This is a genomic window from Acidilutibacter cellobiosedens (assembly GCF_004103715.1).
GTDB lineage: Bacteria > Bacillota > Clostridia > Tissierellales > Acidilutibacteraceae > Acidilutibacter > Acidilutibacter cellobiosedens.
Map to the genome: position 1 here is coordinate 634,388 of NZ_CP035282.1, position 230,686 is coordinate 865,073.

The following is a 230,686-nucleotide window of genomic DNA, read 5'->3' on the forward strand; positions in this document are numbered from 1 at the left end:
TACGGTATCACAGAGGCAGACAGCAGCAGGAACGGCCGATATAATGAGCCATATATTTGAAGTTTATTTCAGCAGAACGGAAGGAGCATATTTACAGGACAGAATGGCGGAAGCTATTTTAAAGACTTGCATTAAATATGGAATAGTGGCAGTAAAGGAACCGAAAAACTATGAAGCAAGGGCAAATCTCATGTGGTCTTCAAGTCTTGCCATAAATGGGCTTTTAAGCTATGGAAAGGAGTCTATGTGGAGCGTTCATCCTATACAACATGAATTAAGTGCTTATTATGATATTACTCATGGGATAGGCCTGGCGATACTTACACCTTATTGGATGGAGTATGTTTTAAATGATGAAACTGTTGATAAATTTGCTGAATATGGAATAAATGTATGGGATATTGATAAAGAAAATGATAAATATGGGATAGCCCGTGGGGCAATAGAGAAAACCAGAGAATATTTCATTTCTTTAGGGCTTCCGTCTACATTAAGAGAGGTAGGAATAGGAGAAGAAAATTTGGAGAATATGGCCAAAAAAGCTACAGATTATCAAGGAGGTACAATAGGTTCCTTTGTTCCGTTAAATTATGAAGATACTTTGGAAATATATAGAAGAGCACTATAATAACTAAATAAAGTTGAATATGCCAAGGAGACGTTTGTGTGAAATCCCACCCCTTTTAAAACGTTCCCTTGGCTTTTTTAATTTTTTTATTGATATAAATTGAAAATTTTCTGTTTTTCTCCTGTTATATCAGGGTATATTATTAAAAATAGGACTGTTTTTGAATTTTTAAATATCAAAAAAGTTGGTGAAATAAATGAGTTGATGTTATATAATTATAAAAAAGGCTTCTATTGAAGCACATAAATTAAGGAAGTCTTTCTTGAAATCCATTTACGGAAAATATAAATTAATGAAAATAGGATTTTCCTATGGATTATAAAAAGGGGAGTGATTGGTTTGAAAAGGGTAATTAGCTTTACTATCATTTTGGTTTTGATTTTTTCCGTAAGCCTGAATGTGTTTGCTGATATGAAAGATGTATTGGACGACCATTGGTGTAATAATGAAATCGAAGAAACTTTCGTGGAAATATATTTTCCTTATTTAGTAGAAAATAACTATGAAAAATTAGATCCCGACAAACCTATGGAGAAAGATGATTTTATATCTTCATTTAAGCTTCTGCTCAAAGATTATGGATATACATATAAGGAATTAAAGACAGAAAATGACATGAGTAGAAAGAATGTTGCTTATATTATAGCACAAGAGCTTGTATACAATAAAATACTTCAGCAAAACAATGAAGGTAAAACGCCTTTTAAGGATTTGAGCAATTTAACTGATGAAGAAAAATATTCTATTTATACATTATATGATAGAGGAATAATGAACGGCAGGTCAAAAGATGTTTTCAATCCGGACGGCAGTGTTACTCAGGCAGAATGCATCATATTGCTTCAAAGAGTGAAAGGAGTGTTGGTATCTATGAGAGGTATTCCATTTAAAATTGTTTCCTCATATCAAAGTTATAATGGTTCTGAATCCGTAAAGGTAAAAGAAGTTGAAGATAAGGTGGAAGTTACATTGATAAAGACATTTCCTACTCCCGGATATTCTATGACTGTAAATAAAATAGTAGAAGAAAAGGAAGGGGTATTTCGCATAGAATTAGCTGTTAAGCCTCCAAAAGCAGGTGCAGTTGTTCCGCAGGTTATTGTTTATAATACTATAGTTATAGAAATTGATAAAAAGGATATAGGGAATCCTCCTTACAATTTTAAAGTAGCAAACGGAATTACCGAAACGGCTTTTGGTAAAAGCAAATTAGTTAAATATTAAAATCTGTGACGTATAAACAGTTTTATGTTTTTTAATAATAAGTTTTAAAAAAAAGGTCAAATACATACTTTTATGTATGTTATGGCCTTTTAATATTGGATCGGGGGTCAAAAAAGTGAGAGGCACCAAAAAAGCAGCAAAGTCAGCAGCAATTATTGCCATATTTACTCTTGTAAGTAAATTTTTAGGATTTATAAGGGAAATGATCGTGGCTTCTAAATTTGGGTCCGGGTGGGAAACAGATACATATGTTGTATCCATGACAGCAACAGTTATAATCATGAGTATTGTAGGGGATGCATTGGATACTACCTTGATACCCATTTTTTCTGAAATAGAGGGTAAAATGGGCAGAAAAGAAAAACTTAAGTACATGAACAATGTGGTAAATGTCATTTTTTTTATAACCATAATCCTTGCAGTTGTAGGATATTTTTTATCTCCTCTTACTATTAGTATACTTGCAAAGGGGTTTAAAGGGGAACAATTTGACCTTGCAGTAAAACTTAACCGGATAGGAGTCCCAATAATAATATTTTTAGGACTTAATTATGTGTATTCAGGATTTCTCCAATCCGACGAAAAGTTTTTTGCTCCCGCAGCCAACGGTATTCCTTTTAATATTATATATATTATATTTTTATTTTTATTTTCTTATAAATTCGGAATGGAGGGACTTATGGCAACAGGGATTATAGCCATATTTGTTCAATGGTTAGTCCTTGTGCCTTCAACTAAGAGATCAGGATACAAATGGTCCTTTCAATTTGATTTAAAGGATAAGTACCTTTATAAATCTATTATTTTAACAATACCCGTACTGATAGGTTCGTCTATAGATCAGATAAATACTATTGTTAATAAGACTTTAGCTTCAAGCCTCAGGGCCGGAAGCATTTCAGCCTTGAACTATGCATCAAGGGTTAGCGACATATTTGTAAGCGCTTTTGCGGTGGCAATAGCTACGGCAGTTTTTCCTATGCTTTCAAATGCTTTTAACAACGGAAAGATGAAAGAGGTAAAGGAAATAATGGCTGAAGGAATAAATATCATTATTATAATTACGGTTCCCTCAACCATAGGGATAATAATATTTGCTCAGCCGGCAGTAAAATTGTTCTTCCAGAGGGGAGCATTTGGCGAAAGGGCAACTTTGATGACTTCTCAGGCCCTTGTGTGTTATTCTTTTGGACTGCTGGGCTTATCTTTGAGAACTATGGCGACGAGAGTATACTATTCCCTGCAGGATATGATCACCCCTATGATTAATGGAATGGTTTCCGTGGGATTGAATATTATCTTGAACCTTATACTTATAAAATATATGGCTCATTCCGGGCTTGCCTTATCTGCAAGTATTTCTGCAACCGTTACTTCCATACTTTTATTTTTCCAACTTAGAAGGAAGATAGGGAGAATTGGACTTACACGATATTTTACATGTTTTGTTAAAGTCTTTTTAGCATCTGTTATTATGGGAGTTGCATCCTGGGGAGTATATTCAGGATTAGGGAAATTTGTTTCAGATACAACGATGTCTCAATTTCTTCGCCTCTTTTTATCAGTGGGAATGGCGATAATTGTATATATGATATTATGTACAGTATTAAAAGTCAGTGAAATGAAAACATTGATTAACAGATTAAAAAACAGATAAATGGAGTTGCATTTTTGGCTTTAGTATAATATAATAAATATAAATCATTAAATCCGAGTAAAAGACTATGAATTGGTAAGTAGAATGTTCAAACCATTATAGAGAGGGTTTCATTGGTGGAAGAAATCTATGGAATTTGCATTTGAAGTGCACCAAGGAGTTTTTAACCGAAGAATAAGTAGGCTTAAACGGTATTTCCCGTTATAGAAATAGGGTATGAATGTGCCCGAAAGAGATGGATTTGTTCTAAACAGAGTGGAACCGTGAAAGTGAACCTTTTGCCTCTGAATTATATGGAGGGAGAGGTTTTTTTATTTTAATTTCAGAGGAGTGAGAATTATGCTGCTAATAGATGAAGCAAAAAATATATTGAACAAAGATCCGGCGGCCAAAAATTTATTTGAAGTAATAATATGTTATCCTTCACTTTATGCTATTGTTATGTATCATATTGCACATAAGCTGTATTTGAAAAAGAGATATACACTGGCTAATATGATTTCCCAAAAAGCAAGGAGAAAGACCGGGATTGAAATCCATCCGGGGGCTAAAATAGGGAATGGACTTTTTATAGATCATGGAATGGGAGTAGTAATAGGAGAAACTGCCGAAGTGGGGAATAATGTGACGATGTATCACGGAGCTACTCTGGGGGCGACGGGAAATGAAAAGGAAATAAAAAGGCATCCTACGGTAGAAGATGATGTGATGATTGGAGCGGGAGCTAAGATATTGGGGCCTATTGTCATAGGGAAGGGTTCTAAAATAGGCGCAAATGCGGTAGTATTAAAAGATGTGCCTCCTTATTCAACGGTGGTTGGAATTCCGGGGAGAATAGTTAAGAGAAATAAAATAAAAGTGAGAGAGGTCACTCATATAGGATTTCTTAAAGATGAAGAAGATACATGCGAGTATATAATTTAATTATAGGTTTAGTTACAAATTTCCTTTTATATTTTAAAAAAGTATAAAAGGAAATTTTTTTGTGACAATTATGACAATTATATCTATAATGCAAGTTTATTTGATAAACTATACTTAATAATATACTTAAGAAGGATGAAATGAATAGTATAATAAAACAGAAATTGAATTTAAAGGAAGTATCATCTGAAGACTTAAATGCTGCCTTAGAAAAGGTAGGAAAAGATATGGTATATGATTATTTCTTATTTGGAAATGATGTAACATACGAAATTTTTTTAGAAGACTTGAAAAAGAGGTTAAACTTGACGAAATAAGATAAAAATAACGCTAAGGTTTCAATCGGTATTTTTTTTATTGAACAATTTAATTGTATAGGTGATTTTCTTTATAGTTTCGGGAGAGAGTTTGTCAAGCTCATAAAACAAATTTTCAAGAGCTGAATTCTTCTTGCAATATGTTTCTTCGTCTTCTTTTATAATTATATTAAAATTTCTTATATTTGTCTTTCCAAAAAGATAATCTATAGAAACATTAAAATAATCAGCTATTTTAATAATGAGTTTTTCGTCGTTGGGAAATCTTAACCCGTTTTCATAGTTGCCCACAGATTGCCTGCTGATATTAAGTATTTTGGCTAACTCAACCTGAGATAAACCCTTTTCGTCTCTTAAATTTTTTAGTCTGTCGCAAAAAGCCATAAAATTCACCTCAAAACCATATTACCATGGGAAATGATAGTATTGAATTATATGCAACAAAAAGAAGATATTGTTGATTATATAGATATAATTGTATATAATAAAATATTGAATGAGACAAAAAGGAGGGAAAATATGGAATGCTTAGTTAGTGAACTGATAAAAGATGATATAGATATAGAAGGAATATCAGAAGATGAAATAGTTTCCGCTTTAGAAATAGTAGGAAGGGATTTGGTATATAATAATTTTATATTTGGTAAGAATGTGACTTATAAGGAGTTCTTAGAAAGATTGAATATATATGTAGATATAATAAAAAAATGTAAAATGGCGGTACATCAAAAATAAGCCACGATATTATAAATATGTGGCTTATTTTTTCTATTTAATTTATTTAGCTGATGTTGCTGTAGCCGAATCGACTTCCAGTCTTTCAGTCAATAATTTGTATTGACTTTTAATTTCTTCAGGTAAAGTATCAAATTTTTCAAACCATGCGGCTTGATCTTTTATTTCTTCATCCCAAGCTTCCTTATTGATACTTAAGAGACTCTCAAGGGTTTTTTCCGAAAGTTTGTTTTCAATTCCCGATATATTGATATCTTTTGCCTTCGGAAGATATCCTATAGGGGATTTTATGGCATCCACCTTTCCTTTACATCGGTTAAGAATCCAAAGAAGTACTCGAAAATTGTCTCTGAATCCGGGCCATATGAAATTACCTTCCTCGTCGGTACGGAACCAATTTACGTTGAATATAAGGGGAGGTTTACTTATCTTTTTACCCATTTCAAGCCAGTGAGAAAAATAATTTCCCATATTGTATCCGCAGAAAGGAAGCATAGCCATAGGATCTCTTCTTACGACTCCTACGTCTCCCGTACTTGCCGCAGTCGTTTCCGAAGCCATAGTTGCGCCGACAAATACTCCATGTTCCCAATCAAAGGATTGATATACCAACGGGGCGGTTTTGGCACGCCTTCCTCCAAATATTATTGCAGAAATCGGAACTCCTTTGGGATTTTGCCATTCGGGAGAAATACACGGGCATTGCTCCGCAGGGGCAGTAAACCTTGAATTTGGATGAGCGCCTTTTTCTCCGCTTTCCGGAGACCAAGGGTTTCCTTTCCAATCGGTAGCTTTTTTGGGAGCAGGAAGATTTATTCCTTCCCACCAAACATCTTTGTCTTCGGTAAGAACTACATTAGTAAATATGGTATTCCTTTTTATAGTCATCATTGCATTTGGATTTGATTTCATACTTGTTCCGGGAACAACTCCAAAAAATCCGGCTTCAGGATTTACAGCCCATAGTCTCCCGTCTTCTCCGATTCTCATCCATGCGATATCATCTCCCACAGTCCAAACCTTATATCCCTTAAATATGTCAGGGGGTATGAGCATTGCGAGATTTGTTTTTCCGCAGGCACTCGGAAAAGCTGCTGCTATATATGAAATTTCTCCCTGGGGATTTTCTATTCCCATAATAAGCATATGTTCTGCCATCCATCCTTCATGATAACCCATATAACTTCCAATACGAAGAGCAAAACATTTTTTCCCCAATAAAGCATTTCCTCCGTAATCCGAGCCTATACTCCAAATGGTTTTATCTTCGGGGAAATGACAGATATAACGATTCTGCGGATCTAAATTTCCTTTTGAATGAAGCCCCTTAACAAAATCAGGCGAATTCTTCAAGGTATCCATTGCGATACTTCCGGTTTTTGTCATTATTTCCATGCTTAAAACAACATATTTGCTGTCTGTTAATTCTATTCCCACTTTGCTGAAGGGAGAGTCGGAAGGGCCCATCAAATACGGTATAACATACATAGTTCTACCTTTCATGGAATTCCTAAATAAGTTTGTCAATTTTTTATAAGCTTCTTCGGAATCCATCCAATTATTTGTAGGACCTGCATCTTTTTCTGATTTTGTGCATATGAATGTACATTTTTCAACACGGGCAACATCATTGATGTCGGATCTATGATAATAGCAACCCGGAAGTTTGTCCTGATTAAGTTCAATCAATTCTCCGCTTTTTAAACACTCATCTATTAAACGTTTTCTTTGGGACATAGAGCCATCTATCCATACAATATCCTTTGGATTTGTTAATGCAGCTGTTTCCTTAACCCAATTGTCAACTTCATTGTTAGAATACATTGAAACATCCCCCTTATTGATTATCTTATTATTTATTATATCACATTTCAGAAATAGTATATACTATATAATGGAAGTTTATTTCCATATCAAATTCTAACACATGAAACTAAATGTTAAAAGCATCAAAAAAATCGAAATTTAAAATTTTTTAATATAAAAATTGAATGCAATGAGATGGGCAGCGGAACAGGGTATAATCTCAGGTGACGAAAACGGTATGCTCAACCCGAAGGATAATGCCGGCAGAGTGGAGATTGCCACTATCTTTATGAGATATCTTAATAAATAGTTTTTAATGTCTTTTATATAAGGGAGCGTCGCAAAACTACTGAATAAGTAGTTAGCGATACTCCCTTTTTTCGTAAATTAAAAAACCAACCATAAAAATTGACTGATATTAATTGTAATTTATATATCAAAATATTCTATATTTTTTCAAAATAATACATCGTTCATCAATTAAAAACATTCTTCTGCATTTTTATACATTATCATCTAAGAATTTTTTCTAAATAAAAAAATGATTCAACATAATATTTAAACTTTTTATATTAATAAAATATAGTTGTTGACTACTTTATGCTATGGAGTTATAATATTATAAAAAGATAATTTACTTTCCCTGAATAATTTATTTTTATAATTTCAAAACGATATAAATGCATAACATTATAATTAATATGAATATTTATAATATATGGGAAAGTATTTTTTATAACCCACAGGGGAATTATAATATACCTTAGTGTGAATTTTCCGTAAAGTGGGTTCCAAAAAAAGAAGGGAGGGAATATTTTTAGATTAAACTAAACAGAAGGGGGTTTACCAATGAGTGGAAAGAGAAGGATTTTATCGGTATTTTTGGTTTTAATACTGATAATTGGGATTGGGAACATTTCTTTTGCACAGTTAAGTGATATTGAATCCCATTGGGCAAAGGATGAAATTCTTAAATTGATCGAAGAAAAAATCATATTAGGATATCCGGACGGAACATATAAACCGGATAAAACCATATCTTGGGGAGAACTGTATATTATCGTAAACCGTATATTAAACTTAAATGCAGAAAATGTTCAAAATCCTGATGAACCGATTAACAGAGGAGAAGCAGTTAAAGTATTGGGACAAGCTTTTAGAATCAAAAATGATGATAGTAACATAAAACTTGGGTTTAGCGATGAGGATAGGATATCTGAGGATTTGATTGATTATTTAAAGGGAATGAAGGAAGGCAAATATATTTCCGGATATACCGACGGCAGTTTTAAACCTGAGAATATTATTACAAGGGCAGAAATTGCAAAAGTAATTAATAGCATGTGCGAGAAGATATACGGTTCTGCTCAGGTATATACCGGTACGGTAAATGGGAATATGATAGTAAACGGCAGTGAAATCAATTTAAAAGATGTAGTCGTTAAAGGGGATCTTTATATTGCCGGAGTCAACAGTTTTAAAGGGGAAAATGTAAAGGTTGAAGGACGTGTAATTATTCTTGGAGGAACGAAAGGCACGGTTGTTTTCACAAATTCGACTATATCAAAAATCATTGCGGATAGAGAGGGAGTAAATTTAGAACTTAAAGGTACGAATATAAAGGAATTAGAGGTATTATCCAAGAATGTTGTAGTCAAAAGCGATTCGAAGATAGAGAACTTAATAGCCGGAGAGGATGTAACCGTTAACGGTTCGGTGATAAAAAAAGGACAAACTCTGCCTAAGACGACTCCCGCACCTGTAAATCAAGGAGGAGGCAATTCCGGTGGTGGAAACTCAGGCGGCGGAAACAATTCCGGCGGAGAAGATGAACCTTCGGTACCGGAAGAGAAGAAGATAGAGGCTGTATTTCATGAATCAAAAGTACCTAATTTCGGGAGAGTATCTGTTAAGGTCTATGGAGTAGATGGAGCCAAAAAGTTTTCAGTATATTTCAAATACTTTAATGGAGAAGAAAATAATAGAGAAGAAGGTTTTGTCAGGCCTGTAGATATCGGGAACGAAACAACGGAGATATATTATAGAGAAGTTGACTCCGTGAATATTAAGGTGTATGAGGAAGATGGGACTACATTATTATATACGTTTAATAATGTAACATTAACGTTTGATAAATTTAGTGAATAGTGAAAAAGGGGGATTTCCATGAAAAATATTAAAAAAATATTGTCAATTCTTCTTGTATTTGTAATGGTGGTACCTGCTTTTGCTTTTGCGGAGAATGAAATCCAAAGTCAGGATGTTGTAAGCTCCGAAGAGACGGTTGTCGAAAGTGATAAAAAAGTTCCGGCGGAGATGTATAAAGCAGGAATTGACAAAGACAAAAAGGTTGAGGAAACCGGAGAGAAAAGCGACAAAGATGTAAGGGTAATTGTAGAAATTGAAGATGACCCTGCCGTGGTACGCGCTACGGACAAGGGAAAGAGATTTGAAGAAATGGGAGAGAAAGAGAAGAAGGAAATAGAAAAGAGTATAATTTCTTCTCAAGATAAAGTAATAAAAGCCATTGAAGATAAGATAGATTTTGAAGATAAGGATGCCGCAAAAAAAGAAATGCCGAGGTTTACTACGGCATTTAACGGATTTGCCGGATTTGTAAAGGAAAGTGATATAAAGAGTATCAAAGAAACTCCGGGAGTTAAAAACGTATATATTTCCCAAGAATATGAAAGACCACAACCGGATATGAACAATTCCGGAGGTATGGTTAAAGCCGGAGAAACTTGGGATCTGGGATATAAAGGGGAAGGAACGGTTATAGCGATTATTGATACAGGAGTTGACCCAAGGCATCACGACATGGTATTGAGTGATGAGACTACACCGAAACTTGATGAAGGAACGGTGGAAGGGCTTATATCCGATAACGGACTTAAAGGAAGATATTTCACCGAAAAAGTTCCTTACGGATATAATTACTATGATGAAAATGACGAGATATTGGATTTGGGACCTGGTGCTTCCCAACATGGCATGCATGTGGCAGGAACCGCAGGTGCCAACGGAGATCCTGAAAACGGCGGAATCAAAGGAATAGCGCCGGAATCACAGCTTCTTGCAATGAAGGTATTCAGTAACGACCCTTCTTATGCAACTACTTACGATGATATATATCTTGAAGCTATAGATGAAGCCATAAAACTTGGAGCAGACGTATTGAATATGAGTTTAGGCTCCGCAGCTTCATTTTATGTACCGGAAAGTGCTGTAGATTCGGCTATCACCAATGCTGTCAATAACGGAGTAGTATGCTCTATATCCGCAGGAAATGCAGGATATATAAGCTACGGGTACGACAATCCCATAAAGTCGAATCCTGATATAGGAGTTGTAGGTGCGCCGAGTCTTTCAAAGGATTCAATATCAGTTGCTTCCGTTGAGAACTTAAAGATGACGGCTCCCTATTTGTTCTATGAAACAGAAGGGGAAGGAAATGAATCTCTTCCTACTGATTCTGTTATAGTAAAGGTATATGGAGTTGCTTACGATAAAGGTTACTTAGAGAAAAATGCTGAGGCTCAGAAAACAGTTGTAAGAGTAAGAAAAGGAGAAACTGATAGAGAAGTTTATTATAAAGAAATTGTGAACGGAGAAATTAAATTATATACTATGGAAGGGGATCCCGTTGATATTGATAAGTATCAAGGACCTACTGAAGTAAAATATTATGGTCCTGGTTCAAACGGTGACTCTATGAACGTCCTAAAGGATAATCAAGGGGATTATACCGAAAAAGAATCTCAGAAAGCCAATGCTGTTCAGACATCCGAAAACAGCATAGTTAAGATTGCCATGATGGTTGCCGGAAATATAAATCCTGTAGATGTATTCGGAGATAACAAAGTTGAATATGTTGACTGCGGTTTTGGATTGCCCGAAGATTTTGAAGGCAAGGATTTGGAGGGAAAAGTTGCTCTTGTTATACGTGGCCAAAATCCTTTTACGGAGAAAATAACTAATGCTCAAAATGCGGGCTCAGCAGGAATAATAGTCTATAACCATGAAACAGGGGGAGAAGATTTGGTAAATATGGCGACTCCTGCGAATCAGACAATTCCTGCCGTATTTATAGGAAATAGAGGAGGAACCGCTCTTGCCGGATTGGCAGATAAGAGAATTCAGTTTACTAACGAAGTAATGAGTGTTTCTAATCCTGTGGGAGGGCAGATGTCCGATTTCACTTCCTGGGGAACGACTCCTACTCTTGAGATAAAACCTGAGATTACAGCTCCTGGGGGACAGATCTATTCAACCCTTCAGGATAACAAGTATGGGACTATGAGCGGAACAAGTATGGCAGCACCTCATGTGTCGGGAGGTTCCGCATTGGTTAGACAGTATATATCGGAAAATTATGAAGGATTGTCTTTAGGGGAACAGACAAGACTTGCGAAGGTACTTCTTATGAATACGGCAGAGCCTTTGATAGATGAATATGATGCTGTTTATTCACCGAGAAGGCAGGGAGCGGGGTTAATGAACCTATACGGAGCGGTATCAACTCCTGTTGCTGTAACAGATGCTTCAACAAATGAAGCAAAGGTTGAACTGAAGGACTTTGACAGTGAAAACTTCTCTATGACCTTAAGAGCAACCAATTTGTCTGATGATGAAGTAACTTATAGAGTGGATACAAGTGTATTGACCGATGAAATACTGAATTATCAAGGTACGGAATATAATCTTTTAGGAACAGTGGAGATGGATGCAGTAGTAGATGCTCCGGGGACTGTAACTGTACCTGCTAACGGTTCAACGGAATTTACGATAAACGTTGATTTTTCCGGAGATGAAAATGCATACAGAAATATGTTCGTAGAAGGATTTGTAACCTTAACAGAAGTAACGGATACTCATCCGACCCTTAGTGTACCCTATGTGGGATTCTACGGGGATTGGACCGAACCGAGCATAATAGACGGGTTTGAAGATTTAGGAGAAATCCCGTTCTATGGGATGTCAGGCATGGTAGATACGGAGACTTATTTCATGGTTCCGGGAAAAGCTGCTATAAGTCCGGGAACAGAAATGGGTGAGATGAATGGCACCGATACTGTAACGCCTGTGATTTCATTCCTGAGGAATGCGGAAAAAGTAGAGTATAATATTTTGAAAGAGAATGGAACTAAATTAACGACGATTAAATCTGAAAATTTCGTAAGAAAGACTTATATAGACGGAGGCGTAAATCCCGAATATTCCTTCAGCCTTGACAGGATTTGGAACGGAATAGCAAGGGGAGGAATAGTTGGAGACGGGCTTTACTATTATCAGATAAAATCCAAGCTGCAGAATACCGACGAATGGCAGGAGAAAAACATTCCTGTATATGTGGATACGGCAGCACCTGTAATCAAAGAGATTTCTTACAGCGAAACTACAGGAAATATAAGATTTAAAGTAGAAGATGCTACGTCAGGCTTCAGAGGATATACCGTATGGATTGACGGACAACAGGCAGTAGAATTTACCCCAGTGGAGGAAGGACAGGATGCATATGAATGTCCGATAGGAGAATTAATAAGAGGAAAAAATAATCCTTTGGTACAGATAGTTGCCTTTGACTATGCTCTTAACGGAGCAATAGGTTCGATTGCTTTGGACCATCAGACTCCCGAAATATATATAACTTATCCGGCTTTGCTTAATGTATATAAGAACAGCGAAATAACGGTTACGGGAGCGGTATTTAATGTAACGAATCCGACAGTCACGCTTAACGGGGAAGAAGCGGACGAAGTAAGGTGGAATGAGAATGTTGTCGTAACAAACCCGGATACGGGAGAAATTGAAAAAACCGGCCCGGGATATGAATACAGCAAAGCTATGACTTTTGAAGACGGTTATAATTCAGTACAGGTTGAGGCTGTTTCTTCAGGAGGAGGAAGATTGTCCATTTCAAGATATTTCTATGTGGATACTAATCCTCCGGAATTAAACGTAACTATTGAAGACAGAGACCCGAGTTCCGACACTGTAAATCTGACAATTAATATGGCAGATAACTTCCCATATTTAAGGTTACTTGTATGGGGAAGTGAAGAATTCTATCGTAATGGAATGGAAGATTTGGCGGATAATGTAGTTCCTATAAACGAAACTACTACTGTAGCTATTGAAGGATTAGAGGTCGGAGATAATGTTATTCCGATAGAATTAACAGATTATGCCGGCCATGTAACTGAACAAACGATAACGATTACGAGGACGGAAGAAGGAACGGAAGGCGAAGCGGTAAGTGACGTGAAAGGTGTAATAGATTTAATCAATAAGATACCCGAAGCAGGGAAGATTACTTTGGAAGATAAAGCTACTGTTGAATCGGCAAGATCAGCTTATAATGCATTGAGTACCGAAGATCAAAAATTGGTGGAAAACATAAATGTATTGATAAATGCCGAATCCATAATCGAAAAATTGGAAGCTCCGGAAGCAGAACTTCCTTCTGAGCCTGAGCTTCCATAAAGGCAAAGAGAAAGAGGAGCATAACAAAATAAATTTATAATAGCAGTTTACACAAACATTTTCTGAAATAGACAGAAAAAGGCCCGAAAAAGCGTTGATAAGCGTTATTTCGGGCTTTCTTTTTATGCAATTTTAATTTTTTATTTAATTACCTTCTGGATTTTAGATTTAAGATTCCTTTGTGTTTTTTTATGTTAAAAATAAAGATGGTTAAAATATAATCATAGATTACAAAACATATTTCAGCTAATACAATTAAATAAGGAGTGCCTATTTTCCCTTGTACCGGAACTGATATAAAAAATTTGGATATAATATATAATAAGAATAAAGACAGGCTGAAATAAAGGATTTTAATTAATATTTCAACGGGTAATTTTTTTATTCTTTCTATTCGGTTTTTAATAATTCCGTAGGGTCCGAAAAAAATTAAGTATGATATGGTGCTTCCCCGTATTCCCGACAGAAATAAACTTAAAAAAAATGTGGAAATAAATACGTATACTCCTCCTTTCGTCCCTAAGAGTATTATTGCTGTGGGAATTAAAAAGGATGAAACCATAAGAAAAAATATTTTATTGAAGGCTAAGTTGCTGCCTAAATATATGAATATTACGCCTAAAGCCGTCAATATTCCTCCATATGATATAAATTTGCTTCTGTCCTTTACATGCATCTTATAAAATCTCCCCCCATAGATTCACATAAGCAATCCATACAATACAAAGTTGTACACATCTGACAAAGGTCATTGTTGCCTCTCTGGCCGTAAGGCTGTCTGTAATTGTTATTTGCCGTATTCAGCAGTTCAAAAGCCCTTCTGTATTCCATATTGCTCGGTTCCATTGAATAGGCAGTCTGGAAATTACTGTATGCTCCGTCATACCAGCCTTTTCTTTGATATAAAGCTCCCGTTAAAAAATACCACTCTGCATTCCTGCTGTTTATACTGTTTAATTTTTCTTCAGCTTCTTTAAGGCGGCTTCCTTGGATATCCATTCTGATTTCTCTGAAGAGTTGAGTATCGTTTGTGTATTCTTTCTTATTTGAATATCCGTTATTATTTTTATTCTCCATAAGGTAATCATATGCTTCATTAATTTCCCTCATTTTTTCTTCCGCCAGATCTTTAAGAGGGTTATTGGAATATTTATCAGGATGATATTTTTTGCACAGTTCTATATAGGCCTTTTTTATTTCTTCTTCACTTGCTCCTTCTTTTATATTTAATACTTCATATGGATTTTTCATTTTTTTCCTCCTTATCGTTTTTCTTTTTTAAAAATACCCGGTCCATTTTTTCTAAAAGTCCAAAAGTGAATATGTTATAAAGTATATCTTGATTTTTATATAGAGGAAGAGTGTCTAAGGTTTCCGCACATTCCCTTCCGTAAGATGTTAATACGAAATTTATTCTGTCTTCAATTTTTTCTCCGTTCATCACGCTGTTAATAGCGTTGAATTTATTTTCCTTTATATCTTTTTCCAAATCATCAAAAGCATCAATTATATAGATCCATCTTCCTAAATTATATCCTAAATTATATATTTTTTCATAATTATCTTTTTTGCCTACATAAGAAGTAAGCAACAATGCCGTCAGTTCTCCGAAGGGATGGCTTAATTCGTCTAAATTTGAGGAATTGCCTTTACTTTCGGCAGCATACAGCTCGTTTAATTTGTCGGCAATCATATTCTCTATATTTTGGTATTCAGCGGGAATTTTTTTAAGGTATCTTTTTAAAATTGGTGAAAGAAATTTTCCTCTAAGAGAATTTTCATCCTTTATATCATCCAATATCTTATAGTAAGTCAAGGCAATATTTATAGAAGCGGCGTAGTTCAAAGCGTCATTGTTTATTACGAATATTCGCTTTTTTATCGGATGAAGTATACAATTATTTTTTGTATATTGAGGTTCATCCTTATTGAAAGCATCAAGAAATATCGCCATAAATACTACATCATAGTTTAAAGAAATTCTTATAATATTTCCGTAATTATCCTTCAGAACCTTGCATAATCCACAATAATATCCCTTTATTTTTTCATAATCCTTTATTTTAAGTTCCATTTTATATGGGGTTACATATCCAAACATTGTATTCTCCTTAAATATTTAATCAATTTAAATATAACATATAAGGGTTAAGGCTTCAATTACAAAGTTTGGGATAGTTGAAATAAAGATTGAATTTTGGTATAGTCATCTATAAGTAATAGGGTGATAAATGGGTAAGAATATTAGTAAGATTAATATAAGGAGGAACTTTTTATGGCGGAAATTGATTCTGAAAGAATAGAGAATATCAGGAATAATAATTTAAAATATCGGGTAAAATTGCCTGACGGAACTTTAGTGCCGAGATTAGGTCAAGGAACTTGGCATCTGGGAGAAAATCCAGCAAGGAGAAAAAGTGAAATAGAAACTTTAAAATTTGGGGTAGAATTAGGAATGACATTAATTGATACCGCAGAAATGTATGGAAACGGAAGTTCTGAGATTCTGGTAGGGGAGGCAATAAAGGGAATAAGGGATAAGTTATTTATCGTGTCAAAAGTATATCCTCATAATGCAGGATTAAAAAATATTTTCAGAAGCTGCGAAAATAGTTTGAAAAGGCTGAATACGGATCACCTGGACCTTTATCTTCTCCATTGGAGGGGAAGTATTCCCTTGGAAGAGACAATTGAAGGAATGGAAAAACTGATTAAGGAAGGAAAAATTTTAAGATGGGGTGTATCCAATTTTGATATAGACGATATGAAGGAATTGTTTAAATTGGGGAATGGGGAGCATTGTACAACTAATCAGGTACTATACCATTTAGGCTCAAGAGGGATAGAATATGATCTTTTAAGTTGGCAGGAAGAAAATCATATGCCTATAATGGCCTATTGTCCTATGGCAAAGGCAGGAGAATTAAGAAGAGGATTGACCGAAAATTCTACGGTTCGGGATATTGCAGCAAAATATGGAGTAAAGCCTCTGCAGATTCTTTTAGCTTGGTGTATGCGCAGTAATAATGTAATAGCAATACCTAAATCGTCTACTAAAGAGCATGTATTGGAAAATGCCCAGTCAAATTTTGTTGAACTTACTGAAGAGGACCTTCAGCAATTAGATACTGCTTTTCCGAAACCACATAAGAAGGTACCCCTTGATATTGTATAGAAAATGGACAAATAAAAATCCTCTGAAGATTTTTCTTCAGAGGATTTTTATTAGAAGTCCCTATCTGTATAATATTCTCCTGATTCTATTAGGACATTTCCATCTTTGTCCATTATATATTGAGGAGTGTCTTTGATAGCAATTGAATAAACGGATTCTTGGGACGAATCCCTATCTATGGTTATAAGGACTATACTGGGATCGGAAGATTTCAGACTTGTTGTATAATCTTTTTCGCTTAATACATATCCGTCACTAAGTCTTGTGATCTCTAAGTCTCTCCTGAATAATGCTGCAGATTCGCTGTCCAATGATTCCGTGAAGGGAAGTTCGATTTTGTTTTTGCTTGACACATTCAGATAACCATCATTTTCTTCAACACGAGGAGGAACTTTATCCAATATATATACTCTTCCACCTTCTACTCCCGTGTCTATGAATGTCTCCATATCGTTATCGCTTTTAATGCTTAATGCGCTTGATGATATGGTGGTTTCATCTCTGGAATTCAATCTTAAAGTTACTATATCCGAACCATCACATATTACATCATCTATTTTTCCTTCCGATATAGAGAAATCGTCGGGACTTGCGGATATGATAGGTTGATTGAATCTTATTTTTATAATATCCGCTTCTTCCAATATTGCTTGTTTTCCCGGAATATTGGAGTAATAGTCCTTTGCTCTTGCTTTTCCTGAACTGCTGTATTCAAAATTTAAATTCACTACGTCCGGGTCAAGAAAATTTCCTTTAAGATCTTTTAATCTCGATATTTGAAGTCCTGTTAGATTTCCTGATGTACCTATTTTTACTTCTTTTCCGTCTATAGTATCGGGAAGAGTAACAAGAACTGTTTGATTGTCATTTATTAATGAAAATTCGGTATCCTTCGGCATATAAATCTGTTTTCCGTTAAAGGTAATAAGATAATTTGAAGGATCATCCACTGTTGCCATATCCATTTCCTTTGAGAATTTCAGCATTATCTGGTTTGCTACTCCCGAATAGCTTTCAACTTTCGGCCTTATAAGGTCGGATGCTTCTATTGTAGTAGTATAGGTTTTTATCACATTTTTCAATGCGGTGGTATCCTCAACGTTCTGAATGGTTAATGTATTGCTTCCTATTGGCAGCGGATTAAAAAGATTTATAACATATTCTCTGCCGGAACCGGATATATTCTTAATGCTTATATTTTTTCCGTCCTTATCCTTTAAGATATAATAAGTTCTGTTCCCTGCGTTGACATTTTTACTGAAATAAACCTTTATGGATTTTCCATCTTCTTCAAGGAATACACTTACTACTTCCGGAGGAGTCTTATCTATTACCGGAGTTACTTTTATTTCTTCATCCTTCAACTTGTTTCCCGAGTAATCTCCCACTGAGGTGATATATAAAGTTGTTTCATAATTTGGAAGTTTATTTGAGGAAAAATCAAGGATTACTTCATTATCTACTACTTTTACATCTGAAGGATATTTTTTTGAAGATCCGGATTTCCAATAAAAATTGGTTTTACTTACGGTAGAGGGATCTATATCCTCATCGAAAGTAATTATTACTTCTTCCAATGTTGCTCTTTTTTCTGTGATAGCAGGAGGCTCATCATCCGTTATTATATCAAAGGGAACATCCTCGTTTACGGATTTATATCCTGCGAAATCATACAATTCAGATGTAGTCAGAACATGCTGACCTTCTTCAAGGGCGTTGGAAGTCGAATAATAGGTAAGAGTCACAACCCTGTCGTTTAATTCTACTTTTCCTACAAAACTTTTATCATCAATTTTAAAATTTGAAGCTTTGACACTTTTTAATGGCTCAGAGAAGTATATTTTGATACCCTTATTTCCGAGCTGATTTACAGATTCTACAGAAGGTATGGAATTATCGGCTGCGGTAAAAGCAGTATCTTTTATTGACAATTCTTCTCCTTTAGCAGATTTTATTTTATATGCTGCTACTTTATAATCTTTATTGTTGGTCATAGGATTTTCAAGAGTTAAAACAATATCCTTATTATCATTGTAAAGTTTTACATTTTTAATTTTTCCGCCATTAGTGGAAAAATTGCTTAAAAATAGGGAAGATTCCTTATCAATGGCTTTTGAAAAGGAAAGGGTTATTTCTTTCAAATTATCTGCTTTTGCTCCAGCAAACTCAAAAGGGATATCTTCGATTGTAAAATCTTCATATTTTGTATAATAACGGCCGTTTGTAAATCTATAGCTCCAGTTTCCGCTTTCCAATCCGGGGACGGTTACGGAAAATCTTCCGTCGGATTTTAATGATATATCAACACTTTTTTCCTCGGAAGTCATGGTATCGGAGGCAGGTTTTAGCTGGAGTTTTAGGGAATCGGCTCCCTTAGCTTTCCCTTCTATTGTTATTGTATCTTTGTCTATAGTCGGCGAAGCGGTTACGGTGAATATGTCGGGAAGAGTAATGTCCAAACTTTCGGCCAAAGTCGAACTGCTTCCCTTTCTCGTAAGGTTGAGAGCATTAATTGTCATTGCAGACATTAATCCACGGCTTAAACTTTCCGTTGAAGTAGTAATCAAATTTTCCATAAGCCCAAGTCCTGCAGCTATGGTAGGCACGTTATCCCAATTTTGTGCTTCTTCCTCATATCCCAATGCTCTTAAGAGTATTGTTTGAAATTGTTGTACTGTTACAGGCTTATCAAATCCGAAAGTACCGTCGGCATTTCCTACGATAAGTTTCTTTTCAACAGACCAGGCTATATATGGTTTATAAAAATTATTGTTTACATCCTTGAAAGTAATATCTCCTTTGTGTTTTTTTGCAGTGTTTTCCTGCTTATAAAGTCTTGATATCAATACTACTAAGTCTTGCCTTTTTAAATTATCCTCAAGCATTAAATCTCCTTTTTCATTCCCTGTAAGTACTCCTGCGGATTTGAGGATTTCTCCCGATTGCTCGTATAGATCATCTGTGGAAGAATCGCCATATACAGGAGAAAAAGATAAAACTATAAGTAAGGCTGCTAAGAATATTGATAAATATTTTTTCATTAACAGACATCTCCTTTCTCTTTGATTTCAATTTAATTATACTATAAAATAGGCCTTTGAAATATTACAATTGAGTGACAGATTAATTGACATATTATTTTTAATGATATAAAATACTATAGTTATAGTATAAAATTACGAGGAGGTAAATGATGAGATGCCGACGAAATATATATTTGTTACAGGAGGAGTTGTTTCTTCCTTGGGCAAGGGGATTACGGCAGCAAGTCTGGGACGATTGCTTAAAAGCAGGGGCCTAAAGGTAACTATTCAGAAGTTTGATCCTTATATAAACGTAGATCCGGGAACAATGAGTCCTTATCAGCATGGAGAGGTTTTTGTAACGGACGACGGTACGGAAACTGATTTGGACTTGGGACATTATGAGAGATTTATAGATATAAGCTTAAATAAAAACAGCAATGTGACTACAGGTAAGATATATTGGTCTGTGATAAATAAGGAAAGAAAAGGAGAATATTTAGGAAGAACTGTCCAGGTTATACCTCATATTACTAATGAAATAAAGGAGAAAATCAGAGCTGCAGCTAAAAATGAAGAAGTGGATGTAGTAATCACCGAAATAGGTGGTACTGTAGGAGATATTGAAAGTTTACCTTTCTTGGAAGCTATAAGACAATTTAAGGGTGAAATTGGAGGAGAGAACGTTATGTATCTCCATGTTACCTTGGTTCCCTATCTTTCAAAAGCAGGGGAATTAAAAACTAAGCCCACCCAGCACAGCGTAAAGGAATTAAGAGGTATCGGCATCCAGCCTGATGTTCTTATTTTAAGAACGGAAAAACCCATTTCTAAAGAAATGAAAGAGAAAATAGCTCTTTTTTGTAATTTGAAACCAAGAGAAGTTATTCAGAATATTGATACCGATATTATATATGAACTTCCTTTGATGCTCGAAAAAGAGGGCCTTTCTCAACTGGTTATAGAACGTTTGGGACTCAAATGCGGCAAACTTGATATGGAAGATTGGAAGGATATTGTTAAAAGAGCAAAAAATCTAAAGGGAAAAGTAAGGATAGCTCTCGTAGGTAAGTATGTGGAGCTTAAGGATGCATATTTATCTGTCGCGGAAGCATTAAGACACGGAGGTATAGCTAACGGAGTTGAAGTAGAGATAAATTGGGTTCATTCCGAACATGTAAATGAGGACAATTGTGAGGAATTGCTTAAAGATTCCGACGGAATACTTGTACCGGGAGGATTCGGAGATAGAGGAATTGATGGAAAAATTTATGCGGCAAAATATGCGAGAGAACATAATGTACCTTATTTGGGAATATGCTTAGGAATGCAGATGGCTGTAGTTGAATTTGCACGAGATGTGTTGAAACTCAAAGGCGCTCACAGCTCCGAATTAGACCCGAATACTCCTTATCCTGTTATAGATCTGATGCCGGAACAGAGAAATATAGATTCCCTGGGAGGAACCATGAGATTGGGAGCATATCCATGTAAATTAGTTAAATCCACAAAGGCAATGGACGCTTATGGAGATGAATTGATATATGAAAGGCACAGACACAGATATGAATTCAACAATGAATTCAGAGATAAAATGGTAGAAAATGGGCTTGTTATAAGCGGAACTTCTCCTGATGGGAGATTGGTGGAGATAGTAGAGCTCAAAGATCACCCTTGGTTTGTAGCCGTTCAATTTCATCCTGAATTTAAGTCAAGGCCTAATAAATGCCATCCTTTGTTTAGAGATTTTATTAAAGCTTCTAAGGAAAATTCTCATAGAGATAATTAAGAAAATATTCTTTTGTTGAAGGAAATATATCTTCCATGAAGAAATATATGATATAGGAGAGTTTGTAAGGTATATTTTATGAAAGGGAGGGTGTTATTTTAATGAAGAAGAATATTATTGCGCTAATATTAGTTTTGAGCATATCTTTAATTTCCGTTTCCAATACCGCCTTCGGGGATATGATGTTTACCGATGTAAATGAGGGATATTGGGCAAGGGAATATATTGACACAATGGTTAACGTAGGAATTATGAGTGGGTATGACGACGGTACTTTTAGGCCTAACGATAAAGTAAATAAAGTACAAGCTGTAGTGATGATTTCAAAACTTCTTTATGTCGGCCAAAGTGAAATCACGTCGGCACGAGAGAAATACGAAGAATTTCTAAAGAATTATAACCTTACTGAAGATGAAAAGAACAATATGTCGGTAATTATGGATAAAGGAATTGTAAGCAAAGATATTGTAGAAAAGGAGTTTTTCAGTAACGGGGCTCCAAAAACCGCATCAAAATTGGAAGTATGCCTGTATCTTGTAAGAGCTATGGGAATTGAAGGCCAGACAAGCGGAAGAATTTTTAAATTATCTTATAAGGATGCGGAAACCATACCTGTTAATGCCAGACCTTATATCGACCTTCTTATAGAAAAGGGAATAATCGATAAGGAAGGGGATGCAGGGGGGAAATTTAATCCCAATCAGGAGATAACAAGAGGAGTTTTGGCTAAGATGCTATATCTTGCCTATAATGAAATGAATAACGGCAATATAAATGTGACTCCGGGGAATAATTCCGAAATTCAGAACGACGATAGCGGAATCAGCGGAACCGTAGTTGAAAATACAGGAGAATTTCTTATAATTGATACGGGGAATAAGAAGGATTCTTACGAATTTACTTCTAATACCTTAATTATGCTTGATGGCAAAACCGGGACTAAAGATGATATTAAAAGAGGAATGGTAGTAAAAATTACCGCATCTGCCGGAAATAAATTGGATTCCGTAAAGAACGAAAGTACTGATGAATCATTGTCGGGAACTATAAAGTCCATTGATTTAGGCGCTTCTCCCAGTATGGTTGTTGAATATAAAGATGATTCCGGAAACACTAAGTCTCAGACTTTTTACTTATCTAATGATACAAAGGTATCCTTAGACGGAAAAGAAGGATTTTTGTATTCATTGGAAGAGGGAGATTTAGTTGATATTCATGTATTGAATAATTTGGTTGTAGGTATTTCGGCTGAAACCAAATCAGGAACCGTAAAGGGAATACTTAAAGATGAAAAATTTGAAGATGGTTTTCAAATAACGGTGGAAAGAGACGACGAGTCACTGCTTGAATATACTGTGGAAGATAATGCCACAATAAAAAGAAACTCTGTCAGTGCAAATATCAGTGAATTAAGAAGAGGAGACGAGCTTAATATTTCTCTGACTTATGGAAAAGTTACAGGAATAGATGCTAAATCCGTAAAAGGAGAAAATGAAGGAACAATAAATGAAATATTGATAAAAGAAGAACCTCAAATTACTATAGTTAATTCAGAGGGAGAAAAAATTACTTATTATGTTTCCAAGGACGTTTCCGTCAATATTGAGGATAAATTAAGTGAAATATATGATTTAAGATTAGGCTATCATGCCAAATTGGTTTTGGAAAGCGATGAAATTATATCGGTGGACGTAGACGAGAAAACTTTGAATAATGAATATATGGGAGAAGTTGAATATATAAATGCCGACGCAGGATTTTTAAGAATTAAAATAAACGGCAGCCAAGAATCTCTAAATGTTAATTTATCTTCTAATATTTCAATTAAGGATATGGACGGAAAGTCTGTGAGTATAAACGACATAACCGGAGGAGATAAGGTTCTTGTGAAAGGTTATATGGACAAGGGATATTTTGTAGCGGACAAAATAGTATTGGCAAAATAAAGGTTTAAAGGGAGTTAAAAAAATACCTCAAAAATGCTTTTATTTCAACATTTTTGAGGTGCTTTTTATTCCGTTCTTATTGCTTCCAAAGCGCTTAAATTCATTGCTTTTTTGGCTGGGTAATATCCGGACATCAATCCTACCAAAGCCGAAAATCCCATAGCTGCAAATATCAGCCATATGGGGATGATGCTTATACGGGTGTCGGCGCTTGCCCCCATATTGTTTTGAAGAAAATTTATCCCTACTTTATTGATTATAATTGACAGCACTTCACTTAATACTATTCCTACAGCTCCCCCCAAGAGGCCTATCATTCCTGCCTCAAAGAGGAATAATTTTTTGATATCCCTTAAAGATGCGCCTATTACTTTCATGACCCCGATTTCTTTTGTCCTTTCATATATGGACATGATCATTGTATTGGCGATTCCTATTGCCGCTACAAGAAGTGATACGGCGCCTATCCCTCCAAGGACTGCCTGAATGATAACGGAAGTCTTGTTTAAACTCTCAAGAGCGTCTGATAAACTCCATGCCTCATATCCCATATCCTTAATTTTTTGTTGTACTTCCTGAACTTTGCTTATATCTTCAACCTTTACAAGGATCGTCTGATATTCGTTCCCGTTTGTTTGTGTTTTATTTCCTTCAGCTTTATTTTTTTCTTTTATTAATTTTTTAACTTGTTCGATAGGCATATATACGTTATAGTCGGTATCATAAGAACCTTCCTGAAGAATTCCCACGGTTTTTACTTTATAAGTTTTGTAATTTACTTTCTTTTCTCCATCCTGGTTTTCCAAAGATGATTCATTCGGATTTCTTTTCCTGCCGTAGTTCATATCAAATGTCATTATAATCTTATCGTTCATCAGATCTATTTCCGGTTCCTTGTCAGGGCCTCTTCGCCTTCGTGAGTTTTCATCATAAAAGGTATGTTTCATTCCTCCCCCGAATATTAATACATCTTGGTCTCCGGTTTGAAACAATCTTCCTTCTCCGATTTTAAAGTCAAATTCTTTCATCGAACTGGGTTCTATGCCCTTTAACGACATATAAGTACTATACTTTCCGTCTACTAATTTTATTTGATCTTCTACAATGGGTGTGACTGCCGTTACATCAGGAATATTCTTAAATTCGGCCAAACTTTCTTCATTCAGTTTTTTCTCTGTACTTGAACTTGATGAGCTGACTGAAACCCCGCCGTCATAATACATCTCATTGTAGCCTTGGCTTACCGTAATAATGTTTACACTTCCCATTTGTTTTATCTGATTATTAAAGGCTTCTCTCATTCCGAATCCTAAGCTCAGCATAACTATTATGGAGCTGGTTCCTATGATTACTCCTAAAACCGTCAGAAAAGTTCTTAATTTTCTCCTCCATAAATTTCTTATTCCCATGGAAACCAAATCTAAACTATTCATCTATTGACATAGCCTTCTCTTTCTTTTTCTTTCTCCAGATTTTAATTGCGATTATTGCTAATATTATAGGTATGACTATTGCCCAGAATTTTACTGTTTTAAATATATTCTTGCTTTGTTTTTCCTGAGGAGGTAATTCATCGGGATTCGGAGCCGGAGGAGCTTCCTGAACATTTAAAGCAAATTCTTTTCTGACTTCTACTGTTTCTCCTCTGCTGTCTTCATAGGAAAATACAAGAGCTCCTTTTACTTCGCCGGTAGCTTGAGGAATAATAGTTCCTTCGTAAGAATCGCTTCCTCCCGATTCGAAATTTCCCAAGTAGTAATTGCCGTTTTCTGTCTGGAAATCTCCCTCGAGCTTAACCATTGTATTGTAAAGTGTGACTTTTCCGGTATTGTAAAAGTCAATTGATATAGGAATCGGAGTTCCGACAAAGGCTTCGGTCGAAATGGTCAATTCTCCTGTTTGCAATTTGGATTTTTGAACGACGGGGACTCCTACAAGTTCTGTAGCAGTAAGCTCTTGTCCATCGTTATCTTCATATTCGAAAGTTGCCGTAACGGTATAAGTTTTTGCTTCGGCAGTAGGGACCGTATACATTGTAATCTGCTTTTCAACTCTTCCCTTAGGGGCTATGGAGTCTATGTAGAAGGTATTACTGCTTCCTACGGGGCTGAATACATTGCTCCCGTTTTCCTTTGTCTGATCGTTTACAGATAGAGAAATTTTTATATTTCTTACGGCTTTATCTTTATTGGTATTAAAAAAGGATAAGTTCATTACAAAATTTTCTCCTGCGTTTACTAATGCAGGTGAAAAACTGTATTTATCTATTATAAGTTTTGGCTTTTCTTTCCCGCTGTCTTCTTTATCTACGTATACTCCTACATATTGTGTTAACATATATTTTTCATCGTCTTTTCCGGAATTTAATTCATCTTCATATTCAACGGTAATATTTATAGGATAGTTTTTTGCTGTAGCTTCTTTCGTTGGGGAAAGGACAAAGTCTACATGTTCTGTTCCTTCCGGGGCAATTCCGATGATTTTTTTGATACTTGCGGTTTTAGGAACTATTGCAGGATCGGAACTTTCGACTTTTACAACAATATTAGATGCATCTAATTTCCCGTGATTTACAAGATCAAATCCTATAGTAAAATTCTTTTCCGGAGTAATTCCCTCATCAGGATAAACAATATTTTCCATTGAAAGATTGGAATTTGATCCGCCTTTTCCTCCAATGTTAATAAATACCTTTTGGGTATCTTCATAGGCTTGGTTTTGCCTGTCCTTATAGCTGAATTTTAAGTCCAATCCGTGGCTTCCCCTTGAAGCTTTGCTGGAGGCTTTAAGATTGAATTTAACGTATCCGTGAAATCCTCCGGCGATTTTTTGAATGTATTGAGTGTTGGAGCCTTCTCCCATAACAAACCCTTCGTCACTTAATCCTTCCAAAGAAAATTTGATATCTTTTGCTTCTTCCGTTCCGTTGTTTGCTATGTCGAATCCAACTTCCACCGTTTCTCCGGGAGCAATACTCTCTGATCCTATATCTACTTTGCTTATTATAAGCCTTGGCGGCGAAATTCTGTTTATAACCCTTACATATACTACTGTATTGTAAGTTCCGGGATCTCCGTAAGAATTAGTAAATTGAAAATTCAATTTAATCGGATAATTTTTTTCCGCAGCGAGAGAATCGATTTTCAGTTTTAAGGTTACATCTACAGTACGATCTCCTTCGATTTTATCTAAGCTCTGAGAAAATGTCAGGTCATTTATTGTAAAAGGACTGGCTGAATCAATTTCAGGAGTGATTACTACGTCCTTTGCGGTATAACCTGTATTTTTTATGGTTATGGGAATATCAATATTACTTCCGGCATCCCCTGTAGGTATTTTGTCACTGATTATTGAGAGCTTGGGCATCAATTTGGAAGTATCTTCATCTATTTCTGCCGATACAGGTGCGTAAAATTGGGTTATTATCAGCAGTACTGCTAAGAATACATGAAAAAATCTTTTCATTTATTATGCGTCCCCCTTAATATTATTTTTTGAATTTTCTATAATCTTTTCTATGTTTCCATCTCTTATATAAATGATCTGGTGAGCATAGTTTGATATTTCCGCATCATGAGTAACTATTATTAAAGTCTGCTTTTGTTCGTTAGCCATGGAAGTCATAAGATCCATAACTTCTATGGTAGTCTTCGTGTCCAAGTTTCCCGTAGGTTCATCAGCAAACACAATCTGTGGATGGCCTATAAAAGCTCGTGCAATGCTTACTCTTTGCTGCTGCCCTCCACTCATCTCAGAAGGCCTGTGATGAAGCCGGTTTCCCAATCCCACTTCTACAAGCATTTTCTTTGCCGCTTTGTTTCTTTTTGATTTGGGTATTCCCTGAAATATAAGAGGGAGGCTTACATTTTCCAAGGCAGAGAGAGTTGGAATCAAGTTATATGATTGAAAAACAAAACCAATATATAGTTGACGAAATTTAGTTACCTGATTTTCGTTCATTCTCTCCAGATGCTTTTTATTTATTATTATTTCACCCTTTGTTGGCTTTTCAAGCCCCGCCATCATATTTAAAAGTGTACTTTTTCCTGAACCGGAAGTGCCCAACAGGCATACGAGCTTTTCATTGTCTATAGAAAGATTTATATTGTTGAGAGCAACAATTTTTTCTTCTCCCATCCTGTAAACTTTCCGGACATTATTCAATTTGATCAATTCTGTCAAATAAGAATTCACCTCCCATCATATTATATATGATTATTCTATCATAATTTTCCTTTTGAATAAACTACAAAATAGTTACAATCATAAAAAATAGAAGCAGTTTTTTAAAGACCGCTTCTATTAAAGGAAAATATATTATATTATTTTTACACAATACCTTGGGCCATCATTGCTTCGGCAATTCTCTTAAATCCTGCGATATTTGCACCTGCAACCAGATTGTATCCGAGTCCTAATTCTTCGGCTGCTTCTTTCGTATTCTTATGAATATTTATCATTATATTTTTAAGTTTTGCATCAACTTCTTCAAAAGACCATGAATATCTCATTGCATTTTGAGTCATTTCTAATGCTGATGTAGCAACTCCTCCTGCATTAACAGCCTTTGAGGGTGCAACTATTACGCCGTTTTCTTGTATATATGCCAAAGCTTCGTTTGTTGTAGGCATATTTGATACTTCTATATAATATTTAATTTTGTTTTCAACTATTTTTTTGGCTTCAGCCATGCCAACTTCGTTTTGAGTTGCGCAAGGCATATATACGTCTGCTTTGACACCCCACGGTTTTTCCTTTGGATAGAATTTGACGCCGAATTTATCTGCATAGTCTTGTACTTTATCTCGTCTGGAAGCTCTCATTACAAGCATATAATCTATTTTTTCGCCTTTGATACCATCGGGGTCATAAATGTATCCGTCCGGGCCTGATATTGTTACAACTTTTCCTCCTAATTCGGTTATTTTTGAAACGGTACCCCAAGCTACGTTTCCAAATCCTGATATTGCAAAAGTTTTTCCTTTAATTTCTTCTCCGAAGTTTTTAAATACTTCCTGTGCAAAATAAGTAGCGCCGTAACCTGTTGCTTCAGTTCTTGCCAAACTTCCGCCATAAGGAATGCCTTTACCTGTTAATACACCGTTTTTATAAGCTCCTACTATTCTTTTGTACTGTCCGAAAAGATATCCGATTTCTCTTCCGCCGACACCTATATCTCCTGCAGGGACATCAATATCCGGTCCTATATGCCTATACAATTCCGTCATAAATGATTGGCAGAATCTCATAATTTCTCCTTCGGATTTTCCTTTGGGATCAAAATCGGATCCGCCTTTTCCTCCGCCAATGGGAAGTCCTGTTAGTGAGTTTTTGAAAATTTGTTCAAATCCAAGAAATTTGATTATTCCGATGTATACGGAAGGATGAAATCTAAGGCCTCCTTTATAAGGTCCTATGGCACTGTTGAATTGAACTCTGAATCCTCTGTTTACCTGAACTTTGCCTTTATCGTCTACCCAAGGAACCCTAAATATGATTTGTCTTTCCGGTTCAATGAGTCTGTCGATGATACCGTTTTCAATATATTCAGGATGTTTATCCAAGTAAGGAACCAAAGAATTGAGAACTTCTTCCACTGTTTGATGAAATTCAACTTCACCGGGATTTCTTTTTTTAACAATTTCAATATACTTCTCAATGATAGGTGACATTTTAAAATCTCCCCTTTATTAATGATTTGTAGTTTGTTAAAGCTTTTACAACTGTAAAATATCATACTATAAAGAAAGTGTCAATCGATTATAAGATAATTATAGAGGGGTTTATAGGTAATACTTGACATAAGGTGATAAAATAGCCATAATTATATATTTTAACTTTTTGTAATCTTGTTGTATAGAAAGTAATAATTTATTATGATATAATAATACTGTCTTTTAGGGTTTATTATGAGGATGGAGGTACAAATATGAGTGAGGCTATGATAAGATTAAGAATGAGTTCGGGAGATTCTCATTATGGAGGGAATCTTGTGGACGGGGCAAAGATGCTTCAATTGTTTGGAGATGTGGCAACGGAACTTTTAATCAGGCAGGATGGAGATGAAGGTCTTTTCGCAGGATATGAAGAGATAGAGTTTTTATCTCCGGTATTTGCGGGAGATTATATTGAGGCAGTCGGAGAAATAATTAAAATTGGTAATAGTTCGAGAAAAATGAAATTTGAAGCAAGAAAGGTTATAGCGGCAAGGACGGATATCAGCAACTCAGCTTGTGATGTATTGAAAGAACCTATAGTTGTTTGCAGGGCAGTGGGAACTTGTGTTACACCCAAAGATAAGAAGAGAAAATAATAAGGGGGTAAAGCAGTAGAATGGAAAAGCTAATTATAACTGCTGCCATATGTGGAGCAGAAGTGACAAAAGAAAATAACCCCAATGTCCCTTATACTGTCGAAGAAATAGGAGAGGAAGCAGAATCGGCATATAGAGCGGGGGCAAGTATTATTCATCTTCATGTAAGATATGATGACGGGACTCCGACTCAAGACAAAGAAAGATTTAGAGAATGTATGGAGGAAATAAGAAGGAGATGCCCCGATGTTATCATTCAACCATCAACAGGGGGAGCAGTAGGAATGACTGATGAAGAGAGACTTCAACCGGTGGAGCTTTTTCCGGAAATGGCAACGTTAGATTGTGGAACCCTTAATTTTGGGGGAGACGAAATATTTATAAATACTGAAAATACAATCAAAAATTTTGCGAAAGTTATGAACGAAAAAGGAGTAAAACCTGAAATAGAGGTATTTGACAAGGGAATGGTAGATTTAGCGGTCAGATATCATAAACAGGGATATATATCTGCTCCCATGCATTTTGATTTTGTGATGGGAGTACAGATGGATGCAACAGTAAGGGATTTATCATATATTTCGCGAAGTATTCCTGAAGGGTCAACATGGACTGTGGCAGGAGTAGGAAGGCATCAAATACCCATGGCAGTAGTAGGGATAATTATGGGTGGTCATGCAAGAGTAGGATTTGAAGATAATGTTTATATTTCTAAAGGAGTATTAGCTAAGTCAAACGGAGAATTAGTAGAAAAAGTAGTAAGAATAGCTAAAGAAATTGGAAGAGAAATAGCTACTCCCGAAGAAGCAAGAAAAATTTTGAGAATTAAGTACAAAGGATAAAATAGGACTATTGAGGAAAGGTGAAGCCTTTCCTTGTACTTTTTGTAAGATAAACAAATTTTCTATTAATTATGGAAGGATTTTTATGCTGTGTATAGAATTATTGATGGAAAGAGTTTTTTCGGAACAACTAATTTTCAAAATTTTAAAGAAAATGGTATAATAAATATATAAGGAGGGTTGAAAAATGAAGTTTTTTATAGATACTGCCAATATTGATGAAATTAGAGAGATAAATGATTGGGGGGTTATATGTGGCGTCACTACCAATCCATCTCTTATTGCAAAAGAAGGCAGAGATTTTAAAGAAGTTATAAAAGAAATTACGTCGATAGTTGATGGTCCTATCAGTGCGGAGGTTATTTCTTTAAAAAGCGAAGGGATGATTAAAGAAGCAAGAGAATTGTCGAAGATTCATCCTAATATAGTTGTTAAAATTCCTATGATAAAAGAAGGGTTAAAAGCAGTCAAAGTACTTAAATCCGAAGGAATAAAAACTAATGTGACTTTGGTTTTTTCTCCAAGCCAGGCACTTCTTGCGGCTCGGGCAGGAGCATCTTATGTAAGTCCATTTATAGGAAGAATGGATGATATAAGTAATGAAGGAATGAATATAGTAAGGGACATAGCAGAAATATATCGTAATTATGACATTAAGGCGGAAATAATAGCTGCAAGTATTCGCCACCCGATACATGTTGTAGAAGCTGCTAAGGCAGGGGCGGATATTGCAACAATACCTTATAAGGTATTTTTAAATATGGTGAAACATCCTATGACAGATTTAGGAATCCAAAGATTTCTTAAAGATTGGGAAGGTTTGGTTAAGAAATAAGGAGGGATTTTGATGGATAGAAATTTGCCCTTAAACCTTGTGAGGGTGACAGAAGCGGCTGCTTTGGAAAGTGCCAGATATTTGGGAAGAGGAGATAAAAATGTCGTGGATCAAGCGGCGGTAAATGGAATGAGAAATATGTTCGATACTATAAATATAGACGGAACTGTTGTAATTGGAGAAGGGGAACTTGACGAGGCTCCGATGCTGTATATCGGAGAACAAATAGGAAAAGCCAAGGAGGGCTGTCCTGAAGTAGATATAGCTGTAGATCCCGTGGATGGGACTATAGCTGTGTCAAAGGGACTTTCCAACTCCATATCGGTGGTAGCTATAGCACCTAAAGGCTGCTTACTTCATGCTCCGGATATGTATATGGATAAAATTGCTGTAGGACCTAAGGCAAGGGGTGTAATTGATATTAATGCACCTGTAAAAGAAAATTTGAGGAATGTGGCTAAGGCACTTAATAAATCGGTTTCAGATATTACTGTGACTATGCTTGACAGGCCGAGGCATGAAAAACTCGTAAAGGATATCAGAGAAGCCGGAGCAAGAATTAAATTATTCAGAGACGGAGACGTAGCTGCGGCTATTGCTACGGGATTTGAACATTCGGGAGTGGATATTCTTATGGGCATAGGAGGTGCGCCTGAAGGAGTAATCGCGGCTGCAGCCCTTAAATGTATGGGAGGAGAATTTCAGGGGAAACTTCACCCCATGGATGATATTCAAAAAGAAAGATGTATAAAAATGGGAGCTAATGTTAATACTGTATTAACCATGGAAGATTTGGCCAAGGGGAACGAAATAGTATTTGCTGCTACCGGAATTTCTGATGGAGAATTGTTAAAAGGTGTGTTATACTATGGAAATGACATGGCAAAAACTCATTCAATGGTTATGAGAGCGGAAACGGGGACTATTAGATTTATTGAAGCAATACATAGATTAGATAAGAAACCGGAATATGCAAAATAAAATCCCGGGCTTTCCGGGATTCCCTTTCTTTTTTCTTTCCTTCTTATATGCTTTCCACCATATAGATATACAATAAATACATAAAACACATAAAAAATATTGGAGGTGTCAGTTAGTTTGACCCAAGTAGATTTAAAAGGAAAAAAAATATTAGAATTAAGAGAAATAGCTAAAAATATAGGGATTAAAAGTCCTTATAAATATAAAAAAGAGGAGCTTGAAAATTTGATTATACAAAACACAGCTTCCGATAAAATCGATGAAGACAAAAAAAACGACAACATTGAAGATAAAGAAGAAGCTGATATTAAAAAGATAAATAAGGAAGATTTTCCTGAAAAAATAACGGAAGAAATAGAAAAGATGAATGATGTAAATTTAAGTGAGGGGATATTGGAAGTCCATGTTGACGGATATGGATTTTTAAGAAGTGATAATTACCTTTCGGGAGATAATGATATATACGTATCTCCATCTCAAATAAGAAGATTCAAACTCAAAACCGGTGATAAAATATTAGGAATTACAAGGCCCGCAAAGTCCGGAGAAAAGTATAAAGCTCTTCTTTATGTTAAATCTGTAAATGGTTTAAATCCGGAAAAATCAGTTTCCAGACCGGATTTTGATTCATTAACTCCTGTATATCCTACCGAAAGAATTGTTCTTGAAACAGCTTCAAATGAGCTTTCCATGAGAATGATCGATTTATTGGCGCCTATAGGAAAGGGGCAGAGAGGAATGATAGTATCTCCTCCTAAGGCAGGAAAGACCACTCTTCTTAAAAAAATTGCCAATGCAATTTCTATTAACCATCCTGAGATTGAAATAATAGTTCTTTTAATTGATGAAAGACCGGAGGAAGTAACCGATATGAAAAGATCCGTAAACGGAGATGTAGTATATTCCACCTTTGATGAACTTCCTAGACATCATGCCAAAGTAGCAGAAATAGTCCTTGAAAGAGCAAAAAGATTAGTGGAACATGGAAAAGACGTCGTTATTCTCTTGGACAGCATTACAAGGCTTGCCAGGGCTTATAACCTCACTATTCCCGCAACAGGAAGAACTTTATCCGGAGGATTAGATCCGGGAGCCCTTTATATTCCAAAAAGATTTTTTGGTGCAGCAAGAAAATTAGAAGAAGGGGGAAGTTTAACTATTCTTGCCACTGCTCTTGTGGAAACAGGAAGCAGAATGGACGATGTAATATTTGAAGAATTTAAAGGTACAGGAAATATGGAAATACATTTGGACAGGAAACTTTCGGAAAAAAGAATATTTCCGGCAATAGATATAAACAAGTCAGGGACAAGAAGAGAGGAACTTCTTTTAAGTCAGAAAGAATTGGAGACCATATGGGGTATAAGAAAAGCATTAAGCAATTCTCCCATTCAGGATGTAACTGAAACTTTAATTAAAGATTTAATACAGACTAAATCCAATGAAGATTTTATAGATGTTATAAGAAATAAAATGCGGATTTAACGCAAGAGAACACAAGGGGACGGTTCTTCTGTGCTGCTTGGCGAACTTATTTTAAACTTATCTTATGCCAATAGAAAAGTCCTAATTTCCTTGATTTATTAATGTTTCGACGGAAATCTTATATTATTATTTCTTTTAATTAAACTGCAGGATGAAAAAAGGTTATTTTATGCAGTTAACTTCCTGTTATTAAAATTTTAAAATATGTATCTAGTTGAAAATTTTAAAAGTATATGCTATAATGAATAAAGCTGAAAATTATAGTATGAATTTGTGCATAGAGAGGTGAAGGGAATGAAGAAGGACATTCAACCTAAATATTATGAAGCAACAGTAACTTGTGCTTGCGGAAATACGTTCAAAACAGGATCGACAAAAAAGGAATTAAGAGTAGAAGTTTGTTCGGAATGTCATCCGTTTTTTACAGGCCGTCAAAAATTTGCGGAACGTGGTGGCCGTGTAGAGAAATTCAAGAAAAAATATGGCTTGAAATAAAATTTGAAAGAAAGTTAGAGATTATACTCTAACTTTTTTTATTTTTTGTTTATTGCGGAAACTATAGTTTCATGGACGTTGCATATAAACAACCGTATGTGCTATAATTTCTATATAGTATCTATGCTAATAATATGGGAGTTGATTTTTTGAAAATAAAAGATGTAAACAGAATTCCAAAACATATGACTACTATTGGTGGGCAAGCTCTTATTGAAGGAGTCTTGATGAAAGGACCTGAAGAAATTTCTATTGCTGTAAGAAAACCTGATAAAGAAATAGTTGTGAAAAAGGAGAAACTGAATCCTCTTGGAAAGAGATATAAATTTTTTTCTCTTCCTGTTGTAAGGGGTGTAGTCGGTCTTATTGAAGCAATGATATTTGGCACGAGGGCTTTAATGTATTCGGCAGAATTTGTGGAGGAGGAAGATAAAAAGCAAAAAGATAAATCGAATAATATGGAATTGTTTTTTACAATGCTTCTTTCTTTTGCAATAGTGATATTCTTCTTTATATTGGGACCTACTTATTTGACAAACCTCTTTAAGGATAAAATCCAAAGTCCTATAGTCATGAATCTTATAGAGGGCATTATAAGAATAACCATTTTTCTTATTTATGTGCTGGCGATTTCTAAGATGAATGATGTGGAAAGGGTATTTCAATACCATGGCGCAGAACATAAAACCATTCACTGTTATGAAAATGAGGATGATTTGACTGTTGAAAATGTCAAAAAATATCCTATTTTGCATCCGAGATGTGGAACCAGTTTTTTATTTATGGTTATGATAATAAGTATTATTGTTCTTTCTTTCTTTGGGTGGCCCAATCCTTTAGAAAGATTTCTGGTACGGCTTTTAATGTTTCCCGTAATTGCAGGGTTATCCTATGAAGTAAACCGTATTATAGGAAAAAGTAACGGAAAATTAGCATATATTTTGTCATATCCAGGATTGATGCTTCAGAAGATAGCAACTACCAAAGAACCTGATGAGGAGGAAATAGAAGTAGCGATAAGGGCGTTAAAAGGTGTGCTAGTAGATAACAAGGAGGAAGATCTTTGGAAATAAAGGATCTTATAAGAATGGGAATAAAAAAACTGGATCGGAGAAAATATTCCAATCCTCCTCTTGAGTGTGTACTTCTTCTGGCATATCTTTTAGATGTGGATAAAACATATATATATATTCACAATAATGAAGAAGTACCTTCTTCTGTTGAGGACAAATACTTTAGTTTAATCGATGAAAGAAGAAAAGGGTATCCCATTCAATATATATTGAAGGAAAAAGAGTTTATGGGGATCAGCTTTTATATAGAAGAAGGCGTTCTTATTCCAAGACCTGATACGGAGGTATTAGTTCAATATGTTTTGGATTATATAGATGAAAAGTATAAAGAAGGGGATATTAAAGTAGTTGAATTGGGGACGGGTAGCGGCTGCATATCTTTAAGTATTGCTTATTACAACAAAAATGTTTTCGTCTATTCCGTTGATATAGATAAAAAGGCTAATGCTGTTGCAGAAGAAAATTCAAGGAGATTAAAACTTTCCGACAGGGTAAAAATATTAGAAGGAGATTTATTTCAAGGAATAAAAAATATGGGATTAAAAAATTCCGTTGATATAATAGTATCCAATCCTCCGTATATTCCGGAGGATGAAATATTTGGACTTCAAGATGAAATAAAAAAATATGAACCTTTATGGGCATTAGATGGAGGAGAAGATGGACTGAATTATTATAGAAGAATAATACCTCAAAGTAAGGAATATCTAAAAAACAGAGGTATATTAGTTTTCGAAATGGGATTTGACCAAGGCAGAAAAATAAAGGAACTTATGGAAAAAGGAAATTTTCGGAATATAAATATATTAAAAGATTTGCAAGGACTTGACAGAGTAATCACAGGAGAATTGTTCCTATGATTGAATAGTTTTGGAGGTGTAGTAATGTTAGAAAAGTTAGCGAGTTTGGAAGAAAAATATAAAGGCTTATCGGAAAAGATAGTGGATCCTAAGATTATTGAAAATATAAATGAATGGCAGAAATTAGTTAAAGAGCATGCGGAGATTGAACCTGTTGTTGAAAAATATCAGCAGTATATGGATGTGGATAAGCAATTAGAAGAGAATAAAGAGATGTTGAAAGAAAAGTTAGAAGAAGATATGAAGGAATTAGTGAAAGAAGACATTGAAAAATTGGAAAGTCAAAAGAAGGAATTGGAAGAGGAATTAAAAACTCTTTTAATTCCAAAGGATCCCAATGCTCATAAAAATGTTATCGTGGAAATCAGGGCAGGAGCAGGAGGAGATGAAGCAGGACTTTTTGCAGGGGATCTTTTCAGAATGTATTGCAGATATGCCGAAAGAAAACGATGGAAGATTGAAATAATGAATTCTAACCAACAAGGAATAGGAGGATTCAAAGAAATTATATTTTCAATAAAGGGAAAGGGCGCTTACAGCAGATTGAAGTTTGAAAGCGGTGTTCATAGGGTTCAGAGAGTGCCGGAAACAGAAGCTAACGGGAGAATTCATACTTCTACTGCAACCGTAGCGGTTCTTCCGGAAGCAGAGGATATCGATGTCGAAATCAATCCAATAGATATAAGAGTAGATGTATTTCGTTCTTCGGGAAATGGCGGCCAAAGTGTGAATACTACCGATTCTGCCGTAAGAATTACTCATATTCCTACAGGAATGGTGGTATCCTGTCAGGATGAAAAATCTCAGTTAAAGAATAGAGATAGAGCAATGAAGATACTTAAAGCGAGACTTTATGATAAATGTCTTAGGGAACAAAATGAGGAGATTGCTCAAACAAGAAAAAGTCAAGTTGGTTCCGGTGACAGAAGCGAAAGAATCAGAACTTACAACTTTCCTCAAGGAAGAGTTACAGACCATAGAATCAACATGACCATATATCAATTGGAATCTTTTTTAGACGGGGATATTGACGAGATGATAGATGCTTTAATTACAAGTGACCAGGCAGAAAAGCTGAATAATTTGGATTAAGGCAGCATCATGCCCAATAAGAAACCAACGATGATACCCATAGTTGAAACCCTTCCTCCGTGTAGGGTTTTTCCTTGGGGTATGAATTCATCACAAACAATATAGAGCATGGCTCCTCCGGCAAAGGCAAGACATAGGGCGATAAACGAGTCAGATATAGTTCCGAAACATACTCCTAAGAAAGCGCCTATTCCTGTAGGAAAACCGGCAAGTATTGTTGATAGAATAATTTTTTTATTGGAGGATTTGTTTATCTTAAGAGGTGTAGAAATAGCTATTCCCCCAGGGATATTATGTAAAAATATTGCAGTAGACAGATAAATTCCAAGCTCTTTGCTTGACATGAAACTTGAACCTATTGCAAGACCTTCCGGGATATTATGAACTGCCATGCTTATTCCTATTATAATACTTGATTTTATATAAGGATTATTTATATTGTGAGGAAGAAGATTTTCTATAAGTATTATAAAAATTACCCCCAACCCAACTCCTATTATTTCTATCCAGGTACCTCCAATAAGATATGATTTAGGAAGAATTTGAAAAGCAATTAGGCTCAGCATAATTCCTCCTGTAAACCCTAAAAGAAAAGATAAGACACCTTTATTGTTTTTGATAAAAAGAGAAAGAACTCCTCCAAGACCGGTTCCTACTATTCCTACAAAAAATCCTAATAAAGTAATGAGATATAAATTTTCCATAAGAACCTCCTAACATTTTTATAACCCATAGGAAAGTTATAGTATATATTAATAAAATTTGACCTTAAGTGGGTTTCTTTTATAAAAGCCTTTTTTCTATATAATACATATTCTTGAATTCTTCTATAAATACCAAATTTATAAAAAAGGCTCTTATTGAAATTGATAAATTAATGAAGCCTTTTTTGAAACCCACTTAACGGAAAATATAGATTAAGGAGAACATAATTTTCCTATGGGTTATAAAAAAGGCTCTTATTGAAATTGATAAATTAATGAAGCCTTTTTTGAAACCCACTTAACGGAAAATATAGATTAAGGAGAACATAATTTTCCTATGGGTTATAAAAAAGGCTCTTATTGAAATTGATAAATTAATGAAGCCTTTTTTGAAACCCACTTAACGGAAAATATAGATTAAGGAGAACATAATTTTCCTATGGGTTATAAAAAAGGCTCTTATTGAAATTGATAAATTAATGAAGCCTTTTTTGAAACCCACTTAACGGAAAATATAGATTAAGGAGAACATAATTTTCCTATAGGCTATAAAAAGCGGTAATTGGCGATAATATAAATTAAATATTACTTGTTTGATAATAGTAATTATAGATTTTTGTTGTGAATTAATTATGTCTTTTGAATTTGAGATGAAAATTATATGAATTTACGATATAATAAGTTATTAGAAAGGTATAATAAAAGGAAGGTTACAGATATGATCGAAACGGAAATAGTTAAAGTTGATAAATTAAACCCGGATAGAAATATAATTGAAAGGGCCGGAAGAATAATCAGAAAGGGAGGTTTAGTAGCTTTTCCTACGGAAACTGTATATGGCCTTGGAGGAAATGGACTTGATGACAGTGCTGCTGACAAAATTTTTGCGGCTAAAGGACGTCCCCAAGATAATCCGCTAATACTTCATATTTCTTCCATGGAGGAGTTGTTTCCCTTGATAGAATTTGTTCCTCCGAATGCTGAAAAGCTGATGAAAAAATTTTGGCCGGGTCCTCTCACTCTTATATTTAAAAGGAGTAAAAAAATTTCAGATAAGATAACCGGAGGCTTATCTACTGTTGCCATTAGAATGCCAAACCACCCTGTGGCATCTATGCTTATAAAGGAATCGGCAGTTCCCATAGCAGCTCCCAGTGCTAATACTTCAGGAAGACCAAGCCCTACGGAAGCAAAACATGTAATAGAGGATCTCTCTGGGAAAATAGACATGATTATAGATGGAGGGAGTACTGAAATAGGAGTTGAGTCTACAGTATTGGACATTTCCGGGGAAATACCGACAATTTTAAGACCCGGAGGAATTACATGGGAGGATTTAATGACCATTTTTCCAAGGGTAGATTATGATCAAAGCATAATAAGGGATAATGAGAATATAGTGCCTAAATCACCGGGACAAAAATATAAACATTATGCACCAAAAGCGGAAATGATAGTTTTCACCGGAAGAACTGAAGATATAGTTTCTAAAATTAACGAGTATAAAAATATGTATATTGATCAAGGGAAAAATGTAGGCATCATGGCAACATCGGAAACAGAAGAAAAATATTCAGGAAAAGTTATAACAGTCGGAAGCAGAAATAAAAAATCAACTATTGCTAAAAATTTGTTTAAAGCGTTAAGGGACTTTGATAATATCAAAGTGGATATAATATTAGCGGAAGGTGTAGATACGGAAGGGATAGGAAGGGCTATAATGAACAGAATGAAAAAAGCCTGCGGCGGAAGAATAGAAAGGGTATAGAAGGTGATTTTGTTGAAGAATATATTATTCGTATGTACTGGAAACACATGCAGAAGTCCTATGGCAGACGGTTTATTTGAAAATATGATAGAAAATAATAAAGACAATTATTCTAATATATCTCATACTTCGGCAGGAATATATGTATTTGGAGGAGAAAGGCCAACGGATGAGGCAATAAAGGTTATGGCAGAAGAAGGAATAGATATTTCTCAATATAGATCAAAAGGATTGACAGAAAAGATGGTGGAAGATGCAGATGTAGTCTTTGTGATGACAAAAAATCATAAGAATTATATGAGAAATTCTTATCCGAGTGCATCAGAGAAAATTTTTACTCTAAAAGAATATGCTTATGGCAAGGAAGATGATATTATAGATCCCTTTGGAGAAGGAATGGAGGTTTACAGAAAGGTTAAAGAAGATATAAAAGATGCATTAGAAGAAATTCTACAAAAAATGAGAGGATAAAAGGAAAGGAGAATTTATCGTGAAAATCGGAATAGGAAGCGATCATGGAGGGTTTGAATTAAAGGAATATTTAAAGGAATATTTAAAAAAACAAAATATAGAGTATATTGATTATGGGACAAATTCTTTAGAATCTGTGGATTATCCGGATTTTGCTCTCAAAGTTGCCGAGGGAGTGGTAAACGGAGAATGCAACAAAGGCATAGTCGTCTGTGGTACAGGCATAGGAGTATCAATTTCATGTAATAAAGTTCGTGGAATCAGATGTGCCCTTCTCAGTGACACTTATTCTGCGAGGATGAGTGCGGAACATAATAATGCTAATGTAATAGCTTTGGGCGGCAGGGTCATAGGTAAGGATTTAGCTGTTGAAATAGTTTCCGCATGGTTGAAATCAGAATTTTTAGGAGGAAGACACGAAAGAAGAATAAATAAAATTTCTGATATTGAGGCCAAGTATATGTTATAATGTATAAGAATAAAAATTAAATATGGAAGGAGTTTTAATATGGGGAAAGTAGTAGTTTTGGATCATCCGTTGATTAAGCACAAGTTAACTTTTATAAGGGATAAAAATACTGGGGCTAAGGAGTTTAGAGAATTAGTAAAAGAAATTTCTATGCTTATGGCTTATGAAGTTACCAGAGATTTTACCCTTGAAGAAATAGAAATAGAAACACCCATATGCAAAACTAAATCTCAAATTATTTCAGGGAAAAAATTAGGATTGGTACCTGTTCTCAGAGCAGGATTGGGAATGGTTGACGGTATGCTTAACATTCTTCCTGCGGCAAAAGTTGGACATATTGGATTGTACAGAGATCCTAAAACATTTAAGCCTGTGGAGTATTTTTGTAAACTTCCTCAAGATATCGGCGAAAGAGATTTGATAGTATTGGACCCAATGTTGGCGACAGGAGGAAGTGCAACGGCAGCAATAGGATTTTTAAAGAAAAGGGGTGCCCAAAATATAAAGCTCGTAAATATTATAGCGGCACCTGAAGGAATAGAGAAAGTAAAAAGTACTTATCCGGATGTGGATATATATGTAGCAAGTATAGACGAAAAGTTAAATGAACATGCATATATAGTTCCCGGACTGGGAGACGCAGGAGATAGGTTATTCGGAACTAAATAGAAATAGAATTTTATAACAAAGGCTTCCTTAATATAAAAAATTAATATTAAGGAAGCCTTTGTTGAAACCCATTTACCTGATTTTCCCATAGGATATAAGAATATTGACTTTATTTGAAATTTAGTGTAAACTTATTTTAATAAAATATTTTAAATTTGATGAATAGAAATAGTAAACGATAATTTCTGAATTATAGCGAGTCGGAGTCGGTGTAAGTCCGATATTTAGAGTTTTGTTGAATGGGTCTAGGAATTATGGGGCGAAGTATAGTAGCCTTAATCGGGGATTTCCCGTTATAGAAATAGGATATCGAGTATTATAACTCCGTATCTGTTAGAGTGAGATGAATATTATTCATCTAATGTGGGTGGTATCACGGAAATTAACCTTTCGTCCCTTTGTTATGGGGATGAAGGGTTTTTTTATTTTAATTGGGAGGTGACAAGTATGTTGTGAACAGAAGATGAAATACACTGGCAAAATAAAAAAATAAAAACTAAGGAGAGAATTGATTATGAATTTAAGAAAAAACATTTTAACAGCATTGCTTGTTGCCATTGGTTATGTCCTCCATCAGATTGTCCCGGGTACTATTGGAGGAATGAAGATGGATATGATGCTTGCAGTATTATTTGTGTCTTTGCTCATAAACCCGAAATTTAAAAATGCGATTTTGACAGGTATATTGGGAGGAATTGTTACGGCTATGACTACAACTTTTCCGGGAGGACAGATACCCAGTATTATTGAGAAGATAATTACTTGTATTGCAGTTTATTTAATGATTAAAGGAACGGAGAAAGTTTCTCACAAAAATATTAGAGCAGGGGTTATTGCTTTTGTGGGAACTATAATCAGCGGAACTATTTTTTTAGGCTCGGCTTCCTTTATGGCAGGACTTCCGGCCCCATTTGTATTACTGTTTACAAGTATTGTAATTCCTACATCCATAACGAATATCTTTGTAACGCTGATAATATATAAAGTAGTTAAAATTGCAATAAAAGCTACGAGATTTAATGCGGCTGACTGAATAAAAGAGAATTAGGTTAAAGCATTATCGGAATTTGCTGAAAGCTGGTAATAACGATAATGCTTTAATTATTGTATTCATTGACTTATTGTAAAAACTAATATAAAATCGAATAAGAAATAAAAAATTAAGGAGAGAAAAATAATGGAGAAATATATAATATCTTTTTTTGTCGCAGCGGTTATTTCAATGTTTATGACGCCTATATCGAAGAAAATAGCCATAAAAGTCGGTGCTATAGATATTCCTAAAGATGAAAGAAGAATACATAAAAAGCCTATTCCTCTTTTGGGAGGGTTGGCTATTTATACAGCAACCATGATTTCAATTTTAATTTTTTTGCCTATGAATAAAAGCCTCTTATCAATAATTATAGGAGGAACTATAATATTTATTTCGGGGATTATTGATGATAAAAAGAATTTAAGCGCTAAGACAAAATTGATTTTTCAACTGCTGGCAGCAGTAGTTTTAATATTGGGAGACGTAAAAATTGATTTTATTACAAATCCTTTTTCAAGGACCAGTACTCTTCTTTATTTAAAGGGGTTTTCCATACCTCTGACAATATTTTGGGTAGTAGGAATTACTAATACGTTAAATCTTATAGACGGATTGGATGGGCTGGCTGCCGGTGTTGCTATGATTGCCAGTTTGTCTCTGCTTATTGTTGCAAATAGATTTGGTTACATAGAAATTACGATTATATCTGCCATATTGGCCGGTTCCTGTTTGGGATTTCTTCCATACAATTTTAATCCTGCAAAGATATTTATGGGAGATACAGGAGCTTTATTTTTAGGATTTATGCTTTCCGTAGTTGCAATAGAAGGAGTAATGAAAAGCGTAGCCACTATAGCAATAGTTGTTCCCATAATTATATTGGGACTCCCGATATTCGATACAACCTTTGCTATATTTAGAAGACTTCTTAATGGAAGACCAATAATGGAAGCGGATAAAGGGCATCTTCATCACAGACTTCTTCAGAGAGGCCTTACTCAAAGGCAGACCGTTCTTATTCTGTATCTTATAAGTGCAGTATTTGGGTTTGCAGCAGTTATTATTGCTAAGATCAATAGCAGGCAGGGAATAATAATTTCAGGAACGATAATAATTTTAACCATATTATTAGCCAGAAGAATGGGACTTATTGATAAGAGCAAGAATAGCAGCGTTGACGATAAAAAAAGGTAGGAGGGAAAAGTTTGAGTAAAATAAAGGTAATGACCATATTTGGGACAAGACCTGAAGCAATAAAAATGGCTCCCATAATAAAAGAGATGGAAAAAAGAAAAGAGATAGAAAGTATAATATGCGTAACAGCTCAACACAGACAAATGTTGGATCAGGTGTTGAATTTATTTCAGATAAAACCTGATTATGATTTGAATATATTCCATAAAGGACAGACTCTGACGGAAATAACTACAAGGGCCTTGGAAGGACTGGAGAAACTGATAATACAGGTTAAGCCCGATTTGGTATTGGTTCAAGGAGATACTACCACAGTTTTTGCCGGAGCATTGGCTGCTTTTTATCAGAGAGTCAAAGTAGGTCATGTGGAGGCTGGGCTTAGAAGTGGAGATATATATTCTCCCTATCCTGAAGAAGCAAATAGAAAACTTACAGGCATAATTGCCAATTATCATTTTGCGCCTACTGAAAGAAACAAGAAAAACCTTCTTAATGAGGGCTATGATGAAAAAAATATATTTATCACGGGGAATACGGTAATAGATTCGTTGCTGCATGTAATTAGGGAAGATTATATTTTTCAGAATGAATTTTTAAATCATTTGGATTATAAAAATATAAAGACAATACTTGTTACATGCCACAGAAGAGAAAATATCGGCAAACCCATGGAAAGTATATTTAGTGCTATTAAGGAAGTGGTAAAAAAGCATGAGGATGCAGAAGTGATTTTCCCTATTCATTTAAATCCTAAAGTGAGAAATATTGCCTATGAGGTATTTGATCAAATGAAGAGAGTTCATATAATCGAACCGTTAGATTATGAACCTTTTGTTAATTTGATGTTTAGAAGCTATATAGTTGTTACGGATTCCGGGGGGTTACAGGAAGAGGCGCCAAGTCTTGGGAAACCGGTTCTTGTAGTAAGAAAGGAAACTGAAAGACCTGAGGGTATAGAAGCCGGAACCGCAAAATTAGTCGGTACATGTAAAGATGATATATATAGGGAATTGAATCTGCTTCTTACGGATAAAGGGGAATATAAAAAAATGGCTAATGCTGTTAATCCTTACGGAGACGGAAAAGCGTCCGAAAGGATAGTTAATATCATAATAAATAAAATGGGGACTTAAAGAGTAGAGGTGAATTTTATGGCTGAAAAGGAAGAATCTTTTTTGAACTTTATTATTGAGAATATCTTTGACGGAGTTATATTCTTCGGTGTAGAAAAAGATTTGTTATATATGAATTCCGCTGTAACAAAAATTCTTGAAGTGGAACAAAGTCAAATATCTTATGAGTATTATGAAAAATTCGTACAGAGTCAAATAATGTCTGACTCTAAAGGTGAAGAAAGGGATAAAAAAGAGGGACAGATTAAAAAAGGAAATAAACATATATTTGTAAAGGATATTACGTACATTTTAGACGGAAAGTACTGCGGAAATCTTATAATACTGAGAGATATAACAAAAATAAAGGATTCGGAAATTCAGTTAAAAGAATTGAAATATAGTTTAGATATGATAGAAGATATATTGGACTATGCTTATGAGGGAATAGTATTGGTAGATGGAAATGGGAAAATAGTAAAGATGAACTATGAAAAACTTTTGGGAATAAAAGAAGAAGATGCTCTGGGTAAAAAGGTTCAGGATGTAATAGAGAATACAAGGATGCATATAGTTGCTAAAACCGGGAAAAAAGAAATTCACTATGTTCAGAAAATTCAAGGCCATGATATGATTACAAACAGAATACCTATAATCAGAGACGGGAAAGTCATAGGAGCCGTAGGTACGGTACTCTTTAAAGACGCGGCGGAAGTAAAGGATTTAGCAAAAGATCTTGCTGTATTGGAAAAAAGGATAAATGGATATAAAGGAGAAATTGAAAGACTTCAGGAAACTAAATATTCCTTTGACAGCATTATAACTCAAAATCCTAAAATGGAATATTTAAAAAAGATTGGGAGAAAGGCTGCGGAGTCGAATTCTACGGTATTGATTACAGGAGAAAGCGGTACTGGAAAGGAAATGTTTGCTCATTCCATTCATAAAGCAAGCTACAGAAAATACGAATCCTTTCTACCCATAAATTGTGCGGCTATTCCAAGAGAGCTTTTGGAATCGGAGCTTTTCGGATATGAACAGGGAGCGTTTACAGGAGCGAAAAAAGGAGGAAAACCCGGAAAATTTGAGCTTGCCAACGGAGGGACCATATTCCTTGATGAAATTGGCAGTATGCCCTTAGAGATGCAGGCAAAGCTTTTAAGAGTATTGGAAGACAAAGAAGTTGAAAGAGTAGGGGGAACAGACAAAATTAGTCTTGATATTAGGATTATTGCAGCTACTAATGAGAACCTTGATGAAGAAATTAAAAACGGAAGATTTAGAGAAGATTTGTTTTATAGGTTAAATGTTATATCTATAGATATTCCGCCTTTAAGGTATAGAAGAGAAGATATTCCTCTTCTGGCCGAAAGTATTTTTAAAAAACTTTTAAAGGAATTAAGATTGAGAGACATAATACTCAGCAAAGAGGTTGTAGAAATATTATCAAAATATAATTGGCCGGGAAATGTAAGAGAATTGAGAAATGTTTTGGAGAGAGCATTGAATTTATGCTCCGAAGGCGTTATATATCCTAAGCATATTTCTGAACATATTATTGAAAAAACCAAGTATTGTATAATCAAAAAAGAACCTCTTACATTAAAGGATAGGATACAGGAAACTGAGATTAAAGCAATTCGTGCTGCTATTGTTGCTTCCGGTGGAAATAAGACTTTAGCTGCCAAAAAACTTGGAATTCACAGAACTGCATTATATAAAAAGATTGAAAAATATAAGCTTATGGATAGTATATAAATTGATACAGTTTTTAAATAAATGTATCTATAAATCTACACATAGATTACATCAATGAGATACCAAATTCTAAATAATTTATGAAGGACATTCAGGCAATCGTTTGCAGAACTGTATTTAAAAAAGTGTAGTAAAATAGGTACAAAATTTTATAAAATTATGTCATAAATTTCACAAAGTCTATTGATAAATGAAAAAAGTATTGTTATAATTATAACATAGACATTAATTTTAGAGCTAATTTGTATGGCATGATAAGTGCATAGTAAAAAAATAACCTATTTGCACTTTAAAAATTATTTTAAAAAATAGGAGGAATAAAAATGAAAGAAATAGTTATAGCTAGCGGAGTCAGAACACCTGTAGGGACATTCGGAGGGGCATTTAAAGACGTTTCTGCGGTAGAACTTGGGAAAATAGTTGTAGAAGAAGCGATAAAGAGAGCAAATATTAAACCTGATATGATTGATGAAGTTATATTTGGAAATGTTCTTCAGGCAGGCCTTGGTCAAAACGTGGCAAGACAAGTTGCGATACATGCAGGGATTCCGGTAGAGGTACCGTCTTATACCGTAAACAAAGTATGCGGTTCCGGTTTAAAGACTGTTGCATTGGCTGCTCAAGCTATATTAGCAGGGGATGCTGATATAATTGTTGCCGGAGGAACAGAAAACATGAGTCAGGCACCTTACTTATTGAAAAAGGCAAGATGGGGAATGAGAATGGGTAATGGCGTGATTGAAGACTATATGATTCATGATGGCTTATGGGATATTTTCGGTGATACTCATATGGGAATTACGGCTGAGAATGTTGCTGAGAAATGGGGAATTACAAGAGAGGAACAAGACCAATTTTCTCTCAGAAGCCAACAAAGATCGGAAGCTGCAATCAAAAGCGGAAGATTTAAAGATGAAATAATACCTGTATCTGTTCCTCAAAGAAAGGGAGATCCTAAAATAGTTGATACAGATGAACATCCGAGATTCGGTTCAACTATTGAAGGAATGAGAAAGTTAAAACCGGCATTTAAAAAGGACGGAACGGTAACAGCAGGGAATGCTTCGGGAATTAACGATGGAGCGGCTGCTCTTGTTATTATGTCCAAGGAGAAAGCAGATGAACTTGGCATTAAACCAATTGCAACAATTTTATCTTATGCTTCTGCGGGAGTAGAGCCTTCAATTATGGGAACAGGACCTATACCTGCAACGAGAAAGGCTTTGAAAAAAATAAATATGAAAGTTGAAGATATGGATTTGGTAGAAGCAAATGAAGCTTTTGCGGCTCAGTCTTTAGCAGTAGTTAAAGAACTTGGCCTGGACCCGGCAAAAACCAACGTCAACGGAGGTGCTATAGCATTAGGACATCCTATAGGAGCATCCGGAGCAAGAATACTTGTTACTCTTCTGTATGAAATGATGAAGAGAGACTCAAAACTTGGTTTGGCTACTTTGTGTATTGGAGGAGGCCAGGGCATAGCAATGGTAGTTAAAAGGTAAAATATTGGAGGTGCATTGAATGAATAAAGTTGTAACCATAGATGAAGCTGTTAGCCATATTAAAGACGGTATGACTGTAATGGTAGGGGGATTTTTATCTTGCGGAACTCCTCATAAACTAATGGATGCATTGGTAAAAAACGGGGTTAAGAATTTGACGATTATATGTAATGATTCCGGCTATCCGGAATCGGGAGTGGGGAAGCTGATAGTTAACAGACAGGTAAAAACTTTATATGCTTCTCATATAGGTACTAATTCTGAAACGGGAAGACAAATGAATTCTAAGGAATTAGAAGTTCATTTAATTCCACAGGGAACTTTAGCGGAAAGAATAAGAATTGCCGGTGCAGGATTAGGAGGATTTTTAACTCCTACCGGAGTAGGCACCATAGTGGAAGAAGGAAAACAGAAAATAGAGATAGACGGAAAGGTTTATTTGCTGGAATTACCGTTAAAAGCCGATGCAGCATTAATATTAGGACATAAGGTTGATAAAAAAGGCAATATAGCGTATAGAGGAGCTACAAGAAATTTCAATACGATTATGGCTACAGCCGCTGATTTGGTAATAGTTGAAGCAGAAAATCTGGTTGAGGTCGGAGAAATTGATCAAAATGATGTTGTGACACCTGGACTTTTTATAGATTATATAGCATTTGGAGGCGAAAATTAATGGATAGAAGTGAAATAAAGTCTTTAATTGCGAGAAGAGTTGCTAAGGAACTTAAAGATGGAGATGTCATAAACTTAGGGATAGGTCTTCCAACTATGGTTGCAAATTATATACCTCATGATATGGATATTACTTTTCATTCGGAAAACGGATTTATAGGATTGGGTTCTGTCCCTGAGTCAGGAATGGAGGATAAGGATATAGTTAATGCAGGAGGGCAATTTGCCACGGTAAAGAAGGGCGGAGTATTTTTTGATAGTGCTGTGTCCTTTGGAATAATCCGTGGAGGCCATGTAGATGCTACAGTTCTTGGAGCTCTTCAGGTTGATCAGGAAGGGAATCTTGCGAATTGGATGATTCCCGGGAAAATAGTTCCCGGAATGGGAGGAGCAATGGACTTGGTAGTAGGAGCCAAAAAGGTAATAGTTGCTATGGAACATACCGCAAAGGGTTCTCCCAAAATCCTTAAAAAATGCAGCCTTCCCCTTACTGCGGCAAGGGAAGTGGATCTTATTGTTACGGAAATGGGTGTAATAGAAGTAACGAAGGAAGGATTAGTATTAAAGGAAATAAATCCTGAATTTACAATTGACGAAATCAAATCCGTTACTGAAGCGGAATTGATAATTCCGGAAGATTTAAAAGAAATGGAAATTTAACAACTCGGAGGCTCTCCGAGTTGTTTTATTTAAGATTACAGATTGAGAAGAGTTTTTTCAAATCTGTTTATATTTTCTTTTTTGCCTAATATCACTATAGTATCATTTTCTTTTAATATAATGTCAGGATCTATATCAACGAATATTTCTCCGTCTTTGACAATTGCGATGATGTTTAAGTTAAACTTTTTTCTGAGGTCTGCATCTATTATTGTTTTGCCATCAAATTGTTCTGGAATTTTAACTTCGGATATAGCAAATTTACTCGAAAGCTCTATATAATCCAATGTTCGTGAACTGGTCAGTGAGTTTGCAAGACGGATTGCTCTATCCCTTTCCGGATATACTACTTCGGCTCCTATTTTTTTTAGTATTTTCCCGTGTTCTGCACTGATGGCTTTGGAAATAACTCTCGGAACCCCTAGTTCAATTACATTAAGAGTTGTTAATATACTTATTTCAATTTGCTCCCCTATGCACACGATAACAGTTTCGCAATTTTGTATTCCTGCTTCTTTGAGAGTTGCTTTATCCAAATGTGGTGTGACTAAAGCATTCCCTACTTTGTCCTGTATTTGATTTATTTTATCTTCATTACTGTCTAACACCAAAACGTCTTTTCCCATATCCGCAAGGGTTTCAGCAAGAGCAAACCCGAAACGTCCTAATCCTATAACTCCGAAGGGAATAGTCGATTTATATTTTAACATTATAACATCCTCCTATTAACCTATTGTAATTTTTTCTTCGGGATAGGACAGACTGGATGGAGTTCGAGAAAACCATATACACATCATGGTAAGTGGACCGAGTCTTCCGCAAAACATTGTAAAGGATAAAATTATTTTGCTCAAGTCTGCCAGATATGGAGTTATTCCCGTAGATAATCCAACTGTCCCAAATCCGGACACAGTCTCAAAAAGTACTTGTAGAAAAGTATATTGAGGCTCAATAAGACATATTAAAAATGTGTTGAAACATACTAACAAGCCTGCAAGCGTCATAATAACAAATGCTTTTATTATAGATTCTTTAGGTATTTTTCGTTTAAATGCAGTACAATTTTTATTAGCAGATATACTGTATATACTTTTAAATATTACAAAAGCAGTCGTTGTTTTAATACCGCCTCCTGTAGAACCGGGGGATGCTCCTACAAACATCAAAAAAATAAGAGTCAATAATCCGGAGGTAGAGAAATCTCCTAAAGGATAAGTATTAAAACCGGCCGTTCTTGCAGACGTACTTTGAAAAAATGCGCCTAACCAAGAAATATTTTCCGTACATTTTAGAAGAACAGTTCCAAGAGTCAGTAATGTTACGGTCATAGTAATTACAATTTTTGTATTTACGCCGAAAGTTTTAAAATGTTTTTTCTGCTTAATTTCTCTAATAGCATAAAATCCTAATCCTCCAAAGATAATCAGTCCGCAAGTAGTCAAATTCAACAACACATTGTCCTTGTAAGGAGTTAAGTTTTTAAAATCTCCCAAGATATCAAATCCGGCATTGTTAAAAGCGGAAATTGAGTGAAAGATGCTTATACCAAGTGCCGATAGTGGAGAATAATCCTTGGAAAATACTAAGAAACTAAGAATTATGCCGGTTCCTTCGAAAAAAACAGTAGTTGTAATTATTGATTTGACTAATCGTACCATTCCTTGAAGAGAATTAAGGTTCATTGATTCTTTAACTAAAATACGTTCTTTTAATCCGACGTTTTTCCTTGATAGAAGAATAAAAGCAACACCTATAGAAGCAACTCCCAATCCTCCTATTTGAATTAAAATAGCAACGACCGTTCTTCCGAAAACATTGAATGTATTTGCTAAATCAACAGCAACTAATCCGGTAACACAGACTGCCGATGTAGCAGTAAACAATGCATCGACTAATGTTACAGAAACACCTTCGTTTGACGAAATTGGTAAGTATAATAAAGTTGTTCCTGTTAAAACGACTAAAGCAAATCCTAAAACGATTATTCTTCCCGGACTCATTTTTTTAAAGTTAATCAATGCTTCCTACCTTCCTTGTCATTCAAAATTATTACAATATTATTCATTATTATAGCATATTAATATGGAATATAAAATAGGTAATGTCATAGGTTTAAAAGTATCTTTTCCTGGTAATACTTATACAGTGAGGAAAGGGTACTTTTTTTGAGTAACGATGTTTTGTCCCCCTTTACATTTTGCTGGAAAGTGCTTTTTCCTCTAATGTACCTTTTGGGAGGGGAGAGTATGAAATTATTTAAAAGATTTTTATTAATATGTATAATTTTATCAATGGGAATGGTGAATTTTGGAGAGTGTAGGGAAGAAATAGATGATGAAGATATAATACTTCAATCGATGGAAAATATTGGGGCAAGTTTTTTAGAAGAAGATATAAGTATGGGGGGAGAAATAAATCAGCGCATTTTAACAGAAAAAGAGATAAGAATTTTAGGGAAAGAAATGAAAAATGAAATGGGCATAGTTGGTGAAAAAGTTGATGAAAATATGTATTTACCTGAAGCGGAGAAAAAATCTTATGTAGAAAAATTGATAGCAGAGGAAAAAAGCATTCAGCTTTTAATATGGGGAAAAGATAAAAATGAAAATTCTGCCCTTATAAATATTTCTACATATGAAACTGAAAAAGGAGGTGAAACCTATTTGTTTTTAAATAAAGTAAAAAAAAGTAATAATGAATATTATGACGATATTAAGCTGAAAATGGAAGGTATCTTTAAAAAATTTGACTCTGAAGCGGAAATTACTACTTGCGTAATTGGAACTTTTAATGGAAAATTAAATAGACAGAGTCAAGAAAAGAAAATAGATGAAGCTTTAAAGTATATAAAGGGAAATGTTGTTGAAAAATATTCGGATGAATCTTTGATATCCGTTTCAGCTTTTTCGCCTGTATTAGGCAAATATATATTTTCAGGCAATAAAAAGATGAATTATAATATTTCTATGAGGTATAATGAATATGAAGACAAAACTTATATATGGATTGGAATGCCAATTATTATACTTGAATACTAAAGGATAAAAGGAGGGATTTTATTGGAGAAAATAGTGGTGGAAAAAAGCCCTCCGTTGAAGGGAAACGTTAGAGTAAGCGGAGCAAAGAATTCAGCACTACCTATACTTGCAGCATCTCTTTTAGGAACGGAAGATATTATCCTTGAGGATGTACCTAATTTAAAGGATGTTGATGTCATATGTGAAGTTCTTACATCTTTGGGAGCAAAGGTAGAGAGGTATGAGGAAGGAAAGATAAAAATCAATTCCGTGAATATTGATAAATATGAGACTCCCTATGAATTAATGAGTAAGATGAGGGCATCTTTCCTGGTAATGGGACCTTTATTGACCAGGATTGGAAAGGCTAAAACTTCGCTTCCGGGAGGATGTGCTATAGGGACTCGGCCTATCGATTTACATTTAAAAGGATTTAGAGCATTGGGAGCAAACATTGACGTAGATCACGGATATGTTGAAGCTTTTGCAGATAAGTTGATAGGAGACAGAATTTATTTAGACTTTCCAAGTGTAGGAGCGACGGAAAACATTATGATGGCTGCGGTTCTTGCTGAAGGAGAAACTACCATAGATAATGCTGCAATGGAGCCGGAAATAGTTGATTTGGCTAATTTTCTAAATAAGTTAGGAGGAAATGTAAAGGGAGCAGGTACCAGTACTATCAGAATTAAAGGAGTAGACAATTTAAAGGGGACTGTTCACTCTGTTATTCCGGACAGAATAGAAGCCGGAACTTTTATGGTAGCAAGTGCTATCACAGGAGGAGACGTTATCATAGAAAATGTTATTCCAAATCATATAAAGCCTATTATAGCTAAACTAAGAGAAGTAGGCTGTGATGTATATGAAAATGGTGATAAAGTAAGGGTTGTAGGAAATACAAAAATAAAAGCGGTGGATGTGAAAACTCTTCCTTATCCTGGTTTTCCTACGGATATGCAAGCTCAGTTTATGGCTCTAATGAGTATAGCTGATGGAACAAGTGTTATCATTGAAACTGTATTTGAAAACCGATTTATGCATGTAGACGAATTAAAGAGAATGGGTGCAGATATAAAGATAGATGGAAGAAGTGCAATTATACAAGGAGTTAATTCCTTGATGTCGGCTCCGGTAAAAGCTACGGATTTAAGAGCGGGAGCAGCCCTTATTTTAGCTGGACTTGTAGCGGACGGCAAGACCGAAATTGATAACGTATATCATATAGACAGAGGTTATGACCATATAGAAGATAAATTTTCCCAACTTGGCGGGAAAATTTATAGAATAGAATATTAAACATAGTATCTTTTTCCCCTGCATAGAATTTAAAGAGACAAAAGAACAAAAAGAGGGGGAAAAGATGAAGAAGTTGGGAATATATTTAATTTTCTTTATTGTAATAATCATTGTTGTCCCTGCGGTTCTTGTAAAAACCATTAATTTTGTGATGAAAGAAGATAAGTTGAATTTGACGGAAGAAAAAGATGAAGAATCGGAGAACAAAGAAGAAGTAAAATTTGATGGTTATATAAAAGTATATGATACAAGAACTCAGGAAGTTTTGAAGATGCCTTTGGAAGACTATGTGAAGGGAGTAGTAGCGGCGGAAATGCCCGCCGAATTTCATGAAGAAGCATTAAAAGCTCAGGCTGTTGCCAGCAGAACTTATGCATTGGAAAGGACAAAGAAATATCCTGCAGGCCATCCGGATCATCCCGGAGCGCCGCTATGTACGGGAGTTCACTGCCAAGCCTACTTAAGTCTTCAGGAATTGGAGGAAGCTCACTCTTCCAAATGGGTGGAGCAATATTGGGGAAAAATTGAAGATGCCGTAGATAGTACTAAAAATGAAGTAATTTATTATGACGGAGAATTGATTGAACCCTTATATCATTCTACCAGCGGAGGAATGACGGAGGATTCGGAAGATGTGTTTGCAGTTAGTTACCCTTATTTGAAGTCGGTTTTGAGCCCTTATGAAGAAGGTGCTCCCAAATTGAAGAGTACATCCACCTTTACAGTGAATGAATTTATAGATAAGATAAAGGAGAATTATCCTGAAGCTAATATTACAAAGGATAATATGGCTGAGAAGATCAAAGTGGTGGAAAGAACGGAAAGCGGTAGAATAAAAAAATTGATGATTGATGGAATAGTTATAGAAGGTAGCAAAATAAGAAGTATATTTAATTTAAATTCTACAAATTTTAAGATAACTTTAAATCTTAAAACCAATACCGTTGAGATTGAAACAACAGGATATGGTCATGGAGTTGGAATGAGCCAATGGGGAGCAAACGGTATGGCGAAGCAGGGAAAAAACTATAAGGAAATATTATGTCACTATTATCAGGGAGTAGAAATCGGAACATATAAATAGCTATATAAAAAAGGGAGTGCCGTAAAACTGCTGAATAAGCAGTTAGCGATACTCCCTTTTTTCATAAATTAAAAAATCAGCCGGAAAAATTGACTGATATTATCCGTAGCCATCCAATTGGTTGATTTAAGACGTTTAATAAGCATATGAATCTAAAAACTTTATTTGCAGGTTCTCAGGAATCTGTATTTTATTTTTTTGTATAAAAACGGCAAATTTTCGCGATAAGAATTTGCCATTTAAAACTTTTAATACATATTTTTAATTTTTTTCTAAAAGATGTATTAAATATTTTGTCCTGGCAATACTACCTAATGGAGGTGGAGGTATGAAAAAATGGTTTTCAAATTTAATGGATAAAGACGGATTTTATATAATTTTATTTATTTGTGTTTGCTTAATTGCGACAACTGCCGTTTGGGTTTCTAAAAATAATTCTGTAAAGACAAAAGATGAAAATATTTCAAAGATAAATGAAGATTTTTTTAAAGTGGAAAAGGGTGACGAAGAAGAACCTTCTTTAGAGATCAGCAAGATGGGAAAAACGGACGATGAAGAAGAGAAGAATGATGAAGAAGAACAAAATAAAGATATAGAAAAAGAAGAAGAGAAACAAAATCAAGATCAGGATATTGAAGAAATAATGGAAGATGAAACGGATAAAGGAAAAGAAGATGATGAGACGGAAAAACTTTTTAAAGAATCGGAACCAATTGAAAGTAATACGAATTCTCCTGTTATTCAAAATAATATGCTTCTTCCGTTGGTAGGTACTTTGGGAGTTGATTTCACAGGAGAAGGATTGGTTTATTCAGAGACTTTAGACGAATGGGTAAGCCATCAAGGAATTGACTTATATGCAAAAGAAGGAACTATAGTAAGGGCAAGCCTTGATGGAGTTGTAAAGGATGTATACGACGATGATTTATGGGGAATAACAATAACTATTGATCATGGCAATGGAATAGAAACAAGATACAAAAATTTATCTACAGAGAAAATGGTAAAAATAGGGCAAAAGGTTAAAAAAGGAGATCCAATAAGTGGTATAGGGAGGACTGCAAAATTAGAACTTGCAGAGGAACCTCATTTACATTTTGAAGTATTAAAAGAAGGGATATGCGTTGATCCAAAAGATTATTTACCAAACATTCAATAAAAATTCAACCTGTTTTGTGAATATGTTCTATAAATATGAGTTTGAGCATAATTATAAAAAAGAAAGGGAAGAGAAAAATCAAGTTCAAAGGGGGTTAAACATTTGAAAGATTATATAGAAGAAAGGGCATTGAAGGTTGCAAAATACATAATTAGTGAAAAATCAACGGTAAGACAAGCAGCTACTGTATTTGGGGTGAGTAAAAGTACTGTTCACAAAGATGTGACGGAACGGTTGCCTAAAATCAACCCTCTTATTGCTGGCATGGTTAAGCAGATATTAGAAAAAAATAAATCAGAAAGACACATCAGAGGTGGAGAAGCAACTAAAATGAAATACAAAGTTGTTAATAATTAAATAGGTCCTTTTAAGGGCCTTTTAAAATTTTTTGTAAAATTTTATGAGTAAAATAGAGGATTTTTTCTAATTTTATAGAACTTAAATTAGGATAGGATATTTGTGGATATTTGTCGAAAGCTTGTCATAGTTTTTTAAAATAAATTTATTTGTATATAAGATAAAATACTGTTAATATATATATATAAAACACAAAGGAGGGCGTGTTGTATGGCTGCATTTAGAAGCGATTTAGGAATTGATCTCGGTACGGCAAGTATTTTGGTTTATGTAAAAGGAAAAGGAATAGTGCTGAACGAACCTTCTGTGGTAGCTATTGATCAAAATACAAAAAGATTTCTTGCTGTAGGAGAAGAGGCGAGAAAGATGTTGGGACGTACGCCGGGGAATATTATTGCTTTGAGACCTCTTAGAGACGGAGTTATATCCGATTATGACGTTACGGAAAAAATGCTTAAATATTTTATACAGAGGGCTATAGGAAGATTTTTATTTAAGCCAAGAGTTATAGTTGGCGTTCCCAGTGGAGTGACTGAAGTTGAAAAGAGAGCGGTATTGGAGGCGAGCAATCAAGCGGGGGCTGCGAAAACATATCTTATAGAAGAGCCCATGGCAGCAGCAATAGGAGCCGGGATAGATATCACCGAACCTAATGGAAACATGATCGTAGATATTGGTGGCGGAACTACAGACGTTGCCATAATCTCATTAGGAGGAATAGTTGTAAGCAAATCCATAAAAGTAGCAGGAAACGAGTGCGACGAAGCTATTTCAAGATATATTAGGAAAAAACATAATGTAATGATAGGAGAGAGAAGTGCAGAAGAATTAAAAATCAATATTGGTACGGCTTATAAAAAGAATAAAGAAGAATTCATGGAAGTAAGAGGGAGAAATTTAGTAACAGGTCTTCCGAAGACCGTTAATATTTCATCATCAGAGATGCTGGAGGCATTAGAGGAACCTGTGACAAATATAGTGGATTCAGTACATGCGGTTCTTGAAAGAACACCTCCGGAATTGGCGGCTGATATTGCAAATACAGGGATAGTTATGACCGGTGGAGGTTCTTTACTGTGGGGCCTTGATAAACTTATATCTGAAAAAACAGGAATAGATGCAAGAGTTGCAGATGATCCTGTTTCATGTGTAGCTATAGGGACGGGAAAATCTCTTGACTGGGTTGATGTGTTAGAGAATAGTTTAATGAATGATGATAAGGTTAGGTCTAAATAACTATAATAAAAATTATTTAATCGACGATATACACTAATGAATATTATTAAGGAAGTGATATTTTGAATCGAGGACTATATATTAGTGCAACTTCTTTGATTGCAAATCAAAGAAAAATGGATGTTATTGCAAATAATATTGCAAATATGAATACCACGGGATTTAAAAAAGATATTCCTATAACAGAATCATTTCCTGAAGCTCTTCTTGCAAAAATTAATGACAAGCCTGACTCAGATTTAACGGCCACAGGGCAAAACCAAATAACTTATGAAAACCATGGAGAAGTACATATAGCCCATACTGAGAATGGTTATTTTATGATTAGAACGCCTATGGGAGTAAGCTACGAAAAGGATATCAGGTTTATAGTTGATGATGAGGGCAATTTAAGGACATACTATAAGAATGAAAAAGATGAGTACAAAACAGATGGTGAAAATCTTATTTTAGGAAGAGACGGCAATCCCGTAAATGCTCAGGAAAATATAGAAGGTATGTTGGAAGGAATGGTTTATTATCCTAATAGAAATATTATAGGAACTATGAGCGGAGGAGTTAAATTTCATAAGATAGTGTCAGATTTTACTCAAGGGGATATAGTAGAGACAGGAGGAAAAACTGATGTGGCATTGAACGGCTCTGGGTTTTTTAAAGTTCAGGGAGAAGATGGGGAAGTGCTATATACCAGAGACGGTTCTTTTGCAATTAATAATGAGGGCATACTTACTACTTCCGACGGAAGGGAAGTAGTAGGCAGACAAGGACAGATAAATATTAATGGAGATAGTATAGAAATAAGGAAAAACGGAGAAATAGTGGTCGACGGAGCCGTGGTAGACAGCTTGGATATAGTTGATTTAGATAATAAGGAATATTTAAGAAAAGTCGGTGATAATTTATACCGAATGTTGGATGGTGTGAACGGAGAGGAAATTCCTTTTCAGGGAGAAGTAATGTCAGGTTGCTTGGAGAGCTCTAATGTAGATTCTATAAAGGAAATGGTTAATATGATAAGTTTATTGAGAAATTATGAATCCTGTCAAAAGGCAGTAAGAACTCAGGATGAAATGTTGGAAAAGGCAGCAAATGAAATAGGAAGAGTATAGAAAAGGAGGACTAATTAATATGCGTTCGTTATGGACAGCGGCAACTGGGATGAAAGCACAGCAATTAAATATTGATGTCATATCTAATAATTTATCGAATGTAAATACTACCTCATATAAATCACAAAGAGCAGAATTTAAGGATCTGTTTTATTCTGCGCTTAAAAGAACAAATATTGAAGACGATCAGGGCAGACCTGTAAATTTGGAAGTTGGTCATGGAGTTATGACTTCGGCTACAAAGAGAGATTTTGAAAATGGAAGTTATATTGAAACTCAAAATGATTATGACGTTGCCATTGATGGAGAAGGATTTTTTGGGATAATGCTTCCAAACGGAAATGTAGCATATACAAGAGACGGAAGCTTTAAATTGAGTGTTGACGGAGATGAAGGGAAACTGGTTACCTCGGAAGGATATAGTGTATTATCCGAAGATGATGATGAAATAATCATAGAAGATGGAATGAAGGACGTAAACATAGATAATCTTGGATATATAACAGCCGTAGATGAGGATGGAGAGAATGTTGATATAGGGAGATTAAAATTAGTTAAGTTTATGAATCCAGAAGGACTTTTGAGTAAGGGAATGAACCTCTATGAAGCAACTTCAGCTTCGGGAGAAGAAATACCGATAGAAGCTGAAGAAATGGAAAGCAATATCATACAGGGATATTTGGAATCTTCCAATGTTCAGGTAGTAGATGAGATGGTAAAGATGATTACAGCTCAAAGGGCCTATGAAATAAATTCCAAGACAATTCAAGCGTCTGATGAAATGTTACAGATGGCCAATAATTTGAAGAGATAGTTGAGGTGATCGTATGGAGACTGTTCCCATAGATAATATTAAAATAACTTCAGATGAAAATGTTTTGGCCAAAAGGGCTGAAGCATTAAAAGACGATGATGATAAGCTTATGGATGTATGCAAAGATTTTGAAAGCATATTTGTTTATACAATGTTTAAAAAAATGAGAGACACAATTCCTGACGGGGGATTGGAAGAAAAAAGCATGGGAAGAACAGTATTTGAGGATATGTACTTGGAGGAAGTAGCTAAAGAAGCAAGCAGCCAAAATAATGGTATTGGTATTGCTAAAATGATGTACGATCAATTTAAAAGGGGAGATATAAAAATTTAGGAGGTTGTTATGGGAAGAAAGATACTATGTTTTTCTTTGGTATGTGCTCTTATATTTGGAGTATTTAGCGTAGGGTACTGTCAGAAAAATAGTTTATCTAAGAAGGAAATAGAAAGAATTGTGGGAGAAGTAGCAAGAAAAAGAGGAATACCGAGTGTAATACTTAAATCAGTTGCAAAAACCGAAAGTTCCTTTACACAGTTTACGCCATCGGGGAAAATATATGCAAGCCGAGGTGGTAATATTGGTATTATGCAGGTAAGATCAAATGCCTATAACTTAAAAAAATTGCAGGAGGATCCAGTATATAATATTGAAGCCGGAGCAGATGTGCTTCTTGCTAAATGGAAATATGCAAATAGTAAAATGCCTCAAATAGGCAATATGGATCCTAATATATTGGAACATTGGTATTTTGCCCTTTGGGCTTATAACGGACTTTTAAATAGGAACAATCCTAATCAGAGCAGTAATACATATCAGGATAAAATATATAAGACGGCACAAAAAATTTATGGAGTGAAAATTAGCTCGATTGATAAGAAAAGCCTTCCTAAGAAAGGGATTCCAGGCAAAAATATTAAGTTAGAGACTCCCGCAAAATTTCACGAAGGAGATATCATTAAATATAAAATAGGAGATATAGTATTAGCAGACGGCAAAGAACAACTTCTTCTTCTTAACCAGCCATCCGGAAAAGAAGTAGGGAGAGTAGACGATAAAACAAAGTTAACTATAATTGAAGGACCAAAATTAAAGAACGGATTTTATTTTTATAAAGTAAAGAATAAAGAGAAAAATAAAGAAGGATGGATATATGGAAATTGGATTAAGATTGTGAATAAATCCTCTTAATATGTTAATAATTTTAAATAGAAGTTTTATTTAGGAGGATGAGCTATATGAAAAGAAGAGGTTTTTATACGCTGTTAGCTATATTTTTAACAATATTTACTATAGGAGTAATAATAAAAATATAATAAAGTAAAAAAGGTTAAAAAGAATAAAACCGTAAGAATTTTAAAATTCTTACGGTTTTATTCTTTTATTATTTTACAGCTGGCTTTTCAAACGCAGGTTTTATTTGATAAGTAATATTATCACCGTTTACTGTAAATTCTCCGATCATAATATTATAAATATCCTGTGGATTTTTTGCTTCCCGAGAGTCAAATTCAATATATCGTATGCCATCATTTAAATCTGTGGAATTTTGACTTCCGCCTTGTAATACCCATATATTTTTTCCCTTTTCCTCTACGGCTTTTAAGGTATCATGGAGAAGGTTAGCTTCCAATTTATCTGTAAAGCCTCCATTTCCAAATACCGGTGTAGGAAGAACAAGGATTATATTTTTCTCCTGGGAATTTTCCAGATCATTTTTTAACCATAGCCACTGCTCTGAATTTGAAGCTCTGAGACCTCCCTTGGAACTATCGGCCTTTATTATAAGCAAATTATTAAGCTTATAAGGCTTGTACCCGGAAGACACATTTATAATATTGGAATTCTTTAAACCATTTTGGAATTCCTGAGTAGTTCCTCCAAGATATATTCCTGTATTGAAATTATTCATTTTTCCTTTTATTTTATCCGTTGCAGCATATCCTACCAATTCATTTAATTTTTGTGGCACGGCAGTTATCCCTAAAGTATAACCGTTCGCTTCTTTTTTCACAGCTACATTTTTATCATCCTTTAAAGTGCTGGAGGCAGGTAGTACCAAGCTTCCGCTTTGAGAAGGGGGATATACAGCAGACAATCCGTCAAGGAGAATTTCTCCTGAGTATTTAGTAGGACTGTCGACCTCGACTATATAGATTTTCTTGAGAGTAACAGGATATTCTATTCCTTGAGGAATATCGGCAGTTACATATTGCCATCCGGACCAATCAATACTTTTTGAAAAATCTATATTAATTGATTTTCCGGTTTTATCTACGATATTTCCTCTCAGCCAACCTCCGTTTTCGTCTCCGTAAACCCATAAACCTAATTTACTGGGGGTTCCATCTAACACACGTCCATTTCCTCCGTTCTGGATGAAATTAACATAGGCTGCTCTTGTATTTTCTCCCAGAGTAAAATCGTATTGAAGGCTCAGGCTTTTATTACCTTCCTTGGCCTCATCTGAAGAAGCAATACTTCCTTTTGTAGTTTCAGGAGAAGTAGATGAAGAGAAGTTCTCCATATTGTCAAAGGACTCAACCAATACTCCTTTTCCTCCTATGGAAACCAGTATGTTTTCAACTCCCTCTCCTAATTTAGCGGTTATTGCTCCTTTTCCGCCGTTACTGTTGCTGTAAAAGATTCCTTTTTCCACATAGCCTATATTTCCTATAACGGTGAAGTTTAAATCTTCCGGATATATAATAGCCTTATAACCATCTTTGTCCTTCCCATGAAATACGCTTAAATTCTTTTGGCTGTTGATATCAAGAGAGAAACTGGTTAAATCCGTGGTAATATCCATTACTTTTCCCAGAACTTTTATATCATAGGTCCCTGTAATTCCATTGTAACTGGCAGTTACCTTTCCGGTTCCGGAAGAATTAGCCTTAAGGACATTTCCGTTAAAGGTTCCGTCAATTCCTGACACGGTATACTTGACTAACGACTGGTCAATTGCAATAGGATTGTAATACTGATCATAACCCTTTACCGAGAATTTTCTGGTGGTTTCCGGGAACATATTGGAATCATCAGTAGTTACAGTTAAATAAGCTAAGGTTCCCTGAGGAGGATTCGAGAATACACCAACTCCGTCTACAACTTTTCTTTCAGTACCGTCTGAAGGTTTATTTACAACTGTTGGGGTTTGTTCATCTAAGGCTCTTACGGCCATAGTGGTTGACCCGCCTCCATCAAGGACTAATGCATTATAAGCACCTAAATCCTTCATTATTTGAGAGAATACCTCTTGGGACACTCCCTTAAAGGAAGTGTCTCTTCCGTCAATTGTTACCATAAGAAGTTCATTTCCATCTTGAGTTATACCCAATCCTGTTCTTGGGTTGTCCCCCTTGATATTAAGATTGGAGTTTATAGTTTTTCCATTTTCAACTATTCTGCTTCCGCCGCCTATGGCAAATTTTATTTTATCCAAATCAAGATCCGTATAATCAGGTACTGCGGAAAGTTTAAGTTCAACGGTATCTCCTACATGGAAATTATTTAAAAGGGTATCTTTGACTCTTCCCCTTCCTGTAAGTATGTATCCATCTTCAGGAATGTTCACAGCTTCTTGACCTACACGCACATCTGTTACAACGTCATTTTCCACTACTACCTCTATCATATCGTTAAATAATTTGTTTCCTATGGACTTTTGGCCCCAATGCCTATTATAAAGCATTATCTCCTCATATTTTTCACTGGCTTTGTTGACAGCAGATAATATGACTTCCGAGTTTGTTGCAGAAGAAACCGCTGCAAGTTTTTTATTGAAGTAATTAAGAGAAGGATTATTGTTCTCATCTAATACAAAAGCCGGAAGAGCATAATCTTTACTCATAGGCGAAGAAATCATGTCTCCGTCATTAATTAATGCTCCGAGAGAGTGAGGAATAGGATTATATTCGAAGAAATCTCCGTTTATTCCTCCTAGGGCCCCTGAATCTTTTACCATAGTACTTACTTTTTCTCTATTTGAAATTCCCTTTTTACTGAATAAGCCTTTGACTTCAGTATACTTATCTTTTAAATTAACCCTGAGAACATTTATATTCCACCATCCTTTAGTAGTAAATTTAAGGATGTTGCTGTATTCTACTCCGCTGGAGAGATGTTTCGAATTTTTTGTTTCATATATTACAGTAGGCATAACAGGATTAGTAGCTACAGTAAAAGCTGGGGAAGCTGCGGATAATATTGAAACGAGTACTAAGAGTAATATAAAAGATTTTTTAATTTCTTTTTTCATTAATGTCACCTCACTTGTTTTTTATTAATATTTACTTAAGGGAACCCCCTAAAAATATTATATAATTTAAATATCTCAAATTGATTACAAAATCATTACAATCATTTGACAAAGGAAAAAAATAACGAACAAAAAGAATTATATCTCCTTGTTCGCCATCAGTCGGGGTGGAGGGATTCGAACCCCCGGCCCCATGGTCCCAAACCACGTGCGCTACCAAGCTGCGCTACACCCCGTAACTATTATAGTATAATGTATCTTACGATTTCGTGCAACGTGACAAAATAAGTTAAATGGGAGATTTATTCATTTATAGATTAAGTATCCTTGAGAAATCAGCATTTTTCTCACTGTATCTATTGATTTGAAAGGGAAGTAAGAAATTATATTATGATGTTCAATTATATGAACAGAAATTCTTTCTAATCATATTCTATATTAAATCAATTAAATATATAAGGGGGAAAATTGTATGAAACAAATGGGTGGTAATGAGATAATACATGGAGGATATGCGGACCCGTCTCCATATCCGGAAATTAAAGTTCTGGGAGAAAATAAACTCTATGCGGAGATTCTGATGGATGACTATGCAGGAGGGGTTAGTGAATTTACAGCAATAAATCAGTACTTATATCATTATTTTATTTCCAACAAAGAAGCGGAAGAAGTCGCTAATATGTGGGAACGTATATCTATCACGGAAATGCATCATATGGAGATGTTAGCAGAAACCATTTTACTGTTGGGAGGCAATCCTATATACAGAGGGAGCCAAAATACAAATTGCTGTTGTTGGAATGCGGGATATGTATATTATGGATGTAACTTATGTGGCCGGCTTCATGCGGATCTTATGTCTGAATACGAAGCAATTCGAAACTATGAGAGACATATCAAAGAGATTAATGACCCTTATGTTCAGGCGATTTTGGCGAGAATTATTTTGGATGAAAAAGTTCATATTGAACATTTTAATAAGGCTATTGGAAAGTATTGCGGCTGGTAATTGAGCATTGATATTTTTTATTGACGAATCATTTTAGCAGTGTTATAATTTAGTCAAGTTCTTATATTGGAAATAATTGAATAAAAATCTTGAACCTTATCAAGAGTGGTGGAGGGAATGGGCCCTATGAAACCCGGCAACCTGAAATGTGTACTTACTTCAATGGTGCTAAATCCCACAGAAATGTTGTTCTGAAAGATGAGGTGCATTTGTTGCCTTTTCTTCGGAAGAGGTTTTTTTATTTAAAAAAACAGAAAATCAAGGAGGCATTTGTATGAAAAGATGGTTGTTTACTTCGGAATCCGTAACAGAGGGACATCCTGATAAAATCTGCGATCAGATATCGGATGCCATATTGGATGCTATATTAGAAAAGGATCCGGAGGCAAGAGTTGCTTGTGAAACAAGTGTTACTACAGGACTTATACTGGTGGTTGGTGAAATATCCACAAAATGTTATGTAGATATACCTAAGGTTGTAAGAAAGACTGTTAAGGAAATAGGATATACCAGAGCAAAATATGGTTTTGATGCGGATACATGTGCGGTAATTACTTCAATTAATGAGCAGTCCCCCGACATAGCTATTGGTGTAAATAAAGCATTGGAGCAGAGAGAATTGAGTGAAGATGAATTAGACAGTATCGGTGCCGGTGATCAGGGAATGATGTTTGGATTTGCCTGCAATGAAACGCCGGAACTAATGCCTCTGCCTATATCTTTGGCTCACAAGTTATCAAAGAGATTGGCGGAAGTCAGAAAAAATCATACGCTTCCCTATTTGAGGCCAGACGGGAAGACTCAGGTAACTATTGAATATGAAGACGGAAAGCCCGTAAGAGTTGAAAATGTTGTAGTGTCCGCTCAGCATTGTTCAGATATTGATTTACCAACTATCAGAAAGGATATAATAGAAAATGTTATAAGTAAGATAATACCCTTAAATATGATAGATGAGAATACCAAATACTATGTAAATCCTACTGGAAGGTTTGTTATCGGAGGTCCAATGGGGGATTCGGGACTTACGGGAAGAAAGATAATAGTCGATACTTACGGAGGCTATTGCAGACATGGAGGAGGGGCCTTTTCGGGTAAGGATCCTACAAAAGTAGATCGTTCTGCAGCCTATGCCGCGAGATATGTGGCAAAAAACATAGTAGCCGCAGGAATTGCGGAAAAATGTGAAGTAGGACTTGCTTATGCCATAGGAGTGGCAAGACCTCTGTCAATTTATGTGGAGACCTTTGGAACAGGAAAATTGACTGATAATGAAATTGAGAGCTTAGTTAACAAACATTTTGATTTGAGGCCTGCTGCAATCATCAGAGATTTGAATTTAAGAAGACCTATATATAGACAAGTTGCAAGCTACGGTCATTTTGGAAGGCCGGATTTGGATCTTCCTTGGGAAAGAACTGATAAAGTAGAAGAATTGAGAAAAGACGGATTTAAACTTTAATACCATTGAAAAATTTTTAAAATTTAGAAGACATGAGTTAGTTTTAAACTGATCTTATGTCTCATTTTTTATATGAAGTTAAATAATTAAATTTTACCGATATAACGGTAAGATTAATATAAATAAAACGATTTCATAATACTATAATTATAAATAGATTATAAATATAGCTAAAATGTGATACTTATCAACGAGACAATTAAAGGAGGATATAATTGGATATTTTTAAGAAGGATTATATATTTTTAGATATTGGTTTAAAAGACAAAGAAAACAGTATTGATTTTATTGCCGGTAAGGCTGTTGAACTAAGCATATCCAATGACAAAGATCAAACAAAAAAAGATTTATGGAGCAGAGAAAGGGCATTTAATACCGCCATTGATGAAACAATAGCAATACCACACACTAAGTCGGAATCAATTAACCTTCCGGCGATATTCATCATAAAGTCGAAGAACATCATTGACTGGGGCGGAAAGAATATTAAACTGATTATATCCTTTTTGACTCCTAAAGAAAATAAGGACAATATCCATTTAACCATGTTGTCTAAAATATCCAGGAAACTTGTGGATGATAAATTTAAGACTACTTTAAACGAGTCTGATGATATTAATTTAATATATGAATTAATTATGAGTGCTTTAAATTCTTAAAATTGAAAGGAGAGAATATTATGGCAAAGAAAATTATAGGCTTATGTGCTTGTCCTATGGGACTTGCCCATACTTTTATGGCTGCCGAAGCATTAGAGAAAGCGGCAAAGGAAAAAGGGTATGATGTAAAGATTGAAACTCAAGGAGCAGATGGAATTCAAAACAAGCTTACGGCAGATGATATTAAAAAAGCAGATATTATAATTCATTCTGTGGGAATAACTCCTGAAGGTATGGACAGATTTGAAGGATATGAAGTATACGAAGTGGAACTTCAGGAATTAATTAAAAATCCAAAGGGAATTTTAGAAGAAATCGAAGAAGATAAAGGATTTAAGTAATTTTTAAAAGGAAAGAAGGGAATTGAAATGACGATTAAAAAAAGAACTATCGGAGTGTCTGAGGATAAAATTGTTGGAAAGGCAAATGATTTAAATGATGGTAAGCAATCTGCTTGGACAGAAATAAGCAGACATATAATGACCGGTATATCTTATATGATACCTATATTGATTATGGGAGGACTTGTCGGAGCATTTTCACAAATTATACCTTATGTCATATTAAGGGTAGACCCTTCGTTATCCATTATAGATGCATTAAATTCAGGACAATATACCGGATTTAGCGAAATATTATTGAAATTAGCCAATGTAATGTCTACTTTTGGCTTTACGTTATTTGGATTTGCAGTTCCTATGTTTGCAGCATTTACTGCTAATTCAATAGGCGGGAAGACCGCTCTTCTTGCGGGATTTATCGGCGGATATATAGCAAATAATCCGGTTGCTAAGCTAAGCATTGTAAACGGGAAATGGGAATCGGCAGCTCCCGTTGCTTCAGGGTTTCTTGGGGGCGTTATTATAGCTTTTGCTGTCGGATATTTTGTAAAATGGCTGAACAAAAAAATAAAGGTATCACATAATTGGCTGGCATTTAAAACTACTTTTTTAGTTCCTCTATTAACGGTATTGTTTACGTTGATATTTATGGTATATATAGTAACCCCTGTTGGCGGCGCTATGAATAGTCTTATTAAGAATGTGCTTCAATCTGCAGGGAAATCGGGAGAGATGATATATGCGGTAATCCTTTCTGCTGCAACGGCTTTTGATTTGGGAGGGCCTGTTAATAAGGCGGCAGGATTTGTTGCTGCCGCATTTACGATAGAAAAAACTCTTCCTATTACTGCAAGGGTTATAGCAATAGTCACTCCATCTATAGGATTGGGATTGAGTACTTTAATTGATAAAAAATTAGTCGGCAGAAGGGTATACGACAAACAATTTTATCAGGCAGGAAAGACATCTATATTTTTAGCCTTCATGGGAATTTCAGAGGGAGCAATTCCTTTTGCTTTAGAGAGACCCGGCTTTGTAATTCCTTTATATGTGATTTGTTCTGTAATAGGTTCGGTTACGGCAATTGCATTGGGAGCTGTTCAATGGTTTCCCGAATCCGCAATATGGGCTTGGCCGCTTATAGACGGAATAGTTCCGTATATAATAGGATTGGCTGTAGGATCTATTTTGATTGCCGTAATAAACGTACTGCATAGAAATAACCTGATTAAGAAAGGTAAATTAGAAGTTTTCTAATAAAACAGAAGTTATAAGGATAAGGAGGAAAAATGGAAAAATTAAAAATAGGTGTAATTCCTCATACCCATTGGGATAGAGAATGGTATTTTACGTCATCAAAATCATTCATCTATTCTCTCCACGATTTTGATGAAATTATCGGATATTTAGAACAGAATAAAGAATTTAAGTGTTTTATCTTTGACGGACAAACTTCAATAATAGAAGATTATGTTTCCGCAAGACCTGACATGGAGGCGAGAATTAAAAAACTTGTCAAAGATAATAGAATGATTATCGGACCTTGGTATACTCAACCTGACACATTAGTAGTATCAGGCGAATCCTTAATAAGGAATTTGCTTTATGGTATACATTATGCCGAAAAGCTTGGGAAATATATGAAAGTCGGGTATCTTCCCGATTCGTTCGGAATGAATGAGCAGATGCCACAGATATATAAGGGATTTGGTTTTGATTATGCAGCCTTTAGAAGAGGTATATCCGACAGATTAGTTAAGAATAGGGAATTTTATTGGGTTTCGCCAAATGGTGATGAAGTATTTGTTCACAATATATACGCTTACGGAAGTTTTGGATATCCTCCGGAAAATCCGGGTGAACTTAAAAAGTATATAATTGATATTGTAGACAAATTAAAAGAAAAGTATAGGACAGGATTAATATTGTTGTTTAATGGGGAAGATCAAAAACCAATCAGAAAGGATTTACCTCAAATTCTTCAAACAGCCCGAAAAATATTACCGAATATGGATTTTGAGATAATGTCCTTAGAAGAAGGATTAATGGAAATTAAAAAATCCGGCGTGGATTTTGAAAGATATCAAGGAGAATTTACTTTTGGACAATATTCGAGAACTCATAAAAGCATTTTTTCAACTCGTGCAGATTTAAAGATAATGAATAACAGAATAGAAAATTATATTCAAAATATAGCTGAGCCGGTATCGTCATTAGCTTATACCCTTGGTTTTAAGTATGAAGAAAAGGTCTTTGAAAAAATTTGGAAGCTAATGCTTCTAAATTCTGCCCACGACAGCATTGGCATGTGTAATTCTGATGAAACCAACAAATATGTTGAATATAGGTTTATTGAAGCAAAAAATCTTTTGTCTTCATTAACGGAATTAAAGATGAGGGAAATAAGTACAAGGATTCCGGTAAAAGATAACTTCCAATTTCAAGTATATAATCTCCTGCCTTATAAAAGAGGCGGAATTATAGAGACGGAGCTTTTCTTACCTTTTGATGAAGTGGAAATTTATGATGAAGAAGGCAATATATATGAACCACAAATTATTGATATTAAAAATGTAACGGGTTCTTTGCTTAAGAGTTCTGTTAAGGAGATCGGAGTGGATAACGACTCTGATACTTCTTGGCATAAAGAGATTGAAAATATATTTGATGCTAAGATATTAATTGATATTGAAGAATTACAGCCCTTTAGTTATAAAACCCTTTATATCCGTAAGAAAGTGAAATCTCATATACCACCAATTGAAAGTAACAATTCTATAGAAAATGAATACTTCCTTATATCAATAGACGATAAGGGAATTATAAATATATATGACAAGAAGAGGCATATTAATTATAAAGATGCAATTTATTTTGAAGATGACGGGGATGAAGGAGACAGTTACGACTATTCCGAACCGACTCACAATGTTTATTTAAGAGATATTAATGTAATAAATGTTGATAAAATAATCAATACTCTTAAAAGCACCCTTTATATAACTGTTGATATGCCTTTACCCTATAATTTAAAAGAAAGAGTTCAAGGAAAAAATACCGTAAATAACAATATTACTTTAGAACTTTCATTAATTAAAAATAATTCCAATATCGGAATAGATGTTACAGTACTCAATAGGGCAGTGGAGCATAGACTTAGAATTATTGCAAATACTGATATATGTGCGAAATACTCTTATGCCGATGAACAATTTGGCACTATAAAGAGAAAAACTTATCTTAAAGAAGCTGAATCCTGGAAGGAAGAGAAATGGGACGAAAAACCCAGGACAATTGAGCCAATGCAGAGCTTTGTCAGTATAACGGATGAGAATTTAACGGTTCAGGTTGTTACAGATGGGGTAAGAGAGTACCAAATTGTAGGTGAGAAATTTAATAAGATTGCCATGACTGTACTAAGATCTATTCCATACCTTGGGAAGGAAAATCTTAATGACAGACCTGGCAGAGCATCGGGCATGAAAGCCCAAACTTTCGATTCCAGGCTTATAAATAAGAAAATTAATGCGAAATATTTTATATCATGTTATGATAAATATTGTGATTATGAACTTGCTAAGAATGCGAAGGAAATACTTACTCCTATCATTTGCTACCAGGGATCACAGTTTAAGAATAATACAACTTACTTTGTCATTACAAATCCGAAAGATAAAAATTTGCCGTTAGATTATTCTGCATTGGAGATAAGAGGAGATGTTATATTATCAACGGTAAAAAAAGCGGAACAGAAAGAGAATTTGGTTGTAAGGTTTTATAATCCTGATAGACTTAGGAGTAAGAAGGCAGTAATTATAGGTAAAACAGAAAATTTTTACGAATCTACCTTAGACGAAAAAATAATTTCAAAATTAGACCAGGGTAAAATAGAAATTGGTACCTGTGAAGCAAAAAGCATCATTTACTCTCCTGAAAACAATAATAAATAATAGTAAAAGGTGAGTCCATGAATAAGAGAGAAGAGAACTTGATAAGAATTCTATATGAAAGAAAGAATAACTTTGTATTAATAAAGGAAATGGCCAAAGAAGAAAATTGTTGTGACAAAACCGTTAGAAATTCTCTTGATAGAGTAGAAGAATATCTTAACAAGTTTTCTTGCGGTTTAAAACTTGAAAGAAAAAAAGGCAAAGGAATTTGCCTAAGAATTAAACCTCATTCTAAGGTAACCCTTAAAGATATTTTAGGCAATAATTATATGAAAGAAGACACCATATCTGATGATGAGCGGAGAGCCGAATTATCATATACATTGTTAATGTCGACAAAAGCTGTAACATTAGAAGAATTTTCAAAAAAATATTATGTTAATAAAAAAATAATTACGGAAGATTTAAAGAAAATAGGTAGACAACTTGAGAAATATAATTTAAAAATAATTTCCAAACAAAGAATCGGAAATTTTATAAAGGGATTAGAAAAGGATAAAAGAAAAGCATTATTTAATACTATTAAAGATTTAAATCAATTTAGCAAATCAAAGTCAACTTTGAGAGATATTTTTCTACCTCATGAAATAGATATTGTTAAAAATGAAATAATGGATCTGCAAAGAAATATCAGAATATCCTTTACCGACGAGTCAAATAATGCTTTAGTCATACACATTCTTTTTATGATAAAGAGAATAAAATTAAATCAACCCATAAGTTTTTTTAAAGATGAAAAAGATTTGGTAAAATCTAAGATTCAATATTCATGGGCTGTAAAATTAACTAAGAATTTGGGAAATATATTTTCCATAACCTTTTCAGAAGATGAAATAATTTATCTGACAATACATTTATTGGGAATGAAATATAACGAAGACAGCAATATAGATATAAGCAATTTCATTGTCAAATCAGAATCGAATATTGTAGACTTATTAATAAATAGGTTATTAGACGGTTTGGAAGGAATCGGAGAGGCATCTTTCAAAACCGATGAGATATTAAAGCAGGCTTTAAGATTACATTTATATGGTTCCATTAACAGAATTAACTATGGCTTATCATTGGAAAATCCGATATTAGATGAGATAAAAAGAATGAATCCATATTTGTATTATGAAGTTTTAGATGTAGTGGATAAATTTAATGTCGATTATAATATACAGATTCCAAGGGAAGAGGTAGGATATATAACAATTCATTTTCAGGCTTCAATTGAAAGAAGTAAAAAAAATTTGGAGAAGAAATACTCGGCAGTTATCCTATGCCATATGGGAGTTGGCATTTCAAATTATCTGAAAATAAAATTGGAAAAGATATTTCCATGGGTTGAATTTATAGGAAGTATTTCCGTTAAGGAAATCCCTAAGTTTTTACAAAGTAATCATGTGGACTTTATTTTTTCTACAGTGGATATTGATGATTCTTATTTTAATTATATAAAGATTAACTCTATTATAGATAAAAAAGAAGAATCAAAAATTAAAGAATCGGTAAATAATAACTTGCTGCATAAGGAATTAAAAAAAGATAGAAAATCCCATAAGTATATATACGAGAAATTTATATTTTTAAGGAAAAGCTTTAAAAATAAATTTGAAGTTATAAAATTTATTACCGATAAATTAAGGGAATCAAACAGGATAGACGCTGAATTTCATAGCTCTGTGCTGAAAAGAGAATCTATAGACTCTACGGAGATCGGAAATTTTTTGGCAATACCTCACGGAGATTCTAAGCATATAATATCTTCAACCATAAGTATTCTTACATTGAAAGAACCTATTATATGGGGAAAAGAACAGGTACAGATTGTATTCCTTTTATCTGTAAAAAAAGAAGACTATTCAAAGGATAATACAATGGGTGGATTTTTTAAACATTTAAACGATTTAAGCAATAACAAAGAAGATTTAAAAAAGTTGATTGAAGAAGACAATATCAACAATTTTTTTAAACTTATAGAATTATAATTAGACAAAACAAGGGGATGATTGATATAGGCGCAATATTTTTTGAACCTGTTTTTAAAGAAAAAATATGGGGCGGGGACAGCCTTAGAAATTTCGGATATAATTTGCCTTCCGATAAAACCGGGGAATGCTGGGCTTTTGCTGCTCATCATAATGGACAAAGTATTGTAAAAAACGAAGAATATAAAGGAAAAACTCTTGGAGACCTTTGGAAAAACAATAGGGAGTTATTCGGTAATATTAAAGGAGATAAGTTTCCTTTATTAGTAAAGATTATTGATGCTAAAGAGGATCTTTCCGTTCAGGTTCATCCCGATGACGAATATGCATTTAAAAATGAAAACGGGGAATCAGGGAAAACCGAGTGCTGGTATATAATAGACTGTAAAGAGAATTCACAGCTGATATTGGGAGTAAATGCACAAAGCAGAACAGAGCTTGAAGAAATGATAGATAATAGCAGATGGAACGAATTATTAAGGACTATTCCCATAAAAAAAGGAGATTTTGTTTTTGTGCCGAGCGGAACGGTACATGCCTTGAAGGGAGGAACACTGGTATTAGAAATACAGCAGAATTCGGATATAACATATAGGCTGTATGATTATGACAGGAGAGATTCCAAAGGAAATCTTAGAGAGCTTCATATTGAAAAATCTAAAGCAGCTATAGAAGTGCCTTATGTGGATAAACAATTTAAACCTGTCGTGAATAAGTTCAAAAATATTATTGAAACTAAGTTAGTTAAATGTGATTATTTTACCGTATATAAATTTGACATAAAAGGAAAAGTAAGATTAAAGCAGGATCATCCGTTTATGCTGTTCAGTATAATAGATGGGGAAGGAAATTTAACAGTTAATGAAAAAATATACAAAATTAAAAAAGGAGATCATTTCATGCTTCCTAAAGGCGTAACAAGCTATATTTTAGAAGGCAAAATATCCTTAATTGTATCATATATATAAAAATGTTTATAGACATGGCTTCCAAAATAGTATTCATAGGAAGCCTTTTTTGTGATATTATTATGTTATAATACATATAAATAAGATTTGCACGGGGGAATGAAATTGGTTGCAGTAGTAGGGACAGTAGCTGAGATAATATATAGGAATGAAAAAAATGGTTATACCGTATTATCGTTGGAAACGGATAATGATTTAATTACTATTGTCGGATATATGCCTGTTATAAATATGGGGGAAACAATAAAGGTTGAAGGAGAATGGACATTTCATTCTATTTACGGGGAACAACTGAAGATATCGAATATATCGACGGTGGTTCCTTCTACATTAAACGGAATAGAAAAATATCTTTCCTCCGGTCTTATTCCCAATATGGGAGTTAAAACCGCCAAAAAGATAATTGAAAAATTTGGCTTGGATTCTTTGGATATAATCCAGTACAATCCTGAAAGATTGAAGGAGATAGAAGGGATAGGCGATAAAAAGCTGAAAAAAATAGTTGAAGCCTTTGAAGAGCAAAAGGACATGAGAGATATAATGGTCTTTCTTCAGCAATACGGAATTACGATATCTTACGGTATCAGAATATATAAAAAATGGGGGAAAGATACAATAAAAATTATTTCTGAAAATCCTTACAGGTTATCTGAGGATATATTTGGGATAGGATTTAAGACGGCGGACAAGATTGCTCAGAATATGGGAGTTGAAAAAAATTCTCCTTATAGAATAATGGCGGGAATTAAATATAAGATTATGGAATTTGCAGGGAAGGGACATTCTTATGTGCCGGAGAATGAGCTTGTTTTGGAAGTATCGGCTATGCTCGATATTGAAATAAATGAGGTAGAAGAGGGATTAAGAGAGCTGGCATTAAAGGGAGATCTGCATTTGGAAAGTTCAGAGATGGAAACTCTTGTCTATTATACTCCTTTCTATAAGGCGGAGTCTAATGTAAGCAAAAAGATATTGGAACTTTCGAGGGTGAAATTACCTCAGTTAAATTTAAAAATAGAGGAAGATATTGAAAGAATAGAGAAAGATGAGGGAATACATTTTGCTTTAAAACAAAAAGAGGCAATAAAAGAATCGGCAGAGAACGGATTGCTTGTTATTACAGGGGGGCCGGGTACAGGCAAGACTACTACTATAAATGCCATTATCAAAATTTTTGAAGAAAAAAATATGAAAGTTATATTAGCTGCTCCCACAGGAAGAGCCGCAAAGAGGATGAGCAACGCTACAGGAAAAGATGCCAAAACAATTCACAGGCTTTTGGAATATTCTTTTTTGGAAGAGGATATGGCTTTCAGCAAGAATGAGGAAGATCCTATTGAGGGGGATTTGATAATAATAGATGAGGCCTCAATGGTTGATATTCTTCTTATGAATAGTCTTATGAAGGCAATTGCTCCCGGAACAAGGCTTATTCTTTTGGGAGATGTGGATCAGCTTCCTTCGGTGGGGCCGGGAAATGTGCTGAAAGATATAATTAACAGCGGCATAGTAAAAGTTGTTCAGCTTAACGAAATATTCAGGCAGGCTGAAGAAAGCATGATTATAGTTAATGCTCACAAAATCAACAGAGGAGAAAATCCGGTTTTAAACGTAAAGGATAAGGATTTCTTTTTTATTCATAAGAAAACTCCCAGGGAGATATCGGATATCATATTGGATCTATGCAGTTACAGGATTCCTGATTTTGACGGATATGATAAAGTTAAAGATATTCAGGTTCTGTCACCTATGAAAAAAGGAGAAGTGGGAATTAATTCTCTGAATCAAAAGCTTCAGAATATTCTTAACCCAAAGGGAAAGGGAAAACAGGAGAAACAAGTAGGAGAGGAAATATTCAGAGTAGGGGATAAGGTAATGCAAATAAAGAACAACTACCGCATAGAATGGAAAACGGCTCAGGGAGAAGAAGGAGAAGGAATTTTCAATGGAGATTTGGGAATTATAGATGACATTGATGAGGAAGAAAAAAAACTTAAGGTATTATTTGATGATGAACGAAAGGTTGAATACGATTTTAACGAGATTGATGAGCTTAAACTTGCTTATGCAATAACAGTACATAAAAGTCAGGGAAGTGAATTTCCAGTAGTGATAATACCTATCTGCTGGGGCCCTCCCATGCTTCTTACGAGAAACCTTCTTTATACCGCAATAACGAGGGCCAAAAAATTAGTAGTACTGGTAGGAGAAGAGAAATATCTTTATATGATGATTAACAATAACCGTATTGATAAAAGATATTCGGGACTTGACAGCAGAATCAGAAATATGATGACAATTATTTAGGAGGATTTTATGGAAATATGGAAAGAATTTGAGGACATGCTCTTTCCGGAGAAAGGAATATGTTTTTTCTGCGGGGAATATTCTGATGAGATTTCTCATTATATTTGTCATCAATGTAAGAGCAGAATAGAATATTTAAACAAAGATATTCCCTTTGAATTTTCCTACGTTGACAGAATTGCATATTCTCTTTTCTACAGCAATTTCATACGAGAACATATATTTTTATATAAATATCACGGAAGAGGGTATCTTTATAAACCTTTTGGAGAAATACTAATAAATACATTTTTAGAAAGATTCTCTCCGGAAGATATAGACATAATTACTAATGTGCCCATTCACAGAAGGAAGAAAGCAATGAGAGGTTTTGACCAGTCGGAACTTTTGGCAGGTTACATATCCCAAAGGATGAATATATATAATTCAAGAAAAAATTTATTGAGGGTAAAGGAAACTAAATCTCAAAATAAATTAAACAAAGAACAGAGAAGAACGAACATAGAAGGTGCATTTCAGGTTAGAAAAAAGGAAGAATTTGGAGGTAAAAGAATACTTATTTTGGACGATATAATAACTACAGGAATTACTTTTGAGGAAAGCGCAAAAGTATTAAAAGATTGTGGCGCAGAAAAAGTATATGGGCTGGCATTGACATCGGGGATGAAATTTTAAAGGAGTGAAAAACATGAATTTGAGAAATTGCAGAAGGTGTGGAAAAGTTTATGCCTATGACGGATTTGATCTATGTCATGACTGCAGAATGATAGATGAGAAAGATTTTGAAAAAGTCAGAGCGTATTTAGATGAAAATCCCAGTGCGGATATTAATGAAATATCTGAGGAAACTGAAGTAAGTACAAAAAAAATAATAAAATTTTTAAGGGAAGGCAGATTGGAATTAAAAGATGAAAATAATTTTCTTTTACTCTGTGAAAGATGCGGAAAACCTATTAGAAAAGGAAGATTTTGCGAAAAATGTACCGCACAATTGGAGAGAGAACTTAAAAGAGCAATAGGACAAGAAAGAAGTCTGGAAGATCTTCCTAAGGATTCGGCAAGAGAGAGAATGAGAGTAATAGAGAGAAAAGGGAAAAAAGATCTAAAGTAGAATCTTTATTTTTCCGATAATAATATCAAGAAGGGAAAGGGGTGTTTTTATGAAAATAAATGGAATAAACAAGACTTTGGAGGTATATGAAAACATTGAAATTAAGAGAAGTAATGACATCAGGGGAATATCAAAGAAAGATGAACTTAAACTTTCGGATAAAGCAATGGATTACGGCATTGCATTGAAAAAGCTGAAAGATGTTCCCGAGATCAGAATGGATAAAGTAAAAAAAATTCAGGATGAAATAAAGACAGGAGTGTATAAACTTGACGGGGAAAAAATAGTAGAGAAAATGTTTCAAGAAGCTAATTTTGAAAAAAGAATATAACTCGGTGGTGAGCGTATGACCTTTAGTGAAGAATTAACCGAACTTCTTTTGAAGGAATCGGAAGCTTTGGAAGAGCTTAAGAATATTACCTTTAAAAAGACAGACGCACTTATTGAAGGAAATATAAAGGAGCTTGAATTGATTGTCGAAAAAGAAGAAAGGATTATTAATTTAACGGCATCTTTGGAAATAGAAAGGGAGAATCTATTGGACAATTGGGGATTAAAAAAAGATACTCCCATTTCCGACATAATAAAATCGGTTCCGGAAGGTGCCGAAAAATTGGAAAAATTAAAAAGCGAAATGATTGATAATGTTAAGGAAATAAAAGAAAAAAATGAATTCAACAGAAAGCTGACTTTAGATTCTATTGAATGGATAGATTTTAATGTAAATCTTCTTTCTTCTTTTCAGACTTCTTCTATATATAACAAGAAGGATAATGAGATAAGTCAGGGGAACAGTATATTTGATAAGAAGGTGTAGATATGTCATTTGGAGGATTATATATTTCCGTATCGGGAATTAAAGCCAATGAGAGATCTTTGGATACTATTTCTCATAATATTGCTAATGTAAACAATGCTGATTATGTAAGGCAGAATGCAATTCATGCATTCAGCAGGTATAGAAATATTGAAAACGGAAGTATTCAAGTAGGAACAGGGGTCAATGTTCAGGAAATAAGGCAGATGAGAGACGAATTTTTAGATTTGAAGTACAGAAAAGAAAATACAATTTTAGGATACTGGCAGTCTCAAGGTGATATTTTGGGGGAAATAGAAGCTGTATTTAATGAGAAAACCGATTCTCAAACAGGGCTTCAGGATGTATTAAACGAATTTTGGGACGGTTGGGACGAGCTGTATAAGGAAGCGGACAGCCTTACGATCAGGGGAGTTCTCCATGAGAGAGCGATATCTTTAACGGAAACCATAAACCACATGAGCGATCAACTCAATTCTATTCAACTGGATTTAAACAAGGAAATTCTCAATGAGGCAGAAAAAGTGAACACATTACTTTCACAAATTTCCGAATTGAACTCAAAGATAACTATGACGGAATCACCGGGTTCGAATATAAAGGCTAATGACTTCAGAGATGAAAGAAATGCTCTTATCGATGAACTGTCTGAACTTCTTCCGGTGGATTATTATGAAAGCAATAACCATGGAATAGTTGTAAGTTTAAACGGAAGAGATTTGATTAACGGGGAATATTCCAATCCTATAGAGATTAAAAAAGACAGCAGGGGATTCGGATATCTGTATTGGTCGGATACGGGAGAAGAGATTCAGCAAAAAGAAGGCGGACGGCTATTCGGATATATTCATGCAAGAGATGTGGTTATCGATAAATACAGGGATAAACTCAATATTTTCGTTAAAACCATAGCGGATGGAATAAATGAATGTGTCAAGAAAGGATATGATTTGGAAGGAAATCCGGGAGTATCGTTTTTTTTAGGTAATTTACCTGACGGCTCCGATATAGATGCATCAAATATAAGGGTAAACCCGGAATTGTCTAATTTTAATAAAATAGCAGTATCAACAGACCCTACGGAACGGGGAAACGGCGAAATAATCAAAAAATATATAGATGATTTAAAAGATAAAAAATTCAGCGAACTGGATGGTTCCACATTTGAGGTTTATTATAGGAATGTAATACTGGACTTAGGAATAGACGGGAATCAAGCAAGCACTATTGTTCAAAACCAAAATTCCCTGCTGAAAGAAATATCCGACAGAAAGTCTTCCATATCCGGTGTATCTTTGGAAGAAGAAATAACCGATATGATTAATTATCAACATTCATATATCGCAAATACAAGGGTGTTTAATGTCATAGATGAAATGATGGATTTGATTATAAACAGAATGGTTCAATAAACGGAAGGAGTGATTGAAATTGATGTTGGGATTTAATACAGCAGTATCGGGACTGCTTTCAAGTCAAAGAAGCCTTTATGTAACAAGCCACAATTTTTCAAATGCGACTACTCCCGGATACTCAAGACAGATAGCTTATCAAAGGGCAACAGATCCTTATTATGCTCCTGGGGTCGGATATATAGGAACGGGTACGGAGATATACGATGTGTGTAGAGTGAGAAATTCCTATGTGGATTATAAATATTGGAATGAAAACGGATCTAAAGGAGAATGGGAGACAAAAGCCGAATCATTGAAAGAGTTGGAAATTTTGTTTGGCGAGCCTTCAAACAACAGCTTCAGGCAGTATATGGATGATTTCTTCCAATCATTGGAGGACTTAACTACCAATCCTTCCGATTCTTCTTACAGAGAACCTGTTCGTGAAGCTGCTTTGGCGCTGACAAAACATATAAATGAAACCGCTGAGCGACTAGTAAATGTAAAGGAGGAAACTTCCTTTCAAATAGAGGCCCAAGTGAAAAAAGTAAATGATATTGCAGCTCAGATATCATCTTTAAATGGGCAGATCTATTCTTTGGAAATAGACGGAAAGACTGCCAATGATTTAAGAGATAGAAGAGAACTCTTGGTTGATGACCTTTCAAAGATAGTTAATGTTCAGGTAGATGAATATTCCGACGGAAAGTACAGAGTAAGCATCGGCGGAATTGCTTTGGTAAACCATAAGGAAGTAAGTGAAATAAAATATGAATCGGAACTCCAATGGGCAAATGGGAATGTACTGAATTTAAAATCAGGCTCTTTGAAAGCTCTTCAGGAATTATATGAAGGTAATGGTGAAAACAATACTTACAGAGGAATAAACTTTTATATAAATAAATTGAACACTTTCGCTCATGTATTTGCCGATACAATAAATATTCAGCATAAGGCTGGGGTAACATTGGATGCGACAAATATAAACGCGGGAAGCGAAATTAAATTTTTTGATATTTCGGATTCCGCAAATCCGGCTCTTACATTAACTCTATCCGAGGAGATATTGGAGAGTGTTTCAAACATTGCGGCAAGGGCTGCCGGTACGGGGGTTGAGAATGCCGACAACCTTCAGGCCATAATAAAATTGAGGGAAAATAAAACTTTCTTCAGCGGAGGAGTATCTCAGGGAACACCCGATGACTTTTTAAAATCCATCATTTCCAACTTAGCCGTTGACAGTACTCACGGGAAAAGAATGGATTCCAACGAAGGACAGATTATTAAAAACATACTTGAAAAAAGAGAATCGGAATCGGGAGTATCGACGGAGGAAGAGACGACGAATATGATAAGGTTTTTAAATTCCTATAGAGCTTCCTCGGAGATGATATCTACTTTGGATCAGATATTGGATGTAGTTGTTAACAGACTGGGAGCAGCAGGAAGATAGAAAGAGGTGAAAAATATGAGAATAACAAACGGAATGATGATAAACAATATGCTGTATAATGTAAATCAGAATTTGGCGAGGCTGGAAAAAATTAATCAACAATACTCAACCCAAAAGAAATTTTCCCTGCCTTCGGATGACCCTATAGGAGTCAGCAAAAGCCTTAAATTTAATACCGACTTATCAAAGATAGCTCAATATAAAAGGAATGCGGAAGATGCCGATGCATGGATGACAGAGACGGAATCGGCTCTTACGGAGATAGAGACTATTTTCCAAAGAGCAAATGAGCTTGCCGTTCAGATGGCTAACGGAACATATAAAGACGACTTAAAAAATACCAAGGAAGAAATAGACCAGATGAAGGAACATCTCATTCAGATATCCAACACGACCTATGCGGGAAGATACATTTTCAGCGGATTTAAAACGGATCAGCCCCTTCTTGATGATGATGGAAATTATGCCATACCTTTGACTATGAATGGCGATAAAGCTGAAATATTCGAGTATAATGTAGGGGTATCGGAGGCTGTAAAGGTGAATACCTTGGGAGGAAGGGTGTTTGGGACTGTCAAAGCGGACGGCACGGAAGACTTTTCGAGCAATATTACTCAAGATGATGTTGCTTCCGGAAAAGGAAGCTATTTAGTGGAAGTGCTTCAAAAATTCAGCGATGCCTTAGGCGGCACGGAACCCGTTGAAGATGAAATACAAAATACCATTGGGAGAATAAAAACTTCTCTTAATCAGATTTTATCGGTGAAATCTGAAATAGGGGCAAAGGTAAACAGGCTTGAACTTACTCAGAAGAAATTGAATTCACAGGTTCAGAGCACTAAGGAACTTATTTCGGATAATGAAGATGTGGATTTGTTTGAAATTGTAATATCTCTGTATAAAGAAGAAAATGTATATACGGCAAGCTTATCTGCCGGAGCGAAAATCATCCAACCTTCTCTTCTTGATTTTCTATCATAATACAAATGTCAATTATGGCTGCCTCTTATATAGAGGCAGCGGTTTGGTATTTAAAGGAGGAAAAATCATGATTTTAAGTACGAAAAATTTTGGGGATATAGAAATAGATGAGGATAAGATCATATCATTTCCCGAAGGAATACCGGGATTTGAAGATGAGAACAAATTTGTAATCATCAGCAATCCCGATGAAGAAAATCCTTTCCACTGGCTTCAGTCTGTAAATACTCCCGGCCTTGCCTTTGTGATCATAAATCCTTTTTTAATACTTAAAGACTATTCTTTGGAACTTCCTTCCTCGGCGGTAGAAAAGCTGGAACTTGGCAGTGAAGACGATGCCGCAGTATATTCTATAGCGGTAGTTCCCGAAAAAATCGAAAATATAACCATTAATCTTTTGGGCCCTATAGTTATCAATTGGAAGAAGAAGATAGGCGGCCAGGTAATCCTTGATGATGAAAAGTACAGTACAAAGTACCGTGTCTTTCCTAAAGATACGGCGAGTGAGGTGGGATAGATGCTCATACTCACAAGGAAGAAGGATGAAAGCATATTAATCGGAAAAAATATAAAATTGAAGATAATATCCATAGAAGAGGGCAAGGTAAAGATAGGGATTGAAGCCCCCAAAGATGTTGAGATACTCAGAAAAGAACTATTGGATACCGTAGAAAAAGAAAATATATCCGCAGCTGAGAGCAATATGGATTTAGATAAATTAAAAGATTTGATTAAAAAATAAATAAAAAAATTGTTGAATTAACTAAACTTAAATTTATTTTTGTCGATAAAAATACTGTAAGAAGAAATCTTACATAACGGCATGGAAGCCGAATAAAAATCAGGGAGGAATATATAATGAGAATTAATAACAACATGATGGCTATGAATGCTCACAGACAATTGTCAATCAATAATGACAGCGTGTCAAAATCTTTGGAGAAATTATCATCAGGTTACAGAATCAACAGAGCAGGAGACGATGCAGCAGGTCTTGCTATATCAGAAAAAATGAGAGGCCAAATAAGAGGACTTAATATGGCATCAAAGAATGCCCAGGATGATATATCTCTTATTCAGACAGCAGAAGGTGCATTAAACGAAACTCATTCAATTCTTCAAAGAATGAGAGAATTAGCTGTTCAATCAGCAAACGACACAAACGTTTCAGTAGACCGCCAGGCTCTTCAAGCAGAAGTTGACCAATTATCATCAGAAATTACAAGAATATCAAAGGATACTGAATTTAACACTCAAAAATTGTTAGACAGTTCCTTTGAGGACAAAGTATTCCATATAGGAGCCAATCAGGATCAAAATATAAAACTAAGTATAGCTGATATGGGCGGAAAAGCAATAAAGGTTGAACAAGAATATACAGTTGATAGCAATGATTTAAAAACCGGTACAGGTACAGCAGCTACAACTGTTGCTAAGTTTGTTAGTGTAGGAGGTACAATAGGTACTACTACAGCTACTGTAGCCGGATATTATGAAGTTGCGGGAACAGCAGCAAGTACTGTATTATTCCGTGCTGCAAATGAAGCATATACTACATCAGCAATAACATTAGGAGTAAATATCTATTCACAAACTGAAGCAAATGTATCGATTACGACAATAAATAATGCAATTGAAAGAGTATCATCCGAAAGATCAAAACTTGGAGCTTTCCAGAACAGATTGGAGCATACAATAAAGAACTTGGACAATGTATCCGAGAACGTACAGTCAGCAGAATCAAGAATCAGAGACGTGGATATGGCGAAGGAAATGATGGAATTCACGAAACAAAATATTCTTTCCCAAGCAGCTAATGCAATGCTTGCTCAGGCAAATCAAGCACCACAGACAGTACTTCAATTATTGAAATAGAAACTTTATTTCAGGGACGATTTTTAATTCAAGGATGAATTAGAAAAGTTAAAACTCAGTATTTTCGACTCAGGGACGAGTTGATATGGTAACCATATTAGCTCGTCCTTTTTCTTAGGGGACAAACACAAGGGGACGGTTCTTCTGTGTTGTTTTACATCAATATATGGTAGGAAAATGATGTCGGTTTTACTTAAATTTAAACGAAATAATGCATATAATCCTAAAGTCCTAAAAATTGTGTCATATATAGAGTACTATAGTACCATATTTTTTAACAAATATAGAATAGTATGGATATAATGTTGTATATATGATATGATAGAAAAGTAGAATTGTAATTATAAATATACTTCATATTCGAGGAGGGAGGTACGTATGTTGGTAATAGGCAGAAGACCAGGGCAATATGTAGTAATCAATAACAATATCAAAGTAAAAGTTGTGAAAAGCGATTCGGGAGACCTCCGATTGGCAATCGATGCACCATCTGATATAAAAATAATTCGAGGTGAGATATACGAAACGGAGGTATTGAAGAAGGCCTAATCCGTATGATTTTTAAATATTTAGCTCATGGATGAGTTAGTTTGGCGGTTACACACAAATTGACTCATTTTTATTTTGGTATCGACAGGGCTGCTCATACCCGGGTAAGCAGAACCTGTTATATATAAATTTGGTGAGAAAGGAAGCTCACTTAAAAAAATTCAAGGAGGGAATATATAATGAGAATTAATAACAATTTAATGGCAATGAATGCCCACAGACAGTTAGGAATCAATAACGACAGTGTAGCAAAATCTTTGGAGAAATTGTCATCAGGGTATAGGATCAACAGAGCAGGAGACGATGCAGCAGGATTGTCAATATCAGAAAAAATGAGAGGCCAGATAAGAGGACTTAATATGGCATCAAAGAATGCTCAGGACGACATATCCCTTATTCAAACATCAGAAGGTGCGTTAAACGAAACTCATGCTATCCTTCAAAGAATGAGAGAATTGGCTGTTCAGTCAGCAAACGACACAAACGTTACAATAGATCGTCAAGCATTACAAGCAGAAGTTGATCAATTAGGATCAGAGATCTCAAGAATATCAAGAGATACAGAATTTAATACTCAAAAATTATTAGACGGTTCATTCCAAGATAAGGTATTTCATATAGGAGCCAATGAAGGACAAAACATAAAACTAAGTGTAGGGAGTATTGACGGAAAATATTTGGGAATTCAAACACAATATGCAGTTGATGGTTCCGGAATAAAAGCAACAGATGCTTCGGGAAATCCTACAGGTAATACTATTGCTGTATTCAAAAATGTAGGAGATACACTTGTATCTGAATCTTCAGGGGTTGAAGAAGTACTTGCAAATACGGCAGGATATTATGTATTGGCAAGTGGAGGAGATGTTACGCAAGAATTATTCCGTACCGCGGATAAAGCATTTGCAAGCGGAGAAATACTAACATTGGGAGTTAACATCTATTCACAAGCGACAGCAGATAAATCAATTACACAGATCAATAATGCTCTTGATAAAGTATCGGCAGAAAGATCAAAATTAGGAGCATATCAAAACAGATTGGAACATACTATCAAGAATCTTGATAATGTAGCAGAAAACTTACAGGCATCGGAATCAAGAATCAGAGACGTAGATATGGCAAAAGAAATGATGGAATTTACAAAACAAAATATACTTCAACAAGCAGCAACAGCAATGCTTGCTCAAGCAAATCAAGCACCGCAAACAGTACTTCAATTGTTGAAATAGTATTATATATTCAGCTATTAAGGGCAGAAGATAAAATCTTCTGCCTAATTTTTTTGCACTGTTCCTGCTTCTCAAATTATGTTAAAATCAATATATGGAATATGGACGTCACTTTGTCCTTGATTTCACTAAGAAATAATACCTTATTTTATAAATATTTCGCATAAAATTACCGATAACATTTAAAGAACTATATATAAAAGGGTTGATAAAATGGATATCAATGTAATTAATAATAATCTTAAAATATTAAAGCTTATGGGATATAATAACATAAAATTGTCTAGTTCTTTTAATATAGAGGAAACAAAAGACGGATTTCATACATACAAATATATTGATGAAAATGAAAAGTCTGTTTATATGCACAGTAAATATAATATTAAAAGAGAAGTTGATTCTGTTTTGGAAAATATAGATTTTAATAGGGATGCACTATATTTGGTTTATGGTTTAGGGTTGGGATATCATATAAAAGAGCTGAAGAAGAGAATCAGCAGTAAAAGCTATATTTTTGTTATAGAAAAAGATATGAACGTAATATCTACATATATTAAAAATGAAGATTTTAAAGAGATATCTGGGAATAATATTTTGTTTTTATTCGGAAGTGAAGATGATATATTGACGTTATTTAACAGCAAAATTTTTGCTTTTAATACTATGCCTCTTTTGGGGAACTTAACATATGTTATACTGCCTTCCTATAATAGAATATATGGGAAATGGATAAACAGCATGAATAGTAAGATTATGGATATTGTTAAGCACTCATTTTTTATGTTGGGAAATGATATGAAAGATACAATAATAGGAATAGAAAATAATTTTGAAAATATCAAAGAATTAATTGAGAGCCCAAGCATAGAAAAAATTAAAGATAAATATAAAAAAGTCCCGGCAATAATAGTTTCCGCAGGCCCTTCTCTTGATAAGAATGTTGACAAGCTTAAAGAGGCTCAGGGGAAATGCCTTATTATTGCAACAGATGCAGTACTTACGACATTGAAAAAACGTGGGATTGTTCCGGATGGAGTGGTTAGTATTGAGAGAGGGGAAGCAACTTACGAAAAATTTTATAAAGATAAAAATATAGATAAAAGAATTGTATTTATAGGCCCTCCCGTAGTAAAAAAAGAATTGTTTCATGAATTAAGGGATAATAAAAAACTTATTTGTTTAAAAAAAGATGAAAAAATCAATGAATGGATAAATAATGATATATTAAATGAAAATAGATTGTTGAGTATGGGAACTTCCTGTGCTCATGTGGCCTTTTCTTTTGTTAAATATGTAGGAGCTGATCCCGTTGTATTTATAGGTCAGGATTTAGCCTATACTTCAGAGGGTGTTACTCATTCTCAAGATGTGGAAGTCAGGACTAAAAAAAATTTGAAAGAAGAAAAGGATATAGTATTTGTAAAGGGTATGAATGGAGAAGAACTTCCTACAAATAGAGTATTCAAGAACTTTTTGACTTGGTATGAACTTCAAATAGCAAACGACAACAGCGGGAGAGAATATATAAATGCTACAGAAGGCGGTGCATTAATTGAAGGTGCCGAATCTATGAAATTAGATGATGTAATAAATAAATATTGTAAAAAGAAAATTATACCGCTTTATGATATTGTTCCTGAAGGAAGGTTTGATGAAAAAAAATATAAAGAGGCCTTGGAAAGAATTGAAGAATTATATCAATATTTTGATGATATCAGGAAGGAAGCAGAAGAACAGATAATAAGATTGAATGAAATAAAGGAAAGAGATAATATAAAGAAAATATTAAAAGAATTGAATAAAGCAGCAAAATTGGAACAGCTCTGCATATCCAACGGTGTTTCAAGAACAATGTTTCAACCTGTTATAATGATGTCGGCAAGCAGGATAAAAATGTTAGGAAATGAATTGACAAGGGATAATGTAAAAGCTAATCTAATTATTCAAAAAAATATGGCAATAGGAATATTGGGAGGCTGCCATGCATTACAAAATTCTGTTTCCAAGATAATTGACAGGCTGAAGTCCGATATTCAGTGTAAAAAAGAATAGAAAAAGCGTGTCAGTAAAAAAGTTTTTAGAATAACAGAATAAATAAAGGAGCTGATAAAATGGATATACCATCTCTATCCATAGCCCTAAGCCAATCCAAACTCTATCAGGAAGTAGGAGTATCCGTCATGGAAATGGCTATGGATTCAATAAAGATGCAGGGAACGGATTTGACTAAAATGATGGAAGCAACCACAAAGATTATGCAGCAATCTGTAAATCCTCATATAGGAGGAAATATAGATATTTCCGTTTAAGAAGAAATTTGCAGGATATAAATGACGAATAAACCAAAACACAGCCGAAAAATTATCTCCGGCTATGTTTTGGTTATAAACTATATTCTACGGGTATAAGTAAAAAATTTTTTTCCCCGATAAAATTTATTATTAAATAGGTTTCGTCATTGAAAAAATACAGAAGCCCTCCGTGTTTTTCGGCAAAGTCCCTTAATTCGTGATAAAAGAGCATATCTTCATCTTTAGTCTCATCGAAACTGTCTCCAGCAAAATCCAAAAGAGCATTTATTTTTTTATCAATTAAATCATTTTTAAACATAGAGATTACCCCCTTGTCTTATATAAACATACCCATATTTCAAAATAAAACAACATAAATTGAAATATTTTATTGAGGGTTTTAATACAAATGGCAGGCAACTACATGTCCGGATTCTTTCTCTGTTAATTTCGGTTCACTTTCATGGCACTGTTTCATTTTGTACTTACACCTGGTGACAAATTTGCATCCTGAAGGGGGGGTAAGGGGACTGGACACATCGAGAGCCGATGTGGGTTCATCATACAGCATAAATTCGGGATTGGTCGATAATGCCCTTGCTATTCCTATTCTTTGCCCTCCGCTGAATTCATGAGGATAATTATTGTATCTTTCTTCCGGGGAAGGAATTTTTACCAATTTAAGCATTTCCACGGTTTTGTTTTTAGTTTTTGCTTTTCCCAATCCCTGATGTTCCCTTATTATGTCTGATATTTGATGTCTTACAGTAAATACCAAATTAAGTGAAGCCATGGGATTTTGAAATATCATAGCTATATCATTGCCGCAGATTACTTTAATTTCACCGATATTGTTAAAAAAAGAAACCTTTAAATTTTTTAAACTTAATAAGGGCTCTTTCAAACTAATCTCTCCTCTTCCTAATCATTATTTGCTTTAGGTTCAAATGCGACTCTGAATACATCTCCTAAAACATTAAAACTAAGTACCGTAAGTAATATCAATATTTCCAGGAATAATGCCAAATAATGGGCATTGCCTATATAACCCTGGGCATATTTGAGTATACTGCCCCAGGATGAATCAGGCTGGCGTACTCCTAATCCCAAGAAAGACAAAGATGATTCCGTCAGAATGGCTCCTGCAGTATTTAAGGCTGATGCTACTATAATTGTGGAAAAAATGTTTGGTATAATATGTTTCAATATGATAACATTTGATTTTTCTCTATAACTTTTGAATATAGTACATACTCTCTTTCCTTAACAGATAGGGTTTCGGCTCTTACAATTGTTGCTATCCCAATCCAGCTGAATAGGCCTATTATTATGATAATGTTTTGAATTTCGGGTTTTAAATAGACATTTAATATGAGTATCAAAAAAAGTGGGGATACTCATAAGTATATCTATGGTTCTCATAATTAAACTGTCAACTCTCCCGCCAAAGTAACCGCTTACTGTTCCAACTATAGTTCCTATTATTGTTGGATATTATCATAGAGAGGAATCCAACTGTCAGAGGCACTCTGCCTCCATACAATGCACGTGCAAAGTAATTTCTTCTCATTTCATCGGTACCGAATATATGCTCTTTATTGATTATTTTTATATGAGTTGATATTGGTATAGCTTAAATTAATGATCTGAATATTCGATATTTACTGTATATATCGGGCGAAAAGGTTCTTTGGTGTGTTTTTAGGGAAAATAGTGAAATTATTCGATTAATAGTACTATACAATGTGAGAAATAGTATGATGTCCCGTTGATTTTATTTAATCTTTTAGCTAAACTTTTTATAATCTTTGCCGAAATACAAAATAGTGGGACCAAAGTCTCAGAAAAAACAGGCTAAATGTACTATGTTAAAATGGATTATTGAAATAATTTATAAAGAAGGCTCTTTATGTATATACAAAATAATATTTTGGGAATTAACTTTTTAAACAATGACAAAAAAAATATAAAGATATTGGAGAAATCCTTAGGTAAGCTGTCTTCGGGCCGAAGAATAAATACGGCAGCAGATGATGCTGCCGGTTTAAGTATATCGGAAAAGATGTGGGGTCAGATACGTGGACTGAAAATGGCGAAAAGAAATGCATTGGATGCCTATTCTATGATGGAAACAAGAGATGGTGCATTAGACGAGGTTCAAAATATGCTTCAAAGGATGAGGGAATTAACCGTACAATCGTTAAATGAGACATTAACGGATGAAGACAGGGGAAAATTACAAACAGAATTCAGAGCCTTGCAGATTTCCGTATCTAAAATCAGCAAGGAATCCCAATGGAATACAAAATTTTTATTTGAACTTCATGAATCCTCATTTTGCAGTTTTGAAGGAAATCAAAGATTTAATCAGATAATAAAAATTTCAGAGGGATTTAATAATGATTTAGAAATATCCGCAGACGGAAATATTACAAATATATTTTTAGAGGGAGGATATTACACAATCGGTGAAATCGCAGATATTATAGATGATAAATTGATAGAGAAAAATCCAAATTTAATTATTAATTTGACTGAAGAAAACGGAATATCCATTCAAAGCGAAAACAGTTCAAACATTGATTATATAAAAGGCGGATTATCTTTTTTATTTTACGACTATCATATGGGTACCCCACCGGGAATGGTAATAGGTGTAACCGAATTTATAAAAGGCGGAAGGTTGAATATCATTCCCGGTAACAATGATAAATTAAATTTTTATATCGGAGCTGACAGAGGGTGTACAATAAGTTTTTTGCCTAAATCGGGAGGGTATTCCATAGATGAATTAATTGATACTATTAATGTTCAATTAAAAACAAAAGGGGAAAATGATGTAAAAGCTATAAAATACTTGGATAAATATATCGCCCTATATTCCAGTAAATATGCTATTACGGGATTAAGCGGAAATATGATTAAAATAGACGGAATTACATCTGTATTATATGATAATGCTAAATACGGCTATATATCAAAAAACCAAGGGTATGTAGTAGGAAGGAAAGATTTAGAAAATGGGATTGTGGTAAAGAAAGGTATAAATGATACCCTTGGACTAAAGGTAGATGATGAAGTTGGGTTTAATGTCATAAATTTATTGGATGAAGAGGAAAACAGCAAAATTTATACTTCAGACGGAATAATAAAAAGAATAAATGACGAGGCGGAAAGGCAGGGAATAGGAATTATTGCTGACGGAATTTCATTTAGGGAAGGCAAAATCAATCTGAGAATACAAAGTAACTATTTTGGCGGTAAAAGTAAAGTTGTATTGGACCCGTATTCCTCTGCATATAATGATCTTTTCGTAGGAGAAAATAGATATAGGCTTAATCCCATAGAAAATTTTGGAAAGGTGACTCAGGCAACCATAGAAGGAAAGTATGTAATAAATAAAATTACAGAGATAAAGAAAGATTATAATGATACTTTGAAATTGACTGTTGACGGGAAAACAGAAACGATTAAATTAAAAGAGAGAAGTTATAATAGCGATGAATTAATTAGTGAAATAAATTTTGAATTGAAGGAAAGGGAACTTAATGCAGCAGCTAAGCTGATGGGACCGACTGAAGATGATAAATATGCAATATTCATTAATAATAGTGAAATCGGAGAAGGCGAGATAAGTATTTCGGAAGATTCAAATGGGTTCGAATACTTATTTTGTAAATCTTACTTTGACATATTGGAGAATAAAGACGGAGAAACAAAAATAGTGGAGGGAGAAGAAGGAATAGTAGGGCCAATAGAGGTTATAGAAACCCCTGCTGTTTTAACGGGAAGAGCGGATTTAAAAAATGGAGTCAATATTGATAATACAAATGATAAATTAAGTTTTAATATGAGCGGGGAAGACATGGAGATTGTATTAGACCATGGAAGTTTTAATGCCCGGGAGTTGTCTTTTATGATAAATGATAAGTTAAGGGGGAAAAATATAGATGTAGGTTTAAAAGAAAATTCTGGCTATGGAACGAATCTTGTATTTACTACTGTAAACAAAGGAAATGGACAATACTTTAGAAATATAGGGGGCTCAGCATACAGTACCGTATTGGCAAAGACCGTATACAGTAAACCTGCCAATAGCGACAGCGGAGTAACTGCAAATTATTCGATTATTGGAAGGACAGATATAGGAAATGATTTTGTAATTGATGATTTAAATAACTTATTGTCTTTTGTTTATACGGATGGAAATAAGGATGAGAATAATGAATATAAATTGGATATTGAATTGGAGAAGAAAACGTATACAGATACAAATATAAATGATTTAGTTTCGGAATTAAATAATAAAATTAAAGATAAATTGAGAGAGAAAGGATTATCTGATGATAAAATATCTGCTGATTTGGTTAATTCCAAGATAAGATTAAATATCAAAGAGCCTGGAGCTGATTATAAATTGAATAAATTTAGCGGAGGTTTTTATGATATGGTATTTGAAAAGGAAGTTATATCTAAACTTCAGCCATATTCTTATTCGGGATATTCTAATTCAAAAGATGAGCAGATTACGTATGTTGTCGGCAGGGAAAATTTGAATAAAGAAATAACAATACACCCATATATAAATGATGTTTTGATTTTTGATTTTCATCATAATTCAAGGACAGAAACTTTTAAACTACACATTGATCCCGGTAAATATACTTCATCTGGAGCTGTTGCAGCCGAAATTCAAAGTAAACTTAATAAAGAATTATTGGAGAGAGGATACGAATCAAATAGTATTAAAGTGCAGATAGGCGGAGTCGACAGCGGTACAGCCATAGATGATGAAAATAAATTAGTAATTAAATATGAGAGTAAAGACGGTATAAACGATAATGGCAGTTATATAATTGACGGGGTTAGGGGAAGTGCTGCTTATACTGTTTTTTATAGGGCGCAAGGAGAGCCGAGTCCGACTCATGCGGTAGGGGTTGTGGATTTAAGCAAAGGAGCTGACATAAAATCCGAGATCAATGATACTTTTATAATGGATATTAACGGAGAAACCAAAACTATTATTTTGGAAGAAAAAAAATATTCTTCCGAGGAATTGTTGAATGCTATAAACAAGGAATTGGAAGAAAAATCAACGAATATTACGGCATCTTATTACGACGGCAGATTAAAGTTAAGTTTTAATGAAGTGGGAGGTAATACAATAGACGGTATTAGGGGAAATGCCAGAGGAACATTATTTTTTAATGTAGGAGGCAGAGAATTTGATAAACCGGAATACTTTCAGATAGGTGCCAATTCGGGGGATACGTTAATTTTTGACAAGCTTCGGATTTCAACCGAATTGATGAGAATAAATACTATTACGATTCATAAATCAAGCTATGCAAATAAAGCTTTAAAAAGAATAGACAATGCCATGGATTATTTATCCGGTGAAAGAGGAAGGATCGGAGCGGTTCAAAACAGATTGTTTTCTGTTATTCACAATAACGAAAATTATGAAGAGAATTTAACTGCGGCCAATTCAAGAATCAAGGATGTAGATATGGCAAGAGAGATTTTAGAATATACAAAACAGATGATACTTAAGCAAGCTCTGCAAAATATGTTTATTAAAATCAATCATTATCCGGAAGAAGTATTGAAATTATTGGATTAGCAGAATACAGTGGGGCAAGCACAGGTTGTTGTAATTTATAATAAAAGTATCAATAAAAACAGAGAGGGGGACTTAAGTGGGTAAAGGTGTTAGAATTTTTTATTTATTTATTGCACTGTTGGCTGTTTTTATTGTATTATTTGATGATTTTTCACTTAAAAGTACTTTATTCGTAATAATAGTTCCTTTAATATTATCAATAGTATTAATAATGTTGTGGGATTATATAAATAAAGTAACAAAGGATTCGAATAGTATATTATTAAAAATAATTAAAGGAGTAGTTAAAGGTACAAGCTATTTTATAATGTTTATTATAGCAATCGGAATACTTATATTTATTGTTGCAGATAGTGCAGATTGGTTAACTGGTATAGATAGTGGGGTATTATTATTAATCGGAGTGATTATATGGTCAACATTTTCCATTACAGGAGCAGTTAATTCTACAAAGAAGGGCTCAAAATAGAGTCCCTTTTCTTTTGGATACCTGATCATAAATATTTATATACTGTTGAGTTGATTTACACTAAACTTATGGGTTTGAGAAATGGGAAGAATAATATGATGGAAATATCGTAAAAGCTGAATAATGTCTTTTTTATAAGAATCCTTGCCTGGTTAAGAGTAATTTATTATTTTATAAACTTATATTGTATTTAATTTGATTTTATGGTTTTCTAAAGTATATTTTATGTCATCGGGGATATCCGTGTCCGTAAATAAATAGTCTACTTCGTCAAAACTAAGAAGATTGACTAAACCACGCTGCATGAATTTACTTGAATCTGTCAACACAATAACATGATTGGCAGATGTAGTCATGGCCTTTACAGTTTCTGCTCTCATAAGATCACTGCTTGTAAAATCTGCATTCATTGAAATCCCATCGATTCCTATAAAAAGTTTATCAACAAAAAATTCAAGAGCACATTTTTTTGTTATAGGACCTACGTTTACTTGTGATCCCTTCTGATATTCTCCGCCAAGTAAAATAGTTCTACAATCAGGGTATTTACGAATATATGAAGCAATAAAAGCAGAGTTTGTAATAATAGTAATATTTTTTTTATTTTTTGCTAATTCTTCTGCAAACATAGCACAAGTAGAACCTGATTCAATCATAACGGTTTCTCCGTTTGAAATTATATCTAAGGCTGAACGTGCTATTTTCTTTTTTATATCATAGTTTATTGATAATCTATTATTGATATCATCACTTTCATTTAAAGTTGCATATCCATGTTCTCTGGAGATAAGGCCTTTCTTTACCAATACGTCCAAATCTTTTCTTATTGTTACTTGCGAAACACCAAGAGCATCGGACAACTTTGACACTTCTATTTTTTTGTACTTGTTTACCAAATCTAATATTTTTGTAAGCCTATCCATTATTTTTCCTCCGTAATTTATAGTTTAGAGGTACCAAAAATAATTATAACATAAATTATTCTATAGTACAACACAGGTTTTGAGTATCAAGCTGTCTGTTTTTGTAATAAAATGATTACTAATGAAATTAAAAATATATATAAACGAAACAAAATATGTTTACAATTATTAAAAAATGAATTATTCTATTTATATAAGAATGGCATTGGAGGTGAAAATATGAACAGTAAAAAGGCTTTAATATTTAATATTCAGAAGTTCAGTATACATGACGGCCCGGGTATCAGAACGATTGTTTTTTTTAAAGGCTGTCCTCTCAGATGCTTGTGGTGTTCTAATCCGGAATCACAAAAAAATGATATTGAAATAACATGGGATGCTTCTAAATGTATAAGTTGTAAACAATGTATAAAGACTTGCCCTCAAGGAGCAATTTATGAAAAAAACGGGATTAAAGCAATTAACAAAAATAGATGTATTATATGTAAAAGGTGTACGGAAATATGTCCTAAGAAGGCTTTTGATACGGAGGGAGAATACAAAACTATAGATGAAGTTATGTCTGAAGTTTTAAAAGACATAGATTTTTATGAAGAATCAGGAGGTGGAGTAACTTTATCGGGGGGAGAAGTCCTTTATCAAGCTGATTTTGCTATCGAATTATTAAAAGAGCTTAATAAATACGGGATTCACAGAGCCGCCGAAACCACGGGTTTTACTTCTCATGATATTTTTAAGAAATTTATTGAGAATGTTGATCTGTTGTTATTTGATATGAAACATTACGATACTCAAAAACATGAACAAGGTACGGGAGTAAACAATGATTTGATTATTGAAAACATGAAGGCAGCAGTAGATAGAGGAAAAGATATAATAGCAAGAATACCTGTTATACCTAATTTTAATAACAGTTTAAGAGATGCAGAAAAATTCAGCGATTTGTTAAATAAAATTGGTATAAAGAAAGTAAACCTTTTACCATTTCATCAGTTTGGCCAGAAAAAATATAAACTACTTCAAAGAGAATATAAGATGGAAAATGTGCCGCAACTTCATCCTGAGGATCTTACTGATTATAAAAAAGTGTTTATAAACAATGGTTTTGACTGTAAAATCTAACTAAAAACTTAAATTTGAAATGTAGAAATAAAGGTAATATAAATCGTAATTAATTATTAACGTAAAATAATTAATTACGAATGAAAATAAAATATTGATTATAGTAACCAAATATGTTATTATATAAATAAGTTATGAGGGAATAGCATCTGTAGAAATTTACGTAAGGAGGAGAAATATTAATGAGCAAGCATTTTGGACAATTGACAGACAGAATGAATCATTTTAGGGAAGAAGTATTAAATGCCAAACCTTATGTATGTGCCGAAAGGGCTATATATACTACCGAAAGTTATAGAAAATATCAGGACAAGCCAGTTATATTAAAAAGGGCTTATATGTTAAAAAATATTTTGGAAAATATGACTGTTTTTATTGAGGATGATACGTTGCTTATAGGCAATCAAGCATCGGCTAATCGTTCCGCTCCGATATTTCCGGAGTATGCTATGGATTGGGTGATTGACGAATTAGATGATTTTGAAAAGAGGGACGGAGATGTATTTTATATTACAGAGGAAACAAAACAGAAATTAATAGATATTGCACCATTTTGGAAGCATAATACGACTAAAGAACGGGGCCTTTCGGCAATACCCCCGGATAGTAAACTTTTTTATGACTTAGGTATTATTAAAGCTGAAGGGAATATTACATCCGGAGATGGTCATATTGCAGTTAATTATGGGGAAATTATGCATAAAGGTTTAAAATCTTATAGGAATAAAACGGAATTTATGATGAAGAATTTAGATCTTACTGATTATAAAAATCTGAAAAAATTTTATTTTTATCAGGCGGTTCTTATTGTAATCGATGCGGTTTTTGATTTTGCTAAAAGATATGCGGATTTGGCTGATGAGATGTCAAAGAAGGAACAAAATAACACGAGAGCATCTGAGTTACGTGAAATTTCAAGGATTATGAATAAGGTTCCTTATGAACCCGCCGGATCTTTTTATGAAGCTATTCAATCCATGTGGTTTGTTCATCTTGTTCTACAAATTGAGTCTAACGGACATTCTGTTTCTTATGGGAGAATGGATCAATATTTGTATCCGTATTATAAAAAGGATATTGAAGACGGTTTTATTACGGAAAACAGTGCATGTGAGCTACTCACGAATTTGTGGATTAAAACTATGACTATTAATAAAATAAGAAGCTGGTCTCATACTCAATTCAGTGCAGGAAGTCCGTTATATCAAAATGTAACAATAGGAGGGCAAACACCGGATAAAAAAGATGCCGTGAACCCGCTGTCCTATCTTATCTTGAAGAGTGTGGCACAAACAAAACTTCCGCAGCCGAATCTTACCGTTCGTTATCATAAAGGGCTTGATGATAGGTTTATGAAAGAATGTATTGAAGTTATGAGAGAAGGATTTGGTATGCCTGCTTTTAATAATGATGAAATCATTATTCCTTCTTTGATTGAAAAAGGTGTGAAGAAAAAAGATGCTTACAATTACAGTGCTATAGGATGTGTGGAAGTTGCTGTACCGGGGAAATGGGGATACCGCTGTACCGGAATGAGTTTTTTAAATTTTCCGAAATCACTTTTGATTGCTATGAATGACGGAATAGACCCGGAATCAGGGACAAGGCTTACTAAAGGAGCCGGACATTTTAAAAATATGAAAACATATGATGATCTTAAACATGCTTGGGATGTGGTTATAAGGGATTTTACAAAGCATAGTGTAATAATTGAGAATGCATGTGATATGGTCTTGGAAAAAGACGTACCCGATGTTCTTTGTTCTGCCCTTACCGAAGATTGTATCGAAAGAGGAAAAACAATAAAAGAAGGAGGTGCCGTATATGATTTTATAAGCGGACTTCAGGTAGGCATTGCGAATTTGGCGGATTCGTTAGCCGCAATTAAGAAATGCGTATATGAAGATAAGAAAATTAGCCGTGATGAGCTTTGGGATGCATTGATGAATAATTTTAAAGGAGAAAAAGGTTTAAAAATTCAAAACATCCTTATTAATGATGCACCTAAATATGGGAATGATGATGATTATGTAGATGAATTAGTTGTAGATGCATATAATTCATATATTGATGAAGTGAAAAAATATCCCAATACACGTTATGGCAGAGGCCCAATAGGCGGTATCCGATATGCAGGAACGTCTTCGATTTCTGCTAATGTAGGTCAGGGAGTCGGAACTATAGCTACACCGGATGGGAGAAACGCATTTACCCCATTAGCTGAAGGATGTTCTCCATCCCATGGCATGGATAAAAATGGTCCAACATCTGTATTTAAATCTGTTTCAAAACTTCCTGTCAAAGAAATAACCGGTGGCGTTTTATTAAATCAAAAAGTAAATCCTCAAATATTGGAGAAAGAAGAAGACAAAATGAAATTGGTTTCTCTGATAAGGACATTTTTTGACAGATTACACGGATTCCATGTACAGTATAATGTAGTTTCTAAAGAGACTTTAATAGATGCACAAAAACATCCTGAAAAGCATAAAGACTTAATTGTTCGTGTTGCAGGCTATTCTGCATTTTTCAATGTGCTTTCTAAGACGACGCAAGATGATATTATTGAAAGAACCGAGCAGACAATTTAATTTACTATCTGCAAGAGCTGGTATAAGACTGATTCATTATAAAAAAATAGAAAGGGGGGATTTTGTTGGCTGAAGAAATCAATGAAACCGAATCACAAATTATGCAAATAATTATATATGCCGGTGATGCAAAAAAACACGCATATGATTCATTAAGAGATGTAAATAAGGGAAATTATGAAAACGCTGACAAGGAAATGAAGATGGCCCATGAATCTTTAGTTACTGCTCATAATGCCCAAACCTCTTTACTACAAAACGAGGCAAGAGGCAAGAAAATGGAGATAACCGCTTTGTTTGTTCATGCACAGGACCATCTTATGACATCTATAACTGAAATTAATTTGATTGAACAGATTGTCGAGCTTCGTAAAGTAGTGAATACTTTGTTGGAAGGAAAAAATAATTAATTAAAAAATGGGAGGAAGATATAATGATTAAAATTAAATTATTTTGTGCAGCAGGTTTTTCAACCAGCCTTTTGGCCGACAAAATGAAAAAAGCTGCGGATGCTAAGAATATAGAGGTAGATGTTGAAGCATGTTCGCAGGGACAAATGGCAGACTGTCTGGATGATGCCGATGTTATGCTTTTAGGGCCTCAGGTGGCTTATACTTTGCCTAAATCAAAAGAAATATGTGCACAAAAAGGTGTCCCCGTTGATGTTATTCCTATGGCTGATTATGGCAGGATGAATGGGGAAAAGGTATTAGAATTTGCCTTAAATTTATTAAAAAAGTAATACAGTATCAAATTTATAGAGGGAGGAAAAGGTATGTCACAATCAAAATTCAGTACTAAAGCTATTGATAAAATTATGAAATTTGTAAATATGAAAGGTATTGTTGCTCTGAAAGAGGGTATGCTGAACATCTTACCTTTAACTGTAGTAGGATCTATATTTTTAATTATTGGTTCACTGCCGTCCGAGCATATAAATAATTTCATTGCTGGAATATTTGGGCAGAATTGGACGGAACCGTTTCTGCAAGTCCAGGGAGGTACATTTGCTATAATGGGAATCGTATCGTGTTTTGCCATAGCTTATCATTATGCCAAAAATGAAGGCCATGAAGCATTACCGGCCGGTATACTGGCACTTTCTTCATTTTTTATAATAACTAATTCTTATATGGTTACGGATAAGGGTGACATGGTAAAAGATGTAATATCCAAAACGTGGACAGGCGGACAAGGAATGATTACAGCTATTATTGTTGGATTATTTGTAGGATATTCTTATTCTTGGTTTATGAAGAGGGATATTGTGATAAAATTACCGGAAAGTGTTCCCAAAGCAATATCAAATCAATTTGCGGCTTTAATACCGGCAGCTTTTATTTTTTTAGTTTCCATGATTGTATATATTATTTTTAAGTTTGGATTCAATACTACGTTTATTGAATGGATTTATCAGGTTTTACAAGTACCATTGCAAGGGCTTACGGATTCGCTTCCTGGGGTTATTGCTATTGCATTTTTTATTTCATTCTTGTGGTGGTTCGGCGTTCACGGACAATCTGTAGTAAATGGTATAGTATGCTCTTTATTAACGGCCAATGCGGTAGAAAATACGGAAATGCTTCAGGCTACAGGCAAACTTGTGGTGGGAGGAGGAGCTCATATTGTAACACAGCAATTTTTGGATAGTTTTTTGTTGATTTCCGGTTCCGGTATAACTTTTGGAATCGTTATTGCTATGTTGTTTAGAGCAAAATCGAATCAATACAAGAGTTTGGGAAAATTATCCATAGTACCGGCGATTTTTAATATTAATGAACCCGTTACATTTGGGTTGCCTATTGTATTGAATCCTATCATGTTTGTACCTTTTGTTGCGGTTCCTGTTATAGCTGCTTTGATTGTATACGGTTCCATTGCCGTAGGTTTTCTCAAACCGTTTTCCGGTGTTTTACTGCCATGGAGTACCCCATTTCTTATTTCGGGATTAATGGTGGGAGGATGGAAAGGCTGTTTAATACAAGTCATTATATTATTAATGTCTTGTTTGGTTTATTACCCATTCTTTAAAAAACAAGACCAGATAGCTTATCAGCAAGAACAGGAAGCAGCAGTACAGCAAGGAAAATAGTTTTAATTTATGTATAGCGTTTTCTGAGAATTGAAAATTGAATATTATGCATATGAATAAGGACATTGTTTGCTAAAACAAGTTCTTGCCGATAATTACAGCAATTATCGGCAAGAACTTGTTTATATACTTTGTCTCAGAATATTTTAAAATAACTATTTGTATGATAAATAGTTTCTTTTGAAAACAGGTCACGAAATTTTATCAAAATATAATAAAAAAATTTTTAAGATTCAAAGGAATCCTTTTGATTTAAATTGATGAAAAATATTTTTTAAAATTATCTGAATATGATAATATATATAAGAATAGGGAAAACAGTGATTTGGATATTGCAATATATTTAGAAGGAGAAAGAGAGAGCTTTGTTAAACTTGAAATAAATGTTCAGTATAAAATAGGGCATGAGAAGTTTTTGGAATTATTTAAAGAGAGAGAATAGTATAGAAATATGATTATTAAAAATAAGCGGAGAAAGTTCTGCTATATTTGTATGTAGGGATGGTTGCACTGGATACTGAGAAATAATAAATTTTTTTTGAATTTTGCCGATAAAATATTCAAATAAACTATATACCGACAATTGTCATCATAATATCAATATATGATTTTATTTATAAATATTTTTTCGCTTTAATCATTGATATTTATAATTTTTATATGATATAATTTTTTTACCGAATAAAATATAGGGGGTCGGAAAGTGTGACTAACGAAGAATTTCAAAAGATTGTTTTGAAAAAGCTGGGAACACTTGAGAATGGACAGAATGACCTAAATGAGAAATTTAGCACTTTAGAAACTAAGTATAGCACCCTTGAGGAGGGGCAAAGAGAGTTAAACGAAAAATTTGGTACTTTAGAGGCCAAGTATGGCGCTCTCGAAGAGGGACAGAAAGAGCTAAACAAGAAGTTTGGTACTTTGGAAGTTAAGTATAGCACCTTTGAAGACGGACAAAAAGAATTAAATAAGAAATATGATGCTTTGGAAACTAAATTCAGTATATTGGAAGAAGGACAGAAAAAGATCTATAAAAAAGTCGAAGTTATATATGACCAGGTTATTGAATTGACTGAATTTAAGACGAAAGTCAATACTCAAGTCGACAGAATTGCAGAAGATAATGAGGCTCTTAAAGAAATTGTCGGAAGACATGAAGTGGAAATAAAAATTTTAAAAAATAAAATCGGATAAATAAAAGTAAATAAAAAGTAGATCAGACTGAAAATATTAGGTTTGATCTACTTTTATTTATAAACATTTTTATTTGAGTTACCGATATATTTAAGGGATAGTATATAAATAGTTGAGAAAATGGAAGAAGAATTGATGATAATTATATAGAAAAAATGCATAATGAATGTAAAGTCGAATCTTGGAGGGTAAATAGGATGAAAATATATGTTTTGAATCAAGTAATGGAATATGATAATAATAAGGATGTTATTAAAGAAATATTTGAAAAAGGGAAGAAAATTATTTTTGATTCAAATTATACATTCAGCCATTTAAATGTGGACGGCATAGATGTCTATGATGATTTTTATGATTATATATCGGATAATATAAAAAATATAAAAGAGATTAAATTTGTAGCAAAAATGTTTAATGAAGTTATACAGGATGTAATTGTAAGTACATATGATTATATAGAAAATTCATTGCCTGAGATTAGAATTCTATCTAATGAATTTTATACGACTCCGAATCAAGAAGCTTGGGGGAAATTAGTTGATTTGTTTGAAGGCATTACCTGGATAATGGATACTTTTGAAGTAATTGATAAAAACGACAATATAAAGGACATAGTTAAAAGCTATGAAACATGGAATCTGTATGCTAAGGACATATATTCTTTAAAAGAACTGATGGTAGAGTTTGAGGAAATACTTTCAAGTGAAGATTTGGTTTCAATAGGAGATATTCTTTCTTATGAAATAATTCCTTTATTTGAATCAATGAAGGAAAAATTAAATGTTCTTGTGGATAGGAGGGTAGAAGTTCATGATCTTAACTGATAATATAAATATTTTAAGAGAATCCTGTCCCCAAAGTTGGGAAAAAATAAAAAGTATCGAAAATAACTTGGATTTAAGTATGGTTCATGTAGAGCCGGCTAAAAAAGAAGGACAAACCTTATTTATAAATCAGGGGAATAAAAAGGTATACATGCATAGTAAATATGATCCTTTAAAAGAAGCGGGAACGATAGTTGACGGATACAAAGACGTGAAAGACGGTTCCAGTGTTATATTTTATGGAACGGGTCTGGGATACCATATAGAAATATTTTTAAAGAAGCATCCGAATGTTAATTATTATATAGTTGAATCTGTTCCGGAGATATTATATACTTATTTATCCGAAAAATCTTTAAAAGAACTTCCTGCCAAAAGGCTAAAAGGCATAATATTAGGAATAGATGAACAGGAGATAGTTAGTTTTTTAAATAATATCATAGATAAAACCAGAAAAGATACCATTATAGTTGAACTGCCAATACATAAAAGTATTTTCCCTAAAGAATATGAAAGATTCTTAGATATATTTAAAAGAACAATTAAGAATAAAAAGAGTGAACTTCATACAGAATATTCTTTCCAAAAAAGATGGATATTTAACAGTATGAAAAACTTTAAATATATTGTTTCTACTCCTAACATTCTTATGGAAAAGAAAGGATATTTTAAAGGGAAACCGGCTATACTTGTTTCTGCGGGACCTTCTCTTGATGATGAGATTGAAAATCTTAAGTATATAAAGGAAAAAGGATTAGCTTATATTTTCAGTGTGGGTTCGGCTATAAATACTCTTATATATAATGATATATATCCTCATGCAGCATGTACATATGACCCGACGGCAAATAATCAGAAAGTATTTGCAAAGGTAAAAGAACAAAATATATCGGATATTCCGATAATATTCGGGAGCAGTGTAGGATATGAAACCCTTATAGATTATCCGGGAGAAAAATATCATATGATCACGAGTCAGGATACTGTTTCAAATTATTATTTGAAGACAGAAGACGAGAGCAAAATGAATATAGTTTTTGATGCACCTACAATAGCTGTAGTTACACTTCAACTTCTTTATCAACTGGGATTTGATCCTATAATTCTTGTAGGACAAAATTTGGCTTATAAAGGTAAGAAGAGACATTCGGAAGGAATAGAGTACAGCAAAGATATTTCCAAAGAAGAGATAGAAAAGGGAATCTGGGTAAAATCTGTAGACGGAAGCGAAGTTTTGACTAATGAAGGCTTTAATAGGATGAGAAAACAGATGGAATATTATATAAGCATATTCACCGGCTTAAAGGTCATCAATACAACTAAAGGCGGAGCAAATATTGAAGGAACGGGTTTTAAAGAGTTGAGAGATATAATAGGTGAATATTTAACAGATGAGGTATTTGACGAAAATTGGTTGAACGGTACCAAAGTTATTTATGATAAAGAATATTTAAAAGCTCAGGCTGATAAAATGGACAAATCTCATAGTGAGGCATTAAAAATCATAAGGGAATATAGAGAAGTAATAGAGAAAATATTCAATTTGGTTAAAAATCAAAATTTTAGTCAGTCAGAGAATATGTATTCAAAGCTCGACAATATAAGATTTAAGATGAACGATAATGATTTTTTCAAAACATTTATTCTTCCTATGAACAGGGTCAACTACAAAGTATTGATTGACGGGATAGAGAGCATGAAATCCGAAAGGGCGCCGCTTATGAAAGGACTTAGGATTATCAGTACTTTTAAAAATTTTGTGGAAGTGTGCAACAACGATATTAAATTAATAGAGCCTGTGTATAAAGAAATGAATGAGGATGTATTATCTTTTATTGAGGGATGATGTGATGAAGACAAATTTGGAAAATGTATTTGTATTGCCAGATTATACTATAAGAATGGTACTGGAAAAATTGGATAAGGGGGGCAGAGGAATAGTACTGGCCGTAGATAAAGATAAAAGACTAATAGGTACTGTTACGGATGGAGATATAAGGAGGGCACTCCTTAATGGTGTAACTTTAAATAATTCTATAAAGGATATTATTCATTATAATTCGGTATATGCTAAAATCGGAACAACAAGAGAAGATATAAAGGATATATTTATAAAAAAAGCAATAAAACAGCTTCCGATAGTAGATGACTTTGGCAGAGTTTTAGACTTAATAAGTATTAATGATATATTGCTTCCCAAGGGAAAAGAAAATCCTGTATTGATAATGGCAGGAGGTTTGGGTTCAAGACTAAAAAATCTGACAAAAGAAGTTCCGAAACCAATGCTAAAGGTAGGACAAGATCCCATTCTTTATCATATTATCAATAATTTTAAACAGTATGGATATAACAATATACTTATTTCTGTTAATTATAAGTCGGAAATAATAGAAAATTATTTTCAGAATGGTTATGCTTATGGAGTCAAGATAGAATACATAAAAGAGAAGAAAAGGTTAGGAACGGCAGGAAGTATATACCTTGCAAAAGATTATCTTGATAAACCTTTTTTTGTCATTAACGGAGATATATTTACGAATTTAAATGTAGACAATATGATGAAATTTCATTTAGAAAATGGATTCCCTATGACTGTTGGAACTAAGAAGTATTTTTATCAGATACCTTATGGAGTGATTCAGCCTAAGGGAAATGCCGTAGAAAAAATTGTGGAAAAACCGGAGATAGAATATTTGATTAACGGAGGGATATATTGTTTGAATCCTGAGGTGATAAAATATATACCGGAAAATAAATATTTTGAGATTACAGATTTGATAAATATTTGCATAGATAAAGGACTAAATGTAGGAAATTATGAAATAGAAGAATATTGGATGGATATAGGAAAGATAGATGATTATAATAAGGTCAATGATGATGTTGAAAATATAGTTTATTTAAAACAGTGAGGGTGGTTAGAGTGATTTGTGGTAAGAAAGTTGTAGGCATTATTCCTGCAAGAGGTGGGTCAAAAGGGATACCAAGGAAGAACATTAAAAATCTCTGTGGGAAACCTCTTATTGCATGGACTATAGAAGAGGCTCTGAAAAGCAAATATATTGATAGATTGATTGTTTCGACGGAAGATAAGGAAATAGCTGAAATAAGCAGGGAATATGGAGCAGAAGTGCCTTTTTTAAGACCTGCCGAATTGGCAATGGACGATACTCCCGGGGTAGAACCTATACTTCATTGCATAAATTGGCTAAAAGTAAATGAAAATTTTGAATCTGATTATGTATGCGTTTTGCAATGTACTTCACCGCTGAGAACATATAGAGACATTAATCTGTGCTTAGAAAAAGTGAATAATACTAAGTTTGATGGCATAATTTCTGTTTGTGAGGTTGAGACCAACCCATATTGGACTAATATTTTTGAAGGAGAAAAGTTAATATATTTTTTGAAAGAGGGAAAGAAGATTAAATCGAGGCAGGCTCTTCCTAAGATATATAAATATAATGGGGCTATTTACATAATAAGAAGAAAAATTTTAATTAAGAAACAAACTTTAGAAACCGATAATATGACTGGATATATCATGGATAAGGAAAGTTCTATTGATATTGACAGTAAAATGGATTTTAAATTTGCGGAATTGTTAATAAGAGAGCGTGAAAATAATGCGTAATATCTTAGTAGTAACAGGAACACGAGCTGAATATGGAACTCTGAAAAATATTATGTATGAAATATGTGAAGACAATGAATTGAATTTGCAGTTAATAGTTACGGGGTCTCATTTATCCGAAAAATATGGTTATACAATTAATGATATAGTAGATGATGGATTTAAAATAGATTTTAAGGTTCCAATATTAATGGATGATTGTTCAAAAGGTTCTATAGCGAGAGAAATAGGTCTAGGAATTATACAATTTTCTCAATGTTTTGAAAAGCTGAATCCTGATTTTTTGTTGATAATGGGAGATAGATATGAAATATTTGCGGCTGCTATTACTGCTATGTTTATGAATATTCCCATAGCTCATATTTCTGGGGGAGAAGTGACGGAAGGAGCAATTGATGAACAAACAAGGCATGCTATTACAAAGATATCTCATGTTCATTTCCCTGGAGCTGAATATTACGGAGAAAATATAAAAAAGATGGGAGAAGAACCTTGGAGAATATTTAATGTAGGAGATCCGGGAATTGAAAATATAAGGAAAACTGATTTGTTGACTAAAAGAGAGATAGAATCTGATCTAAAAGTTAAAATTGATAAAGATACACTATTGGTTACTTATCATCCGGTAACTTTAGAGAACAAAGATATTGAAATACAGATATCGAATTTACTGCAGGCACTAAATATATTGAACAAGACGGTTATTATGACTTATCCTAATTCTGATTTGGGAAGTGATTATATTATTAAAGAGTTGGTAAAATTCTCCAATGAAAATGATAAAATTCATTTATTTAAAAATTTAGGGAGTAGAAGATATTTAAGTGTTATGAAATATTGTGGAGCTGTAGTAGGAAATTCCTCAAGTGCTATAATTGAAGCTCCATATTTAAGGATACCTGCAGTGAATATTGGCAATAGACAGAAGGGCAGACTGAAAGCAGAAAGCATTATTGATTGTTCAAATGATTGTGAAGACATTGTCTTAGCAGTCAATAAAGCTCTAAGCGGTGAATTTAAGGAAAAAGCAAAGTATGCCAAAAGCTTATACGGAGATGGAAATACGAGTAAAGAAATTGTAAGGATATTAAAAAGTTTAAATATAGATGAAAAACTGCTTAAGAAAAAATTGGTTTAGGAGTGGTTGCTATGTCGGTTTTTATTATAGCTGAAGCTGGAGTAAATCATAATGGTGATGTTGAACTTGCAAAGGAACTGGTTGATGTTGCTTATAATTGTGGTGCAGATGCCATAAAGTTTCAAACTTTTAAGGCTTATGAAAGTACAGGAGTTTTTGCAAAAAAAGCAGAGTATCAAAAACAAAATATGCCTAAAGAAGAAAGCCAATTTGATATGATAAAAAAGTTAGAACTTCCTTTCGATGAATTTAGAGAAATAAAAGAGTATTGTGATAGAAAGGGAATTATATTTATTTCTACGCCTGATGGAATAGAAAGTTTAAACTTTTTAGTAAGATTAGGTGTTCCATTAATTAAAATTGGCTCTACGGAAGTAACTAATTTGGAATTTTTGAAGACTGTTGGTAATACAGGAAAACCTATAATATTGTCTACTGGCATGAGTACTCTTGGAGAAGTTGAAAAGGCTTTAGAAGTAATTTATTCCACAGGCAATAGAAAGGTTAAAATCATGCATTGCACAACTGATTATCCAACTAATATTGAGGATGTCAATATTAGGGCAATGATCACTATGAGAGCTGCATTTCATGTTCCTACAGGTTTTTCAGATCATACATTAGGATTTGAATCAGCTATTGCTGCTGTTGCATTGGGAGCGGAATTTATTGAGAAACATATAACATTGAATAGAAATATGGAAGGACCTGATCATAAAGCATCAATGCCGCCTGATGAATTTAAAGAATATATTATTCATATTAGAAATACGGAGAAGTTGTTGGGCAGCGGAATAAAGAAGCCAACTGAGAGAGAAAAGATTATTATGAAAGATGTTAGAAGAAGTATAGTTGCTGCTTCTGATTTAAAAGAAGGAACTATAATCAAGAGAGATATGTTGGAATTTAAACGTCCCGGAACCGGAATTAAGCCTGAATTAGTAGATATATTAGTTGGAAGAAAATTAAAGAGAGATTTAAATAAGGATGAGATTATATTATGGAAGGATATCTAAAGCCTATTGGAGGAGAATTTTGGTTTGACCTAAATATGATTAGTAGTGAAATCGATAATTTTAAAGAAAATGATGAAGAAATATATTTAGATGGAGGACAAAGTGCGATTAAATTTATTATTGAAAATATGGATGTACGTGAAGATGAATATATTCTTTTACCTTCATATTTATGTTTAGATATAGTTAATGTATTTATAGAGAATAATATAAAAATAGCATTTTATGATGTAAACAGGAAATTAGAAATTAATGCAGAGTCTATTATGAAAAATATAGAAAATTATAATGTTAAGGCTGTATTTTTTATTGACTATTTCGGTTTTCCTCATAGTGAAGATACGATTAGATTTTTTAATAATCTAAAAAACAGAGAAATTATTATAATTGAGGATGCTGTACAATCTTTGTGGTTTAACCCAAGAAATTTTTTTATCGGAGATTATGTTTTCAATAGTTATAGAAAATTTATTCCTATAGATGGAAGTATAGTTTTAACGAAATATGATATCAAAGCTAAATATGATAGAAGTGATAGTAGCAAATATTATGAATTAGTAAACACTGCCAGAAGCTGTAAAATGTTATTCCAGGAATTTCATATTGGTACTGAAGATAATTATTTAAAGTTATTTGATAAGGCTAAAAAAGAGTATTTAAATAGGGAAAAGAGTATCTTTAAAATTATGCCTAAGTCTAAAAAACTTTTATCTAATATAAATATAGATAACATAAAAAATATTAGAATTGATAATTACAGATATATTTATAATAGGTTAAAAAATAATGAAAATATAAAAATAATTTTTGGAGAAAATCTTTTAAAAGATAATATACCTTTAGGATTCCCAATATTAATAAATAATAGGGATGAGATAAGAAAAAGCTTGATGATGAATTCTATATACTGTCCAATACATTGGAATATCAATCATAGTTTTGTGCCTTTATCATTTAAAGATTCTCATTATCTATCTAGTCATGTATTAACTTTACCAATAGATCAGAGATATACGTCAAAAGATATGGAAAGACTTGTGGATAATTTATTATTCTATATCTAATATGGGAGGTGTTTTAAACTGAATTTAATTTTTGATAAATGTACTATAGAAGATTTTGATGACTTTTATATGTTAAGATGTGATGAAGAAAATATTTATTGGACAGGCCATAGGGAAAAGCCTGATAGAGACAAGCTATATAAATGGTATTTGGAACAATTGAAAAGAACTGATAGAATAATGTTTTTAGTTAAGGCCGATTCCTTGGATGAACCTGCAGGGTATTTATATTTGGACATAGTGAAGAATAATGGAGAAATTGTTGCAGAGACCGGCCATGGAGTTAATTCAAAATATAAAGGGAGAGGTATTGGAACACAAATAATAAAATTTGCTGTCGATTATACAACTAATGAATTAAAGCATATTAATAAAATAGATGGCTGGATATTGGAAGACAATGTCGGTTCTATAAAAAATGTATTAAAAAATGGATATATTGAAACCGGCGAAAAAAAGAGAGTTTTTATTGATGAAAAGAATGGATTTAAAAATATGAAAAGATATATTTATGAAATAAATCGTAGATAGAGGTGAAAAAAGTGTATTACATTATCGACACAGATTGTTTGGAGTGGGATAAATGTTTGAATGATATGCCTCTCCAATATAGAGATATATATTTTACCTCTGGATATTATAAACTGTATGAATTAAATGGAGATGGAATTGGAAAGATGTTTATTTATGAAGAGAATGGGAAAACAGTATTATACCCTTTTCTTCTAAATGAAATAAATGGCTATGGATTAGAAAAGAAGTGTTATGATATACAAACAGCCTATGGATATGGAGGACCGATAAGCAATTGTGGTGATGAACTGTTTTTGAAAAATTCTGAAGAATGTTTTTTAAAATACTGTACTACCAGTAACATTATTGCTGAATTTATAAGATTTCATCCATTAATTAAAAATGAAAGACTCTTTAAAGAGAATATTGAAGTTTTACATAACAGAAAGACCGTTTATTTGAAATTAGAAGAGGACATACAAACTATATGGAACGAATATATATCAAGTAAATGTAGAAATATGATAAGAAAGGCAAAAAAGAACAATTTGAAAGTAATTAAAAACAATGATTATAAGGTTTTTAAACAAATATATGAGAAAACAATGGATAAAGTCGGAGCGGCAAAAGAGTATTATTTTCATGATAAATATTATCATGAAATGAGTAAAAATGAAAGTTTTATTATAATGAATGTATTGAAAGATGATTTAGTTATTGCATCATCGCTATTCATGATATATGGAGACTACTTTCACTATCATCTGTCGGGAACTAAAAAAGATTATTTAAAGTATGCAAGCAATAATATACTTTTATGGGAAGCAATAAAATTTGCTCAACAAAGTAAATGTAAATTTTTTCATTTTGGTGGAGGACTGAAAGATAACGAAGAGGATTCTCTATATTTGTTTAAAAAAAGTTTTTCAAAAACTACGTCTGACTTTTATATCGGGAAAAGAATTCACAATGAAAATATATATTATTATTTGATTGATAAATGGGAAAAGAAAAATGGTAGGAAAGCAGATTTGTTTTTATCCTATAGATATTGATAAAGGAAGGAATAATATGGATTTAAAAAATAAAAAGATTCTTGTGACAGGTGCTGAAGGATTTATAGGAAGCCACTTGACTGAAAAATTAGTTGAAATGGGAGCAGATGTTACTGCTCTGGTTCAGTATAATTCCTTTAACAACTGGGGTTGGATAGATACTTTTGATGATGAAATTAAAAACAGTATTCATGTTGTAACCGGGGATATAAGAGAATATGATAATGTTAAAAGAATTGCAAAAGGGCAGGACATAGTGTTTCACTTGGCGGCTCTTATAGCGATACCGTATTCTTATTTATCTCCTATGGCTTATGTAAAAACTAATGTGGAAGGGACTACAAATATATTGGAAGCTTCAAAGGATTATGGAGTAGAAAAAATTATACATACATCTACTTCTGAAACCTACGGTACAGCTTTGTATGTTCCAATAGATGAAAGGCATCCAATGCAGGGGCAGTCTCCCTATTCTGCTTCTAAAATCGGAGCCGATAAGATGGCGGAGAGCTTTTATAGGAGCTTTAATCTTCCTGTAGCAACTATCAGGCCTTTCAATACTTATGGACCGAGGCAATCTGCCAGAGCTGTAATTCCTACAATTATATCCCAAATATTATCGGGGAAAAAGGAAATTAAATTAGGCAGTTTAAGCCCTAAAAGGGACTTTAATTATGTAAAGGATACTGTTTCCGCTTTTATAAAGGTAGCGGAAAGTGATAAAACCATAGGACAAGTTGTTAATGCCGGGTCAAATCATGAAATAAGTATTGGAGATTTGGCGGAGAAGATAATAAATATCTTAGGGAAAAAGGTCAACATTATATGTGACGAAGATAGAATAAGACCTGAGGGAAGCGAAGTAAACAGACTATGGTCGGACAATACAAAGATAAAGGAATTAACAGGATGGAGCCCTAAATATACCTTAGAAGAAGGACTCAAAGAAACCGCTTGCTGGATAGAAAAGAATATGAAATATTTTAAAGTAAACATATATAATGTTTAATTGAGTTTAAAGATAATATTTATATATAGAGACAATTTTATAATCATAATTCTAAAAGATATTCTTTTTTCAGTGTATGGCTAAGGATTAGGAGTATTTTATATTGCCAAAGTTTTCATATATTCATAAACTTTGGCAATTATTTTTATTATCTCTTTCCAATTGCAACCTTTTATTCTAATATGTTATAATCATGCTAAGGATTGAATATATAAAAAGGAGTGCGGTTTCTTGTATTTAGGCAAGGGCTATAAAACAGCTATATATTTCAGCATATTTTTTATTATACTTACGGGAGTAATGATTCATTTTCCAAAGGGAAAAGAAGAATTTTCTGTTTGGGATGAAACAGCTTATGATTTAAAATTAGATGAAGACCAGGAACTTATAGATTATGCTTATAATAAAAACTATCTTTTTGCAATTCTAGGAGATAAGAAAGACAAAATATACGGCAATGAAGTTTGTATATATAGATCAGAAAATTTATCTTCAAAAGTGAATTGGATAAAAGTATCGGAATATGATTTTTCTAAAGTTCTACCATGGAAGGTTGAGATAGGAGACATAGATGATTCAGAAAATTTGGAATTGTTTATCGGAGTATATAAATCAACTCATTTTGATAACAAACGAAATAATCGTATGTTTGTATTTAACTGGGACGGAGAGAAACTTTCTAAGAAGTGGACAGGGTCTCAAATAGGTTATTGTATGAAAGATTTTTATATTATAGATTTTTTAGATATGTATGGCGATGAATTGATAATTTTAGATAAAAATAAGGATGGAAAGGAGAGGATATTAATTTATTATTGGCTGGATTTCGGATTTACGCTTTTAGCAGAAAGTGAAAATTTTGATCTTATTGAAAAAGTTGAGTATTCTAATGACAATTTGCTGAAATTAACATGCAGAGACCAAGGCAAGAGGTTTCAAAAAGAGGTAACGGTAAAAAATGGAGAAGTTGTGGGAATATCTGATTAGAATAGGGGGGAAAGTAAATATGAAGCGGTTTTTTGCGTTTGCAATGGTATTAATTTTTTTAAGCAGCGTTTTAGCCGGGTGTGATAAAAACAATTCAAAGGAGAGCAATATAAATTGGGCAATTCCCGATGAAATAAAAAACATTCAGGTTTCGTATAATCCTGTAAAGTATAAGGCAGAGGTGCCTCATTATGATATTTTGAAGGGCCTTGGCAATATTGAAAATATTGCTCAATTTTCCGGCTTTTCTGATGATCAGAAAAGTATGATTGAGGAAAATGGTTTTGTTGTCCTTCCCGGAAAACAAACAAAAATGAATTATTTGTATGATTCGAACGAATATTTGGGGATACCTAATTTTGTTACTTCCGATGTAGTTTTACATCTGTATCATCAGTTTTATGAAAAATCGTTGTTTTATGTGGAAAATGAATATCTGGCAAAGGATTTGGAACAATTGACCGACAGAATGTTTGATAAATCAGTAATTGTATTTGAACAAATCAATGATAATAAACTTAAAGATATTCAGAAGAAAAACATTGCTTATTTTCTTGTGGGGAAGATGATTATGGCAGAGAATCCGGATATTGATGTATCCGTAGATAGTGATATTCTGGATTTAGCTAAAGAAGAATATGATCTTATTCAAAAAGCCTCGGGGTATGAGAAATCGCCCTTATTTGATGCAGACTTGGATTATTCACAGTTTACCGTAAGAGGCCATTATACCTATAATTCATTGCTTCAGAAGTTCTTTAAGACAATGATGTGGTACGGTTTTACTCCAATTAAACTTATGAACATGGAAACTGAAGAGTTTTATTATGAAAATACTCAACAAGCACTATTAATGACTTATACGGTATTTTTAGAATATAAGGGTTCTAATGATATTAAAACTTGGAATAATATTTATGAACCGACAGGATTTTATGTCGGACAATCTGATGATTTGAATATTATGGACTTGAAAGAATTGATTGTTTCCGTATTTGGTGAAAATGTAGACATTGAGGACTCTAACAATTCCTCTTATCATGATAAACTTTACGAAGCCGTTAAAAATTTAAGAGAACCTGAAATAAAGGCAAAGATTACAAATGCACCTGTTGCTAAAGAATTTAAGTTTATGGGGCAAAGATATATTTTAGACGGATATATTATGCAGGAATTGATGGACCCATACTTAAGGCCGGTACCTACGGGTTTGGACGTAATGGGAGTACTGGGCAGTAAACAAGGAGAAGATTTGTTATTTAATAACTACCAGCCTCAGAAACAGTGGCCTGATTATCAAAAAAACTATGATAAACTGAAAAATGAAGTAAAAAGTTATAAAAATGAAATATGGCAGAGCAATCTTTATAATGGATGGCTTTGGGCAATTCAAAAAGAAATAACGGAGTTTGATGAGAACTCCGGGATGCCTGTTTTTATGACCAATGAATCTTGGCGTAATAAATCACTAAATGCCGCATTATCAAGTTATGCGGAATTAAAACATGATACTGTATTATATGGAAAGCAACCGGTGGCCGAAATGGGAGGTCCAATGGAAGTTGCAGATCAACACTATGTTGAGCCAAATGTAGAATTATATGATAATCTCCTCTGGTTAATGGAGTATACGGTTAAAAATTTAGAGGCAAGGAAACTATTAAATGATGATTTTAAAGACGGGGCAGAAAAAAATATTGAGCTTCTTAAGCTTCTCAGAGAATGTTCGGTTAAAGAGCTTAAAAATGAAAATCTCACAGAAGATGAAAAGAATAAGTTACTGTGGATCGGAGGTACATTGGAAAATATATCAAACAGCTATTCCTTTGGAGCATCAGCTTCGGATAAGGAGAGTTTTTCAATAGAGCAAAATGATATGATAATAGCTGATGTGGCAACTTTGGGCAATAATAAGTATTTAAATATGGGTACGGGATTTTTTGACGAGATTTATGTTGCCGTACCTGTTGAGGGGAAACTGTATTTAACAAGAGGAATAGTTTACTCTTATTATGAATTTGTAGGGGATAAGCGATTGACTGATGAAGAATGGTGGGATCTCCAGGGACTTAAAAAGGTTAAAGAGGATTCCTATGAATATTTTCGAATGGAGGAGCCTTCCAAAAATTTACCGGACCAACCTTTCTGGGTGAATATATTTAAATCCGACAGTAACAATGTTAAGATTGAATCTTTAGAGGTGGACTGGGATAAAATAAATGAGTAGGATAAATACAAGATAATATTTATTAAAAATAAGCTGTTCTGTTTAGTTTTTTAAATTAATTTGAACAGCTTATTTTTTATAATAATTATGTTAATTTTGTTGATAATATAATTATAGGCTTTTTATAACCCATTGGAAAATCAAAATTTCCTTAGTATGAATTTTCCGTTAAATGGGTCTCAAAAAAGGCTTCCTTAATATATTGATACTTTGATAAAAGCCTTTTTATTTTTTTGCCACATTGGATTGAAAAATTGTAAACTTGATTATAGCCTAATTTGAAAGATATAATTAATTTATAAATAGTAAATAGTAATACAATGGTTTAAAAAAGGAGTAGTTTCAAGCATGCTTAACAAAAGATGCTCTCAACTGTTGTTGCGGATAATTAATTCAAAAGAACCAGTCAGTATTTTGGAATTATCCAATATTTTCAATGTGAGCAAGAGGACAATAAGATATGATTTGGATAAGATAGATGAATTCTTGGCAAATATAAAATTGCCACAATTAATAAGAAAACCAAATGTTGGAATATCATATAATTGTTCTATTGTAGAAAAGAATATAATTCTGGAATCAATGGGGAAGATAGATTTTTATCAATATGTCCTGTCCCAGGATGAACGTGTTATGTATATACTCAGCGAATTATTGAGCGTAAGGGATTATGTAACTATTGAAGAAATGGCAAATGAATTATTTGTAAGCAGAAGTACCATAATAAAAGATATGAATAAAGTCAGAGGATGGCTTAATAAAAGAAACCTGAATTTAATAAGTACTAAAGGATTCGGCATAAAAATTGAAGGAAATGAAAAATATTACAGGAAAGCGGCGCTGGAACTTTTAACCGATAATGTAGACGTATATAAGGCATTGAATTTCATAAAAACATCTAAATTTGAAAAAATGGATTTTGGAATTGATGCTAAACTTAAAAATATGTTTAAAAATATTGATATTGTTTACATTGAAAATTGTATAGATATAGCAGAAGAAGAACTGGAAATAAAATTTTCGGATGAAGCTTATTCGGCTCTGGTTATGCATATAGCCCTTGCTTTGAAAAGAATCGAACAGGGAAAAGACATTATTATGCCGAAAGAGGAACTGGTTTCTTTACAAACCACAAAAGAATTTGCCGTATCTTCCAGTATAGTAAAGATGTTGGAAGAAAGATTTAAACTGAATATACCTATAGGTGAAATAGGATATATGACAGTTCATTTTTTAGGAAGTAATGCATCGGCTTCAAAAAAAATAAATAATGATTTAATTGAAATAGAAATAATAACAAATAAGCTTATTGAAAAAGTAGGGAAACTCTTAAATGAAAATTTACGTGATGATAAACAATTGTTTGAGGGTTTGCTGCAGCATATGCGCCCTACAATATACAGGCTAAAACATGGATTGGTATTAAAAAATCCTTTATTGACGGAGATAAAGAAATCGTATTACCAGTTATTTATGGCGGTGAAAAAAGGCTGCAGTATTATTGAATCCTATACAAATAAAAAAATCAGTGATGAAGAAGTAGGATATTTGGCTTTGCATTTTGGAGCTGCGATAGAAAGAATTCAGGATTTTACCGGAGAACCTGCCAGGCCTGCCAGGGTTTTAGTAGTATGCGCCACAGGAATAGGAACTGCCGGATTTATATCTGAAAAATTAAAGCAAATGTTTAATGTCAATATTATAGGAACCGTATCTTATCGTCAAATAAAGGAAGTTTTAGAAGAGAAAAAAGTGGATATTATTGTAAGTACCATTCCGGTTAAAATTGATGTTGAAAATATTAAATGTATTGAAGTAAGCCCGTTTCTTACTTCCCAAAATATCAGCGATATTAAGTCGGCGATAAGCGGAAATATTTATCAGAGCAAAAAAGCAAATGTAGATTTAAAGAAAGTTATAGATATAATAGGTAAAAGTTGTGAAATTTTTGATGCAGCCAACTTGATAAAGGATCTGACAAACTATTTCGGTGTTTCAAATAATTTGGAAGAAAGAAGTACTCCTCTGTTGGCATTACAAGATGTTTTAACATCACAATCAATAAAATTGAATGTTGAAGCTGATAGTTGGGAAGAATCTATAAGGATAGGAGGAGGGCTTCTGGAAAAGAATGGCTTGGTTGAGCATAAGTATATTCAAGCTATGATAGATATAGTCAAAAATATGGGACCGTATATTGTCATACAGCCGGGAATAGCTATGCCTCATGCAAGGCCTGAGTATGGAGTTAAGAAAGTTGGGGTAAGCCTGATAACGTTAAAGAATCCGATAAATTTTGGAAATAAAGAAAACGATCCTGTAAAGATAGTTATATGTTTATGTTCTACAGATCATTCAAGCCATATAAAGGTATTGTCGGAGTTAGTTGATTTGCTGGAAGATAAAAATTTTGTGAATGAAGTAATGAAAGCCCGAAATTCAGAAGATATTATTAGATTTATAATAAATAACGTTAAGTAGTTATAAAAGTAAAATAGTGTTGAAATATAGAACAGAGATTACTGCCTAATACGATTATTTTCTATGATTTATTACTGAAAGGAGATGAAGGGTTATGTCAGATATTAAAAAAAGTATTGAATTAGGAAAAAGAATAAGCGAATTGAAAGAAAAAGTACTTGAAACATCTCTAAAAATGTCAAGATCGGGGCTTAGTCCGGCAACGTGGGGCAATGTAAGTGCAAAGGATTCTGAATCCGGATTAATAGTAATAACTCCAAGCGGTATACCCTATGAAAAAATTCATCCAAAGGATTTATGTGTCGTAGATTTAGAAGGAAATATAGTGGATAGTAAGTGGAAACCATCTACGGAACTTCCCACACATTTAATATTTTATAGAAATAAATCATGGATTAATGGTGTGGTTCATACCCATTCCATTTATGCAACAGCCTTTGCGGCTTTGCAGAAAGAAATACCCGTAGTTGTAGCTACATTAGCAAGCGGTGTAGGTGGAAGCGTACCTTGTGCTCCATACACAAAATCGGGAACAGAAGAATTTGCAAAAGTTGCATTAGATGCAATGGGAGACAAAACAGCAGTATTATTGGGAAATCACGGAGTGGTATCAATAGGTTCAACTCTTGATGATGCATATACGGTAGCTGAATTGGTTGAGAATGCAGCTAAAATTTATCATATTGCATTAACGGCAGGGAAACCGAATATTTTATCCGATGAAGAAGCAAAGAAGATAAGAGAAAAGTATTTAACTAAATATGGTCAAAAATAATAGTCGGAAATTATACAACAGACCTTAGTAAAGTAAATAAGATAGGAGTGAATAAATATGAAAGCATTTATGTTAAAAGGTCTTAATCATGGAGAAGTAGTCGATGTACCAAAACCGGAAATTAGTGATGATGAAGTATTAGTTAAGGTAGATTCTTGTGCCATTTGCGGAACTGATATCAGAACTTATAGATATGGTCATGCAAAAGTTCAATATCCAAGAATAACTGGTCATGAATTTTCGGGGACCATCGCTGAAATAGGTAAAAATGTAAAGGGTTACAAAGAGGGAAGCAGAGTAATGGTAGTACCGGGTATATCTTGTAACGAATGTGATTTTTGCCAGCATGGATTTCAAAATTTATGTGAGAACAGAGTTATAATAGGATTTAATTTTGACGGTGGATTTGCAGAATATGTTAAAATACCAGCCATAGCTGTCAAAAAAGGAAATATAAAAGTACTACCCGACAAATTAAGTACAAAAGAAGCTTGCTTAGTAGAACCTTTTGCTGCTGTATATAACGGGCAAAGCTTGTTGGATATAAGTATTGGTACAACAGTTGCTATAATCGGCGGCGGACCTATTGGTATAATGCATGCTATACAAGCTCGTTACAGAGGAGCAAGTACTATTGCACTGTTTAACAGGTCGGAAGGACGCTGCAAGATAGCCAGAGGCTTTGACATAGATTACGTGGTTAATTCCGGAGAGAATGATATGATTGAAAAATCCAAAGAAATAACAAATGGAAAGGGATTTGACGTAGTCATAGTCAGCTGTGTTTCAGGAGAAGCTCAGGCTCAAGCATTGGAAATGGCAAAAAGAGGTGGAAAAGTAAGCTATTTCGCCGGACTTCCCCGCGGCAAATCAACAGTTCCCATAGATACTAATTTAATCCATTATAAGCAGTTGGGAGTATTTGGAGCTAACGGTTCGGGACCAAACCAATATGAAGCGGTTATTGGCTTCTTAGGCTCAGGAGTAGTTGATTTATCAAAGATAATAACTGCAGAGTTGCCTTTGGAAAGAATATTGGAAGGCTTTGAAAATAGTAAAAGCGGGTCGGGACTTAAAACAATAATTCATCCGTAGAAGTTGTTATCGGAAATAAAAATATAAGCTATAAAAGCAAATTTTGCCTTATAAGGAGTGGAAAAAATGCTACAAAAAGTAAAAATTTTAAGTAAAATTATTGACGGCGGAATTGTTGCGGTAATAAGAGCGGAAAGTGAAGATCAGGCTTTAAAGGCTGCAGAGGCTTGCCTGAAGGGAGGAATATCCGCTATTGAAGTAACATTTACTGTACCGTCTGCAGATAAGGTCATTTCTGCATTGATAAAAGAATATAAATCTGATGTTCTTACTGTTGGAGCAGGAACTGTTTTAGATGCGGAGACTTCAAGGATTGCTATACTTTCCGGAGCTCAATACGTAGTTACACCATATTTGAATATAGATGCAATAAGAACTTGTAACAGATATCAGATACCTATAATGTCAGGAGCTATGAGTGTAAGAGATGTGGCAGAAGCTTTAGAGGCCGGAACCGATATTGTAAAATTATTCCCTGGAGAATTTTTAGGGCCGTCTTTTGTAAAGTCCATTAGAGGGCCGATACCATATGCGCCATTGATGCCCACAGGAGGAGTTAGTTTAGATAATGTTACAGATTGGTTTAAAGCGGGAGTAGATGCTGTAGGTGTTGGAGGAAGTTTGACTTCAGGTATAAAAACCGGAGATTATAAATCGGTTACAGAAATCGGTAAAAAATTCGTAGAAAAAATTCAAGAATTTAAGAAAGGTCATAATGTCAAATGATTCAAAATGCAAGCTTAAATGCGTTAAATGGAGGGAAATCAATGGATATAAAAATTGAAGAGGATTTAGTTCTTTTAAATATTAAGGCAAAGGATAAAGTAGAGGTTATCTCAAAGCTTGCCAATTTGCTTAGAAAGGAGGGATGTGTAAAAGATAGTTATCTCAATGCGGTAATCAAAAGAGAAGGGATTTTTCCTACAGGATTACCTACAATACCGCAATCAATTGCCATACCTCATACGGATGCTGAGCATTGTTTAAAGACATCTGTTGCGGTGGCTACATTGGAGGAACCTGTAAAATTTGGCTTGATGGGGGATGATATTAATACCGTAGATGCTAAAGCTGTATTTCTTTTGGCAGTAGATAATAAAGAAAAACAAGTAATGTTTTTATCTAAGCTTTTTCATATATTTGATGATTCCAATTCTTTGGTAAAAATATTAAATGCCAAGAAGCCGAAAGAAATTGTTGATGAGTTGCTCAGGGCAATTCAAAGCTAAATTAAAAGATAGAAAAAAGGAGAGGATCTATTTGTCTAAAAAAAGAGTAATAACTTTATGCGGTTCTGGAATCGCGAGCTCTACAATATGTGCTCAAAAAATCAAGAAATACTGTCAGGAAAACGGGGTTGATGTTGAAGTCCAACCTCTTGCCTTTGGACAATTGGAAGGAGCAAAAGCAGAAGCTGATTTAATAGTGTCGGTAACTCCGGGAGTAAAAGTGGATACTGATATTCCTGTAATAAGTGGAGTTCCTTTTCTTACAGGAGTAGGTCAACAAGAAGTTTTAAAGAAGGTCATAGAAATTTTAAAAAAGGAGGATAAATAATGGGTGGACTACTTAAGGTTGTAAATTATATAGTCGCATTAGGAGCAAATGTATTTTTACCTGTTATAATGTTTTTTATAGGGATTATTTTCGGATTAAAACCGGGAAAAGCATTAAGAGCCGGATTAACTTTGGGAGTGGCTTTTACTGCAATTAATTTGTTTATTTCACAATTATTGGTTGGGCAGATTGCTCCCGCTGCTCAGCAGATGATAACAAGTACAGGCTTAAGTTTGACAGCTATGGATGTAGGCTGGCCTGCTGCATCTACAATAAGCTGGTCTTGGAAATATGCGGCAACTATATTTCCGTTTCAGATAGTTGTAAACCTGATTTTATTGTGGGTAGGATTTACTAATACATTGACCGTTGACTTATGGAATGTTTGGCAGAAAATATTTGCAGGTGCTATAATTTATTATTTCACTGGAAACTTATGGATATCGTATGCAGGAGCATTACTCTTGATAATACTTGAATTAAAAGTTGGAGATTTAATTGCAAAAAGAACTCAAGATGCAATGGGAGTTCCTGGAGTTACAATTCCTCATGCATGTACTATGTGGCTTCTTCCTTTAACTCCTCTTATATATTTGCTTGATAAAATACCGGCTTTAAACAAAGTTAAAATAGATGCCGAATATCTGCACAAAAAATTAGGATTTTTAGGAGACCCAATCATTCTTGGATTGGTATTAGGAGTAATCATAGGACTTTTAGCACGTTATCCCTTTGATCAAGTGCTTAAACTTGGGGTTACTACTGCTACTGTAATGTTTGTTTTGCCGAGGATTGCAAGTATATTCATGGAAGCTCTTATGCCTATTTCAGAATCTGCAAGTGAATTTATGAAAAAGAGATTCCCTGGAAGAGAAATATATATTGGATTGGATTGGCCGGTTTTAGGAGGCTATCCTGCAGTAATAACTGCATCAGTTGCTTTAATTCCTATTTTGATTTTACTTGCAATTGTACTTCCCGGAAATACAACGTTACCTTTTGGTGATCTTGCAAACTTTGGTTGTTTGATGGTTCCTGTGGCAGTTTTAACAGGCGGAGATTTAATAAAGACTCTTATAGTGGGAACTGCTACATTATGTGTTTCGCTGTGGGGAGCAAGTGCCGTAGCTGGGTCATTTACTACCTTAGCCAAAGAGGTTGGTTTTGCAATGCCTGAAAACGTAGCGCAAATAACTTGGTTAAAGACAAGTCCTCCGATTTGGGCTATATTTGAAGCTATTAAGGGCAATTGGACTACAGTTATTGTTTTGGTTGCTTTAGCTGTTATAAGTTTCTATCTCTTGAAGAAATACTATTCCAAGAGTGCAAACGATGCTAATTAATTAAACAGTTCTTAGTTATGTCTGACCCTGTAGGAGATAATTTATACAGGGTCAGGGTGTTATATATATTTTATAAGGTGGGATATATATGGGTTATTTTGATAATAAAAAAGTAGTAGTAACCGGCGGAAGCAGCGGGATTGGTTTTGGTATAGCAAAATTGTTTGCTGAAAATGGAGCTACAGTTATATTAATAGCCCGTAATGCCGAAAAGCTGGAAGGAGCTTACAAGAAAATTCAGGATATTAACTCTCATGTTTACAAATATGCTTGTGATGTAAGTAATCCTTCGGAAATAGAGGATACATGTGAAAAGATCTGTAAAGAAGTAGGAGTACCAGATGTTTTGGCAAATGTTGCGGGAGGATTTACCGAGAAAATATCTTGGGATAAAATTACACCGGAGGTATTGGAGCAATCAATGAGGACAAATTTATTTAGTGGGTTTTATTTTACTAAATTCTTTGCAGGTGCTATGAAGGATAATTCTGTGAAAGGTTCAATAGTAAATATCGGTTCTTCAAGTGCTCTTCAGGTTAAGAGGGGAAGAATACAGTATACACTAAGCAAATCCGGAGTTCATACTATGACTAAGGTATTGGCTCTTGATTTAGCTCAATATGGCATAAGAGTAAATTCTATCGCTCCGGGACCAACCAAAACAGAAAAAATAGAAAAGAGATTTGATGATCCTAAGTTAAGAGAACAAGAATTGAAGCGTATGAAAAGTATACCTTTAGGAAGATTAGCAGATGTAGAAGAAATTGCTAATGCCGTATATTTCTTGGCATCTGATAAGGCATCTTTTATAACAGGAGTTGTACTGCCTGTTGATGGAGGTTATACTGTTGGAATTTATTAAAATATTGGTACTACAAAGCTCTTGCAGTGGGAGAAATATAAAGGTTTTGAATTATATAAACTCAGCGTTAGAACAAATCAACATAAAAGATATTAAGATAATAAATGTTGATTTTAACGGATTTAAATATTGGGATTCTAAACATACTATAATAGTCACCCCTGTACCTGTTGCACAGAAAATAGAGTCTCAGTCCTTGGTATGTCAAGGAGCATATTTGGGTTTAGTATCCCAAGATGAGTTTAATAAGTTATTAAAAGAATGTATAGAAAAAACATATGCAAATGTCTAATAATTTCCCAATGCTATTTAGATAATTAAAAGATTAATCTTGTGATATAATAAAGTTATATTAGGGTCTATTATATAAAGAAAGGAAGGTGAGAATCCTGACATATGATTTGTTGTGGTCTGTGTCAGGATAGAAATGTTTAAATTTGTAGCTAACTTAAGTCTGTTATTTAATGAAGTTCCTTTTATGGAAAGATTCAGTGCTGCCAGAAAAGCTGGATTTAGTTATGTTGAGTTCATGTTTCCTTATGATTATAAGACGGAAGAGATAAAGGAAGAGCTTAAGAAGAATGACTTAAAGCTCATTTTGTTTAATCTTCCTGCCGGAGATTGGGATAATGGAGATAGAGGGACAGCTGTAGATCCCAGTCGAAAAAAAGAATTTATAGATGGAGTAAAAAAAGCGGTAGATACTGCCTCAGAGTTGGGAGTTTCTAAAATAAATTGTCTGATGGGAAATAAATGTACTGCTTTCCCTGAAAAAGAAGTAAGAAAAAATTTAGTTGAAAATTTAAGATATGCTGCTGATGAATTGGGTAAGAATAACATAAAGCTTTTGATTGAAGCGGTTAATCATGTGAATATGCCCAGCTTCAACATTCATAAAGTGAAAGATGCAATGAAATTAATTTCTGAAGTTGATAACCCCAATATATTTTTACAATATGACGTATACCATGCGGCGAAAGAAAAGGAAGACCAAAGGTTTATATTGGAAAATTATCTTGATAAAATAGATCACATTCAAGTAGCGGATAATCCTGACAGACATCAGCCGGGTACAGGAGATATAGATTATAAATATATATTCGATTTCATTAAAAACTCAAATTATAAGGGATATATATCAATGGAATATATTCCCGAACCGGATACTTTGACATCATTAAAGTGGCTGGATAAGTTCGGTTTTAAACTTTAATACTTATTAACATAGGAGGAAAAAATATGAAAATAGGGTTTATTGGATTAGGAATCATGGGAAGACCTATGAGTAAGAACCTGCTGAAAGCAGGATATGAGTTAGTAGTCTATGACAGAAACAAGTGGAAAAGAGACGAAGTGATAAAAGAGGGAGCAGAAGAAGGAACATCACCGAAGGATGTAGCATCAAGAAGTGATGTGATAATAACAATGCTTCCAAATTCTCCCCAAGTAAAAGAAGTAGTATTGGGGAATGGAGGAGTAATAGAAGGAGCAAAAGAAGGATCGATATTAATAGATATGAGCTCCATAGCGCCGCTTGCAAGTAGAGAAGTATCAGAAAAATTGGCAGAAAAGAAGATAAGAATGATAGATGCTCCGGTAAGCGGAGGAGAACCGAAAGCAATAGACGGAACTCTTTCAATAATGGTAGGAGGAGAAGAAAAGGACTTTGAAGAATGCCTGCCCATACTGAAGACAATGGGGTCATCAGCAGTACTATGTGGAGAGATAGGAGCAGGCAATGTAACAAAACTTGCGAATCAAATAATGGTAGCAGTAAACATAGCAGGGATGTCGGAAGCATTAGTATTGGCGGCAAAAAGTGGAGTAAGTCCTGAGAAGGTATATAATGCAGTAAGGGGAGGATTAGCAGGAAGTACAGTATTAGATGCAAAGGCTCCCCTTATAATGGATAGAAAATTCGATCCAGGATTCAGAATAGATCTTCATATTAAGGATCTGGGAAATGTAATAGAAACAGGTCATGGAGTAGGGGTTCCGTTGCCGTTAACATCATCCGTAATGGAAATGTTCCAAGCATTAAAAGTGGATGGATTGGGTTCGGAAGACCATGGAGCCTTAGTAAAATTTTATGAGAAACTTTCACATATAGAGGTAACTCGATAGAGTAAGAAAAAAGATATATGATTAAAGTCCTAACTTTATAATTCAGGCTTATAAGTTAGGGCTTGTGATTTGTTTGAGGGCCATAGTTTAATGCTTTCAACTGTTGGCCTAAACGATTAATTTTGAAAATAATTTTGAAAAATTTTATATGTTTTTTACATTAGGCAGTAGAGAAAGGAATGATTATTAAGATGAAGAAATGGAAAGTCGTATCAACGGCGGTAACTTTTGGAAGATTTCATAAAGAACCGGTTAAAAGATTGGAAGAAATAGGCTGTGAAGTAATGATCAATCCATTCGGAAGGCCATTTACAACAGAAGAGATGATTAAGTACGGAAAAGATGCTGATGCTTTGATAGTCGGCAATGATAAAGTCGTAAAAGAAGCAATAGATCAATGTAAAAAGTTAAAGATAATTGCAAAACATGGTGTCGGCGTTGACGGCATTGATATTAAGGCAGCCCATGACCGGGGGATCATCGTTACAAATGCTCCGGGAACAAACTGTCAAGAGGTAGCAGATTGTGCAATGGGATTTATTTTAATGCTTGCAAGGGATTATTATCGTGCAGTTTTTGAAACAAAATCGGGAAAATGGATTAAAAGACCTGGAATCAGCCTTTATCAAAAAACGATAGGAATTTTAGGCCTTGGCAATATTGGAACAGCAATGGCAAAAAGAGCCGCAGGATTTGATATGAATATACTTGGATATGATATTAAGGAAAGACAGGAAGTTCGTGATTTGGGAGTTAAATATGTTTCATTGGAAGAGCTTTTATCTAATTCTGATTTTATTACTCTTCATCTGCCCCTTAATGATGGTACTCGAAATCTTATCGATTCTGAGAAATTCAAGATGATGAAAAAGGGAACGATTCTTGTAAATACCGCAAGAAGTCAGATAGTGAATAGCGAAGCCTTATATAAGGCTTTACAAGACGGAACTTTATTGGGGTATGCGACTGATGTATATGACTCTGAACCACCGGTTAGACAACCATTTTTTGACTTACCCAATGTTTTGCTGACACCTCATGAAGCCGGAACTACATTTGATTCAAATAAGCGTATGGGAAATACGGCAGTAGATAATGTAATTGCTGTTTTAACCGGAAAAGAGCCTCCATTTATTATAACGGGGAAATAGATATAGATTAAAAACATATGAGAGGAGAACAGATATGAAAGTTGCTGTATATAACGGAATTAAGAATATTACTATTGAAAGTCGTGAAAAGCCTGTTGCAGGGCCGGATGATTTTATTTTAAAGGTAAAAGCTGCGGCATTGTGCGGTTCGGATTTGAGGACATATCTTCATGGACATCCGAAGATTACACCGCCACAGGTATTGGGTCATGAATTTGCCGGAGTAGTAGACTCTGTTGGTAAAAATATTAAGGGAGTTAAAGTAGGAGATAGAGTTGCGGTTCATCCCGGAATTCCTTGTGGTCACTGCTATTACTGCGATAGAGGCGAACAAAATATGTGTGAGAGCAGAAAGCAGATCGGCATCCACTATCAAGGGGGTTTCGGGGAATATGTATTGATACCTGGAAAGACTCTTGAAGTCGGAACGGTCGTTAAAATACCGGAGGATTGCAGCTATGAAGTTGCGGCCTTGGGAGATCCTCTTGTTTCAGCTATGAACGGTCAAGAAGTAGTGGGCACGAAAATGGGAGATATTGTACTTATTTTAGGATCAGGTCCTATAGGTATTTTCCATGCTATGCTCTCTAAACTGAGAGGCGCTCAGGATGTTATTCTTGCCAATCCGTCTCCGGGAAGATTACAGTATGCTAAAGAACATAGTATAGCGGATCATTATTATTGTATTAATGAAGGAACTGATTTCCGTGGATATATTGATTCGTTGACAGAAGGAAGAGGAGCAGATGTAGTAATCGTTGCAAATACATCTGTAAAATCTGCTTGCCAAGCTGTTGAGTTAGTAGCGAAAAATGGTAGAGTATTACTGTTCGCCGGATTTCCAAAGGAGGCTCCGCAATTAGGATTGGACGGGAATTTAATTCACTACAAGCAAATCAGAGTGATGGGCTCCTTAGGTTCTACTCCGAGACAATATCAAATGGCAGAAAAATTATTGTTTAGTAAGAGGATTGACGGAGAACTACTGATAACCCATAGAATTCCGTTAGAAAAAATAAATGAAGGATTTCAATTGATGATAGATGGAAAATCATTAAAAGTTATTATCAACAAATTTGACTAAAAGTAAAAATCCGTACCAATATTAATATTGGTACGGATTTTTTTTAGGATGAAGGGGACGGTTCTTTTTGTTTGAAAAATCAAACAAAAAGAACCGTCCCCTAGTCTATAAAAATTTTACGATCCGATGGTTTATATGCTATAATAATATTATAAAGTTAACAAATTCGGTTTTCTATTAGTTTATCATACCGTATATATTTCTTTAAGTCCTATAGAATTCTGTAGATCATTCACTTAGTAATGTATTATAATATCTGTTAAAATTCTATATACCGATGTTATTCAGAATAATTAAAATTTTTTAGTTATTTTTTGCTAAATACTCATTAGGATCTTAGCCGTTTATTTTTATTGACTAAAAACTAAGGAAAACAATAAGGGGGAATTTATATGAGATTAAAAATTGGGTTGATTTCCGATAAACCACAAGGAGAAACTAATTGTACTGCAGAAACTAAACATACTGATATTCAGAAAAAGTCAACTAATGAAGAAATATATAAGGTCTTAAAAAAGAAATATGATGTAGTAGAAATCATAGCTGATAATAGGATTATTAAAAACTTAATCGAAAGTAAAATCGATTTGGCCTTCCCTCTATGTACCGGAATCTCCGGTGAAAGTAGGCAGTCCCAGGTTCCGGCGATTTTAGAGATGCTTAGAATACCATACATTGGCTCAGGGATTTTGGCTCATTCTCTATCCTTAAATAAAGCTGTAGCGAAACAGATATTCGCTTATAATAATATTTTAACGCCTTCATTTCAAATATTTAATACTGCAGGTGAAAATTTCAATATGAATTTAAAATTTCCGCTAATAGTGAAGCCTTCCTGTGAGGGATCCGGCTTTGGAATCCACAAAGATAGTGTTGTTTACAATAAACAAGATCTTATGGGAAAAATAAAGAGCCTGCTTAAAAGCTATTGCCCTCCTGTTTTGGCAGAGGAGTTTATTAAGGGAAGGGAATTTACAATAGGAATAATCGGTAATGGAAGTGAAAAACGTTTTTTACCGATAATGGAGATAAATTTTGACGATGTTCCCGAAAAATTCGGTAAATTTTATACATTTGAAGTGAAATCTCAGCTTAGTGAAAAAACCAAATATATATGTCCGGCTTCAATAAATAAAGATATAGAACTAAAGATAAAAAATAGTGCCGGAAGAGCCTTTGATGCTCTCGGCTGCAGAGATTTTGCAAGAGTAGATGTAAGATTGAAGGAAGATCAGCCTTATGTACTTGAAATAAACAGTTTGCCGGGGTTGAAATCTCAATACAGTGATCTGCCCAAGATGGCATTAAAAGAGGGGTTATCCTATGATGAACTGATATTTAATATTGTAGAGATATCCATAAGAAGGATAAACAAAGATAAAAGATATATGGAAGAGAAGGTATCGGATAAAAAGATTTCTTAATTAAACCGCCTAACCAATAACTGGTCAGGCGGTTTAATAATTTATTATAAAATTTTTCCGTTTGATTTAATAACATTTTTATACCAATAAAAACTTTTTTTTCTGATTCTTCTTAAGTCTTTTAAATCAAATTCATCTCTGTTTACATAAATAAAACCATATCGTTTTTTAAATCCCTGATGAGTACTTACGAGATCAATAGCCGACCAGGGGCAATATCCTATTAATTGAACTCCGTCAGTAACCGCAAGTTTTGCCTGTTCAATGTGTTTACGTAGATAATCGATACGATAATCATCATTTACGACATCACCTTTTTCTAATTTATCAAAAGCACCCAGACCGTTTTCGGAGACCAATAAAGGCAAATTATATCTGCCGCTTATTTCCCGTAAAGTAATGCGGAATCCGATAGGGTCTATTTCCCAATTGAATTCGGTTTTTTCTAAATTTGGATTTGAAGTTATATAGTATACTCCCTGTTCCCCTGCTGCTCCTTGTTGATCTGTATTGAAATCAAAGCTTGGTTTTTTAGATGCCGTTATTGTTGAATAATAGTTGAATGCAATAAAATCCGGCTTAGCTTCGGACAGTATTTCTTCATCACCTTTTTTGATATTTGGAGTAATATTTTTTTCTTTCATATAACTCCAAGCTGTATTGTTGTACCTTCCGAATACGGCCGCATCTAAATACAGCCAATTTCTTATTGATGAGAAATTTTGAGCTGCTAATACGTCTTCAGGATCTGAGCTTGCAGGGTAGATATAGGCGATATTTGGTGCGGGGCCAATCTTTGCATCCGGGCACATAATGTGGCATAATTTCATGACTTTAGCCTGAGCCAACAGCATATGATGATTTTGTTGATATAGTTCTTTTTTGGGATTTTTTGTACTTAAATTGGGGATCCCGACAGCTTTATTATTTAATATCATAATGTTTTGTTCATTGATTGTAAGCCAATACTTTACCCTGTCTCCAAAATTGGAAAAAAGAATTTTTCCATAGTTTTCAAATAAGTCTACTATCTCATAATTAGACCAGCCGCCTTTTTTCTCCAATGAATAGGGCAGATCAAAATGATACATGGTGACGATGGGTTCAATGTTATAGGACAATAATTCGTTAATTAGATTATTGTAGAATTCTATTCCTTTATGATTAATTTCCCCAAACCCTTTTGGAAGAATTCTGCTCCAAGCTATAGAAAAACGGTAGGCTTTCAGTCCCATTTCTGAAAACAGCTTTATATCTTCTTTGTAACGATGATAATGATCGATTGATGTTTTAAAATCCGAGGTATTTTCAGGATGTTCCGCCATATCTTGAACCGAAGGGCCTTTTCCATCTTCATCCCAGCCTCCTTCCACTTGATAAGCGGAAGTGGATGCTCCCCACAGAAAATCTTCGCTGAAGTCTTTTAACTTTTTATGTTCCATACTACTGCCTCCCAGAACTTATTAATTTTAAATAAAAATTATAAATTGAACCTGAATTTTTGCCATGGTTTTATATAATCAATTAAAAATACTTCATCTTCTGCTATTTTTCCCACTACATTTGTTTTCCCGTCATTATCCATATCCTTTAATGCAATATGAAGTTCTCCCGTATAATTTTGATACAGAGAATTATCTATTGTTATATCTCCTCTTTTGATATCTGTTGTATTAAAGGGTTCAAAGCCGGGAGTATCGGGAGACACTCTGTATTTACTTGATCTTATCATATATTCGGATATATCGCCTCTGTTAAAATGAATGTTTTTGAAGACTATATCTTTTTGAGCATCAGGGATGCCGTCTTTTAATTCAATTTTGAGACTGAGCATATAGGGGTCAATATTACTTAAAGCTTTCAGTTCTTCTTCCGATGCAAATTCATTTGCAATTATTACATCATCAATTAAATTTGTAGAAAACAGATGCTTTGCCTGAACATCTATAGGGAGGTTTCTGTGTTCTTCCAATGTGCATAATCCTTCACTTACAGGCCATGGTCCATATTTGGCATTTTTTGAAGAGACAAAAGCCGCTGTTCTTATATTGTATTTTTTAAATTGTTCATTGCATTTCATAAAGTGATTGTATCCTATTCCCGAATATCTGTGGGGATAGAAATTGTGGCATCCTAAGATATTTTCCAAATTAGGTTGGAAACTGAATATGTTGTCCACATATTTTGTTCCTGCGCTCATATTTAATTCTATTTTTAGTCCGTATTTGTTAAAGGTCATTACGGATTCTTCCATTCCTGAAAATCCGTTGTCCAACCTTATGCCGTAAAGGCCCATATCTTTAAAAATACCTAAATCATCATAACTTATTTCAAGATACTTAAATACTTCCGGATTTATATCCGCAATGACTTCAATTCCATATTTGTTGGCGTGAGCTATTGTTTTTTTAAATTCATCAAGAATTTTTTCCTTATCCCCCTTGACGGAAAGAAGACATGTAAATACTCTTTTAAAACCGTATTTTGCCGCTTTGTCGATATATCCTAAATTTTCATCTAATTTTACATGAGCCGGGTATACAGAAAATCCGATTTTTTTCATAATGATTCCTCCATTTTTGTTCCCTTTTATTCGACAAAAAATTAAATTTTGATTATAATAAAATGTGAGATTGATTTTGTTAATCTTTTAAAGGTATTCAGGTGACTTTCGCAGAGTCACCTGAATACTGGTTTCTCCTAATTTATATTATTTTCCGGAGCTGTATTATAGGATTTTTCCTGTTCAAGATATTGTTTATCGACAGTTTTTATAAATGGGAGATATATGAAAAATGATATGATCAATCCTACAAATTGTAATAAGGCTCCTCTTATACCTCCGCAAAGGAAACCGCCTATTATCGGAGGAGTAGTCCATGGAACCAGTACGCCGTTTGGTTTTGGTACGAGGCCTATAGCCATTGATCCGTAGCATACTAAACATAGAACTAAAGGAGTTATTATAAATGGGATTATCATCATAGGATTTAAAACTACAGGTAATCCGAATATTATAGGTTCGTTTATATTAAATATCCCCGGAAAAATTGAAAGTTTGCCGAGTTTTTTACATTGCTGTGATTTGCATACAAAAAGCATTGCAAGGCATAATCCCAGTGTGGCGCCTCCTCCTCCCATCCATAAGTATATCTGATTAAATTGTTGAGTTATAATATGGGGCAGTTCGCTTCCAGCTTGATATGCAGCAAGATTTTCTGTCGCCAGAGCTATCCAGATGGGATTCATTACTGATTGTACAATATCCGCACCATGTATTCCGAATATCCAAAATAGTCCCACAAAGAAATTTGCAATCAAAGCAGCTCCTAAGGTGTCCCCCAAGGATGTAAGAGGTACCTGTAAAATGGAATATATAAAATTGTGTATAGTTTCAAAAGGAGTAAATGCAAAAATTAATCTTATTATATCAAAAATAATTATAGTAATTGCAGCCGGAATTAAGGATGAAAAAGCTTTTCCCACTGTAGGGGGAACTCCTGCCGGCATTTTAATTACCCATCCTTTTTTAGTTACCCATTTTACTATTTCCGTAGAGAGTATAGCTGTAAGCATTCCTACAAATAATCCCTTTGCGCCTATCCATTCGGTGGGAATGATGCCTGTAACTTTAAATGTTTGATCCATTCCTTCGGGTGTAAAACTTGTAACAAAAGGTGTCAATATAAAAAATGCTACAAGAGATATGACTGCAGTGTTTAACCTTTCTAACTTGTAATAATCCGACAGACTTCCGGAGATACCTATTATTACAAATATGGTCATTATGGACATGGTTGTATTATAGGCTACTGAAAAGAAATCCATCCAATTTTCTCCGAATACTCTTGCCATAAATGCGTCATATCCCGTAATAGGCAAATAGGCAAGCAACATGAATATGGAACCGATTATAAGCAAAGGCATAGTTAACATGAATCCGTCACGTATGGCAAGTAAATACCTGTTGTTGGCAAATTTGTCCGCTACCGGCATTAACTTGTTTTCCAATGAATCCATTCTTTTACTCATATGAAATCCTCCTTATATTTATTTTTTCATCATTTTTATAGCCTTTTCCAGTACTTTTTCTCCGTCTACCATTCCATAGTCTACGGAGTTTATTACATCCACGGGAATTTTTTTTTCGTCACATAATTTTTTGGCTCTTCTAAGGGCGTATCTTATTTGCGGACCCAATAGTACCACATCCACGTCGTCATCGATACGTTTTTCCATTTGGGCTTCAGGAAGAGTTTCTATTGATACTTCGATTCCCTTATCCTTTGCTGATTTTTGCATTTTTGTTGCTAACAGACTTGTTGACATTCCGGCAGAACAAAACAAGACAATTTTTTTCATTGGACTCACCCCCTTTTTTAAATTTATATGACATTGGTTTGAACATATTAAACCAACGTTATATGCTTATTAATCTTTAGGGAAATACCCATCTTCCTGAGAAGTACCTATTGTTTCATGATTTGCCAACTTGATGGCAAATTTTGAAATTTTTCTTAGAGAATTATTTAGTCCAGTTTCTCCTCTGTTTGGAGTTTCTATAATATAAATTTTATTTCTGAACAATTCGGTGCCGGTACTATCCTCAGACATTGCAGCAAAGGCAGGTATATTAAGTTTTTCTTCTATAGCTATAGTAAGATATCCGCAGCATTCTCCATATCTTTTATAATTTAATGCAGGTCCGCATATAACTACGTCCGGTTTGAAATTTTTAATAATATTTAGGATTTCTTCTATGGCAAGATCTTTATTTTGCAGAAAATAGTTATCTCCGCATATTATCGTAGCTACTATATCAGCTCCTTCTCTTTGAAGCATGGATTTTAAAATCATACCGGTCCCTATAGCTCCATTTTGAAACTGAGGTTTTATATCCATTCTTTCATCCCCGCCAAAACCCGCTTGTACTTGATTTAAAAATTGTATGGCCTTTATCATTAGAATTCAGCTCCTTTACAATTATTTGATTTATCCTTTAGTTCGTTTATTTCTTTTTGCATATCTATCATGTATTTAATCATGTCCTTGGATAAAAGGGTAGTCATTAAATGATCCTGAGCATGAATAGTTAAAAGATTTATCTCCATATGAATTCCCTGAGCTTCTTTTTGAATAAAATTAGTTTGTAAATTATGGGCTTTAATTATATATTCATCAGCTTTTTTTAAATATTTTTCTGCCTCTTCATACTCTTTGTTTCTAACTAATTCAAATGCTTTATATATATCACTTCTTGCATCACCGGAGAGACTTATTAACTTGAATATATATTGTTCATTAAACCCAGTTTCAACAGTATTAGCGTTTTCCTCCATAAATAACTCCTCCATTATATGAAATTTAATATCAACTAATTAAATATACAAATATTTAGATGCATTTGTTATGCCAAAACACTAATGGCGGTAATAAAGTATATATTAAAAAATAATGTTTGATAAAACTCATTAGTGTTTGATATTTTAATATATAAATAAATTAGTGTTTAAACAATTTAAACACTTTATGAAATAATAAAAACTATGATATAATGTTCTTAAATATTTATAATAAAATCTTGTGATATGATAGTGGCTAATTATCCGGCAATTTTAAAGAAAAAGGAGGAACCGCCGTGAATAAGAAGGAGATGATATATAACAAAATTTTAGAAGTTGGGGCTGAAAGAGGCATTGATGCTAAAACACTATCATCTCTTGTTAATATGAGCAGGGCCAATGTCAGCCATGAGTTAAACAACTTGGTAAGAGAAGGGAAATTATATAAATCTTCAGGACGGCCTGTTTTGTTTTTTGCTTTAAACAACAAAGGTATAACTAAAAAGGAAAGCAAACTTGATCAATTAGCTAAGAACAATAAAAGTTTAAAAAAAGTTGTAGAGCAGATGAAGGCTGCAGTATTATATCCGCCTAAAGGATTGCCTTCGCTTCTTTTGGGGGATACGGGAACGGGGAAATCAATGTTTGCTTCGTTGATGTACGAATATTCCAAAGAAATGGGAATGAGAGCCGAAAATTCACCATTCGTAGTTTTTAACTGTGCCGATTACAGTAATAATCCTAATTTACTTACTTCTCAACTTTTTGGTGTAAAAAAAGGAGCTTTTACCGGTGCCGAAACTGATAGGATCGGATTGATAGAAAAAGCCGACGGAGGGGTTCTTTTCTTAGATGAACTTCACAGACTTCCTCCTGAGGGACAGGAAATACTTTTTACATTTTTGGACACGGGATATTTTAGGCGAATCGGAGATTCGGAGACGAGAAAGTCCGATGTTCTTATAATTTCGGCTACTACGGAAAATCCTAATTCCACATTGTTAAGGACTTTTATAAGGAGAATTCCCATAATAATAAAAATTCCTTCTTTAAAAGAGAGGTCTTTGGAAGAAAGACTTTATTTGATTAAGAGCTTTTTTAAACAGGAAAGCTTAAGATTAAACAGAGAGATATATGTGTCGTTGAATACAATGAGAGCGTTTTTATCATATGATTGCCCCAATAATGTGGGACAGTTGAAAAGTGACGTTCAGCTTGTATGTGCCAAAGCATATTCGGAGTTTCTTACAAATATAAAGCCTGATGTGAGAATAAGAAGCGTCAATTTACCTCTATATATCAAAGAAGGACTTTATAAAGAGAAAGAACACAGAGCACTTTGGAATAAGTTGGTAGGCGAAGAAATAGAGTTTTTTAGGTTCTCTGGTTCTACAGATCATAATCGGGAACAATTCGGGAATGAGGATAACGGAGTATATGAGATTGTTGAGCAAAAATTGGAGAGATTAAAATCTCAAGGGATATCGGATATAGCTATAGAAAACATTTTAGGTAAGGATATTTCATCATATTTTCAAAAGAACATCAACGGAGTTTCTGAAGAAATAAACAGAAAAAATTTGTTGAGTATCATAGGAGAAGATGATTTAAACTGCATTGACAAGGTTATTTATTATATGGCTACAGAGCTGGGAAGAAATTTCAGCAGCAATATGTATACATGTTTGGCTTTACATATAAATACTTTAATTAACAGGGTTTATAGTAATAAATCCATTACCAATCCCCAGCTAAATAAAATAAAAGAATTGTATCCCAAAGAATTTGAAATAGCCTTGAAAGCCAAAAATATTATAGAAAATTACGTACATCATAAAATAGTCGAGGATGAAGCGGCATATTTAACTGTTTTTCTTCTTCCCGAAGATCGAATTAACAACGGAAATAATAAAGTTAAGGTTATACTTATTGCTCATGGTGATTCTACTGCTACATCAATGGCTGATGTTGTAAATAAACTTTTAGAAGAGCCCTGCATTCATGCCATAAATGCACCTCTTGATTTAAGTCCTTTAAATGTTTTGGATGAATGCAGAAAATTCGTGTCGGAAAACAAGAATACAAAAGATTATATTTTACTTGTGGACATGGGTTCCCTTACTACTTTTGCAGATATTATAGAAAAAGAATTTGATGTTTCCATGAAAGTCGTACCCCTTGTTTCGACTTTACATGCATTGGAGGCGGCCAGAAAGGCACTACTCGGTCTTTCCTTAAATGAAATTTATAAAGGGGTATTAGCTGTAAATTCGTATTTTGAAATGAATAGGCCATTAAAAGAACCTCAAAATAATAAACCAAGGGCGGTAATGATTACGTCATGCTTAAGCGGAGAAGGAGGAGCCGTAGCAATTAAGAGCTTTCTCAATAACAACCTTAAATATGACAAGGATATATTTGAGATAATTGTTCTTAACTGTTTGGATAAAAATTATTTTAAACAGAAAATTAATGAAATACGCAAAGACAAAGAAATTTTATTTATTGTTTCCTCATTTCCTGTTGACGTGGATATTAAACAGTATAATATGTATGATGTGATAAATATGAAAGTGATGGATGAGTTACAGGAAAGTATAAATATAAAAACTACATTAATAAAGATGCCGATAATTCTGAAAGAAAATATAGTAAACCTTGACGGAGAGGAACTTTATAATGATATAGTTTATTTTTTAAGCAGAGTGGAAGATGAACTGTCGATTAAACTAAAAAGTGAAAAGACTATCGGAGTAATTCTGCATATTGCCTTTATGATAAGCAAGCTAAAAAGCGGAGAAATTCCTGTTGAATATCCTGATAAAGAGGAGTTTATAGCTGAGAACATATACTATTATAATATTATTAAAGAATGTTTTATATTTCTATGCAACAAATATTCCGTGGAAATATCGGACAATGAAATCTGTTATGTAATGAAATTCTTTTTATATGAGTAAATATAGAAGGTAGGAAAGCAAAAAAATATTGGAGGTGTTATATAAATGAAGATGTTAATAAAAAATGTTAGTATAATTACTCCTTACGAAATAAAGAGGAATGGCAGTTTATCAATAGAGGATGGAATTATATCTAACATATTGGATGGAGATGCATCGGAGGAATATTATGATAAGATAATTGACGGAGAAAATGAATATCTGGCTCCGGGATTTATTGATATTCATAATCATGGAAATTTTGGACATGATGTCATGGAGGCAACTTTTGAGTCCCTTATAAGCATGGCCGATTTTCATATGAAAAATGGAGTTACGTCTTTTTTGGCAACTCCTATGACTGAATCCTTGGATAAAATTGAGAGCGCAATAAAAAACGTAAGAAAATATATTGAAAAGGAAAAGAAGGCTCCTAAGGTAAGATCCCAAGTTTTAGGCATATATTTGGAAGGTCCCTATTTTTCTATGGAAAGAAAGGGAGCTCAACCTCCTCAGTATATAAAGAACCCTAATGTGGAAGAAATCAAAAATCTTATAGAACTTTCAAATGACAATATCAAAGTAGTAGCTTTGGCGCCTGAACTAAAGGGGGCAAAGGAAGCCATAAAATACTTAAAAAACAAAGGGATAACTGTTTCAGCAGGTCATACCGACGGAAAATACGATGAAGTGAAATATGGCATTGAACTGGGAATAAGTCAGGCAACTCACCTTTACAACGGAATGAGGCCTTTTTCTCACAGAGAACCGGGAGTTATAGGGGCCGTATTAACAGATGAAAGGGTATCATGTGAGATCATATGTGATGGTATTCACCTTCATCCTGCAGCTATGAAGCTGGCAGTAAAAGCAAAAGGGAAGGACGGAATTATTTTAGTATCGGATGCAATGATGGCGACAGGGCTTAAGGACGGTGAATATAAGCTGGGAGGCCAGAATGTTTTTGTAAAGAAGGGTGCTGCTCGGTTAGCTGATGGAACCTTGGCAGGTTCTACTCTTACTTTGAATAGGGCTGTTTGGAATATGGTTCACATGGTGGGGGTTTCTCTTGAAGATGCGGTAAGAATGGCAAGCTTGAATCCTGCCAAGTCAATAGGTGAAAATGATAGAAAGGGAAGTATAGAAATAGGGAAGGATGCTGATTTGATTATATTCAACGATGATTTAAATATTTTGAAAGTAATAATTCATGGGCTTAGCATCGAATAGAACTATAGAAAAGCAGAATTTAATGATATAATAAATGTAAAAGTTATAAAAATTAATTATACAGGACAATGGTCGGGAGGAGTAAAATGAATTTGGACTTAAGAGAAAGAGCGCTGAAGTTTCACAAAGATAATCATGGGAAGATAGCTTTGAAATGTAAAGTACCTGTAAGAAATAAAGAGGACTTAACTCTTGCATATACTCCGGGGGTTGCAGAACCTTGCATGGAAATATATAAGGATTATGATTGTATATACGATTATACTTCAAAAGGAAACTGGGTTGCAGTTGTAACTAACGGAACAGCCGTATTAGGTTTGGGAAATATAGGCGCCGGAGCGGGACTTCCCGTTATGGAAGGAAAATCCGTATTGTTTAAATCCTTTGCAGGAGTAGATGCCTTTCCTATATGCTTAGACACTGATGATCCGAAGGAAATTATAGAAATAGTAAAGACTATGGAACCTACCTTTGGAGGAATCAACTTAGAAGATATAAAGGCTCCCCAATGTTTTGAAATAGAGGAAGGTCTTAAAAAAGTTTGCAATATTCCCGTTTTTCATGACGATCAACATGGTACGGCAGTTGTTTCAACTTCTTGCTTAATAAACGGATTGAAAATCGTTAACAAAACATTTAAGAAAATAAAGGTAGTAATAAACGGAGCGGGAGCAGCTGGAACTGCCATATCTAAATTGCTTTTGAAAATGGGGGTTGAGGACCTTATATTATGCGACAGCAAAGGGGCAATATTTAAAGGAAGAAATATAGGCATGAATAAATATAAGGATGAAATGGCAGAAATAAGTAATAAGAATTTAGTTAAAGGAAATTTAAAAGATGCATTAAAGGGAGCCGATGTTTTTATAGGAGTATCTACTGCAAATTGTGTTACAAGAGATATGATCAAATCAATGAACAGAGATCCTATTGTTATGGCTATGGCAAACCCCAATCCGGAAATACTTCCAAAAGAAGCGATGGAAGGAGGAGCAAAGATTGTTTGTACGGGCCGTTCGGATTATCCGAATCAGGTTAACAATGTATTGGCCTTTCCGGGAATATTTAGGGGTGCTTTAGATATTCGTGCTTCGGAGATAAATGATGAAATGAAGATAGCCGCTGCTTATGCGATAGCAGATATCGTGGATGAGAATGAATTAAGGCCGGAATTTGTTATACCTCAGGCTTTTGATTTAAGAATAGCTCCAAAAGTTGCATCTGCTGTAGCCCGTTCGGCTATTGAAACAGGAGTGTCACGTAAAAGAGATGTTACTCCCGAAATGGTGGAAAAGCATACGAAAGATCTGCTTAAATAATTGTTTTAAGAGGATGAGAGAGATGAGAGATATAGATATAAAATTAATCATAAATGCTGTAAAAAATGCTTGTATGGATTCTAATTATTACCTTGGAAATGATGTAAAGAATGAAATTATAAGAAGCTATGAAGAGGAAACTTGGGAAATAGCAAGAGATTCATTGAATAAGATAATAAAAAATATAGACATATCCGAAAGGGAAAAGGTGCCTCTGTGTCAAGATACGGGGATGGCTTGTGTATTTGTTGAAATAGGCCAGGAAGTCCATATTGTAAACGGAAGTATTGAGGATGCCATTAATGAAGGAGTAAGACAGGGATATAAGGAAGGATATTTGAGAAAATCGGTTGTGAGGGACCCATTGAACAGGATAAATACCGGAGATAATACCCCTGCTGTTATAAACTATAATATAGTTTCGGGAGATAAATTGAAAATAATTGTGTCTCCAAAGGGATTTGGTTCTGAAAATATGAGCCAGATCAAAATGCTGAAACCTGCCGACGGAGTAGAAGGAGTTAAAGAATTTGTGCTTAAGACGGTAAGAGAAGGAGGAGGAAATCCGTGTCCACCTATAGTAGTGGGAGTAGGGATCGGAGGAACCTTTGACAGAGTGGCTTATCTGGCAAAAAAAGCACTTTTAAGGCCCTTATCTCAAAGAAATAAGGATAGGTATTATGCGGATTTGGAGTCGGAGTTATTGAAAGAGATTAACGATACGGGTATAGGACCTCAGGGATTCGGAGGGAAAACTACTGCTCTCGGAGTGAATATTGAAACTTATCCCACCCATATAGCGGGACTTCCCGTAGCAGTAAATATCAGCTGTCATGTTACAAGACATGTGGAAGTGGAGATATAAAGGAGAGATAATATATGAAGAAGACAATAACAACTCCCCTGACGAAAGATAAAGTGAGAGAGTTGAGGGCAGGGGATATTGTATTGATTTCAGGCATTGTTTATACGGGGAGAGATGCCGCCCATAAAAGGCTCGTAGATTTGCTTAGGAAAGGTGAAAAACTTCCGATAGATATCGAAAATCAAATTATATATTATGTAGGCCCCACTCCTGCAAAGCCTAATCAGATTATAGGATCTGCAGGGCCTACTACAAGTGGGAGGATGGATAAATATACTCCGATGTTGCTGGATAGGGGATTAAAGGGGATGATAGGGAAAGGAACGAGATCTCAGGAAGTAATCGAGTCCATGAAAAAAAATACGGCGGTATATTTTGCTGCGATAGGAGGAGCAGGGGCGTTACTAGGAAAATGTGTAAAAAAATCGGAAATAGTTGCTTATGAAGATCTGGACTCGGAAGCAGTAAGAAAGCTTGAAGTTGAGAACTTGCCCGTTATTGTAGCTATAGATTCTGAAGGAAATAACTTGTATGAAATAGGGCCTGAAGAATATTTGCATAATGGACAGGATATAAAATAAAGGGAGTGATCATGTATAAAATTAAAGTCTGCAAATAGTCCTGAGATAATGGAAAGCTATATAAAGGCAGATACCAATAAAAGAAGAGAGCTCCTTAAAGATGTAGAAAAAATTGACATAAATGCAGTTAGTATACCTGCCAAACCAGTTGATATCGATAAAATAGAGTGGTTTTTCAGTACCAAGGAATTGTGCAGAGTAATATATGATTTAAAGGATGCAGATGAAATTAAAATAAATCCGGGTCTTGTATCGACAAAACAAGATTGGAATATAGTAGGCTTTAAAGGAGGTTCGGAACCGGGAGTTATTAATTATACCCATGTTTTGCAAAAAGAAAAGGATAAGGACGTATATTCTGTTTCAGTGACGGTAAATGATACGGCTAATTTGATTGATGAAAACAAAGTAGCGGAATTAACGTCAAGGCTGATTTCCTTAATAGGTGATGGAAAGATATAATAATTCAGGTGGATGTTGTTTTCCACCTGAATATTTATTTAAGTGATATCAGAAACTTGCTGGCGTTATTGCCCATATAGATATGCATACGTTATCACCGATATTAACGTATCTATGGGGAATAGTGCTTTCAAAATAAATACTGTCCCCTTCTTCTAATATATGATTTCCTTCGGCCGTTTCTACCATCAGTTTTCCTTCTATTACTATTCCACATTCTTCTCCCTCGTGGGCAGTTAAATTTTCGGTTGAACAGTCCTCTGGCTTTATAGTAATATACAGAAATTCTATTTTTCGATTTAAATCGGAAGATAATAGTTCATATATAGCATTGGAATTTGATATGAGAATTTTTTTTCTGTTGGACTTTTTAACTACTGGATTTGCCTGCACTGCGTTATTTTCTTGAAAGAAATAGCTTATGGGAACACCTAAACTTTGGGCAATACTCCAAAGAGATGAGATAGAAGGATTACCCATATTTCTTTCGATCTGACTTATAAGCCCGCAACTTATTCCTGATTTTTCTGCCAGGTCGGCAATACTCATATTCTGTTCTTTTCTTAGTTTTTTTATTTTTTTTCCAATATCAATATCCAAAATATTCACTCCCAAAATTAACATAAAATATTTTACATATTCTATATTATCAGGAAATGAAAAAAAATACAACAAAATTTGCTAAAATAAGTAGAAAAGTGAAAAAATATAGAATATTAAGGATAAAAATGTTTTATTGAATTGTTATAAGTATTAAATCAGATATATAGTGTTTTTGGGTTGTTGTATTAAAAACGAACTAACCATTGGTTTTTATTTTTTATGTAATAAAAAGGACTGTATACTAATTAATAATATGCTCTCCTTAATATGACAGACAGATGAAACTGTTTAACAAAAGGAGGAACATATCATAATTAGTATAACAGTCCTAATATATATTAGATGGCATTAAAATATTTTAAATTTGCTATTTGGTGCACCACAGATTGGACATTTGTCAACGGGTCCGCCTATTTCCACAAAACCACAGAACGGACAAACATATATTTTATCTGCTTCAATATCTTTTCCAGAGTCTACTGCCTTTTTAGCCTCTTCGAATAATTTTGCATGAACTTTTTCTGCTGCTATAGCAAACTTCATAGAGTTAATGGCTTCTTTTTCTTCCTGCATTTCTGCTACATTAATGTAAGCAGGATACATTTCGTTTACTTCAAATAATTCTCCATTCTTTGCTGCTTCAAGATTTTCCGATGTAGTTCCAAATCCGAAGCCTGCTCCTGAAGTTACATCAAAGTCACCCTTTACATTTTTTAAAGCTTTGAAATGTGCAGTGGCATGGATTTGTTCTGCCGAAGCTACTGCTCTGAACAGCCTTGCTACATTTGGGAATCCGTCTTTTTCGGCTTTTTCACCCCAAATTAAATATCTCATGTGAGCCTGGCTTTCTCCGCCAAAGGCTGATCTTAAATTTTTAGCTGTCATATCATGCATTTAAAATTCCCCCTTAAATTTTATTTATATAAATTTTAGTGAATAGGCTAATTATTGTTATTTTTTTCTTCAATGCATTTATTGCATAATCCATAGTAATAAATATTTTTGCTATTTATTTTAAATCCTTCAATTCCCTTTTCATTTAAATCCTTCCCTTCAATTTTAAAATCATATATTTTTCCACAACTTTCGCATTTGAAATGGCCGTGAAGAGAAGTATCTATATCATATCTTGTTTCCTTTTCGTCAATTTTTATAAGTTTTACTATATTGTTTTTTAAAAACAATTCCATTGTGTTATATATGCTTGTTTTTGATAAAGTAGGTATTTCATTAATAAGATTATTATAAATTTCGTCAATAGTCGGATGAATTCTGTTGTTTAATAAAAAGTCAAAAACCTTAATTCTAATTGTAGAAGGTTTAATATTATGCTCTTTTAAATATTTTTTTATTTGTTCCGTATTTTGTTTCATTTGGACAATCTCCCTTCTTGGGAAAATTATTCGTGGAATATTTTAATATTGAACTGATTTCAAATTTGTATCGATTACAATATTATTATAGTGTTGAAAAACAAAATTGTCAATACCATTTTTAAAATTTTTTTAAAGAATATTATTTTTTATAGTGAATAGAAAAGTTTTCACTTAAGAAATATTGATTAAAAGAGCTTTCCGTAAATGAGGGAGAGATATTTTCTCTTTTAGGACAAAATGGAGCAGGAAAATCAACCCTTATTAAGGTATTGACTACTTATCTGTACCCAACATCTGGTAGTGTAATTATGCTGGGCAAAGATATTTATCATGAAGCCGCTGCAATACGTCCTCATATTTCTTGCGTTGCACAGAATACATCTATTGATATGTATCTGTCAGTTACGGAAAACATGATGTTTCAAAGTAAGCTCTACGAGGTAAATCGTTGGTTGTTAGATCATGATATTCCTTTCTTGGGTATAGAAATTATACAGCCTACCTTAGAAGATGTTTTTATCAGACTGACAGGTGAAAATGGAAGGGAGGTATGTTAATGAACGTTTTTATTATTCTTTGGCGCAATATAAAGTGGCGATTCCACAATGCTTTTACAATTATGATTACCATCTTACAGCCTATGCTTTGGTTGGTTTTATATAGTGCTGTTGCCGGACAGTCCATGAAGAATATAGGAATTGAAAACTATACGGCATTTATTCTTCCTGGGCTTATTGTATTGGTAAGTTTTGGAGCTTGCAGCAGTAGCGGCATTATGAATTATATCATGAAAAGGGATGGCAGCTTTTACCGAATATTAATTGCTCCGATTCAAAGAAGCTCCATTATACTCGGTCAGGTATTAGAAGCGGTTTTGTGTACTTTTTTTGAAGTTGCCGTCATGTGCATTATCAGCATGATCTTCTCGGTTAAAATATCTTCGGGATTTATAGGGATGATTTTAATGGCTTTATTTGTATTTATGACAGCATTCTTTATGGCTGGATTGACTTATGCTATTAGTCTTTCCTTACCAAATGAAGCTGTTTATGAAACGGCTATGAATGCCATTGTATTACCTATATTTTTTTTGAGTACAGCCTTATTTCCTGTCGAAAGTTTATCGGGGAGATTGGCAGTAGCAGTGAACCTTAACCCTTTTACTCATATTATTAATGCTATGCGTAGCCTGTTATTTGACGAAATAATTTTGTCAAAAGATATTCTCCCCGTGACTATATTATTCATTATAATGTGCTGTGGTAGCTTTGGATTAGCACTTTGGAGGCTGAAAAAGGAAACAGTACAGTAAAGGTTAACATTAAGAGCTTTATTACTGCAGCAAAGAATTACATTGACTTGTAGAGATGGAGACTACAGCGTTGCAGAAATTAAAGCTCCTTATTTATTTTTTTCTTCATATTTTTTTATATATATTAATTTTCCTATATTCTTAACATTATTTAATTTTTTACTTTCATATTCCAATAAAGAAAATATTTGTTTTCCCTGAGGAAGAATGACGATGGTGTGGATTCCCCTATTTATTTTTACTAATCCCATATAATCAAAACAGGCCATTATTGTATTTCTTATAAAAGGAAAATCATATAAAACATCTTTAAGAAATTTGTCGAAATCGTAAGTAATTCCCGCTTTGTATTTAGAAATTGTTTCTAATACAAAATTTTTAGTTTCATATTCACGATCCCAAGGGAATATATTCCATAGATATTCTATAAATAATGCGAGTTTTTCTTCTTGTTTTAAGCTATGAAACCTCTTTACATCTTTGGTTGGATATATCCTGTTTTTTTCTATTTTGGCAAAATTATAGCACAAAGAAAAGTAGTAATATAAGTTTATGAGAGGATAATCTGTTTGATTGAACAGAGGATTCATTGAACGTTTGTTTTTAAATAGAAGGTTTAACTTAAATAGATTATCTCTGTTTATATGTTTTCTTACGGAGGTTAATTTTACATCGTTATTTTTTATATAATCTAAAAATATCTCATAATCTTTTATGAAAATCGTACTTTTTTCACTTATGTTATCTTTTAATACCAATTGAATTTCATTATTCCATTGTAAAGGAAAAGTCAGTGCGTTTTCATCCTTCATATAATCATTTTTTTTATTTTGGATTTTTAATATGTTTTCATAAGAATTATTAAAATTGGGGTCCATACCTTTTAGAAATCCAAAATATTTTTTTAGTGTTGATATATATGAATTTAATTCGGTCTTTGTTCTTATAAAGCCATCCTTAATTGCATCTTTAATGAATAAATTCATATCAACGTCTTTTAAATCCGATATTGTCATATTTTTACCCGAGAGATAATAATCGTATATATCGACGAGATTATTAATATGCCTTTCAGTATATTTCTCAGAGAAATGGTCATATAGGTATTCTTCAAAATCGTCTAATTCCTCCGAAAGAATATCGTCTTCGTCATCTTGGTCTATGATATTGTATATATAATCAGTATATATTTTGTATACATTACTGCTGTATTTTTTTAAATATTTTTCCATTGAAAGTTTTTTATCATGTATTTTCATTTTATAATAATCATTATATATATCTTCAACTATATCATCTTCTACAAACTTTGGAAGAAAACTTATGTCACCTATAAATTTTTTATAGGATAATACTGTTGCTACTCTTCCAAATACTAAATCTGACGGATTCACCAATTTTGACAGTTCAGGTTCGTCTAATACGCATTTTTCTTTAAGAATAACATCTTCTATATATATTAGATCTCCCTTTATGCTGTTAATTTTATATATACTTATGTGGCATTTATTTCTTTCTATGAGTACTTCCTTTTCAAGGTTTGTCAGAGTATCGGATTTTTCTTCCAAAAGGTGTTCTATAAAATTCTTACCATCTTTGGTTTTATAATCAAGGCTTAACCATATATTGAAGGCTATCATAGTTCTTTCTTCATCAATTTCAGGATAATCAAAATCAATATTGGTAAGAAATTTTTCTTTTTTTAAAAAGTTTCCTATATAATTTAAAAGTTTCTTTGTAGCACTTTCTTGTATAGCCATTATTTTTCCATATTCTAATTTATCCATAATTTCCTCCGACAATTTAAATATATAAGTAGTATAATATATTATACACTAAATGGATAGTTTCTCATAGAAATATATATTAATATTTTTTAACTGGAGTTTTTTTATAAAATTTGTTATTATTTAATATAATAGTAAGGGGGAGCAAAAAATGAAATTTAAAGATTATAAGTACATAAGGCCGGACATGGAAAAAATAAAGAAGGATTTTTCTTCTTTAATTGAAAAGTTTAACAAATCCGTTGAAGTTGAAGAACAAAATAGTATTATCCAAGAAATCAACTCTTTAAGGTCAGAAGTGGAAACAATGTCAACTCTTGTTAGCATAAGGAACTCCATAGATACAACGGATAAATTCTATGCGGATGAAAAAAGCTTTTTTGATGAAAAGGTTCCCGAATATCAAGATGTGGTAATTAATTATTACAGAGCATTGGTTAATTCAAAATTCAGGAAAGAATTAGAGAGAAAATGGGGAACTCATTTATTTGAGCTGGCGGAAATTCAGCTTAAAACTTTTTCTCCTGAAATCATAGAAGATATGGTAAAGGAGAATAAACTTATTACAGAATATGAAAAACTTATTTCTTCAGCAAAGATAGTGTTTGAAGGAGAAGAAAGAAACCTGTCTCAACTGCAGCCTTTTATGGAATCAAAAGATAGAGAAGTAAGAAAAAGAGCTTATGAAGCCCATTCTAATTTCTTTAAGGAAAATGAAGAAAAATTTGATCAGATATATGATGAATTAGTTAAACTTAGAGATAAGATGGCTAAAAAATTGGGATACAAGAATTTTGTGGAATTAGGATATGCCAGGATGTCGAGAACAGATTATAATGCGGAAATGGTTGCAAATTACAGAGAACAAGTAAAGAAGTATTTAGTTCCCATCGTTGCAGAATTAAAAGAGAGACAGAGGAAGAGATTGGGACTTCCGTCATTAAAATATTATGATGAACCTTTGGAATTTGTAACGGGAAATGCTACTCCAAAGGGAGACCCCGACTGGATATTAAAAAACGGCAAAAAGATGTTCGGGGAACTTTCAGAAGAAACAAAAGAATTTTTTAACTTTATGATAGATAGAGAACTTATGGATTTAGTAAGCAAAAAAGGGAAAATGAGCGGAGGATATTGTACCTATATTAACAAATATAAATCTCCGTTTATCTTTTCCAATTTTAACGGAACAAGCGGAGATGTGGATGTTTTAACTCATGAAGGAGGTCATGCCTTTCAGTGCTATGAAAGTAAGGACATGGATGTGCCGGAATATGTATTTCCGACGTCTGAAGCAGCGGAGATACATTCAATGAGTATGGAATTTCTGACATGGCCTTGGATGAACCTCTTCTTTGAAGATGAAGAGGATAAATATAAATTCAGCCATTTAAGCGGTGCGGTAAATTTCATTCCTTACGGAGTGACTGTAGATGAATTTCAACATTTTGTCTATGAAAATCCGGAGGCTACTCCCAGAGAAAGAAAATCCAAATGGAGAGAGATTGAAAAGAAATATCTTCCCTTCAGAGATTATGAAGATAATGATTTTCTAAACAGGGGAGGATTTTGGTTCAAACAAAGCCATATATTTGAGGTTCCATTTTATTATATCGATTATACTTTAGCTCAAGTTTGTGCATTTCAGTTCTGGATAAAATATAGAGAAGATAGGAACAAAGCATGGAATGATTATCTGAAGCTATGCAAAGCCGGGGGAAGCAAATCCTTCCTGGAGCTTGTAAAGATTGGAAATATCAGAAATCCTTTTGAGGATGGATGCATAAAAGAAGTGGTAAAACCTATAAAGGAATGGTTAGATGGAATAGACGACAGTAAATTTTAAAATTAAGGAATGAGTTTAAAATGAAATTATCTCCCATTGCAGAAAAATAAAGCTATGATAGGAGATAATTTTATTTTAGAGAGAAAAGGAATGTTCTTTACCTGATGCAGATGGTTTTGGAAAATTTTTTAAAATTTGAAGGAAATAGTTTATTGATACGGCAATAGAGAATGATTTTTTTTAATTCAATCGGGTAAAACTATAAATGTAATTTATATTTAAATAATGTAGAGGTGCTTAATTTGAAGAAAAACAGAAAGATGCTTAAAGTTTTAATTATACTTGGCTTTCTTATTGTTATGATTTATTTAGTAAAAAATTTAGATATTTATAATAAAGAAAGTATAACTGATTTTTTTTCAAACGCTGATAAAAATCGGAATTTTACTCTGTTTTTTATTTTACTGACTACTTTATTTATAACATTCTTTGTGCCTGTGACATGGTTCAGCGTTCTCGGCAGCTTTTTCTTTGGCCTGAAGGGATTTATATATGTTTTTTTAGCTTGTATAATTGGATCAATAGGAGTTTTTTATATTTCTAAAATATTTCGAGATGATGTGATGAAAATTGTACATAAGGTTTATGACAGAAAGCCCAGAAAGGTAAATTTAGATGAAATTTCAAAAAAAATAAATAAATTTGGAATAGGATATATATTTTTTTTAAGGAGTATGCCCTTTATACCCTACAGCGTAGTTAATTGCATATCCGGGGTTACATCTGTTAAATTTAAGGATTACATTTTGGGAACCATTTTCGGAATGGGGCCGGGGCTTTTTACTACATCTTATTTCTTAGTAAAAGCGGTAAATATAAAATATAACCCTATGGGAGCAGTATGGGGAGTGGGAATAAAACTTATCTATGTCTTCGCGGTGATTATGTGGTATAAGAAAAGTAAATATAGAACTAAAGAATAATTTTTTAAAAGCCGATATATTACGTAGAATATCTAAGGGGGGATATGCATGGAAATAAGCAGTTTATCAACTTATTCCGTAAATAATGATTTTGTTTTTGTTAATAATCAAAGGGAGGGAAATCGTAATATTGAATTGGGGAAAAATAATACCGTTATAGAGAGAGAAAAAACGGAGATTGAGGAAAAGCCCGAGGGAGAAATAATTGACGCTGTAGAATCTGCAAATAAAAAATTTATTGCTTATGATAGAAAGTTTGAATTTTCGATTCATGAAAAAACCAAAGAAATAATGGTTAAAGTAATAGATGTAAATACAAATGAAGTAATACGGGAAATACCTCCTGAAAAGATATTAGACTTGGTAGCTGCTATATGGGAAATTGCCGGAATTATAGTAGATGAAAAAATTTAAGGTGGTGATTGTATGAACAGTAGTTCAAGAATAACAGGTTTGGCATCAGGAATAGATACTGAAACCATAATTAACGATCTGATGAAAGCAGAGAGGGTAAAACTTGATGAAGTACAACAAGAAAAACAGTTATTGGTATGGAAGCAGGAAATATATAATAGTTTAAATAAAGATTATGCCAATTTTATATTAAATACTAAAAAAGACTTGGGTCTTGTAAGTACTACATCAACGGGTTCTTATGTTTCAAATTCCTATGATAATTTAACATGGGTGAAGAAAGCAATTTCTTCAAATGAAAATATTGCCAAAGTTTCTGCTACGGCAAAATCAGTGAATGGGATTTATAATGTAAATGTGAAAAATCTTGCCGAAGGAGTAAGCTTAGTAAGTACGGGAGAAATTTCAAAGGATGAAAATGGCATTAAGAGAGATGTGACGAATTTAAAACAGCTTGGAGTGAATATAGGAGAGAATGAAGAGAAAAGAGTAACAGTTACGACAAGTAATGGGTCGGTGACTTTTAAATTTGTTAATTCGGGAGAAAAGGTAAAAGTTGATAAAGATAATAATATTGTGTCCATAAATATAAACGAGGCCAATTTAAGTGATTTGGCAAAGGCCGTAAGTGATGCCAAGGTTTATAGTGAAGATGGAAAAGATCAGAAATCTTTGGGAGTGAAAGCAAATTATGATTCCACTATAGACAGGTTTTTCTTTCAAACTTCCGATACGGGAAGCAAAAATTTTTTAAAGGTAGAAGAGGCAACAGTAGAAGTTGGAGAAGATGGAAAAATCACAGTTGTAGATGGGACAGGCAAAAATCTTTTCGTAGGAAGCGAAAATCTTCTTAAAGTAGCCGGAAAAGATGAAGATAATCAAACATTTTATCTTAGTAATGGAATTAAAAGAGAGGGTAAAGATGCAGAGATAAGTTTTAACGGTGCAGAGAATATTTTATTGTCATCCAACCAATTTACCATAAATGGTATAGATTTTAATTTAATTGATGAAGGTTCATTTACTGTAACCGTTGATACCGATGTGGACAGCGTATATGAAAAGATTCAAAAATTTGTGGACAGTTATAATGAATTAGTAGAAAAGACAAGTAACCTTCTTACTGAAAAGAAATATAGGGATTATCAACCTCTTACTGATGATCAGAAGAGTGATATGAAAGAGGATGATATAAAACTATGGGAAGACAAAGCTAAAAGCGGATTATTGCGCAGCGATGGAACCCTTGAAAGTACAATGAGTAACATGAGAAGCTGGTTATATAATACAATAGAAGGGGTATCGGGAAGTTTTGATTTCATAGCTGATATAGGAATAACCACTGAAAGTTATTCTCAAGGCAGCGTTGGAGGCAAGCTTACTATTGATGAAACAAAGCTGAAAGAGGCCCTAAGAAAAGATACCAACGGAGTATTGGAGGTATTGTTTAAGGAACCCGATTATTCTTCGGAGGCATTGAAGGGGACAAATGCCTATATGCAGGAAAGCCAAATGACGAAAGAACAGATTGAGGCTAAGAGAAAACAAAGTGGTATAGTTACAAGAGTTTATGACAGCTTGATTCAAGGAATGGGAGATATTGTCCTTAAATCAGGTACAGGAGATGAAGCGGACCTTTACAGAAAGGTAAAATCAAATATGCTTATAGATTTTGTAACGAAGTATGGAAGTATAAGCACTATTGATGAAGATGTATTGGACTTGGATCAAAAGATTTATGACTTAAATCAATACTTGTCGGATAAGGAGGAAAGCTATTATACGAAATTTACGGCTATGGAGAAGGCCATTGCAAGTATGAGCAGTCAAAGCAGTTGGCTTACACAACAATTTAGCCAACAATAGAAAGGATGGGGAAGAATGTCATTAAGTGTGCTCAATCAATATAAACAAAATTCCATCTTAACGGCAGCTCCGGAAGAATTAACTTTGATGCTTTTTGACGGAGCGATTAAATTTGTCAATCTTGGGAAAATTCATATTGAAAATGGAGAAATAGAAAAAGCAAACTCTGCAATATTAAGAGCTCAAGATATAATTGTGGAATTGGATTCTTCTTTGGATATGAAATACGAAATATCGAAAAATTTAGATGAGATATATAAGTTTATTTTGAACCGACTTATTGCAGCGAATCTAAAAAAGGATATTGCTCCATTAGACGAGTCTTTAGAGCTTTTAAATGAAATTAGGGACACTTGGAAAGAACTTACAAGGGAAATAAAAAAGATGAGGTATGGAAATAAGCAGGTGAAGATATGAAGGAAGATTTAGTTTCAGAACTTATTGAAATAAGTGAAAAAAAATTAAGCTTATTAGATGAGATGCTTCTTCTTACAAAGAAACAAAGAACTGTAATATCTCAAGAAAAACAAGGTAATTTAAATGAGATAATTGACAAGAAAGACAAAATAATAGATGAAATTGACAAACTGGATAAAATCTTTATTCTTAAGTTTTCCAGATACAAATTGGAAAACAAAGTTGAAAGTATAGATAAGATAGATGTACGAGATAAGCCTGAATTGAAAAATTTGAAGGATGTTATAACTAAAATTACTTCTACCCTTATGGCTATTTCCATAATAGATAAAGAAAATAATTTAGAAATAAAGGATAAGCTGGAAGATGTTAAAGAAAATTTAAAGAAGGTTAAAGATGGATACAGAGCATATAAGGGATATAACAAAAAGGTTAAAGGAAGTATACTAATTGACGAAAAGAGATAGAAAAATATTTATATAGGATTTTGAAATCCTATATAAATATTTTTTTTATAACGGATAGGAAAATTCTTACTTATAAATATTGGTAAAAAGAACTTTCTGTAAATGAGTTTCAAGAAAAGCCCTGATTTACCTTAATATATTAATGTTTTAGCAGAAACATTTTTACATTCAATATGTAGTATCATGATACATCTGATTGCGCAATTAAAAGCATAAGTATTATTATAAAATAATTACAGATTATATAATAAATTGTATAAAAAATATATTGATATAATTGTCCACCTTTTATTAAGAAACTTATCCACATAAATTTTATAGTATAAACAGTTTTCCACAGAATTATGCACATTATCCACAGAAATTTTATTATTTTATCCACATTTTTTAAAAAAAAGAGTAATAAATATTTATACAGAGATGATGCATAATATTTTATTAAAAAAAATATATTAGTTGTTAATATTAGATTTTTTGTGGGTATAATAAAATAAATACATTAAACATAAGAGAATTTATCTTGTGTGGAAGGGAGTTGGAGTTTATGAAGATAAATATTAAAGGCAAGAATATCGATGTAACCGAATCTTTAAGGGATACTACCTTGAAAAAAATAGGAAGATTAGATAAGTATTTTCAAAAAGATGTGGAAGTTTTTGTTACTTATAGCGTAGAAAAAAATAGGAAAATAATTGAGGTAACAATAAATCTTCCCGGAAATATTCTTAGAGCCGAAGAATCAGGCGATGATATGTACGTATCGATTGATAGGGCCGTAGATATTTTAGATGGGCAAATCAGAAAATATAAAACTAAACTCCAAAAGAGATATCAGAATGGTGCTACTATTAGATTTGAAAATATTCAACCATTAAACCATGAGGAGAACAAACCTAAAATAGTGAAGACTAAAAAATTTCCTATGAAGCCTATGGATGAGGAAGAGGCTGTACTTCAAATGGAGCTTCTGAGACACAATTTCTTTATGTTTAGGAATTCGGAAACAGATGAAGTAAATGTTGTTTATAAAAGGAAAGACGGCGATTATGGCTTAATTGAGCCAGAGATTTAATAATGTTAATTAAAATAGACTAAAAATTGCAAGATTTAAATCTTGCAATTTTTAGTCTATTTATATATATTTGGAAAACAATATTTTTTAAAAAAGATATAATAGTGAAATCGTTAAATTTACTGATTTAGACATAATACTTATTTGTATTGATAAGAAATCACATAAGTGATAAAATTAGAAAATAGGCAACAGTTAATTTTAAGAGGTGATTAAAAACATGACAAGTTTTTTTAAAAAAATTGCTAATTTTTATAGCGACAAGGAACTGAAAAAGATTACACCTATAGTAGACAAAATAGAATCTTTCGATAAAGATACGGAAAGACTTTCGGATGGAGAACTTAAAGGGAAAACAGAAGAATTTAAAGATAGATATAAAAAGGGAGAAAGTATTGATAGTTTGTTACCTGAAGCTTTTGCTGTAGTAAGGGAAGCTTCTAAGAGAGTTCTTGGATTGAAACATTTTAGAGTACAGCTGTATGGAGGAATTATTCTTCATCAAGGTAGAATAGCTGAGATGAAAACCGGTGAAGGAAAAACTCTTGTTGCCACTCTTCCTGCTTATTTAAATGGGTTGACCGGTGAAGGGGTTCATATCGTGACAGTAAATGATTATTTGGCAAAAAGAGACAGACAGTGGATGGGAAAGGTTTATGAATTTTTAGGACTTTCTGTGGGATGTATTCTCCATGATATGGACAATAAAGAAAGAAGAAATGCTTATAATTGTGATATTACTTACGGAACCAACAATGAATTTGGGTTTGATTATTTAAGAGATAACATGGTCATATATAAAGAAGAGATGGTTCAAAGAGGACTAAATTATTCTATAGTGGATGAAGTGGACAGCATACTTATAGATGAAGCAAGAACACCGTTGATTATTTCGGGAACTGGAGATAAATCCACGAAATTGTATTATGTAGCGGATAATTTTGTCGGTCTCCTTGAAGGCAGGATAATAAGTCCTGATGAGGGCAGAACGGATATCTTTGAGAGAGAGATAAAGGAAGAGACAGTAGACTATGTTGTAGATGAAAAATCAAGGACAGTAAATCTGACGGAAAAGGGAACTAAAAAAGCTGAAAATTTCTTCGGGCTGGAAAATTTAGCGGATGTTGAAAATATGGAAATTGCTCATCATATAAATCAGGCTTTAAAGGCAAAATATTTAATGAAGAGGGATATCGACTATGTAGTTAAAGACGGAGAAGTTATAATCGTAGATGAGTTTACAGGAAGGCTTATGTATGGGAGAAGATATAGCGATGGCCTTCACCAAGCAATTGAAGCAAAAGAAAAACTGGAAGTAAAAAGCGAGTCAAAAACTCTTGCCACCATTACATTTCAGAATTATTTTAGAATGTATAAAAAACTTGCAGGTATGACAGGTACCGCTAAAACCGAAGAGGACGAATTTAGAGAAATATATAATATTGATGTAGTGGAGATACCTACTAATATGCCTGTTATAAGAGAAGATCTTCATGATGTTATATATAAAACTGAAGAGGCTAAATTTAATGCTGTAGTAAAAGATATAGAAGAAAGACATTCCAAAGGTCAACCTGTGCTGGTGGGAACCATATCAATAGAGAAGAGTGAGCGCCTTAGCAAAATGTTGGCTAAGGAAAGAATTCCTCATCAAGTATTAAATGCTAAATATCATGAAAAAGAAGCGGAAATAGTATCTCAAGCAGGAAGATTGAATTCGGTTACTATTGCAACAAATATGGCAGGGCGTGGTACTGATATTGTTTTAGGCGGTAATCCTGAATATCTTTCGAAAATCGAGATGAAAAAGAAGGGGTACAGCGATCACGTTATATCCTTGGTTGACAGCTTTGCGGAAACGGATGATCCAGAAATAATAGAAGCTAAGAAGGCATATAATGATATTTTGAAGAAATATAAAGAACAAACGGATAAGGAACATCAGGAGGTAGTTAAAGTCGGAGGGCTTCATATTATAGGAACGGAAAGACATGAGTCAAGAAGAATTGATAATCAGTTGAGAGGTCGTTCAGGAAGGCAAGGGGACCCAGGTTCATCAAGATTTTATATTTCTCTTGAAGATGATCTTATGAGGCTATTCGGAGGCGAGAGGATAAAAAGCATGGTAGAAAGCTTAAATATGCCTGATGATGAACCTCTTGAACACAAAATTCTTACAAAGTCCATAGAAAATGCTCAGAAGAAAGTGGAAGGAAACAATTTTGGAATAAGAAAGCATGTTCTTCAATATGATGATGTTATGAATAAACAAAGAGAAGTGATGTATGGAGAAAGAAGAAAGGTTTTGTATGGAGAAAATCTTAAAAGTTATATCTTATCTATGATTAAAACTATAATAGAAAGTTCTGTAGATATGTATTCCGATGGGAATAAATTGGCAAAGGATTGGAATTTGGAAGGTATGAAAAATTACCTTGAAACTATATTTCCTCTAAAGATAGCTGATGAATCGGAAACTTTAGAATTGGATAAGGAAAAGTTCGTTGAAAAACTATATAATACCGCTGAGGAATTATATAATAAGAAGGAAAAAGAAATAGGAGAGGAAAGATTCAGAGAAATTGAAAGAATAATTCTCCTTCAAGTAGTGGACAGAAGATGGATGGATCATATAGACGCTATGGATCAATTAAAACAGGGGATAGGTCTTAGAGCTTATGGTCAGCAGGATCCTGTAATGGCATATCAGACAGAGGGATTTGATATGTTTGAAGAAATGACTAAGAATATTCAGGAGGATACTGTTAAATTTTTATTCCATATTGAATCTCCCGACAAGATGGAGAGGAAGAGAATAGCGAAAGCTACTTCGACTAATATTGACGGAGGAGATAAAAAAGGAAAGACCATAGTAAAAGGGAAGAAAATCGGAAGAAATGATCCATGTCCCTGCGGCAGCGGCAAGAAGTATAAAAAATGTTGCGGAAGAAACGAATAATTGAAGGAGTGATTTAATGGAAGATATTTATTTATACGTAGAAAAATTAGATAAATTAACAAAGACTTTAAAAGAACTGAGTGTTTCTCTTTGACTTGGAAAATTTAAAAAATAAAGAAAAGGAGCTTCAAAGTAAAACTTACGGCGGAGATTTTTGGGAAGACACCGATAAGGCTCAGAGAATACTTCAAGAATTAAAAAACATTAAAAACAAAATAGAGGAATATGAAAAGTTAAAAAAAGGATTGGAAGATATTTCAGTATTGCTGGAGCTCTATAATGAGGAAGAGGATGAAAGTCTGATAAAGGAAGCAGAAGAATTTTTGAAAACATCGGAAAAAGGAATAGAGGACCTGAAGCTTTCAACTTTCTTCAATGGTGAATTTGATAAAAATGATGCTATTATGTCTATACATCCGGGGGCAGGAGGATTGGAAGCTCAGGATTGGGCTGAGATGCTTTTGAGGATGTATAAAAGATGGGCAGAAAGAAAGGAATTTAAGGTAGATATACTTGATATTCTTCCGGATACAGAAGGAGGAATAAAAAGTGTTACTTTGATGGTGAGAGGTTTTAATGTTTACGGATATTTGAAATCAGAAAAAGGAGTTCACAGGCTTGTAAGGATTTCTCCCTTTGATTCATCGGGAAGAAGGCATACTTCTTTTGCCAGTGTAGATGTTTTTCCAGATATAGATGAAAGTATTTCCATAGATATAAATCCTGATGATTTAAAAATTGACACCTATAGATCCAGCGGAGCAGGAGGTCAATATGTAAATACAACGGATTCTGCCGTGAGGATCACCCATATACCTACTGGAATTACAGTTCAGTGTCAAAATGAGAGGTCTCAACATAGCAATAGATTAACCGCTATGAAAATGTTAAAGGCCAAACTTACTCAATTGGCAAAGGAAGAACAGAAAGAAAAAATTGAAGATTTACAGGGGAAATATACTCAAATCGCCTGGGGTTCTCAGATAAGATCTTATATATTTCATCCGTATACTCTTGTAAAAGATCACAGAACAAATGCAGAAGTGGGAGATGCAAACAGAGTAATGGATGGAGATTTAGATTTTTTTATGAATGAGTATTTGAAAATGAAAGTCATTAAATAAAATATTTCAGAGAATATATTAAGTACTTGAACTGCATAATCTGCGGTGAGAGTACTTTTTAATATAAAATAATTTACCGAATATAGGCTTTAAATAAATTTATTTAGAGGAATTATATAAAATTTGTAGAATATTTAATCATACGTGATTTTTTGAAAAGGGAGTGATGGTTTTTGAAAATAAGGACGAAGAGGAAAGGAGAAACAAAAAAGATAAAGACAAATAATAAAAATAATGATATTAAACTGGCTGGAGGAATGGGAAAAAAATTTAAAAATTTAAGGAAAAAAAGTATAAAAAATCAGATTGTATTTTTGTTTTTAATATTTACAATAGTACCGGTAATTATGAATGCAATTTTAAGCTATTATTTTATAAGTAATAATGTTATAGAAAATATAAAAGATTCTAATGTCAGACTTGTATCTTCCTTGTCTGATCAGATTGATAGTTTTATAGAAAATACTTTTAATGTAATCGAGAGCAGTGCAGAAACAAACGACTTCATTAGTATGGATAAAACAGAGGGGGAAATAAAACTTAATTCTATAATAAAAAGAACGGAAAATATACTTAGTATTCATATTTATGATATGGACGGAAACCCAATAATGTCTACATTAGGAGTAGACAAGGTTAAAAATATAAAAGGTGAATCATGGTTTGATACGGCTAAAAATGGGAAAAGGTGTGTTACTGATTCTTATCTTGAAGGTAAAGTTCCGGTGGTATCTTTAGTATCACCTCTAAAAAATTCAGTAAATGTCCAAGACGGAATTATAATAGCTAATATAAATCTTAAAGGACTTACGGACATAGTGCAGAAGCAGAAAATCGGAGAAACGGGAATTACATATATAGTAGACAGTAAAGGAACAATCATAGCTCATCCGGATTATAAAGAAAAAGTTATAGAGAGATATAACGGAATAAGTCATAAACTTCAAGGAGCAATAGATGTTTTAAACGAAAAAAATAAAAATAAAAATAATGATTTTTATTTAAATGAAAAGGGAAAAGAGGTTCTGGGGTGTTTTACAAAAATTTCTTCAACGGGCTGGGGAATTATATTGGAACAAGACAAGGAAGAAATAAACGGAATTGTTATGAGCGGGTTCAAAGGTACGATTTATTCAACTATAATAATATTATTTATAGTAATAGCGATATCCGCCTATGAGGCAAAAAAACTTTCCGATCCAGTAGAAAAACTTGCAGTGGTGGCAGGCAAAATAGGAGAAGGGGATCTGAGAGAAAAAGTTAAGGTGGATTCCGAAAACGAAATCGGACAGCTTGAAAGATCATTTAATGCGATGGTAGATTCCTTATATGACGTAGTATTAAGTGCTATGGATACTTCTCAGAATGTGAAAACATCATCCAATGAGCTTTTAGAAAATGCGGATATGGTTATATCCGCAGCATCGGAAATAACAGGGGTTATAGAGGAAGTATCAAAAGGTACGGAAGATCAGATTAAGAAAGTAGATAACACTACAAAGGAGTTTTTAGAAATATCTTCAATAGTAAAGGATATTGAAAAGAACTTTTCATATATATTGAATAGTTCAAATAATGCCTACGGAAATGCTAAGAAAGGTTCTTCGGATGTCCAGGAGACTATAACTTCCATGAACTCAATATCCCAAAAAGTAGTTGACTCTGCCCAAAAAATGAATGTTTTAAAAGAATATACCAATGATATCAATAACACTGTATCACTTATAAATAATATTTCGAAGCAAACTAACTTACTTGCTTTGAATGCAGCAATAGAAGCCGCAAGGGCAGGAGAAGCCGGAAAGGGGTTTACAGTTGTGGCTGAAGAAGTTAGAAAACTTTCGGAAGAAACGGATAAAGCGTCAAAGAATATAGTAAATGTGACAAATAAAATACAATATGAAACTGACAATGTAATTAAGTCTATGGTGGATGGAGTAACGGAAGTAGAAAAAGGAAACAAAATTATAAAGAGAACTTCCTCTACCTTTGAATCAATTATGAAAGGAACGGAGTATGTTACTGTTACAGTGGAGAATTTTAAGAAGATATTGGAAAAACTTTCCGAAGGAATTGAGAATGTAAATTCATCAATTAGAGAAGTAAGCAAAATTGCTGAAGAAACTTCTGCAGGAACGGAAACTGTTTTGGCAAGTACGGAAGAACAAGAAGCATATCTTCATTCAATTAAGGAATCTGTGGAAAACCTTAAGTCCATGAGTGAGGACTTGGCTCAGATACTCTTAAAATTCAAAATGGAGTAAAGAACGGAAATGTTAATTGATGTGGTGAAAAATTATATAAAGAACTTAATTATTTAAAACATTAAAAAACGGTCAGAAAGAGTAATTAAGATTATAAAGTATAGGGAGAACTTACTTGGAAAGTGAAAACAGAATATTTAACTTTTTAGCAAGAGTTCTCCCGTCTTTTATAACCCATAGGGAACATAATATACCTTAGTGTAAATTTCCTGTAAAATGGGAATAGTTCACTTTTAAAATAATTCAGGGAACAGGGGGATGAGTACATCTATCATTGTTAAAGAAAATACTATTTGAGATTTGACATAAATTATATATTGGAAAGGAGATGGGGAGTTAACAAGTAGAAACAATGATAGAGGATATTTTAACAGTGAAGTGGGAAATGGCAAATTTCGGTTATTAAAGTGAAATGGTCTGTAATGATTTAGAAATTTAGAAAGAAGTAGAATTTTTTAAGTATAAGTATATATAAAACCATAATAAAGAAAAGGGGTGGGATTATGTATGGTTTAAGAGAACTTCAGTATGAGGAAGGAATACTTTGTGGGATAATGAGTTCCAACCTTGCTAATGGGTATTGTGCTCCTTTCGGAAATTTTATAGAAAAATATTTAGAGAGTGGTGGAGCTCTTATATATGTTTATAATAAGACAAATAAAAAACCCGATAAAGAATATTTTGAAAGATATTGGGAAATTGATTCGGAATTGTATGAGAAAAAAGGGCAGCTAATTTTTTTATGTCTTGAGGATCAATTATTATGTAATAAGACTGTAAATATGGAAATGATTGAAAAGCTTTATAGCAATAAAGTAAAAGCCTTAAGAAAATCTAACTTTAAAAAAATAATTGTTTATATGATACAAGACAGATATTGTGCCTTCAAGATATCGGAAGAAAAAACTTATAATATTCTGAGTATATTAAAAAGAATAGTTAATAAAGAAAGAGTAATGGCATTGGTTAAATATATAGTAGATGACCTTTCTGAAAGGATTTTTATTAACTTAATATCTTTAAGCGATTATTTTATAATAGATGGGCATAATGATTTAAGAGTTTATAATTATTCTGAATTAATTAAAAATACTTTAGAAAATTTGTTTATAAAACAAAACTATGAGGAACAGAATATAAAGGAATTGAAAAAAGTAGAAAATTTAAAAAATATGGGGCAGCTTTTCCAGGGAATAATTCATGATTTTAATAATTTACTTTCTACAATTATTGGTGTGTCTCAGATATGTATGTTAAAGAGTCCGAGGGAAGGTCTGAATGAGTATTTTAATACTATATATAAAACTTCATTAGACGGAAAAGCAATACTAAATAAGGTACAAAGCTATATAAGAGGTATTACGGATAACAGGAAAGGTTTTTACAATATAAATAATATAGTTGAAACCAGTATATCAATGGCAAAATATAGGATTAAATCTAAAAAAATAGTGATAAAATCAAGGTTAAATTCGGACAATTTAGTATATTGTAATGAACATGAAATAAGGCAGGTTGTTTTAAATCTTCTTCTCAATTCTATAGATTCCATAGAGGAAGAAGGAGTAGTTACGGTAAGCACCTATAACAGTGGAGGTAACACATGTCTAAGAGTAGAAGATACGGGAGTTGGAATGGATAAATTAACTTTGGGCAGAATATTCGAACCTTATTTTACTACAAAGGGAGATAAAGGAAATGGATTGGGATTGAATATATCGAAACAAATATTAGAAGAACACGATGCTACAATTAAAGTTGAAAGTAAATTAGGGAATGGAAGTAAGTTTACTATAACCTTCACACAGAAAGCAGGCCAAATGTTAGCTGAAAGCAATGCTTTCTATAAAAGGAACACAAAAGTTTTGATAATAGAGGATTCCGATATTATAGGGAGAGAATTGTTAAAATATTTATCTATACTTAATATAAATGGAAAGATTGAAATTGACAAAAATTTAATATTAAAAGAATTATTAGAAAATAAATATGAACTGGTAATATGTAATTTTAATTTATCTAATTTAAATCCTTTAAAGATTTCAGAAGAAATTAAAGAAAAATTTCCCGACATTCCATTTGTATTATTAATGGAAAATTCTGAAATAATAAATGAAAAATATTTGGGAACTGTGGATTTTATCTTGCGCAGGCCTTTTACTACGGAGGAATTAGCCGAAATCATCAGAAAATGTTTAAAAACCAACAAAAATAATGAACATAACGAACATAACATTTGTAACATTTCATAGGATATTATGTTTGTACTACTTACATGGTATAAGATCAAGGACTGAAAATATATTAACAATCAATAATTAATATATTGCTGAATAAAGAAATATTAAATTGGAAAAATTAATAAAAGCTGGATTTTAAATAATTTAAAAAAAATATAATTTATTATTGTATTTTGTAATTATATCTACTATAATAAAATTGTTTATTTGAATGAATAAAAAAGCTTGAATCGCTTTGCAAAAGCCTGAAACTAATGCAACGAAGTTTCAGGCTTTTTATCTGAAAATAGTTGAAAGAAGGTGTTTATCAAGGTGTATAAATTAGATCAAACTCAAACTCCTTTATTTGATGCCCTTATGGAATATGTAAATAATAAGACAATTCCATTTCATGTACCCGGACATAAAAAAGGAATGGGAATGGATAATAAGTTTAAAAATTTTGTGGGGAACAATGTATTGTCTATTGATGTCACTGTATTTAAATTGGTTGATAGTCTTCATCACCCCGAAGGACCTATAAAAAAAGCTCAAGAGCTTGCAGCCGATGCATATGGGGCAGACAGAGCATTTTTTTCGATTAATGGTACTTCAGGTGCAATACAGGCTATGATTTTAAGTGTAGTGTCCCATGGAGATAAGATTATAATACCAAGAAACGTCCATAAATCAGTAACGGCAGGGATAATCTTGAGTGGTGCTGTACCAGTTTACATTCAACCGGAAGTTGATAGAAAAGTCGGATTAGCTTTAGGGGTTACTCCTGAAACTGTTGAGGAAGCTTTAAAGAATAATCCGGATGCTAAGGCAGTATTGATTATAAATCCCACCTATTATGGGGTAGCAGCTGATATTAAAAGGATAGCAGACATAGTCCATTCTTATGATATACCTTTAATAGTAGATGAAGCTCACGGAGCACATTTAGGCTTTAATAATAGATTGCCGATGTCTGCAATATCGGCAGGTGCAGATATGAGTGCTCAAAGTACTCATAAGATAATAGGTTCTTTAACCCAAAGTTCTCTACTTCAAGTCATGGAAAAAAGGGTTGATGTGAATAAGGTTCAACAAGTTATGAACCTTCTGCAAACTACAAGTCCTTCATATATACTTATGGCTTCTTTGGATGTGGCAAGGATGCAAATTGCAACTAAGGGCAAAGAACTTTTGGATAGGGCTATAGATTTAGCAGAATATGCACGAAGGGAAATAAACAAAATTCCGGGACTTTATTGTTTTGGAGATGAAATACTTAAAAAGAAGGGAGTTTATGCTCTTGATCCGACAAAACTTACTATTTCTTGTAGAGAAATGGGGATAACCGGGAATAAATTGGAAAGAATATTAGCGGAAAAATACCATATTCAACTGGAGCTTTCAAATTTGTTCAACGCCTTAGCTGTAGGAAGTTTTGGGGATTCAAAGGAAGGTTTTGATGCATTGATTTCCGCTTTAAAAGAAATTAGCGATGAATACAAGGATTTACCTAAGGAGAACAGAAGAATGCTGGATATACCAGACATTCCTAAACAGATAGTTGCTCCGAGAGAAGCTTTTATGGGAGATAAGACTCCGCTGCCATTACGTGAAAGTATAGGCTGTATAAGCGGGGAATTCTTAATGGCTTATCCTCCTGGGATACCGGTACTTTGCCCAGGAGAAGTGATAACACCTGATATTATAGACTATGTAGAGGATATGAAAGATGCCGGACTTTATGTACAGGGAACGGAAGATCCGGATGTTAATTATATAAGAATATTGAATGTTTGATATTGACACTGATTATAATTGGATATATAATGTTTCTTGAATTGGATATTAGTCTTCAGGGCAAGGTGTGAGTCCTTACCGGTGGTTACAGCCCACGCGCCGAAATTTTTTGGCTGACTTGGTGAAAGTCCGAGGCCGACAGTTAGAGTCTGGATGGAAGAAGATCAATTTTATCTAATATTTTAATTAGATTTATTTACCCTGAGGATTTATCTTCAGGGTTTTTTAAATTCCTGAAGAAATATAAATCTATGGAGGAATTTAATTATGGAGATTAAAAAACAAAAAATCAATACGAAGGTTTTAGTAAAAGTCGGGATACTATCGGCGATTTCTTTTTTGTTAATGATAGCGGAATTCCCCTTGTGGTTTGCGCCTGGATTTTTGAAAATGGATCTAAGTGAAATTCCTGCTTTGTTGGGAGCCTTTGCTCTGGGTCCTGTGGCAGGAATCCTGATAGAATTTATGAAGAATGTCCTATTTATTGCTATCAGAGGAAGTAACAGCATGATGGTAGGAGAAATTGCAAATTTTATGGTAGGGAGTATATTTGTTTATATATCCGGAATCGTATATGTTAAAAATAAAAGTAGAAAGAATGCAATAATAGGCATGATTTTGGGGACAATAGCTATGACTGTTTTTATGTCCATAGCAAATTATTATGTGATGATACCTTTCTATGCTAAATTATATGGAATGAATTTAGATAGTATTGTATCTATGGGCACCGCATTAAATAGCAACATAACCGATTTTAAATCTCTTATTGCATATTCTATAGTTCCCTTTAATTTATTCAAAGGGGCTGTAGTTACACTTATAACTGTACTCTTGTATAAACGAGTGTCGCCGATACTTCATAAATAGGTGGCTTAGAAAATAATGGAGATATTAAAACTATCTCTATTATTTTTTTTATATAGCTTAAAAAAATAGTTAATGTTATAATTATTATGGTTTATTATAGTAGAAAGGCTGGTATTATGATTAAATATATATCACATGATTTGAAGGATACAGAAAAATTAGGGTTAAAATTAGGTAAGATACTTAAAAAGGGAGATTTTATAAATCTTTCCGGAGACTTGGGGACAGGAAAAACAACTTTAACTAAAAGTATAGGTAAAGGTCTTGGAGTATCAGAGTATATTACAAGCCCTACTTTTAATTTAATTAATGAGTATAATGGAAGACTTCGATTATACCATTTTGATGTATACAGGCTTAAAAGTCCTGAAGAAATGTTTGATCTTGGATATGAAGAATATTTTTATTCCGATGGAGTCACCATAATAGAATGGGGAAATAATATAGTAGATATGCTCCCTAAAGAAAGGCTTGATATATATATGGATGTAGGAATAAATGATAATGAAAGAAAAATATTTATTAACGGGAAAGGGAAAAGGTATATTGAAATGGAAGAGGAGCTGAAAAGAATTGAAAATATTATCTATTGATACATCCACTGTAGTAGCTACTTGTGCTATATTAGATGAAGAAAAAGTATTGGGAGAGTTTTCTTTAAATCAGCAAGTAACCCATTCTGAAAATCTTATTCCTATGATTAAAGAAATGATGGATGGTTTGAATTTAAATATTAAGGATATAGATTTTTTTGCAGGTGCGGTAGGACCAGGTTCCTTTACCGGGATTAGAATAGGAATTGCAACTATTAAGGGCTTTGCTCATGTGACGAAAAAAAAAGTAATAGGAGTATCCACTTTAGAAGGCTTGGCCTTTAATGTTCCCTATGCAAAGATAATTATTCCGATGATAGATGGAAGAAGAAACAGGGTATATACAGGTATATATGGTTGGGAAAAGGGTAAACTTTTAAGTATGGGAAATGAAACAATTATAGATATTGATGATTTTTTAAGAAATCTTGATATAGGTTTTGAAAAAATAGTTTTTAATGGAGATGGTGCTTTAAAATATAAAGAAAAAATAATGAATATACTTAAGGAGAGAGCAATTTTTTCTCCAATAAATTTGAATATGCCGAGAGCTTCCGGAATAGGAGAATTGGCAATGGTTAAAATAAATGAAGGAAAAGCGGTTGATTGTTATAGTTTAGTTCCTAAATATTTAAGAGAAGCTCAGGCTCAAATGGATCTTATTAAAAGAGGGTATTGAATGATATGGATATAAAGGTTAGAAATATGGAAGAGAAGGATATAGACAGTGTACTGAAAATAGAAAAAGAGTCTTTTTCTGTTCCTTGGTCAAGAGATTCTTTTGTTTTGGAAGTTACAAAGAATATGCTTGCAAAGTATATAGTAGCTGAATTAGATGGAAAAACAGTAGGGTATGGAGGAATATGGCTTATAATAGATGAAGGACATGTGACAAATATAGCCGTTGCTAAGGATTACAGAGGATTGGGAATAGGGAATAAAATAGTAGAAGGTATTATAAAAATATGTGCAGACAGAAATATAAGATCAATAACTTTGGAAGTGAGAAAATCTAATAATATAGCGCAAAATTTATATAAAAAATACGGATTTAAAGGTTATGGCATTCGTTCCAGATATTATTCAGATAATAATGAAGATGCGATAATAATGTGGAAAAGCATAGAAGATTAATTAGAGGTGAAGAAATGACAAAAGATATTATTACATTATCCATAGAAACGTCATGTGACGAAACGTCATGTGCAGTTGTTAAAAATGGTAGGGAAGTTCTTTCCAATATCATATCATCCCAGATAGAAATTCATAGACCTTTTGGGGGAGTAGTACCGGAGATTGCATCAAGAAAACATATTGAAAATATAGATATTATTGTAGAAGAAGCGTTAAATGAAGCCAGAATCGGTTTTGAAGATGTGGATTTAGTTGGAGTGACTAAAGGTCCGGGGCTTGTAGGAGCATTGCTTGTAGGCATATCAAGTGCAAAAGCAGTAGCATATGCGTTGGACAAACCTTTCATAGGTGTTAATCATATAGAAGGGCATATATGTGCTAACTATATCGAACATAAGGATTTAGAGCCTCCTTTTACTTGTTTGGTAGTCTCGGGAGGGCACACTTATTTGGCTCAGGCCGATTCTTATACGGAATATGAAATAGTAGGAAGAACAAGAGATGATGCTGCCGGAGAAGCGTTCGACAAAGTGGCAAGAGCATTGGGCCTTGATTATCCAGGAGGACCTTTAATAGATAAATTTGCAATGAAAGGGGATAAAGCTGCTTGTGATTTTCCGAGAGTTTATTTAGATGATAAAACTTATGATTTTAGTTTTAGCGGATTAAAAACAGCAGTACTTAATTATTTACACCATAAAGAGCAACTTGAGGAAGAAATAGTAATTGAAGATGTGGCCGCAAGTTTTCAGCAAGCTGTAATTGAAGTCCTTGTGAAAAAATCCATAAGATTAGCAAAGGAAAGAAAAAGTTCAACTATAGTTATGGCAGGGGGAGTGGCAGCTAATGAAGGCCTCAGAAGTTTGATGGGAAAAAGATGTAAAGAAGAGGGAATAGAATTGAAATATCCTTCTAAAATATTGTGTACAGATAATGGTGCAATGATAGGATCTGCTGCATATTTTAATTATATTGAGGGACATTTGTCTCCTTTAGATATGAACGTAGTTCCGAATTTGGAATTGGGATATAAATAATCAACAAAAAAATGCGTTTTTTCCACATAGTTTGACAAAAAAAATTTTACTTACTGTGGACAATGTGGAAATGATAAAAATATATTTATTTTAACCAAAAATAATTGTGGATAATGTTGTGGATAATGTGAATAACTTGTGGATTATTTGGGGAAAATATATTTTTATTTTATTCCTCTGTTAAATTTATCAATTGTTCATATAATTTTTCTGATTTTAGTTTTGCAGCTTCTCTTGCTTTAGTTAATTCTACAATTTTGTTGGGGTTTTCATATATTTCAACTTTACACATCTCTTGATCTATTAGATTGATTTTTTCTTCCTCATTGCTAATCATCTCTTCAATTTGCAGGAGCTGACACTTTTTTTCTCTTTCTCTTTCTTTTTTTCCTCTTTCTTTTTTCCTTTGGATTTTAATTTGTGTTTTGTTGATAATATTATATTTGTCCTCATCAGTGTTTTTTTCTTTTTTCTTTTGAATATAGTAATCAAAGTTTCCTAAATATTCGGCAATGCCTTTTTCGGATAATTGCAATATTTTGTTGACGGTTTTATTTAGAAAATATCTGTCATGGGATATAACAAACAAAGTTCCTTCATAATTTATTAATGCTTCTTCCAAAACTTCCTTTGAATCAATATCCAAATGATTTGTAGGCTCGTCCATCATCAAGAAGTTGGATTTAGATAACATAAGTTTTAATATTGCCAATCTGCTTCTTTCTCCCCCGCTTAATTCGTTGATTTCTTTAAAAATATCGTCCCCTATAAATAAGAATTGACCTAAGAGAGTTCTTATCTGCCAATGATCTAAATCCGGATGTTCATCCCATATTTCATCTATTATACTTTTTTCTGTATTTAATTTTTGTTGTTCTTGATCAAAATAACCGATATTTACATGATGTCCAAGAATGATTTCTCCTTCGTCGTGGGGAATTTCTCCAAGGATTGTTTTAAATAAGGTGGTTTTCCCGACTCCGTTGGGACCGATAAGGCCTACCTTTTCTCCTCTGTAAACATTAAAGTTTATATTTTCAAAGATAACATTTTCGCTAAAAGATTTTTTTAAATTCTCTACTTTTAGCACTTCTCTTCCGCTAATTATCTTCGGCACAAAAGTAATCCTTGCTTTTTTTGCATCTGTTTTGGGTTTAGGCATTTTTTTAATTTTCTCTAATATTTTTTGTCTGCTTTGAGCCTGCCTTATATATCTTTTTCCTCCATAACTCATAAATCTCCGTATAATTTCTTCCTGCCTTTCTATTTCCTTTTTCTGATCTTCATAATTCTTTTTAAGCAGTTCTAAATCCTTAATTCTTTTTTTCATAAATTCCGTATAATTACCCTTATAAATATCTATCTTTAAGTTTTCAAGAAGAAATATTTTATCTATCACATTATCAAGAAAATATCTATCATGAGATATGATGAGAGCAGCGCCTTTATATTCCTTTAGAAATTTTTCCAACCAATCTATCGCTTCTATATCCAAATGATTGGTCGGTTCATCTAATAATAAAATATCAGGTTTTTCAAGGAGAAGTTTAGCAAGGGAAAGCCTTGCCTTTTGTCCTCCGCTTAATTTATTGACCTCTTTATCCATATCTTCATGGGAAAATCCCAGCCCGTCTAAAACTCTTCGGATTTCATTTTTAAAGCCATAGCCATTGTGATTTGAGAATTCTTCCAACAAAAAAGAATATTCTTCCATTAATTTATGAAGATAATTTGACTCCTTATTTTGGCTATTATTACTTATTTCTTCTTCCATCATTCTTAATTTTTTTTCTGTCTGAATTAAATCTTCAAATACACTGCTGCATTCATCAAATAATGTTTTATTGCTATTAATATTTATATTTTGTTTTAAATATCCTATTCTTAAACCCTTCTGAATATATATATCTCCTATATCTTTGGAAGTTTCACCGGACAATATATTAAAAAGAGTAGATTTACCGGAACCATTAAGCCCGACTATTCCTATTTTTTCTCCGTCTTCTACTGTAAATGTGATATTTTCAAGGACTTTTTTAATACCATAAGTTTTTTGTATATCTTTACAGGATAATACTATCATATGAATTCCTCCTACCTTATTACTATATATTATTTTATCAAAAAAAAACAGCCCATAAACAGGGCTATTTGAGGTCTAATTCCATTGCCATACTGGAAAGTACTTTATCAACTAAATCAATATCGCATTTTTCATCTGAAGTAAAATGAGCACAATTTTTACAGCTTTTAATCTCTCCTCCAAAAGCATCGACAGAAGACTGAAAGGAAGGATTTTCATTTTGTCTATATTCATCACAATAGAGTGCAACTTTTTGCAATTGTTCATTATTTGCCATTTAAATACTCCTTTCATAATCGTATATTTTAAAATTATTATTTCTATTATATAAACAAAATATGCATAACACGCGGGGACGGTTCTTTTGTGCTGCAGCACAAAAGAACCGTCCCCGCGTGTTGCAAGGATTTTTGATGGAATGAGGATTAGAAGTTTGACATATAAATAACAAGATGCTATAATATTTATAAATTGGTATAAAAAGAATTATAAGAGAGGGATCTGTATGGGTAATAAAGTATCAATTACGGTAATTAGAAGACTTCCAAAATATTATAGATATTTAGGTGAATTATTAAATAAAGGAATTGCAAGAATATCATCTCAAGAATTAAGTACTTTAACAGGTTTTACAGCATCCCAAATTAGACAGGATTTAAATAATTTTGGCGGATTTGGGCAACAAGGCTATGGATACAATGTTAGTGAACTTTATAGGGAACTCGGAAAAATATTAGGGTTGGATAAAGTTTATAACGCAGTAATAGCGGGAGCCGGAAATTTAGGCCAGGCAGTGGCAAACTATAGAGGATTTGAGGATGCTGGGTTTAAGGTATTATCATTATTTGATAAAAACCCTAAAATTATAGGTTTAAAAATAAGAGATATTGAAATAAGAGATGTAGATCTGATGGAGAATTTTATCAAGGAAAATAATGTGGAAATAGGTATAATAACTACTCCTAAGGAGAATGCACAGGATATTGCAAATACCTATGCAAAGAGTGGATTGAGAGGAATCTGGAATTTTGCACCTGCAGATTTGAAAGTACCGGAAAATATTGTTGTAGAAAATGTTCATTTGAATGAAAGTTTGTTTATACTTTCATATTTTTTGAAAAGAAATTTAGGCGGAAATTCTCATTAATTTAGGCATTTTAAATAGTAACTATATATAGTAGTTTATTATTTTTTGCAATTTTGACATTTAAGGAGATAATAGACAGAAAAATGGTTTAAGAAGGTAAAAATAAAAGATAAAATTTTCACAAACACTATAGCAGTTAATTTATAAATAAATTATAATATGACTTGATAATATAAGGAGGGAAAATAATATGGATTTCACTTTGACTAAAGAGCAAGAAATGGTAAGAAATGTGATGAAAGAATTTGCAGAAAATGAAGTTAAACCTCTTGCGGCAGAGATTGATGAGACGGAAAGATTTCCGAGAGAAACTGTGGAAAAAATGGCTAAGTATAATATGTTAGGGATACCTTTTCCACAACAATATGGAGGAGCCGGCGGAGATGAAATTGCTTATGCAATAGCAGTCGAAGAAATTTCAAGGGTGTGTGCGACTACAGGGGTTATACTTTCAGCCCATACATCATTAGGTTGTTGGCCAATATATAAATATGGTACAGAAGAGCAAAAACAAAAATACTTAGTTCCATTAGTAAAAGGAGAAAAGCTGGGAGCCTTTGGTCTGACCGAACCCGGAGCTGGTACTGATGCAGCAGGACAACAGACGACGGCTGTGCTGGATGGAGATAATTATATAGTCAACGGTTCTAAAATATTTATAACTAATGGCGGACAAGCGGACGTTTATATAATATTTGCAATGACTGATAAATCTCAAGGGACAAGAGGAATAAGTTCCTTTATAGTGGAAAAAGATTTTCCAGGATTTAGTATTGGTAAAATTGAAGATAAAATGGGTATCAGAGGTTCTTCTACTGCCGAACTTATTTTTCAAGATTGTATAGTACCAAAGGAAAATTTACTTGGAAAAGAAGGAAAAGGGTTTGGAATTGCTATGTCTACATTAGATGGAGGCAGAATAGGTATCGCTGCTCAGGCTCTTGGTATTGCTCAAGGAGCATTAGATGAAACGGTTAAATATGTTAAAGAAAGAGAACAATTTGGAAGACCCTTGTCTAAGTTTCAAGGACTTCAATGGATAATAGCAGATATTGAAACGGCAATAGAAGCATCGAGGCTGTTGGTCTATAGGGCAGCTTTTAATAAAGCAAATGGACTCCCTTATAATAAGGAAGCAGCTATAGCTAAATTATTTGCAGCAACTACAGCTATGAATGTAACAACTAAATGTGTTCAGTTACATGGCGGTTACGGATATACTAAGGATTATCCTTTAGAAAGAATGATGAGAGATGCTAAAATTACTGAAATATATGAGGGTACTTCTCAAGTACAACAAATGGTTATTGCGGCTAACTTATTAAAGTAATATAAGGAGGATGAAATCATGAATATTATAGTATGTTTAAAGCAAGTGCCCGACACAAATGAAGTAAGAATTGATCCTGTAAAAGGGACTCTAATCAGAGAAGGGGTACCAAGCATTATAAATCCTGATGATAGGAATGCATTGGAGGAATCATTAAAAATAAAAGATCAATTTCCGGATACAAAGGTAACTGTATTAAGCATGGGACCACCTCAGGCAGATGTCGCGTTAAAAGAAGCAGTAGCCATGGGAGCAGATGAAGGAATACTTTTAAGTGATAGAATATTTGCAGGTTCAGATACCTGGGCTACTTCGACGGCAGTTGCTGCGGGCATTAAAACTATAGGAGATTTTGATATTATATTCTGTGGAAGGCAGGCAATAGATGGGGATACTGCTCAAGTTGGACCTCAAATTGCCGAGCATTTAGGAATTCCTCAGATTACTTATGTGGAAAAACTTGAGATATTGGACGGAAAAGTAAGAGCAAGAAGAGCGTTAGAAAATGGATATTTTGTAGTAGAATCCGATATGCCTGTATTGCTTACGGCAATAAAGGAATTAAATGCTCCGAGGTATCCATCTATAAAGGGCATATATAAAGCTTATAAAGAAGAGAAAGTTAAAGTATGGAGCGGAAAAGATGTGGGATTGACACAAGAAGACGTAGGACTTAAAGCTTCTCCGACTCAGGTTAATAAATCCTTTACTCCAGACAAAAGAAAGTCCGTAGGAGAAATTTTAGAGGGTTCAACTAAGGATTCGGTCAGAGCCTTAATAGTTAGATTGAAAGAGAAGAATATCATTTAATAGAAGGAGGGTTAATCATGGCAGATAAAAATGCTGTTGTAAATGTAGATGAATACAGGGGAGTTTGGACCTTCGCGGAACAAAGAGATGGAAATCTTCTTAATGTTGCAATTGAACTATTAGGCGAAGGAAGAAAAATAGCGGATGAATTAAATACTGAATTGACTGCAGTACTTCTTGGAAAGAATGTAGACGATATAGCGGAAAAATTGATTAAATATGGTGCTGATAAGGTATTGTATGTTGAAGACGATTTGTTAAGTACTTATACAACAGATGCTTATAGTAAAGTTATTTATGAACTGGTAGAAGAAAGAAAACCGGAGATATTTTTAATAGGTGCCACTAATATAGGAAGAGATTTAGGGCCAAGATTATCTGCAAGAATTCATACGGGTCTTACTGCTGACTGTACAAGGCTTAATGTCGATTTGGAAAATAGGAGACTTATGATGACTCGTCCGGCTTTCGGGGGAAATCTTATGGCGACAATTGTGTGCCCTAATTACAGACCTCAAATGTCAACCGTTAGACCTGGAGTTATGGAAAAAGCAAAATACAATGAAAACCATAAGGGAATTATTGAAAAGATTCATCCTTATCTAAAAGAAGAAGATATTAAAGCTAAGGTTATAGAATTTGTTAAAAGCAGCAAAGCGGAGGTACCATTGGAAGAGGCTCCTATAATAGTATCAGGAGGAAGAGGATTGGGAACTCCAGAAGGATTTAAACTTATAGAAAAGTTGGCTAAGAAACTTGGGGCCGAAGTGGGAGCAAGCCGTGCAACGGTAGATGCGGGTTGGATTGAGCAAGCTCATCAAGTAGGTCAGACAGGGAAAACCGTAAGGCCGAAACTCTATATAGCATGTGGAATTTCCGGAGCTATTCAGCATTTAGCAGGTATGCAGGAATCAGATTGCATAGTGGCTATAAATAAAAATCCGGATGCTCCTATATTTAAAATTGCAGACTATGGTATAGTTGGAGATATTTATGAAATATTACCAGAGTTAATTGATGCATTGGATCATGTGGATGATATAATGGATGCCTTTAGAGCTTAAATGAAGAAACGTAAATATATTAAAAAGAACTGAATGTTTATTTAAGAATGATATGCCTCCCTATTATAAGCAGATTAAATGATAAAGATCTGTTTATAATAGGGAAGTATTTTTTTAAAATTACTTTTATTATTTTATTTTGGGTATTATAATATTGTTATATTTTATTTAGACAAAATAAAGGAGAGTTTATTATATGAAATGTAATATAAAAGAATACGAAGACGGAATAATAATTGATAATTTGAAGGATTTTAATCCCGTTCATATATTTGATTGCGGTCAATGTTTCAGGTGGAACAGAGAAGAAGACGGAAGCTACACAGGAGTAGCTTTTGGTAAAGTGTTAAATGTAAAAAAAGAGGAAGGCAGAATAATATTCACTAACACCAATATGGAAGACTTCAATAATATATGGTTTGATTATTTTGATTTAGAAAGAGATTATGGAGAAATCAAAGATGTATTATCAGAAGATCCCATACTTCGTGAAGGAATCAAATTTGGAGAAGGAATCAGAATTCTTAATCAAGATCCCTTTGAAACACTTATTTCATTTATCATATCTGCAAATAATGCAATACCAAGAATTAAAAAATCTATTGAACTTATTAGTCAGAGATATGGAAAATATATTGAAGAATTTCGTGGGGAAAAATATTTCGCTTTCCCTTCCCCGGAAGAATTATCCGTTGCGACTGTAGAAGAATTAAAAGAATGTAAAGTGGGATTCAGAGGGAAATATATTCTTGATGGAACTGACAATATATTAAATGGACAAATTGATCTTGATGAAATAAAATCTCTTTCTACTGAAAATGTAAAAGAAGAACTGATGAAGATTAAAGGTATCGGAGATAAGGTTTCAAGCTGTATAGCACTTTTTTCTATGAGAAAAGGAGATGCCTTTCCCATAGATGTGTGGGTAAAAAGAGTAATGGAATATTTTTATTTAAAAAAGGATACAAAACCTAAGGAAATTCTTTTATTCGCTGATAATAAATTTGGACGATATAAGGGTTTTGCACAACAGTATCTATTTTATTATGCCAGAGAATTGGGGATAGGGAAAGAGAAGAAACAAAATAATAGGAAATAACAGATATTAGGAGGTAAAAAATGTTAGGGACTGTAGTAAATTCCGTATCAATTATCGTAGGAAGTGTCTTAGGGGTATTTCTTAAAGAAGGGATTAAAGGAAGATACAAGGAAACAATCATGCAAGGAATGAGTTTGGTAGTAATGCTCATAGGAATAATGGGAGCAGTGGAATCAAAGAATATTTTATTGGTTATAATAAGTCTGGCATTAGGAAGTATAATCGGAGAGAAAGTAAATATAGAAGAAAAATTGGACAAGTTGGGGTCTATATTAGAAAATAAACTTGGGAAAAACAATTCATCTTTTGCCGAAGGTTTTGTTACTTCTTCTCTGGTGTTTTGTATAGGTGCTATGGCAATAGTAGGAGCTTTAGAAAGCGGACTTCAAGGCAATTATAAGACTCTCTTTGCTAAATCAGTTATAGATGGTATCTCTTCCATAATATTTGCATCTACTATGGGTATAGGGGTTGCCTTTTCATCTGTATGTGTATTTTTGTATCAAGGTATAATAACAGTTCTTGCTTCCGGAATCAAAGGTTATCTTACTGCCGATGTTATAAAGGAGATGTCTGCAGTGGGGGGGTTGCTTGTATTTGCCATAGGTTTAAATATGATGGAAATTAAAAAGATAAGAGTTGGAAATATGCTTCCTGCAATATTTGTCCCTCTTATATATCATATTTTATCAATTATATTTACGGGACTAAGGTTTTAGACGAGATTGGCATTATTAGAAAAGAAATTATAGATATTGGCTATTTAAAGGAGTTTAAAGGATATAAGAAATTATAGGAATTATGATATATTAAGAAAAATCAAGATAAACTGCGAAATTTAATGTAATATTTTTATATTATTGATACATATTATAGATAGCTTAAATATGGGTTTAAAATATGTTATTTTAAGCCTTGAAAACCCAAAACATATTAAGTAACATATTAATTGTAGATATTAGCACTCGGTAATGATGAGTGCTAATAAATTGAAAAAAATAATCAATATATTATTATATATAAGGAGGGCTAATATATGAGTATTAAACCATTAGGTGACAGAGTAGTTATTAAGAAAATTGAAAATGAAGAAAAAACCAAAAGTGGGATAGTTCTTCCAAGTACAGCTAAGGAACAACCTCAAATGGCTGAAGTTGTGGCTATTGGATCTGAAATTGACAAAGATGAAAAGAAAAAAGATCAACTTAAAGTTGGAGATAAGGTTATATTCTCTAAGTATGCAGGAACAGAAATAAAAGAAGATGGAAAAGAATATACCATTCTTAAATTTAGTGATGTTTTAGCTGTAGTTGAATAATTATTGAAGATTATAAAGGAGAGTGAAACAATATGGCAAAAGAAATTAAATTTGGCGAAGAAGCTCGACGCTCAATGGAAAAAGGCATAAATAAACTTGCTAATACTGTTAAAGTAACATTAGGACCAAAAGGAAGAAATGTTGTATTAGATAAAAAATTTGGTTCTCCGTTAATTACGAATGATGGAGTAACTATTGCTCGTGAAATTGAATTTAAAGATCCTTATGAAAATATGGGTGCTCAACTTGTTAAGGAAGTAGCGACTAAGACAAATGATGTAGCAGGAGACGGAACTACTACAGCAACATTATTAGCTCAAGCGATTATCAGAGAAGGACTTAAAAATGTTGCGGCAGGAGCAAATCCAATGATTGTTCAAAAGGGAATACGTAAAGCCGTGGATGCTTCCGTTGAGGAAATCAGAAGATTTTCAAAGAAAGTTGAATCAAAGGATGCAATAGCTCAGGTTGCATCGGTATCAGCAGGCGATGAAGAAATAGGGAAACTAATATCCGAAGCTATGGAAAAAGTAGGGAAAGATGGAGTTATAACTGTTGAAGAATCAAAATCAATGGGAACAGTTTTAGACGTAGTTGAAGGTATGCAGTTTGACAGAGGATATGTATCCGCTTATATGGTAACAGATACTGATAAAATGCAAGCAGAGTTAGAAGAACCATATATTTTAATTACGGATAAGAAAATCTCCAATATCCAAGAATTGCTTCCGATTCTTGAAAAGGTAGTACAACAAGGAAGACCTCTTTTGATTATTGCTGAAGATGTAGAAGGGGAAGCTCTTACAACTTTAGTTCTTAATAAATTGAGAGGGACAATTAATTGTGTAGCTGTAAAAGCTCCTGGCTTTGGAGACAGAAGGAAAGAAATGCTTCAGGATATCGCAATATTGACTGGAGGAAAGGTAATATCCTCAGAATTAGGATATGAGTTAAAAGATGCTACACTTGATATGCTTGGAAAAGCAAAGAAAGTTAAAGTTGATAAGGAAAATACAACTATTGTTGACGGAGAAGGAAGTCAATCGGAAATTAAGAACAGAATCAAACAGATAAGAGTTCAAATAGAAGATACTACTTCAGATTTTGATAGAGAAAAATTGCAGGAAAGACTTGCAAAACTATCAGGAGGAGTTGCAGTAATTCAAGTTGGAGCTGCTACTGAAACAGAACTTAAAGAAAGAAAATTGAGAATAGAAGATGCATTATCCGCTACAAGAGCTGCAGTAGAAGAAGGTATAATTCCTGGAGGAGGAACAGTACTTATTAATTGCATACCTGTAGTTCAAAAATTAGTGGATAAGGTAGATGGAGACGAAAAGACAGGAGTCAGAATAGTACTTAGAGCTTTAGAGGAACCGGTAAGACAAATAGCTATAAATGCAGGTCTTGAGGGTTCTGTAATAGTGGAAAAGATAAAAGAGCAAAAAGTCGGAATTGGATTTGATGCTGCAAAAGAAAGGTATGTAGATATGATAGAAGCAGGGATAGTTGACCCGACAAAAGTTACTCGTTCAGCATTACAAAATGCTGCATCAGTAGCTGCAATGGTTTTGACTACTGAAGCTTCTGTAGCAGATATAGAAGAAGAAAAAGATAATCAGATGCCGGCAGGAGCAGGCGGCGGAATGCCAATGATGTAATTCCTTTATATGTTATCCCTATGATAAGTTAATAAAAATTGCCAACGGTTTGCCATTATAGGTAATTTCCGTTGACAATTTTTTTATTTAAATGATTTTGTATCTCATTATTTACGGTATTATTTCTTAAAATTCTATACAAATAAAATTTTTTCTGTTATAATTTATTTAAATTAACTTTTATAAAAGAATATGAACATAATTTCTAATACAGAATTGGTAATGGAGGTAGAAATATGAAGGGAAGATCAATTTTTTTAGCTAAGGTAGCTTCTATGTATTATATGGATGATTTATCTCAACAAGAGATTGCTGATATGTTGGATATTTCCAGGCCGACTATTTCTCGGGCATTAGCTGAAGCAAGAGATAAAGGAATTATAGAAATTACAGTTAATTCTCCTGTTTCCAGGAACTATGATTTGGAAAAGAAATTATTGAACAGGTATAATCTGGAGGAGGCAATCGTTATTCCTGTATTTTCCACTCAGGAAGAGAGTATAACCAAAAAGTTGGGAGAGGCTGGAGCAAATTATTTTTATGAGAATATTAAAGACGGAATGATCATTGGATTATCAATTGGGAAAACGTTAAACGAAATGGCAAAAGCATTAAGTGATCAGAATTTGAATAAAAGGTTTAAATACAGTGTTGTGCCTATAGTTGGAGGAACCGGGTATATTGAACCTCAGTTTCACTCAAATGAGATATGCAGAAAAGTAGCGGAAGCTTACGGAGGGGTTTCTTATCCTATATATGCTCCGGCGATAGCAGAAAATGAAGATAACAAGAAAGCATTTATGAAAGATCTCTTAGTAAAAAGGGTATTTGAAAAAACTTTGGAAGCGGATATCATCTTTGTAGGAACCGGAAATGTAAATTCGTCTACCCTTGTAAGGATTGGAAATATAAAAAAAGAAGAAGCAGAAAATTTAAAGAAAAAAGGGATAGTAGGAGATATAGGAAGTTGGTTTTTTGATGAAAACGGGAAATTTCCTGATGTGGATATAAATAAAAGGATAGTTGGAGTAAGTTTTGATAAACTGAGGAGAAAATCCAAAATAGTATTAATAGCGGGAACTGAAAAGAAGGAAAATGTGATTAAATCAGCACTTAAAGGTAATTGGGTTGATGTATTAATAACCGATGAAAACGTATGCAGATATTTGTTGGAAAATGATTAGGACAACCTATGCGATAATTTCATGTAATCGTCAAAAGCATGATATTTCAATATTAATGTTGAAATATCATGCTTTTTAATATTTAACTAAATATATTTTATAGCCCACCAGAGGAAAATTCTAATTTTTCTTGATTCAAAAAAGACCTCCTTGATTTATTTTGCAGTACTATTAATTTCTTGTTCGTTATTATTAGTACTTATATAAAATTAATGTAGCTTTAATAGTGCTTTAATGGTGTTCTAATTTAGATATGATATTTTAATTTTTATATGGCACTTATTGATATTTACTATTATATTAAAGATTTAACTGATGATAGGAGATGAGAAAAATTAGAAAAAAAGATTGGAATAATATAAAAAGTAGCAAATTTTACAGGCAGGAAAGTTATAAAATATATATAGTTCTTACTTATAGTGGGACATTTCTTTCAAGATGTATAAAGACTTATACGGGGGAACCGTATAGTCACGTATCTGTTTCATTAAATGTTAAGTTAAATAATATGTATAGTTTTGGAAGAAAATATTATAAAAATCCTTTTATCGGGGGATTTGTTGAAGAAAGTATTAATAAAGGGGTGTATGGGAAATTTAAAAATACGACATGTGCCGTATATTCTCTTAAGATAAATGAGATACAATATAACAATTTAAGGAATTTACTTTATAAATTCGAAATAAATAGAGAGAGATATGGCTATAATTTATTGGGGTTATTAGGAGTAATTTTAAACACTCCCATAAAGAGAAAATATAAATTTTTTTGTTCTCAATTTGTAGCTACATTATTGGATTATAGCGGAATACATATTTTTAATAAACCTGCCTCTCTTGTATCTCCTAAGGATTTTAGATACTGCTCGAAGATGACATTAATTTATGAAGGAAGATTGAATGATTATAAAGTAAATTATGAGGAACTTTCCGATATTAGGATAGGGGAATCATTAGATAAAAAAATTTCTTAAATAATTATATTTTTATGCAGTATTTTTAACATTTATTTCGTTATAATTAATGTACGGAGGAAAGGAGGGGGGATTATGACTTGAATAAAAAACTGATAAAGAAGATCTTATCCGGAGATGATAATGCATTTTCCCAAGTTGTAGACGAGTATAAAAATTATGTATTTGCCATTATTTTAAATTTTATAAAAGATTATGATGAAGTAGAGAATGTAGCACAGGAGGTTTTCTTACAGGTTTACATTTCTCTTCCTGATTTTAAGATTGAAAATTTTAAAGGGTGGATTGGCAGAATTGCAGTAAATAAATCAATAGATTGGAAAAGAAAAAATGCTAAAATATATACTGAGGAAAGAATAGGAAATAGTGAAGAAATGGATAACATAAAGGAACTTAATTATTGTAAAACCCCCGAGGATATGTTGATACAAAAGGAGAGCAGAGAGATAATTTATAAATTATGCAATAGCATCCCCAGTATTTATAAAGATGTAATTATAAAATTCTATTTTGAAGAAAAAAGCTATGAAGAAATTGCCCACGAGGAAGGAACCACCGTAAAGACAATAGCTTCTCGGCTTTATAGAGGAAGAAATATATTAAAAGAGAAATGGAGGGAGGAAAATGAAACATTATGATTATTTAGAATGGTTCTTTTATAAAGAAAAAGTTTTTTCTGAAGAAAAAAACAGAGAGATGGAAGAGCATCTTTATAAATGCGAGAAGTGTATGGACATTTTTCTTTCTCTCATAGATGAAAAAGAAGTAACGAATTCAGAGAAAATGATTTCTAAAAATTTTACTGAGAATGTGGTTAATAATGTGAGAAGTTTAAAATATGGAGTACAGAAAAAAAAGAAGAAGAAATACAGAAGCGAATTTAGAACTATGTTCGGTTATTATGTAGCTGCAGCGGCGGTAGCAATTATTTTAACCTTTGGAGGATTTTATGGAGAGCTGGTGGATATGCTACCTCAAGTTGCAAACTTTACTGTTGAAAGAAAGCAAAGTAATCTTCCAAATGTGATATTTAATCTGTCGGAAAAAATAGCGGGGAGAACATCCGATTTTATTAAAAATTTTCAGATATTAAAATAGCGAGGAGGAGTTAGAATGAAGGGCAAAAGTGGTTTTATAACATTTATATTATCCTTTATTCCCGGATTGTCCCATTTTTATTTGGGATTTAAGGAAAGAGGAACAATATTTCTTATAGTATTTTTAGGTTCGATTTTATCCATGGTTGGTTTGACTGTTGTCTTCAACAATGATGGATTTGCGGCAATATTATTTTTTATGCTATGTATAATATGGTTAGTAGCGTTAATAGATGCTTTTTCCATAAGAAAGAAATATTTTATGGAAGAACAAGCTAATATATCGATGGATGAGAAGGAGGAGAATATTGGGGATATGAAAGAATCAAATAAAAAAGCTATTGCATTGGCATTTTCAATCGTGCCCGGTGCAGGACATATGTATTTAGGATATCAGAAAAAGGGACTCATTATGATGACTGCTTTTTTCTTTGTGCTGTTTTTTATAGGCTGGACGAATTTAAATATGTTTTTATTCGTACTTCCTGTATTATGGTTTTACAGTTTTTTCGACGCTCTTCATTCCGTTGACGGAAAAAATGTTGAAGATGAAGAAATTTCTTTTGCCCTTCCTAAGATAAAACCTGAATGGATAGGATGGTGCCTTATAGTAATGGGCGTATTGGTAGTTATTGAACGTGTATTATATCCTATTTTAAACATATCCTATCAAGTCAAAAATTATGTCCAGACGGGAATTGTATCGTTAATATTTATTGTAGTAGGAATAAAATTATTAATCGGAGAAAAGAGAATGGAAGATAAATCCGATGAAGAAATTGATGATGGCAATAAGGGGGAAGACCAGAAATGAAAAAGAGAAAGGTTGGAGTTATTTCCTTGGCAATTGTTTTGATTGGCCTTGGAATTATAATATTCGCTGCTCAGGTGAATAAGCTTTCGGCAGTAGAATTAGCGATGAAGTTTTGGCCTGCTATACTTTTCCTTTTGGGAGGAGAAATATTGTGGTACAGCTATAAAGGCAACAAGGAAGATGGGAATGTTAAATATGATGTTTTCAGTATACTAATGATTTTTGTTATAGTTATTGTAAATTTAGGTATTTATGGATTTATTGAATCAGGAGCTATGTCTAAGGTTAACAGGATGATTTTAAACGAAAATTATAGTTTTGATATTTCTAAGGATGGAGTCAATGTAAAGGACGAAATTAGAAAAATAGTTATAAGCGGTCCTGGGCCTTATTATAATTTAAATATACGAACGGATGAAGGGAACAAGTTGTTTTTTTCAGGTTCTTTAAATGTAAGAGCGGATAGTGAGAAAAAAGCGGAGGAAATTTCAAAAAGAGATTATATTTTTACGAGAGAATCAAATAATGTATTATATATTTCCTTTGTAAACAACAGATATCATAATAATGAAACGCTTAGTGTTGAACCTGTGGACTTGACTTTGATAATACCTGAAGATAGGGAGGTCGAAATCAGGGGAGGCAATTCCTATGAAATAGTTTTGGGAAACATTAAAAAAGATTGGACTATTGATAAGGGGGAGAGTGTAAAGATTCTGTTGGGAAAGGATTCAAATGTTAAAATAAATGCCTATGCTTCTGATAAAACAAATCTCAACGGAAATGCCCAATGGAATATTACAGGAGAAAATCCAAAAGTAAAGGGAGAATTAATACGCGGACAAGGGAATAGCAATATATATATACTCAATTGTAATGATATATCAGTAGATGAACTAAAATAAAAGATTGTATTTTATACAATTTTTATAGTATGATTTGCCTTTTTCGCGATAATTTGATTATATGAAATGCGGGTTTTTTGAAATCTGCATTTTGTTTTTTGCAGCGACTTTTTGTTTTAACTTCTTAATGAAATTAATTATTAAATTAAAATTATTAAGGAAGCCGTTGACTTATTTGAAATTTCGAGTTAATATTATTAATAGGAATATATTTATAGAAAATTTCAAGGAGGAAAATATTATGATCCTCGGGTGCTTGATTACGACCTTAGTATTAGTTTTTGTGCTTTTTATACTTATAATGGTAGGAATAGATATTACTTTGGCATTATCATTTAAAATATTTGCTCCTGTGATATTAATATTCACGGGAATTTATTTTTTATTGAAAAGCAGGAAATAATTTTATGATAAAATAGTTTTAAAGGAGGGATTTTATGTTTATTTTTCCAAAGGATCTTTATACGGATGTAAGAATTGAAAATGTATATTCAACTGAAATATTTTATGAAAACGGGAAGTTGAGACAAAATTTAAAAAGGGATTATAAGGGAGCATTTATAAGGGTATTTGACGGCAAAAGATGGTTTTACTGTTCGACAACGGATATAGATAATATTCAGAAGGAAATAGATAATTTGGCAAAGATGGCAGTCCTTAATAAAAAGATAGGAGAAAATCCGGTTGTAAAAATGTTTCAGATAAATAAAGGGGTGTATTATCGTTTTAATGATAATAATATTTTGGATATAAAACATGAGGATAAGGTTAAACTTCTTAAGTCTTATTTTCCCTTTTTATCTGGCAAGGAAGAATTGAAAACGTGGAAGGCGTTTTATATTGATAATCGTACTGATAAAGAATTTTATTCGAGTAAGGGTGCGGATTTAAAGTTTGATTATCAGACATGCGCTGTTGTATTCAGATATTCTTTAAATATAAATGAGAAAACTTTTAACGGAAGATATGATAAAACAAGTACAGATTTTAATGAACTGAAAGGACTTGAAGATGAAATTGGAAGTGTCATAAAAAGGGATATAGAATATGTGAAAGAATCAAAGCCTGTAATTCCGGGTAAATATACAGTTGTATTTTCCCCGATAGCAACGGGAGTTTTTACTCATGAAAGCTTTGGACATAAGAGTGAATCGGATTTTATGGTTGGAGATGAAACCATGATGAAGGAATGGGCCTTGGGGAAGACCGTTGGTGTTAAGAACTTATCTATTGTTGACAGAGGTGATGTTTTGGGAAGAGGATTTGTACCTTTTGATGATGAAGGAACCAAGGCAACTAAGACATATCTTGTTAAAAACGGCATACTTTCGGGAAGACTTCACAGTAGTGTTACAGCAAGTAAATTGGAAGAACAACTTACGGGAAATGCCAGAGCCGTTAATTTTGAATTTGAACCCATTGTCAGAATGACAAATACTTATATAGAAGCAGGAGACAAATCCAAAGATGAAATTATATCTGAAGTAGATAAGGGAATCTTAATAGTGGATATCAACCATGGTTCGGGAATGTCTACTTTTACAATTGCTCCTAATATTTGTTATATGATAAGAAACGGTAAAATTGCGGAACCCGTAAATGTGGCTGTTATAAGCGGAAATGTAATGGAAACCCTTAATGAAATTGACGGAATATCAGATGAAATAGAGCTTATGGCATTTTCAACGGGAGGATGCGGTAAGATGGAACAATTTCCTCTTCCTGTTGGCTTTGGCGGACCTTATATAAGAGTAAATAATATAAATGTTCAGTAAAGGGGAGGATGGGATATGATTAAAGAGAAATGTACAGATAAGATTAAAGAAATATCTATAAATGTAGTTCAAACTGAGATTGAATCCATAAGGAAAAAAGATATAACAAAGACCGGATTAAGAATATATAAAGACGGATATATAGGAATTTCAGGAGGGTTAGGGAAAATTGACGAGAAGGATATGGAGAGAAAAGCAAGGGAAAATTTAAATCTTCATATACCTTATCCTTGTGAAGCTTCAAGGGATCATATTGAAGAAGTAGATAACGCCGCAAATTCCTTATCTGATGAGGAATTTGCCGATGAGATGGAGGAAGTACTTATACTGTTAAAGAAAGAATATGATGACTTTATTTTTTCCAATCAGATGAGGATGGTAGAAGTAGAGAACAGGTTATTGAATGATGTTGGGCTAAACTTGACATATAAAGATAAAATGGTAGAGATAACTCTTTTAATTAAAGAAAAAACTTCCGCCAATATTTTTGACACCGTTTTTGTATATAGGGATAGGATATTTGATAAGGAAAGATTAATTTTGAGTTTAGATGATATGATAAGGGGATATAAAAACAGAGTCGATATTCCAAAGGAAGATAATATGCCTGTTATATTTTCAGTAACAGATGAGCTTATTCTTTCGAAATTTGCTGAAGAATTAAATGGATATAAGTTTGGAACAGGGGCATCTTTGTTTAGAAAGCTTGCGGGGCAAGAAAAATTTAGTAAAGATTTAACCATATACCAAAGTGCCGAAGTAGAAGATATGAACCTTATTCCTTTTTTTGATGCGGAAGGAGTTGTAAACAAGGATTATAGATATGCATTAATTGAAAAGGGGAAAATAATATGTCCTTATACTGATAAGAAGACTTCCAAGGAATTTAATCTTCCGTTGACGGGAAGTGCTTATGCCGAATATGATAAGGTGCCTTCTTTATCACGACCATATATTAAAATCGAACCGGAGAATAAGACCTTAAAGGAAATTATGAATGGCAGGATGGGAATTATAGCTGTAGTAGCATCAGGAGGAGATTTTACTTCCGACGGTACTTTCGGCACTCCTATTCAGGTTCCTTTTTTGACAGACGGAGATAAGATTTTAGGAAGGCTTCCGGAATTAAACGTATCAGGGCATATTTACAAGATGTTTGGAGAAGATTATCTGGGGACTTTCAAGGATAAAGCATTATTTGGAGAACGGGGCACGGTAGTTAATTTGAATGTAAAAAAAATTTGATGTCATATTGATTACTTTTAGTCTTAATCAAGAGGTATAAAATCCTATATTTATTTGGGTTTTATGCCTCTTGATTATTAGGAAAATCAAAATTTCCTTAATATAAATTCTCCGTAAAATGGGTTTCAAAAAAAGCCTTTTTTATTTAAAATATAGAAGCATATATTATATAAATAAGATGGGCAAATATACCAGATGAAAATCCTCCGAGAGTTTGATATGCTAAAGCCTTTGGTGCTAAATGTCTCATGTGTAATGCATCCATCATGGGTATTTGGCTGCTCAGATATCCGCTCCAGCAGATTCCCACTGCCGTAAATACTGCTATTTCATTTTTACCGATAATGTTTTTGCTTAAAAATTTAGGAACAAGTCCCAAAGCTGCACCTACAGAACCCATCGATGTAACCGGAAATGCTATTAGTTCGGGGTTATTAAATCCAAACACCGGGTTTAATATAAATTTAAGTTTTTCTCCTATCCACGGCATGACTTTAATACCTTCATAGGCAGCCCCGGTATATATTCCATTAAGGGAAGGCCCGTTAGTAAGCATCATTACGAAGGTACATATAATTACAACTCCGGGAATAATGGATAATCCTAAACTGACTCCGGCTTTTCCTCCGTCCAACATAGCTTCAAGGAGCCTTTGCAATGCACTTCCCGATCTTATCTCCCTAAAATTAGTTATGTCGTAAGAGGAATCGGATTCAGAAATTAAATATTTTTCTGTTCCATAAATTTTTTTTGTATAATTTGTCATTGCCCGTACACTTATTATACTTCCTATAATTGCACCTATATTTCCGATAATAACCGGTCCCAAAAAACTCTGGCCGTTTTTTGCCTGAGCTATCATAAAGGTTGATACAACAAGTCCCATACCGAAGGATACGCCTAAATTTGTAATAGCGGAGAATTGGTATTGCTTAAAATATTTTTGAAAATTTTTCTCGCTTGCTAAAGAAACAATTGCCGGATTATCGGAAAGATAAGCTGACATAATACCAAGACTTGCAACTCCGGGAAGGCCGTATAGCGGTTTAATAATTGGGCTCAAAATTTTATTGATTATGGAAATAACTCCAAATTCAGATAGTACGGCTGAAAAAGCACTTGCAAGGACAGCAACTCCCATAATAAAAAACGATGTGTTGATAATAAGATCGTGGGCTGTGGCCATCATTGTTTTAAACATATTTGCAGCTCCCATAATGTGGGTAAATAAAACAAAAAAAATTATAATAATGGCTAACCAAATAAATGATTCTTTACTTATTGCTTTTACTATTGTCTTATTTTCTGCCTTACTTTTCAAGATATATTACCTCCAAAATTTACAACTTTGATTTGTATACTAAATATATTGTATAAGATATTTTGTTTTGTGTCATTTTAAATATTGTAAAAAGTATTAATTGTTTTTCATAATTTAAATTAAATTATTGATACAAAATAAATTACATAAATTTAAAAATAATAAATTAATGCTTGACAATAATACAAATCTCTGTTATTTTTAAAGGAAATATTTTTATTGTAATATTTAATTATATTATTTATGAATAAGACCTATAAGGAGGAATTTTAATGGAATTTGTTGGAGAAGGACTTACTTTTGACGATGTCCTTTTATTACCCTGTAAATCTGAAGTGCTTCCCAAGGAAGTAAAAATAAACACTCTATTAACTAAAAAGATTAAATTAAATATACCTTTGATGAGTGCCGGAATGGATACTGTTACGACAGCAAAAATGGCTATAGCTATGGCAAGAGAAGGAGGAATAGGGATTATCCATAAGAATATGACTATCGAAGAGCAGGCTATGGAAGTGGATAAGGTGAAGAGATCTGAACATGGAATTATAACGGATCCTTTTTATTTGTCCGCGGTTCATAGTGTTTCCGATGCTCTTGAGCTTATGGAAAGATATCACATATCAGGGGTTCCTATTACAAATGATGACGGAAAATTAGTAGGCATAATTACTAACAGAGACATTAGGTTTGAACGGGATACAAGTAAGAAAATAGACGAAGTTATGACTAAAAAGAATCTTGTGACTGCTGATACATCTATTTCTATGGATGACGCCTTAGAAATAATGAAGGAACATAAGATTGAAAAGCTTCCTTTAGTTGATAAGAATTTTATATTGTCAGGTCTTATCACAATCAAGGATATTGAAAAATCAATAAAGTATCCAAATGCGGCCAAGGATGAATCGGGAAGGTTACTTGCAGGGGCGGCAGTGGGGATTACCCACAATATGATGGAAAGAGTAGATGCATTGGTAAAGTCAAAGGTGGATGCAATAGTTCTTGATACTGCCCATGGACACTCTAAAGGTGTAGGAGAAGCGGTAAAGAAGATTAAATCCAAGTACCCGGATCTGCAATTGATTGCAGGTAATATAGCTACTGGAGAAGGAGCGAAGTATTTAATAGATGCAGGAGTGGATGCAATAAAAGTGGGAATAGGGCCGGGTTCCATATGTACAACGAGAGTAGTTACGGGTATAGGAGTTCCTCAAATGACTGCTGTAGTAAATTGTGTTAATGTAGCAAGGAATTATAATATTCCGGTTATTGCTGATGGAGGAATAAAATATTCCGGAGATATAACTAAGGCTATGGGCGCAGGTGCTAATGCAGTAATGATCGGTTCATTGTTTGCGGGAACGGAAGAAAGTCCCGGAGATGAAGAATTATATGAGGGAAGAAGATTTAAAGTATATAGAGGAATGGGTTCTTTAGCAGGTATGGCCGCCGGCGGTAAGGATAGGTATTTTCAGGAGGATTCTAAGAAATTAGTTCCGGAAGGCGTGGAAGGAAGAGTTCCTTACAGAGGACCATTAGGAGATGTAGTATTTCAGCTTATGGGAGGATTAAGAGCAGGAATGGGGTATGTTGGAGCTAAGAACATTGATGAACTTCATGAGAAAGCCAGATTTATAAAGATTACAAATGCCGGATTAATAGAAAGTCATCCCCATGATATTAACATAACTAAAGAAGCTCCAAATTATAGCAAGAGATAGTTAAAGGAGGGTATATTTTGATAATTATTCTTGATTTTGGGGGGCAATACAGTCAGCTTATAGCCAGAAGAGTAAGAGAAGCAAAAGTATATTGTGAGATAGTACCATATAATCATCCTATCGAAAAAATAAAAGAGAAATCTCCTGACGGAATAATTTTGTCGGGAGGTCCTGCAAGTATTTATGCAGCAAATTCACCGAAATGCAGTGGGAAAATATTTGAGATGGGAGTTCCCGTATTAGGTATATGTTATGGCAATCACCTCATAGCTCAGCATTTTGGCGGAAATGTGAAGAGATCTCCGTCAAGAGAATATGGAATAACCGAAGTGAAGATAAATAAAAGCAGTTTATTGTTTGAAGGATTAGAAAATAAGATGAATTGCTTAATGAGTCATACGGACTATATTGAAAAAGCTCCCGAAGGTTTTAATATTATAGGCAGTACGGAAAAATGTCCTGTAGCAGCTATGGAAAATCCAAAATATAAAATTTATGGAGTGCAATTTCATCCGGAAGTTGTCCATACTGAAAAAGGAAAAGAGATATTATCCAATTTTTTATTTAAAATATGTAAATGTATTGGCAACTGGAACATGGATGATTTTATTGAATTTTCCATAAATGCTATAAGAAACCAAATCGGAAAGGGAAAAGCTATATGTGCCCTGTCTGGAGGAGTAGATTCTTCTGTGGCAGCAGTTCTTGTCCATAAAGCCATAGGAGACAATCTTACATGTGTCTTTGTAGACCACGGATTGCTGAGAAAAGATGAAGCCAAACAGGTAATAACTGTATTCAAAGAAAAATTTCATATGAATCTTATTGCTGTAGATGCGAAAGAAAGGTTTTTAGAGAAACTTAAAGGAATAACAGAGCCTGAAAAGAAACGAAAAATTATTGGAGAAGAATTTATAAGAGTATTTGAGAAAGAACAGAAGAAACTTTCAGGGATTGAATATTTGGTTCAGGGGACCATATATCCCGATGTAATAGAGAGCGGAACAGGAAGGGCAGCTACTATTAAAAGCCATCATAATGTAGGAGGACTTCCGAAAGACGTAAATTTTCAATTGGTCGAACCTTTAAGACAGCTTTTTAAGGACGAGGTAAGGAAAGTAGGGAAAAATCTGGAGCTTCCTGAAGAAATAGTACAAAGGCAGCCTTTCCCGGGGCCGGGTCTTGCTATTAGAGTATTGGGCGAGGTAACGGAAGAAAAACTGAAAATTGTTCGTGAATCGGATTTTATATTTAGAGATGAAATAAAAAAAGCTAATTTGGAAAAAGAAATTTGGCAGTACTTTGCGCTTCTCCCCGGAGTGAGAAGTGTAGGAGTAATGGGAGATGAAAGGACTTATTCTTACACTGTGGCCTTAAGGGCAGTTACCAGCACAGATGGAATGACCGCAGATTTTGCAAAGATACCTTTAGATATATTAGAAAAGATTTCAAACAGAATAGTTAATAATGTAGAAAATGTTAACAGAGTTGTTTATGATATTACGAGTAAACCACCAAGTACGATCGAGTGGGAATAGGAAACAAATACCAGAAATTCATATAAACAACATTGAATTTCTGGTATTTGTTTTTTTAAGACATTTTAGGAGATGGAATGTGCAGCAGTCTCATAATATCTTTTTCAGATTCCAATACTCGTTCTGCAATAAAGTCTATGAATGGTTTGTCATTCTTGTGAGCTTGCTCCAGTAGACTTATATATTCCAGTCTTAAGTTTAGTGGAATTATGGCTAACACATATCCATCCTGAATGAGTGACGTATTCATTAACAGCCGGGCAAGCCTTCCGTTTCCGTCAATGAAGGGGTAAATGAATACAAAACGTTTATGGAGCTATGCCGCAAATTCCACTGAATGATATTTCTTTCTTTCTGATTTAGAATATAATATCAATATTATTATAATATATATTGTTACTAACTAATGACTGAAACCATGAGCGTACATAGCTATTTCAATTAAAGGAGAAAACTTCTAATGTCAAAGAATTCCATAGAGAAATTTTTTATGTATTTGCAATTATTTTAGGTTTAATTTATCCTAAAATAATTATATACTATAAAGTAGAAGGGAAGAAGGAGAAATAATATGAAATATTATGTTACAATTGAAGAGTTGGTCAGCAAGGCATTTGAGGTTGAAGCTGATGATGCTTGCAAGGCGGCACAAATTACAGAGAGAAAGTACAAATGTGGCGAATTTATTTTAGATCCCGGTAGTTTGGTATGTAAACAGATGATGGTTGAAGATGAAAATAACATATCCGCAACGGAATGGATGGAGTTTTGATATTATGAATTTAGTTTTCGATAAGCAGTTAGCGATTTCTTATAAGAGTAATTCCCAGAAAATTCGAGTAATGAGTGAAACTTGGATAGAAAGAAATGTTTTTTGCCCATATTGTGGAAATAGTAGAATATCGAAGCTGGCAAACAATATCCCTGTTGCTGATTTTAAATGCAAATGTTGTGGCGAAATATTCGAACTGAAAAGCAAGAAGGGAAGATTTGGAAAGGAAGTAGCGGATGGTGCTTATGATACAATGATAGAGCGTATCACAAGCTATTCAAATCCTGATTTATTCTTGCTTCAATATGATGAATTTAATGTCACGGATTTAATTGTTGTGCCAAAATTCTTCTTTGTCCCTGATATTATCAAGAAAAGGAGGCCTTTATCCCCGACTGCAAAACGTGCAGGGTGGACAGGTTGCAATATAATTTACGATAAAATACCATTCCAAGGGAAAATTGAGATAATCAAAGATCGGACAGAAATTGATAAGAAAGTTGTTATTAATAACTATCATAAAGCAATTAATTTGAAAATAGATAATATATCAAATCGAGGATGGTTATTTGATGTCCTTAATTGTGTTAATAAAATTACCAGTTATTATTTTTCATTAAATGATGTTTATGAATTTGCAGACGATTTACATAAAAATCATATTAACAATAATAATATTGAAGCTAAAATAAGACAACAATTACAGATTTTAAGAGATAAAGGTTATATTGAATTTTTGGGTAGAGGAAAATATAAAAAACTTTAGCTCTTGATAATTGTTCTACGATATGTTAAAATATTACCCAATTAAGCAATATTACACAATTTTTAGTGAAATTGCATACACATAAAGTGAGTGTATCTAAGGTAGACTTGAATTTGGGTTATACCTAAGCGATACAGGGATAGTTTTGAATTTCCTACACGCAGATTAAATTAAACCTGCGGAGTCACTATCTAAAAAGTGATTCTGCGGGTTTTTATATTATTTTTTATTATTATAAGGGGGGCTTGATATGCTGAGAAAAGAATTTCCAATATTAGAATTTGACGATACAAAAGAGGCCGTTATTGAACCGCACAAAACAATAGAGAAATTAAATGTACCGGAATATGGGGTAATGTGCTTTTTTAATGATATTTTACAGAAGTTTAAAAATCAAGGTAAATTAAGGACTGTAGCCTCTTTTAAATCTGAGATGGGGGAAAATCCCATGTATGAATTGGAATACGAAGGAAATAAAGTTGCCGTTTTTAACCCTGGCGTAGGCGCTCCATTGGCTGCTTCAGTATTGGAAGAAGCAATAGCTATGGGTATAAATAAATTTATTGCCTGTGGCAGTGCCGGGGTTTTAAATAAGGAAATCGCAGTTGGTCACATTATAATACCAGATTCAGCGGTAAGAGACGAAGGAATGTCATACCATTACCTTCCACCAAGTAGAGAAGTAGAAGCTAACAGAGAGGCAGTAGAAGCAATAAAAGAGGTTTTGAAAAACTATAAATATAAATATTTGATATCAAAGACATGGACAACAGATGCTTTTTATAGAGAAACGCCGCAAAAAGTGAAGTTGAGAAGAGAAGAAGGATGTTCAACTGTTGAAATGGAAGCTGCTGCTTTCTTTGCAGTAGCAAAATTCAGAAATATAAAATTTGGGCAGATATTATATGGTGGGGACGATGTAAGCTGTGAAGAATGGGATTCAAGAAGTTATAATACAAGAGATCACATAAGAGAGAATTTATTTTGGCTTGCTGTTGAAGCCTGTTTGAAACTATAAAAAAGGAGAAATGAATATGTATTTTAAAAAAATTGTAGGACAAAAATGTTATTTGTCTCCGATAAATGAGGAGGACTACGAAAAATATACCGAATGGGTTAATGACATGGAAGTAGCTGCAGGACTTATATTTGCATCTAAGCTCATAGGACCGGAAGCCGAAAAATTAACTTTAGAAAGGCTTTCTATTGACGGATATAATTTTGCCATTATAAACATAAAGAAAGATGAACTCATTGGGAACTGTGGATTTCCAAAGTTAGACCAGTTAAACAAAGCAGGAGAAGTGGGAATATTTATTGGCAATAAGGACTATTGGGGCAAAGGTTACGGACAGGAAGTACTAAAACTTTTGTTGGACTTTGGCTTTAATATATTGAATTTGCACAATATCTCTCTAAAAGTATATTCATTTAATCAACAAGCAATAAAATGTTATAAAAAAGTTGGTTTTAAAGAGGCGGGGAGAATTCGTGAATCAAAATTTATAGCGGGAAAAGCTTATGATGAGATTTTTATGGATATCTTGGATAAAGAGTATGAGTCGGTTTATATAAATGATATAGTGGGGAAAAAACTGCAGAAATAAAAAAATGGGGCAGAGTGAGTTTAAAGAGTATATCATATTATAAATACATGTTATAATCTAAATATAAATAAAAATGATATATATAGAATTGTCTTTATTGTTTCAGGAAAGTAGGGGATAATATGATTCCGCTCAGGGATAGCGAACCAAGTAGAAAAGTTCCCTTGGCTACGCTGTTTATTATATTTTTAAATGTTATGGTATTTATAAAACAATTCACCTTGCCTTATGACGAAGCTTTAAATATGGTATATAAATATGCTTTTATACCGGCACGCTTTGCCAACGGATTGACCGACATTAGATCTTATATTCCCTTGTTCACAAGTATGTTTATGCATGGGGATATAATTCATATCGTCAGCAATATGTGGTCATTATGGCTATTTGGCGATAATGTGGAAGAACGTATGGGATTTTTTAAATTTATTGTTTTTTATATATTAACCGGCTTGATAGCAGGATTTGCCAATTTTATCTTTGACCCGATATCAAATATACCGACGCTGGGAGCCTCAGGAGCTATTGCGGGGGTGATGGGAGCCTATTTCATAATGTTTCCTCATTCCAGAATATTAACTTTAATCCCTATTATTCCGTTTTTCATACGGATACCTGCCGGGGTTTTTCTGTTTTTATGGTTTATTAGCCAACTTCGTTCGGGTATTTATGGAATTGCAGGGGGAATAGCCTGGTGGGCCCACATATTTGGTTTTTTGTCAGGAGTATTTTTATATAGGAAATTCCTCAAAAGAAGGAAAAGTTACAACTATTATTCCAAGTAATCTTACAATGCTATGAATAGGTATTTTTTTGAATATTGATGAATCAAATTGTAAAAGATAAGTTTAAGCGCTTGAACTTATCTTTTTTTTATAATATACGACATTAATTTCGCATTAACTGCGCAAAAAAACAAAAATATAAAAAAATATTCCTAAAAATTAAAATATATATTGAAATTATATACCGTTTTGAATATAATATAAGTAACAGCGATGAAAGCGCTTTTATAAAAATATAAGGAGAGGATTAACATGGCAGACATTCGTCTAATAAGAGTAGACTTCAGATTGATGCATGGACAGGTTATTGCAAACTGGTTGAATCAAGTAGATGGAAATGCAATTATGATTGTCAACAAACAATTATCGAAAGATCCGTTTATGAATAATGTATACAAAATGGCGGCACCAAAGGGAGTAAAAGTAAGTATTTTTGATCTTGATACAGCACTGGAAAAGATTAAAAGTGAAAAATATACTTCTAATAGAAAATTGATTGTATTGTTTAAATCAGTTACAGATGCCAAAGAAGCGTATGAGAAGGGTTTCCCTATCAGCGAACTTCAAGTTGGAGGCCTTGGTTCAGGGCCAGATCGGGTACAGATTACAAATCAAATTTATCTAAACAAGGAAGATACAGATAAATTACTTGATATGAATGGAAAGGGGGTAAAGGTTTATTTACAGGCTGTACCAAAGGAATCTGAACTTTCAATTGATAAAGCAGCAGAAAAAGTCAAATAATTGAAAGAAAAAAAGTTATAAGGAGGAAAGAAGGATGAATAATTTCATTCAAGCACTATTAATTGGCTTGGTGTACTGGCTGGGAACCAATCGTTTATGGTATGGAACAACGACAGTTATCAGACAACCATTAGTAATGGCAGTACCCTTAGGACTAATTATGGGAGATATTCAAACAGCAATGATAATCGGCGGGACATTACAGCTGATATATTTGGGAGCCATTGCACCCGGAGGAAATATTCCGGCAGATGAGGCATTTGCAGCATGTGTAGCTATTCCCATTGCAATTAAAACAGGGATTAGCGCAGAAGTAGCAGTATCATTGGCAGTGCCGGTAGGACTGTTAGGTGTACTTCTTGATACATTACGTAGGACATATGCATCTGCATTCGTAAGACTGGCAGATAAAGCAGCAGAAAAGGGAGACGGAAAAGCATTAAGAAGAGCATGCTTTTGGTATCCTTTCTTTGCAGCAATTCCGTTACGTGTGATTCCGGCATTCTTAGCAGCATATTTTGGAGCTGACGCGGTACAGGCATTTATGAACTGGATACCGGCTTGGGTAACAAACGGATTGCAAGTAGCAGGAGGAGTACTTCCGGCATTAGGATTTGCGGTAACAATGATTGTAATAGGAAAGAAATCATTATTACCATACTTTTTAGTAGGATTTATAATAATGGCATATTCGGGAATTAGTACTATTGGAATCGCAATATTAGGTTTATGTATTGCATTGCTACAGGGAAACTTTGCCCCAGCAACAGCAAACGGAGGTGAATCAGATGACGACTAATGTAGCGGAAAGAAAGCTTACAAGGAAAGACGTGATAAAGGCATGGTTGAGATATTATACAGTAACTGAAGTAGGAAACAGTTATGAACGACTGACAGCTTTGGCATTCGGATTTGGAATGGCACCGGTACTGGAAAAGTTATATGGAGATAATCCGGAACAGCTTAAAGAAGCATATAAACGTCATGTTTCGTTTTATAATTCAGAAGGAACATGGGGTTCACTGATAGTGGGAATAGCCATGGCGCTGGAAGAAGAAAACGCAAATAAGGTGTCCAAGCCGGAATATGATTCGGCAACAGATGAAGAAAATGCAACAGAGATGATAACGAATATTAAGATAGGTTTGATGGGACCTTTGGCAGGAATCGGAGACTCCATCGATATGGGAACTATACGACCAATTTTCCTATCTTTGTTTATACCGTTAGCAGCAAAAGGGAACATTCTTGGAGGAATCGGACCGTTAGTACTATTTGGAGTGTACATGTCATTCTTGGCATACTTCTTGGTGAGACAAGGATATACATTAGGACGAGACTCGGTAGCAAGTGTATTACAGTCGGGAAGAATCAGTAAATTAATAGACTCGGCAGGAGTATTGGGTCTGTTCATGATGGGAGCATTGAGTGCATCCTATGTAAAACTAACGACAAAGGTAGTTATCAATACAAGTGGAGGAGCATTTAAGATCCAAGATACATTGGATGGAATGTTACCGAAGTTATTACCTTTAGCAGTAGTATTTCTAATTTATTATTATATTAAAAAGAGAGGTCCGAAATACCTGAGAATTGTAGGTGCGATTATAGGATTTTCATTGTTGTTGTCATTATTAGGTATCGTTTAATTTTTAAAGTATACATGAACAATTAAATAGGTACATGTTAAACATGTACCTATTATTAATTTTGGGAGGAATATAATGAAAAAGGTTGCAATTGTAAATGCTAACAGTTTTGGACGCTATTTTCCGGAATTTATTGATATTTTGAAAGAGAATGTAGGAGAAGTCACAAGATTTAAATTTCCGTCCGATATTTCTGCAGAGGAACTTTCAAAAAAACTACAGGGATATTCATATCTGATTGTTGGAACAACTCCTAAATTTTCAAAGAAATTCTTTGAAAAGACCCCGTCAGTAGAATATATTGCCCGTTTCGGCATTGGTTACGATAATGTAAATGTGTTGGGAGCAAAAGAATTTGGCGTAGTTGCATCTAATATTCCCGGATATTTAGAAAAAGAAGATGTGGCAGAACAGGCAGTTGCTTTGGTGTTGGCTTTGTGTAAACATATAGTTAATGCTAATGCGGCGGTTCGTAAAGATGAGTGGAATGTCGATCGTGGAAGATTTTTAGGACGTAGAATCAATGGAAAGACAGTAGGAATCTTAGGATTTGGTAATATCGGTTCAACTTTTGCAAGAATATTATCTAAAGGATTTCAGTGTAAGATTTTAGCATATGATCCCTATTTATCAGCAGAGGAAATTGAAAGACGTGGAGGAGAAAAGCGAGAATTAAATGATTTGTTAAAAGAAAGTGATATTGTTTCATTGCATATTAACTTGACTAAGGAAAGCTATCATTTGATTTCGAAGGAAAAGCTGTCCCTTATGAAAAAAGATGCAATTCTTATAAATACTGCACGGGGTGAATTGGTAGATGAAGAAGCTGTTGCCCAGGCATTAGAAAACCGAGAACTCGCTGGTTATGGTGCAGATGTAATTGAAAATGAACCCCCTAAAATGGATCATCCCCTTTTACCTCTTGAATATGCAATTATTACGCCTCATGTGGGGACATACAATGCTGAATGTAACCGCCAAATGTGTCAGAGCGTTGTTGATGATGTGATCCGTGTTTATCATAATGAAAAACCCAGTATCGTACTTGAAAAATAAAGGAGGGAAAATAAAACATGGAACAAAATAACAAATTAGAAGAACTTAAGCAATTTGACACTCCAAGTATTACAAATGTGGTAGCTACTTATCCTGATAAAGACTATTGTCTTGGATTATATCATCCATGGAAAGGAAAGTGGTATACAGATCAAACATTGAAATGCATGTATCCTGAATTGGGCAGAACGGTAGGATATGCGGTAACCTGCACTTATGGCCTTCCCGACCCGAACTTTACAAATTTGAAATTTGCCGATGTGTTGAGGGCAGTTGCAAAAATGTCAAAACCGGTTGTTTTAATTGTAAAACAGAACATGCCGGAAGAAATTAAAAATATCAATGGCATGCTGGGGGGCAATATGATGACTGCATTAAAATCTGCTGGTGTAGTCGGCGTTATTTCTGATGGCCCTTCCAGGGATATTGATGAAATTCGGCCTTTAAAAATGCAGTACATGTTAACAGGTATTACGGCCGGACATGGCAAATTTGCTGTACATTCTGTTAACACTCCCGTTGAAGTATGCGGCATGCAGGTTGCCCCCGGAGATATCGTTCATATGGACGAAAATGGCGCAGTAAAATTTCCGGAAGAATGTTTAGATGATGTAATTAAATATGCAGAAAGGCTAAGAGAAATTGAATCGAAACGTCAGGGAATGATGAGAAATACTAATGATGTAGAAGAATTAATTAAGATTATGAGTGGATTATACGACTAATCAAGTTAAAGGAGAATAATATAATGGAAATTCCAAAAGAAACTAAATACGGTTGTTTGACATCAAAATTTCATGCGGAAGTTCGTATGATTTCTCTTCCTGACGAATTAAAATCAGGAGAAATTTTGATTCGCCAGGAAGCATGTAACATCTGTACTGCAGATTATACACAATGGCTTGGACAACGGGAACATCGAGGTTATCCCATGGCCGGTGGACATGAAGGCGTGGGAACTGTAATTGCAAAGGCCGATGATGTATATGAATTTAATTTGGGAGATCGAATCGCTTTTATTTTTCCATATTGTGGGCATTGTAAAAACTGTAAAATGGGAAGACAGGATGAATGTACATGCCGAGAAAAAGTAAAGCTTCCGTTAAAGGGGACCCAACAATATTTTGGATTTTCACAATACATGGTTCGTCATTCAAGATACTGTGTAAAAATTTCAAGAAAATTGCCATTGCCGGAAGCATGTTTTGTAGAACCTGTTGCCACAGTATTAAATGCTCAGAACAATTTAACCCATCGCCTTGGAGATACGGTTCTTGTTATCGGAGGAGGAACTATGGGTTTATTGAATGCTGAAGTTGAGAGATTACGCGGATCAAAGGTAATTGTCTCAGAGGTGATGGAGGAAAAATTAAAAAAAGCTGAAGAGATGGGATTTGAAACTATAAATCCGCAGGAGACAGATATAAAAACTGTGATTGATGAATTTACCGATCATAAAGGTCTGGATATAGTCATTCTTGCAGTTGGAAATCAGGTTGCTTTGAATCAAGCCTTAGATCTTATTAAGAAGAAAAACGGGCAGATATTGTTCTTCTCAGCCTCATATCCGTCAGCTGAATTGAATATACCGGCAAATAGGATCCACTATGACAAGTTAAGACTTCTTGGGGCATTTAATTCAACATTGATTGATTTCTATCAAGCATCGAGATTATTGGGGAACAAATTAGTCAATGTGAGCAAGCTGGTTGATTCAATATATGATTTAAACGATATACAAGAAGCTTTCAAACGAGCCAGCGAACCGAACACTTATCGTGTCTGCGTTAAATTGAACGAATGGGAGGATGAATAGTACATGATAGTGTCTTTTAAGGATATGTTGCAGAATGCAACGGATGGGAAATATGCAGTAGGAGCCTTTAATATCGGGAATAAAGATATTTTAGATGCGACTATTGCTGCAGCAGAAGAAAAAAAGATTCCTGCAATTGTTGCCGTATCTGTGCCGGAAATGAATTTTTTAGGGGATGAATTTTTTTCTTATGTAAAAGTACGCCTGAAAAAATCGGAAGCCCAATTTTGTTTACACCTGGACCATGGTTCAAATTTGGAAGATATAAAACGAGCTATCAATAATGGCTGTACTTCGGTAATGATTGATGCATCAAATAAAAGCTTTGAGGAAAATGTAAATATTACTAAAGAAGTAGTTGATTATGCACATTCATTAAATGTTTATGTTGAAGGAGAATTAGGAACAATTGGAAATACAGGTAATAGTTCCTGCGGAGAAGGGCTTGATACTTCAATCATCTATACAGATCCGGATAAGGCAAAAGAATTCTGTGAATTGACAGGAGTAGATGCTTTAGCAGTTGCCATCGGAACTTCCCACGGAATGTATCCGAAAGGGAAAACGCCAAAACTAAGAATTGATATTCTTCAAAAAATTCGTGAAAGAACATCAGCTTTTCTTGTATTACATGGAGGTTCAGGTAACGCTGATGAAGAAGTGATTGAATCCATAAGGCATGGGATTTCTAAAATAAATATTTCCAGTGAAGTGAAAAAAGCATATTTTGAAGAACTTTATAAGTATTTGGGAGAATACCCTGATTCGGTAAAAACTCAGGTGGTGTTTCAGTCTCCTATAAAAGCGGCAAAAGATAAAATTGTGGAGAAAATGAAGATGTTTATGAAGAACTGAGATAGTTGGGAATGCCCTAAAAACATTTTTTAACGTTTTTAGGGCATTTTTGTTATACAGGATTGCGGAGATGAAAATTGGGAAACTTAATTATAATAACTTTAAAACATTAGAAACAACAAATTTGATTTTATCAGGATCAATATCAATATCCCTTCTCGTTCCGATATTTTCACAGACAAATTTATTGCCTGCCTGGTTACCTCCGGCGAAAATTATACAGTGATCATATATATTAGCACTGCTGTAATTTGTCTGGTTTTTTTCAAATCGGAGAATTGATGAGTCAAGTTTTTTAAGTTCATCTTTAAAAGTATTACTGTAATTAACCGCTATATTTTTTCCTGACCCGATACAGTCAAGCAGGATAAATCGCTTTCTATGCGCAGAATCTCCTAAAAATTCTTTTATCATTTGGTCTCCCATATTGTTGATACATCCAAAGTCAGTAAGAACAAAGGCAACATTTTTTTGTTGCTTAGGTGTTAAAGTGGAAGCGATTGCAAGGCAACCAATAACTCCCGAAGTATTTCTGTTTAAATTATGAGAATTGGGGATTCCTTTTGAATAATGAACAATTAGATAAATACCAATGATATAGACCGAAAGCGTCATAAAATCTTTCCAACTGAAAAATCCTTCTAACCATTTTATCCTTAAAAAGTGAGCTGAAAATATAAAACAAAGGACAGTAATGAAAAGTAATGGGATAAATGCAGTCAGGCTATATAAAAGTTTTCTGTTTCTTATATCAAAAGGATAATATTTGTAGAATCCAAAATTTTTTGACGGTGTATCATAATTTGCCATAATTATGGTATCTGCCTTCTTGACATCTCCGATAATTAAGTCAATCGCTTTTCCTTTTGAACCTTGCGGTGAAAGTATTGAAGTTTTATATCCCATACATTTAAATTCGGGTTCAATATTATTAATAAATCTGATTTTTTCTTTTTTTCGAAACCTTTTTTTAGCTATTACTCCATATTTTAATATGGAATCTTTCATATCAAAATTCATAAGGCAAGCCTCCTTTTTTCTACACTAAAATTATATCATACTTAAATCCAAAATGAAATAAAATTCTAAATATAATATTTTTAACTTGAAAAATTATTCTATTCATGATAGTATAGAAATGAATTGAGAGCGCTTACTTATGAAAATAGAAAGTTTTAGAAAGGAGGAAGTGACTTAAGTCATGAAGTAAAATGATTGGAATTTTAATAGTAACCCATGGAAAAATGGCAGAAGGTATTGCTGACAGTGCGAGGATGATTATGGGCAATAATGAACAATTTGATTCAATTGGATTATTTCCTGATAAGGATTTAGATCAGTTTAAAGCTGATATCAAAAAGAAATTTTTAGAGTTGGATACTGGTGATGGTGTAATCATATTCGTTGATTTATTTGGAGCTTCACCATATAACATTACAGCCTTAAATATACACGAATTATTAAGTGAGAAGAAAAAAGTTAGAGTGATTACAGGTGTAAATCTTCCAATGGTGATTGAAGTATTGAATATGAGAAACATCGAAGAGAATATTGATTCTTTATATAAATCTTGTTTGACTACAGGAAAAGACGGCATCAAAGAATTATTAGAAGAAATGGCTTCAAATGAATGTGAAGATGATGAGGAGTAGAAAGGAGTAAAAAATAATGGATATCAGTAAGCATGTTCAAGCTGTTGAAACTTTCAAAGAGATTACTGAAATGGAATTAAGTGAATTTGTAAAGAATCTAAGTACAGAGGAATTAAATCCGGCTTACAATTTGATTGTTAAGGCTAAAAAGAATGGAAATCGTGTTCATGTTACCGGAATTGGGAAACCTTCCTATGTAGCTGGTTACATTGCTTCTTTATTTTCGTCTACCGGTACTCCTGCCTATGTTCTTCATGGGACCGAGGCGATTCATGGATCCAGCGGGCAAGTAAAAGAAGGGGATATAGTAATTGCAATTTCTAACAGTGGTGAAACAGAAGAACTTATAAAAACAGTCACTACAGTTAAAAATAACGGAGCAAAAGTTATATCGGTTTCAGGAAACAGAGAATCATGGTTGGCTAAACAGGGAGATGCTTTCTTATTTGCAGGCGTAGATAAAGAAGGAGGACCTTTAAACAAAGCACCTCGTATTTCATACTTGGCCGAAATTGTTGTTTTGCAAGCTTTATCTATTGCACTTCAAAATGAAGAGAATATTGATTTACAGGATTATAAAAAATGGCATCCAGGCGGAGCCTTGGGAAAATCAATTAAATAGGACAATTTATAATAAGAAGAAAAGAGGCGTTAGACAGTGAAAGGAAAAATTTTAATAACACCAAGGGCATTTGCTAAGAATGGAATGAAGGAAATTGAAAAATTAAAACAACAAGGATGGGAAATTCATCTGAATGATACAGGCAAATCATATAGCCATGAAGAATTTGTAAAATATGCGAAAGATGTTGATGGTATCATTATTGGCGTTGATATTGCAGATCGTGAGATGCTTAAGGGCTGTAAAAATTTGAAAGCTATTGCCAAGTATGGTGTTGGTGTTGATAATATTGATTTAGATACTGCAAAAGAATTAGGAATCAAAATTTCAAGGACTGTCGGTTCTAACTCGGTGTCAGTTGCAGAGCATACAATAGCATTAATGTTTGCATGTGCTAAACGTATTGTTGACGGAGCAATTAACGTTAAAAATGGAAAATGGAACAAGAACTACGAAATAGAACTTATGGGTAAAAAAATCGGTATTATTGGCTTTGGCAATATTGGAAGACATGTAGGCAGGCTTGCTCAGGGTATCGGCATGAATGTATGTGCGTATGATGTATTTCCTATTAATGAGAAATATGCAAAGGAACATAATATCCAAATATGTTTGCTGGATGAACTGGTTAGAACCAGTGACGTTATTACTATTCATACGCCCCTGACATCTGAAACAAAGGATATGATCAATGCCGAGCGTTTAAAAGAAATGAAAACGACAGCAATTGTGATCAATGCAGCCCGAGGCGGAATTATAAATGAAGCTGATCTGTATGAAGCATTAGTGAACAAAGAAATTTTTGCTTCCGGATTTGATGTTTTCTCAACGGAGCCACCAAAAACTGATGAGAAACTGTTACGTCTGGACAACTTTATTTTAACTCCTCATGCTGCTTCAAAAACTTTAGAAGCTGATATGAATACGATAAAGATGTCAATTACAAACCTTATTACAGATATCGAAGGATAAGTGAGGAAGGAAATAAAAATGAAAAACAGATTAAGAGAATGTTTAGAAGGTAAAAAAAATATTATAGCTACACGTATTAACAGTACATGGCCAATGATAGCGGAAGTTGTAGGAGCCACAGGCTTATATGATTATATTGAGTTTTTGGGCGAATATGCTCCGTATAACCAATATGATTTAGAAAATATTGCAAGGGCATGTGAACTTCATAATATGTCATGCATAATTAAAATAGATTATGCCAACCGCGACTATGTAGCTCAAAAGGCATTGGCTTCAGGATTTCAAGGTATTCTGTTTACTGATCACAAAACAGCAGAAGAGGTAGAAAATACATTAAAAATGGTAACACCGTCGATTCCCCATGAGGGTGGAAGACTTGGATATGTCAGCCGTCGTTTCTATAAGAACGAAGGTTTTAAAAATCAGTTGACCTATGCAGCCGAAGTAAAAAAATGTGTTATGGGATTTATGATTGAAAAAGTGGAAGCAGTAAAAAATATTGAGGAGATATGTCAAGTTCCCGGGGTTGACTTTGTTCAGTTTGGACCTGCTGACTTTTCTATGAATAGTGGATTCAACGCAAAAGAAGAAGTTGAGAAAGTAAGAGAAGCGGAAGAAAAGGTAATTAAAACTGCATTGAAATATGGAGTTAGTCCGAGGGCTGAAATTAACTCTGCCGAAGAAGCAGAACGCTATATCAAATTGGGGGTAAGACATTTTGCCTTAGGTTCAGAATTGAAAATTGAGAAGATGTTCTGGACAGACAATGGTGAATGTTTAATGGGAAAACTCAACGATTTGAGAGGAGAAAAAATATGAAAATTGTAGTATTGGATGGATATACTTTGAATCCGGGAGATTTAAACTGGAATCAAATCAAAACTTTGGGAGATATTATTATTTATGATAGAACAGATTCAGCTGACATAATCTCGCGTATCGGAGATGCAGAAGTTGTATTGACAAATAAAACTCCTATTCGAAAAGAAACGATGAAAGCATGTCCTAATATAAAACTGATTAGTGTTTTAGCTACGGGATATGATGTAATTGATATTGAAGCAGCAAAACAACTGGGAATTGCAGTTTGTAATGTTCCGGCTTACGGCACATATTCTGTTGCTCAATTTGCAATTTCATTGTTGTTAGAAATTTGTTACCATGTAGGATATCATGACAATGCGGTTAAAGAAGGAAGATGGGAAAACAGTGCTGACTGGTGTTTCTGGGATAAGCCGTTATTGGAATTGTATGGCAAGACTATGGGTATTATTGGTTATGGTCGAATCGGCCAGACGACAGGAAGAATTGCAAGGGCCCTTGGCATGAAAATCATTGCTAATGATAAGCATGAAAATCCTACTCTAAAAGATGTTGAATATGTTTCTTTTGATGATTTGTGTTCCCGTGCAGACGTAATTGTACTTCATTGTTCCCTAACAAAAGAAAATCAGCAGTTCATTGACAAGAAAGCAATTGCCAAGATGAAAAAGAATGCAATTATTATAAACAATGCTCGAGGCCAACTGATTAATGAAAAAGATTTGGCGGATGCATTAAATGAGGGCAGAATATATGCTGCAGGAATTGATGTTGTTTCAAAGGAACCAATTGAAAAAGACAATCCGCTACTGAAAGCAAAAAACTGTTATATTACACCTCATATGTCTTGGGGATCGGTGGAAGCTCGAAAGCGTATTATGGATATGACTTACGAAAATATTCAAGGATATCTGAATGACAAAACTGTAAATAGAATAGTGTAAGAGATGAAATACAAAAGGAAATTTAGACAATGTCGCTTAAAGGAGGATTATTAAATGATAAATATTGAGGGAATTATTACACCTATTGTTACACCATTCAATAGAGATAAAGATCAGACGATTAACTATGATGCATTAAAACAACTAATTGATCGTTTAATTGAAAAAGGTGTAAAAGGGATTTTTATTTTAGGAAGTTATGGTGAATTCCACGTTGTCGATGATGATGAAAAATTGGAATTTGCAAAGAAGACGGTTGAAATTGTGAACCATCGTGTACCTGTTTATGTTGGTACCGGCGGAAACAGCACACGTAATGTGATCCGCTTATCAGAAAAAATCGAAAAAGTTGGTGCAGATGCGGTATCTATTATCACCCCATATTTTGTTTCACCTAATGATAAAGAAATTATAAACCACTACAAAACAATAGCGGCAAGTATAGATCTTCCAATTATTTTATACAATATTCCAAAGAACACAAAAATTAACTTGTCAAAAGAAATTGTTGCTGAATTGGCTAAAGTTGAGAATATTAAGGCAATCAAAGACAGCTCGGGTGACATGGAAAACTTGAAAGGTTATGTGGAAGCTGCTAAGGGAACGGATATGAAAGTTCTAATAGGTTCTGATTCTAAAATAGCTCCCGCAATTCGTTTAGGGGCAGCCGGCGCAATTGCCGGTACAAGTAATCTTATTACCGAAGTAGATGTTAATTTATATAATGCATTAAAATCAGGTAATGATGAAGAGGCAGATCGTTTACAGCAGGAAATTGAAGTATTGCGCAGTGCATTAAAGTTAGGTACGATACCTTCAGTTATGAAGCGTTCCCTTGAATTTACCGGTATTCCTGTTGGACCTGCACGTCTTCCGGTTATGGAAACTACGCCGGAAGTTGATGAAAAAATTAAAGAAATGCTTAAGCACTATAATTTGATTTAAAGAAATACTCTTTTCTGGTTTTAATCTTATTCAGATTTCTACCAGAAAAGAGTATTTTTATGTATATTTGATTTTCTTGTTCATTTCAATTATACTGATATTGATTTAATTTTCAGTTTAATATAAGTAGACGGTGAAATAATATTCCAATCTAATAAATGATGAAATTATTTATTCCGGAATTAATTAATTTATTCAATTGTGATTTATTTTACATTTAAAATTAATGAGAAAGGAAGTGGTGTCTTTGAGTTGTTTAATACAAATTAAAGAAGGATATTCGTTGCTCAGCAAAAATGAAAAAAAAGTAGCCGATTATATTTTGTCTCATCCTTTGGAAGTATATGATTATTCTGTTCAGCAGCTTGCAGAATCTTCGGGAACCAGCCCGTCTTGTATTATACGTTTTGTTAAAAAAATCGGCTTTGAAAGTTACACTCAGTTTCGGCTGATATTAGCAAAGGAATCGGAACGTCAGCTGATGTCCTCAGATGAGTTAATAGAAGAGGTGACTAAAAGTGATAGTATTCCGGAAATGCTGCAGAAATTTAAAAATTTTAATATAAACACAATTAATAAAACCTTTGAGAATTTAGACGAGGTAAAAATAAAAAAAGCTGTTGATATTTTAAGAAAAGCAAAAAAAATCTTTGTTGTCGGAGAAGGGACTTCGTCTCTTGTGGCTCAAGACCTTTCACATAAATTTATTTTGGTCGGAATCGATTCTTGCTGTCATTCGGATGCACATACACAGTTGACTCAGGTAAATGATTTAACTCCGGAAGATGCAATCGTTATCTTTTCATATTCCGGTTCGACACAATTAGCAAATTTTGCATTAAAACGTGCAAATGAATTAAATGTTCCGTCTGTTTCCGTTACACAAATTTCCAAATCATATTTGGCACGAAAAGCTACGGTACCAATATATGTTCCGGCTCTGGAAACCGAACGTAAGATCGGGTCAGTTGCTTCCAGGATTTCTACATCAATAGTATCGGATATTCTTTATTTAGGGACTGTTCAAAAGAATATTGACCAGATAAAGGAAAAAGTAACCGAGACGAGGAAGCTGTTAAGCCAATTAAAAGTGGATATATGATAAGATACTTCACTATGGGCTATAAAAAACCTCTGTTAAAATTTATTTAATCTTAGCAGAGGTTTTTGAATTCCAATATAATATTTTATATTGTCTATTCCTTTACAGCATCATCCTTGTCCGAATATTTTTTCTTACAATAATAATATACGGGCAGACCAATTAATGTCAAAGCAAGTCCTAACATGGAACCCTTAAATGAGTCTCTGATTGTTACGAATATTAGATATAGACCTCCAATACCTCCTATTATTGGTATTATGGGATAAAGAGGTACTTTATACAGTTTTTCATCTCTGGGATATTTCTTTCTCAGTATAAATATGCTGAATACTCCGAGAGTAAAGAATATCCATATAACAAATATACACAAATCGGTAATTGTATTAAAATTGCCTAACAGAATAAATATTATCGAAATCACTGTCTGAAATATTATCGAATTAACCGGTGTACCTAATTTTGGATTTACACGATTCAAAATTTTATATTTGGGAAGTTGCTTTTTTTGCCCCATTGCAAAGGCTACTCTTATCCCACTGGCTAATTGGGCATTTAGAGCAGCAAAGGAAGACAACAACATTCCTATTGTTATCAAAGTGGTTCCTCCGCGGCCAAAGAGTTTTTTGGAAACATCTACTCCTATACTTTCGGAAGCGGCTACTTGGGGTGCAGACATTACATTAAATATTGCCGTATTAAATAGAGCATAAACTATTATTACAAAGGCAAGACCTATTATTATAGCTTTAGGCAAATTTTTTTCCGGGTGAATCATCTCGTCGCCAAGAGTACAAGTATTCATCCAACCATCATAAGACCATAATACACCGAGAAGGGCAACTCCCGTTCCGGCACCCTTTATAATTCCACTGGTTGCAAAGCTGATATCATGGGCGGTACCGTTAATTAACCCAAAGATAATTATGGCAGCCATCGGAACTAATTTTCCTATGGTTGCAATGCCTTGCATCTGAAGGCTGAGCTTTGTGGATATTATCTGCAATATTACTATTAATAAGGTAATAAATATTGCAAATAATTTTAATTCCCATTTACCCATCGGTATAAAATAGGTTGCAAATGTAGCACAAGCTATTGCCAAAGCTGCTGAACCACCCGGACTTGAAATAATCACTTCTATCCATCCATACAAAAAACCGACGACATCATTGTATAATTCCACTAAATAAGTATAAAGCCCTCCTACTTTAGGAATATATGCAGCAATTTCTGATATGGTCAATGCACTGCACATTGAAATTAATCCTCCGACAATCCAAATGATCAACGCGGATGCTGATGAACCCATATTAACTAATACTACCGCAGGCTTTAAAAATATTCCTGTGCCGATTACAAATCCTATTACATATGCAATACCTTCCCGTAACCCGAGATTTCTTTTTAACTTTCCTTCTTCCTGATGCACTAATAATTCCCCTCCTTTTATATTATCAATTTTAATTAAGATACTTATAAGAAAAGCTTCCATTGAAGAATTATAATGTAGCTTTTCTTGAAACCCAATTAACGGGAAATTTATATTAATGAAATTTTGATTTCCCTATGGGTTATAAGAAAAGCTTCTATCAAAGTATAAAGTATAATGTAGTTTTTCCTGAAACTCATTTACGGAAAGTCCTCTTAGTCAATGTTTATAAGTGAGGACTTTCCTATTTGTTATAAGAAAATATTTGTTACTCGATTCCTAATACTTTTTCAGGAGAAGTATATGGTCTGTTTTGTTTTTTCCCTGTTTCTTCAAGAGTCAATTTTCCATCATAGGATGTAAGCCCTCTCCTTAAATATTTGTTATCAGTTAATGCTTTTTTAACGCCTTTATTAGCTATTTCCAAAGCATAAGGCAAGGTCGCATTACATAAAGAATAGGTCGAAGTTTGAGGGAATGCTGCCGGAATATTGTCTACACAGTAGTGCATAATCCCTTCTTCGATATATACAGGATCGTCATGGCTTGTGGATCTGCAAGTTTCTATAGCACCCGCTTCGTCACAGGCTACGTCTACAATTAGCGATTCCCGTTTCATTAACTTCAGCATGTCTCTTGAAACCAAATGATCTTTTCTCCATTTTGGCCATAATATACAATTCATTAAGACGTCTGTTCTTTTCAGGCATTTTATTAGATTTTGCTCATTTGAATATAATAACTCCACATTAGGAGGGAGTATCTCTTTGGCTCTTTCTAATTTATTTATGTCTATATCTAATATTGTAACTTTGTTTCCAAATGCTGATGACAATTCCGCTGCACCTATTCCTGAATTTCCCGCTCCGATAATAGTGACTTCCGGAGTTCTGATTCCATGAACTCTTGCAAGGAGAATTCCTTTGCCGCCGTGAATTTTCTGAGAAAAGTTGAGGGCTGCAATGAATCCTCCTTTACCTGCTATTTCACTCATTGGTTTAAGAAGAGGAAATTCACCGTTTTTATCGGTAACGTCTTCGTATGCGATGGCAGTTACTTTTTTTTCAAGAAGAGCATCGGTCTGATCTCTATGAGCATTGGAATGAATATAAGTAAAGACAATCAGCCCTTCCCTTAAGTATTTGTATTCCTCAGGAAATATTTCCTTTACTTTATAGATCATTTCAGAATTTCGATATAATTCTTCCGGAGTTTTCAATATCTTTGCTCCTTGAGATTCATATTCCTTATCGGGAAATCCGCTTCCATCGCCTGCTCCTTTTTCTACAAAAACAGTATGTCCTCTTTTTACAAATTCTTTTACTCCTTCCGGGGTACACGAAACTCTGTTCTCATTAGCTTTTATTTCTTTTGTTATTCCTATAATCATTAAATTTCCTCCTTTATGTTAATATTTTTAAACTGATAATAGATATTGCAAATGGAATGCCAAGATTAAACATCTTATTTTGCAGGTTATTTCAAAGCCTCAATAAAAACATAAAGGAATCGTTTTCAGATAAAGACAAAAAGTTGTCTTTATTTTCTTTTTTAATAACTCTTATTATAACGAATATTAGCTATAAATAACGAAAGACAGATTATTGACAATTCTGACAATAACCTGTCTTTTATATAAACATAAACATTAAATTATCTTTAAAGATATGTTTAGTAAGTAAGGGCATTGTGCCCATAAAAGAGAATTGCCAACTTAACTGGCGGATGTTTATTATGTTTAATAAATTGGTACAATTTTGTTCTAAATATAGGAATGCTTTTAAACTTTTGTTTTATAGCGAAAGATGTTAAAGTAACAATGTAAGATATAGTAATTAGATGGCCATATAATAAAAATATATCTTAATTATGGGTTTTATAGCAATTGCCATCCTGAAAGCTTTTATTATAATTTAAGATTTATTAAAAAGGAAGGTGTTGCATTTGTATAGAAGGGCTTGTAAAATAATAAAAATTATTTATGACAAACAAAATGAGCTGGATATAAAAGATCTTGCACAAATATTAAACGTGAGTACAAAAACAATACAAGCAGATATACAGGAAGTTAATGAATTTTTGAAAAGTACGGGAATTGCATCCTTAAAAGAAAAAGAAAATAAGTTTTATATTACAAAAGTACAAAAATCGATTGATGAAATTCTTTCAACATTGAGCTTTTATGATTATAAGCTGTCGAAGGATGAAAGGCTGATAATTGAAGCGCTTTTGCTAATATTTACAAAGAATCATGTTACTCTTTTTAATGTGGCGGAGTTCATGTATGTTTCCAGATCCACAGTTATCGGGGATATTAAATATTTAAACAGGTTTCTTGGTAATTATCATCTTTCTATTGATTCTCAGACTAATACTGGCATAAAAATTAGGGGTTCTGAGGAAAGTATAAGAAATCTATTTGTAAATATATTATTTAAGCATAGAGATTTATATAATTTATTTTCTCATCAGGAAAAGATTAAAAATATGAAATTTGGAGAATTAAAGGCAATAGACGTGGAAAGAAACATAATACTTCAAAATCTTATATCGGAAGCTGAAAAATATTCAGAAATGCAGTTAACGGAACATTCTTTTAATATATTGTGGAATTACTTATGTATGGTTATTGTCAGAATAAGGTCGGGAAAATATCTTAAAAATTATAAGTCTGAAAGTGGCGAAGTGAGCAATAAATTGATAGAAAGATTATACACTTTAGTATTTCAGCATTTTGATTTAAAAGAAAATGAAAATGAACTTTATTACTTAAATAATTTTTCCAAAAGTTTAACTTATCTTAAAAAAAATAACACAACTGACGGAAGCAAGGAAATAGTAAAAATACAAACTATTACAAGATTGTTTATTATGAAAGTATCAAAAGCATTGAATATTCCGCTATATAAAGATTATGAACTTTTCAAAAGCCTTTCAAATCATTTGGAGAGAATCTTTCTGGACGGATTTACAAGTTTAGTGGATAATTATGAAATAAATTTTATCATAGGAAAATATTCATATGTAAAAAGTAAGGTTGAAGAAAATATAGGAGTATTAGAGCAATATGCTAAGAGACCTATAGGAGATGAAGAAATAGCTTATATAGTCATATATATATGTGCTTCGATTGAAAAAATAAAAATTCATAAGAATCGATGTAATGTAATTCTCGTTTGTAACAGTGGAATAGGAACGAGTCAATTTTTAAAATCAAAGCTTTTGGATAGATTTAATTTAAATATAGTAAATGTATTACCTAAGCATAGACTTAAAGATTCAATAAGAAATGATATAGACTTTATAATTTCCACAGTCGATTTAGATGAGACATGTTTGCCGTATATAAGGGTATCTCCTCAGCTAACAGACAGCGATTTCCTGAGAATGAGAAAAATGATTGAAGACTATGGTTCTGTAAATTTTGACGAAATACATGATAATAATTGCTCGGAAATAATGAAAAAAATAGAACTAATAATAAAGGATGATGAAATATTAGATGTAATCAGAAAAAGTTTAAACGAATATTTTGATAAAAAAAATAAAGTGAATTTAAGTCTCGCTGATCTTTTGACAGAGGATTTTATACAATTGGATGTTAAGGTGGAGGGCTGGAAGGATGCTATAAAAAAAGCCTCTCAAAATTTATTGGATAAAGGATTTATAACTAATGAATATATAGAATCCATAATAAAAAATACTATTGAAAATGGACCTTATTATGTGATTTCTAAAGGATTTGCTATTCCTCATTCTGAAATTGGGGATGGAGGAAAAATTATGGGATTTAATTTAATAAGGTTAAGAGAGCCTGTTATGTTTAATGCTGGTATCTATGATCCAATAAAATATATATGCATAATAAATGCGGTTGATAAAGAAAGACATCTGAATGCTTTGTTTAATTTAATAAATTTACTGCAGATATCGGAATTTAAAAAAGCATTAGATAAATCAAAAAGCAGTAAAGAAATGGCAAGAACTATTGAATTATATGAGAGAAGAATACAATAAATGCGGAGGTATTAATATGTATTTAGACAAAGAGATTACATTTTTTAATGAAAAAGTTAAAACTGGAGAGGAAGCTATAAGAAAGCTTGCCAGGAAGTTTATGGAAAATAATTTAGTTAAAGATACTTTTTGTGAGGCTGTTATTAATAGGGAAGTCGCATATCCCACAGGTCTTAGTGTAAACGGTAAAGGCATAGCTATTCCGCATACTGACAGTATTCATATAATAAAACCACAAATAGGCTTCATGTCTTTAAAGGAACCGGTAATATTCAAGAACATGGTAGATAAAAATGATGAAATAAAGGTTAATGTAATATTTATGCTTGGCTTAAAAAAGTCAGAAGAACAGGTGCAGATGTTGCAAAAGTTGGTAGACATGTTTCAGAATGAGGAATTATTAAATGAAATCATATCATGTACGAATATTAGTGAATTTAAAGCAATAATGAAAAAAGCTAATATTTCATAAAATAATTTCTGGATTTTAAGGAGGCGGTATGATGTTAGTTAGTTCTAAAGAATTATATAAGGTTTCAAGAAAATACAATTTTGCTTTCCCTGCTCCTAATTTTGTGGACCAGAATTCGGCAAAGGCATGTATAGAAGTGGCGGAAGAATTAAATTTACCGTTGATATTAGCATATGCTCAAGCTCATAAGGAATTTTTATCATTTGATGAAGCTGTAGAATTAGGAAAATATTATGGGGAAAAGGCCAAAGTTCCCGTAGTACTTCATTTTGATCACGGAACAGATAAGGATTTAATTATGAAGGCCGTAGACATAGGGTTTAAGTCAGTTATGATAGACGCATCATCGGACCCCTTTGAAGAAAATGTGAGGAAAACAAGGGAAATAGTGAAATATGCACATTTAAAAGGAGTAGTAGTGGAAGCGGAAATTGGACATGTAGGAGGAGGAGAAACATATAAGAGCAAGGATGACAGTGACAGCAGATATACAATTGTTGAAGAGGCAGAAAAATTTTTTGAGCTTACAGAGGTAGATTCTCTTGCTATATCTATAGGAACAGCACACGGGGCATATAAAGGAAAGCCTGTAATAGATTTTGAAAGATTGAAGGAAATAAGATCAAAGGTTGATGTACCTCTTGTTCTTCATGGAGGCTCTTCGTCAGGAGATGATAATTTAAAGAGATGTGCCCTTAACGGAATAAGTAAAATAAATATATACACAGATTTAGTAACGGCAGCCTATAAGAAGGCGGCGAAGATGGAGTGGAAGGATTATTATGAATTAAGGAGTGCACAGATTGAAGGAATAAGGGAATGTTTAAAGCATTATTACGTTGTATTTGAAACTGAAAAATACAGGAAGGCAGATGAATAAAAAATGAAGGTAAGAACGCCATTTTTAGTTGTTAATCCAAAATCATATCTTTATGGAGAAAAATCTTTGGATTTAGCCTTGGCGGCTGATAAAGTGGCAAAGGAAACAGGAATTGAAATGTTTTTTACATGTCCATTTACAGACATACGGTATATTAGCGAGAGGACAAACCATCTTATAGTAACTGCTCAACATATGGACCCTTTAAAGCCGGGCAGGGGAATGGGACATATACTGCCGGAATCTTTAAAGGAAGCAGGAGCAGAAGCAGTTTTCCTAAATCATGCCGAAAATCCTATGACAGTAGAAAAATTATCAAAGACCATTGAAAGAGCACATGAGCTGGATATGATAACCATAGTATGTGCGGATTCAGTATTTGAAGCTGCTGCGGTATGCAAATTGAACCCTGACATAGTTTTAGCTGAGCCTACAGATTTAATAGGGACAGGCAAAACAGCAGGCAAAGGCTACGTAGTTGAAACCATATCAAAGATAAGAGAGATAAATCCGGATATACTTGTTATGATAGCCTCAGGAGTTACCACAGCGGATGATGTTTATAAGGTTATAAAACTTGGAGCTGACGGAACAGGAGGAACAAGCGGTATATTGAAAGCTCCTGACCATAAAAAGAGGATAGTTGAATGGGCGGAAGCCGTGAAAAAGGCTGTTAAGGATAGAAAATAATTGGAGGTAAGAAAAGTGAATATTTACAAGGAACAAATAGATTTAACATCTCATGGAGGAAGACCAAGCTTTTTTGATATAACACCACAGGTAAAAGAGGCCATAGAGAAAAGCAAGGTAAAAAATGGGATATGTGTAGTCATCTCACCTCATACCACTTGTTCTGTATTTTTTGAAGAATTTGTTCATGATTATAATGAAGAAGGGGATGAGTTTCTTCAGGAGGACTTAAATAATATTTTAAAGAAAATAATTCCTGATAACGTGGAGGAAGGGCAGTATAATTATCCCGGGGAAAAGCATTATAAAGCAGTTGCCTTATGGCCAAATGCTGAGGCATATTTGCCAAATGGGGACAGGAGAGCTCTTTTAAACTGTGATGCACATCTTAAGGCAACCCTTATAGGATCAAGCCAGACATTTGAAGTGGATGAGGGAAAACTTGGCGTAGGGACAACAGGGTATATATACTTTGTTGATTTTGACAGGACAAGATCACGTATACGTAAATGTAAAATAATTGTTTTAGGTGAATAATATAAAAAAGAAAGTGGAGTGTTAACATGAAAAGAATATTATTGGCTTGTGGCTCAGGAGTATGCACATCTACAGCTGCCAGAGTAAAAGTTGAAAAAATATTGGATGCAAATGGATACAAGGGACAATACAAAATGGAACAATGTAAAATAGCAGAAGTGCCAGCAAAATCAACTAATTTTGATTTTGTAATATCAACAACAATGCAACCCGATGGAGTAAAATGTCCTTTTGTAAGTGGTTTGTGTTTTTTAACAGGTGTAGGCATTGAAAAAACAACTAAAGAGATATTAGATCTCATGAAAAAATAAAAATAAGGCGGTGAGTTATTTATGTCATATATTTTAGGATTTTTCAATTTTATTCAGGGATTAGGCGCCAACGTGATGATGCCCATAATAATTTTCATATTTGGAATTATTTTAGGAACTGAGAAAGGTAAAGCATTAAGAGCAGGATTAACAGTCGGTGTTGGATTTATTGGATTAAATTTGGTAATAAATGCATTAGGGGCTAATTTAGGTCCGGCTGTTGAACAGATGATTAAACGTTTTGGCCTTTCACTTTCGGTGATTGATGTTGGCTGGCCTGCCGCAGCGGCTATAGCATTTGCTTCAACTGTAGGAATGATAATAATTCCTGTTGGTTTAATTGTGAATATCGTGATGATTTTAACTAATACAACTCAAACAGTGGATGTTGATATTTGGGATTATTGGCATTTTGCTTTTACGGGAGCATTGGTAGCAATATCTACGGGTAGTCAGATGATGGGAGTAATTGCAGCGGTATTGAATATGATAATAATTATGGTGATAGGAGATTATACAGCACCGGGAGTTGAAAAAACGCTGGGATTACCGGGAGTTTCTCTGCCCCATGGATTTACAGGAGCATATGCACCCATTGCAATCGTAATAAATAAAATTATAGATTTAATTCCGGGAGTAAGGGATATAGATATAAGTATGGAAAAAGTTCAAAAAAGATTTGGAGTGTTTGGAGAACCTATTTTAATAGGGACAAGCCTTGGTATAATAATAGGTATTATTGCAGGCTATGGAATTAAAGATGTTCTTACTTTAGGTATCACTATGGGTGCAGTGCTTGTTTTAATTCCTAAAATGGCATCATTGCTTATGGAAGGATTATTACCTATTTCTGATGCAGCCTCAGAGTTCATAAATAAAAGATTTTCAAAAAAGGGGAAAATGTACATTGGACTTGATTCGGCAGTAGGAGTAGGGCATCCCGTAACATTGTCGGTTTCACTTATATTAGTACCTTTAACAGTTTTTATGGCAGTTCTCATACCCGGTAATAAGGTCTTGCCTTTTGCTGATTTAGCAGTGATACCATGGATGTTTGTATTAATCACACCGGTTGTTAACGGAAATGGGTTCAGGGCTTTAATAAATGGTATAATTGTTTTGGCAGTAGGTTTATTGATTTCAACTAATTTGGCACCTCTTATAACCATAGCAGCCCAAAATGCAAATTATACTATGCCTTCAGGTGCAACTCAGATTTCAAGTATATGCGATGGTGCAAATCCATTGACTTGGCTGATTGTGAGAATAAATGATTTTGGGTGGATTGGCATGGCAGTTATAGCAGTAGTTGCAATATCCTTGGCGATAATTAACAGAAAGAGAATCTTAAAAGAAGCACATGAAATGGAACAAAAAGCATAATTTAGATTGGTATGGTGAAAGATGGAAAGAGAATATAAATTTGATAAAAAGCTATTTTTAGTCAGGATTGTTTATGCAAGTGTTTTAACAATTATAGTATTATTTATAGGTATTTATAAATTATTTACGGGTACGAATATAAAATATTTGTGGATGTTTATATGCTTTCTATGCATATATACAATTATAACTAATTTTGTATCAATCAGCTATCCTGGTGAAATAATTATAGGAGGAGATAAAATAATATTTAAAGCCTTTAAAAGATCTCATGTATACAGTATGGGCGAAATTACCAGTTTTAAAATTAAAGAACAAAGGCTTGCCGGAAAGCTATATATAAGAATTAATTCTCCTTCATTATTTAGAGGAAGATATTGGATAGATTTGAGAGCTTATGACGATTATAAGGATTTAGAAACTGAGCTTTTAAAAATTGAAGAGATGAAGCATCCCGATTCTCTGAAGCAGAAAATAAAAGTTAATAATTCTCTTTACTCTTTACGTAGAAAGGAAGATAAAAAATGTATAAAAAAGAGAAAGATGAAATAATAAAAGCAGGAATTAAATTAGACAGGTATGGTTTAATAGTACTTTCAGGGGGAAATGTAAGTTTAAGAGTTGAAAAGGATAAGATATTAGTTACTCCTTCAGGAATGATTTATGAAGAAATGGTGACAGATGATATTATTTTGATGGATTTGACAGGCAATATAATAGAAGGAAAGAGAAAGGCTTCCGTTGATACTAAAGCATTATTATATATATATAATAATATGACAGATGTTAAGGCTATAATTCATACCCATCAGCCTTATGCGACGGCATTGGGATTAATTCAGGATGAATTTAAGTGTAATCTTACAACATTAGCTAATGCCACAAAGGGTTCCGTTAAGGTATGTTCGTTTTCATCTGCGGCCAGTGAGCAAATGGGTATAGAAGCAGTGGAAAATTTAAATGGTAAATTAGCAGTAATATTAAAAAATCATGGAGTAATAGCAGTGGGGAATTCTTTAAAACAAGCTCTTTATTCGTGTGTATATTTGGAGGAAGCAGCAAAAACATACTGTATAGCTAAATCTATGAGTGATAATATTGCCATGATGACTGATAAACAAATTGAACAAGCAGTAAGAATATTTGATTATTATGGACAAGGGAAAGAGGAAGTTCCTGAATTCTTAGTCAATCAGTAAAAATTTTTAAATAAATTATATGATAATATGACCGGTTTTGTGACCGGTCATATTGTTTTCCTAATAAATTTTATTATAACAAATATTAGCTATTATTAGCTATAAGTAATAAAAGACGAATTATTGTCAGAATTGTCAATAGTTCGTCTTTTATATAAACATTAAATTATCTTTAAAGGTATGAGTTTTATATTTTTATAACCTTATTTATATTTGCTTATTTGGATGGAATATTTGTTTATTTTGTAATGAAGAGTTTGTCTGGGAATTCCAAGCATATTTGCTGCAGAAGTAATATTTCCGTTAGCTTTTTTTAAGGCATTTATTATTAGTTGTTTTTCCAAGGATTCGATTTCTTGATTTAACGGTTTAATTTCCCTTATATCTTCATTTATAGAATTATTATTTATGTTTTCGATTAAATATATGGGCAGATGTTTTAATTGTATATCTCCGCTGTTTAATATATTAACGGAAGATTCTATTATATGTTGCAACTCTCTTACGTTTCCCGGCCAGTTATATTCATAAAATATCTTTTTTACCTCTTTAGATATTCCTGATACATTTTTATTGAGTTCTTTATTATATTTATCTATAAAATATGGAATATATAGTGAAATATCTTCCTTTCGTTCCCTTAAAGGTAATAATTTTATACTTACTACATTTAACCTATAGAAAAGGTCCTCTCTTAAATTTCCCCTTTTAACGGATTTAATGGGATCTTGATTCATGGCGGTTATTATTCTTACATTAATTCTTCTGTCTTTTGAATCCCCTATCCTTCTAACCATTCCGTCTTGAAGTACTCTTAAAAGTTTTGCCTGTAATCCGTTAGGCATTGAATTTATCTCATCTAAGAACAGCGTCCCGCCATCAGCAAGTTCAAAGAGTCCCGGTCTATCTACAGAACCGGTAAAAGCACCTTTTACTGAGCCAAATAATATTGATTCAAATAGATTTTCCGGGAGAGCGGCACAATTTTGAGCGATAAACGGTTTATCATGTCTGTTGCTATAGTTATGGATCGATTGAACGAATAATTCCTTTCCAGTTCCGGTTTCTCCATAGACTAAAACAGGAGATGAACTATTTGCAATCATCTTTGCTTTTTTTATATTGTATTTCATTTCTTTGTTTTGAGTAATTATACTATCAAAATTGTACTCTGCCGTATTTTTTCCCATATTAAATTTTTTATTTCCAATAATTTGGAACGTTTTCCTTGTTTTTAACCTTTCTGTTATTTCTTTAACTTTAGTTATATCTTTGGATATTTCTATTGCTCCTAATATCTTTCCTCTCCTGATTATAGGAAGTGTAAGATTTTGGGTATTATAGACTCTTCCTTTATTATCGTGGAAAATTTGATTCTCAAAATATTGCGGAGTACCATATTTTAAGCAATTAATTATTGTACTTTCTTCGATATCTAAAGCGGGATATATTTCAAGAAAATTTTTGTTTATAATTTCTTTAAAATCGTTTAATTTTGAATTATTGTCGAATCTGGGATTATATCTCACGGAATATACGATATTTCCGTTATGATCCACTATCATTATGGCATCCACATATTCCATATTTATATCATTAAATAACATAATCGTACCCCTCTCTATTGTATTTATTGAAAAGGAAAAGTTAATCCTATTGAGCATAAGAATTTTTAAAATAAATATTCTAAAATCATAAAAATAATTAAGATATCAATTAAATAATACCTTAATAAAAATATAATGGCAATAATCATTACTTGTAAACAGATATCCCGCATCAAATTTCCAATAAAGATTTTTTGTATCATAAAAAAACCCTACATGTTAAATTATTTTACATTAACATGTAGGGTTTTTATTCAAACTATTTCACATTTTCCGATTGCTTCACCATATCCGGATTTTTTAAATGAATTTCTTTACCCTCAGAATTGACTAATTTAAATTCTCCACTTGTGAGTCCGCTATTTAGGTATGGAAGATTAAAATATCCGTCTTCATTCATTTTATATTCAATGCCGCCGATAATCCATTTTGCATCCCTGGGTACTCCATATTCTAAATGATTTATACTATTTAAACAATAAATTTGATTATTAAATGCTTTATCATTGATGATTCTTCCGCTATCTAAATAGAAATACCTATTAGTTTTTCCTGTACTCATGCCTACTTCGAAATATCCGGGTTTAAATCCGAGCTCATTTGTTAAAAAATTTATAGACTTTTTTGAAGAAATGATCATATAAGAACTGTCTCTTAATAGTTCATTTATTATATCTACCGTATCAAATAATGTTTGATCATATGATGTTTTACTTTCATCATATATACTGTCTACAAAATCAATTGTTTTAAAGCCATTATTTGTAGCACCATATAATCTTTCAATACCATCTGCATGTTTAAATTTATAGTAAGTATTTGGTGATAACGTCAGCCTGTTATTTATTACTTCTAAAGTTTTAACATTATCTTCATTTATAATTGGTGATACTTCACTAATCGGTATTTCAATTGACATTCCATCTTTTTCGATATAAAAATTATTAGCACCATATTCAAAGGAAACAATTCCGCTGTTAAAATCTATCATCTCTCTGTTTATTATCATTTTCTGAGTTATTTTATTTAAATTGATAAATTTAGATGGAATATAGCTGCTGAAATTAGATTTATATATTGAATTTTCGTTTTTAATAGTAAAATTATTACTTAAAATATTTCTTGAAAAGATGCTATTATTGATTGTATAAAATCTTTCTATAATATTATTATTGATTCTCATAAATTCACCTATTTTCTTTATTTTATTATGGAAATCCTTGTGCAAAATCAAAGTGGCCAACTTTTTATATATGTAGATAGTACTTCATATTCGTAACAAAAAGATTTTACCAATCTCCCCTTTCTAAAATTGATGATAGATTTAATAATAATTTATATATCAAAATATCTATCGTCACTATATAATTTAGCTTTAATAATAGAAAATTATCCATAACTTGGATTGTCCCGTTTACTGATTTTTATATTAATAAAAATATAATGGCAATAATCATATAGTTATATAGATTGCCTTTAATATGATAAAATATATTTGTCCGATTCAGATATAATTTATTTGAGGTTTTTAAAATTCAACGAGGGAGTGATCTGATGCTTCAAACTATTAAATATGACGGGGGAAAGTTGTACATAATCGATCAGACAAAATTACCTGTAGTTAATGAAACTATCGAAATAAAAAATGCGGAAGAGTGTTTTGATGCCATAAAGAGACTCAAAATAAGAGGTGCTCCGGCTATAGGGATAGCTGCTGCTTATGGAATATTTCTGGGAGTTAAAGATGTCGAAGAAGATGATTTCGATAAATTTTATAAAAAGTTTACAAAAATCAAGGAATATTTGAGTTCTTCAAGACCTACGGCAGTCAATCTTTTTTGGGCTCTGAACAGGATGGATAAGAAAGTTTTGAGTTTAAAAGACAGACCTTTGCATGAAATAAAAGAAGCCTTGGAGGAAGAAGCTGTACTGATTCAGAAAGAAGATGAAGATGTCTGCAGAAAAATAGGAGAGAATGGCCTGAAAATTTTAAAGGATAATATGTCTGTTCTCACTCATTGTAATGCAGGAGTATTGGCTGCTTCCAAATATGGTACCGCATTGGCTCCTATTTATATGGCTAAAGAAAAGGGTTTAAACATAAAAGTATTCGCCGATGAAACAAGACCGCTTCTTCAAGGCGCAAGGCTGACATCATTTGAATTAAGTCAGGCGGGTATAGATGTGACTTTAATTACAGATAGTATGGCAGCAGTAGTGATGAAAAAAGGTTGGGTGGATATGGTAATCACGGGCTGTGATAGGGTAGCTGCCAATGGGGACGCAGCAAACAAAATAGGGACTTACGGAGTAGCCCTTTTGGCTAAAGCACATAATATTCCGTTTTATATAGCCGCACCTTTTTCAACTATAGATTTAAACACGTCTACAGGAGATGATATTGTTATAGAAGAAAGAGATAAAGAGGAAATAATCAGGGGATTTGGAGTCCAGACAGCACCACTGAATATTAAGGTATTTAATCCTGCTTTTGATGTTACTCCTCATGAATTGATTAACGGAATAATCACAGAAAAGGGGATTGTTCGGGCCCCTTATGATATCAATTTAAAAAAATATTTCGGTTTATGATTATGAATAAAAAAGTAAGGTCCGTAATGGATCCAGATATATAATATATCTATTATTTATATGGATCCATTACGGACCATATAAAATATTGGAGATATATTATTCTCATCAAAGCAGTATCAAATCAATTAGATTAAATACTACCATTGACTGTCTTTATAGGGTACTCATTAAAGAGCTGCCTAAAAGATTTACCGGATGCTTTTTACGAACCTTACATAGCTTATAATCTCCAAAATAAAAAATTATATTCATAAAATTTTTTATAATAAACGAGAAAATTTTTCCATGTGAATATTGATTAAAAAGAGCTCTCCGTAAATAAGTTTCAAGAACAGCTGTCTTATAATCTTTCGATAGAGGCTTTTTTATTTATAATTTAAGCTTATGACTTTTTCAGTCTCTAAAAAGGCCGAGTCTACATCAATGTTATTTGATGAAATTTTTCTCCCATTTAATTCCTTTAAAAAATTTTTTTCATCAGTTATTGGGAAATCAATTTCGGGAGTTTTAAAATGCATGGGGATTGTCAGTTTTGGATTTAATTGCTTTACCACTTTTACAGCTTCTTCATTATTAATAGTATAATATCCTCCTACAGGAATGAATAAGACATCTACTTTGCCTATTTCTTCTAATTGCTTGTCTGTAAGAGTATGGCCTAAATCGCCCAGATGGCATAATTTAATACCATCCATATTTATCAGAAATACAATATTTTTCCCCCTTTTAGTCCCATAAACGTTATCATGGAAAGTCCTGACACCCTTTATTATAATATCCTTTACATTATATTCCTTAGGTTTATCTATTATTTTAAAGTCACCTTTTATAGCTTTGAAATAGTTGTGATCATAATGGGAGTGAGAAGAAGTTACAATATCAGCTTCTATGTCTAAAGGAGAATACCCTACAGTTGGATCAAAGGGGTCTGTGACAACAACAATACCTTTATTAGATGTTATTTTAAAACATGAATGACCAAACCATTTTATGTTTATCAAACTTAACACCTCCAACTAATGTATTTTTAATTGATTTTAATTATATCATTGAACTTGACTTTCTTCAATAGAAATAGGCAGAGCTTGCAATAAATTGAACTTTATTATATAGTGATTATAAGTATTTAAAAAAAAGAAATGACTTTATTACAATAACATAGTAATTTATAAAAAATATTCATAAATAGAAAATGAAAAGGTTTTTCGACAAAAATGTAGAATATTATTATAATAAACAAGGGGGAATTTATTATGACTTATGATTCCAAAATTAAAAGCAAGCAAGCGGATTTGTTTTTTGATGCAATTCTGAAACTTGAAAATTTGGAAGAATGTTATCGTTTTTTTGAAGACATTTGCACGGTAAAAGAAGTTCAGTCCATTTCCCAAAGATTTAAAGTAGCAAAATTACTGCGTATGAATAAGACCTATAATGAAATTGAAAAGGAAACGGGGGCCAGTACAGCAACTATTAGCAGAATAAATAGATCGTTAAATTATGGTTGCGATGGATATGACATTGTATTTGAACGTATGGGAGTTCCTTCGAAAGAGAAAAGGTGACATGATCCCACCTGTATACTCGCTAAGTGAGTAAAGAAGTTGCAGGTGGGAGTATTTTTTATATATAGCAGTTGACTGTTATTTGACGAAGCTGTGATATAATAAATATAATCTATAGATCATATTTAGATGGTGGAGATAAGGGATAACGGTTTCAATTTATTATTTTAAAATAAGATATATTTATATTATGAGGGAAATTTTTTGAGACCAATTTTAAATATTGTGATAATTTAAGGAGGGAATGTGAATGAAAGAAATTGTTTTAACCGGCAATGATTTAACATTAGAACAGTTGGTATTGGCAGCAAGGGAAGGGTGGAAGGTATCCTTAAGTAAAGAAGCCGAAAAAAATGTTTTATCATCAAGAAAAATAATAGACGATATAGTGGAAAATGAGAAAGTGGTATACGGAGTAACTACCGGATTTGGGGAATTTTGCAATGTTAATATATCCAAGGGAGATTGTAAGACATTACAAGAGAATCTTATTCGTTCTCATGCCTGCGGTTACGGTCCTTATTTTTCCACAGATATTGTGCGGGCTATAATGGTTACAAGAGCTAATGCTTTAGCAAAAGGGTATTCCGGGATTAGGATAGAAACTCTGAATACTCTTATAAAAATGTTGAATGAGGGGGTTCATCCGTTAATTCCTGAAAAAGGTTCTTTAGGTGCATCCGGTGATTTAGCACCTTTAGCTCATATGGTTTTACCAATGCTTGGACTTGGAGAAGCAGAATATAAAGGAAAGCATATGACGGGTAAGGAGGCTATGGAAAAAGGCGGGATACCAACAATAGAATTAGATGCAAAAGAAGGCCTTGCATTAATTAATGGAACTCAGGTATTAACTTCCACAGGCGCCTTAGCGGTTTATGACGGGATAAAATTGTTAAAGATAAGTGATATCGCGGCGGCATTGACTATAGAGGCATTGAGAGGAATAACAGATGCTTTTGATGAGAGAATCCATATAATAAGAGGCCATAAAGGGCAGCTTAAGACTGCAAGAAATATATTAAAGTTAGTAAAAGGAAGTACCTATGTAACAAGGCAGGGAGAATTAAGAGTACAGGATGCGTATTCTTTAAGATGTGTACCTCAGGTTCATGGAGCTTGCAAGGACACTATAGATTATGTACAAGAGAAAGTTGAAACAGAGTTGAATGCCGTTACGGATAATCCCATAATCACAAAAGAAGGAGATGTAATATCGGGGGGCAATTTCCATGGAGAACCTATGGCTGTAGCATTTGATTTCTTAGGAATCGGAGGAGCAGAGATAGGGAATATTTCTGAAAGGAGACTGGAAAGACTTATAAATCATCAATTAAACGATTTGCCTGCATTTTTAACAAAGGATGGAGGATTGAGTTCAGGGTTTATGATTACTCAATATGCGGTAGCAGCATTAGTATCTGAAAATAAAATACTTGCTCATCCTGCCTCTGTAGATTCTATACCGTCTTCGGCTAATCAGGAAGATATTGTAAGTATGGGGACTATCGCAGCAAGAAAAGCAAGGGATATAATAAACAATGTAAAGAGGATATTGGCTACAGAAGTGATGGCAGCATGTCAAGCTATAGATTTTAGAAAGGACGAAGGGTTTGAACTTGGAGAGGGTACTAAAGAAGCATATAAGGTAATAAGAGGTGCAGTAAAATTTATAGAAAAGGACAGCGACATAGAAATGTACAAAGAACTTGACAAGGTTACGGACCTTATAGACAGCGGAAAAATATTGAAAGCCGTTGAAGAAAAAGTAGAATTGGAATATTGATGAAGTCTTTTGGAAAAATGATATAATAAAGTTAAAATGAAAAAGATTATTTACCTAAAATGAGGAGGAAAGAAATGTCTAAGTTAGTTGAATGTGTTCCAAATTTCAGCGAAGGAAGAAACAACGATGTTATAGAGAAAATAGTTGAAGAGGTAAGGAAGGTTAAAGAAGTTAAACTATTGGATTATTCATCAGATGAAGACCATAACAGAACTGTAGTTACAATGATCGGCTCTCCAGAAAAGGTAAAAGAGGCAGTTATAAATGCATCAAAGGTTGCAATTGAGCTTATAGATATGACTAAACATCATGGAGGCCACCCGAGGATGGGTGCTGTAGATGTGGTGCCTTTTACTCCTGTTTCAGATATAACCATGGCAGAATGTGTTGAATTAGCAAAAGAAGTAGGAAAGACAATAGGAGATCTGAAAATCCCCGTTTATTTGTACGAGGAGGCGGCAACTAAACCTGAAAGAAAAAATTTAGCTGATATAAGGAAAGGACAATACGAAGGATTCTTTGAAAAAATTAAAAGAGAGGAATGGAAACCGGATTTCGGTCCTCAGATCATGAATGAAAAAAGTGGATGTACAGCAGTAGGAGCAAGAGTGCCATTAGTGGCATTTAATGTAAATTTAGATACGGATGACTTAAAGATAGCTACTGCCATAGCTAAAAAGGTGAGATTTATTGGCGGAGGATTGAGATTTGTAAAGGCTATCGGACTAAAATTAGAGGAAAGAAATATAACCCAGGTTTCAATGAATTTGGTTAATTATGAAAAGACTTCTGTATACAGAGCTTTTGAAATGGTTAAGATGGAAGCGCGAAGATATGGAGTAAATGTGGTAGGAAGCGAAGTAATAGGAACAGTTCCGATGAAGGCATTGCTGGATTGTGCTGAATATTATCTGCAGGTTGAAAATTTTGACATCAATCAAGTATTGGAAAAAAGGCTTCTTAATTCTAAATAATGATATATGGAGGATTTGAGTATATGTTTAAGGAAATGAGTATTAAAAAATTTATGGATGAAACCTCATCAGACTCACCCGCTCCTGGGGGAGGAAGCATTGCGGCATTGAATGGGGCTTCGGCGGCTGCCTTAATACAAATGGTTGCCAATTTGACCTTAGGTAAAAAAGGATACGAGAATGTTCAAAAAGAAATGGAAGAGATAAAAAAAACAGCACAAGATTATAAAGAAAAATTTATCAATTATATAGATGAAGATGCAAATTCTTTTAACAGTATAATGGCAGCTTTCAAGCTTCCTAAGAATACCGATGAGGAAAAGAATGAGAGAAAAAATATCATTCAGGAATCCTTTAAAAAGGCGGCATTGGTTCCGTTAAATGTGGCAAAGGATGCTTATGAACTGTTTTTTTTAGCGGAGAAGGTAGTACTGAAAGGTAATAAAAATGCCGTAACAGATGGTGCGGTGGCTGCCCTCTCGGCAAGGACCGCAGTTATTTCCGCATTATATAATGTTAAAATAAATTTAGGTTCCATAAAAGATGAAAAATTTACAGAAGCTGTGAGAAGAGATGTATGTGAATTGGAATCAAAAGTTAATGATAAGGAGAGGGAAATACTATCAAAAGTTAATTTATAGCATATTAAATAAATATTTATTAATGAGGAAGGTGTAAAAATGATTAAAATAAAACTTGATGATTATCTTCCGGAGATGCCTAAATTTGTCGAAGGTATAAGAAGAGCACCGGACAGGGGATTTCATTTGACTAAGTCTCAAACAGAAACTGCATTAAAGAATGCATTGAGATATGTTCCTGAAAAATATCATGAACAATTAATCCCGGAATTTTTAAATGAGTTAACAACAAGAGGCAGAATTTACGGATACAGGTTCAGACCGGAAGGCAGAATTTATGGTAAGCCCATTGACGAGTATGAGGGCAACTGCATTGAAGGAAGGGCTTTTCAGGTTATGATTGATAATAACTTGGATTTTGATGTGGCTTTATATCCCTATGAACTTGTTACTTATGGGGAAACAGGAAGTGTTTGTCAAAATTGGATGCAGTACAGGCTGATAAAAAAATATTTAAGTGTAATGACTCAGGATCAGACTCTTGTACTGGAATCGGGACATCCCCTTGGTTTATTTAAGTCGAGACCAGAATCGCCAAGAGTAATAATTACAAACGCTTTAATGGTTGGAATGTTTGACAATATGAAAGATTGGGAAATTGCTGAAGAGATGGGAGTTGCCAATTATGGACAGATGACTGCCGGAGGATGGATGTATATAGGGCCTCAAGGAATAGTCCATGGAACTTATAATACCATATTGAACGCAGGAAGATTAAAATTGGGGATTCCCAATGACGGAGATTTAAGAGGAAAGCTGTTTGTTACGTCCGGTCTCGGGGGAATGAGCGGAGCTCAGGGCAAAGCAACGGAAATAGCTCATGGAGTAGGTATAATAGCGGAAGTTGATAAATCCAGAATAGATACTCGCCTCAAACAAGGATGGGTAAAAAAGTGCTCTTCCGATTTGAAAGAAGTATTTTCATGGGCAGATGAATCTTTAAAGAAAAAGGAGCCTATGTCCATAGCTTATCTTGGAAATATAGTTGATCTGCTTAAATATGTGGTAGATAATAACATACATGTAGATCTTCTTTCCGATCAGACGTCATGCCATAATGCTCATGAAGGAGGATATTGTCCTGAAGGAATAACATTTGAAGAGAGAACGAGGCTTTTGGCCAAAAATCCGGAAAAATTTGTAAAATTAGTTGACAGCACCTTAAGGCATCATTTTAAGTTGATTAAGGTTTTAACAGAAAGAGGAGTCTATTTCTTTGATTACGGAAATTCTTTTATGAAGGCCGTATATGATGCGGGCATCAAGGAAATATCAAAAAATGGCGTGGATGAAAAAGACGGATTCATATGGCCTTCCTATGTAGAGGATATAATGGGACCCCTTCTTTTCGATTATGGATATGGCCCATTCAGGTGGGTATGCCTAAGCGGAAAGCACGAGGATTTGATAAAAACCGATCATGCCGCTATGGAATGTATTGATTTTAACAGAAGATATCAGGATAGGGATAATTATAATTGGATAAAAAATGCGGAAAAAAATAAGATGGTAGTGGGAACTCAAGCAAGAATATTATATCAGGATGCGGAAGGCAGGATAAGAATAGCTCTTAAATTTAACGATCTGGTACGAAAGGGAGAAATAGGTCCTGTAATGATAGGAAGAGACCATCATGATGTATCTGGAACTGATTCCCCATTTAGGGAGACTTCAAATATTAAAGACGGAAGCAATGTCATGGCAGATATGGCTGTTCAATGTTATGCAGGAAACGCTGCAAGAGGTATGAGTTTGGTTTCTCTCCATAATGGCGGCGGGGTAGGAATAGGTA

Annotated in this window: 214 protein-coding genes, 1 tRNA gene, 2 pseudogenes, 2 riboswitches and 2 other annotated features (2 of these 221 cut by a window edge); of the genes and pseudogenes, 178 read left to right on the forward strand and 39 right to left on the reverse strand. The window is 33.6% G+C overall.

Annotated features, from left to right (window positions below; translation table 11 throughout):
- The 5 genes from EQM13_RS03050 to EQM13_RS18145 all read left to right on the forward strand — a co-directional run.
- On the forward strand, window positions 1-628 hold the 3' portion of the coding sequence (locus tag EQM13_RS03050; protein ID WP_128751921.1) for an iron-containing alcohol dehydrogenase. Its footprint begins 542 nt before the window's first position; only the last 628 of its 1,170 coding nucleotides appear in the window; its start codon lies off the left edge, out of view; the stop codon is at window positions 626-628.
- A 339-nt stretch (window positions 629-967) separates the two neighbouring features.
- Window positions 968-1,852 carry an S-layer homology domain-containing protein gene (locus EQM13_RS03055; RefSeq protein ID WP_128751922.1) on the forward strand — a complete coding sequence of 295 codons (885 nt, stop codon included), beginning with the start codon at window positions 968-970 and terminating at the stop codon, window positions 1,850-1,852.
- A 115-nt stretch (window positions 1,853-1,967) separates the two neighbouring features.
- Window positions 1,968-3,509: a murein biosynthesis integral membrane protein MurJ gene (gene murJ, locus EQM13_RS03060; protein ID WP_240662990.1), complete on the forward strand. Its 1,542-nt coding sequence runs from the start codon at window positions 1,968-1,970 to the stop codon at window positions 3,507-3,509.
- Window positions 3,510-3,567: 58 nt separating this feature from the next.
- Window positions 3,568-3,798: a binding site (T-box leader), on the forward strand.
- 50 nt (window positions 3,799-3,848) lie between these two features.
- Window positions 3,849-4,433 carry a serine O-acetyltransferase EpsC gene (gene epsC, locus EQM13_RS03065; protein WP_128751924.1) on the forward strand — a complete coding sequence of 195 codons (585 nt, stop codon included), beginning with the start codon at window positions 3,849-3,851 and terminating at the stop codon, window positions 4,431-4,433.
- A gap of 140 nt (window positions 4,434-4,573) precedes the next feature.
- Window positions 4,574-4,750, forward strand: coding sequence for a hypothetical protein (locus tag EQM13_RS18145; protein WP_161567163.1), 177 nt, complete (start codon window positions 4,574-4,576; stop codon window positions 4,748-4,750).
- Window positions 4,751-4,771: 21 nt separating this feature from the next.
- Here EQM13_RS18145 and EQM13_RS03070 read toward each other — a convergent pair whose 3' ends face one another.
- Window positions 4,772-5,134 (reverse strand): helix-turn-helix domain-containing protein, encoded by a 363-nt coding sequence (locus tag EQM13_RS03070; protein WP_071139575.1) that lies wholly within the window; start codon window positions 5,132-5,134, stop codon window positions 4,772-4,774.
- A gap of 135 nt (window positions 5,135-5,269) precedes the next feature.
- On the opposite strand from EQM13_RS03070, the gene EQM13_RS03075 reads away from it, so the two are divergent.
- On the forward strand, window positions 5,270-5,485 hold the full coding sequence (locus EQM13_RS03075; RefSeq protein WP_128751925.1) for a hypothetical protein: 216 nt from the start codon (window positions 5,270-5,272) through the stop codon (window positions 5,483-5,485).
- A gap of 42 nt (window positions 5,486-5,527) precedes the next feature.
- Here EQM13_RS03075 and EQM13_RS03080 read toward each other — a convergent pair whose 3' ends face one another.
- The gene (locus EQM13_RS03080; protein WP_128751926.1) at window positions 5,528-7,309 is read right to left on the reverse strand and encodes a phosphoenolpyruvate carboxykinase (GTP); all 1,782 of its coding nucleotides are present in this window, start codon (window positions 7,307-7,309) and stop codon (window positions 5,528-5,530) included.
- A gap of 172 nt (window positions 7,310-7,481) precedes the next feature.
- Here EQM13_RS03080 and EQM13_RS03085 point away from each other — a divergent pair, with 172 nt between their 5' ends.
- From EQM13_RS03085 to EQM13_RS18150, 4 genes are all read left to right on the forward strand, one after another.
- The gene (locus EQM13_RS03085) at window positions 7,482-7,601 is read left to right on the forward strand and encodes an S-layer homology domain-containing protein (protein ID WP_128751927.1); all 120 of its coding nucleotides are present in this window, start codon (window positions 7,482-7,484) and stop codon (window positions 7,599-7,601) included.
- A 539-nt stretch (window positions 7,602-8,140) separates the two neighbouring features.
- Window positions 8,141-9,439: an S-layer homology domain-containing protein gene (locus tag EQM13_RS03090; protein WP_128751928.1), complete on the forward strand. Its 1,299-nt coding sequence runs from the start codon at window positions 8,141-8,143 to the stop codon at window positions 9,437-9,439.
- Between the two features lie 18 nt (window positions 9,440-9,457).
- Complete coding sequence (locus EQM13_RS03095) at window positions 9,458-13,777, forward strand: S8 family serine peptidase (protein WP_128751929.1); 4,320 nt, start codon at window positions 9,458-9,460, stop codon at window positions 13,775-13,777.
- 440 nt (window positions 13,778-14,217) lie between these two features.
- On the forward strand, window positions 14,218-14,460 hold the full coding sequence (locus EQM13_RS18150; protein ID WP_143037654.1) for a hypothetical protein: 243 nt from the start codon (window positions 14,218-14,220) through the stop codon (window positions 14,458-14,460).
- Here EQM13_RS18150 and EQM13_RS03100 read toward each other — a convergent pair.
- Both EQM13_RS03100 and EQM13_RS03105 read right to left on the reverse strand, forming a co-directional pair.
- Complete coding sequence (locus tag EQM13_RS03100) at window positions 14,444-15,028, reverse strand: J domain-containing protein (RefSeq protein ID WP_071139583.1); 585 nt, start codon at window positions 15,026-15,028, stop codon at window positions 14,444-14,446. The genes EQM13_RS18150 and EQM13_RS03100 overlap by 17 nt on opposite strands.
- Window positions 15,012-15,878, reverse strand: a complete 867-nt coding sequence (locus EQM13_RS03105) for a DUF5685 family protein (RefSeq protein ID WP_114219677.1) — start codon at window positions 15,876-15,878, stop codon at window positions 15,012-15,014. Before EQM13_RS03105 ends, EQM13_RS03100 begins: the two co-directional genes overlap by 17 nt.
- A 174-nt stretch (window positions 15,879-16,052) precedes the next feature.
- On the opposite strand from EQM13_RS03105, the gene EQM13_RS03110 reads away from it, so the two are divergent.
- Window positions 16,053-16,952 (forward strand): aldo/keto reductase, encoded by a 900-nt coding sequence (locus EQM13_RS03110; protein WP_114219676.1) that lies wholly within the window; start codon window positions 16,053-16,055, stop codon window positions 16,950-16,952.
- Between the two features lie 50 nt (window positions 16,953-17,002).
- Here the strand turns inward: EQM13_RS03110 and EQM13_RS03115 are convergent, their stop codons facing one another.
- Window positions 17,003-19,993: an Ig-like domain-containing protein gene (locus tag EQM13_RS03115; protein ID WP_114219675.1), complete on the reverse strand. Its 2,991-nt coding sequence runs from the start codon at window positions 19,991-19,993 to the stop codon at window positions 17,003-17,005.
- A 157-nt stretch (window positions 19,994-20,150) separates the two neighbouring features.
- Here EQM13_RS03115 and EQM13_RS03120 point away from each other — a divergent pair, with 157 nt between their 5' ends.
- Window positions 20,151-21,764, forward strand: coding sequence for a CTP synthase (locus EQM13_RS03120; protein WP_128751930.1), 1,614 nt, complete (start codon window positions 20,151-20,153; stop codon window positions 21,762-21,764).
- Window positions 21,765-21,865: 101 nt separating this feature from the next.
- Entirely contained in the window at window positions 21,866-23,710 is a 1,845-nt protein-coding gene (locus tag EQM13_RS03125) for an S-layer homology domain-containing protein (RefSeq protein WP_128751931.1), read from the forward strand.
- A gap of 65 nt (window positions 23,711-23,775) precedes the next feature.
- Here EQM13_RS03125 and EQM13_RS03130 read toward each other — a convergent pair whose 3' ends face one another.
- The 4 genes from EQM13_RS03130 to gdhA form a co-directional block, all read right to left on the reverse strand.
- The gene (locus EQM13_RS03130; protein WP_128751932.1) at window positions 23,776-25,143 is read right to left on the reverse strand and encodes an ABC transporter permease; all 1,368 of its coding nucleotides are present in this window, start codon (window positions 25,141-25,143) and stop codon (window positions 23,776-23,778) included.
- Window positions 25,136-27,175, reverse strand: coding sequence for a COG1361 S-layer family protein (locus EQM13_RS03135; protein WP_128751933.1), 2,040 nt, complete (start codon window positions 27,173-27,175; stop codon window positions 25,136-25,138). Before EQM13_RS03135 ends, EQM13_RS03130 begins: the two co-directional genes overlap by 8 nt.
- Window positions 27,176-27,178: 3 nt before the next feature.
- On the reverse strand, window positions 27,179-27,892 hold the full coding sequence (locus EQM13_RS03140; RefSeq protein WP_128751934.1) for an ABC transporter ATP-binding protein: 714 nt from the start codon (window positions 27,890-27,892) through the stop codon (window positions 27,179-27,181).
- A 146-nt stretch (window positions 27,893-28,038) separates the two neighbouring features.
- Window positions 28,039-29,382, reverse strand: coding sequence for an NADP-specific glutamate dehydrogenase (gene gdhA / locus EQM13_RS03145; protein ID WP_114219670.1), 1,344 nt, complete (start codon window positions 29,380-29,382; stop codon window positions 28,039-28,041).
- Between the two features lie 257 nt (window positions 29,383-29,639).
- On the opposite strand from gdhA, the gene kal reads away from it, so the two are divergent.
- From kal to prfA, 9 genes are all read left to right on the forward strand, one after another.
- Window positions 29,640-30,023, forward strand: coding sequence for a 3-aminobutyryl-CoA ammonia lyase (gene kal / locus EQM13_RS03150; protein ID WP_128751935.1), 384 nt, complete (start codon window positions 29,640-29,642; stop codon window positions 30,021-30,023).
- A gap of 20 nt (window positions 30,024-30,043) precedes the next feature.
- Window positions 30,044-30,865, forward strand: coding sequence for a 3-keto-5-aminohexanoate cleavage enzyme (kce, locus tag EQM13_RS03155; RefSeq protein ID WP_071139593.1), 822 nt, complete (start codon window positions 30,044-30,046; stop codon window positions 30,863-30,865).
- 187 nt (window positions 30,866-31,052) lie between these two features.
- Entirely contained in the window at window positions 31,053-31,700 is a 648-nt protein-coding gene (gene fsa / locus EQM13_RS03160; RefSeq protein WP_128751936.1) for a fructose-6-phosphate aldolase, read from the forward strand.
- Window positions 31,701-31,712: 12 nt separating this feature from the next.
- Window positions 31,713-32,681, forward strand: coding sequence for a class II fructose-bisphosphatase (gene glpX / locus EQM13_RS03165; protein ID WP_128751937.1), 969 nt, complete (start codon window positions 31,713-31,715; stop codon window positions 32,679-32,681).
- A gap of 117 nt (window positions 32,682-32,798) precedes the next feature.
- Window positions 32,799-34,166 (forward strand): transcription termination factor Rho, encoded by a 1,368-nt coding sequence (gene rho, locus EQM13_RS03170; protein ID WP_114219667.1) that lies wholly within the window; start codon window positions 32,799-32,801, stop codon window positions 34,164-34,166.
- A 294-nt stretch (window positions 34,167-34,460) separates the two neighbouring features.
- A complete protein-coding gene (gene rpmE / locus EQM13_RS03175) occupies window positions 34,461-34,661 on the forward strand; it encodes a 50S ribosomal protein L31 (RefSeq protein ID WP_071139597.1) in 201 nt (66 codons plus the stop codon).
- Window positions 34,662-34,810: 149 nt separating this feature from the next.
- Entirely contained in the window at window positions 34,811-35,734 is a 924-nt protein-coding gene (locus tag EQM13_RS03180) for a DUF1385 domain-containing protein (protein ID WP_234958907.1), read from the forward strand.
- Complete coding sequence (gene prmC / locus EQM13_RS03185; protein ID WP_128751938.1) at window positions 35,725-36,594, forward strand: peptide chain release factor N(5)-glutamine methyltransferase; 870 nt, start codon at window positions 35,725-35,727, stop codon at window positions 36,592-36,594. The genes EQM13_RS03180 and prmC overlap by 10 nt, the downstream gene beginning before the upstream one ends.
- Before the next feature lie 24 nt (window positions 36,595-36,618).
- Window positions 36,619-37,686: a peptide chain release factor 1 gene (gene prfA / locus EQM13_RS03190; protein WP_128751939.1), complete on the forward strand. Its 1,068-nt coding sequence runs from the start codon at window positions 36,619-36,621 to the stop codon at window positions 37,684-37,686.
- On the opposite strand, the gene EQM13_RS03195 is transcribed toward prfA, so the two are convergent.
- On the reverse strand, window positions 37,683-38,390 hold the full coding sequence (locus tag EQM13_RS03195; RefSeq protein ID WP_071140367.1) for a ZIP family metal transporter: 708 nt from the start codon (window positions 38,388-38,390) through the stop codon (window positions 37,683-37,685). The two genes, prfA and EQM13_RS03195, sit on opposite strands and share 4 nt — an antisense overlap.
- A gap of 721 nt (window positions 38,391-39,111) precedes the next feature.
- Here EQM13_RS03195 and EQM13_RS03200 point away from each other — a divergent pair.
- The 11 genes from EQM13_RS03200 (at window position 39,112) to EQM13_RS03250 (ending at window position 49,704) form a co-directional block, all read left to right on the forward strand.
- Window positions 39,112-40,158, forward strand: a complete 1,047-nt coding sequence (locus EQM13_RS03200) for an L-threonylcarbamoyladenylate synthase (protein WP_206172984.1) — start codon at window positions 39,112-39,114, stop codon at window positions 40,156-40,158.
- 12 nt (window positions 40,159-40,170) lie between these two features.
- Window positions 40,171-40,629 (forward strand): low molecular weight protein arginine phosphatase, encoded by a 459-nt coding sequence (locus EQM13_RS03205; RefSeq protein WP_071140369.1) that lies wholly within the window; start codon window positions 40,171-40,173, stop codon window positions 40,627-40,629.
- Between the two features lie 19 nt (window positions 40,630-40,648).
- Window positions 40,649-41,098 carry a ribose 5-phosphate isomerase B gene (gene rpiB / locus EQM13_RS03210; RefSeq protein ID WP_071140370.1) on the forward strand — a complete coding sequence of 150 codons (450 nt, stop codon included), beginning with the start codon at window positions 40,649-40,651 and terminating at the stop codon, window positions 41,096-41,098.
- A gap of 39 nt (window positions 41,099-41,137) precedes the next feature.
- A complete protein-coding gene (gene upp / locus EQM13_RS03215; protein ID WP_114218256.1) occupies window positions 41,138-41,767 on the forward strand; it encodes a uracil phosphoribosyltransferase in 630 nt (209 codons plus the stop codon).
- 149 nt (window positions 41,768-41,916) lie between these two features.
- Window positions 41,917-42,168, forward strand: a binding site (T-box leader).
- A 113-nt stretch (window positions 42,169-42,281) separates the two neighbouring features.
- Window positions 42,282-42,800, forward strand: a complete 519-nt coding sequence (locus EQM13_RS03220; protein ID WP_114218255.1) for a tryptophan transporter — start codon at window positions 42,282-42,284, stop codon at window positions 42,798-42,800.
- A 144-nt stretch (window positions 42,801-42,944) separates the two neighbouring features.
- Window positions 42,945-43,997, forward strand: a complete 1,053-nt coding sequence (locus EQM13_RS03225) for a glycosyltransferase family 4 protein (protein WP_114218254.1) — start codon at window positions 42,945-42,947, stop codon at window positions 43,995-43,997.
- A 20-nt stretch (window positions 43,998-44,017) separates the two neighbouring features.
- Window positions 44,018-45,130 carry a non-hydrolyzing UDP-N-acetylglucosamine 2-epimerase gene (gene wecB, locus EQM13_RS03230; protein ID WP_114218267.1) on the forward strand — a complete coding sequence of 371 codons (1,113 nt, stop codon included), beginning with the start codon at window positions 44,018-44,020 and terminating at the stop codon, window positions 45,128-45,130.
- Between the two features lie 18 nt (window positions 45,131-45,148).
- Window positions 45,149-46,867 (forward strand): sigma 54-interacting transcriptional regulator, encoded by a 1,719-nt coding sequence (locus EQM13_RS03235; RefSeq protein ID WP_170177304.1) that lies wholly within the window; start codon window positions 45,149-45,151, stop codon window positions 46,865-46,867.
- A 323-nt stretch (window positions 46,868-47,190) separates the two neighbouring features.
- Window positions 47,191-48,369 (forward strand): acetyl-CoA C-acetyltransferase, encoded by a 1,179-nt coding sequence (locus EQM13_RS03240; RefSeq protein WP_071140375.1) that lies wholly within the window; start codon window positions 47,191-47,193, stop codon window positions 48,367-48,369.
- Window positions 48,370-48,388: 19 nt separating this feature from the next.
- Entirely contained in the window at window positions 48,389-49,045 is a 657-nt protein-coding gene (locus tag EQM13_RS03245; RefSeq protein WP_071140376.1) for a CoA transferase subunit A, read from the forward strand.
- A complete protein-coding gene (locus tag EQM13_RS03250; RefSeq protein WP_071140377.1) occupies window positions 49,045-49,704 on the forward strand; it encodes a 3-oxoacid CoA-transferase subunit B in 660 nt (219 codons plus the stop codon). Before EQM13_RS03245 ends, EQM13_RS03250 begins: the two co-directional genes overlap by 1 nt.
- A gap of 35 nt (window positions 49,705-49,739) precedes the next feature.
- Here the strand turns inward: EQM13_RS03250 and EQM13_RS03255 are convergent, their stop codons facing one another.
- Window positions 49,740-50,414, reverse strand: coding sequence for a potassium channel family protein (locus EQM13_RS03255; RefSeq protein WP_071140378.1), 675 nt, complete (start codon window positions 50,412-50,414; stop codon window positions 49,740-49,742).
- Window positions 50,415-50,429: 15 nt separating this feature from the next.
- Window positions 50,430-51,704 (reverse strand): TrkH family potassium uptake protein, encoded by a 1,275-nt coding sequence (locus EQM13_RS03260; RefSeq protein WP_206172791.1) that lies wholly within the window; start codon window positions 51,702-51,704, stop codon window positions 50,430-50,432.
- 246 nt (window positions 51,705-51,950) lie between these two features.
- Between EQM13_RS03260 and EQM13_RS03265 the strand changes: the two genes are divergently transcribed.
- From EQM13_RS03265 to EQM13_RS03310, 10 genes are all read left to right on the forward strand, one after another.
- Complete coding sequence (locus EQM13_RS03265) at window positions 51,951-52,742, forward strand: YwmB family TATA-box binding protein (RefSeq protein ID WP_161567164.1); 792 nt, start codon at window positions 51,951-51,953, stop codon at window positions 52,740-52,742.
- A gap of 21 nt (window positions 52,743-52,763) precedes the next feature.
- Entirely contained in the window at window positions 52,764-54,020 is a 1,257-nt protein-coding gene (gene murA, locus EQM13_RS03270; protein WP_200796124.1) for a UDP-N-acetylglucosamine 1-carboxyvinyltransferase, read from the forward strand.
- A 64-nt stretch (window positions 54,021-54,084) separates the two neighbouring features.
- On the forward strand, window positions 54,085-55,104 hold the full coding sequence (gene spoIID / locus EQM13_RS03275; RefSeq protein WP_114218251.1) for a stage II sporulation protein D: 1,020 nt from the start codon (window positions 54,085-54,087) through the stop codon (window positions 55,102-55,104).
- Window positions 55,105-55,432: 328 nt separating this feature from the next.
- Entirely contained in the window at window positions 55,433-56,263 is an 831-nt protein-coding gene (locus EQM13_RS03280) for a M23 family metallopeptidase (protein WP_114218250.1), read from the forward strand.
- A 102-nt stretch (window positions 56,264-56,365) separates the two neighbouring features.
- Window positions 56,366-56,620 (forward strand): sporulation transcriptional regulator SpoIIID, encoded by a 255-nt coding sequence (gene spoIIID, locus EQM13_RS03285; RefSeq protein WP_071140383.1) that lies wholly within the window; start codon window positions 56,366-56,368, stop codon window positions 56,618-56,620.
- 210 nt (window positions 56,621-56,830) lie between these two features.
- Entirely contained in the window at window positions 56,831-57,856 is a 1,026-nt protein-coding gene (gene mreB, locus EQM13_RS03290) for a rod shape-determining protein (RefSeq protein WP_071140384.1), read from the forward strand.
- 62 nt (window positions 57,857-57,918) lie between these two features.
- Window positions 57,919-58,965 carry a flagellar hook-basal body protein gene (locus EQM13_RS03295; protein WP_206172792.1) on the forward strand — a complete coding sequence of 349 codons (1,047 nt, stop codon included), beginning with the start codon at window positions 57,919-57,921 and terminating at the stop codon, window positions 58,963-58,965.
- A gap of 19 nt (window positions 58,966-58,984) precedes the next feature.
- The gene (flgG, locus tag EQM13_RS03300; protein ID WP_071140385.1) at window positions 58,985-59,779 is read left to right on the forward strand and encodes a flagellar basal-body rod protein FlgG; all 795 of its coding nucleotides are present in this window, start codon (window positions 58,985-58,987) and stop codon (window positions 59,777-59,779) included.
- Window positions 59,780-59,792: 13 nt separating this feature from the next.
- Window positions 59,793-60,113 (forward strand): rod-binding protein, encoded by a 321-nt coding sequence (locus tag EQM13_RS03305; protein ID WP_071140386.1) that lies wholly within the window; start codon window positions 59,793-59,795, stop codon window positions 60,111-60,113.
- 9 nt (window positions 60,114-60,122) lie between these two features.
- The gene (locus EQM13_RS03310; protein ID WP_114218248.1) at window positions 60,123-60,968 is read left to right on the forward strand and encodes a transglycosylase SLT domain-containing protein; all 846 of its coding nucleotides are present in this window, start codon (window positions 60,123-60,125) and stop codon (window positions 60,966-60,968) included.
- Window positions 60,969-61,161: 193 nt separating this feature from the next.
- Here EQM13_RS03310 and EQM13_RS03315 read toward each other — a convergent pair whose 3' ends face one another.
- Both EQM13_RS03315 and EQM13_RS03320 read right to left on the reverse strand, forming a co-directional pair.
- On the reverse strand, window positions 61,162-64,035 hold the full coding sequence (locus EQM13_RS03315; RefSeq protein ID WP_128751944.1) for a phosphodiester glycosidase family protein: 2,874 nt from the start codon (window positions 64,033-64,035) through the stop codon (window positions 61,162-61,164).
- Window positions 64,036-64,197: 162 nt separating this feature from the next.
- A tRNA-Pro gene (locus tag EQM13_RS03320) sits at window positions 64,198-64,271 on the reverse strand.
- Between the two features lie 236 nt (window positions 64,272-64,507).
- Between EQM13_RS03320 and EQM13_RS03325 the strand changes: the two genes are divergently transcribed.
- The 23 genes from EQM13_RS03325 (at window position 64,508) to EQM13_RS03435 (ending at window position 88,428) form a co-directional block, all read left to right on the forward strand.
- Entirely contained in the window at window positions 64,508-65,044 is a 537-nt protein-coding gene (locus EQM13_RS03325; protein ID WP_071140394.1) for a ferritin-like domain-containing protein, read from the forward strand.
- A 93-nt stretch (window positions 65,045-65,137) separates the two neighbouring features.
- A riboswitch (SAM riboswitch) is annotated at window positions 65,138-65,249 on the forward strand.
- A gap of 69 nt (window positions 65,250-65,318) precedes the next feature.
- On the forward strand, window positions 65,319-66,506 hold the full coding sequence (gene metK, locus EQM13_RS03330; RefSeq protein ID WP_071140395.1) for a methionine adenosyltransferase: 1,188 nt from the start codon (window positions 65,319-65,321) through the stop codon (window positions 66,504-66,506).
- 215 nt (window positions 66,507-66,721) lie between these two features.
- Window positions 66,722-67,165, forward strand: a complete 444-nt coding sequence (locus tag EQM13_RS03335; protein WP_071140396.1) for a PTS sugar transporter subunit IIA — start codon at window positions 66,722-66,724, stop codon at window positions 67,163-67,165.
- 20 nt (window positions 67,166-67,185) lie between these two features.
- Window positions 67,186-67,506: a PTS fructose transporter subunit IIB gene (locus EQM13_RS03340; RefSeq protein ID WP_071140397.1), complete on the forward strand. Its 321-nt coding sequence runs from the start codon at window positions 67,186-67,188 to the stop codon at window positions 67,504-67,506.
- Between the two features lie 27 nt (window positions 67,507-67,533).
- Window positions 67,534-68,763, forward strand: a complete 1,230-nt coding sequence (locus EQM13_RS03345) for a PTS fructose transporter subunit IIC (RefSeq protein ID WP_071140398.1) — start codon at window positions 67,534-67,536, stop codon at window positions 68,761-68,763.
- A 32-nt stretch (window positions 68,764-68,795) separates the two neighbouring features.
- Window positions 68,796-71,456, forward strand: a complete 2,661-nt coding sequence (locus EQM13_RS03350; protein ID WP_128751945.1) for a glycoside hydrolase family 38 N-terminal domain-containing protein — start codon at window positions 68,796-68,798, stop codon at window positions 71,454-71,456.
- A gap of 17 nt (window positions 71,457-71,473) precedes the next feature.
- The gene (locus EQM13_RS03355; protein WP_128751946.1) at window positions 71,474-73,432 is read left to right on the forward strand and encodes a BglG family transcription antiterminator; all 1,959 of its coding nucleotides are present in this window, start codon (window positions 71,474-71,476) and stop codon (window positions 73,430-73,432) included.
- Window positions 73,433-73,449: 17 nt separating this feature from the next.
- Complete coding sequence (gene manA, locus EQM13_RS03360; protein ID WP_114218242.1) at window positions 73,450-74,400, forward strand: mannose-6-phosphate isomerase, class I; 951 nt, start codon at window positions 73,450-73,452, stop codon at window positions 74,398-74,400.
- A 105-nt stretch (window positions 74,401-74,505) separates the two neighbouring features.
- Complete coding sequence (gene recD2, locus EQM13_RS03365) at window positions 74,506-76,707, forward strand: SF1B family DNA helicase RecD2 (protein WP_114218241.1); 2,202 nt, start codon at window positions 74,506-74,508, stop codon at window positions 76,705-76,707.
- A 9-nt stretch (window positions 76,708-76,716) separates the two neighbouring features.
- Window positions 76,717-77,382 carry a ComF family protein gene (locus EQM13_RS03370; RefSeq protein ID WP_071140403.1) on the forward strand — a complete coding sequence of 222 codons (666 nt, stop codon included), beginning with the start codon at window positions 76,717-76,719 and terminating at the stop codon, window positions 77,380-77,382.
- 13 nt (window positions 77,383-77,395) lie between these two features.
- Window positions 77,396-77,818 carry a TIGR03826 family flagellar region protein gene (locus EQM13_RS03375; RefSeq protein ID WP_128751947.1) on the forward strand — a complete coding sequence of 141 codons (423 nt, stop codon included), beginning with the start codon at window positions 77,396-77,398 and terminating at the stop codon, window positions 77,816-77,818.
- Window positions 77,819-77,867: 49 nt separating this feature from the next.
- Window positions 77,868-78,149 (forward strand): flagellar biosynthesis anti-sigma factor FlgM, encoded by a 282-nt coding sequence (locus tag EQM13_RS03380; protein ID WP_128751948.1) that lies wholly within the window; start codon window positions 77,868-77,870, stop codon window positions 78,147-78,149.
- 15 nt (window positions 78,150-78,164) lie between these two features.
- Window positions 78,165-78,635, forward strand: coding sequence for a flagellar protein FlgN (locus EQM13_RS03385; RefSeq protein WP_128751949.1), 471 nt, complete (start codon window positions 78,165-78,167; stop codon window positions 78,633-78,635).
- A 2-nt stretch (window positions 78,636-78,637) separates the two neighbouring features.
- Window positions 78,638-80,047 (forward strand): flagellar hook-associated protein FlgK, encoded by a 1,410-nt coding sequence (gene flgK / locus EQM13_RS03390; RefSeq protein ID WP_128751950.1) that lies wholly within the window; start codon window positions 78,638-78,640, stop codon window positions 80,045-80,047.
- A gap of 22 nt (window positions 80,048-80,069) precedes the next feature.
- A complete protein-coding gene (flgK, locus tag EQM13_RS03395) occupies window positions 80,070-81,482 on the forward strand; it encodes a flagellar hook-associated protein FlgK (protein ID WP_240662991.1) in 1,413 nt (470 codons plus the stop codon).
- 15 nt (window positions 81,483-81,497) lie between these two features.
- Window positions 81,498-82,463, forward strand: coding sequence for a flagellar hook-associated protein FlgL (gene flgL, locus EQM13_RS03400; RefSeq protein WP_128751951.1), 966 nt, complete (start codon window positions 81,498-81,500; stop codon window positions 82,461-82,463).
- A gap of 67 nt (window positions 82,464-82,530) precedes the next feature.
- Window positions 82,531-82,980, forward strand: coding sequence for a flagellar assembly protein FliW (gene fliW / locus EQM13_RS03405; protein ID WP_128751952.1), 450 nt, complete (start codon window positions 82,531-82,533; stop codon window positions 82,978-82,980).
- On the forward strand, window positions 82,981-83,205 hold the full coding sequence (gene csrA / locus EQM13_RS03410) for a carbon storage regulator CsrA (protein WP_128751953.1): 225 nt from the start codon (window positions 82,981-82,983) through the stop codon (window positions 83,203-83,205).
- A 116-nt stretch (window positions 83,206-83,321) separates the two neighbouring features.
- On the forward strand, window positions 83,322-84,338 hold the full coding sequence (locus EQM13_RS03415) for a flagellin N-terminal helical domain-containing protein (protein WP_128751954.1): 1,017 nt from the start codon (window positions 83,322-83,324) through the stop codon (window positions 84,336-84,338).
- 378 nt (window positions 84,339-84,716) lie between these two features.
- Window positions 84,717-84,887: a carbon storage regulator gene (locus EQM13_RS03420; RefSeq protein WP_114218233.1), complete on the forward strand. Its 171-nt coding sequence runs from the start codon at window positions 84,717-84,719 to the stop codon at window positions 84,885-84,887.
- Between the two features lie 179 nt (window positions 84,888-85,066).
- Window positions 85,067-86,119 carry a flagellin N-terminal helical domain-containing protein gene (locus EQM13_RS03425; RefSeq protein WP_128751955.1) on the forward strand — a complete coding sequence of 351 codons (1,053 nt, stop codon included), beginning with the start codon at window positions 85,067-85,069 and terminating at the stop codon, window positions 86,117-86,119.
- A gap of 213 nt (window positions 86,120-86,332) precedes the next feature.
- A complete protein-coding gene (locus tag EQM13_RS03430; RefSeq protein ID WP_128751956.1) occupies window positions 86,333-88,171 on the forward strand; it encodes a motility associated factor glycosyltransferase family protein in 1,839 nt (612 codons plus the stop codon).
- A 59-nt stretch (window positions 88,172-88,230) separates the two neighbouring features.
- The gene (locus tag EQM13_RS03435; RefSeq protein ID WP_114218230.1) at window positions 88,231-88,428 is read left to right on the forward strand and encodes a YjfB family protein; all 198 of its coding nucleotides are present in this window, start codon (window positions 88,231-88,233) and stop codon (window positions 88,426-88,428) included.
- A 73-nt stretch (window positions 88,429-88,501) separates the two neighbouring features.
- Here the strand turns inward: EQM13_RS03435 and EQM13_RS03440 are convergent, their stop codons facing one another.
- The 3 genes from EQM13_RS03440 to EQM13_RS18680 all read right to left on the reverse strand — a co-directional run bounded on the left by EQM13_RS03440 (window position 88,502) and on the right by EQM13_RS18680 (window position 89,616).
- Window positions 88,502-88,729: a hypothetical protein gene (locus tag EQM13_RS03440; RefSeq protein ID WP_114218229.1), complete on the reverse strand. Its 228-nt coding sequence runs from the start codon at window positions 88,727-88,729 to the stop codon at window positions 88,502-88,504.
- Window positions 88,730-88,810: 81 nt separating this feature from the next.
- Window positions 88,811-89,314, reverse strand: coding sequence for an oligopeptide/dipeptide ABC transporter ATP-binding protein (locus tag EQM13_RS18925; RefSeq protein ID WP_128751957.1), 504 nt, complete (start codon window positions 89,312-89,314; stop codon window positions 88,811-88,813).
- 17 nt (window positions 89,315-89,331) lie between these two features.
- Window positions 89,332-89,616 (reverse strand): ABC transporter permease subunit, encoded by a 285-nt coding sequence (locus tag EQM13_RS18680; RefSeq protein WP_240662992.1) that lies wholly within the window; start codon window positions 89,614-89,616, stop codon window positions 89,332-89,334.
- A 703-nt stretch (window positions 89,617-90,319) separates the two neighbouring features.
- On the opposite strand from EQM13_RS18680, the gene EQM13_RS03455 reads away from it, so the two are divergent.
- Both EQM13_RS03455 and EQM13_RS03460 read left to right on the forward strand, forming a co-directional pair.
- Window positions 90,320-94,033: a flagellin gene (locus tag EQM13_RS03455; protein ID WP_128751958.1), complete on the forward strand. Its 3,714-nt coding sequence runs from the start codon at window positions 90,320-90,322 to the stop codon at window positions 94,031-94,033.
- 76 nt (window positions 94,034-94,109) lie between these two features.
- Entirely contained in the window at window positions 94,110-94,502 is a 393-nt protein-coding gene (locus EQM13_RS03460; protein ID WP_128751959.1) for a hypothetical protein, read from the forward strand.
- 179 nt (window positions 94,503-94,681) lie between these two features.
- On the opposite strand, the gene EQM13_RS03465 is transcribed toward EQM13_RS03460, so the two are convergent.
- Window positions 94,682-95,425, reverse strand: coding sequence for a DeoR/GlpR family DNA-binding transcription regulator (locus tag EQM13_RS03465; RefSeq protein WP_206172793.1), 744 nt, complete (start codon window positions 95,423-95,425; stop codon window positions 94,682-94,684).
- Window positions 95,426-95,644: 219 nt separating this feature from the next.
- On the opposite strand from EQM13_RS03465, the gene EQM13_RS03470 reads away from it, so the two are divergent.
- The 32 genes from EQM13_RS03470 to EQM13_RS03625 all read left to right on the forward strand — a co-directional run bounded on the left by EQM13_RS03470 (window position 95,645) and on the right by EQM13_RS03625 (window position 129,787).
- Window positions 95,645-96,547 carry a glycyl-radical enzyme activating protein gene (locus EQM13_RS03470; protein WP_128751961.1) on the forward strand — a complete coding sequence of 301 codons (903 nt, stop codon included), beginning with the start codon at window positions 95,645-95,647 and terminating at the stop codon, window positions 96,545-96,547.
- 182 nt (window positions 96,548-96,729) lie between these two features.
- Window positions 96,730-99,138, forward strand: a complete 2,409-nt coding sequence (locus EQM13_RS03475; RefSeq protein WP_128751962.1) for a glycyl radical protein — start codon at window positions 96,730-96,732, stop codon at window positions 99,136-99,138.
- Between the two features lie 65 nt (window positions 99,139-99,203).
- Window positions 99,204-99,548 (forward strand): PTS lactose/cellobiose transporter subunit IIA, encoded by a 345-nt coding sequence (locus EQM13_RS03480; RefSeq protein ID WP_206172794.1) that lies wholly within the window; start codon window positions 99,204-99,206, stop codon window positions 99,546-99,548.
- A 23-nt stretch (window positions 99,549-99,571) separates the two neighbouring features.
- Window positions 99,572-99,880 carry a PTS sugar transporter subunit IIB gene (locus EQM13_RS03485; RefSeq protein ID WP_071140432.1) on the forward strand — a complete coding sequence of 103 codons (309 nt, stop codon included), beginning with the start codon at window positions 99,572-99,574 and terminating at the stop codon, window positions 99,878-99,880.
- Between the two features lie 33 nt (window positions 99,881-99,913).
- A complete protein-coding gene (locus EQM13_RS03490; RefSeq protein ID WP_128751963.1) occupies window positions 99,914-101,230 on the forward strand; it encodes a PTS sugar transporter subunit IIC in 1,317 nt (438 codons plus the stop codon).
- A 705-nt stretch (window positions 101,231-101,935) separates the two neighbouring features.
- Window positions 101,936-102,424 (forward strand): hypothetical protein, encoded by a 489-nt coding sequence (locus EQM13_RS03495; RefSeq protein WP_128751964.1) that lies wholly within the window; start codon window positions 101,936-101,938, stop codon window positions 102,422-102,424.
- A gap of 197 nt (window positions 102,425-102,621) precedes the next feature.
- Entirely contained in the window at window positions 102,622-103,248 is a 627-nt protein-coding gene (locus EQM13_RS03500; RefSeq protein WP_114218208.1) for a hypothetical protein, read from the forward strand.
- Entirely contained in the window at window positions 103,235-105,094 is a 1,860-nt protein-coding gene (locus tag EQM13_RS03505) for a motility associated factor glycosyltransferase family protein (protein ID WP_128751965.1), read from the forward strand. The genes EQM13_RS03500 and EQM13_RS03505 overlap by 14 nt, the downstream gene beginning before the upstream one ends.
- A gap of 4 nt (window positions 105,095-105,098) precedes the next feature.
- Window positions 105,099-106,160: a nucleotidyltransferase family protein gene (locus EQM13_RS03510; RefSeq protein ID WP_128751966.1), complete on the forward strand. Its 1,062-nt coding sequence runs from the start codon at window positions 105,099-105,101 to the stop codon at window positions 106,158-106,160.
- A gap of 11 nt (window positions 106,161-106,171) precedes the next feature.
- The gene (locus tag EQM13_RS03515; protein WP_128751967.1) at window positions 106,172-106,882 is read left to right on the forward strand and encodes an acylneuraminate cytidylyltransferase family protein; all 711 of its coding nucleotides are present in this window, start codon (window positions 106,172-106,174) and stop codon (window positions 106,880-106,882) included.
- Window positions 106,875-108,020 (forward strand): UDP-N-acetylglucosamine 2-epimerase, encoded by a 1,146-nt coding sequence (neuC, locus tag EQM13_RS03520; RefSeq protein WP_128751968.1) that lies wholly within the window; start codon window positions 106,875-106,877, stop codon window positions 108,018-108,020. Before EQM13_RS03515 ends, neuC begins: the two co-directional genes overlap by 8 nt.
- Window positions 108,021-108,031: 11 nt before the next feature.
- The gene (gene neuB / locus EQM13_RS03525; protein WP_128751969.1) at window positions 108,032-109,036 is read left to right on the forward strand and encodes an N-acetylneuraminate synthase; all 1,005 of its coding nucleotides are present in this window, start codon (window positions 108,032-108,034) and stop codon (window positions 109,034-109,036) included.
- The gene (locus EQM13_RS03530) at window positions 109,021-110,100 is read left to right on the forward strand and encodes a DegT/DnrJ/EryC1/StrS family aminotransferase (RefSeq protein ID WP_128751970.1); all 1,080 of its coding nucleotides are present in this window, start codon (window positions 109,021-109,023) and stop codon (window positions 110,098-110,100) included. Before neuB ends, EQM13_RS03530 begins: the two co-directional genes overlap by 16 nt.
- 27 nt (window positions 110,101-110,127) lie before the next feature.
- Window positions 110,128-110,631, forward strand: coding sequence for a GNAT family N-acetyltransferase (locus EQM13_RS03535; RefSeq protein ID WP_255417562.1), 504 nt, complete (start codon window positions 110,128-110,130; stop codon window positions 110,629-110,631).
- A gap of 11 nt (window positions 110,632-110,642) precedes the next feature.
- Complete coding sequence (locus EQM13_RS03540; protein WP_128751972.1) at window positions 110,643-111,668, forward strand: lipid II:glycine glycyltransferase FemX; 1,026 nt, start codon at window positions 110,643-110,645, stop codon at window positions 111,666-111,668.
- Between the two features lie 16 nt (window positions 111,669-111,684).
- Window positions 111,685-112,677 carry an NAD-dependent 4,6-dehydratase LegB gene (locus tag EQM13_RS03545; protein ID WP_128751973.1) on the forward strand — a complete coding sequence of 331 codons (993 nt, stop codon included), beginning with the start codon at window positions 111,685-111,687 and terminating at the stop codon, window positions 112,675-112,677.
- A 231-nt stretch (window positions 112,678-112,908) separates the two neighbouring features.
- The gene (locus tag EQM13_RS03550) at window positions 112,909-113,664 is read left to right on the forward strand and encodes a hypothetical protein (protein WP_128751974.1); all 756 of its coding nucleotides are present in this window, start codon (window positions 112,909-112,911) and stop codon (window positions 113,662-113,664) included.
- Between the two features lie 19 nt (window positions 113,665-113,683).
- Window positions 113,684-115,891 (forward strand): DUF3160 domain-containing protein, encoded by a 2,208-nt coding sequence (locus EQM13_RS03555; RefSeq protein WP_206172795.1) that lies wholly within the window; start codon window positions 113,684-113,686, stop codon window positions 115,889-115,891.
- A gap of 348 nt (window positions 115,892-116,239) precedes the next feature.
- Window positions 116,240-118,372 carry a BglG family transcription antiterminator gene (locus tag EQM13_RS03560; protein WP_128751976.1) on the forward strand — a complete coding sequence of 711 codons (2,133 nt, stop codon included), beginning with the start codon at window positions 116,240-116,242 and terminating at the stop codon, window positions 118,370-118,372.
- A 94-nt stretch (window positions 118,373-118,466) separates the two neighbouring features.
- Window positions 118,467-119,147, forward strand: coding sequence for a class II aldolase/adducin family protein (locus tag EQM13_RS03565; protein WP_128751977.1), 681 nt, complete (start codon window positions 118,467-118,469; stop codon window positions 119,145-119,147).
- A 57-nt stretch (window positions 119,148-119,204) separates the two neighbouring features.
- Complete coding sequence (locus EQM13_RS03570; protein ID WP_128751978.1) at window positions 119,205-120,242, forward strand: alcohol dehydrogenase catalytic domain-containing protein; 1,038 nt, start codon at window positions 119,205-119,207, stop codon at window positions 120,240-120,242.
- A 66-nt stretch (window positions 120,243-120,308) separates the two neighbouring features.
- Entirely contained in the window at window positions 120,309-120,968 is a 660-nt protein-coding gene (locus EQM13_RS03575; RefSeq protein ID WP_128751979.1) for a bifunctional 2-keto-4-hydroxyglutarate aldolase/2-keto-3-deoxy-6-phosphogluconate aldolase, read from the forward strand.
- Between the two features lie 41 nt (window positions 120,969-121,009).
- Entirely contained in the window at window positions 121,010-121,471 is a 462-nt protein-coding gene (locus EQM13_RS03580; RefSeq protein ID WP_071140451.1) for a PTS sugar transporter subunit IIA, read from the forward strand.
- A gap of 31 nt (window positions 121,472-121,502) precedes the next feature.
- Window positions 121,503-121,799: a PTS sugar transporter subunit IIB gene (locus tag EQM13_RS03585; RefSeq protein WP_071140452.1), complete on the forward strand. Its 297-nt coding sequence runs from the start codon at window positions 121,503-121,505 to the stop codon at window positions 121,797-121,799.
- A complete protein-coding gene (locus tag EQM13_RS03590) occupies window positions 121,799-123,142 on the forward strand; it encodes a PTS galactitol transporter subunit IIC (RefSeq protein WP_128751980.1) in 1,344 nt (447 codons plus the stop codon). The genes EQM13_RS03585 and EQM13_RS03590 overlap by 1 nt, the downstream gene beginning before the upstream one ends.
- 88 nt (window positions 123,143-123,230) lie before the next feature.
- Window positions 123,231-124,004, forward strand: a complete 774-nt coding sequence (locus EQM13_RS03595) for an SDR family NAD(P)-dependent oxidoreductase (protein ID WP_128751981.1) — start codon at window positions 123,231-123,233, stop codon at window positions 124,002-124,004.
- The gene (locus EQM13_RS03600) at window positions 123,991-124,296 is read left to right on the forward strand and encodes a hypothetical protein (RefSeq protein ID WP_128751982.1); all 306 of its coding nucleotides are present in this window, start codon (window positions 123,991-123,993) and stop codon (window positions 124,294-124,296) included. Before EQM13_RS03595 ends, EQM13_RS03600 begins: the two co-directional genes overlap by 14 nt.
- 114 nt (window positions 124,297-124,410) lie before the next feature.
- Window positions 124,411-125,217: a hydroxypyruvate isomerase family protein gene (locus EQM13_RS03605; RefSeq protein WP_206172796.1), complete on the forward strand. Its 807-nt coding sequence runs from the start codon at window positions 124,411-124,413 to the stop codon at window positions 125,215-125,217.
- Between the two features lie 26 nt (window positions 125,218-125,243).
- The gene (gene garR, locus EQM13_RS03610; RefSeq protein ID WP_128751984.1) at window positions 125,244-126,128 is read left to right on the forward strand and encodes a 2-hydroxy-3-oxopropionate reductase; all 885 of its coding nucleotides are present in this window, start codon (window positions 125,244-125,246) and stop codon (window positions 126,126-126,128) included.
- 191 nt (window positions 126,129-126,319) lie between these two features.
- On the forward strand, window positions 126,320-127,279 hold the full coding sequence (locus EQM13_RS03615; RefSeq protein WP_128751985.1) for a phosphoglycerate dehydrogenase: 960 nt from the start codon (window positions 126,320-126,322) through the stop codon (window positions 127,277-127,279).
- Between the two features lie 34 nt (window positions 127,280-127,313).
- The gene (locus tag EQM13_RS03620) at window positions 127,314-128,363 is read left to right on the forward strand and encodes an alcohol dehydrogenase catalytic domain-containing protein (RefSeq protein ID WP_128751986.1); all 1,050 of its coding nucleotides are present in this window, start codon (window positions 127,314-127,316) and stop codon (window positions 128,361-128,363) included.
- Window positions 128,364-128,755: 392 nt separating this feature from the next.
- The gene (locus tag EQM13_RS03625) at window positions 128,756-129,787 is read left to right on the forward strand and encodes a D-alanine--D-alanine ligase family protein (RefSeq protein WP_128751987.1); all 1,032 of its coding nucleotides are present in this window, start codon (window positions 128,756-128,758) and stop codon (window positions 129,785-129,787) included.
- A gap of 44 nt (window positions 129,788-129,831) precedes the next feature.
- Here the strand turns inward: EQM13_RS03625 and EQM13_RS03630 are convergent, their stop codons facing one another.
- The 6 genes from EQM13_RS03630 to EQM13_RS03655 form a co-directional block, all read right to left on the reverse strand.
- Window positions 129,832-131,229 (reverse strand): glycoside hydrolase family 1 protein, encoded by a 1,398-nt coding sequence (locus tag EQM13_RS03630; protein WP_114218190.1) that lies wholly within the window; start codon window positions 131,227-131,229, stop codon window positions 129,832-129,834.
- A gap of 38 nt (window positions 131,230-131,267) precedes the next feature.
- Window positions 131,268-132,350 (reverse strand): DUF871 domain-containing protein, encoded by a 1,083-nt coding sequence (locus EQM13_RS03635; protein ID WP_114218189.1) that lies wholly within the window; start codon window positions 132,348-132,350, stop codon window positions 131,268-131,270.
- 137 nt (window positions 132,351-132,487) lie between these two features.
- On the reverse strand, window positions 132,488-133,819 hold the full coding sequence (gene celB / locus EQM13_RS03640) for a PTS cellobiose transporter subunit IIC (RefSeq protein ID WP_128751988.1): 1,332 nt from the start codon (window positions 133,817-133,819) through the stop codon (window positions 132,488-132,490).
- Between the two features lie 18 nt (window positions 133,820-133,837).
- Window positions 133,838-134,149 carry a PTS sugar transporter subunit IIB gene (locus tag EQM13_RS03645; protein WP_071139620.1) on the reverse strand — a complete coding sequence of 104 codons (312 nt, stop codon included), beginning with the start codon at window positions 134,147-134,149 and terminating at the stop codon, window positions 133,838-133,840.
- 69 nt (window positions 134,150-134,218) lie between these two features.
- Window positions 134,219-134,749: a glycine/betaine/sarcosine/D-proline family reductase selenoprotein B gene (locus EQM13_RS03650; RefSeq protein ID WP_128751989.1), complete on the reverse strand. Its 531-nt coding sequence runs from the start codon at window positions 134,747-134,749 to the stop codon at window positions 134,219-134,221.
- Window positions 134,749-135,126, reverse strand: a complete 378-nt coding sequence (locus EQM13_RS03655) for a PTS lactose/cellobiose transporter subunit IIA (RefSeq protein ID WP_071139622.1) — start codon at window positions 135,124-135,126, stop codon at window positions 134,749-134,751. The genes EQM13_RS03650 and EQM13_RS03655 overlap by 1 nt, the downstream gene beginning before the upstream one ends.
- A gap of 299 nt (window positions 135,127-135,425) precedes the next feature.
- Here EQM13_RS03655 and EQM13_RS03660 point away from each other — a divergent pair, with 299 nt between their 5' ends.
- From EQM13_RS03660 to EQM13_RS03685, 6 genes are all read left to right on the forward strand, one after another.
- On the forward strand, window positions 135,426-138,089 hold the full coding sequence (locus EQM13_RS03660) for a sigma 54-interacting transcriptional regulator (RefSeq protein ID WP_128751990.1): 2,664 nt from the start codon (window positions 135,426-135,428) through the stop codon (window positions 138,087-138,089).
- Window positions 138,090-138,134: 45 nt separating this feature from the next.
- Window positions 138,135-139,298, forward strand: coding sequence for an N-acetylglucosamine-6-phosphate deacetylase (nagA, locus tag EQM13_RS03665; RefSeq protein ID WP_128751991.1), 1,164 nt, complete (start codon window positions 138,135-138,137; stop codon window positions 139,296-139,298).
- Window positions 139,299-139,384: 86 nt separating this feature from the next.
- Window positions 139,385-140,617, forward strand: coding sequence for an NAD(P)-dependent malic enzyme (locus EQM13_RS03670; protein ID WP_128751992.1), 1,233 nt, complete (start codon window positions 139,385-139,387; stop codon window positions 140,615-140,617).
- A 22-nt stretch (window positions 140,618-140,639) separates the two neighbouring features.
- Complete coding sequence (locus tag EQM13_RS03675) at window positions 140,640-141,482, forward strand: fumarate hydratase (RefSeq protein WP_128751993.1); 843 nt, start codon at window positions 140,640-140,642, stop codon at window positions 141,480-141,482.
- 14 nt (window positions 141,483-141,496) lie between these two features.
- A complete protein-coding gene (locus EQM13_RS03680) occupies window positions 141,497-142,063 on the forward strand; it encodes a Fe-S-containing hydro-lyase (RefSeq protein ID WP_128751994.1) in 567 nt (188 codons plus the stop codon).
- 48 nt (window positions 142,064-142,111) lie between these two features.
- On the forward strand, window positions 142,112-142,525 hold the full coding sequence (locus EQM13_RS03685; protein ID WP_128751995.1) for a hypothetical protein: 414 nt from the start codon (window positions 142,112-142,114) through the stop codon (window positions 142,523-142,525).
- Window positions 142,526-142,573: 48 nt separating this feature from the next.
- On the opposite strand, the gene EQM13_RS03690 is transcribed toward EQM13_RS03685, so the two are convergent.
- The 3 genes from EQM13_RS03690 to EQM13_RS03700 all read right to left on the reverse strand — a co-directional run bounded on the left by EQM13_RS03690 (window position 142,574) and on the right by EQM13_RS03700 (window position 144,501).
- A complete protein-coding gene (locus EQM13_RS03690; RefSeq protein ID WP_206172797.1) occupies window positions 142,574-143,125 on the reverse strand; it encodes a helix-turn-helix domain-containing protein in 552 nt (183 codons plus the stop codon).
- A gap of 351 nt (window positions 143,126-143,476) precedes the next feature.
- Window positions 143,477-144,022 (reverse strand): rubrerythrin family protein, encoded by a 546-nt coding sequence (locus tag EQM13_RS03695; RefSeq protein ID WP_071139629.1) that lies wholly within the window; start codon window positions 144,020-144,022, stop codon window positions 143,477-143,479.
- A gap of 47 nt (window positions 144,023-144,069) precedes the next feature.
- The gene (locus tag EQM13_RS03700) at window positions 144,070-144,501 is read right to left on the reverse strand and encodes a Fur family transcriptional regulator (protein ID WP_071139630.1); all 432 of its coding nucleotides are present in this window, start codon (window positions 144,499-144,501) and stop codon (window positions 144,070-144,072) included.
- A 209-nt stretch (window positions 144,502-144,710) separates the two neighbouring features.
- Here EQM13_RS03700 and EQM13_RS03705 point away from each other — a divergent pair.
- Both EQM13_RS03705 and EQM13_RS03710 read left to right on the forward strand, forming a co-directional pair.
- A pseudogene (locus EQM13_RS03705) lies at window positions 144,711-145,061 on the forward strand (ATP-binding cassette domain-containing protein); the annotation flags it as partial.
- On the forward strand, window positions 145,061-145,816 hold the full coding sequence (locus EQM13_RS03710) for an ABC transporter permease (RefSeq protein ID WP_128751996.1): 756 nt from the start codon (window positions 145,061-145,063) through the stop codon (window positions 145,814-145,816). The pseudogene EQM13_RS03705 and the gene EQM13_RS03710, both read left to right, overlap by 1 nt.
- A gap of 89 nt (window positions 145,817-145,905) precedes the next feature.
- Here the strand turns inward: EQM13_RS03710 and EQM13_RS03715 are convergent, their stop codons facing one another.
- Window positions 145,906-147,603 carry a hypothetical protein gene (locus EQM13_RS03715; protein WP_128751997.1) on the reverse strand — a complete coding sequence of 566 codons (1,698 nt, stop codon included), beginning with the start codon at window positions 147,601-147,603 and terminating at the stop codon, window positions 145,906-145,908.
- Window positions 147,604-147,754: 151 nt separating this feature from the next.
- On the opposite strand from EQM13_RS03715, the gene EQM13_RS03720 reads away from it, so the two are divergent.
- The 17 genes from EQM13_RS03720 to tsaD all read left to right on the forward strand — a co-directional run bounded on the left by EQM13_RS03720 (window position 147,755) and on the right by tsaD (window position 168,605).
- Window positions 147,755-149,449, forward strand: a complete 1,695-nt coding sequence (locus EQM13_RS03720; protein WP_071139635.1) for a M3 family oligoendopeptidase — start codon at window positions 147,755-147,757, stop codon at window positions 149,447-149,449.
- A 242-nt stretch (window positions 149,450-149,691) separates the two neighbouring features.
- Window positions 149,692-150,372 carry a TVP38/TMEM64 family protein gene (locus tag EQM13_RS03725; RefSeq protein WP_071139636.1) on the forward strand — a complete coding sequence of 227 codons (681 nt, stop codon included), beginning with the start codon at window positions 149,692-149,694 and terminating at the stop codon, window positions 150,370-150,372.
- Between the two features lie 48 nt (window positions 150,373-150,420).
- Complete coding sequence (locus EQM13_RS03730; RefSeq protein WP_071139637.1) at window positions 150,421-150,786, forward strand: flagellar protein FlaG; 366 nt, start codon at window positions 150,421-150,423, stop codon at window positions 150,784-150,786.
- A gap of 12 nt (window positions 150,787-150,798) precedes the next feature.
- Window positions 150,799-152,652, forward strand: coding sequence for a flagellar filament capping protein FliD (fliD, locus tag EQM13_RS03735; RefSeq protein WP_128751998.1), 1,854 nt, complete (start codon window positions 150,799-150,801; stop codon window positions 152,650-152,652).
- Window positions 152,653-152,667: 15 nt separating this feature from the next.
- Window positions 152,668-153,069 carry a flagellar export chaperone FliS gene (fliS, locus tag EQM13_RS03740; RefSeq protein ID WP_071139639.1) on the forward strand — a complete coding sequence of 134 codons (402 nt, stop codon included), beginning with the start codon at window positions 152,668-152,670 and terminating at the stop codon, window positions 153,067-153,069.
- Entirely contained in the window at window positions 153,066-153,536 is a 471-nt protein-coding gene (flgN, locus tag EQM13_RS03745; protein WP_128751999.1) for a flagellar export chaperone FlgN, read from the forward strand. Before fliS ends, flgN begins: the two co-directional genes overlap by 4 nt.
- Window positions 153,537-154,080: 544 nt before the next feature.
- Window positions 154,081-154,608: a ribosome hibernation-promoting factor, HPF/YfiA family gene (hpf, locus tag EQM13_RS03750; protein WP_071139641.1), complete on the forward strand. Its 528-nt coding sequence runs from the start codon at window positions 154,081-154,083 to the stop codon at window positions 154,606-154,608.
- Window positions 154,609-154,828: 220 nt separating this feature from the next.
- A complete protein-coding gene (gene secA / locus EQM13_RS03755; RefSeq protein WP_071139642.1) occupies window positions 154,829-157,567 on the forward strand; it encodes a preprotein translocase subunit SecA in 2,739 nt (912 codons plus the stop codon).
- 16 nt (window positions 157,568-157,583) lie between these two features.
- A protein-coding gene (gene prfB / locus EQM13_RS03760) for a peptide chain release factor 2 (protein WP_206172798.1) occupies window positions 157,584-158,691 on the forward strand; the annotation gives its coding sequence in 2 pieces (ribosomal slippage) (window positions 157,584-157,658 and window positions 157,660-158,691; 1,107 coding nt in all).
- A 173-nt stretch (window positions 158,692-158,864) separates the two neighbouring features.
- Complete coding sequence (locus tag EQM13_RS03765; protein WP_128752001.1) at window positions 158,865-160,955, forward strand: methyl-accepting chemotaxis protein; 2,091 nt, start codon at window positions 158,865-158,867, stop codon at window positions 160,953-160,955.
- Window positions 160,956-161,458: 503 nt separating this feature from the next.
- Entirely contained in the window at window positions 161,459-163,207 is a 1,749-nt protein-coding gene (locus EQM13_RS03770; protein WP_128752002.1) for an ATP-binding response regulator, read from the forward strand.
- A 300-nt stretch (window positions 163,208-163,507) separates the two neighbouring features.
- Complete coding sequence (locus EQM13_RS03775) at window positions 163,508-164,971, forward strand: aminotransferase class I/II-fold pyridoxal phosphate-dependent enzyme (RefSeq protein WP_128752003.1); 1,464 nt, start codon at window positions 163,508-163,510, stop codon at window positions 164,969-164,971.
- A 47-nt stretch (window positions 164,972-165,018) separates the two neighbouring features.
- A riboswitch (FMN riboswitch) is annotated at window positions 165,019-165,140 on the forward strand.
- Between the two features lie 98 nt (window positions 165,141-165,238).
- Window positions 165,239-165,841 (forward strand): ECF transporter S component, encoded by a 603-nt coding sequence (locus EQM13_RS03780; RefSeq protein WP_071139646.1) that lies wholly within the window; start codon window positions 165,239-165,241, stop codon window positions 165,839-165,841.
- A gap of 116 nt (window positions 165,842-165,957) precedes the next feature.
- A complete protein-coding gene (gene tsaE, locus EQM13_RS03785) occupies window positions 165,958-166,434 on the forward strand; it encodes a tRNA (adenosine(37)-N6)-threonylcarbamoyltransferase complex ATPase subunit type 1 TsaE (protein WP_071139647.1) in 477 nt (158 codons plus the stop codon).
- On the forward strand, window positions 166,415-167,113 hold the full coding sequence (gene tsaB / locus EQM13_RS03790; protein ID WP_071139648.1) for a tRNA (adenosine(37)-N6)-threonylcarbamoyltransferase complex dimerization subunit type 1 TsaB: 699 nt from the start codon (window positions 166,415-166,417) through the stop codon (window positions 167,111-167,113). The genes tsaE and tsaB overlap by 20 nt, the downstream gene beginning before the upstream one ends.
- 5 nt (window positions 167,114-167,118) lie before the next feature.
- On the forward strand, window positions 167,119-167,568 hold the full coding sequence (gene rimI / locus EQM13_RS18385; RefSeq protein WP_071139765.1) for a ribosomal protein S18-alanine N-acetyltransferase: 450 nt from the start codon (window positions 167,119-167,121) through the stop codon (window positions 167,566-167,568).
- 14 nt (window positions 167,569-167,582) lie between these two features.
- Complete coding sequence (tsaD, locus tag EQM13_RS03795; RefSeq protein ID WP_170177305.1) at window positions 167,583-168,605, forward strand: tRNA (adenosine(37)-N6)-threonylcarbamoyltransferase complex transferase subunit TsaD; 1,023 nt, start codon at window positions 167,583-167,585, stop codon at window positions 168,603-168,605.
- 169 nt (window positions 168,606-168,774) lie between these two features.
- Here tsaD and EQM13_RS03800 read toward each other — a convergent pair whose 3' ends face one another.
- Both EQM13_RS03800 and EQM13_RS03805 read right to left on the reverse strand, forming a co-directional pair.
- Entirely contained in the window at window positions 168,775-170,688 is a 1,914-nt protein-coding gene (locus tag EQM13_RS03800) for an ABC-F family ATP-binding cassette domain-containing protein (protein ID WP_071139650.1), read from the reverse strand.
- 64 nt (window positions 170,689-170,752) lie between these two features.
- Window positions 170,753-170,965 (reverse strand): hypothetical protein, encoded by a 213-nt coding sequence (locus EQM13_RS03805; RefSeq protein WP_071139651.1) that lies wholly within the window; start codon window positions 170,963-170,965, stop codon window positions 170,753-170,755.
- A 228-nt stretch (window positions 170,966-171,193) separates the two neighbouring features.
- Here EQM13_RS03805 and EQM13_RS03810 point away from each other — a divergent pair, with 228 nt between their 5' ends.
- From EQM13_RS03810 to EQM13_RS03885, 17 genes are all read left to right on the forward strand, one after another.
- Window positions 171,194-171,835, forward strand: a complete 642-nt coding sequence (locus tag EQM13_RS03810) for a redox-sensing transcriptional repressor Rex (RefSeq protein WP_071139652.1) — start codon at window positions 171,194-171,196, stop codon at window positions 171,833-171,835.
- 190 nt (window positions 171,836-172,025) lie between these two features.
- A complete protein-coding gene (locus EQM13_RS03815; protein ID WP_114218165.1) occupies window positions 172,026-173,165 on the forward strand; it encodes an acyl-CoA dehydrogenase in 1,140 nt (379 codons plus the stop codon).
- Window positions 173,166-173,183: 18 nt separating this feature from the next.
- A complete protein-coding gene (locus EQM13_RS03820; protein WP_071139654.1) occupies window positions 173,184-173,975 on the forward strand; it encodes an electron transfer flavoprotein subunit beta/FixA family protein in 792 nt (263 codons plus the stop codon).
- Window positions 173,976-173,992: 17 nt separating this feature from the next.
- Window positions 173,993-175,039, forward strand: a complete 1,047-nt coding sequence (locus EQM13_RS03825; protein WP_128752004.1) for an electron transfer flavoprotein subunit alpha/FixB family protein — start codon at window positions 173,993-173,995, stop codon at window positions 175,037-175,039.
- A gap of 196 nt (window positions 175,040-175,235) precedes the next feature.
- A complete protein-coding gene (locus tag EQM13_RS03830) occupies window positions 175,236-176,138 on the forward strand; it encodes a DNA-3-methyladenine glycosylase family protein (protein WP_128752005.1) in 903 nt (300 codons plus the stop codon).
- Between the two features lie 20 nt (window positions 176,139-176,158).
- On the forward strand, window positions 176,159-176,857 hold the full coding sequence (locus EQM13_RS03835) for a DUF554 domain-containing protein (RefSeq protein ID WP_128752006.1): 699 nt from the start codon (window positions 176,159-176,161) through the stop codon (window positions 176,855-176,857).
- 317 nt (window positions 176,858-177,174) lie between these two features.
- The gene (locus tag EQM13_RS03840; RefSeq protein ID WP_128752007.1) at window positions 177,175-177,456 is read left to right on the forward strand and encodes a co-chaperone GroES; all 282 of its coding nucleotides are present in this window, start codon (window positions 177,175-177,177) and stop codon (window positions 177,454-177,456) included.
- Between the two features lie 32 nt (window positions 177,457-177,488).
- Window positions 177,489-179,117, forward strand: a complete 1,629-nt coding sequence (gene groL, locus EQM13_RS03845) for a chaperonin GroEL (RefSeq protein ID WP_128752008.1) — start codon at window positions 177,489-177,491, stop codon at window positions 179,115-179,117.
- Between the two features lie 236 nt (window positions 179,118-179,353).
- Window positions 179,354-180,301 (forward strand): sugar-binding transcriptional regulator, encoded by a 948-nt coding sequence (locus tag EQM13_RS03850; RefSeq protein WP_071139660.1) that lies wholly within the window; start codon window positions 179,354-179,356, stop codon window positions 180,299-180,301.
- Window positions 180,302-180,626: 325 nt separating this feature from the next.
- Complete coding sequence (locus EQM13_RS03855; RefSeq protein WP_071139661.1) at window positions 180,627-181,274, forward strand: hypothetical protein; 648 nt, start codon at window positions 180,627-180,629, stop codon at window positions 181,272-181,274.
- Window positions 181,275-181,354: 80 nt separating this feature from the next.
- Window positions 181,355-181,912, forward strand: coding sequence for an RNA polymerase sigma factor (locus EQM13_RS03860; RefSeq protein ID WP_114218159.1), 558 nt, complete (start codon window positions 181,355-181,357; stop codon window positions 181,910-181,912).
- On the forward strand, window positions 181,899-182,372 hold the full coding sequence (locus EQM13_RS03865; RefSeq protein ID WP_071139662.1) for a hypothetical protein: 474 nt from the start codon (window positions 181,899-181,901) through the stop codon (window positions 182,370-182,372). The genes EQM13_RS03860 and EQM13_RS03865 overlap by 14 nt, the downstream gene beginning before the upstream one ends.
- Window positions 182,373-182,387: 15 nt before the next feature.
- Entirely contained in the window at window positions 182,388-183,185 is a 798-nt protein-coding gene (locus EQM13_RS03870; protein ID WP_071139663.1) for a hypothetical protein, read from the forward strand.
- Complete coding sequence (locus tag EQM13_RS03875; RefSeq protein WP_128752009.1) at window positions 183,182-184,090, forward strand: hypothetical protein; 909 nt, start codon at window positions 183,182-183,184, stop codon at window positions 184,088-184,090. Before EQM13_RS03870 ends, EQM13_RS03875 begins: the two co-directional genes overlap by 4 nt.
- 241 nt (window positions 184,091-184,331) lie before the next feature.
- Window positions 184,332-184,493, forward strand: a complete 162-nt coding sequence (locus EQM13_RS18155; protein WP_159429045.1) for a hypothetical protein — start codon at window positions 184,332-184,334, stop codon at window positions 184,491-184,493.
- Window positions 184,494-184,527: 34 nt separating this feature from the next.
- Complete coding sequence (locus EQM13_RS03880; RefSeq protein ID WP_071139665.1) at window positions 184,528-185,865, forward strand: TldD/PmbA family protein; 1,338 nt, start codon at window positions 184,528-184,530, stop codon at window positions 185,863-185,865.
- A gap of 15 nt (window positions 185,866-185,880) precedes the next feature.
- The gene (locus tag EQM13_RS03885; protein ID WP_071139666.1) at window positions 185,881-187,110 is read left to right on the forward strand and encodes a metallopeptidase TldD-related protein; all 1,230 of its coding nucleotides are present in this window, start codon (window positions 185,881-185,883) and stop codon (window positions 187,108-187,110) included.
- A 145-nt stretch (window positions 187,111-187,255) separates the two neighbouring features.
- Here the strand turns inward: EQM13_RS03885 and EQM13_RS03890 are convergent, their stop codons facing one another.
- On the reverse strand, window positions 187,256-188,431 hold the full coding sequence (locus EQM13_RS03890; protein WP_320054712.1) for a CD0519/CD1768 family membrane protein: 1,176 nt from the start codon (window positions 188,429-188,431) through the stop codon (window positions 187,256-187,258).
- Between the two features lie 272 nt (window positions 188,432-188,703).
- Between EQM13_RS03890 and guaB the strand changes: the two genes are divergently transcribed.
- Window positions 188,704-190,155 carry an IMP dehydrogenase gene (guaB, locus tag EQM13_RS03895; protein ID WP_071139668.1) on the forward strand — a complete coding sequence of 484 codons (1,452 nt, stop codon included), beginning with the start codon at window positions 188,704-188,706 and terminating at the stop codon, window positions 190,153-190,155.
- Window positions 190,156-190,172: 17 nt separating this feature from the next.
- Entirely contained in the window at window positions 190,173-191,693 is a 1,521-nt protein-coding gene (gene guaA, locus EQM13_RS03900; protein WP_200796065.1) for a glutamine-hydrolyzing GMP synthase, read from the forward strand.
- A gap of 55 nt (window positions 191,694-191,748) precedes the next feature.
- Here guaA and EQM13_RS03905 read toward each other — a convergent pair whose 3' ends face one another.
- A complete protein-coding gene (locus tag EQM13_RS03905; protein ID WP_071139670.1) occupies window positions 191,749-191,943 on the reverse strand; it encodes a hypothetical protein in 195 nt (64 codons plus the stop codon).
- Window positions 191,944-191,997 (reverse strand): annotated as a pseudogene (locus tag EQM13_RS18990) (Fic family protein); the annotation flags it as partial.
- Window positions 191,998-192,264: 267 nt separating this feature from the next.
- On the opposite strand from EQM13_RS18990, the gene EQM13_RS03910 reads away from it, so the two are divergent.
- From EQM13_RS03910 to EQM13_RS03965, 12 genes are all read left to right on the forward strand, one after another.
- The gene (locus EQM13_RS03910; RefSeq protein WP_071139671.1) at window positions 192,265-192,465 is read left to right on the forward strand and encodes a DpnD/PcfM family protein; all 201 of its coding nucleotides are present in this window, start codon (window positions 192,265-192,267) and stop codon (window positions 192,463-192,465) included.
- A 4-nt stretch (window positions 192,466-192,469) separates the two neighbouring features.
- Complete coding sequence (locus tag EQM13_RS03915) at window positions 192,470-193,231, forward strand: DpnI domain-containing protein (protein ID WP_071139672.1); 762 nt, start codon at window positions 192,470-192,472, stop codon at window positions 193,229-193,231.
- A 250-nt stretch (window positions 193,232-193,481) separates the two neighbouring features.
- The gene (locus EQM13_RS03920) at window positions 193,482-194,249 is read left to right on the forward strand and encodes a nucleoside phosphorylase (protein ID WP_206172799.1); all 768 of its coding nucleotides are present in this window, start codon (window positions 193,482-193,484) and stop codon (window positions 194,247-194,249) included.
- 16 nt (window positions 194,250-194,265) lie between these two features.
- Window positions 194,266-194,838 carry a GNAT family N-acetyltransferase gene (locus EQM13_RS03925; RefSeq protein WP_128752012.1) on the forward strand — a complete coding sequence of 191 codons (573 nt, stop codon included), beginning with the start codon at window positions 194,266-194,268 and terminating at the stop codon, window positions 194,836-194,838.
- Window positions 194,839-194,960: 122 nt separating this feature from the next.
- A complete protein-coding gene (locus tag EQM13_RS03930) occupies window positions 194,961-195,623 on the forward strand; it encodes a rhomboid family intramembrane serine protease (RefSeq protein ID WP_128752013.1) in 663 nt (220 codons plus the stop codon).
- A 252-nt stretch (window positions 195,624-195,875) separates the two neighbouring features.
- Complete coding sequence (locus EQM13_RS03935) at window positions 195,876-196,367, forward strand: PTS system mannose/fructose/N-acetylgalactosamine-transporter subunit IIB (protein WP_071139681.1); 492 nt, start codon at window positions 195,876-195,878, stop codon at window positions 196,365-196,367.
- A gap of 34 nt (window positions 196,368-196,401) precedes the next feature.
- Window positions 196,402-197,166 carry a PTS mannose/fructose/sorbose/N-acetylgalactosamine transporter subunit IIC gene (locus EQM13_RS03940; protein ID WP_071139682.1) on the forward strand — a complete coding sequence of 255 codons (765 nt, stop codon included), beginning with the start codon at window positions 196,402-196,404 and terminating at the stop codon, window positions 197,164-197,166.
- Entirely contained in the window at window positions 197,156-198,016 is an 861-nt protein-coding gene (locus EQM13_RS03945; RefSeq protein WP_071139683.1) for a PTS system mannose/fructose/sorbose family transporter subunit IID, read from the forward strand. The genes EQM13_RS03940 and EQM13_RS03945 overlap by 11 nt, the downstream gene beginning before the upstream one ends.
- Window positions 198,017-198,091: 75 nt before the next feature.
- Window positions 198,092-199,072, forward strand: coding sequence for a D-isomer specific 2-hydroxyacid dehydrogenase family protein (locus EQM13_RS03950; RefSeq protein WP_071139684.1), 981 nt, complete (start codon window positions 198,092-198,094; stop codon window positions 199,070-199,072).
- Window positions 199,073-199,089: 17 nt separating this feature from the next.
- A complete protein-coding gene (locus tag EQM13_RS03955) occupies window positions 199,090-199,797 on the forward strand; it encodes an RraA family protein (RefSeq protein WP_071139685.1) in 708 nt (235 codons plus the stop codon).
- Window positions 199,798-199,820: 23 nt separating this feature from the next.
- Window positions 199,821-200,888, forward strand: coding sequence for a zinc-dependent alcohol dehydrogenase (locus tag EQM13_RS03960; protein WP_128752014.1), 1,068 nt, complete (start codon window positions 199,821-199,823; stop codon window positions 200,886-200,888).
- 3 nt (window positions 200,889-200,891) lie between these two features.
- A complete protein-coding gene (locus EQM13_RS03965) occupies window positions 200,892-201,743 on the forward strand; it encodes a ketose-bisphosphate aldolase (protein WP_071139687.1) in 852 nt (283 codons plus the stop codon).
- Between the two features lie 90 nt (window positions 201,744-201,833).
- On the opposite strand, the gene EQM13_RS03970 is transcribed toward EQM13_RS03965, so the two are convergent.
- A complete protein-coding gene (locus EQM13_RS03970; protein WP_128752015.1) occupies window positions 201,834-202,763 on the reverse strand; it encodes a hypothetical protein in 930 nt (309 codons plus the stop codon).
- 191 nt (window positions 202,764-202,954) lie between these two features.
- On the opposite strand from EQM13_RS03970, the gene EQM13_RS03975 reads away from it, so the two are divergent.
- From EQM13_RS03975 to EQM13_RS04005, 7 genes are all read left to right on the forward strand, one after another.
- A complete protein-coding gene (locus EQM13_RS03975) occupies window positions 202,955-203,395 on the forward strand; it encodes a PTS sugar transporter subunit IIA (protein WP_114218145.1) in 441 nt (146 codons plus the stop codon).
- A 16-nt stretch (window positions 203,396-203,411) separates the two neighbouring features.
- Window positions 203,412-204,017 (forward strand): KpsF/GutQ family sugar-phosphate isomerase, encoded by a 606-nt coding sequence (locus EQM13_RS03980; RefSeq protein ID WP_071139690.1) that lies wholly within the window; start codon window positions 203,412-203,414, stop codon window positions 204,015-204,017.
- 36 nt (window positions 204,018-204,053) lie between these two features.
- Entirely contained in the window at window positions 204,054-204,989 is a 936-nt protein-coding gene (locus EQM13_RS03985) for a phosphoglycerate dehydrogenase (RefSeq protein WP_234958856.1), read from the forward strand.
- Window positions 204,990-205,007: 18 nt separating this feature from the next.
- On the forward strand, window positions 205,008-205,811 hold the full coding sequence (locus EQM13_RS03990; RefSeq protein ID WP_071139691.1) for an HpcH/HpaI aldolase family protein: 804 nt from the start codon (window positions 205,008-205,010) through the stop codon (window positions 205,809-205,811).
- Complete coding sequence (locus EQM13_RS03995; RefSeq protein WP_128752016.1) at window positions 205,808-206,758, forward strand: D-2-hydroxyacid dehydrogenase; 951 nt, start codon at window positions 205,808-205,810, stop codon at window positions 206,756-206,758. The genes EQM13_RS03990 and EQM13_RS03995 overlap by 4 nt, the downstream gene beginning before the upstream one ends.
- Before the next feature lie 54 nt (window positions 206,759-206,812).
- Window positions 206,813-207,703, forward strand: coding sequence for a 4-hydroxy-tetrahydrodipicolinate synthase (gene dapA, locus EQM13_RS04000; protein WP_206172800.1), 891 nt, complete (start codon window positions 206,813-206,815; stop codon window positions 207,701-207,703).
- A 247-nt stretch (window positions 207,704-207,950) separates the two neighbouring features.
- On the forward strand, window positions 207,951-208,805 hold the full coding sequence (locus EQM13_RS04005) for a MurR/RpiR family transcriptional regulator (RefSeq protein ID WP_161567166.1): 855 nt from the start codon (window positions 207,951-207,953) through the stop codon (window positions 208,803-208,805).
- A 94-nt stretch (window positions 208,806-208,899) separates the two neighbouring features.
- On the opposite strand, the gene EQM13_RS04010 is transcribed toward EQM13_RS04005, so the two are convergent.
- Entirely contained in the window at window positions 208,900-210,237 is a 1,338-nt protein-coding gene (locus EQM13_RS04010; RefSeq protein WP_206172801.1) for an APC family permease, read from the reverse strand.
- A gap of 268 nt (window positions 210,238-210,505) precedes the next feature.
- Window positions 210,506-211,627, reverse strand: coding sequence for an alanine dehydrogenase (gene ald / locus EQM13_RS04015; protein ID WP_128752018.1), 1,122 nt, complete (start codon window positions 211,625-211,627; stop codon window positions 210,506-210,508).
- A gap of 554 nt (window positions 211,628-212,181) precedes the next feature.
- Here ald and EQM13_RS04020 point away from each other — a divergent pair.
- From EQM13_RS04020 to EQM13_RS04060, 9 genes are read left to right on the forward strand one after another with little or no spacing between them, the layout of a single operon-like run.
- Window positions 212,182-214,254 carry a BglG family transcription antiterminator gene (locus tag EQM13_RS04020; protein WP_161567167.1) on the forward strand — a complete coding sequence of 691 codons (2,073 nt, stop codon included), beginning with the start codon at window positions 212,182-212,184 and terminating at the stop codon, window positions 214,252-214,254.
- A 16-nt stretch (window positions 214,255-214,270) separates the two neighbouring features.
- Complete coding sequence (locus EQM13_RS04025; protein ID WP_071139697.1) at window positions 214,271-214,726, forward strand: PTS sugar transporter subunit IIA; 456 nt, start codon at window positions 214,271-214,273, stop codon at window positions 214,724-214,726.
- 31 nt (window positions 214,727-214,757) lie between these two features.
- Complete coding sequence (locus EQM13_RS04030) at window positions 214,758-215,606, forward strand: class II fructose-bisphosphate aldolase (protein ID WP_128752020.1); 849 nt, start codon at window positions 214,758-214,760, stop codon at window positions 215,604-215,606.
- Window positions 215,607-215,609: 3 nt separating this feature from the next.
- A complete protein-coding gene (locus EQM13_RS04035) occupies window positions 215,610-216,296 on the forward strand; it encodes a triose-phosphate isomerase (RefSeq protein WP_128752021.1) in 687 nt (228 codons plus the stop codon).
- A gap of 15 nt (window positions 216,297-216,311) precedes the next feature.
- Window positions 216,312-216,833 (forward strand): YjbQ family protein, encoded by a 522-nt coding sequence (locus tag EQM13_RS04040; RefSeq protein WP_128752022.1) that lies wholly within the window; start codon window positions 216,312-216,314, stop codon window positions 216,831-216,833.
- A 26-nt stretch (window positions 216,834-216,859) separates the two neighbouring features.
- Window positions 216,860-217,144 carry a PTS sugar transporter subunit IIB gene (locus EQM13_RS04045; RefSeq protein ID WP_071139701.1) on the forward strand — a complete coding sequence of 95 codons (285 nt, stop codon included), beginning with the start codon at window positions 216,860-216,862 and terminating at the stop codon, window positions 217,142-217,144.
- A gap of 21 nt (window positions 217,145-217,165) precedes the next feature.
- A complete protein-coding gene (locus EQM13_RS04050) occupies window positions 217,166-218,527 on the forward strand; it encodes a PTS galactitol transporter subunit IIC (protein WP_071139702.1) in 1,362 nt (453 codons plus the stop codon).
- Window positions 218,528-218,548: 21 nt separating this feature from the next.
- Entirely contained in the window at window positions 218,549-219,079 is a 531-nt protein-coding gene (locus tag EQM13_RS04055) for a hypothetical protein (protein ID WP_071139703.1), read from the forward strand.
- Window positions 219,052-219,726: a class II aldolase/adducin family protein gene (locus tag EQM13_RS04060; protein ID WP_128752023.1), complete on the forward strand. Its 675-nt coding sequence runs from the start codon at window positions 219,052-219,054 to the stop codon at window positions 219,724-219,726. The genes EQM13_RS04055 and EQM13_RS04060 overlap by 28 nt, the downstream gene beginning before the upstream one ends.
- A 203-nt stretch (window positions 219,727-219,929) precedes the next feature.
- On the opposite strand, the gene EQM13_RS04065 is transcribed toward EQM13_RS04060, so the two are convergent.
- Complete coding sequence (locus tag EQM13_RS04065; RefSeq protein WP_071139705.1) at window positions 219,930-221,333, reverse strand: sigma-54 interaction domain-containing protein; 1,404 nt, start codon at window positions 221,331-221,333, stop codon at window positions 219,930-219,932.
- Window positions 221,334-221,592: 259 nt separating this feature from the next.
- Window positions 221,593-222,516 carry a hypothetical protein gene (locus EQM13_RS04070; protein ID WP_071139706.1) on the reverse strand — a complete coding sequence of 308 codons (924 nt, stop codon included), beginning with the start codon at window positions 222,514-222,516 and terminating at the stop codon, window positions 221,593-221,595.
- A 371-nt stretch (window positions 222,517-222,887) separates the two neighbouring features.
- Here EQM13_RS04070 and mtnA point away from each other — a divergent pair, with 371 nt between their 5' ends.
- Complete coding sequence (mtnA, locus tag EQM13_RS04075) at window positions 222,888-223,925, forward strand: S-methyl-5-thioribose-1-phosphate isomerase (RefSeq protein WP_071139707.1); 1,038 nt, start codon at window positions 222,888-222,890, stop codon at window positions 223,923-223,925.
- Between the two features lie 368 nt (window positions 223,926-224,293).
- Here mtnA and EQM13_RS04080 read toward each other — a convergent pair whose 3' ends face one another.
- A complete protein-coding gene (locus EQM13_RS04080) occupies window positions 224,294-224,929 on the reverse strand; it encodes an MBL fold metallo-hydrolase (protein ID WP_206172802.1) in 636 nt (211 codons plus the stop codon).
- A 252-nt stretch (window positions 224,930-225,181) separates the two neighbouring features.
- Here EQM13_RS04080 and EQM13_RS04085 point away from each other — a divergent pair, with 252 nt between their 5' ends.
- From EQM13_RS04085 to EQM13_RS04105, 5 genes are all read left to right on the forward strand, one after another.
- Complete coding sequence (locus EQM13_RS04085; protein ID WP_071139708.1) at window positions 225,182-225,493, forward strand: YerC/YecD family TrpR-related protein; 312 nt, start codon at window positions 225,182-225,184, stop codon at window positions 225,491-225,493.
- 250 nt (window positions 225,494-225,743) lie between these two features.
- Entirely contained in the window at window positions 225,744-227,279 is a 1,536-nt protein-coding gene (gene hutH / locus EQM13_RS04090) for a histidine ammonia-lyase (protein WP_128752024.1), read from the forward strand.
- A 74-nt stretch (window positions 227,280-227,353) separates the two neighbouring features.
- Window positions 227,354-228,253: a glutamate formimidoyltransferase gene (gene ftcD, locus EQM13_RS04095; RefSeq protein ID WP_114217984.1), complete on the forward strand. Its 900-nt coding sequence runs from the start codon at window positions 227,354-227,356 to the stop codon at window positions 228,251-228,253.
- 23 nt (window positions 228,254-228,276) lie between these two features.
- Window positions 228,277-228,894, forward strand: coding sequence for a cyclodeaminase/cyclohydrolase family protein (locus EQM13_RS04100; RefSeq protein ID WP_128752025.1), 618 nt, complete (start codon window positions 228,277-228,279; stop codon window positions 228,892-228,894).
- A gap of 39 nt (window positions 228,895-228,933) precedes the next feature.
- Window positions 228,934-230,686, forward strand: the 5' portion of a protein-coding gene (locus tag EQM13_RS04105; RefSeq protein ID WP_071139712.1) for a urocanate hydratase. 254 nt of this gene lie beyond the right edge of the window; the window shows 1,753 of its 2,007 coding nt (coding positions 1-1,753); the start codon lies at window positions 228,934-228,936; its stop codon lies beyond the right edge, outside the window.

What these genes read in the sequence shown, in the direction of transcription:
- epsC (WP_128751924.1), top strand. Translation starts at nt 3,849, where the DNA reads ATGCTGCTAATAGATGAAGCAAAAAATATATTGAACAAAGATCCGGCG.
- EQM13_RS18145 (WP_161567163.1), top strand. Translation starts at nt 4,574, where the DNA reads ATGAATAGTATAATAAAACAGAAATTGAATTTAAAGGAAGTATCATCT.
- EQM13_RS03070 (WP_071139575.1), bottom strand. Translation starts at nt 5,134, where the DNA reads ATGGCTTTTTGCGACAGACTAAAAAATTTAAGAGACGAAAAGGGTTTA.
- EQM13_RS03075 (WP_128751925.1), top strand. Translation starts at nt 5,270, where the DNA reads ATGGAATGCTTAGTTAGTGAACTGATAAAAGATGATATAGATATAGAA.
- EQM13_RS03080 (WP_128751926.1), bottom strand. Translation starts at nt 7,309, where the DNA reads ATGTATTCTAACAATGAAGTTGACAATTGGGTTAAGGAAACAGCTGCA.
- EQM13_RS03085 (WP_128751927.1), top strand. Translation starts at nt 7,482, where the DNA reads ATGAGATGGGCAGCGGAACAGGGTATAATCTCAGGTGACGAAAACGGT.
- EQM13_RS03090 (WP_128751928.1), top strand. Translation starts at nt 8,141, where the DNA reads ATGAGTGGAAAGAGAAGGATTTTATCGGTATTTTTGGTTTTAATACTG.
- EQM13_RS03095 (WP_128751929.1), top strand. Translation starts at nt 9,458, where the DNA reads ATGAAAAATATTAAAAAAATATTGTCAATTCTTCTTGTATTTGTAATG.
- EQM13_RS18150 (WP_143037654.1), top strand. Translation starts at nt 14,218, where the DNA reads ATGGTGCTTCCCCGTATTCCCGACAGAAATAAACTTAAAAAAAATGTG.
- EQM13_RS03100 (WP_071139583.1), bottom strand. Translation starts at nt 15,028, where the DNA reads ATGAAAAATCCATATGAAGTATTAAATATAAAAGAAGGAGCAAGTGAA.
- EQM13_RS03105 (WP_114219677.1), bottom strand. Translation starts at nt 15,878, where the DNA reads ATGTTTGGATATGTAACCCCATATAAAATGGAACTTAAAATAAAGGAT.
- EQM13_RS03110 (WP_114219676.1), top strand. Translation starts at nt 16,053, where the DNA reads ATGGCGGAAATTGATTCTGAAAGAATAGAGAATATCAGGAATAATAAT.
- EQM13_RS03115 (WP_114219675.1), bottom strand. Translation starts at nt 19,993, where the DNA reads ATGAAAAAATATTTATCAATATTCTTAGCAGCCTTACTTATAGTTTTA.
- EQM13_RS03120 (WP_128751930.1), top strand. Translation starts at nt 20,151, where the DNA reads ATGCCGACGAAATATATATTTGTTACAGGAGGAGTTGTTTCTTCCTTG.
- EQM13_RS03125 (WP_128751931.1), top strand. Translation starts at nt 21,866, where the DNA reads ATGAAGAAGAATATTATTGCGCTAATATTAGTTTTGAGCATATCTTTA.
- EQM13_RS03130 (WP_128751932.1), bottom strand. Translation starts at nt 25,143, where the DNA reads ATGAATAGTTTAGATTTGGTTTCCATGGGAATAAGAAATTTATGGAGG.
- EQM13_RS03135 (WP_128751933.1), bottom strand. Translation starts at nt 27,175, where the DNA reads ATGAAAAGATTTTTTCATGTATTCTTAGCAGTACTGCTGATAATAACC.
- gdhA (WP_114219670.1), bottom strand. Translation starts at nt 29,382, where the DNA reads ATGTCACCTATCATTGAGAAGTATATTGAAATTGTTAAAAAAAGAAAT.
- kal (WP_128751935.1), top strand. Translation starts at nt 29,640, where the DNA reads ATGAGTGAGGCTATGATAAGATTAAGAATGAGTTCGGGAGATTCTCAT.
- kce (WP_071139593.1), top strand. Translation starts at nt 30,044, where the DNA reads ATGGAAAAGCTAATTATAACTGCTGCCATATGTGGAGCAGAAGTGACA.
- fsa (WP_128751936.1), top strand. Translation starts at nt 31,053, where the DNA reads ATGAAGTTTTTTATAGATACTGCCAATATTGATGAAATTAGAGAGATA.
- glpX (WP_128751937.1), top strand. Translation starts at nt 31,713, where the DNA reads ATGGATAGAAATTTGCCCTTAAACCTTGTGAGGGTGACAGAAGCGGCT.
- rpmE (WP_071139597.1), top strand. Translation starts at nt 34,461, where the DNA reads ATGAAGAAGGACATTCAACCTAAATATTATGAAGCAACAGTAACTTGT.
- prfA (WP_128751939.1), top strand. Translation starts at nt 36,619, where the DNA reads ATGTTAGAAAAGTTAGCGAGTTTGGAAGAAAAATATAAAGGCTTATCG.
- EQM13_RS03195 (WP_071140367.1), bottom strand. Translation starts at nt 38,390, where the DNA reads ATGGAAAATTTATATCTCATTACTTTATTAGGATTTTTTGTAGGAATA.
- upp (WP_114218256.1), top strand. Translation starts at nt 41,138, where the DNA reads ATGGGGAAAGTAGTAGTTTTGGATCATCCGTTGATTAAGCACAAGTTA.
- EQM13_RS03220 (WP_114218255.1), top strand. Translation starts at nt 42,282, where the DNA reads ATGAATTTAAGAAAAAACATTTTAACAGCATTGCTTGTTGCCATTGGT.
- EQM13_RS03225 (WP_114218254.1), top strand. Translation starts at nt 42,945, where the DNA reads ATGGAGAAATATATAATATCTTTTTTTGTCGCAGCGGTTATTTCAATG.
- EQM13_RS03235 (WP_170177304.1), top strand. Translation starts at nt 45,149, where the DNA reads ATGGCTGAAAAGGAAGAATCTTTTTTGAACTTTATTATTGAGAATATC.
- EQM13_RS03240 (WP_071140375.1), top strand. Translation starts at nt 47,191, where the DNA reads ATGAAAGAAATAGTTATAGCTAGCGGAGTCAGAACACCTGTAGGGACA.
- EQM13_RS03245 (WP_071140376.1), top strand. Translation starts at nt 48,389, where the DNA reads ATGAATAAAGTTGTAACCATAGATGAAGCTGTTAGCCATATTAAAGAC.
- EQM13_RS03250 (WP_071140377.1), top strand. Translation starts at nt 49,045, where the DNA reads ATGGATAGAAGTGAAATAAAGTCTTTAATTGCGAGAAGAGTTGCTAAG.
- EQM13_RS03255 (WP_071140378.1), bottom strand. Translation starts at nt 50,414, where the DNA reads ATGTTAAAATATAAATCGACTATTCCCTTCGGAGTTATAGGATTAGGA.
- EQM13_RS03260 (WP_206172791.1), bottom strand. Translation starts at nt 51,704, where the DNA reads ATGAGTCCGGGAAGAATAATCGTTTTAGGATTTGCTTTAGTCGTTTTA.
- EQM13_RS03265 (WP_161567164.1), top strand. Translation starts at nt 51,951, where the DNA reads ATGAAATTATTTAAAAGATTTTTATTAATATGTATAATTTTATCAATG.
- spoIID (WP_114218251.1), top strand. Translation starts at nt 54,085, where the DNA reads ATGAAGAAGTTGGGAATATATTTAATTTTCTTTATTGTAATAATCATT.
- EQM13_RS03280 (WP_114218250.1), top strand. Translation starts at nt 55,433, where the DNA reads ATGAAAAAATGGTTTTCAAATTTAATGGATAAAGACGGATTTTATATA.
- mreB (WP_071140384.1), top strand. Translation starts at nt 56,831, where the DNA reads ATGGCTGCATTTAGAAGCGATTTAGGAATTGATCTCGGTACGGCAAGT.
- flgG (WP_071140385.1), top strand. Translation starts at nt 58,985, where the DNA reads ATGCGTTCGTTATGGACAGCGGCAACTGGGATGAAAGCACAGCAATTA.
- EQM13_RS03305 (WP_071140386.1), top strand. Translation starts at nt 59,793, where the DNA reads ATGGAGACTGTTCCCATAGATAATATTAAAATAACTTCAGATGAAAAT.
- EQM13_RS03310 (WP_114218248.1), top strand. Translation starts at nt 60,123, where the DNA reads ATGGGAAGAAAGATACTATGTTTTTCTTTGGTATGTGCTCTTATATTT.
- EQM13_RS03315 (WP_128751944.1), bottom strand. Translation starts at nt 64,035, where the DNA reads ATGAAAAAAGAAATTAAAAAATCTTTTATATTACTCTTAGTACTCGTT.
- EQM13_RS03325 (WP_071140394.1), top strand. Translation starts at nt 64,508, where the DNA reads ATGAAACAAATGGGTGGTAATGAGATAATACATGGAGGATATGCGGAC.
- metK (WP_071140395.1), top strand. Translation starts at nt 65,319, where the DNA reads ATGAAAAGATGGTTGTTTACTTCGGAATCCGTAACAGAGGGACATCCT.
- EQM13_RS03340 (WP_071140397.1), top strand. Translation starts at nt 67,186, where the DNA reads ATGGCAAAGAAAATTATAGGCTTATGTGCTTGTCCTATGGGACTTGCC.
- EQM13_RS03345 (WP_071140398.1), top strand. Translation starts at nt 67,534, where the DNA reads ATGACGATTAAAAAAAGAACTATCGGAGTGTCTGAGGATAAAATTGTT.
- EQM13_RS03350 (WP_128751945.1), top strand. Translation starts at nt 68,796, where the DNA reads ATGGAAAAATTAAAAATAGGTGTAATTCCTCATACCCATTGGGATAGA.
- EQM13_RS03355 (WP_128751946.1), top strand. Translation starts at nt 71,474, where the DNA reads ATGAATAAGAGAGAAGAGAACTTGATAAGAATTCTATATGAAAGAAAG.
- manA (WP_114218242.1), top strand. Translation starts at nt 73,450, where the DNA reads ATGATTGATATAGGCGCAATATTTTTTGAACCTGTTTTTAAAGAAAAA.
- EQM13_RS03370 (WP_071140403.1), top strand. Translation starts at nt 76,717, where the DNA reads ATGGAAATATGGAAAGAATTTGAGGACATGCTCTTTCCGGAGAAAGGA.
- EQM13_RS03375 (WP_128751947.1), top strand. Translation starts at nt 77,396, where the DNA reads ATGAATTTGAGAAATTGCAGAAGGTGTGGAAAAGTTTATGCCTATGAC.
- EQM13_RS03380 (WP_128751948.1), top strand. Translation starts at nt 77,868, where the DNA reads ATGAAAATAAATGGAATAAACAAGACTTTGGAGGTATATGAAAACATT.
- EQM13_RS03385 (WP_128751949.1), top strand. Translation starts at nt 78,165, where the DNA reads ATGACCTTTAGTGAAGAATTAACCGAACTTCTTTTGAAGGAATCGGAA.
- flgK (WP_128751950.1), top strand. Translation starts at nt 78,638, where the DNA reads ATGTCATTTGGAGGATTATATATTTCCGTATCGGGAATTAAAGCCAAT.
- flgK (WP_240662991.1), top strand. Translation starts at nt 80,070, where the DNA reads ATGTTGGGATTTAATACAGCAGTATCGGGACTGCTTTCAAGTCAAAGA.
- flgL (WP_128751951.1), top strand. Translation starts at nt 81,498, where the DNA reads ATGAGAATAACAAACGGAATGATGATAAACAATATGCTGTATAATGTA.
- fliW (WP_128751952.1), top strand. Translation starts at nt 82,531, where the DNA reads ATGATTTTAAGTACGAAAAATTTTGGGGATATAGAAATAGATGAGGAT.
- csrA (WP_128751953.1), top strand. Translation starts at nt 82,981, where the DNA reads ATGCTCATACTCACAAGGAAGAAGGATGAAAGCATATTAATCGGAAAA.
- EQM13_RS03415 (WP_128751954.1), top strand. Translation starts at nt 83,322, where the DNA reads ATGAGAATTAATAACAACATGATGGCTATGAATGCTCACAGACAATTG.
- EQM13_RS03420 (WP_114218233.1), top strand. Translation starts at nt 84,717, where the DNA reads ATGTTGGTAATAGGCAGAAGACCAGGGCAATATGTAGTAATCAATAAC.
- EQM13_RS03425 (WP_128751955.1), top strand. Translation starts at nt 85,067, where the DNA reads ATGAGAATTAATAACAATTTAATGGCAATGAATGCCCACAGACAGTTA.
- EQM13_RS03430 (WP_128751956.1), top strand. Translation starts at nt 86,333, where the DNA reads ATGGATATCAATGTAATTAATAATAATCTTAAAATATTAAAGCTTATG.
- EQM13_RS03435 (WP_114218230.1), top strand. Translation starts at nt 88,231, where the DNA reads ATGGATATACCATCTCTATCCATAGCCCTAAGCCAATCCAAACTCTAT.
- EQM13_RS03440 (WP_114218229.1), bottom strand. Translation starts at nt 88,729, where the DNA reads ATGTTTAAAAATGATTTAATTGATAAAAAAATAAATGCTCTTTTGGAT.
- EQM13_RS03455 (WP_128751958.1), top strand. Translation starts at nt 90,320, where the DNA reads ATGTATATACAAAATAATATTTTGGGAATTAACTTTTTAAACAATGAC.
- EQM13_RS03465 (WP_206172793.1), bottom strand. Translation starts at nt 95,425, where the DNA reads ATGGATAGGCTTACAAAAATATTAGATTTGGTAAACAAGTACAAAAAA.
- EQM13_RS03470 (WP_128751961.1), top strand. Translation starts at nt 95,645, where the DNA reads ATGAACAGTAAAAAGGCTTTAATATTTAATATTCAGAAGTTCAGTATA.
- EQM13_RS03475 (WP_128751962.1), top strand. Translation starts at nt 96,730, where the DNA reads ATGAGCAAGCATTTTGGACAATTGACAGACAGAATGAATCATTTTAGG.
- EQM13_RS03485 (WP_071140432.1), top strand. Translation starts at nt 99,572, where the DNA reads ATGATTAAAATTAAATTATTTTGTGCAGCAGGTTTTTCAACCAGCCTT.
- EQM13_RS03490 (WP_128751963.1), top strand. Translation starts at nt 99,914, where the DNA reads ATGTCACAATCAAAATTCAGTACTAAAGCTATTGATAAAATTATGAAA.
- EQM13_RS03500 (WP_114218208.1), top strand. Translation starts at nt 102,622, where the DNA reads ATGAAAATATATGTTTTGAATCAAGTAATGGAATATGATAATAATAAG.
- EQM13_RS03505 (WP_128751965.1), top strand. Translation starts at nt 103,235, where the DNA reads ATGATCTTAACTGATAATATAAATATTTTAAGAGAATCCTGTCCCCAA.
- EQM13_RS03510 (WP_128751966.1), top strand. Translation starts at nt 105,099, where the DNA reads ATGAAGACAAATTTGGAAAATGTATTTGTATTGCCAGATTATACTATA.
- neuC (WP_128751968.1), top strand. Translation starts at nt 106,875, where the DNA reads ATGCGTAATATCTTAGTAGTAACAGGAACACGAGCTGAATATGGAACT.
- neuB (WP_128751969.1), top strand. Translation starts at nt 108,032, where the DNA reads ATGTCGGTTTTTATTATAGCTGAAGCTGGAGTAAATCATAATGGTGAT.
- EQM13_RS03530 (WP_128751970.1), top strand. Translation starts at nt 109,021, where the DNA reads ATGGAAGGATATCTAAAGCCTATTGGAGGAGAATTTTGGTTTGACCTA.
- EQM13_RS03545 (WP_128751973.1), top strand. Translation starts at nt 111,685, where the DNA reads ATGGATTTAAAAAATAAAAAGATTCTTGTGACAGGTGCTGAAGGATTT.
- EQM13_RS03555 (WP_206172795.1), top strand. Translation starts at nt 113,684, where the DNA reads ATGAAGCGGTTTTTTGCGTTTGCAATGGTATTAATTTTTTTAAGCAGC.
- EQM13_RS03560 (WP_128751976.1), top strand. Translation starts at nt 116,240, where the DNA reads ATGCTTAACAAAAGATGCTCTCAACTGTTGTTGCGGATAATTAATTCA.
- EQM13_RS03565 (WP_128751977.1), top strand. Translation starts at nt 118,467, where the DNA reads ATGTCAGATATTAAAAAAAGTATTGAATTAGGAAAAAGAATAAGCGAA.
- EQM13_RS03570 (WP_128751978.1), top strand. Translation starts at nt 119,205, where the DNA reads ATGAAAGCATTTATGTTAAAAGGTCTTAATCATGGAGAAGTAGTCGAT.
- EQM13_RS03575 (WP_128751979.1), top strand. Translation starts at nt 120,309, where the DNA reads ATGCTACAAAAAGTAAAAATTTTAAGTAAAATTATTGACGGCGGAATT.
- EQM13_RS03580 (WP_071140451.1), top strand. Translation starts at nt 121,010, where the DNA reads ATGGATATAAAAATTGAAGAGGATTTAGTTCTTTTAAATATTAAGGCA.
- EQM13_RS03590 (WP_128751980.1), top strand. Translation starts at nt 121,799, where the DNA reads ATGGGTGGACTACTTAAGGTTGTAAATTATATAGTCGCATTAGGAGCA.
- EQM13_RS03595 (WP_128751981.1), top strand. Translation starts at nt 123,231, where the DNA reads ATGGGTTATTTTGATAATAAAAAAGTAGTAGTAACCGGCGGAAGCAGC.
- garR (WP_128751984.1), top strand. Translation starts at nt 125,244, where the DNA reads ATGAAAATAGGGTTTATTGGATTAGGAATCATGGGAAGACCTATGAGT.
- EQM13_RS03615 (WP_128751985.1), top strand. Translation starts at nt 126,320, where the DNA reads ATGAAGAAATGGAAAGTCGTATCAACGGCGGTAACTTTTGGAAGATTT.
- EQM13_RS03620 (WP_128751986.1), top strand. Translation starts at nt 127,314, where the DNA reads ATGAAAGTTGCTGTATATAACGGAATTAAGAATATTACTATTGAAAGT.
- EQM13_RS03625 (WP_128751987.1), top strand. Translation starts at nt 128,756, where the DNA reads ATGAGATTAAAAATTGGGTTGATTTCCGATAAACCACAAGGAGAAACT.
- EQM13_RS03630 (WP_114218190.1), bottom strand. Translation starts at nt 131,229, where the DNA reads ATGGAACATAAAAAGTTAAAAGACTTCAGCGAAGATTTTCTGTGGGGA.
- EQM13_RS03635 (WP_114218189.1), bottom strand. Translation starts at nt 132,350, where the DNA reads ATGAAAAAAATCGGATTTTCTGTATACCCGGCTCATGTAAAATTAGAT.
- celB (WP_128751988.1), bottom strand. Translation starts at nt 133,819, where the DNA reads ATGAGTAAAAGAATGGATTCATTGGAAAACAAGTTAATGCCGGTAGCG.
- EQM13_RS03645 (WP_071139620.1), bottom strand. Translation starts at nt 134,149, where the DNA reads ATGAAAAAAATTGTCTTGTTTTGTTCTGCCGGAATGTCAACAAGTCTG.
- EQM13_RS03650 (WP_128751989.1), bottom strand. Translation starts at nt 134,749, where the DNA reads ATGATAAAGGCCATACAATTTTTAAATCAAGTACAAGCGGGTTTTGGC.
- EQM13_RS03655 (WP_071139622.1), bottom strand. Translation starts at nt 135,126, where the DNA reads ATGGAGGAAAACGCTAATACTGTTGAAACTGGGTTTAATGAACAATAT.
- nagA (WP_128751991.1), top strand. Translation starts at nt 138,135, where the DNA reads ATGAAGATGTTAATAAAAAATGTTAGTATAATTACTCCTTACGAAATA.
- EQM13_RS03670 (WP_128751992.1), top strand. Translation starts at nt 139,385, where the DNA reads ATGAATTTGGACTTAAGAGAAAGAGCGCTGAAGTTTCACAAAGATAAT.
- EQM13_RS03675 (WP_128751993.1), top strand. Translation starts at nt 140,640, where the DNA reads ATGAGAGATATAGATATAAAATTAATCATAAATGCTGTAAAAAATGCT.
- EQM13_RS03680 (WP_128751994.1), top strand. Translation starts at nt 141,497, where the DNA reads ATGAAGAAGACAATAACAACTCCCCTGACGAAAGATAAAGTGAGAGAG.
- EQM13_RS03685 (WP_128751995.1), top strand. Translation starts at nt 142,112, where the DNA reads ATGGAAAGCTATATAAAGGCAGATACCAATAAAAGAAGAGAGCTCCTT.
- EQM13_RS03695 (WP_071139629.1), bottom strand. Translation starts at nt 144,022, where the DNA reads ATGCATGATATGACAGCTAAAAATTTAAGATCAGCCTTTGGCGGAGAA.
- EQM13_RS03700 (WP_071139630.1), bottom strand. Translation starts at nt 144,501, where the DNA reads ATGAAACAAAATACGGAACAAATAAAAAAATATTTAAAAGAGCATAAT.
- EQM13_RS03710 (WP_128751996.1), top strand. Translation starts at nt 145,061, where the DNA reads ATGAACGTTTTTATTATTCTTTGGCGCAATATAAAGTGGCGATTCCAC.
- EQM13_RS03715 (WP_128751997.1), bottom strand. Translation starts at nt 147,603, where the DNA reads ATGGATAAATTAGAATATGGAAAAATAATGGCTATACAAGAAAGTGCT.
- EQM13_RS03720 (WP_071139635.1), top strand. Translation starts at nt 147,755, where the DNA reads ATGAAATTTAAAGATTATAAGTACATAAGGCCGGACATGGAAAAAATA.
- EQM13_RS03730 (WP_071139637.1), top strand. Translation starts at nt 150,421, where the DNA reads ATGGAAATAAGCAGTTTATCAACTTATTCCGTAAATAATGATTTTGTT.
- fliD (WP_128751998.1), top strand. Translation starts at nt 150,799, where the DNA reads ATGAACAGTAGTTCAAGAATAACAGGTTTGGCATCAGGAATAGATACT.
- fliS (WP_071139639.1), top strand. Translation starts at nt 152,668, where the DNA reads ATGTCATTAAGTGTGCTCAATCAATATAAACAAAATTCCATCTTAACG.
- flgN (WP_128751999.1), top strand. Translation starts at nt 153,066, where the DNA reads ATGAAGGAAGATTTAGTTTCAGAACTTATTGAAATAAGTGAAAAAAAA.
- hpf (WP_071139641.1), top strand. Translation starts at nt 154,081, where the DNA reads ATGAAGATAAATATTAAAGGCAAGAATATCGATGTAACCGAATCTTTA.
- secA (WP_071139642.1), top strand. Translation starts at nt 154,829, where the DNA reads ATGACAAGTTTTTTTAAAAAAATTGCTAATTTTTATAGCGACAAGGAA.
- EQM13_RS03770 (WP_128752002.1), top strand. Translation starts at nt 161,459, where the DNA reads ATGTATGGTTTAAGAGAACTTCAGTATGAGGAAGGAATACTTTGTGGG.
- EQM13_RS03780 (WP_071139646.1), top strand. Translation starts at nt 165,239, where the DNA reads ATGGAGATTAAAAAACAAAAAATCAATACGAAGGTTTTAGTAAAAGTC.
- tsaE (WP_071139647.1), top strand. Translation starts at nt 165,958, where the DNA reads ATGATTAAATATATATCACATGATTTGAAGGATACAGAAAAATTAGGG.
- rimI (WP_071139765.1), top strand. Translation starts at nt 167,119, where the DNA reads ATGGATATAAAGGTTAGAAATATGGAAGAGAAGGATATAGACAGTGTA.
- tsaD (WP_170177305.1), top strand. Translation starts at nt 167,583, where the DNA reads ATGACAAAAGATATTATTACATTATCCATAGAAACGTCATGTGACGAA.
- EQM13_RS03800 (WP_071139650.1), bottom strand. Translation starts at nt 170,688, where the DNA reads ATGATAGTATTATCCTGTAAAGATATACAAAAAACTTATGGTATTAAA.
- EQM13_RS03805 (WP_071139651.1), bottom strand. Translation starts at nt 170,965, where the DNA reads ATGGCAAATAATGAACAATTGCAAAAAGTTGCACTCTATTGTGATGAA.
- EQM13_RS03810 (WP_071139652.1), top strand. Translation starts at nt 171,194, where the DNA reads ATGGGTAATAAAGTATCAATTACGGTAATTAGAAGACTTCCAAAATAT.
- EQM13_RS03815 (WP_114218165.1), top strand. Translation starts at nt 172,026, where the DNA reads ATGGATTTCACTTTGACTAAAGAGCAAGAAATGGTAAGAAATGTGATG.
- EQM13_RS03820 (WP_071139654.1), top strand. Translation starts at nt 173,184, where the DNA reads ATGAATATTATAGTATGTTTAAAGCAAGTGCCCGACACAAATGAAGTA.
- EQM13_RS03825 (WP_128752004.1), top strand. Translation starts at nt 173,993, where the DNA reads ATGGCAGATAAAAATGCTGTTGTAAATGTAGATGAATACAGGGGAGTT.
- EQM13_RS03830 (WP_128752005.1), top strand. Translation starts at nt 175,236, where the DNA reads ATGAAATGTAATATAAAAGAATACGAAGACGGAATAATAATTGATAAT.
- EQM13_RS03835 (WP_128752006.1), top strand. Translation starts at nt 176,159, where the DNA reads ATGTTAGGGACTGTAGTAAATTCCGTATCAATTATCGTAGGAAGTGTC.
- EQM13_RS03840 (WP_128752007.1), top strand. Translation starts at nt 177,175, where the DNA reads ATGAGTATTAAACCATTAGGTGACAGAGTAGTTATTAAGAAAATTGAA.
- groL (WP_128752008.1), top strand. Translation starts at nt 177,489, where the DNA reads ATGGCAAAAGAAATTAAATTTGGCGAAGAAGCTCGACGCTCAATGGAA.
- EQM13_RS03850 (WP_071139660.1), top strand. Translation starts at nt 179,354, where the DNA reads ATGAAGGGAAGATCAATTTTTTTAGCTAAGGTAGCTTCTATGTATTAT.
- EQM13_RS03855 (WP_071139661.1), top strand. Translation starts at nt 180,627, where the DNA reads ATGAGAAAAATTAGAAAAAAAGATTGGAATAATATAAAAAGTAGCAAA.
- EQM13_RS03865 (WP_071139662.1), top strand. Translation starts at nt 181,899, where the DNA reads ATGAAACATTATGATTATTTAGAATGGTTCTTTTATAAAGAAAAAGTT.
- EQM13_RS03870 (WP_071139663.1), top strand. Translation starts at nt 182,388, where the DNA reads ATGAAGGGCAAAAGTGGTTTTATAACATTTATATTATCCTTTATTCCC.
- EQM13_RS03875 (WP_128752009.1), top strand. Translation starts at nt 183,182, where the DNA reads ATGAAAAAGAGAAAGGTTGGAGTTATTTCCTTGGCAATTGTTTTGATT.
- EQM13_RS18155 (WP_159429045.1), top strand. Translation starts at nt 184,332, where the DNA reads ATGATCCTCGGGTGCTTGATTACGACCTTAGTATTAGTTTTTGTGCTT.
- EQM13_RS03880 (WP_071139665.1), top strand. Translation starts at nt 184,528, where the DNA reads ATGTTTATTTTTCCAAAGGATCTTTATACGGATGTAAGAATTGAAAAT.
- EQM13_RS03885 (WP_071139666.1), top strand. Translation starts at nt 185,881, where the DNA reads ATGATTAAAGAGAAATGTACAGATAAGATTAAAGAAATATCTATAAAT.
- guaB (WP_071139668.1), top strand. Translation starts at nt 188,704, where the DNA reads ATGGAATTTGTTGGAGAAGGACTTACTTTTGACGATGTCCTTTTATTA.
- EQM13_RS03905 (WP_071139670.1), bottom strand. Translation starts at nt 191,943, where the DNA reads ATGAATACGTCACTCATTCAGGATGGATATGTGTTAGCCATAATTCCA.
- EQM13_RS03910 (WP_071139671.1), top strand. Translation starts at nt 192,265, where the DNA reads ATGAAATATTATGTTACAATTGAAGAGTTGGTCAGCAAGGCATTTGAG.
- EQM13_RS03915 (WP_071139672.1), top strand. Translation starts at nt 192,470, where the DNA reads ATGAATTTAGTTTTCGATAAGCAGTTAGCGATTTCTTATAAGAGTAAT.
- EQM13_RS03920 (WP_206172799.1), top strand. Translation starts at nt 193,482, where the DNA reads ATGCTGAGAAAAGAATTTCCAATATTAGAATTTGACGATACAAAAGAG.
- EQM13_RS03925 (WP_128752012.1), top strand. Translation starts at nt 194,266, where the DNA reads ATGTATTTTAAAAAAATTGTAGGACAAAAATGTTATTTGTCTCCGATA.
- EQM13_RS03930 (WP_128752013.1), top strand. Translation starts at nt 194,961, where the DNA reads ATGATTCCGCTCAGGGATAGCGAACCAAGTAGAAAAGTTCCCTTGGCT.
- EQM13_RS03935 (WP_071139681.1), top strand. Translation starts at nt 195,876, where the DNA reads ATGGCAGACATTCGTCTAATAAGAGTAGACTTCAGATTGATGCATGGA.
- EQM13_RS03940 (WP_071139682.1), top strand. Translation starts at nt 196,402, where the DNA reads ATGAATAATTTCATTCAAGCACTATTAATTGGCTTGGTGTACTGGCTG.
- EQM13_RS03945 (WP_071139683.1), top strand. Translation starts at nt 197,156, where the DNA reads ATGACGACTAATGTAGCGGAAAGAAAGCTTACAAGGAAAGACGTGATA.
- EQM13_RS03950 (WP_071139684.1), top strand. Translation starts at nt 198,092, where the DNA reads ATGAAAAAGGTTGCAATTGTAAATGCTAACAGTTTTGGACGCTATTTT.
- EQM13_RS03955 (WP_071139685.1), top strand. Translation starts at nt 199,090, where the DNA reads ATGGAACAAAATAACAAATTAGAAGAACTTAAGCAATTTGACACTCCA.
- EQM13_RS03960 (WP_128752014.1), top strand. Translation starts at nt 199,821, where the DNA reads ATGGAAATTCCAAAAGAAACTAAATACGGTTGTTTGACATCAAAATTT.
- EQM13_RS03965 (WP_071139687.1), top strand. Translation starts at nt 200,892, where the DNA reads ATGATAGTGTCTTTTAAGGATATGTTGCAGAATGCAACGGATGGGAAA.
- EQM13_RS03970 (WP_128752015.1), bottom strand. Translation starts at nt 202,763, where the DNA reads ATGAATTTTGATATGAAAGATTCCATATTAAAATATGGAGTAATAGCT.
- EQM13_RS03975 (WP_114218145.1), top strand. Translation starts at nt 202,955, where the DNA reads ATGATTGGAATTTTAATAGTAACCCATGGAAAAATGGCAGAAGGTATT.
- EQM13_RS03980 (WP_071139690.1), top strand. Translation starts at nt 203,412, where the DNA reads ATGGATATCAGTAAGCATGTTCAAGCTGTTGAAACTTTCAAAGAGATT.
- EQM13_RS03990 (WP_071139691.1), top strand. Translation starts at nt 205,008, where the DNA reads ATGAAAAACAGATTAAGAGAATGTTTAGAAGGTAAAAAAAATATTATA.
- EQM13_RS03995 (WP_128752016.1), top strand. Translation starts at nt 205,808, where the DNA reads ATGAAAATTGTAGTATTGGATGGATATACTTTGAATCCGGGAGATTTA.
- dapA (WP_206172800.1), top strand. Translation starts at nt 206,813, where the DNA reads ATGATAAATATTGAGGGAATTATTACACCTATTGTTACACCATTCAAT.
- ald (WP_128752018.1), bottom strand. Translation starts at nt 211,627, where the DNA reads ATGATTATAGGAATAACAAAAGAAATAAAAGCTAATGAGAACAGAGTT.
- EQM13_RS04025 (WP_071139697.1), top strand. Translation starts at nt 214,271, where the DNA reads ATGTATTTAGACAAAGAGATTACATTTTTTAATGAAAAAGTTAAAACT.
- EQM13_RS04030 (WP_128752020.1), top strand. Translation starts at nt 214,758, where the DNA reads ATGTTAGTTAGTTCTAAAGAATTATATAAGGTTTCAAGAAAATACAAT.
- EQM13_RS04035 (WP_128752021.1), top strand. Translation starts at nt 215,610, where the DNA reads ATGAAGGTAAGAACGCCATTTTTAGTTGTTAATCCAAAATCATATCTT.
- EQM13_RS04045 (WP_071139701.1), top strand. Translation starts at nt 216,860, where the DNA reads ATGAAAAGAATATTATTGGCTTGTGGCTCAGGAGTATGCACATCTACA.
- EQM13_RS04050 (WP_071139702.1), top strand. Translation starts at nt 217,166, where the DNA reads ATGTCATATATTTTAGGATTTTTCAATTTTATTCAGGGATTAGGCGCC.
- EQM13_RS04055 (WP_071139703.1), top strand. Translation starts at nt 218,549, where the DNA reads ATGGAAAGAGAATATAAATTTGATAAAAAGCTATTTTTAGTCAGGATT.
- EQM13_RS04060 (WP_128752023.1), top strand. Translation starts at nt 219,052, where the DNA reads ATGTATAAAAAAGAGAAAGATGAAATAATAAAAGCAGGAATTAAATTA.
- EQM13_RS04065 (WP_071139705.1), bottom strand. Translation starts at nt 221,333, where the DNA reads ATGTTATTTAATGATATAAATATGGAATATGTGGATGCCATAATGATA.
- EQM13_RS04070 (WP_071139706.1), bottom strand. Translation starts at nt 222,516, where the DNA reads ATGAGAATCAATAATAATATTATAGAAAGATTTTATACAATCAATAAT.
- mtnA (WP_071139707.1), top strand. Translation starts at nt 222,888, where the DNA reads ATGCTTCAAACTATTAAATATGACGGGGGAAAGTTGTACATAATCGAT.
- EQM13_RS04085 (WP_071139708.1), top strand. Translation starts at nt 225,182, where the DNA reads ATGACTTATGATTCCAAAATTAAAAGCAAGCAAGCGGATTTGTTTTTT.
- hutH (WP_128752024.1), top strand. Translation starts at nt 225,744, where the DNA reads ATGAAAGAAATTGTTTTAACCGGCAATGATTTAACATTAGAACAGTTG.
- ftcD (WP_114217984.1), top strand. Translation starts at nt 227,354, where the DNA reads ATGTCTAAGTTAGTTGAATGTGTTCCAAATTTCAGCGAAGGAAGAAAC.
- EQM13_RS04100 (WP_128752025.1), top strand. Translation starts at nt 228,277, where the DNA reads ATGTTTAAGGAAATGAGTATTAAAAAATTTATGGATGAAACCTCATCA.